General features: G+C 72.6%; 202 protein-coding genes, 1 tRNA gene and 1 riboswitch. Of the genes, 94 read left to right on the forward strand and 109 right to left on the reverse strand.

Annotation, left to right across the window (positions count from 1 at the left end; all coding sequences use genetic code 11):
• Positions 1-91 precede the first annotated feature (91 nt).
• Positions 92-1,270, reverse strand: coding sequence for an Ig-like domain-containing protein (locus AB0J46_RS38200; protein WP_364339321.1), 1,179 nt, complete (start codon positions 1,268-1,270; stop codon positions 92-94).
• Positions 1,271-1,494: 224 nt separating this feature from the next.
• Between AB0J46_RS38200 and AB0J46_RS38205 the strand changes: the two genes are divergently transcribed.
• Positions 1,495-2,388, forward strand: a complete 894-nt coding sequence (locus tag AB0J46_RS38205; protein WP_364339323.1) for a polysaccharide deacetylase family protein — start codon at positions 1,495-1,497, stop codon at positions 2,386-2,388.
• On the opposite strand, the gene AB0J46_RS38210 is transcribed toward AB0J46_RS38205, so the two are convergent.
• A complete protein-coding gene (locus tag AB0J46_RS38210; protein WP_364339326.1) occupies positions 2,298-2,963 on the reverse strand; it encodes a hypothetical protein in 666 nt (221 codons plus the stop codon). The genes AB0J46_RS38205 and AB0J46_RS38210 overlap by 91 nt on opposite strands.
• A 477-nt stretch (positions 2,964-3,440) precedes the next feature.
• Here AB0J46_RS38210 and AB0J46_RS38215 point away from each other — a divergent pair, with 477 nt between their 5' ends.
• The 3 genes from AB0J46_RS38215 to AB0J46_RS38225 are packed head-to-tail and all read left to right on the forward strand — an operon-like array spanning position 3,441 to position 6,080.
• Complete coding sequence (locus AB0J46_RS38215; RefSeq protein ID WP_364339328.1) at positions 3,441-4,919, forward strand: aldehyde dehydrogenase; 1,479 nt, start codon at positions 3,441-3,443, stop codon at positions 4,917-4,919.
• Complete coding sequence (locus AB0J46_RS38220; protein ID WP_364339330.1) at positions 4,916-5,650, forward strand: gamma-glutamyl-gamma-aminobutyrate hydrolase family protein; 735 nt, start codon at positions 4,916-4,918, stop codon at positions 5,648-5,650. Before AB0J46_RS38215 ends, AB0J46_RS38220 begins: the two co-directional genes overlap by 4 nt.
• Positions 5,628-6,080 (forward strand): GNAT family N-acetyltransferase, encoded by a 453-nt coding sequence (locus tag AB0J46_RS38225; protein ID WP_364339332.1) that lies wholly within the window; start codon positions 5,628-5,630, stop codon positions 6,078-6,080. The genes AB0J46_RS38220 and AB0J46_RS38225 overlap by 23 nt, the downstream gene beginning before the upstream one ends.
• Before the next feature lie 3 nt (positions 6,081-6,083).
• Here AB0J46_RS38225 and AB0J46_RS38230 read toward each other — a convergent pair whose 3' ends face one another.
• Genes AB0J46_RS38230 through AB0J46_RS38245 form a run of 4 tightly spaced genes read right to left on the reverse strand, consistent with a single transcriptional unit; the run spans position 6,084 to position 10,118 of the window.
• Positions 6,084-6,932, reverse strand: a complete 849-nt coding sequence (locus AB0J46_RS38230) for a fumarylacetoacetate hydrolase family protein (RefSeq protein WP_364339334.1) — start codon at positions 6,930-6,932, stop codon at positions 6,084-6,086.
• Positions 6,925-7,833, reverse strand: a complete 909-nt coding sequence (locus AB0J46_RS38235; protein WP_364339337.1) for a 3,4-dihydroxyphenylacetate 2,3-dioxygenase — start codon at positions 7,831-7,833, stop codon at positions 6,925-6,927. Before AB0J46_RS38235 ends, AB0J46_RS38230 begins: the two co-directional genes overlap by 8 nt.
• Positions 7,826-9,286, reverse strand: a complete 1,461-nt coding sequence (locus AB0J46_RS38240; protein ID WP_364339339.1) for an aldehyde dehydrogenase — start codon at positions 9,284-9,286, stop codon at positions 7,826-7,828. Before AB0J46_RS38240 ends, AB0J46_RS38235 begins: the two co-directional genes overlap by 8 nt.
• Before the next feature lie 25 nt (positions 9,287-9,311).
• Positions 9,312-10,118 carry an acetoacetate decarboxylase family protein gene (locus AB0J46_RS38245; RefSeq protein ID WP_364339341.1) on the reverse strand — a complete coding sequence of 269 codons (807 nt, stop codon included), beginning with the start codon at positions 10,116-10,118 and terminating at the stop codon, positions 9,312-9,314.
• A gap of 127 nt (positions 10,119-10,245) precedes the next feature.
• On the opposite strand from AB0J46_RS38245, the gene AB0J46_RS38250 reads away from it, so the two are divergent.
• On the forward strand, positions 10,246-11,571 hold the full coding sequence (locus tag AB0J46_RS38250) for a glutamine synthetase family protein (RefSeq protein ID WP_364339343.1): 1,326 nt from the start codon (positions 10,246-10,248) through the stop codon (positions 11,569-11,571).
• A gap of 4 nt (positions 11,572-11,575) precedes the next feature.
• On the opposite strand, the gene AB0J46_RS38255 is transcribed toward AB0J46_RS38250, so the two are convergent.
• The 3 genes from AB0J46_RS38255 to AB0J46_RS38265 are packed head-to-tail and all read right to left on the reverse strand — an operon-like array spanning position 11,576 to position 15,904.
• Positions 11,576-13,840 (reverse strand): arylsulfatase, encoded by a 2,265-nt coding sequence (locus AB0J46_RS38255; RefSeq protein WP_364339344.1) that lies wholly within the window; start codon positions 13,838-13,840, stop codon positions 11,576-11,578.
• A complete protein-coding gene (locus AB0J46_RS38260) occupies positions 13,837-14,790 on the reverse strand; it encodes an aldo/keto reductase (RefSeq protein ID WP_364339346.1) in 954 nt (317 codons plus the stop codon). The genes AB0J46_RS38255 and AB0J46_RS38260 overlap by 4 nt, the downstream gene beginning before the upstream one ends.
• Before the next feature lie 10 nt (positions 14,791-14,800).
• Complete coding sequence (locus tag AB0J46_RS38265; protein WP_364339348.1) at positions 14,801-15,904, reverse strand: zinc-binding dehydrogenase; 1,104 nt, start codon at positions 15,902-15,904, stop codon at positions 14,801-14,803.
• Between the two features lie 83 nt (positions 15,905-15,987).
• On the opposite strand from AB0J46_RS38265, the gene AB0J46_RS38270 reads away from it, so the two are divergent.
• Positions 15,988-17,349, forward strand: coding sequence for an amidohydrolase family protein (locus AB0J46_RS38270; protein ID WP_364339350.1), 1,362 nt, complete (start codon positions 15,988-15,990; stop codon positions 17,347-17,349).
• A 61-nt stretch (positions 17,350-17,410) separates the two neighbouring features.
• On the opposite strand, the gene AB0J46_RS38275 is transcribed toward AB0J46_RS38270, so the two are convergent.
• Complete coding sequence (locus AB0J46_RS38275) at positions 17,411-18,157, reverse strand: SDR family NAD(P)-dependent oxidoreductase (RefSeq protein ID WP_364339352.1); 747 nt, start codon at positions 18,155-18,157, stop codon at positions 17,411-17,413.
• A 114-nt stretch (positions 18,158-18,271) separates the two neighbouring features.
• Here AB0J46_RS38275 and AB0J46_RS38280 point away from each other — a divergent pair, with 114 nt between their 5' ends.
• Positions 18,272-19,243 (forward strand): aldo/keto reductase, encoded by a 972-nt coding sequence (locus AB0J46_RS38280; protein ID WP_364339354.1) that lies wholly within the window; start codon positions 18,272-18,274, stop codon positions 19,241-19,243.
• Between the two features lie 86 nt (positions 19,244-19,329).
• On the opposite strand, the gene AB0J46_RS38285 is transcribed toward AB0J46_RS38280, so the two are convergent.
• The 4 genes from AB0J46_RS38285 to AB0J46_RS38300 are packed head-to-tail and all read right to left on the reverse strand — an operon-like array spanning position 19,330 to position 24,590.
• Positions 19,330-20,241, reverse strand: coding sequence for an ABC transporter permease (locus AB0J46_RS38285; RefSeq protein ID WP_364339356.1), 912 nt, complete (start codon positions 20,239-20,241; stop codon positions 19,330-19,332).
• On the reverse strand, positions 20,238-21,182 hold the full coding sequence (locus AB0J46_RS38290) for an ABC transporter permease (RefSeq protein ID WP_358292405.1): 945 nt from the start codon (positions 21,180-21,182) through the stop codon (positions 20,238-20,240). Before AB0J46_RS38290 ends, AB0J46_RS38285 begins: the two co-directional genes overlap by 4 nt.
• Before the next feature lie 9 nt (positions 21,183-21,191).
• A complete protein-coding gene (locus tag AB0J46_RS38295; RefSeq protein WP_364339358.1) occupies positions 21,192-22,796 on the reverse strand; it encodes an ABC transporter substrate-binding protein in 1,605 nt (534 codons plus the stop codon).
• 57 nt (positions 22,797-22,853) lie between these two features.
• A complete protein-coding gene (locus AB0J46_RS38300) occupies positions 22,854-24,590 on the reverse strand; it encodes an ABC transporter ATP-binding protein (RefSeq protein WP_364339360.1) in 1,737 nt (578 codons plus the stop codon).
• Positions 24,591-24,804: 214 nt separating this feature from the next.
• On the opposite strand from AB0J46_RS38300, the gene AB0J46_RS38305 reads away from it, so the two are divergent.
• Positions 24,805-25,794, forward strand: a complete 990-nt coding sequence (locus AB0J46_RS38305) for a methyltransferase (protein WP_364339362.1) — start codon at positions 24,805-24,807, stop codon at positions 25,792-25,794.
• 52 nt (positions 25,795-25,846) lie between these two features.
• Here AB0J46_RS38305 and AB0J46_RS38310 read toward each other — a convergent pair whose 3' ends face one another.
• The 4 genes from AB0J46_RS38310 to hpaD all read right to left on the reverse strand — a co-directional run bounded on the left by AB0J46_RS38310 (position 25,847) and on the right by hpaD (position 28,798).
• A complete protein-coding gene (locus AB0J46_RS38310; protein ID WP_352352627.1) occupies positions 25,847-26,434 on the reverse strand; it encodes a TetR/AcrR family transcriptional regulator in 588 nt (195 codons plus the stop codon).
• A 71-nt stretch (positions 26,435-26,505) separates the two neighbouring features.
• Positions 26,506-27,171 (reverse strand): GntR family transcriptional regulator, encoded by a 666-nt coding sequence (locus AB0J46_RS38315; protein WP_364339364.1) that lies wholly within the window; start codon positions 27,169-27,171, stop codon positions 26,506-26,508.
• A complete protein-coding gene (locus AB0J46_RS38320; RefSeq protein ID WP_364339366.1) occupies positions 27,168-27,923 on the reverse strand; it encodes an alpha/beta fold hydrolase in 756 nt (251 codons plus the stop codon). The genes AB0J46_RS38315 and AB0J46_RS38320 overlap by 4 nt, the downstream gene beginning before the upstream one ends.
• Before the next feature lie 14 nt (positions 27,924-27,937).
• On the reverse strand, positions 27,938-28,798 hold the full coding sequence (gene hpaD, locus AB0J46_RS38325; protein ID WP_364339368.1) for a 3,4-dihydroxyphenylacetate 2,3-dioxygenase: 861 nt from the start codon (positions 28,796-28,798) through the stop codon (positions 27,938-27,940).
• A gap of 162 nt (positions 28,799-28,960) precedes the next feature.
• On the opposite strand from hpaD, the gene AB0J46_RS38330 reads away from it, so the two are divergent.
• The 4 genes from AB0J46_RS38330 to AB0J46_RS38345 all read left to right on the forward strand — a co-directional run bounded on the left by AB0J46_RS38330 (position 28,961) and on the right by AB0J46_RS38345 (position 34,141).
• Positions 28,961-30,361, forward strand: a complete 1,401-nt coding sequence (locus AB0J46_RS38330) for a fumarylacetoacetate hydrolase family protein (RefSeq protein ID WP_364339370.1) — start codon at positions 28,961-28,963, stop codon at positions 30,359-30,361.
• A 20-nt stretch (positions 30,362-30,381) separates the two neighbouring features.
• Complete coding sequence (dapA, locus tag AB0J46_RS38335) at positions 30,382-31,293, forward strand: 4-hydroxy-tetrahydrodipicolinate synthase (protein WP_364339372.1); 912 nt, start codon at positions 30,382-30,384, stop codon at positions 31,291-31,293.
• Positions 31,293-32,759, forward strand: coding sequence for a 5-carboxymethyl-2-hydroxymuconate semialdehyde dehydrogenase (gene hpaE, locus AB0J46_RS38340; protein WP_364339374.1), 1,467 nt, complete (start codon positions 31,293-31,295; stop codon positions 32,757-32,759). Before dapA ends, hpaE begins: the two co-directional genes overlap by 1 nt.
• A gap of 122 nt (positions 32,760-32,881) precedes the next feature.
• A complete protein-coding gene (locus tag AB0J46_RS38345) occupies positions 32,882-34,141 on the forward strand; it encodes a lamin tail domain-containing protein (protein WP_364339376.1) in 1,260 nt (419 codons plus the stop codon).
• Between the two features lie 122 nt (positions 34,142-34,263).
• Here AB0J46_RS38345 and AB0J46_RS38350 read toward each other — a convergent pair whose 3' ends face one another.
• From AB0J46_RS38350 to AB0J46_RS38390, 9 genes are all read right to left on the reverse strand, one after another.
• Positions 34,264-37,017, reverse strand: coding sequence for a DUF5682 family protein (locus AB0J46_RS38350; RefSeq protein ID WP_364339378.1), 2,754 nt, complete (start codon positions 37,015-37,017; stop codon positions 34,264-34,266).
• Positions 37,014-38,126, reverse strand: coding sequence for an AAA family ATPase (locus AB0J46_RS38355; protein WP_364339380.1), 1,113 nt, complete (start codon positions 38,124-38,126; stop codon positions 37,014-37,016). Before AB0J46_RS38355 ends, AB0J46_RS38350 begins: the two co-directional genes overlap by 4 nt.
• Positions 38,127-38,140: 14 nt before the next feature.
• Entirely contained in the window at positions 38,141-39,442 is a 1,302-nt protein-coding gene (locus tag AB0J46_RS38360; protein WP_364339383.1) for a VWA domain-containing protein, read from the reverse strand.
• A complete protein-coding gene (locus AB0J46_RS38365; RefSeq protein ID WP_364339385.1) occupies positions 39,439-40,878 on the reverse strand; it encodes a hypothetical protein in 1,440 nt (479 codons plus the stop codon). Before AB0J46_RS38365 ends, AB0J46_RS38360 begins: the two co-directional genes overlap by 4 nt.
• On the reverse strand, positions 40,878-41,381 hold the full coding sequence (locus tag AB0J46_RS38370; RefSeq protein ID WP_358292370.1) for a hypothetical protein: 504 nt from the start codon (positions 41,379-41,381) through the stop codon (positions 40,878-40,880). The genes AB0J46_RS38365 and AB0J46_RS38370 overlap by 1 nt, the downstream gene beginning before the upstream one ends.
• A gap of 182 nt (positions 41,382-41,563) precedes the next feature.
• Positions 41,564-41,977: a cupin domain-containing protein gene (locus AB0J46_RS38375; RefSeq protein WP_364339387.1), complete on the reverse strand. Its 414-nt coding sequence runs from the start codon at positions 41,975-41,977 to the stop codon at positions 41,564-41,566.
• Between the two features lie 16 nt (positions 41,978-41,993).
• The gene (locus AB0J46_RS38380) at positions 41,994-42,809 is read right to left on the reverse strand and encodes a phosphoenolpyruvate hydrolase family protein (RefSeq protein ID WP_364339389.1); all 816 of its coding nucleotides are present in this window, start codon (positions 42,807-42,809) and stop codon (positions 41,994-41,996) included.
• Positions 42,809-44,032: a Tm-1-like ATP-binding domain-containing protein gene (locus AB0J46_RS38385; protein WP_364339391.1), complete on the reverse strand. Its 1,224-nt coding sequence runs from the start codon at positions 44,030-44,032 to the stop codon at positions 42,809-42,811. The genes AB0J46_RS38380 and AB0J46_RS38385 overlap by 1 nt, the downstream gene beginning before the upstream one ends.
• Positions 44,033-44,042: 10 nt before the next feature.
• Entirely contained in the window at positions 44,043-44,540 is a 498-nt protein-coding gene (locus AB0J46_RS38390; RefSeq protein ID WP_364339393.1) for a nuclear transport factor 2 family protein, read from the reverse strand.
• 97 nt (positions 44,541-44,637) lie between these two features.
• Between AB0J46_RS38390 and AB0J46_RS38395 the strand changes: the two genes are divergently transcribed.
• The gene (locus AB0J46_RS38395) at positions 44,638-45,186 is read left to right on the forward strand and encodes a TetR/AcrR family transcriptional regulator (RefSeq protein ID WP_364339395.1); all 549 of its coding nucleotides are present in this window, start codon (positions 44,638-44,640) and stop codon (positions 45,184-45,186) included.
• 51 nt (positions 45,187-45,237) lie between these two features.
• On the opposite strand, the gene AB0J46_RS38400 is transcribed toward AB0J46_RS38395, so the two are convergent.
• On the reverse strand, positions 45,238-45,951 hold the full coding sequence (locus tag AB0J46_RS38400; protein ID WP_364339397.1) for a CHAP domain-containing protein: 714 nt from the start codon (positions 45,949-45,951) through the stop codon (positions 45,238-45,240).
• A gap of 14 nt (positions 45,952-45,965) precedes the next feature.
• A riboswitch (cyclic di-AMP (ydaO/yuaA leader) is annotated at positions 45,966-46,103 on the reverse strand.
• A 260-nt stretch (positions 46,104-46,363) separates the two neighbouring features.
• Positions 46,364-46,711 carry a luciferase family protein gene (locus tag AB0J46_RS38405; RefSeq protein WP_358292351.1) on the reverse strand — a complete coding sequence of 116 codons (348 nt, stop codon included), beginning with the start codon at positions 46,709-46,711 and terminating at the stop codon, positions 46,364-46,366.
• Positions 46,712-46,953: 242 nt separating this feature from the next.
• On the opposite strand from AB0J46_RS38405, the gene AB0J46_RS38410 reads away from it, so the two are divergent.
• From AB0J46_RS38410 to AB0J46_RS38430, 5 genes are all read left to right on the forward strand, one after another.
• On the forward strand, positions 46,954-48,912 hold the full coding sequence (locus AB0J46_RS38410; protein WP_364339399.1) for a glycosyl hydrolase family 18 protein: 1,959 nt from the start codon (positions 46,954-46,956) through the stop codon (positions 48,910-48,912).
• A gap of 160 nt (positions 48,913-49,072) precedes the next feature.
• Positions 49,073-50,116: a PP2C family protein-serine/threonine phosphatase gene (locus tag AB0J46_RS38415; RefSeq protein WP_364339401.1), complete on the forward strand. Its 1,044-nt coding sequence runs from the start codon at positions 49,073-49,075 to the stop codon at positions 50,114-50,116.
• A gap of 112 nt (positions 50,117-50,228) precedes the next feature.
• Positions 50,229-52,523: a glycosyl hydrolase family 18 protein gene (locus AB0J46_RS38420; RefSeq protein ID WP_364339403.1), complete on the forward strand. Its 2,295-nt coding sequence runs from the start codon at positions 50,229-50,231 to the stop codon at positions 52,521-52,523.
• A 220-nt stretch (positions 52,524-52,743) separates the two neighbouring features.
• The gene (locus AB0J46_RS38425) at positions 52,744-54,141 is read left to right on the forward strand and encodes an APC family permease (RefSeq protein ID WP_364339405.1); all 1,398 of its coding nucleotides are present in this window, start codon (positions 52,744-52,746) and stop codon (positions 54,139-54,141) included.
• Positions 54,138-54,776: a GPP34 family phosphoprotein gene (locus AB0J46_RS38430; protein WP_364339407.1), complete on the forward strand. Its 639-nt coding sequence runs from the start codon at positions 54,138-54,140 to the stop codon at positions 54,774-54,776. The genes AB0J46_RS38425 and AB0J46_RS38430 overlap by 4 nt, the downstream gene beginning before the upstream one ends.
• Before the next feature lie 26 nt (positions 54,777-54,802).
• On the opposite strand, the gene AB0J46_RS38435 is transcribed toward AB0J46_RS38430, so the two are convergent.
• Positions 54,803-55,165 (reverse strand): hypothetical protein, encoded by a 363-nt coding sequence (locus AB0J46_RS38435; protein ID WP_364339409.1) that lies wholly within the window; start codon positions 55,163-55,165, stop codon positions 54,803-54,805.
• Positions 55,162-56,940 carry a hypothetical protein gene (locus tag AB0J46_RS38440; protein WP_364339411.1) on the reverse strand — a complete coding sequence of 593 codons (1,779 nt, stop codon included), beginning with the start codon at positions 56,938-56,940 and terminating at the stop codon, positions 55,162-55,164. Before AB0J46_RS38440 ends, AB0J46_RS38435 begins: the two co-directional genes overlap by 4 nt.
• Positions 56,941-57,395: 455 nt before the next feature.
• On the opposite strand from AB0J46_RS38440, the gene AB0J46_RS38445 reads away from it, so the two are divergent.
• From AB0J46_RS38445 to AB0J46_RS38455, 3 genes are all read left to right on the forward strand, one after another.
• Entirely contained in the window at positions 57,396-58,184 is a 789-nt protein-coding gene (locus AB0J46_RS38445; RefSeq protein WP_364339413.1) for a hypothetical protein, read from the forward strand.
• Positions 58,185-58,283: 99 nt separating this feature from the next.
• The gene (locus AB0J46_RS38450; RefSeq protein ID WP_364339415.1) at positions 58,284-58,886 is read left to right on the forward strand and encodes a hypothetical protein; all 603 of its coding nucleotides are present in this window, start codon (positions 58,284-58,286) and stop codon (positions 58,884-58,886) included.
• A 126-nt stretch (positions 58,887-59,012) separates the two neighbouring features.
• On the forward strand, positions 59,013-60,020 hold the full coding sequence (locus tag AB0J46_RS38455) for an endonuclease/exonuclease/phosphatase family protein (protein ID WP_364339417.1): 1,008 nt from the start codon (positions 59,013-59,015) through the stop codon (positions 60,018-60,020).
• Between the two features lie 19 nt (positions 60,021-60,039).
• Here the strand turns inward: AB0J46_RS38455 and AB0J46_RS38460 are convergent, their stop codons facing one another.
• A complete protein-coding gene (locus AB0J46_RS38460) occupies positions 60,040-61,482 on the reverse strand; it encodes a long-chain fatty acid--CoA ligase (protein ID WP_364339419.1) in 1,443 nt (480 codons plus the stop codon).
• 211 nt (positions 61,483-61,693) lie between these two features.
• On the opposite strand from AB0J46_RS38460, the gene AB0J46_RS38465 reads away from it, so the two are divergent.
• Positions 61,694-64,534 (forward strand): AAA family ATPase, encoded by a 2,841-nt coding sequence (locus AB0J46_RS38465; protein WP_364339421.1) that lies wholly within the window; start codon positions 61,694-61,696, stop codon positions 64,532-64,534.
• A 98-nt stretch (positions 64,535-64,632) separates the two neighbouring features.
• On the forward strand, positions 64,633-65,544 hold the full coding sequence (locus AB0J46_RS38470) for an alpha/beta hydrolase (protein ID WP_358292317.1): 912 nt from the start codon (positions 64,633-64,635) through the stop codon (positions 65,542-65,544).
• A gap of 116 nt (positions 65,545-65,660) precedes the next feature.
• Here the strand turns inward: AB0J46_RS38470 and AB0J46_RS38475 are convergent, their stop codons facing one another.
• Positions 65,661-66,482: an NAD(P)H-binding protein gene (locus tag AB0J46_RS38475; RefSeq protein WP_364339423.1), complete on the reverse strand. Its 822-nt coding sequence runs from the start codon at positions 66,480-66,482 to the stop codon at positions 65,661-65,663.
• 126 nt (positions 66,483-66,608) lie between these two features.
• On the opposite strand from AB0J46_RS38475, the gene AB0J46_RS38480 reads away from it, so the two are divergent.
• Positions 66,609-67,334 (forward strand): MgtC/SapB family protein, encoded by a 726-nt coding sequence (locus tag AB0J46_RS38480; RefSeq protein ID WP_364339425.1) that lies wholly within the window; start codon positions 66,609-66,611, stop codon positions 67,332-67,334.
• Positions 67,335-67,423: 89 nt separating this feature from the next.
• Complete coding sequence (locus tag AB0J46_RS38485) at positions 67,424-68,338, forward strand: NAD(P)-dependent oxidoreductase (RefSeq protein ID WP_364339427.1); 915 nt, start codon at positions 67,424-67,426, stop codon at positions 68,336-68,338.
• Here the strand turns inward: AB0J46_RS38485 and AB0J46_RS38490 are convergent.
• Entirely contained in the window at positions 68,331-69,161 is an 831-nt protein-coding gene (locus AB0J46_RS38490) for an AraC family transcriptional regulator (RefSeq protein WP_364339429.1), read from the reverse strand. The genes AB0J46_RS38485 and AB0J46_RS38490 overlap by 8 nt on opposite strands.
• Before the next feature lie 53 nt (positions 69,162-69,214).
• Complete coding sequence (locus AB0J46_RS38495; protein WP_364339431.1) at positions 69,215-70,099, reverse strand: fumarylacetoacetate hydrolase family protein; 885 nt, start codon at positions 70,097-70,099, stop codon at positions 69,215-69,217.
• Positions 70,100-70,165: 66 nt separating this feature from the next.
• On the opposite strand from AB0J46_RS38495, the gene AB0J46_RS38500 reads away from it, so the two are divergent.
• Positions 70,166-70,873 (forward strand): FCD domain-containing protein, encoded by a 708-nt coding sequence (locus tag AB0J46_RS38500; RefSeq protein ID WP_364339433.1) that lies wholly within the window; start codon positions 70,166-70,168, stop codon positions 70,871-70,873.
• A gap of 19 nt (positions 70,874-70,892) precedes the next feature.
• Positions 70,893-72,152: a DUF3500 domain-containing protein gene (locus tag AB0J46_RS38505; RefSeq protein ID WP_364339435.1), complete on the forward strand. Its 1,260-nt coding sequence runs from the start codon at positions 70,893-70,895 to the stop codon at positions 72,150-72,152.
• On the opposite strand, the gene AB0J46_RS38510 is transcribed toward AB0J46_RS38505, so the two are convergent.
• The gene (locus AB0J46_RS38510) at positions 72,131-73,030 is read right to left on the reverse strand and encodes a cation diffusion facilitator family transporter (protein WP_364339437.1); all 900 of its coding nucleotides are present in this window, start codon (positions 73,028-73,030) and stop codon (positions 72,131-72,133) included. The genes AB0J46_RS38505 and AB0J46_RS38510 overlap by 22 nt on opposite strands.
• A gap of 207 nt (positions 73,031-73,237) precedes the next feature.
• Between AB0J46_RS38510 and AB0J46_RS38515 the strand changes: the two genes are divergently transcribed.
• The 3 genes from AB0J46_RS38515 to AB0J46_RS38525 all read left to right on the forward strand — a co-directional run bounded on the left by AB0J46_RS38515 (position 73,238) and on the right by AB0J46_RS38525 (position 75,875).
• Positions 73,238-74,527, forward strand: coding sequence for a cytochrome P450 (locus AB0J46_RS38515; protein WP_364339439.1), 1,290 nt, complete (start codon positions 73,238-73,240; stop codon positions 74,525-74,527).
• A gap of 74 nt (positions 74,528-74,601) precedes the next feature.
• Positions 74,602-75,276, forward strand: a complete 675-nt coding sequence (locus tag AB0J46_RS38520) for a helix-turn-helix domain-containing protein (protein WP_364339441.1) — start codon at positions 74,602-74,604, stop codon at positions 75,274-75,276.
• 98 nt (positions 75,277-75,374) lie between these two features.
• Positions 75,375-75,875, forward strand: a complete 501-nt coding sequence (locus AB0J46_RS38525) for a S26 family signal peptidase (RefSeq protein WP_364339443.1) — start codon at positions 75,375-75,377, stop codon at positions 75,873-75,875.
• Here the strand turns inward: AB0J46_RS38525 and AB0J46_RS38530 are convergent.
• The 5 genes from AB0J46_RS38530 to AB0J46_RS38550 form a co-directional block, all read right to left on the reverse strand.
• A complete protein-coding gene (locus AB0J46_RS38530) occupies positions 75,791-77,683 on the reverse strand; it encodes an ABC transporter ATP-binding protein (RefSeq protein ID WP_364339445.1) in 1,893 nt (630 codons plus the stop codon). The genes AB0J46_RS38525 and AB0J46_RS38530 overlap by 85 nt on opposite strands.
• Positions 77,680-78,207, reverse strand: a complete 528-nt coding sequence (locus tag AB0J46_RS38535) for a TlpA disulfide reductase family protein (RefSeq protein WP_358292282.1) — start codon at positions 78,205-78,207, stop codon at positions 77,680-77,682. Before AB0J46_RS38535 ends, AB0J46_RS38530 begins: the two co-directional genes overlap by 4 nt.
• A 9-nt stretch (positions 78,208-78,216) precedes the next feature.
• Positions 78,217-78,741, reverse strand: coding sequence for a MauE/DoxX family redox-associated membrane protein (locus AB0J46_RS38540; RefSeq protein ID WP_364339447.1), 525 nt, complete (start codon positions 78,739-78,741; stop codon positions 78,217-78,219).
• A gap of 28 nt (positions 78,742-78,769) precedes the next feature.
• Positions 78,770-78,943, reverse strand: coding sequence for a hypothetical protein (locus AB0J46_RS38545; protein ID WP_352318817.1), 174 nt, complete (start codon positions 78,941-78,943; stop codon positions 78,770-78,772).
• Between the two features lie 510 nt (positions 78,944-79,453).
• Entirely contained in the window at positions 79,454-79,774 is a 321-nt protein-coding gene (locus AB0J46_RS38550) for a hypothetical protein (protein ID WP_364339449.1), read from the reverse strand.
• Between the two features lie 175 nt (positions 79,775-79,949).
• On the opposite strand from AB0J46_RS38550, the gene AB0J46_RS38555 reads away from it, so the two are divergent.
• A complete protein-coding gene (locus AB0J46_RS38555) occupies positions 79,950-80,510 on the forward strand; it encodes a GNAT family protein (protein WP_364339451.1) in 561 nt (186 codons plus the stop codon).
• Positions 80,511-80,574: 64 nt separating this feature from the next.
• Here AB0J46_RS38555 and AB0J46_RS38560 read toward each other — a convergent pair whose 3' ends face one another.
• Both AB0J46_RS38560 and AB0J46_RS38565 read right to left on the reverse strand, forming a co-directional pair.
• On the reverse strand, positions 80,575-81,708 hold the full coding sequence (locus AB0J46_RS38560; RefSeq protein WP_357979482.1) for an acyl-CoA dehydrogenase family protein: 1,134 nt from the start codon (positions 81,706-81,708) through the stop codon (positions 80,575-80,577).
• The gene (locus AB0J46_RS38565; RefSeq protein ID WP_364339453.1) at positions 81,705-85,190 is read right to left on the reverse strand and encodes an indolepyruvate ferredoxin oxidoreductase family protein; all 3,486 of its coding nucleotides are present in this window, start codon (positions 85,188-85,190) and stop codon (positions 81,705-81,707) included. The genes AB0J46_RS38560 and AB0J46_RS38565 overlap by 4 nt, the downstream gene beginning before the upstream one ends.
• Before the next feature lie 93 nt (positions 85,191-85,283).
• Here AB0J46_RS38565 and AB0J46_RS38570 point away from each other — a divergent pair, with 93 nt between their 5' ends.
• Complete coding sequence (locus AB0J46_RS38570; protein WP_357979480.1) at positions 85,284-85,730, forward strand: Lrp/AsnC family transcriptional regulator; 447 nt, start codon at positions 85,284-85,286, stop codon at positions 85,728-85,730.
• Between the two features lie 27 nt (positions 85,731-85,757).
• Here AB0J46_RS38570 and AB0J46_RS38575 read toward each other — a convergent pair whose 3' ends face one another.
• Both AB0J46_RS38575 and AB0J46_RS38580 read right to left on the reverse strand, forming a co-directional pair.
• Positions 85,758-86,216 (reverse strand): GNAT family N-acetyltransferase, encoded by a 459-nt coding sequence (locus AB0J46_RS38575; protein ID WP_364339455.1) that lies wholly within the window; start codon positions 86,214-86,216, stop codon positions 85,758-85,760.
• A 167-nt stretch (positions 86,217-86,383) separates the two neighbouring features.
• Positions 86,384-86,554: a polysaccharide deacetylase family protein gene (locus tag AB0J46_RS38580; RefSeq protein WP_364339457.1), complete on the reverse strand. Its 171-nt coding sequence runs from the start codon at positions 86,552-86,554 to the stop codon at positions 86,384-86,386.
• Positions 86,555-86,779: 225 nt separating this feature from the next.
• Here AB0J46_RS38580 and AB0J46_RS38585 point away from each other — a divergent pair, with 225 nt between their 5' ends.
• The gene (locus tag AB0J46_RS38585; protein ID WP_364339459.1) at positions 86,780-88,054 is read left to right on the forward strand and encodes a C39 family peptidase; all 1,275 of its coding nucleotides are present in this window, start codon (positions 86,780-86,782) and stop codon (positions 88,052-88,054) included.
• On the opposite strand, the gene AB0J46_RS38590 is transcribed toward AB0J46_RS38585, so the two are convergent.
• Complete coding sequence (locus AB0J46_RS38590) at positions 88,055-89,362, reverse strand: FAD-binding oxidoreductase (RefSeq protein WP_364339461.1); 1,308 nt, start codon at positions 89,360-89,362, stop codon at positions 88,055-88,057.
• 220 nt (positions 89,363-89,582) lie between these two features.
• On the opposite strand from AB0J46_RS38590, the gene AB0J46_RS38595 reads away from it, so the two are divergent.
• Complete coding sequence (locus AB0J46_RS38595; protein ID WP_364339462.1) at positions 89,583-90,479, forward strand: sigma-70 family RNA polymerase sigma factor; 897 nt, start codon at positions 89,583-89,585, stop codon at positions 90,477-90,479.
• Positions 90,480-90,483: 4 nt separating this feature from the next.
• Here AB0J46_RS38595 and AB0J46_RS38600 read toward each other — a convergent pair whose 3' ends face one another.
• From AB0J46_RS38600 to AB0J46_RS38620, 5 genes are all read right to left on the reverse strand, one after another.
• Entirely contained in the window at positions 90,484-91,545 is a 1,062-nt protein-coding gene (locus AB0J46_RS38600) for an amidohydrolase family protein (RefSeq protein WP_364339464.1), read from the reverse strand.
• Positions 91,542-92,834, reverse strand: coding sequence for an alpha-galactosidase (gene melA, locus AB0J46_RS38605; RefSeq protein WP_364339466.1), 1,293 nt, complete (start codon positions 92,832-92,834; stop codon positions 91,542-91,544). The genes AB0J46_RS38600 and melA overlap by 4 nt, the downstream gene beginning before the upstream one ends.
• 3 nt (positions 92,835-92,837) lie before the next feature.
• Positions 92,838-93,782 carry an alcohol dehydrogenase catalytic domain-containing protein gene (locus AB0J46_RS38610; protein WP_364339468.1) on the reverse strand — a complete coding sequence of 315 codons (945 nt, stop codon included), beginning with the start codon at positions 93,780-93,782 and terminating at the stop codon, positions 92,838-92,840.
• A 237-nt stretch (positions 93,783-94,019) separates the two neighbouring features.
• Complete coding sequence (locus AB0J46_RS38615) at positions 94,020-95,234, reverse strand: cytochrome P450 (RefSeq protein WP_364339471.1); 1,215 nt, start codon at positions 95,232-95,234, stop codon at positions 94,020-94,022.
• 131 nt (positions 95,235-95,365) lie between these two features.
• Entirely contained in the window at positions 95,366-97,483 is a 2,118-nt protein-coding gene (locus AB0J46_RS38620) for an ATPase (RefSeq protein ID WP_364339473.1), read from the reverse strand.
• Positions 97,484-97,609: 126 nt separating this feature from the next.
• On the opposite strand from AB0J46_RS38620, the gene AB0J46_RS38625 reads away from it, so the two are divergent.
• Complete coding sequence (locus AB0J46_RS38625) at positions 97,610-98,581, forward strand: PP2C family protein-serine/threonine phosphatase (RefSeq protein ID WP_364339475.1); 972 nt, start codon at positions 97,610-97,612, stop codon at positions 98,579-98,581.
• An 83-nt stretch (positions 98,582-98,664) separates the two neighbouring features.
• Positions 98,665-100,647, forward strand: a complete 1,983-nt coding sequence (locus AB0J46_RS38630; RefSeq protein ID WP_364339477.1) for an amino acid transporter — start codon at positions 98,665-98,667, stop codon at positions 100,645-100,647.
• 82 nt (positions 100,648-100,729) lie between these two features.
• Here the strand turns inward: AB0J46_RS38630 and AB0J46_RS38635 are convergent, their stop codons facing one another.
• From AB0J46_RS38635 to AB0J46_RS38650, 4 genes are read right to left on the reverse strand one after another with little or no spacing between them, the layout of a single operon-like run.
• Positions 100,730-101,740: a phosphotransferase gene (locus tag AB0J46_RS38635; RefSeq protein ID WP_364339479.1), complete on the reverse strand. Its 1,011-nt coding sequence runs from the start codon at positions 101,738-101,740 to the stop codon at positions 100,730-100,732.
• Positions 101,727-101,873, reverse strand: coding sequence for a hypothetical protein (locus tag AB0J46_RS38640; RefSeq protein ID WP_352352560.1), 147 nt, complete (start codon positions 101,871-101,873; stop codon positions 101,727-101,729). Before AB0J46_RS38640 ends, AB0J46_RS38635 begins: the two co-directional genes overlap by 14 nt.
• A 49-nt stretch (positions 101,874-101,922) precedes the next feature.
• The gene (locus AB0J46_RS38645) at positions 101,923-104,397 is read right to left on the reverse strand and encodes a PEP/pyruvate-binding domain-containing protein (RefSeq protein ID WP_364339481.1); all 2,475 of its coding nucleotides are present in this window, start codon (positions 104,395-104,397) and stop codon (positions 101,923-101,925) included.
• Entirely contained in the window at positions 104,394-105,125 is a 732-nt protein-coding gene (locus AB0J46_RS38650) for a helix-turn-helix domain-containing protein (RefSeq protein WP_364339483.1), read from the reverse strand. The genes AB0J46_RS38645 and AB0J46_RS38650 overlap by 4 nt, the downstream gene beginning before the upstream one ends.
• A gap of 114 nt (positions 105,126-105,239) precedes the next feature.
• Between AB0J46_RS38650 and AB0J46_RS38655 the strand changes: the two genes are divergently transcribed.
• From AB0J46_RS38655 to AB0J46_RS38665, 3 genes are all read left to right on the forward strand, one after another.
• Positions 105,240-105,785: a hypothetical protein gene (locus AB0J46_RS38655; protein WP_364339486.1), complete on the forward strand. Its 546-nt coding sequence runs from the start codon at positions 105,240-105,242 to the stop codon at positions 105,783-105,785.
• 50 nt (positions 105,786-105,835) lie between these two features.
• Positions 105,836-106,216 carry a hypothetical protein gene (locus AB0J46_RS38660; protein ID WP_364339488.1) on the forward strand — a complete coding sequence of 127 codons (381 nt, stop codon included), beginning with the start codon at positions 105,836-105,838 and terminating at the stop codon, positions 106,214-106,216.
• A gap of 79 nt (positions 106,217-106,295) precedes the next feature.
• A complete protein-coding gene (locus tag AB0J46_RS38665; protein WP_364339490.1) occupies positions 106,296-106,967 on the forward strand; it encodes a DUF6766 family protein in 672 nt (223 codons plus the stop codon).
• Here AB0J46_RS38665 and AB0J46_RS38670 read toward each other — a convergent pair.
• Positions 106,901-107,737 (reverse strand): pyridoxal-phosphate dependent enzyme, encoded by an 837-nt coding sequence (locus AB0J46_RS38670; RefSeq protein ID WP_364339492.1) that lies wholly within the window; start codon positions 107,735-107,737, stop codon positions 106,901-106,903. The two genes, AB0J46_RS38665 and AB0J46_RS38670, sit on opposite strands and share 67 nt — an antisense overlap.
• 43 nt (positions 107,738-107,780) lie before the next feature.
• Between AB0J46_RS38670 and galK the strand changes: the two genes are divergently transcribed.
• Complete coding sequence (gene galK / locus AB0J46_RS38675; protein WP_364339494.1) at positions 107,781-108,893, forward strand: galactokinase; 1,113 nt, start codon at positions 107,781-107,783, stop codon at positions 108,891-108,893.
• A gap of 5 nt (positions 108,894-108,898) precedes the next feature.
• Here the strand turns inward: galK and AB0J46_RS38680 are convergent, their stop codons facing one another.
• From AB0J46_RS38680 to AB0J46_RS38705, 6 genes are all read right to left on the reverse strand, one after another.
• Positions 108,899-110,728, reverse strand: coding sequence for a glycoside hydrolase family 15 protein (locus AB0J46_RS38680; RefSeq protein WP_364339496.1), 1,830 nt, complete (start codon positions 110,726-110,728; stop codon positions 108,899-108,901).
• A gap of 24 nt (positions 110,729-110,752) precedes the next feature.
• Positions 110,753-111,790 (reverse strand): NAD(P)-dependent alcohol dehydrogenase, encoded by a 1,038-nt coding sequence (locus AB0J46_RS38685; RefSeq protein ID WP_364339498.1) that lies wholly within the window; start codon positions 111,788-111,790, stop codon positions 110,753-110,755.
• Between the two features lie 156 nt (positions 111,791-111,946).
• On the reverse strand, positions 111,947-112,720 hold the full coding sequence (locus AB0J46_RS38690) for an enoyl-CoA hydratase-related protein (protein WP_352352551.1): 774 nt from the start codon (positions 112,718-112,720) through the stop codon (positions 111,947-111,949).
• Between the two features lie 41 nt (positions 112,721-112,761).
• Positions 112,762-113,904, reverse strand: coding sequence for a nitric oxide synthase oxygenase (locus tag AB0J46_RS38695; RefSeq protein ID WP_364339500.1), 1,143 nt, complete (start codon positions 113,902-113,904; stop codon positions 112,762-112,764).
• A 190-nt stretch (positions 113,905-114,094) separates the two neighbouring features.
• A complete protein-coding gene (locus AB0J46_RS38700; protein ID WP_364339662.1) occupies positions 114,095-114,397 on the reverse strand; it encodes a hypothetical protein in 303 nt (100 codons plus the stop codon).
• Positions 114,398-114,594: 197 nt separating this feature from the next.
• Positions 114,595-114,666, reverse strand: a tRNA-Asn gene (locus tag AB0J46_RS38705).
• Between the two features lie 126 nt (positions 114,667-114,792).
• Here AB0J46_RS38705 and AB0J46_RS38710 point away from each other — a divergent pair.
• A complete protein-coding gene (locus AB0J46_RS38710) occupies positions 114,793-115,110 on the forward strand; it encodes a YtxH domain-containing protein (RefSeq protein ID WP_352318894.1) in 318 nt (105 codons plus the stop codon).
• Between the two features lie 55 nt (positions 115,111-115,165).
• Here AB0J46_RS38710 and AB0J46_RS38715 read toward each other — a convergent pair whose 3' ends face one another.
• From AB0J46_RS38715 to AB0J46_RS38725, 3 genes are read right to left on the reverse strand one after another with little or no spacing between them, the layout of a single operon-like run.
• A complete protein-coding gene (locus tag AB0J46_RS38715) occupies positions 115,166-115,639 on the reverse strand; it encodes a hypothetical protein (protein ID WP_364339502.1) in 474 nt (157 codons plus the stop codon).
• Positions 115,636-116,910 carry a hypothetical protein gene (locus tag AB0J46_RS38720; RefSeq protein WP_364339504.1) on the reverse strand — a complete coding sequence of 425 codons (1,275 nt, stop codon included), beginning with the start codon at positions 116,908-116,910 and terminating at the stop codon, positions 115,636-115,638. Before AB0J46_RS38720 ends, AB0J46_RS38715 begins: the two co-directional genes overlap by 4 nt.
• Positions 116,911-116,942: 32 nt before the next feature.
• The gene (locus AB0J46_RS38725) at positions 116,943-117,101 is read right to left on the reverse strand and encodes a hypothetical protein (protein WP_364339506.1); all 159 of its coding nucleotides are present in this window, start codon (positions 117,099-117,101) and stop codon (positions 116,943-116,945) included.
• A 176-nt stretch (positions 117,102-117,277) separates the two neighbouring features.
• Here AB0J46_RS38725 and AB0J46_RS38730 point away from each other — a divergent pair, with 176 nt between their 5' ends.
• Genes AB0J46_RS38730 through AB0J46_RS38760 form a run of 7 tightly spaced genes read left to right on the forward strand, consistent with a single transcriptional unit; the run spans position 117,278 to position 125,550 of the window.
• Positions 117,278-118,444 carry a hypothetical protein gene (locus AB0J46_RS38730; protein WP_364339508.1) on the forward strand — a complete coding sequence of 389 codons (1,167 nt, stop codon included), beginning with the start codon at positions 117,278-117,280 and terminating at the stop codon, positions 118,442-118,444.
• Complete coding sequence (locus AB0J46_RS38735; protein ID WP_364339510.1) at positions 118,441-120,609, forward strand: tetratricopeptide repeat protein; 2,169 nt, start codon at positions 118,441-118,443, stop codon at positions 120,607-120,609. Before AB0J46_RS38730 ends, AB0J46_RS38735 begins: the two co-directional genes overlap by 4 nt.
• Positions 120,606-121,457: a protein phosphatase 2C domain-containing protein gene (locus tag AB0J46_RS38740; RefSeq protein ID WP_364339512.1), complete on the forward strand. Its 852-nt coding sequence runs from the start codon at positions 120,606-120,608 to the stop codon at positions 121,455-121,457. Before AB0J46_RS38735 ends, AB0J46_RS38740 begins: the two co-directional genes overlap by 4 nt.
• On the forward strand, positions 121,450-122,736 hold the full coding sequence (locus tag AB0J46_RS38745; protein ID WP_358292189.1) for a VWA domain-containing protein: 1,287 nt from the start codon (positions 121,450-121,452) through the stop codon (positions 122,734-122,736). Before AB0J46_RS38740 ends, AB0J46_RS38745 begins: the two co-directional genes overlap by 8 nt.
• Positions 122,736-123,371, forward strand: coding sequence for an FHA domain-containing protein (locus AB0J46_RS38750; protein ID WP_364339514.1), 636 nt, complete (start codon positions 122,736-122,738; stop codon positions 123,369-123,371). The genes AB0J46_RS38745 and AB0J46_RS38750 overlap by 1 nt, the downstream gene beginning before the upstream one ends.
• Positions 123,368-124,747, forward strand: coding sequence for a hypothetical protein (locus AB0J46_RS38755; protein WP_364339516.1), 1,380 nt, complete (start codon positions 123,368-123,370; stop codon positions 124,745-124,747). The genes AB0J46_RS38750 and AB0J46_RS38755 overlap by 4 nt, the downstream gene beginning before the upstream one ends.
• Complete coding sequence (locus AB0J46_RS38760; protein ID WP_364339518.1) at positions 124,744-125,550, forward strand: transporter substrate-binding domain-containing protein; 807 nt, start codon at positions 124,744-124,746, stop codon at positions 125,548-125,550. The genes AB0J46_RS38755 and AB0J46_RS38760 overlap by 4 nt, the downstream gene beginning before the upstream one ends.
• Positions 125,551-125,650: 100 nt before the next feature.
• Here AB0J46_RS38760 and rpoD read toward each other — a convergent pair whose 3' ends face one another.
• Both rpoD and dnaG read right to left on the reverse strand, forming a co-directional pair.
• Complete coding sequence (rpoD, locus tag AB0J46_RS38765; RefSeq protein WP_043627522.1) at positions 125,651-126,787, reverse strand: RNA polymerase sigma factor RpoD; 1,137 nt, start codon at positions 126,785-126,787, stop codon at positions 125,651-125,653.
• A gap of 322 nt (positions 126,788-127,109) precedes the next feature.
• A complete protein-coding gene (gene dnaG / locus AB0J46_RS38770) occupies positions 127,110-129,908 on the reverse strand; it encodes a DNA primase (protein WP_364339520.1) in 2,799 nt (932 codons plus the stop codon).
• A 209-nt stretch (positions 129,909-130,117) separates the two neighbouring features.
• On the opposite strand from dnaG, the gene AB0J46_RS38775 reads away from it, so the two are divergent.
• The gene (locus tag AB0J46_RS38775; RefSeq protein ID WP_364339522.1) at positions 130,118-131,023 is read left to right on the forward strand and encodes a peptidoglycan DD-metalloendopeptidase family protein; all 906 of its coding nucleotides are present in this window, start codon (positions 130,118-130,120) and stop codon (positions 131,021-131,023) included.
• Here AB0J46_RS38775 and AB0J46_RS38780 read toward each other — a convergent pair.
• Positions 130,986-132,149 carry an FAD-dependent oxidoreductase gene (locus AB0J46_RS38780; RefSeq protein WP_364339524.1) on the reverse strand — a complete coding sequence of 388 codons (1,164 nt, stop codon included), beginning with the start codon at positions 132,147-132,149 and terminating at the stop codon, positions 130,986-130,988. The genes AB0J46_RS38775 and AB0J46_RS38780 overlap by 38 nt on opposite strands.
• 77 nt (positions 132,150-132,226) lie before the next feature.
• Entirely contained in the window at positions 132,227-133,447 is a 1,221-nt protein-coding gene (locus tag AB0J46_RS38785; RefSeq protein ID WP_364339526.1) for a deoxyguanosinetriphosphate triphosphohydrolase, read from the reverse strand.
• 80 nt (positions 133,448-133,527) lie between these two features.
• Here AB0J46_RS38785 and AB0J46_RS38790 point away from each other — a divergent pair, with 80 nt between their 5' ends.
• Positions 133,528-135,018, forward strand: a complete 1,491-nt coding sequence (locus AB0J46_RS38790) for a M48 family metallopeptidase (RefSeq protein ID WP_364339528.1) — start codon at positions 133,528-133,530, stop codon at positions 135,016-135,018.
• Here the strand turns inward: AB0J46_RS38790 and AB0J46_RS38795 are convergent.
• Entirely contained in the window at positions 135,015-135,485 is a 471-nt protein-coding gene (locus AB0J46_RS38795; protein WP_364339530.1) for a GNAT family N-acetyltransferase, read from the reverse strand. The genes AB0J46_RS38790 and AB0J46_RS38795 overlap by 4 nt on opposite strands.
• Positions 135,486-135,770: 285 nt before the next feature.
• On the reverse strand, positions 135,771-138,407 hold the full coding sequence (ppdK, locus tag AB0J46_RS38800) for a pyruvate, phosphate dikinase (RefSeq protein ID WP_358292165.1): 2,637 nt from the start codon (positions 138,405-138,407) through the stop codon (positions 135,771-135,773).
• A 419-nt stretch (positions 138,408-138,826) separates the two neighbouring features.
• Between ppdK and AB0J46_RS38805 the strand changes: the two genes are divergently transcribed.
• Complete coding sequence (locus tag AB0J46_RS38805) at positions 138,827-139,270, forward strand: hypothetical protein (protein ID WP_364339532.1); 444 nt, start codon at positions 138,827-138,829, stop codon at positions 139,268-139,270.
• Between the two features lie 29 nt (positions 139,271-139,299).
• Here the strand turns inward: AB0J46_RS38805 and AB0J46_RS38810 are convergent, their stop codons facing one another.
• Positions 139,300-140,472, reverse strand: coding sequence for a HAMP domain-containing sensor histidine kinase (locus tag AB0J46_RS38810; RefSeq protein ID WP_364339534.1), 1,173 nt, complete (start codon positions 140,470-140,472; stop codon positions 139,300-139,302).
• Positions 140,469-141,131: a response regulator transcription factor gene (locus AB0J46_RS38815; RefSeq protein WP_352323395.1), complete on the reverse strand. Its 663-nt coding sequence runs from the start codon at positions 141,129-141,131 to the stop codon at positions 140,469-140,471. The genes AB0J46_RS38810 and AB0J46_RS38815 overlap by 4 nt, the downstream gene beginning before the upstream one ends.
• A 150-nt stretch (positions 141,132-141,281) precedes the next feature.
• Here AB0J46_RS38815 and AB0J46_RS38820 point away from each other — a divergent pair, with 150 nt between their 5' ends.
• Positions 141,282-142,193, forward strand: coding sequence for a dienelactone hydrolase family protein (locus AB0J46_RS38820; RefSeq protein ID WP_364339536.1), 912 nt, complete (start codon positions 141,282-141,284; stop codon positions 142,191-142,193).
• Between the two features lie 90 nt (positions 142,194-142,283).
• Here the strand turns inward: AB0J46_RS38820 and AB0J46_RS38825 are convergent, their stop codons facing one another.
• Positions 142,284-143,669 (reverse strand): glycine--tRNA ligase, encoded by a 1,386-nt coding sequence (locus AB0J46_RS38825; RefSeq protein ID WP_364339538.1) that lies wholly within the window; start codon positions 143,667-143,669, stop codon positions 142,284-142,286.
• A gap of 94 nt (positions 143,670-143,763) precedes the next feature.
• A complete protein-coding gene (locus AB0J46_RS38830) occupies positions 143,764-144,051 on the reverse strand; it encodes an antibiotic biosynthesis monooxygenase (protein ID WP_358292153.1) in 288 nt (95 codons plus the stop codon).
• A 57-nt stretch (positions 144,052-144,108) separates the two neighbouring features.
• Between AB0J46_RS38830 and AB0J46_RS38835 the strand changes: the two genes are divergently transcribed.
• The 5 genes from AB0J46_RS38835 (at position 144,109) to AB0J46_RS38855 (ending at position 147,465) form a co-directional block, all read left to right on the forward strand.
• Positions 144,109-144,453 (forward strand): DUF6703 family protein, encoded by a 345-nt coding sequence (locus tag AB0J46_RS38835; protein WP_364339540.1) that lies wholly within the window; start codon positions 144,109-144,111, stop codon positions 144,451-144,453.
• A 75-nt stretch (positions 144,454-144,528) separates the two neighbouring features.
• A complete protein-coding gene (locus AB0J46_RS38840) occupies positions 144,529-145,434 on the forward strand; it encodes a zinc ABC transporter substrate-binding protein (RefSeq protein ID WP_364339542.1) in 906 nt (301 codons plus the stop codon).
• A complete protein-coding gene (locus AB0J46_RS38845; RefSeq protein WP_364339544.1) occupies positions 145,431-146,210 on the forward strand; it encodes a metal ABC transporter ATP-binding protein in 780 nt (259 codons plus the stop codon). The genes AB0J46_RS38840 and AB0J46_RS38845 overlap by 4 nt, the downstream gene beginning before the upstream one ends.
• On the forward strand, positions 146,207-147,079 hold the full coding sequence (locus AB0J46_RS38850; RefSeq protein ID WP_352323402.1) for a metal ABC transporter permease: 873 nt from the start codon (positions 146,207-146,209) through the stop codon (positions 147,077-147,079). Before AB0J46_RS38845 ends, AB0J46_RS38850 begins: the two co-directional genes overlap by 4 nt.
• Positions 147,076-147,465 (forward strand): transcriptional repressor, encoded by a 390-nt coding sequence (locus tag AB0J46_RS38855; RefSeq protein WP_352323403.1) that lies wholly within the window; start codon positions 147,076-147,078, stop codon positions 147,463-147,465. The genes AB0J46_RS38850 and AB0J46_RS38855 overlap by 4 nt, the downstream gene beginning before the upstream one ends.
• On the opposite strand, the gene AB0J46_RS38860 is transcribed toward AB0J46_RS38855, so the two are convergent.
• Positions 147,405-148,322 carry a DMT family transporter gene (locus tag AB0J46_RS38860; RefSeq protein ID WP_364339546.1) on the reverse strand — a complete coding sequence of 306 codons (918 nt, stop codon included), beginning with the start codon at positions 148,320-148,322 and terminating at the stop codon, positions 147,405-147,407. The genes AB0J46_RS38855 and AB0J46_RS38860 overlap by 61 nt on opposite strands.
• Before the next feature lie 91 nt (positions 148,323-148,413).
• Here AB0J46_RS38860 and AB0J46_RS38865 point away from each other — a divergent pair, with 91 nt between their 5' ends.
• Entirely contained in the window at positions 148,414-148,941 is a 528-nt protein-coding gene (locus tag AB0J46_RS38865) for a CGNR zinc finger domain-containing protein (RefSeq protein WP_352323427.1), read from the forward strand.
• Positions 148,942-149,198: 257 nt separating this feature from the next.
• On the opposite strand, the gene AB0J46_RS38870 is transcribed toward AB0J46_RS38865, so the two are convergent.
• From AB0J46_RS38870 to recO, 4 genes are all read right to left on the reverse strand, one after another.
• Complete coding sequence (locus AB0J46_RS38870) at positions 149,199-150,788, reverse strand: polyketide antibiotic transporter (protein WP_364339549.1); 1,590 nt, start codon at positions 150,786-150,788, stop codon at positions 149,199-149,201.
• Positions 150,785-151,693, reverse strand: coding sequence for an ABC transporter ATP-binding protein (locus tag AB0J46_RS38875; protein ID WP_364339551.1), 909 nt, complete (start codon positions 151,691-151,693; stop codon positions 150,785-150,787). The genes AB0J46_RS38870 and AB0J46_RS38875 overlap by 4 nt, the downstream gene beginning before the upstream one ends.
• Positions 151,694-151,813: 120 nt before the next feature.
• Positions 151,814-152,596 carry an isoprenyl transferase gene (locus AB0J46_RS38880; protein WP_364339553.1) on the reverse strand — a complete coding sequence of 261 codons (783 nt, stop codon included), beginning with the start codon at positions 152,594-152,596 and terminating at the stop codon, positions 151,814-151,816.
• The gene (gene recO, locus AB0J46_RS38885; RefSeq protein ID WP_352352515.1) at positions 152,593-153,327 is read right to left on the reverse strand and encodes a DNA repair protein RecO; all 735 of its coding nucleotides are present in this window, start codon (positions 153,325-153,327) and stop codon (positions 152,593-152,595) included. Before recO ends, AB0J46_RS38880 begins: the two co-directional genes overlap by 4 nt.
• Before the next feature lie 140 nt (positions 153,328-153,467).
• Between recO and AB0J46_RS38890 the strand changes: the two genes are divergently transcribed.
• The 5 genes from AB0J46_RS38890 (at position 153,468) to AB0J46_RS38910 (ending at position 159,181) form a co-directional block, all read left to right on the forward strand.
• Positions 153,468-154,976: a CDP-alcohol phosphatidyltransferase family protein gene (locus AB0J46_RS38890; RefSeq protein WP_357979375.1), complete on the forward strand. Its 1,509-nt coding sequence runs from the start codon at positions 153,468-153,470 to the stop codon at positions 154,974-154,976.
• Positions 154,973-155,692: a DUF5941 domain-containing protein gene (locus AB0J46_RS38895; protein ID WP_352323408.1), complete on the forward strand. Its 720-nt coding sequence runs from the start codon at positions 154,973-154,975 to the stop codon at positions 155,690-155,692. The genes AB0J46_RS38890 and AB0J46_RS38895 overlap by 4 nt, the downstream gene beginning before the upstream one ends.
• Before the next feature lie 177 nt (positions 155,693-155,869).
• Positions 155,870-156,658 carry a hypothetical protein gene (locus tag AB0J46_RS38900; RefSeq protein WP_364339555.1) on the forward strand — a complete coding sequence of 263 codons (789 nt, stop codon included), beginning with the start codon at positions 155,870-155,872 and terminating at the stop codon, positions 156,656-156,658.
• A 96-nt stretch (positions 156,659-156,754) separates the two neighbouring features.
• Positions 156,755-158,152: a glycoside hydrolase family 16 protein gene (locus AB0J46_RS38905; RefSeq protein ID WP_364339557.1), complete on the forward strand. Its 1,398-nt coding sequence runs from the start codon at positions 156,755-156,757 to the stop codon at positions 158,150-158,152.
• Between the two features lie 81 nt (positions 158,153-158,233).
• Complete coding sequence (locus tag AB0J46_RS38910) at positions 158,234-159,181, forward strand: 2-oxoglutarate and iron-dependent oxygenase domain-containing protein (RefSeq protein WP_364339559.1); 948 nt, start codon at positions 158,234-158,236, stop codon at positions 159,179-159,181.
• On the opposite strand, the gene AB0J46_RS38915 is transcribed toward AB0J46_RS38910, so the two are convergent.
• Entirely contained in the window at positions 159,178-161,526 is a 2,349-nt protein-coding gene (locus tag AB0J46_RS38915) for a GH1 family beta-glucosidase (protein ID WP_364339561.1), read from the reverse strand. The genes AB0J46_RS38910 and AB0J46_RS38915 overlap by 4 nt on opposite strands.
• A gap of 91 nt (positions 161,527-161,617) precedes the next feature.
• Between AB0J46_RS38915 and AB0J46_RS38920 the strand changes: the two genes are divergently transcribed.
• From AB0J46_RS38920 to rocD, 3 genes are all read left to right on the forward strand, one after another.
• Complete coding sequence (locus AB0J46_RS38920) at positions 161,618-162,106, forward strand: Lrp/AsnC family transcriptional regulator (protein WP_358292110.1); 489 nt, start codon at positions 161,618-161,620, stop codon at positions 162,104-162,106.
• A gap of 124 nt (positions 162,107-162,230) precedes the next feature.
• Positions 162,231-163,028: a dimethylargininase gene (ddaH, locus tag AB0J46_RS38925; protein WP_352323414.1), complete on the forward strand. Its 798-nt coding sequence runs from the start codon at positions 162,231-162,233 to the stop codon at positions 163,026-163,028.
• A 1-nt stretch (position 163,029) separates the two neighbouring features.
• A complete protein-coding gene (rocD, locus tag AB0J46_RS38930; RefSeq protein ID WP_364339563.1) occupies positions 163,030-164,235 on the forward strand; it encodes an ornithine--oxo-acid transaminase in 1,206 nt (401 codons plus the stop codon).
• Positions 164,236-164,390: 155 nt separating this feature from the next.
• On the opposite strand, the gene AB0J46_RS38935 is transcribed toward rocD, so the two are convergent.
• The 4 genes from AB0J46_RS38935 to AB0J46_RS38950 all read right to left on the reverse strand — a co-directional run bounded on the left by AB0J46_RS38935 (position 164,391) and on the right by AB0J46_RS38950 (position 168,502).
• On the reverse strand, positions 164,391-165,590 hold the full coding sequence (locus tag AB0J46_RS38935; RefSeq protein ID WP_364339565.1) for a CU044_5270 family protein: 1,200 nt from the start codon (positions 165,588-165,590) through the stop codon (positions 164,391-164,393).
• A complete protein-coding gene (locus AB0J46_RS38940) occupies positions 165,583-166,173 on the reverse strand; it encodes an RNA polymerase sigma factor (protein ID WP_364339567.1) in 591 nt (196 codons plus the stop codon). The genes AB0J46_RS38935 and AB0J46_RS38940 overlap by 8 nt, the downstream gene beginning before the upstream one ends.
• A 73-nt stretch (positions 166,174-166,246) precedes the next feature.
• Positions 166,247-166,963 (reverse strand): class I SAM-dependent methyltransferase, encoded by a 717-nt coding sequence (locus AB0J46_RS38945; RefSeq protein ID WP_364339569.1) that lies wholly within the window; start codon positions 166,961-166,963, stop codon positions 166,247-166,249.
• Positions 166,964-166,972: 9 nt separating this feature from the next.
• Positions 166,973-168,502 carry an alkaline phosphatase D family protein gene (locus AB0J46_RS38950; protein ID WP_364339571.1) on the reverse strand — a complete coding sequence of 510 codons (1,530 nt, stop codon included), beginning with the start codon at positions 168,500-168,502 and terminating at the stop codon, positions 166,973-166,975.
• A 240-nt stretch (positions 168,503-168,742) separates the two neighbouring features.
• Here AB0J46_RS38950 and AB0J46_RS38955 point away from each other — a divergent pair, with 240 nt between their 5' ends.
• The 3 genes from AB0J46_RS38955 (at position 168,743) to AB0J46_RS38965 (ending at position 170,799) form a co-directional block, all read left to right on the forward strand.
• Positions 168,743-170,020, forward strand: coding sequence for a Glu/Leu/Phe/Val dehydrogenase (locus AB0J46_RS38955; protein ID WP_358292094.1), 1,278 nt, complete (start codon positions 168,743-168,745; stop codon positions 170,018-170,020).
• Positions 170,021-170,092: 72 nt separating this feature from the next.
• Positions 170,093-170,287 (forward strand): hypothetical protein, encoded by a 195-nt coding sequence (locus AB0J46_RS38960; RefSeq protein WP_364339573.1) that lies wholly within the window; start codon positions 170,093-170,095, stop codon positions 170,285-170,287.
• A 29-nt stretch (positions 170,288-170,316) separates the two neighbouring features.
• Positions 170,317-170,799: a cupin domain-containing protein gene (locus AB0J46_RS38965; RefSeq protein ID WP_364339575.1), complete on the forward strand. Its 483-nt coding sequence runs from the start codon at positions 170,317-170,319 to the stop codon at positions 170,797-170,799.
• Here AB0J46_RS38965 and AB0J46_RS38970 read toward each other — a convergent pair.
• Positions 170,768-171,253: a MarR family transcriptional regulator gene (locus AB0J46_RS38970; protein WP_364339577.1), complete on the reverse strand. Its 486-nt coding sequence runs from the start codon at positions 171,251-171,253 to the stop codon at positions 170,768-170,770. The two genes, AB0J46_RS38965 and AB0J46_RS38970, sit on opposite strands and share 32 nt — an antisense overlap.
• 51 nt (positions 171,254-171,304) lie before the next feature.
• Between AB0J46_RS38970 and AB0J46_RS38975 the strand changes: the two genes are divergently transcribed.
• From AB0J46_RS38975 to AB0J46_RS38990, 4 genes are all read left to right on the forward strand, one after another.
• Positions 171,305-172,384: a substrate-binding domain-containing protein gene (locus tag AB0J46_RS38975; protein ID WP_364339579.1), complete on the forward strand. Its 1,080-nt coding sequence runs from the start codon at positions 171,305-171,307 to the stop codon at positions 172,382-172,384.
• Between the two features lie 57 nt (positions 172,385-172,441).
• Complete coding sequence (locus AB0J46_RS38980; RefSeq protein WP_364339581.1) at positions 172,442-173,812, forward strand: APC family permease; 1,371 nt, start codon at positions 172,442-172,444, stop codon at positions 173,810-173,812.
• Entirely contained in the window at positions 173,809-174,813 is a 1,005-nt protein-coding gene (locus AB0J46_RS38985; RefSeq protein ID WP_364339583.1) for an acetamidase/formamidase family protein, read from the forward strand. Before AB0J46_RS38980 ends, AB0J46_RS38985 begins: the two co-directional genes overlap by 4 nt.
• Before the next feature lie 71 nt (positions 174,814-174,884).
• Positions 174,885-175,709: a hypothetical protein gene (locus AB0J46_RS38990; protein ID WP_364339585.1), complete on the forward strand. Its 825-nt coding sequence runs from the start codon at positions 174,885-174,887 to the stop codon at positions 175,707-175,709.
• On the opposite strand, the gene AB0J46_RS38995 is transcribed toward AB0J46_RS38990, so the two are convergent.
• Genes AB0J46_RS38995 through AB0J46_RS39005 form a run of 3 tightly spaced genes read right to left on the reverse strand, consistent with a single transcriptional unit; the run spans position 175,693 to position 177,841 of the window.
• The gene (locus AB0J46_RS38995; RefSeq protein WP_358292079.1) at positions 175,693-176,577 is read right to left on the reverse strand and encodes a Gfo/Idh/MocA family oxidoreductase; all 885 of its coding nucleotides are present in this window, start codon (positions 176,575-176,577) and stop codon (positions 175,693-175,695) included. The genes AB0J46_RS38990 and AB0J46_RS38995 overlap by 17 nt on opposite strands.
• Positions 176,574-177,485, reverse strand: a complete 912-nt coding sequence (locus AB0J46_RS39000; RefSeq protein WP_364339587.1) for an NAD-dependent epimerase/dehydratase family protein — start codon at positions 177,483-177,485, stop codon at positions 176,574-176,576. The genes AB0J46_RS38995 and AB0J46_RS39000 overlap by 4 nt, the downstream gene beginning before the upstream one ends.
• Before the next feature lie 2 nt (positions 177,486-177,487).
• Positions 177,488-177,841 carry a YrdB family protein gene (locus tag AB0J46_RS39005; RefSeq protein WP_364339590.1) on the reverse strand — a complete coding sequence of 118 codons (354 nt, stop codon included), beginning with the start codon at positions 177,839-177,841 and terminating at the stop codon, positions 177,488-177,490.
• A 117-nt stretch (positions 177,842-177,958) separates the two neighbouring features.
• On the opposite strand from AB0J46_RS39005, the gene AB0J46_RS39010 reads away from it, so the two are divergent.
• Positions 177,959-178,654 (forward strand): TetR/AcrR family transcriptional regulator, encoded by a 696-nt coding sequence (locus AB0J46_RS39010; RefSeq protein ID WP_364339592.1) that lies wholly within the window; start codon positions 177,959-177,961, stop codon positions 178,652-178,654.
• 67 nt (positions 178,655-178,721) lie between these two features.
• On the opposite strand, the gene leuA is transcribed toward AB0J46_RS39010, so the two are convergent.
• Both leuA and ddaH (AB0J46_RS39020) read right to left on the reverse strand, forming a co-directional pair.
• Positions 178,722-180,428 (reverse strand): 2-isopropylmalate synthase, encoded by a 1,707-nt coding sequence (gene leuA / locus AB0J46_RS39015; protein WP_364339594.1) that lies wholly within the window; start codon positions 180,426-180,428, stop codon positions 178,722-178,724.
• A gap of 259 nt (positions 180,429-180,687) precedes the next feature.
• Positions 180,688-181,446, reverse strand: coding sequence for a dimethylargininase (gene ddaH, locus AB0J46_RS39020; protein WP_364339596.1), 759 nt, complete (start codon positions 181,444-181,446; stop codon positions 180,688-180,690).
• Between the two features lie 38 nt (positions 181,447-181,484).
• Between ddaH (AB0J46_RS39020) and AB0J46_RS39025 the strand changes: the two genes are divergently transcribed.
• The 6 genes from AB0J46_RS39025 (at position 181,485) to AB0J46_RS39050 (ending at position 188,344) form a co-directional block, all read left to right on the forward strand.
• Positions 181,485-181,730: a DUF2630 family protein gene (locus AB0J46_RS39025; RefSeq protein WP_364339598.1), complete on the forward strand. Its 246-nt coding sequence runs from the start codon at positions 181,485-181,487 to the stop codon at positions 181,728-181,730.
• Positions 181,731-181,788: 58 nt separating this feature from the next.
• Entirely contained in the window at positions 181,789-182,763 is a 975-nt protein-coding gene (locus AB0J46_RS39030) for a GNAT family N-acetyltransferase (RefSeq protein ID WP_364339600.1), read from the forward strand.
• A 26-nt stretch (positions 182,764-182,789) separates the two neighbouring features.
• Positions 182,790-184,928: a glycoside hydrolase family 6 protein gene (locus AB0J46_RS39035; protein WP_364339602.1), complete on the forward strand. Its 2,139-nt coding sequence runs from the start codon at positions 182,790-182,792 to the stop codon at positions 184,926-184,928.
• A gap of 108 nt (positions 184,929-185,036) precedes the next feature.
• Positions 185,037-186,347: an MFS transporter gene (locus AB0J46_RS39040; RefSeq protein WP_364339604.1), complete on the forward strand. Its 1,311-nt coding sequence runs from the start codon at positions 185,037-185,039 to the stop codon at positions 186,345-186,347.
• A gap of 9 nt (positions 186,348-186,356) precedes the next feature.
• On the forward strand, positions 186,357-187,022 hold the full coding sequence (locus AB0J46_RS39045) for a response regulator transcription factor (RefSeq protein ID WP_364339606.1): 666 nt from the start codon (positions 186,357-186,359) through the stop codon (positions 187,020-187,022).
• Entirely contained in the window at positions 187,019-188,344 is a 1,326-nt protein-coding gene (locus AB0J46_RS39050) for a HAMP domain-containing sensor histidine kinase (RefSeq protein ID WP_364339608.1), read from the forward strand. Before AB0J46_RS39045 ends, AB0J46_RS39050 begins: the two co-directional genes overlap by 4 nt.
• On the opposite strand, the gene AB0J46_RS39055 is transcribed toward AB0J46_RS39050, so the two are convergent.
• Positions 188,335-189,234, reverse strand: coding sequence for a TAXI family TRAP transporter solute-binding subunit (locus tag AB0J46_RS39055; RefSeq protein ID WP_364339610.1), 900 nt, complete (start codon positions 189,232-189,234; stop codon positions 188,335-188,337). The two genes, AB0J46_RS39050 and AB0J46_RS39055, sit on opposite strands and share 10 nt — an antisense overlap.
• 26 nt (positions 189,235-189,260) lie before the next feature.
• Here AB0J46_RS39055 and AB0J46_RS39060 point away from each other — a divergent pair, with 26 nt between their 5' ends.
• Both AB0J46_RS39060 and AB0J46_RS39065 read left to right on the forward strand, forming a co-directional pair.
• On the forward strand, positions 189,261-189,992 hold the full coding sequence (locus AB0J46_RS39060) for a Mut7-C RNAse domain-containing protein (RefSeq protein ID WP_364339612.1): 732 nt from the start codon (positions 189,261-189,263) through the stop codon (positions 189,990-189,992).
• Between the two features lie 235 nt (positions 189,993-190,227).
• The gene (locus tag AB0J46_RS39065; RefSeq protein WP_364339614.1) at positions 190,228-190,797 is read left to right on the forward strand and encodes a hypothetical protein; all 570 of its coding nucleotides are present in this window, start codon (positions 190,228-190,230) and stop codon (positions 190,795-190,797) included.
• Positions 190,798-190,817: 20 nt separating this feature from the next.
• Here AB0J46_RS39065 and AB0J46_RS39070 read toward each other — a convergent pair whose 3' ends face one another.
• Positions 190,818-191,057 carry a DUF397 domain-containing protein gene (locus AB0J46_RS39070; RefSeq protein WP_364339616.1) on the reverse strand — a complete coding sequence of 80 codons (240 nt, stop codon included), beginning with the start codon at positions 191,055-191,057 and terminating at the stop codon, positions 190,818-190,820.
• Positions 191,048-191,821 (reverse strand): helix-turn-helix transcriptional regulator, encoded by a 774-nt coding sequence (locus tag AB0J46_RS39075; RefSeq protein WP_352352480.1) that lies wholly within the window; start codon positions 191,819-191,821, stop codon positions 191,048-191,050. The genes AB0J46_RS39070 and AB0J46_RS39075 overlap by 10 nt, the downstream gene beginning before the upstream one ends.
• 107 nt (positions 191,822-191,928) lie before the next feature.
• Between AB0J46_RS39075 and AB0J46_RS39080 the strand changes: the two genes are divergently transcribed.
• A complete protein-coding gene (locus tag AB0J46_RS39080) occupies positions 191,929-192,369 on the forward strand; it encodes an ATP-binding protein (protein WP_364339618.1) in 441 nt (146 codons plus the stop codon).
• Here the strand turns inward: AB0J46_RS39080 and AB0J46_RS39085 are convergent.
• A complete protein-coding gene (locus AB0J46_RS39085; RefSeq protein WP_364339620.1) occupies positions 192,366-195,815 on the reverse strand; it encodes a serine/threonine-protein kinase in 3,450 nt (1,149 codons plus the stop codon). The two genes, AB0J46_RS39080 and AB0J46_RS39085, sit on opposite strands and share 4 nt — an antisense overlap.
• 46 nt (positions 195,816-195,861) lie before the next feature.
• Here AB0J46_RS39085 and AB0J46_RS39090 point away from each other — a divergent pair, with 46 nt between their 5' ends.
• Both AB0J46_RS39090 and AB0J46_RS39095 read left to right on the forward strand, forming a co-directional pair.
• Complete coding sequence (locus AB0J46_RS39090) at positions 195,862-198,429, forward strand: BTAD domain-containing putative transcriptional regulator (protein ID WP_364339622.1); 2,568 nt, start codon at positions 195,862-195,864, stop codon at positions 198,427-198,429.
• Between the two features lie 147 nt (positions 198,430-198,576).
• A complete protein-coding gene (locus AB0J46_RS39095; protein ID WP_364339625.1) occupies positions 198,577-199,050 on the forward strand; it encodes a hypothetical protein in 474 nt (157 codons plus the stop codon).
• A gap of 54 nt (positions 199,051-199,104) precedes the next feature.
• On the opposite strand, the gene era is transcribed toward AB0J46_RS39095, so the two are convergent.
• The 8 genes from era to AB0J46_RS39135 all read right to left on the reverse strand — a co-directional run bounded on the left by era (position 199,105) and on the right by AB0J46_RS39135 (position 205,036).
• Positions 199,105-200,022 carry a GTPase Era gene (era, locus tag AB0J46_RS39100; protein ID WP_364339627.1) on the reverse strand — a complete coding sequence of 306 codons (918 nt, stop codon included), beginning with the start codon at positions 200,020-200,022 and terminating at the stop codon, positions 199,105-199,107.
• A gap of 9 nt (positions 200,023-200,031) precedes the next feature.
• The gene (locus tag AB0J46_RS39105; RefSeq protein ID WP_352352474.1) at positions 200,032-200,502 is read right to left on the reverse strand and encodes an NUDIX domain-containing protein; all 471 of its coding nucleotides are present in this window, start codon (positions 200,500-200,502) and stop codon (positions 200,032-200,034) included.
• Positions 200,503-200,509: 7 nt separating this feature from the next.
• Positions 200,510-200,836 carry a cytidine deaminase gene (locus AB0J46_RS39110; protein WP_364339665.1) on the reverse strand — a complete coding sequence of 109 codons (327 nt, stop codon included), beginning with the start codon at positions 200,834-200,836 and terminating at the stop codon, positions 200,510-200,512.
• Position 200,837: 1 nt separating this feature from the next.
• The gene (locus AB0J46_RS39115; RefSeq protein WP_364339629.1) at positions 200,838-201,491 is read right to left on the reverse strand and encodes a hypothetical protein; all 654 of its coding nucleotides are present in this window, start codon (positions 201,489-201,491) and stop codon (positions 200,838-200,840) included.
• Positions 201,492-201,798: 307 nt separating this feature from the next.
• Complete coding sequence (locus AB0J46_RS39120) at positions 201,799-203,094, reverse strand: hemolysin family protein (RefSeq protein WP_364339631.1); 1,296 nt, start codon at positions 203,092-203,094, stop codon at positions 201,799-201,801.
• Complete coding sequence (gene ybeY / locus AB0J46_RS39125; RefSeq protein WP_352329052.1) at positions 203,091-203,567, reverse strand: rRNA maturation RNase YbeY; 477 nt, start codon at positions 203,565-203,567, stop codon at positions 203,091-203,093. The genes AB0J46_RS39120 and ybeY overlap by 4 nt, the downstream gene beginning before the upstream one ends.
• A complete protein-coding gene (locus AB0J46_RS39130) occupies positions 203,564-204,601 on the reverse strand; it encodes a PhoH family protein (protein WP_352352470.1) in 1,038 nt (345 codons plus the stop codon). Before AB0J46_RS39130 ends, ybeY begins: the two co-directional genes overlap by 4 nt.
• A gap of 90 nt (positions 204,602-204,691) precedes the next feature.
• Positions 204,692-205,036 carry a histidine triad nucleotide-binding protein gene (locus AB0J46_RS39135; RefSeq protein WP_364339634.1) on the reverse strand — a complete coding sequence of 115 codons (345 nt, stop codon included), beginning with the start codon at positions 205,034-205,036 and terminating at the stop codon, positions 204,692-204,694.
• Between the two features lie 279 nt (positions 205,037-205,315).
• On the opposite strand from AB0J46_RS39135, the gene AB0J46_RS39140 reads away from it, so the two are divergent.
• Together AB0J46_RS39140 and AB0J46_RS39145 are read left to right on the forward strand one after the other, a co-directional pair.
• Positions 205,316-205,828 carry a SigE family RNA polymerase sigma factor gene (locus tag AB0J46_RS39140; protein WP_049573205.1) on the forward strand — a complete coding sequence of 171 codons (513 nt, stop codon included), beginning with the start codon at positions 205,316-205,318 and terminating at the stop codon, positions 205,826-205,828.
• Complete coding sequence (locus AB0J46_RS39145) at positions 205,825-206,451, forward strand: hypothetical protein (RefSeq protein WP_364339636.1); 627 nt, start codon at positions 205,825-205,827, stop codon at positions 206,449-206,451. Before AB0J46_RS39140 ends, AB0J46_RS39145 begins: the two co-directional genes overlap by 4 nt.
• A gap of 7 nt (positions 206,452-206,458) precedes the next feature.
• Here the strand turns inward: AB0J46_RS39145 and AB0J46_RS39150 are convergent, their stop codons facing one another.
• From AB0J46_RS39150 to hrcA, 3 genes are read right to left on the reverse strand one after another with little or no spacing between them, the layout of a single operon-like run.
• On the reverse strand, positions 206,459-207,184 hold the full coding sequence (locus AB0J46_RS39150; protein ID WP_364339638.1) for a 16S rRNA (uracil(1498)-N(3))-methyltransferase: 726 nt from the start codon (positions 207,182-207,184) through the stop codon (positions 206,459-206,461).
• A gap of 9 nt (positions 207,185-207,193) precedes the next feature.
• A complete protein-coding gene (gene dnaJ / locus AB0J46_RS39155) occupies positions 207,194-208,336 on the reverse strand; it encodes a molecular chaperone DnaJ (protein ID WP_364339640.1) in 1,143 nt (380 codons plus the stop codon).
• 11 nt (positions 208,337-208,347) lie between these two features.
• Positions 208,348-209,361, reverse strand: coding sequence for a heat-inducible transcriptional repressor HrcA (gene hrcA / locus AB0J46_RS39160; RefSeq protein WP_358292027.1), 1,014 nt, complete (start codon positions 209,359-209,361; stop codon positions 208,348-208,350).
• 156 nt (positions 209,362-209,517) lie between these two features.
• Between hrcA and AB0J46_RS39165 the strand changes: the two genes are divergently transcribed.
• Genes AB0J46_RS39165 through AB0J46_RS39175 form a run of 3 tightly spaced genes read left to right on the forward strand, consistent with a single transcriptional unit; the run spans position 209,518 to position 211,828 of the window.
• Positions 209,518-210,345, forward strand: coding sequence for a DUF456 domain-containing protein (locus AB0J46_RS39165; RefSeq protein ID WP_364339642.1), 828 nt, complete (start codon positions 209,518-209,520; stop codon positions 210,343-210,345).
• Between the two features lie 17 nt (positions 210,346-210,362).
• The gene (locus AB0J46_RS39170; RefSeq protein WP_364339644.1) at positions 210,363-211,172 is read left to right on the forward strand and encodes a DUF3097 domain-containing protein; all 810 of its coding nucleotides are present in this window, start codon (positions 210,363-210,365) and stop codon (positions 211,170-211,172) included.
• Complete coding sequence (locus AB0J46_RS39175) at positions 211,169-211,828, forward strand: DUF4870 domain-containing protein (protein WP_364339646.1); 660 nt, start codon at positions 211,169-211,171, stop codon at positions 211,826-211,828. Before AB0J46_RS39170 ends, AB0J46_RS39175 begins: the two co-directional genes overlap by 4 nt.
• On the opposite strand, the gene hemW is transcribed toward AB0J46_RS39175, so the two are convergent.
• The gene (gene hemW / locus AB0J46_RS39180) at positions 211,821-213,038 is read right to left on the reverse strand and encodes a radical SAM family heme chaperone HemW (RefSeq protein ID WP_364339648.1); all 1,218 of its coding nucleotides are present in this window, start codon (positions 213,036-213,038) and stop codon (positions 211,821-211,823) included. The two genes, AB0J46_RS39175 and hemW, sit on opposite strands and share 8 nt — an antisense overlap.
• 55 nt (positions 213,039-213,093) lie before the next feature.
• On the opposite strand from hemW, the gene AB0J46_RS39185 reads away from it, so the two are divergent.
• Together AB0J46_RS39185 and AB0J46_RS39190 are read left to right on the forward strand one after the other, a co-directional pair.
• On the forward strand, positions 213,094-214,299 hold the full coding sequence (locus AB0J46_RS39185; protein WP_364339650.1) for a styrene monooxygenase/indole monooxygenase family protein: 1,206 nt from the start codon (positions 213,094-213,096) through the stop codon (positions 214,297-214,299).
• Between the two features lie 65 nt (positions 214,300-214,364).
• On the forward strand, positions 214,365-215,609 hold the full coding sequence (locus AB0J46_RS39190; protein ID WP_364339652.1) for a glycoside hydrolase family 18 protein: 1,245 nt from the start codon (positions 214,365-214,367) through the stop codon (positions 215,607-215,609).
• A gap of 41 nt (positions 215,610-215,650) precedes the next feature.
• Here AB0J46_RS39190 and AB0J46_RS39195 read toward each other — a convergent pair whose 3' ends face one another.
• Together AB0J46_RS39195 and AB0J46_RS39200 are read right to left on the reverse strand one after the other, a co-directional pair.
• Complete coding sequence (locus AB0J46_RS39195) at positions 215,651-216,283, reverse strand: MOSC domain-containing protein (protein WP_364339654.1); 633 nt, start codon at positions 216,281-216,283, stop codon at positions 215,651-215,653.
• A gap of 111 nt (positions 216,284-216,394) precedes the next feature.
• Entirely contained in the window at positions 216,395-216,712 is a 318-nt protein-coding gene (locus tag AB0J46_RS39200) for a hypothetical protein (protein WP_364339656.1), read from the reverse strand.
• A gap of 155 nt (positions 216,713-216,867) precedes the next feature.
• On the opposite strand from AB0J46_RS39200, the gene ccmA reads away from it, so the two are divergent.
• Both ccmA and AB0J46_RS39210 read left to right on the forward strand, forming a co-directional pair.
• Positions 216,868-217,491, forward strand: a complete 624-nt coding sequence (gene ccmA, locus AB0J46_RS39205; protein WP_364339658.1) for a heme ABC exporter ATP-binding protein CcmA — start codon at positions 216,868-216,870, stop codon at positions 217,489-217,491.
• Positions 217,492-217,546: 55 nt separating this feature from the next.
• Positions 217,547-219,046 (forward strand): DUF6297 family protein, encoded by a 1,500-nt coding sequence (locus AB0J46_RS39210; protein ID WP_364339660.1) that lies wholly within the window; start codon positions 217,547-217,549, stop codon positions 219,044-219,046.
• Positions 219,047-219,177: the final 131 nt, after the last annotated feature.

Raw genomic sequence — 219,177 nt, forward strand, 5'->3', positions numbered from 1 at the left:
AACGCCCGAGCCCAGCCCAAGACGAACTTCGCCGCCAGTTCGCCGATCAGAAGCTGGACCAGTTACCCGGCCAAGGTTGCGTGACGGCCCACTAGCCGGTCACGGGTTTGCCCGTGGCGCTGCCGGCAAGCCATTCCGTCCACGACTTGGCCCACGGGGTCGGGCCGTTGCCGAATCGCAGCTTGCGCGAGGTGCCCTTGACCTGGATGACGTCGCCGCGCTGGGTGAAGTCGTAGAACCAGCGGGCGTCGGCGGGGCTGGCGTTGACGCAGCCGTGGCTGACGTTGGAGTTGCCCTGCGCGCCCGTCGACCAGGGCGCGGCGTGGAAGAAGGTGCCGCTGTAGGTCATCCGGACGTTCCACTTGGTCTTGATCCGGTACTCGCCCGGCTCCCCGATGGTGGCCGAGTCCATGACGGTCTCCGCGGCCTTCTCCTGGGCGATCATGGTGCCGGAATAGCTGTCGTCGCCGGGTTTTCCCAGGCTGACGGGGATCGTCCGGACGACCTTGCCGTCCGCGGTGACGACGGCCCGGTGGCGGTCGGCGTCCACCTTGGTGACGTGCCGGGGGCCGACGGTGAAGGACAGGCTGCGGTCCCTGGTCCCCCACAGGTCCTCGCCCGCGCGCAGCCCGGCCAGGTGGGCGACGACCTTGACCTTCTCCCCCACCGGCCAGTACTCGCGCGGACGGAACTGCACCTCGCGGTCGCTCACCCAGCTCCACGCGCCCTCGACCGGCTCGGACATCTCCACCACCAGCGAGCGCTCGACCGCCGCGCGGACCTGCCTGGAGGTGACCGGGTGGGACAGCAGGAGCTGGACCGGCATCCCGACGCCGACCTTCTCGCCGTCCAGCGGCGACATGCCGCTCTGCAGGGCCCGCCTGGGCTTGAGCGTGGTGAAGGACGACCGGCCGGTGACGGCCTTGCCGTCGGTGCCGGTGGCCTGCGCGCTCACCGTGTACGACGTCGCCGGGCGCAGCGGCCACCGTGGCCGCCAGGTGCCGTCGGCCGCCGTCGAGCCGGTCACCTGGCGTCCCTTGGCGTCGGCGACGGTCACCTTGGTGACCTTGCCGCCGGTGACCCGCACGCTGATCCCGGTGTCGGGGGCGACCTTCTTGGTGCCGTCCGCCGGGGTGATCGCGAGCTTGGCCACCGGGCCCTCGGCCTGCCGCGGGCCGCCCGGCGGCTGGGCGCCGCCGCCGCCGGAGGCGCATCCGGCGAGCAGGAGCCCCGCGAGGGCGAGCGTCGTACTGGTCCGGCCGTTCCGCATCCTCGATGCCTCCCGTGCCTGACAAGGCGTCAACTTCTTCATTGAACGGTCTGTGCTGTCACGTGCGGACACTTCTGCCCAATGAGCATGGGAGAAACCTTCATCCGCCGATGACCACTCCTGCGAACCTTGCGGGCCGATCTGGTGTCCAACTCTCTGGAACGGTCCTTCTGGGCCGGTCTCAGGGGATGACGCACCGGGGGCGGTGCATGAGGGGGAACGTCATGAACGGCGGCATGAAGCGGTACCTGTCCGGTATCGGGATGACCGCGGCGACACTGGCCGTCACGACCGCGCTCACGGGGGCCACCCCCGCCAGCCCCACGCCCTCCCCCACCCACCCGGCGCCATCGGCCTCCCCCGCGCCGAAGCCCGGCCACAAGGCGGACCACGAACAGGACCACAAGCCCGGCCACAGGCCGGACCGGACCGGGCCGTCCGCCGAGCCCACCGAGCCCACGGGGCCCGCCAAACCCGCCGAGCCCGCTGAGGCGGACAAGCCCGACTGCCGCAAGGTCAAGTGCGTGGCGCTCACCTTCGACGACGGCCCGGGCCCCTACACCGAGACGCTGCTGCGCCACCTGGCGAAGTACCGGGCCCACGCCACGTTCTTCGTCGTCGGACAGAACGTCGGCGTCCACCCCGACGTGGTGCGGCGCACGGTCGAGGCGGGGCACGAGCTGGGCAACCACACCTGGTCCCACCCCGACCTGACCCGGCTGTCGCCCGCCGCGATCAGGTCCCAGCTCACCCGCACCGACCAGGCCGTGAAGTCCGCCGCGGGCGTCGTGCCCGGCCTGGTGCGGCCCCCGTACGGCGCGACGGACGGCGACGTGCGGCGGCTGGCGCACCGGCCGCTGGTCCTGTGGAGCGTGGACACCCTCGACTGGCGCTACCGCGACAGCGCCAGGGTGGCCCGCGTCTCGCTCAAGCGGGTCCGCCCCGGCAGCGTCATCCTGTTCCACGACATCCACCCGACCACGGTCAAGGCCATCCCGCGGGTGCTGAAGGGCCTGTCCGCCCGCGGCTACCGGTTCGTCACGGTCAGCGAGCTGTTCGGCGGCCGGCCGCCGAAGGTCGTCCACAACGCCCGCCGGCTCTCCGGCGGCCCCAGGTAGCTAGGCAGGCGCCCGCCGGTGTCCACCACGAGCCGCTGCAGGACGACGGTCGGGTCCACCATCCAGAACTTCAGCACGTGCCTGCCCGGAGCCGTGACCGTGTGCACGGTCGTGCTCTCGTTGACGTTGTCGGACGTGTTGCGCTCCCACTGGCGGTTCATGGTCGTGTCGTTCGCGCCGGTCACGGCCGTGACGTTCACCGTCCGGGGCGGCTGGTCGTCGATGGAGACGGCGTAGCTGAGCCCGTCCGACGGCAAGACGTTGTTGCGCGGCGACAGCAGCGCCGAGACCTTGACCTCACCGGCCGTGAACAGCGTCATCGTGTACTCCAGCCGCGGACCGTCCCCGCCGGGGGTGACCCGCGGGGCGGTCACCGGGAGCGGGGTCACGCCGTCGGAGCTGCGGCCGAGGTCGGGGATGGTCCGCCAGGCGCCGACGGCCCGGTCGTGGTGCGCGGCGTCGACGGTGACCTGCCCGCCCGCCTCGACGAAGCCCTTGACCGGGCCCGCCGTCGGCCCGCTTGCCCACCGCGGGGACGGTGGCGTCGCCGGCGTAGAAGTACCAGGCGTAGCCACGGCGCTCGTCCTCGCACGGGCGGTAGTCGGCCCTGGTCTGCGTGCCGGTGTCCACGCAGACGGCGATGCGGGCGGACTCGTCCTGCGCCGCGGCGTCGGACCCGCCGTCGGGCTCGTCGTCGATGACCTCTTCGGTCTCCTCCGGCGCGGCCGGCGGACCGATGCCGGCGACGGTGCAGCCGGCGGCCAGGGCGGCGGCCGAGGCGGCGGTCAGGGCGGCGGCGAGCACGAGGCAGACGAGTCGTAACAAGGATCCTCCACGGACTCGGAGTGACGACCGGCCAACGAGCGGGCCACCGGGCCCGGTTCCCCGCACGCGGCGGCAGGCCATTGACGGCCAATCGTTTGGGACCGTACATTTTCGGAGCACCCGTCCGCGACAGAAGGGCCGACGATGCCGGTCAACGGCGACCTGCCGACGCTCGACCAGACGTTCGCCACCGAACAACAGTTGACCGACGACGAGCGGGGCACGTCGTGACCCACGAGGAATGGCTGAGCCGGGCCGCAGCGGTCACGCCCCCGTCCGCGCACCACATCGACGGCGCAGACGAGCCCGGCGGCGCGTCCTTCACGGTGCGCTCGCCGCGCGACGGCCGGGTGCTGGCCGAGGTGGCCGACGGCGGCGAGGCGGAGGTCGGGCTCGCGGTGTCGGCGGCGCGGCGGGCGTTCGACTCCGGGCCGTGGCCGCGGATGGCGCCCGCCGAGCGCGGGCGGGCCCTGGTGCGGCTGGCGTCCCTGATCGAGGAGCGGCGCGAGCACCTGGCGCTGCTCGTCAGCCTGGAGATGGGCAAGCCGATCACCGACGCGCACGACATCGAGCTGCGCGCCGCGATCACCACCTTCCGCTGGTACGGCGAGCTGGCCGGCAAACTGGCCGACGAGGCCCCGCACGTGCCCGCCGACGCCCTCGCCCTGGTCACCCGCGAGCCCGCCGGGGTCGTCGGCGCGGTCGTGCCGTGGAACTTCCCGCTCACGCTGGCCTCGTGGAAGGTGGCCCCCGCCCTGGCCGCGGGGTGCACGGTCGTGCTGAAGCCGTCGGAGCTGTCGCCGCTGTCGGCCCTGGAGCTGGGACGGCTGGCCACCGAGGCGGGGCTGCCGCCGGGCGTGCTCAACGTGGTCTCCGGCGACGGCCCCACCGCCGGGCGGGCGCTCGGCCTGCACCCCGGCGTGGACGTGCTGGCCTTCACCGGCTCCACCGCCGTCGGACGGCACTTCCTGCGTTACTCGGCCGACTCCAACCTCAAGCGCGTGTGGCTGGAGCTGGGCGGCAAGTCGCCCAACATCGTCCTTCCCGACGCCCCCGACCTGGCGGCCGCCGCGGCCACCGCCGCCTGGGGCATCTTCTTCAACCAGGGCGAGATGTGCACCGCGCCGTCCCGCCTGCTGGTTCACCGGTCGGTCGCCGATCAGGTGACGGAGGCCGTGGTCGCCCGCGCCCGCGCGCTGCGCGTCGGCGACCCGCTCGACCCGGCCACGGAGATGGGCGCCCTGGTCGGCGAGGCCCACCTGGAACGGGTGCGCGGCCACGTCGAGGCCGGTCTCGCCGAGGGCGCGCGGCTGCGTACGGGCGGCGGCCGGATCCTGGCCGGCACCGGCGGCGCCTACCTCGAACCCACCGTCTTCGACCGGGTGGACCCGGGCTCCCGGCTGGCCAGGGAGGAGATCTTCGGCCCGGTGCTGTCCGTGCTGGCCTTCGACGACGTCGATGGGGCCGTCCGCCTGGCCAACGACACCGAGTACGGCCTCGCGGCCGGCCTGTGGACCTCCGACCTGGGCACCGCGCACCGCGTCGCCCGCGCGCTGAGGGCGGGCACCGTCTGGGTCAACTGCTACGAGGAGGGCGACCTGACCGTGCCCTTCGGCGGCATGCGGCAGTCGGGCAACGGCCGCGACAAGTCGGCGCACGCGCTGGAGAAGTACACCGAGCTCAAGACCACCTGGATCCAGCTGTGAGACCCCTGATCGCCATCCCCGCCCGCTTCTCCGCCACCGCCTCGGCCCTGCGCCACGCCGCCGAGGTGAGCGCCCGCGCCCTGGTGGAGGCCGTGTGGCGGGCGGGCGGCGAACCGGCCACGATCCACCCGGCGGCCACCGACGGCGCGGACGGCGTGGCGGCCCGGATGGCCAGGTTCGACGGCCTGCTCCTGCCCGGCGGCGGCGACGTGGCCCCCCACCGCTACGGCGCCCCCGACACCCACCAGGACGTCTACGACGTGGACGACGACCAGGACGCCTTCGACCTGGCCCTGGCCCGCCACGCCCTGGCCGCCGGGCTGCCCACGCTGGCGATCTGCCGCGGCCTCCAGGTCGTCAACGTGGCCCTCGGCGGCACGCTGGAGCAGGACATGGGCGGCCCCGAGGGCGGCCACCGGCACGTCGTGCACCCGGTGTCGCTGCTCCCCGGCACCCTGCTGGAACGCGTGGCCGGGACGGCGAAGGTGGAGGCGTCCTGCTTCCACCACCAGCGGGTCGAGCGGCTCGGCGACGGGCTGTCCCCCGCCGCGCACGCCGCCGACGGCACGGTGGAGGCCCTTGAGCTCGACGGCGCGCCCGGCTGGTTCGCCGCCGTGCAGTGGCATCCCGAGGACACCGCCCATCGCGATCCGGCCCAGCAGGCCCTGTTCGACGCGCTCGTCCGCCAGGCGGGGCATCATGGCTGTCATGATCCGCGCCGCCGTCCCTGACGACCTGCCCGCACTCCACGACCTCGCCGTCGCCTTCTACGCCGAGGACGGCTTCACCACCCCGGCGCAGACGCTGAAGGCCAACCTCGCCAGGCTGATCGCCGCGCCCGGCGTCCGGGTCGCGGTGAGCGAGGGCGAGGGCGACGGCGAGGGCCGGCTGGTCGCGTTCGGCATCACCACGACCACGTTCGGGCTGGAGCAGGGGCTGTACGCCGAGCTGGAGGACCTGTTCGTCGCGCCGGAGGCGCGGCGGCGGGGCGAGGCGGAGCGGCTGATCGAGGACAGCCGCCGGTGGGCCGCCGCCCAGGGCTGTACGGCCCTGGAGATCGTGATCGCCCCGAACGGCGCCGACGTGAGCCACCTGTTCGCCTACTACGGCAAGCGCGGCTTCCGCGACGAGGGCCGCCGCATCCTCAGCCACCCCCTGTGAGCCTCACGACCGTCGCGGCGGGCGGATGCCGCGGAACTCCCAGTCGCCGCCGAGGGCGGTCGAGCGCACCTCCTCCGACTCCGTCGGCTGCGCGCCGACGTCGGAGCGGATCGGCACCGGCCCGGTCACGACGTGGTTGGTCAGCCGGCCGAGCCCTTCGGCCTCGACCTCGACCACGTCCCCCGGCCGGACGGGCCGCGAGCCGGCCGGGGTGCCCGACAGCAGCACGTCGCCGGGGAAGAGGGTGATCGTCCGGGCGATGTCGGCGACCAGGTAGTGCATGTCCCACGTCATCTCGTCGGTGTTGCCGTCCTGGACGACCTCGCCGTTGACGTACGTGCGCAGGCGTTTGCCGCGGAAGTCCCAGCCGGTCACCAGGCCGGGGCCGAGCGGGCAGAGCGTGTCGGAGCCCTTGACGCGCAGCATCGAGCCGGCGTCGGTGTCGCGGAAGTCGTGCAGCCCGAAGTCGTTGGCCACGGTGTAGCCCGCGATGTGCGCGCCGGCCTCGGAGGGGGCGATGTTGCGGCAGGTCCGGCCGATGACGATGGCGATCTCGCCCTCGTAGTTGAGCCACTTGCAGCCCTTGGGCCGCACGACCGCGCCCCGGTGGGAGTTGAGCGAGGAGGTGGGCTTGTGGAAGTAGGTCGGCGCGTCCGGCAGCCGGGTCCGGAACTCCTCGACCCGGCTGCGGTGGTTCAGGTGCACCGCGATGATCTTCGTGGGGACGACCGGCGGCAGGTGCGCGGCCTCGTCGGCGCTGATCCGGCGGCCGTCCGCGGCGACGAGCTCGTCCCCGTCGCGGACGGTCTCGGTGACGGCGCCGTCCAGCAGGACGCGGCGGTACTCAGGCATGGGCGTTCTCCTGTCGGGGTGCGGTCCAGCCGCCGGACGGGCGGTCGAACCAGAGCAGGGCCTGGCCGGTGCCGACGGAGTTCTCGTACTCGCCGTACTGGCGGGCGGGGGCCGTGCAGCGCTCCTCGCCGAGGGCGCCGGCCAGCATGACGTAGTGGTGGAAGCGGGCCTCGGGCTTGTGCGTCCGGAACTCCGGCATCGTGCGCAGGACCTCGTCGTGCCGGCCCTGGCGGAACCATTCGATGCGCCGCAGGTCGGCGGCGCGGGCCTCTGGGGTGAAGACGTGCCGCGGGTCGCTGGACTCGTGGTCGCGCAGCTCGCGCAGCGGCCAGAACGTGTGCGACAGCGCGCCGGAGGCGATCACCAGCACCCGGCGGTCGGTGGCCGCGACGCCGTCGGCCAGCGCGCGGCCGAGCCGCAGGTGGTCCTCCATGTCGCCGGTCTGGCAGACGCCGATGCTCACCCAGCGTTTGCCGGGCAGGCCCTCGCCGAGGTACTTCCACAGGTTGGTGGTGGCGTAGTAGATCGGCAGGTACTCGTCGTCGATGGGGGTGATCCAGGTGCCGTGCCGGCCCGCGAAGGAGGCCACGTTGCGGGCCAGCTCGGGGTCGCCGGGGAAGTCGTACGGCATCCGGCACATGCCGCGCGGCAGCTCCTCGGAGGTGTACAGCCCGGCCCGGCGCGCCTGGGCGGTGACCACGAACTCGACCGTGGTGGCCCAGTGGGAGTCCAGCACCACGACGGTGTCGTAGTCGTCGCGCTCGAAGACGTCCCGGCGCAGCTCGCGCAGGCCGGTGACGAGGGTGATCTCCTTGCCCTCGTTCAGCTCCAGCCGGGTGGGCTCGGGCAGCACGATGGTGGGGACGTGCGCCAGCAGGCCCGCACCGACGATCTCACCCATGGTCGTTCCAGCCCTTCGGCGCGGTGACGGTGTTCTTCAGGTCGCAGTAGAAGTCGAAGCTCCAGGTGCCGCCCTCGCGGCCGACGCCGGACTCGCGGGAGCCGCCGAAGGGCGCGCGCAGGTCGCGCACGAAGAAGCAGTTGACCCACACCGTGCCCGCCACCAGCCGTTCGGTGACCCGGCGGGCGCGCTCGCGGTCGCCGGTCGCGACGGTGGCGGCCAGGCCGAAGCGGGTGTCGTTGGCCAGCCGGACGGCCTCCTCCTCGGTCTCGAACGTCTGCAGCGTGAGCACCGGGCCGAAGACCTCCTCCTGGACGATCTCGCTGTCCTGGGCCACGTCGGTGAGCAGGGTGGGCCGGTAGTACAGGCCGTCGCCGCGCTCGCCGCCGATGACGGCGCGCGCCCCGGCCGCGAGGGCCCGCCGGACGAACCCGTCGATCTTCTCCACCTGGCGCGGGTGGATGTTGGGGCCGACGTCGGTGGCCTCGTCCCGCGGGTCGCCCTGGACCAGGGCCGCGGCCCGTTCGGTGAGACGCCGGACGAACTCCTCGGCGATCGGCGCCTCGACCAGCAGCCGGGTGGCGGCCAGGCAGACCTGCCCGGCGTTGTCGTACTGCTCGACGGCCAGGTCCACGGCGAGGTCGAGGTCGGCGTCGGCGAAGACCAGCAGCGGCGACTTGCCGCCCAGCTCCAGGCTGAGCGGGGTGAGGTTGGCGGCGGCCGAGCGGGCGATGCGCCGCGCGGTCGGCACCGAGCCGGTGAAGCTGACGCGGCGCACGCCGTGGTGCTCGACCAGGGCCTGCCCGGCCTCCTCGCCGAGCCCCTGGACGACGTTGAGCACACCGTCCGGCAGCCCGGCCGCGGCGGCGACGTCGGCCAGCAGGGAGGCGGTGAGCGGCGACCACTCGGCGGGCTTGAGCACCACCGTGTTCCCGGCGGCGAGCGCGGGGGCGATCTTCCAGGTGGCCAGCATGAGCGGCGCGTTCCACGGCGTGATCAGGGCGCAGGGTCCGGCCGGGTCCCAGGAGACGTGGTTAGCGTGGCCGCGGGTGTCGAAGTCGTCGTGGCCGAGGCCCTCCAGCCAGTCGGCGAAGAAGCGGAAGTTGTGCGCCACGCGGGGCATGACGCCGCGGCGGTGCGAGCGCAGCAGGGCGCCGTTGTCGCGGGTCTCGACGGCGGCCAGCTCCTCCAGCCGCTTCTCGACGCCGTCGGCGATGGCCCGCAGCACGGCGGCCCGGCCCGCGCGTGGGGTGGCGGCCCAGCCGGGGAAGGCGTCCTGGGCGGCGGTGACGGCGGCGTGCACCTCGTCGGGGCCGCCGCGGGCGATCTCGCCGAGCGCGGCGCCGTCGATGGGCGAGAGGTCGGTGAACGTGCGCGCGGAGGCGACGCGCCGGCCGCCGATCCAGTGGCGGGTGTCGACGGTGACCCCGGCGACGGTGATCTGTTCGGACATGTCGGGTGCTTCCAATCTCAAGGGGCTAGTGCGCGCCGGAGGTACCGGATTCCAGCAGCGTGCCGCCGTCCCACACCACGCCGACCTGGCGGAAGTAGGCGCCGATGGGCTCGCGGACGGCCAGCCGGGACAGCTCCTCGGTGGGGGCGTCGAACAGCTCCAGCTCGGCGTCGCCCGCCCACGCCTGGCCGGCCTCGAAGGCGGCGGCGCCGGACTCGACCAGCTCGTCGAGCGCCAGCCCGCCGCCCTTGCCAATGGCGGGCAACCAGCGGTGGTGGGCCATGGGGTGGCCGTTGACGAACCCGTTGTGCGGCGACGGCTCGCGCAGGGTCACCACGGCCTGGGCCAGACGGCGGTCGGCGGCGGCCAGCGTCGCGCCGAACCGGGCGCCCGCCTCGATGCGCGGCGCGGGGCCGTACGGGTGCGGCCTGGTCTGGTGGATCGACCCCAGCTTCTTCGGATAGCCCTGGTGCAGCCCCCTGGCGACGGCGAAGTCCTTGTCCACCCAGATGTAGACGCACCTGGAGTAGGTCCGCCCCCGGTAGGAGCACCGGACGACGGCGAACGCCTCCTTGTACTGCGAGCGCACCGGGTCCAGCAGCTCCTCGCCGGAGGCGGCGCAGGACTGCCAGTCGGCCCAGATGAGCGCGACCGCGCCCGGGTCCTCGGCGGCGAGCTCCAGCGGCTCGGGCAGCAGCTCACGCACCCGGTCGGGGTCGGTGCGGTACTCGATCGTGAGCAGGTCGCCGGAGTAGTGCCACGGCGGCTCCGGGACGAGGGACGAGCGGCCCGTGGCCGTCTTGGGGTGGAAGTAGCCGCGGACGCCGGCCAAGGTGGTCCTCCTGAAACTCGTTTGGTTCCAAATAAAATATGAACATCGAGGCCGATCGGTCAACAGCTCTTGCGGCGGTCAATACGGGCCCGTTACGTTTGGCGTCAAACGACCCTAGGAGAGACCGGTGCAGCAGCACATCGACCGCCTGACCGAGCGGGGCGTCGACGTGGTCCGCGTGACCTACCCCGACCTGACCGGGACCGACCGCGCCCGCGACGTCCTGCTGGAGGCGCTGCCCGACGCCCTCGGTCACGGCCTCGCCTTCTGCCGCGCCGTCTACCACTCCACCCCGCGCGGCGGCACCGCCGACATCAGCGGCGGCCTGGACGCGGGGCTGCCCGACATCGCCGTCATTCCCGATCTGGCCACGCTCGCGCCGCTGCCGTGGGAGCCCGGCGTGGCCTGGTGCCACGGCGACGTCGTCGACCCGGCCACCGGCGCACCGGCCCCCGAGTCGCCCCGCGACCTGCTGCGCGCCGTGCTGGCCCGGTGCGCCGAGCAGGGCCTGCGCCCGGTCGTCGGGCCCGAGCTGGAGTACTTCCTGTGCGACCCGGCCCCCGCGGGCGGCTGGCAGCGCTACGCCGAGGCCACCGGCAACGTCTACACCGCCGGCCGCCGCGGCGACCCCGACGGCCACCTCACCCGCACGCTGCGGCACCTGCGCGACCTCGGCCTCGGCGTGACGGCGGGCAACCACGAGTTCAGCAGCGGCCAGTTCGAGATCAACCTGCGGCACTCCGAGGCGCTCGACGCGGCCGACCGGGCCTTCTGGTTCAAGGCCGCGGTCAAGGAGCTGGCGCGGGTGGAGGGCAGGCTGGCGACGTTCATGGCCAAGCCGTTCAACGACGAGGGCGGGTCGGGGTTCCACCTGCACCTGTCGTGCCTGGGCGAGGACGGCGGCAACGCCTTCGACGACCCGGCCGCGCCGTACGGGCTGTCGGCCACCGCGCGGCACGCGATCGCGGGCGTGCTGGCCCACGCCCCCGCGCTGGCGGCGCTGGCCAACCCGACGGTCAACTCCTACAAGCGGTTCGGCCCCGACACGCTGGCCCCCTGGCTCGTCGACTGGGGGCTCGACAACCGCAGCGCGATGCTCCGCGTCCCGCCGGAGCGCGGCGCGGGCGCCCGCTTCGAGCTGCGGCTCGGTGACGCCAGCGCCAACCCGTACCTGCTGGTCGCCGGGACCGCGGCCGCCGCGCTGCTGGGGGTGCGGGCGGCCGAGGAGCCGCCCGCGCCGCTCGTCGGGTACGGCTACGACGCCTCCAAGGCCCCCGTGCTGCCGATGACCCTGCCCGAGGCCCTGGACGCCCTGGAGGCCGACGGCGAGCTCACCGAGCTGCTCGGCAAGGACTTCACCGCCGCCTTCCTGGCCTACAAGCGCGACGAGGTCGCCCGCTTCCAGCGGCACGTCACCGACTGGGAGTTCGGCGAGTACGCCTACCACCTGTGACCCGTCATTCGATCGCGCGCTGCGCCAGGTCCTCGGCCAGCGCGATGATCTCCGGGTTGTAGGGCGCCTTCTCCCCCGGGACGTACCGCACCCGGTCCAGGCCGCGCCGGTGGCGGAACACGCCCCGGCGCTCGTGCAGCTCCCAGTCCACCGGGCCGCCGTAGTCGAAGCCGACGCTGATGCCGGTGAAGGGGGCCATGCCGAGCAGCTGCGGGACCCCCTCGACGGCCAGCACCGGCTTGTCGTCCACCAGCACCTCGATGTCCCAGCGCACCTCCGGCAGCGCCGTGAAGCGGGCCGTGACGGTCACCGGCCCCTGCGCCGGGATCGGGCCGGCCGCCCGCACCGGCACGCCGTAGGCGTTGTACGTCAGCCGCAGCTCGCCGTCCTCGACGTACAGGACGTAGCCGCCGCCCTGGTCGCCGTGGGCCACGATCACGCCCTCGTCGTCCGGCCGCCGCTCCAGCCACGCCTCGATCGTGAACGACCGCATGGAGGTGAGCCTGCTCGACCGGAACCGCTCCAGCACCGGGGTGCCCGGGTGGATCGTGACCGGCTCCGACAGGGCCAGCTCGGCCGGCGGCCGGGTGTCGAGCATGTCCGGCGTGTCGGCCAGCGGGAAGACCGTGTTGAGCCAGGCCGCCGCCCGCCACTTCGCGGCCAGGTCGGCCACCCGTTCCGGCTGCTCGGCGGCCAGGTCGGTGGTCTCGGCCGGGTCGCGGGCGATGTCGTACAGCTCCCAGCCGTCGTCGGTGAACGGCGTGCCGGGCAGGTGCGGGGCGATGAGCTTGTAGTTGTCCTCGAAGTAGCCGCGCTGCCCGCCGCTCTCGACGTACTGCGAGCGGTGCCGGCTCGGCCGGTCGCGCTCGCGCAGGAAGTGGTCGAACGGCACGCCGTCCACGTCCTCGGGATGCTCCAGGCCGGCCAGCGTGAGAAGGGTGGGCGCGACGTCGGTGACGTAGGCGTACTGGTCGCGCACGCCCGGGTCGCCGGCCTGCCTGGGCAGCCCGGCCGGCCACGACAACACGAACGGCACGTGGATGCCGCCCGCGTAGGCGTGGCCCTTGTACAGGCGGAACGGGGTGTTGGAGACGTTCCCCCAGCCGCGCGGGTAGTGGCCGTGGACCTGGGGGCCGCCGACGAGGTCGAGGTCGCGCGGCACGTCGTGGCACCAGTCGTCGGGCAGGCCGGCCAGGTGCACGAAGCGGCTGAGGTAGCTGCGGGTGCCCTCAGGGCCGCCCTCGGCGGTCGCGCCGTTGTCGCTGGTGACGACGATGACGGTGTTGTCGTACTCGCCGATGCGCTTGAGGTGCTCGACCAGCCGGCCGAGGCTCTGGTCCACGGCGTCCACGGCGGCGGCGTAGACCTCCATGTGGCGGGCGTACAGCTCGGTGCGCTCCTCCCACGGCGCCAGGTCCGGGTCGGACGGCCGGGTGCCCTCGGGGAAGAGGCCGTCGCGGAGCTGGCGGGCGAAGCGTTCCTCGCGGATCCCGGCCCAGCCCGCGTCGTAGCGGCCGCGGTACTTGGCGACGTCGGCCGGCTTGGCCTGCACCGGGCCGTGCACGGCCTGGTGGGCGAAGTAGAGGAAGAACGGCTTGTCGGCGTCGTTGGCGCGCAGGCCGTTGATCATGCCGATGGCGCGGTCGGTGAGGGCGTCGGTCAGGTAGAAGTCGTCCGGGAAGCCCTCGTCGGGGATCGGGCCGTTGTCGCTGATCAAGCGGTGCGGGTGGAACAGGGACGTGAAGCCGTCCATGGAGCCGTAGTAGCGGTCGAAGCCGCGCTGGAGCGGCCAGGAGCTCTTGTCGGCGCCGTCGTGCAGCTTGGACTCGATGGTCAGGTGCCACTTGCCGACCATGAACGTCGCGTACCCGCCGGCCCGGAACGACTCGGCCAGCGTGGGCACCTCCTGCGGGATCTCCATCCGGTAGCCGGGATAGCCCGGGTCCACGTGGGCCACCATCGCGAACCCGGCCCGGTGCGGGTTGAGCCCGGTCATCAGGGCGGCCCTGGAGGGCGAGCAGAGCGGGGTGCTGTGGTAGTTGGTGAACCGGTAGCCCGACTCGGCCAGCGCCTGCACGTGCGGCGTGTCGATCTCCGAGCCGAACGGCGACAGGTCGCTGAACCCCAGGTCGTCCACCAGCACGACCACCACGTTGGGCGCCCCGGGACGCGCCCGCCGCGGCCGCGGCCACCAGGGCGTGGACTGCGAGGCCAGCTCGCGGGCCGTGCCGCCGAAACCCTCGTACCCCCTGCTCGGCGGCGTGCTCACGGGCCCTCCGGATCGACGGCGTCCCGGTCGGCCCACAGCGGCGCCACCAGCGCCCGCAGCTCCTCGGCGCCGACCCGTCCGACCAGGTCCACGGCCGCCAGGTTGTCGCGCAGCTGGTCCAGGCTGGTCGCGCCGAACAGGGTGGTGGTGTTGGCCGGGTGGGTGAGCGTGAAGGCCACGCACACCTGCGCCGGGGTGGCGTCCAGGTCGGCGGCGATCGCGGCCAGCTCGGCCGCCGAGGCCGCGATGCGCTCCCTGATGCCGCCGGGGTCGCGGCCGACCTGCCGGTCCACGCCCTTGCCCAGCAGCACGCCGCCCTCCAGCACGTCGGAGGACTGCAGCGTGACGCCCTGGGCGAAGATGCGGGCGAACGGCGCGCCGTCGGGGATCGAGCGGCGCGAGACGCTGTACTTCAGTTGCGCGATGGCCGGGCCCTCGACGCCCTCGCCGGCGGCGGCGTCGATGAGCGTCTGCACGTTCGACGCCGACCAGTTGTTGACGCCCCAGCTCCGGATCAGCCCCTCCTTCGCCAGGCCGGCCAGGTCGAGGACGAGCCGGTGCAGGTCCACGCCGTCGTGCCGCAGGTCGCCCAGCACCACGAGGTCGGCGTGGTCGGCGCCGGCCCGGAACAGGGCGTTGAGCAACTGGTCGCGCAGGCTGTGCTCCGGGTAGCCCTCCAGCCACAGCTTGGAGGAGAGCAGGTAGTCCTCGCGGCGCAGGCCGGCCGCGCGCACCAGGGCCGAGAAGATCACGTCGGTGAACACGGGCGGCATGCCGGGAAAGCCGTAGACGCCGACGTCGAACAGGTCGATGCCGTGGTCCACGGCCTCGCGGATCATGGCGACCGCGTCGTGGAAGTCCATGCGGTCGTAGGTGTGCCAGGAGCCGAGCGCGAGCACGCCCGTCTCCGGTCCGGTGCGGCCGATGCGGCGGCGCGGGATGGTCTGCACGGCAGGTCTCCTAGGGCAGGCGGGGGTCGACGACGGCCTTGATCTCACCGAGCCTGGACATCGACTCGACGCAGGCGGTGGCCCGCGCCAGGCCGACGGGCTCGCTGAACAGCTCGTCCCACGGCATGCGGGCGGCGAAGGTCCGGAAGAACTCGATCGAGCGGTGGTAGTCGGCGATGTCGCCGTTGAGCGAGCCGACGACGGTCAGCTCCTTGCCCATGACCGCGCCGAGCGGCACGGGCGCGAGCTCGAAGCCGGTGGAGCCGACGATCACCACGGTGCCGCGCTGGGCGGCCACCGCGACCGCCTCCTCGGCCACGGTGGGCGCTCCGGCCAGGTCGAACACGTAGTCCGCGCCGCGCTCCCCGGCCAGCTCCCTGATCCGGGCGACGCGCTCGTCCTTGCCGAGGTCGGTCGAGACGGTCGCGTCGGCGCCGAAGCGCCGGGCGGCGGCCAGCCGGTCGTCCGGGCCGCCGACGGTGATGACGGTGCCCGCGCCGGCGATCCTGGCGACGGCCGTGGCGAAGATGCCGAGCGCGCCCGCGCCCTGCACCACCACGGTCGAGCCGGTCCTGATGCCGCCGGCCCGGTCCACGGCGCGCAGCACGGTCTTGGCCGCGCAGCCCGACATCGAGGCCCAGGTGTCCTTGACGTCGGCGGGCAGCAGCAGCTTGGCCGCGCCCGGGGTCACGTAGCAGTACTCGACCAGGCCGCCCGTGGCGTACGGGGGGCGGTCGGCGCGCTGCGTGAAGCCGTAGCCGCGGTTGGCGCAGGCGACCGGCTGGCGCAGCACGGCGCAGCCGTAGCAGTGGCCGCAGGTGGACTCCGACCAGCCGATGCGGTCGCCCGCGCCGATCCGGCGGCCGAGGGCGTCGGTGGTGCCCGGCCCGGCCTCGACGACCTCGCCGACCATCTCGTGGCCGAGGATCATCGGCAGCATCCCGGGGAACGTCATCTGGCCGGCCCACAGGTGCACGTCGGTGCCGCACAGGGTGGTGCACGTGATGCGCACCAGGGCGGCGCCGGGCTCGACGGCGTCGGGCAGCGGTACGTCCTGAAGGCTGAGGGGCTTGCCGTGCTCGGTGAGGACGGCGGCGGCGGTTCTCGTAGGCATGGTCACCTTCGTGGCTTTCGACCGTTAAGTGTGGTTAATCTACACTCGTTGACAAACAATTACAGCCCCTCAGGAGGAACCCGGTGTCAGCGGACGAGTACGCGGACCTCGTGGCGGTCGGCGGCAACGTGCTCACCTTCGACGCCCGCGACGGGCGGGCGAGCGGCCTGGCGGCGCGCGCCGGCCGCCTGGTGGCGGTCGGCACGGACGAGGAGGCCCTGGCGCACGCCGGCCCCGGCACCCGGGTGCTCTCCCTGGCCGGCCGGACGGTCCTGCCCGGCATCAACGACTCGCACCTGCACGCCGCCTGGCTGGGAGCGGTCTGGCCGGACACGCTGATCAGCGAGAACGGCCTGTCCGCCCACCAGGGCCGGCTGCTGGCCGACGAGGAGTCCAGGCGGGCCGCCATCCTGCGCGCCGGGCGGATCTGCGCCTCGCTCGGCATCACCAGCTACACCGAGCCCGGCCTCGGCCCCGGCGAGGACGACGGCGAGACCGGCTGCTTCTCGCAGGCCGTCCTGGACACCTACGCGACGCTGGCGAAGGAGGGCGAGCTGCGGGCACGGGTGACCGCGCTGCGGCTGTTCGGCACCCTCGACGGCCCCAGCACCCTGGAGGACGTCGCCGCCGGCCTCGACACGCCCCTCCCCCGCACCGACCCCGCCTGGCTCAACGTGACCGGGCTCAAGATCTTCGCCGACGGCATCCCGCCCATGGGCTCGGCCTGGACCTGCCACCGCTACACCTCGGGCGGCCACGGATCGCTGCTGGTGGCGGGGGCCGACGACGCCGCGCGCGAGCACAACCTGCGCACCATGATCCGGCTGGCGCACCGGGCGGGCCTCCAGGTCGGCGTGCACGCCACCGGCGACCGGTCCATCGACGCGTTCGTGGACACCGTGGCCGAGCTGGCGGGCGAGCGCGGGGCCGCGAGGCGGCACTACGTCATCCACGGCGACCTGGTGAACCCCGCCCAGATCGCCCGCATGGCGGGGCTCGGCATGGGCCTCACCACGCAGCCGGTAATCGCGGCGGCCACCGCCGACTGGGTGGCCGGCGCGCTCGGCCCGGAAGTCGCCGGGACGGCCTGGCCGCTGCAGGAGCTGCTGGACAGCGGGGTGACGTTCACCCTGAGCAGCGACGGGCCGGTGACCACGCCCGACTGGCGGGCGCAGGTGGCGGCGGCGTGCGGGCTGCTGGGCGAGCGGGCGCCGCGCCCCCGGCTGATGGCCCGCCTGCTGCGCTGCTACACCACGACGCCCGCCGTCCAGGACGGCGCGGAGGCGTGGAAGGGGTCGCTGGAGTGGGGCAAGGCCGCCGACTTCTGCGTGCTGGACCGCGACCCCCTGGAGGTCGCGCCGGCGGACCTGCCGCAGGTCGCGGTCGACGCCACCGTGACCGCGGGCCGGATCGTCCACCTGCGTGACGGGGTGTCCCTGGACTGAGACGGGTGTCCCTGGACCGACCGGCGGGGCCGGGTGGCGGCCCGGCCCCGCCGGTGGCCGGTCAGGCCAGGAGCTGGCCGCCGTCCACCTGGAGGCTGACGCCGGTGATGTGGCGGGCGCCGTCGGAGGCCAGGAAGAGCACGGCGGGGACGATGTCGGCCACCTGGGCGATCGAGCCCAGCGGGATCCGGGCCTCCCACGCCTTCCTGGCCGCGTCGTCGGTGGCGAACATGGCCGTCATCGGGGTGAGCACCGGCCCGGGGGCGACGCCGTTCACGCGGATGCCGTGGGGGGCCAGCTCGATGCCGGCCGAGCGGGTCAGGGCGTCGATGGCGGCCTTGGTGGCCTCGTAGTGGCCGAGGCCGGGCGTGGGCTGGCGGGCGCCGATGGAGGAGATGTTGACCATGCAGCCGCGCACTCCCCGCTCCACCATGTGCGCCCCGACGGCCCGGGTCATCAGGAACGTGCCGCGGAAGTTGACCCGGGCGCAGGCGTCGAAGACGTCCACGTCGAGCCCGATGAGGGGGCCGCCGCCCGCGGTGTGCCCGGCGTTGTTCACCAGCACGCCGATGTCGCCGTGCTCGGCGGCGACGGCCTCGACGGCGGACTCGACGGAGGCGGCGTCCCCGACGTCCACCTGGACGTGGTGGGCGCCGAGCTCGGCGGCGACCGTCCTGGCCCGCGCCTCGTCGAGGTCGGCGATGACGACCCGATCGCCCGCCGCGGCGAAGGCTTCGGCGACGCCGCGGCCGATGCCGCTCGCGCCGCCGGTGACGAGGACGGTCCTGGGAACGACAGGTTCGCTCATGTGGGGGTTCCTGTTCGGTGCGGGCCTTCGCAGACGGGGCTGCGCGGGCGTCCTGGGTTTATTATTATACAAGCGTAGACAAAAAAGGCTTCATCCGGCAGGGAGTGGATCGACGTGAGCGACACACAGCGGGTTCCGGCACGGCGCCTCGGACCGGGCGGCACGACGACGTCCCTGTTCGGGCTGGGCTCCTGGAACACCTGGGACCGCATGGAGTTCGGCGACGCGGTGGCCCTGATCAGGGCGGCACTCGACGCCGGGGTGACCCTCTTCGACGTCGCCCACTACAACATGGGCCCGCACGCCGAGCAGGCCCGTACGGACCTCATCTTCGGCCGGGCGGTGCGCGAGGCGGGCGCGAGCCGGGACGACTGGCAGCTCTGCGGCAAGCTGTGGCTGTGGGAGTACCCGCGCACGGGCTTCCGCGAGCAGCTCGACGTCAGCTTCGACCGCGTCGGCGTCGAGAGCGCCGAGACCGTCGTGGTCGGCGACTACCTGCAGCGGCCCGACATCCGGCGGATCGTGACCGACGTCGCCGAGCAGATCGCGGCCGGCCGCTTCACGAGCTGGGGCGTCAACAACTGGATCGCCGAGGACGTCGACCTCGCGCTGAGCTTCGCCGCCGAGGAGGGCCTCACGCCGCCGAGCTTCGCCCAGCTCAAGTACAGCATCGCCCGGCGTTCGATGGCCGAGGGCGGCTTCTACGGCCGGCACTTCGCCTCCGGGGCGCTGGCGCTGCAGGCCAGCGACGTCTTCGAGGGCGGCATCCTGGTGGGCAGGAAGTTCCCCGAACGGAAGATCGGCGCGGACCCCGGCGGCATCCGGGAGGCCGTCAGGCAGGCCGCGGACGCCGTCGCCCGGGTCGCGGGCGAGTTCGGCGCGACGCCCGCCCAGGTCGCGATCGTGTTCTGCCTGGAGCATCCGGCGGTGGCCAACGTGCTGTTCGGGGTGAGCCGGATGGCCCAGCTGGAGGACAACCTGGGCGCGTTGCGGCTGTGGCGCGAGCACGGCCCGCAGGTGCGCGCGGCCCTGGCCGACCTGTGGCTGGACCGCGACGTGCGCGCCGACGGCGTCTGGACCCCCTGACCTGCGACGTGCCGGGCCGGGAGCTTCTGACGCGGGCGAGGGGGCGCCCGGCGGCGATCGCCGGGAGCCCCCTCGCGCGCCCGCCGTCACCGTGCCGGACGGCGGGTGCGCAGCTTCTGCAGCTCGCTCATCGACCGGGCCCGCGCGTCCACCACGTTGCGCATGCTCGACCCGATGAGGTTCAGCAGCAGCACGCAGAACATGATCGCCGCACCCGGCAGCACGATCAGCCACGGCGCCTGCGTCAGGTACGACCGCCCCTCGGCGATCATGTTTCCCCACGTCGGCGTGGGCGGCGCGATGCCCAGCCCGAGGAAGCTCATCGCGCCGTCCACCAGCATCGCCGAGGCCGACAGGATCACGACCTGCACCAGCGCCAGCGGCAGCACGTTGGGCAGCACGTGCACGAACAGGATCTTCGCCGGCCGCATGCCGGACACCCGCGCCGCCCCGATGTACTGCCGCGCCGCCACGCCGAGCACCCGGCTGCGGATCACCCGGGCCGTGAACGGCGTGAAGATGACCGTCAGCGCGATCAGCTCGGTCCAGATGCTGGCGCCGAGCCCGATGGCCAGCGCCATGGCCAGGATGATCGCCGGGAACGACATCCAGGCGTCCATGATCCGCATGACGATCGCGTCCACGGTCCGGTAGAAGCCGCTGACCAGGCCGATCACCATGCCGGTGAACGCCGCGCAGAGCGTGATGAGCGCCGAGAGGCCGAGCGAGGCCCGGCCGCCGGAGACCAGGCGGCTCAGCACGTCCCGGCCGTAGGAGTCGGTGCCGAGCAGGTGGTCGGCCGAGGGCGGCAGCAGCCGGTGCACCGGGTCGGTCGCGTTCGCGTCCGGCAGGAACACCGGCAGCAGCACGACGGCCAGCACGACCAGGACGAGCAGCGCGGTGGCGGTGATCAGCACCCGGTTGCGGCGCCAGGCGCGGGAGGCCGCGGAGGGCCGCCCGGCCGTCCCGACGCGCCCGGCGACGGCCTCGGAAGTCACGAAACACGCACCTTGGGGTCGAGGAGGGCGTAGGACAGGTCGACGACCAGGTTGACAACCACGAACATCAGCGCGACGAACAGCGTCACGCCCTGGACGAGCGGGAAGTCCCGGGTCGAGACCGCGCCCATGAGCAACGAGCCCAGCCCGGGGATGACGAAGATCGACTCGATGATCACGATGCCGCCGACCATCATCGCGAAGTTGCTGCCGAGCTGGGTGATCAGCGGCATGAGCGCGTTCGGCAGCACGTGCCGGAGCATGACCTGCCGCTCCGACAGGCCCTTGACCCGGGCGGTGCGCAGGTACGTCTGCGGCAGCTCGCCGAGCACGCTCTCCCGCAGGGTCAGCGTGAACAGCGCCGACTGCCCGATGACCAGGCACACCACCGGCAGCACCAGCATCGGCACCCCGGCGACCGGATCGGCGAAGAGGTCGGCGTACCCGCTGGAGGGGAACCAGCGCAGCGACACGGCGAACACCAGCACCAGGATCAGCGCGATCCAGAAGTCGGGGATCGCCATGCCGAGCGAGGAGAGCAGGTTGAGCGCGCGGGCCACGGGGTTGCGCGGCGAGACCGCGTTCCACGAGGTGACCAGCACCGCGACGACGAAGCTGAGGACGGTGCTGATCACCGCCAGGGTCAGCGTCGGGACGAAGTGCTCGGCCACCACCCCTGCCACCGGCGCGTGGTAGGTGATCGACGAGCCGAAGTCGCCGCCCGCCACGTTGCCGAGCCAGCTCAGGTACTGCTCCCACAGCGAGCCCGTCAGGCCCATGCTCTGCCGCAGCGCCTCGACGTCCTGCGGCCTGGCCGTCGGGCCGAGGATGGCGATGGCCGGGTCGCCCGGGATCAGGCGGATGACGAAGAACATCATCGTGCCCACGATCAGCAGGATGACGACCAGGTCACGCAGCCGCCGGAGCAGGAGTCCCGCCATGTTCCCCCCTCACTTCCGCAGCCAGGAGTTCCAGAACACGCGGTAGAACGTGTCGTACCCCTTGAGCTTGGGCGAGTAGGCGGCGTACAGCTTCGACTGGCTGATCGTGATGACCGGGAGCTGCTGCCACACGAACGCCTGGAGCTGGTCCATGAGCGTCCTGGCGGTCTCGGGGGAGGTCGCGGCGTTGTAGTCCTCGATCAGCTTGGCCATCTCGGGCGAGCCGGAGCCGTTGAACGCCCCGAGGGTCAGCGCGGGCATCTGCGAGGGCGAGGTGAGCGCGGCGTTGAAGAACAGGGTGGTGACGTCCCAGCCGCCGGGGTCCTTGGTGATCGTGCCGAGCATCGTCGGGAAGTCGTAAGTGTCGATCTTCGTCTTGATGCCGATCTTGGAGAGCTGGTCCTGCAGCAGCACCGCCCACTGGCTGAACTGCGGGTAGCTGCTGGAGGTCAGGATCCGGACGGTGTCACCGGCGTTGACGCCGGCCTGCGCGAACAGCTCCTTGGCCCGGTTCGGGTCGTGCTGCCGGTAGACGTCGTCGCCGGCGGTGGAGTACAGGCCCTTGTTGTCCTGCGAGACCAGCGCGCCCACCTCGACGGTGAGGTCGGGGCCGCCGCCGGTGGCGGCGTTCAGCGCGGGCTTGTCCATCAGCAGGTTGAGCGCCTGCCGGGCGCGCACGTCGGAGAACTTGGAGCCCTTGTTGAAGTTGGGGATCAGCACGTTCTGGTTGGCCCCGGCCAGGTTCGACACGACCACGGCGGGGTTGTTCTTCAGCGGGGTGTACTGGTCGTCGCCCGGCATGGCGTGCGCCCACTGGCCGGTCTGCAGGCCGTTGACCACGGCGTCCTGGTCGGCGACGACCTTGTAGGTGACCGTGTCGAGGTAGGCGTGCTTGGCGCCGGCCTGGCCGCCCCAGTCCTCCTCGGCGCGCGACTTGTAGCCGTCGTAACGTTCCAGCACGACCTGCTGCCCGATGTCCCAGCTCTTCAGCTTGTACGGCCCGGTGCCGACCGCGCCCTCCTTGGCGAAGCCGGTGGCCGGCACGTCCTTGAGGTTCTTCGCCTCGTAGATCTCCGCGCCTGGGCTGGCCAGCTCGTCGATCAGCGGGTAACGCGGCTTCTTCAGCTCCAGCGTGACCGTGCGGTCGCCGGTGGCCTTGAGGCTCTTGACGTCGGCGGCGACCTGCTGGCCGGTGACGTGGCTCTTCAGCCAGCGCTCCAGGCTGGCGACCACGTCGGCGGCGGTGAGCGGGGCGCCGTCCTGGAACGTGACACCGGCGCGCAGCTCGAAGGTGTAGGAGAGCCGGTCGTCGCTGCGCTGGTAGGTGTCGACCAGCATCGGCCTCGCCGCGAAGGTCTTGTCGACCTCGAAGAGCTTCTCGTACAGCATGTTGCCGATGTGGGCGGTGACCTGGCCGGGGTTGGCGACCATGTCCAGCGACTGCGGGTCGGTCGGCACCGCGACCACGAGGTCGCCGCCGCGTACGGGGGTGCCGGCGTCGGCGGAGGAGGACGAGGAGGACGACGTCGCGCCGCCCGCGCAGCCGGACAGCAGCAGGGCGCTCGCCGCGGCGGCGGAGACGAGCCCGGCCCTCAGGCTCTTGAGCACGTTCATGGTGGGTTCTCGCTCTTGCTCTCAAAGGGGGGACAGAAGGAGAAGGTCGGCCCGGGGCTATCCCACGTATGCCGACAAGTCGGGGTTCGCGGCCAGGAGCCGGCGCGTGTACTCGTGGGTGGAGGAGGAGGCGATGGTTTCCGGGGCGCCGACCTCGACGAGGTCGCCCTTGTACATCACGCCGACGCGGTCGGCCACCGACAGCACCAGGCTGAGGTTGTGCGTGATGAACAGGAAGCTGATGCCGTGCGAGCGGCGCAGCTGCAGGAGGAGGTTCATGACCTGGCCCTGGACGGAGACGTCGAGGGCGGAGGTGGGCTCGTCGGCGACGATGAGCTTCGGCTCGGCGGCGACCGCGCGCGCGATGGACACGCGCTGGCGCATGCCGCCGGACAGTTGCGAGGGCAGCTTGCGGGCGCAGTCGGCGGGCAGGCCGACCTCGTCGATCAGCTCGGCCACCCGCCGGTCGAGGTCCGCGCCGCGCAGCGGGGTCAGCTCGCGCAGCGGCTCGGCGATGATGCGGGCCACGGTGTGCCGGGGGTCGAGCGAGCTCTGCGGGTCCTGGAAGATCAGCTGGGTGGCGCGGCGGAAGGCGCGCTCGTCGCCGCGCAGCCCCGCTTCGGTGATGCGGTGCTCGCCGAAGGAGATGCTGCCCGAGGTCGGCCGTTCCAGGGCGCTGACCATGCGGCCGAGCGTCGTCTTGCCCGAGCCGGACTCGCCGACCAGGCCGAAGAACTCGCCGGGGGCGATCTCCAGCGAGACGCCGCCGACCGCGCGCACGCTCGCCCGGCGGCCGGTCCGGTAGACCTTGGTGACGTCCTCGACGACCAGGGGCGGGGTGCCGGTCACCGGCGCCGGCTCGTCGCCGAGCGCCGGAGTCTCGGTCACCGTCCCGCCGGAGCTCCCGGTGGCGGCCTCGGTGGCGGCCCGCAGCCTGGTCTCCGAGATCGTCGGGAATCCGGTACGGCGGCTGACACCCAGCTGTGGCACGCATTCCAGCAGCGCCTTGGTGTACGGATGCGTAGGCTTGCGGAGGATGTCCATCTTGTCGCCGACCTCCACCAGCCTGCCCCGGTACATGACGGCGATCCGGTCGGCGATCTCGGCGGCGACGCCCATGTCATGGGTGATGAACACGCAGGCGGTCCGATGCTCACGCTGCACGCGACGGAACAGCGCCAGGATCTCGGCCTGCGTCGTCACGTCGAGGGCGGTGGTCGGCTCGTCGGCGATGAGGACGTCGGGGTCGGACATCAGCGCCATGGCGATCATCACGCGCTGCTGCATGCCGCCGGACATCTGGTGCGGATAGAGCGCCATGATCCGGTCGGTGTCGGCCAGCCCGACCTCGGTGAGCAGGCTCTTGGCCTTGGCCTCGGCCTCGCGGCGCAGCCGGCTGCCCCGGCGCAGCGCCTGCCGGGGCAGCGCGCCCTCGGGCCGGTAGGCCTCGATGAGCTGCGCGCCGACGCGCTGGGCGGGGTTGAGCGAGTCCAGGGCCTCCTGGAAGATCATGCCGATCCGGGCGCCCCGGTAGGCGCGCATGCCCTCGGCGCTCAGCCGCGTGACGTCCACGCCGCCGACCTCGATCGTGCCCTCGGTGTAGGCCGGGGCCACGAACTCCAGCAGGCGGATGATCGACAGCGCCGTCACGGTCTTGCCGCTGCCCGACTCCCCCACCACGCAGAGCGTCTGCCCGGAGGCGACGTCGAGGGTGAGCCGGTGGACGAGTTCCTGGGGCTCGGCGTCCTCCCGGGTGACGCCGATGGTCAGATCCGTCAGGTTGAGCAGCGACATGCGCGAGAGCTCCATTCCAGGCACCGGTCCCGTGCTCGAAGTGGGGCACGCAAACCCACACTGAGCTGCCGAAAAGCCATGTTCGAGCCAGATAGTTCTACAAAGGTTGACAGAGGGGTCCCCTACTGTCAACGGTTATTCCACGTTCGTAGACAGAGGGTCTATGGTGAACGTCTACATTCGTAGACAATACAGAAAGGGCAGGGCCTTGACCATGTCCACGCCTTCCCCCACGCCGGATCCGATCGTCGCCATCGCCACCGGTTACATGGGCGCCAAGCAGCTCTTCGCGGCCAGCCGCATCGGGCTGTTCGAGGCGCTCGCGGACGGCGAGCGCAGCGCCGGGGAGATCGCGGCGGCCACCGGCGTCACCCCCCGCATGGCCCGCATCCTGGCCGACAGCATGACCGGGCTCGGCCTGCTGACCAGGACAGACGGCCGGTACGCCCTCGGCGCCGACGCGGTCGGCTACCTGGCCGGGCGGAAGTCGTCCGAGCTCGACCTCGGGCCGTTCCTCACGTTCCTCAACCAGATCAGCTACGGCCACTGGCTGCAGTTCGACACGACCGTGGACACCACCGAGCCGGGCGTCCTGGACACCTCCGGCGACCGGTGGGGCACGTTCATGGCCGGGGTGATGACGTACAACAGCCTGCACGCCAGGATGCTGGGCGGCGCGTTCGACTTCACCGGCTTCCGCAGCCTGCTGGACCTGGGCGGCCTGTCCAGCGCCTTCGCCTTCGAGGCCCTGCGCGCCAACCCGGGGCTGCGGGCCTCCTTCGTGTACGACCCGACCTTCGCCGACTCCATCACCCAGCAGGTGGCCGAGGCCGGGTTCGCCGACCGGGCCGAGGTGACCGGCGTCCCGACCGACACGGCCACGCCCGCCGGCCCGTACGACCTGGTCATGGTCAACCACGTCATCCACCGCTTCGGCGTCGAGCAGAACCGGGCCATCCTGCGCAACGCCCGCGCGGCGGCGGCGCCGGGGGCGCGGCTGCTGCTGCTCGACTTCTTCCTCGACGACGACGCCGAGCAGCGGGCCATCGACGCGCTGCACGCCGGGGAGTACCTGGTGATCGACGGGACCGTCGTCTACGAGGAGTCGCAGGTGCGCGCCTGGCTCGACGAGGCCGCCTGGAAGCCGGTGGACAAGCTGGCCCTGCCGGGCAGCCCGCGCGTCATCGTGGCCGAAGCGGTCTGAGCACGACGCGGCCCGCGCCGCCCAGGTGGCGGCGCGGGCCGGAACGCGCGGGTCAGGGCCGGGAGATGCGGTCGAAGAACGACTCCAGGTGCCGCTTCTGCAGCTCGACCGTGGAGAACTGCGGGCCGACCAGGCTCATCACGTTGGCCCCTGCGTTGAGCAGCACGAGCTCGTCCACGAGCTGCTCGTCGGGGATCGAGGTGTGGATGTCGCCGTCGGCGCGGCCCTCCTCGATCAGCCGGTGCAGCATGCCGCGCCAGGCCCGCAGGTGCTCCAGGTACTTGTCGTACAGCTTGGGGTTGGTCAACGAGGTCTGCCAGAAGATCAGCAGCACCCGGCCGGCCGTGATGCGCTCCTCGTCGATCGGCATCGCGGCCTCGCACATCTCGCGCAGCGCGCCCAGCCCGCGGCGGCCGTCGAGCTTGACGTAGCTGGTCACGATGGCCAGGGCGCGCTCGTACGTCGCCTCGATGATGTCTTCCTTGCCGGGGAAGTAGTGCTTGAGCGCGCCGTTGGCGAAGCCCGCCGCGTTCGCGATCTCGCGCATGGTGGCCGCCTCGATGCCCCCCTTCGTGATCAGGTCCCACGTGACGTCGATGATGTCGCTGCGACGCTGGTCGTGGTCGATGATCTTGGGCATGCGGGCACCCCTCCGTACGGCGTTTCGTCTACCAGTGTAGGACAAAATGCCGGGAGGGTATGACCCGATCGTTAGCCGTGGGTGACCCGGACGTCATAGAGGGCGCCGGCGGTGTTCGTCTTGTGCGCGCAGGCCAGCCGTTCGATCTCGGCGGGGTCGGCTCCCCCGGCGATGAGATCGAGCAGGTGCTCGTGCTCCTCGACCGAACGGCGGGCCCGTCCCGGCAGGTAGCCGAACACCGAGCGCCGCATGTGGTCCAGCCTGGTCCATTCGGCCTCCAGCAGGAAGTTCAGGTGCTCGTCGTCGCAGTGCTCGTAGACCGAGAAGTGGAAGGCGCGGTTGAGCGCGGTGAACGCGGTGGGGTCGAAGGAGTCGAGCGCCTGGAACAGCCGGGCGTTGATCTCGCGGGAGCGCGCCACGTCCGCCGGGCCCATGCGCGGGGCCGCGACGGCGGTCGCGTACCCCTCCAGCCGGGCCAGCACCTCCAGCGTGTGCCGCACCTGCGTCGCGTCGAAGACCGCGACGCGGGCGCCGACGTTGCGCACGACCTCCACCAGCCCGTCGGACTGCAGGCGGCGCAGCGCCTCGCGCAGGGGGATCGTGCTGACGCCGATCTCCCGCGCGAGGCGGTCCATGACGAGCTGGTAGCCGGGGCCGTAGGTGCCGTCCAGGATGCGCGAACGCAGGATCTCGTAGCTGAGCTCCGCCTTCGACGCGACTCCGCCGGTACTGGTCACGTGCCGGACGCCGGGTCGAACCCAGCGCCGGACGCTGCCCGGAGCGCCTCGCCGAGGACGGCGCGGAACTCCGGACCGGCCAGCGCGCCGCGGTGGTCGCCGGGGACGGTGACCAGCCGGGCGCCGGGGACCAGCGCGACGACGTTCTCGATGCCGGAGGTCATCATGTCCTCCGCGCCCGCCACGAACACCGGCGGCGTGCGCCCGGCCCAGCCCTTGGGCTCGAACGGCGTGCCGCGCAGGCCCTCGACCAGCCGGACCAGCCCGGCGGCCCGCTCGGGGTCGCCGCCGGAGGCGCCCGCGATCATGGCCGCGATCATGCCGGTCATCGGGTCGCCCGGCTCGCCGCCCGCGACGGCCGAGCGCAGCGCCGCCACGTCCAGCGCGGCGAACGGCTCGAACGGGCTGAGCCCGCCCAGCACGACCGCGCGCACCCGATCGGGCGCCAGCTCCGGCAGTTCCCAGGCGAGCCGGGCGCCGAGCGAGTACCCCACCACGTCGAGCGGCCCGTCGCCGACCAGGGCGAGCAGCGCGGCCGCGATCCCGGGCGCGCCCGCCGGCCCGTCCGGGACGGGGCTCTCGCCGTGACCGGGCAGGTCGGGCACGACGACCACGCGCCCGGCCGCGGCCAGCTCCGCCGCGATCCCGGTCTCCACCCAGTCCTGCCGCCCGCTGGAGGCGAACCCGTGCAGCAGCAGCACGGGCGGCGCCCCGGCGGGCCGGTCGGGCGTGAACGTCTGTACGGCCGTCATGTGCGCAGGTTCCTTCATCTCGTGTGGTGGGCGGGTACGGGGAAGTCGACGACCACCTGGCCGGTGCCGCTGCTGCCGAAGTACGGGCAGAGCTGCTCGCCGCGCCCGGTGTACTCGCGCCAGCCCAGCAGCCCGAACAGCATGGCGGTGTCGGCCATCGCCCCCTCGCCGGTGCACCGCTCGTTGTAGTCGGGCAACATGTCGAGGAACTCCGGGATGCGGCCTTCGTCCCACATCTCCAGCACCGCGTGGTCGACCTTGCGGTTCAGCTCGCTGCTCACGTCGTCGAGCAGCGACTCGGCGATCTCGTTGGGCGGGAAGGCGTGCGAGAGCGACCCGCTGGCCAGGAAGGCCACCTTCCTGTCGCTGCGAAGCACGGCCCGCAGCAACGCCTCGCCGATCCGCCGGTTCTCCTCGACGGTCGAGTAGATGTTGCAGCCGATGGGCAGGACCCGGATGTCGGAGTCCTGGTTCATGAAGTACATCGGCACGAGTGTGGCGTACTCCAGGCCCAGGTCCTGGTAGGTGTGCACGCGGGCCTTCTGGCCGCCCGCGACGATCTCCTCGCGGATCAGCTCGGCCAGCTCGGGATCGCCCGCGTAGTCGTAGGCGAGGTCGTGGATGAAGTGCGGCAACTCATGGCTGACGTACGTGGCCTGGTGGCGCGGCTTGCCGTTGAGGTGGAAGCCGATGCTGTTCATCCAATGGGTGTCGGCGATCAGGAACGTGTCCGCGCCGCGCTCGCGCGCCCGCCTGCCGACCTCGGTGAGGGCGAGCTCCGCGGGCCGGCGGATGCCGAAGTGCTTCCCGGGCTGGATCGACAGCCAGATCGACGGCACGTGCGTGATCTTGGCGGCCAGCACGATCTCACCCATCACGCCACTCCCCGGCCTGCTTGGGCGGTCTGAACCATCATCCGCACTCTCCTCTCCACTGATGACGTGATGAGCATCATGTAGGCATCTGAGGGGGTATGTCGATATTGTTCCACATGCCATAACATAAATGATGTCGTATATGATTTGGAAGGAGACGAGGTGGGACACCCTCTCGGACTGTCACCAGGGAAGATCGTCGCGGTCCATCTGAACTACCGCAGCCGGGCCGCCGAGCGCGGTCGCGTCCCTGCCGTCCCCTCCTACTTCCTCAAGCCGCCGACGTCCCTGTCCTGGTCCGGACGGCCCGTGGTGCGTCCCGAGGGGTGCGAGCTGCTGGCGTTCGAGGGCGAGATCGGCATCCTGATCGGCAGCCGGGCCCATCGCGTCTCCCCCGGGCGCGCGCTGGAGCACGTGGCCGGGTACGTGGCGGCCAACGACTTCGGCGTCTACGACTTCAAGCACGCCGACCTCGGCTCCAACCTGCGGGCCAAGGGCCAGGACGGGTTCACGCCGGTCGGCTCGGAACTGCTCACCGGCGCCGATCCCGGACGGTTGTGGCTGCGCACGTACGTCAACGGCGAGCTCGCCCAGGAGGCGTGCACCGACGAGCTGCTGTTCGGCTTCGACCTGCTCGTCGCCGACCTGTCCCGGTACATGACGCTGGAGCCCGGCGACCTGATCCTGGCCGGCACCCCGGCGGGCTCGACCGTCGTCCGGCCCGGCGACGTGGTGGAGGTCGAGCTGGAGGGCACGGCCCGGCTGCGCAACGAGGTCGTCGCCGGCCAGGATCCCCCCGCGGCCTACGGCGTCCAGCCCCAGGTCAGCGAGGCGACCAAGGCCGCCGCGTACGGCGCCGCCCAACCCTCCTCCGGCCCCCTGACCCCGGAGGTCGTCGCCGCGCTGCGCTCGGTCTCGACCGCGACGCTCTCCTCCCAGCTCCGCGGGCGCGGCATCGACCACCACTTCATCGAGGGCGTCCGCCCCGCCCGTCCCGACCTGCGCATGGTCGGCGTCGCGCGCACCCTGCGCTACCTGCCGCTGCGCGAGGACGTCTTCGCCGAGCGCGGCGGCGGCATGAACGCCCAGAAGCGCACCGTCGAGGAGCTCCAGCCGGGCGAGGTGCTGGTCATCTCCGCCCGCGGCGAGCACGGCGCCGGCACTCTGGGCGACATCCTGGCCATGCGCGCCCTGCGCCGCGGCGCGGCCGGCGTCGTCACCGACGGCGGGCTGCGCGACAGCCCCTCCTTCGCCTCGCTCGACCTGCCCTCCTACTACGGCGCCGCGCACGCCGCCGTGCTCGGCCGCCGCCACGTCCCGATGGACTCGCAGGTGCCGGTGGACTGCGGCGGCGTGCTGGTGTGCCCCGGCGACGTGCTGGTGGGCGACGCCGAAGGGGTCGTCGTCATCCCGCCCGCGCTGGTCGCCGAGGTCGCCGGGGACGCCGCCCGGCAGGAGGACGAGGAGCGTTTCATCCTCGATCGCGTCCGCGAGGGAGCCTCGATCGACGGCCTCTACCCGCTGAAGGGCGCCTGGCGCGAGGCGTACGAGCAGCAGCGCTGACCCCCCAAGAAGGAGAATCCATGAAGTTCCGCTCGGATCCGTCGACCATCCGCGGATCCATCGCCCCCGTGGTGACGCCGTTCGCCGCCGACGGGTCGCTGGACCTCGACTCGTTGCGCTCGCTGGTGCGCTGGCAGCTCGACCAGGGCTCGCACGGCATCTCGACCGGCGGGTCCACCGGCGAGCCCGGCGCCCAGTCCGTCGAGGAGCGCGTCGCGGCGATGGCCGTGGTGGCCGAGGAGACCGCCGACCGGGTGCCGTTCCTGCCCGGCACCGGCTCGGCCAAGCTCGACGAGACCCTGCTGCTGACCGCCGAGGCCGAGCGCCTGGGCGCCGACGCCGCGCTGGTCATCACGCCCTACTACGCCCGTCCCACCCAGGAAGCCCTCTACCGCTGGTACGCCACGGTCGCCGCCGAGTTCCCGGCGCTGCCGATCGTGATCTACAACGTGCCCTCGCGCACCGCCGTCGACATCGCCCCCGCGACCGTGGCCAGGCTGCGCCGTGACCACGACAACATCGTCGGCGTCAAGGAGACCACCAAGGACTTCGAGCACTTCTCGCACGTGCTCAACCTGTGCGGGCGCGACTTCCTCATGTGGTCCGGCATCGAGCTGCTCTGCCTGCCGCTGCTGGCCATCGGCGGCGTCGGCTTCGTCAGCGCGGCGGCCAACCTCGCGCCGAAGACCGTGGCCCGCATGTACGAGGCCTACACCGCCGGCGACCACGCCACCGCGCTGGAGCTGCACTACTCGCTGCACCCGCTGGTCGAGCTGCTGTTCGTGGAGACGAATCCGGCCCCCGCCAAGTGGGTGCTGGAACAGCGCGGCCTGATCGCCTCCGGCCACGTACGAGCCCCTCTGATCACCCCCACCGAGCCCGGCATCGCCCGGATCAACGAACTACTGGCACAGAGCGAGGGAGTCGCCTGATGAAACTGGAGCACTACATCGGCGGCCGGCACGTCCCGAGCCAGTCCGGTGCGACCTTCACCGCGCTCGACCCGACCACGAACGAGCCGTACCTGGAGGTGGCCGCGGGCGGCGCGGCCGACGTGGACGCGGCCGTCGCCGCCGCCCAGAAGGCGTTCACCGACGGTCCGTGGAGCACGATGCCCGCCGAGCAGCGGGCCGGGACGCTGCGCGCGGTCGCGGCGGCCATCGAGTCCAGGGACGAGGAGATCGCCGCGCTGGAGTGCCGGGACACCGGCCTGCCGATCACCCAGGCCCGCGGCCAGGCCCGCCGCGCGGCGCACAACTTCCGATTCTTCGCCGACGTGATCACCACCATGGGCGAGGACGTCTACCGCGTCGGCTCCGCGCAGCTCAACTACGTCGTGCGCAAGCCGGTCGGCGTGGCCGGGCTGATCACGCCGTGGAACACGCCGTTCATGCTGGAGACCTGGAAGCTGGCCCCGGCGCTGGCGGCCGGCTGCCCGGTGGTGCTCAAGCCCGCCGAGTGGTCACCGGCGTCGGCGAGCCTGCTGCCGGAGATCATGGAGGAGGCCGGGCTGCCCGAGGGCGTGTTCAACCTCGTCCACGGCATCGGCGAGGACGCGGGCGCGGCGCTGGTGGCCCACCCCGACGTGCCGGTGATCTCCTTCACCGGCGAGAGCGGCACCGGGCAGACCATCATGCGCAACGCCGCGTCGTCGCTGAAGACGTTGTCGATGGAGCTGGGCGGCAAGTCGCCGCTGCTCGTCTTCGCGGACGCCGACCTGGAGCGGGCGCTCGACGCGGCCGTCTTCGGCGTCTTCTCGCTGAACGGCGAGCGCTGCACGGCCAGCTCGCGGATCCTCGTCCAGGACACCGTGTACGAGGAGTTCGTGGCCAGGCTGGCCGAGCGGGCCGCGCGGGTACGCGTCGGCGCGCCCGGCGACCCCGCCACCGAGCTGGGCGCGCTCATCCACCCCGAGCACTACGAGCGGGTCATGGAGTACGTCGAGCTCGGCTCGCGCGAGGGCGCCCGCCTGGTCGCCGGCGGTTCCCGGCCCGAGCACCTGACGGCGGGCAACTTCCTGGCCGCGACGGTGTTCGCCGACGTGGCCCCGCACATGCGGATCTTCCAGGAGGAGATCTTCGGACCGGTCGTCAGCGTGACGCCCTTCTCCACCGAGACGGAGGCGGTGGAGCTGGCCAACGCGACCCGGTACGGCCTGGCGGCGTACCTGTGGACCAACGACCTGCGCCGGACGCACCGGCTGGCCCAGTCGATCGAGGCGGGCATGGTCTGGGTCAACTCCCAGAACGTGCGCGACCTGCGCACGCCGTTCGGCGGGGTGAAGGCCAGCGGCGTGGGCCGGGAGGGCGGCCGGCACAGCATCGACGTCTACACCGAGTCGCACATCGTGCACCTGGCCACCGAGGACCTGCCGATCCCCCGGTTCGGCGCCGCCTGAGCCGGCACGTCCCGCGCCGGGCCGCCCCCCGGCCCGGCGTGGGACGTGGACGCCGGGAAGTGCGCGGAGTTACGCTCCCGATGGCCGATAGGGCGGTGATGGCCGTCTTTGGGGGGAACCCAATGAGCTACACACTTCTGCGCGGCAGCTTCGTGATCCGTTACCCGGACCTTCCCCGGCAGGGCCCCGAGCCCGACGGCGACACGATCAAGTTCAGGCCGGACACGCCCGCGCTGGTCGAAGGGCTGGCCCGGCCGTCCGGACGGCCGCCGGAGCTCGGCGCGCGCGGCATCTCCGTCCGTCTGGAGGCCATCGACGCCCTGGAGACCCACTTCCAGGACACCCACCAGGAACTGACCGGCGCGAACGCCGCCCGCGACGAGCTGCTGCGGCTGCTCGGCTTCACGAACGTGCGCTTCTTCGACGACCTGCCCAACAAGGTCCAGTCGGCCGACCAGGACGAGCTGCGCGGGCACGTCCTCAGCAACGGCATCGACGCCAACGGCCGGCTGATCGGGTTCGTGTTCACCGGCGAGCACCCCGGGCCCGACGGGCAGGCCGTGTTCCTCGACGAGGCGCTGGTGGACACGTCCGCGAACGCCAAACTGCTGGCCGCCGGGCTGACGTACCCGGCCTTCTACGCCACGCTGCCCGCGACGCTGCGCACGCACCTGGCGGGCGTGTCGCGCACGGCCAGGACGCAGGCGTCGCCCACCGGCATCTGGCCGCGCTCGGCCGCCGACCCCGACGGGCCCGCCGAGGTCGCCTCGCTGGAGGCGCTCACCGGGCTCGTCATGTGGCCGAAGTTGTTCCGCCGGCTGGTGCCCTATCTGGCGACCGGGGCGGCGAACCTCGACGGCTTCGACGCCTGGCTCAGGGCCGACCCCGTCAACCGGGACGACGCGGTGTTCCTGCTGGACCGGCTCGAACACGGCAACCTGCACGACGTGATCCGGGCCTCGGGCACCCAGATCCAGCTCACGGCCTGGCCCGAGGACTTCGTCATCAGCCCCGACCCGGCGCCGCCCGGCGCGCCCGTCCTCGCGCGTCCGCCGTCCACCGGGGACGTGCTGATCGTGGCCGCGCTGCCCGACCCGGTGGGGGCCGACCGGGGGCACGAGACGGTCACCCTCCTCAACGTCACCGGCCGGTCCGTGGACCTCGGCGGGTGGCGGCTGGCGGACTCGGCGGGCGGGCGCATGGAGCTGACCGGGGTGCTCGCGGGCGGTGGCGTGCTGCAGGTCGTGCTCGACGGCCGGGTACAGCTCCGCAACCAGGGCGAGACCATCCTGCTCGTGTCCCCCGAGGGCGTCACGATCGACCAGGCCACCTACAAACCCGACCACGTCCGCCCCGGCCACACCATCTGCTTCGGCCGCTGACCATCCCGCGCCGGGAAACCCACCCCGAACACCGGGGCGGTCAGGCGGGGAGGGTCGCCAGCGCGGCGGCCAGGGAAGCCCCGCCCCGAGCACCGGCGTTCCGGCGCTCGGGGCGGGGGCCGTCAGGCGAGGAGGGTCGCCAAGGCGGCGGCTGTGGTGGGGTGGTCGGTGAGGAGGGTCTCGACCTCGCGGTTCCCGGGCCCGGTGGCGGAGGCGGGCTGTTGCCAGCCACCCTCGCAGCCCAGCAGCCCCGCCACCGCGTCGCACGCCGCCGGATGCCCCGCCAGCAGCTCGGCGACCGGCCCGGCCGCGACCGCCGGAGCCGCCTTCGGCGCGGCCGCCGCCGTCCGGGCCCATGGCGGTGTCCAGGCGTCGACCGCCGTCAGGCTGCCGGGGAACGTGCGCCCGGCCTCCCGGACGAGGACCGGCATCAGCTCGCCCGCCTGGTCGCGCAGCGTCGTGATCAGCTTCGGCAGCCACGGCAGCAGCACCTGGTCGGGCAGCCGGCCGAACGCCTTGGAGATCACCTCCACCACGAACCCGGACAGCGCCGGAGCCGGCTCCATCGCCTGCACGAACCCGGTGATGTACTGCGGGAACGACGGGATGACCAGCGGGTTGCCGAGCAGCTCGTCGCACCGCGACCGCAGCTCGGCCAGCGGCAGCAGCCCCAGCAGGTGCTGGGCGGCCCACAGCAGCGCCACCTTGGCCGGCGCCTCCGGATGCGACTGCCGCACCGCGATCTCCAGCTGCGCCCGGTCGCACCCGAGCGCCAGCGCCAGCCCCTCCATCGTGAACAGGAACCCGAGCATCGCCGACACCTGCCGCACCCCGGTGTCGTCCTCGACGAACGCGGTCGGGAGCAGGGTGCAGTAGTGCGCGTACCCCTCGGTCACGAACGCCTCGCACCACGCCGGCAGCGCGGGTTCGGCGGTGCGGTAGTAGGCCAGCAGGCGGCGGATGCGGCGCAGCACGTCGGGCGCGTCGTCGACGCCGCGCTCGCCGGCCAGCAGCTCCACCGCCCGCGCGCCCAGCTCGTCGGCGACGCGCCCGCCGCCCAGGTAGAGGATGGCGTCCTCGACGGCGGCCAGGGCCACGGCGGCGGTGGCGTCGGGCTCCCAGACCGCGCGCCGCAGCCGCTGTTCGACCACCTGCTCGATGGTGACGCCCTCGTAGCCGAGCTCGATGATGGCCCGCTGGTTGCGGCCGAGCGCGAGGTCCCAGCTCTCCTGGATGGCCCGCTCGCCGAGCTTGCGCTCGCCCATGATCGGCCGGGCCGCGTCGGCGGGCAGCACGAAGCGCAGCATCCACAGCAGGTCGGAGCAGGGCCGCAGCTCCGGGTCGGAGTGCAGGTCGAGCAGCGCCCGCTGGATCGTGCGCTTGTCGAAGTCGACGCCGAGCGGCCGCAGCCGGTCGTAGACGTTCTGGGCCAGCGGCGGCAGCGCGTCGTAGCCGACCGAGCCGATGCGGTCGCCGCCGAGCAGGATCTCGCACAGGCGCCGCACGTCGCGCCGGCCCGGCACGACGTCCTTCTCGATGCAGGTGACCGCCGCGTCCTGGAAGTCGTACGGCGTGGGCCTGGCCCGATTGCGCATGCCGGCCAGCAGGATCGACGTCTCGAACACCGCGATGGCGTCGGCGGTGCTGGCGAGGTAGCCGTTGCGCCGGGCCAGCCGGACGATGTCGACGCTCCAGCCCAGCAGCTCGGCCTCGTCGAGCGCGTCGAGCGTCGGCGGCCTGGACAGGAACCCGGTCAGCCGGTCGGTGACCTGCGCCGGCGCGGCGGGCGCGGGCAGCTTGACCGGCCGTTTCCTGGCCCCCTTCTGCCCGCTGAGCTGGAACGGGGTCAGCTTGCTCCGCGTCACCGCCTTGGCCCAGGTGGCGGCGGCGATCGACACCGACCCCGAGGCGAGCCCGAACTGCGCCTCGATGGCCGAGTGGCTGGAGGGGATCAGCCCGTACAGCCAGCGGGTCGCGGTGCGGGGGCCGATCTCGTACGGGGCCGTGGCGGCCAGGCCGAACTGCTCGACGCGGCTGGCGGCGTGGAAGGCGCCGCAGACGTAGAGGCAGTCGGCCGGGTCGGCGCCCGAGGCGGACAGGTGCTCGCGCATCCTGGTCCACATGTAGCGCTCGCGCTCCTCGTCGCCGGCCAGCCGGTCGTCGTCGGGGCGCAACCGGCGGAACAGGCTGCCGATGAGGACCATGACCTGGCGGTAGGTGTCGTAGTCGGCGCCGGAGAGCGGCTGCTCGACGTACTGGTCCCACCACTCCGACCAGTGGCGGACCTTGCCGTGGTGGAGCAGGTGCTCCTCCAGCTCGGCGAAGCGGGGGCGCAGGTCGCCGATCTCCACGCCGACGGCGTCGCCGTGCAGGCCGGCCTCCTCCCCCGGTTTCGCCGGCTCCTCCCGGTCGCGCGGCAGCCACTGGAAGACGTGGTCGGCCGAGCGGTCGACCAGCACCAGCTCGACGCCCGGGGTCTCCAGCGCGTACGAGATGGCCTGGTACTCGGCCGACGCCTCGGTGATCGGGGCCACCACGCTCAGCGGCCCCGATCCCTTGGGGAAGCCGTCGAGGTCGGTGGCGAACGCCTGGAGCGCCACCGGGAGCCGGCAGTTGCGCAGCTCGGTCAGCAGCGGCGCCAGGTCTTCGCAGAGCTCCAGGTAGATGACCTTGGGCTGCTTCTCCCGCAGGCGGCGCACCATGGCCAGCGCCGAGGCCGGCGAGTGGTGGCAGACCGGGAAGATCTCCAGCTCCTCGCGCAGCGCCCGGTCGACGTCCTCGACGATGCCGGTGAGGATGGACGACACCGCGCCGTCGCCCGCGAAGGCCGAGGCGGCCTCGCTGAGCTGATCCTTCAGCGGTTGGAAGAGGCTCATGACAGGGTGGAGATGGCCTGGCGGCCGCCCTCGAGGAAGTCCTGCCACGGGCCGCCGTCCTTCTTGCTGCGCGGCTCGACCACACCGTGCCAGTACTTGTTGAGGATGGCCAGGTCTTCCGGGCTGCGCCGGGCCAGCGAGCCGACCAGCGAGCCGGCCAGCGTCTCGGGGCGCAGCGTGCGGTCGCCGAAGAAGTGGCTGTGCAGGATGGCGTCCTCCAGCACGCCGATCTGCTCGGCCGTGGACAGCGCGGACTCCAGCTTCTCGTCGTCGCTGGTCGCCGAGGCGGCCGCGGCCCGCAGGTCGGCGAAGCTCTGCAGCAGGATGTCCAGCAGCGTGGGCGGCAGGTCGAGCTCGATCTGGTGCCGGCGCAGCAGCTCCTCGGTACGGAACCGGACGATCTCCGCCTCGCTCTTCTTGTTCGTCACCACCGGGATGCGGACGAAGTTGAAGCGGCGCTTGAGCGCGGAGGACAGGTCGTTGACGCCCCGGTCGCGGCTGTTGGCGGTGGCGATGATCGAGAAGCCGGGCTGGGCGAAGACGATGTTGTCGTCGTCGAGCTCGGGGATGGAGACGTACTTCTCCGACAGGATGGAGATCAGCGCGTCCTGGACGTCGCTGGTCGAGCGGGTCAGCTCCTCGAAGCGGCCGATCACGCCCTGCTCCATGGCGTTCATGATCGGCGAGGGGATCATCGACTGGCGCGACTGGCCCTTGGCGATGACCATCGAGACGTTCCACGAGTATTTGATGTGGTCCTCGGTGGTGCCCGCGGTGCCCTGCACGACCAGCGTGGAGTTGCGGCTGATCGCCGCGGACAGCAGCTCGGCCAGCCAGCTCTTGCCCGTGCCCGGGTCGCCGATCAGCAGCAGGCCGCGGTCGGAGGCCAGCGTCACGATGCTGCGCTCGACGAAGCTGCGGTCACCGAACCACTTCTGCGGGATCTCGCGGTCGAGCCCGTCGGAGCGCTCCGAGCCGAGGATGAAGATGCGGATCATGCGCGGGCTGAGCCGCCACGAGAACGGCTTGGGGCCGTCGTCGACCGACTCCAGCCAGTCGAGCTCGTCGGCGTACTTCACCTCTGCGGGGGCGCGCAGCATGTCACTCATGGTCGGGGGTTCTCCTAGGTGAGGAAGTTCTTGAGCTCGAAGACGAGCTTGCGGACGTGGCCGGAGAGCACGGGGGTGCCCAGGTCCTTGAGTTTCTGGCGGTACCACGGGTCGACGCTCTGGTGGCCGGAGCTGTTGACCGAGCCGACGGGGATGAACTTGACCCCCGAGCGGTGGATCGACCCGAAGTCGTTGATCAGCGAGCGGTTGTCGTAGAAGTCGGAGATCCACACCATCACGGTGTTGCGCGGATCGGCGATCTTCGGCCTGGCCAGGGCCATCGCGGCCGTGCCGTCGGTGCCGCCGCCGAGCGTCGTGCGCAGCAGCACCTCGAACGGGTCGTGCACCCACGGCGTCAGGTCGAGCGCGCGGGTGTCGTACGCGACGAGGTGCACGTCGACCTTGGGCAGGCCGGCGAAGATCGAGGCCAGGATGGTGCAGTTGACCATCGCGTCGACCATCGAGCCCGACTGGTCGACGACCACGATGAGCCGGGCCGGCGTGGTGCGGCGGGCCGTCTGCCGGTAGTAGAGCCGGTCGACGTAGAGCCGCTGGTCCTCGGGGCTCCAGTTGGTGAGGTTCTTCCAGATCGTGCGCTCGATGTCGAGGTTGCGGAAGACCCGCTTCGGCGGCACCGACCGATCGATGACGCCCACGCTGGTCTTCTCCACCTGCGTGCGCAACACCTCGGCGACCTCGTCGACGAACCTGCGGATGAGCGCCTTGGCGTTGGCGAGGGCGACGCCGGACAGGTTGGACTTGTCGCGCAGCAGCTGCTCGATGAGCGACATGCTGGGCGTGAGCTGCCTGGCCAGAGCCGGGTCGGCCAGCACCTCGCGCAGCCGCATGCGCTTGACCAGATCGCCCTCGATCATGGCGAGGACGGCGGCCAGCTCGTCGTTGCCCGGCCCGTTGCGCAGGCCGCCGGGCTCGCAGCCCATGCCCTTCTCGAACCAGGCGGCGTCCTGCTTCCAGCGGGCCAGGTCGCCCGCCGTGACGTCGCCCGTGCCGGTGGAGAACACGTTGAGCAGCAGCTTGGAGACCAGCGCGGCGCGGCGCACCTCGCCGCCCTCCTCGTGCTCCTTGTCGGCCATCAGGTCCTGGAGCTCGGTGCCCAGCTCGGGGAAGCGCTGGACGAGCGTGTCCACCGAGACGCCTGGGTCGAGCAGCGCGGGCGGCAGCTCCAGGTCGCCGACGATGCCCATGCTGGCCGTCTCCAGCGCGGGCTGCTCGTCGGCCGAGAACAGCCGCGACATGAGCCGCCAGTACAGCACTTGGCGCCGGGTCTCGTCGGCGCTCGTGGTCGAGTCGGTCATTTCCGCAGCAGCCGTCCTGCCCGTTCGCGCAGCACGGCGACCACGTCGCCGGCCTTGGCCTCGGCCTTGACGACCTTGGGGTCGGTCGGGCCGTTCGCCCAGTCGCCGTTGTGCACGGTGACCGGCTTCTTCTTGACCGTGGCCTGGACGGCCAGCGGCTGCAGCAGCCACCGGCCGCCGTCGCGGCGCACCAGCCCGACGCACGCCGAGGACGCGGCCACCAGCTCCGGCGTGAGCGGGCAGCTCGCCGGGAGCCGGTCGAGGTCGAGGGCGAGCTTGTTGCCGCCCAGGTCGAGGGTGTGCCCGTCGACCGTGTACCCCTCGACCAGCACCGGCTCGGCGATGCGCACCGGGTGGCGGTCGAGCGGCGGCGTGGCCGGGGCCAGCGCGCCCGCGAGCTGCACCCGCGCGGTGGTGAACGGGTCGGCCTCGGCGCCGGTGCGGGCGCGGTCGTCATGCCACAGCAGGTCGCCGCCGGGCAGCAGCGGCATGCCGTCGATCTCCACGGACCGGTGGTCGGCCAGCGCGCCCATGAGCACGGGCCGCCCGCCGAACAGCCGCCACACCGACGGCCCCACGATGGTGTCGACCTTGGCCGCCGCGACGCTCGTGCGCACCAGCCGGGTCTGGCCGCCGGCCTCCTCCAGGACGCCGTGCACCTGCACGCGGACGACCGTGGCGTGCTCCTGCACGTCGGCGCCGAGGATCAGCAGCCGCCCCGACACCGGCTCGGGCACGCCGTGCCACGGCCCGGACTGGGCGAGCAGCAGCCCGCGCGTCCACAGGTCGGCCCACCGCCTGAGCGGCAGCCGGTCCATCGTCGCCACCGGGGACGAGGCCCGCAGCTCGGTCGCCAGCCCGTCGAGCAGCACGGCGAGCCCGCGCAGCTCGGGCACCCCGAGCAGCGCCTCGATCGCCTGGTCGGCGCCGGAGACGAGGTCGTCGTCGACGCCCCGCCAGCCGGTGATCGCCAGCTCCCGCAACCAGACCCGGCACCCGGCCAGCAGGTTCTCCGGCACGCCGCCGGACGCCGCCCCGGTGCCCGGCACGCCGCCCACGGACGCCGCCCCTGTTGTGGCGTCCGTGGCGGCGGCCGGCGGCCAGGGTGCGCGGCTGCGGCCCAGAGCCTGGTCGAGGCGGGCGAGCAGGGCGTCGTGCACCGCGCCGAACAGCGCGGCCCGCCCGCCGGCCAGCGCGGCCAGGTGCTCGTCGGCGACCGACCCCGCGGTCACCTTCTCCACCGCCTCGCCCAGCCGGTCGCCGAGCGGGGAGCCCGCGAGCGCGCCGGCCAGCGCGGCCAGCGCCGCGGCCGGCTCCTCGGCGACCCTGGCGAACCCGTGCCCGAGCGCGCCGTCGAACCCCGTGGCGAGCGCGAGCGCCTCCGCGACCCCGGCCGGCCCGTCGCCGGCCAGCTCCCCGAGCTGTACGTCGAGCATCAGCCCACCTTTCCCGTCTCGGGCCCCATCGCCGGGAACCAGTGGAGCTCGGCCAGCGGCTCGGTGCTGTCGGGCACCTCCAGGTAGGCCAGGTGGCGCAGGAACCGGCTGAACACCACGGCCGCCGGGGTGCGCTGGGGGGTGCCGTTCAGCGCGCTCATCAGGTGGCCGCCCTCGGGCACCTCGACGCGCAGGTAGCGGGCCACCCGGTCGAGGCCGTACTGGAGCACGGCCTCGTCGGCCAGCATGCGGATGTGCTTGCACGCGTAGCCGTGCAGCGCGCCGCACGGGCGGTTGTTGTTGGTGCTGCAGCTCAGGTCGTGGGTGCCGGCGGCGATCGAGGAGACGTAGACCCGCTCGATGTCGGACCCGCTCGACACGACCCCCTGCAACCTGCCGTCAGCCAGCTCGACGAAGGGCACCTTCGCCAGCTTGCGTGGCTGGACCGGCGGCACCACCCGCACGACGCTGCGCTGCTCCCACGCGGTTTCGTCCGCGTCCAAGGTCTCGACCTCCAGTCTGACGGCATGCTCGCGCCGACAGCCAACTCCGATGGGGCTTGATCAACAGACCCGGAAATCTACCGGAGGCCACCGACAGACCGGACGTGAACGATCATTCGCATGGAGGTCGAGCACGCCGGAGGCCGCGCGCGGGCTCGCAGCCCGCGCACGGCCTCCGCCGCTCAGGAGGTGGCGGCCGCCCAGGTCGGGTGGTCGCCGGGGCCGAGCTCCACGAAGCCGGGCAGCTCGCGCAGCGCCAGCTCGGCCCCGCCCGGCGTGTACGTCGCGATGATCCGCAGCGGCCGCCAGCCGGTGTTGAAGGTGGAGTGCAGCGTGCCCTTCGGGATGTAGATCGCCTCACCGGCCCTGACCGGGAACTCCGGGTCGTCGCCGACGGTCTGCCGCCCCTCGCCCTCGATGACGTAGAGGACCTCGTCGGAGTCGGGGTGCAGGTGGCGTTCGTGGCCCTTGTTCGGGTTGATGATGACCTCGCCGAACGTGGAGGACGCGCCCGGCACGGCGTCGGGCGTCACGTGCCATTTGATGGCCCCCCAGTCGAAGATCATCGTGGGCAGGGCGTCCGGTCGTCGGTGCATGGCGGGTTCCTCCCGGTCAGAGCTGCTTGAAGGCGCGGACCTGCTCGGCGATGGCCCGCTCGGCGGGCAGGCGTTCCATCGAGGACGCGCCGAAGAACCCGGCGACGCCGACCGTGCGCTGCTGGATGTGGCGCACGTCGTCGGGCTCGGCGATGGGGCCGCCGTGGCACAGCACGATGACGTCGGGGTTGACGGCGACGGCGGCGTCACGCATCTCCTGGATGCGCACGGCCGCCTCGTCGAGGCCGATCGCGGTGACGGCGCCGATGCTGCCCTTGGTGGTCAGGCCCATGTGCGGGACGAGGATGTCGGCGCCCGCCCGCGCCATGGCCGTGGCCTGCTCGGGGGTGAACACATAGGGGGCGGTGAGCAGGTCGCGCTCGGCGGCCAGCCTGATCATCTCCACCTCCAGGTCGAAGCCCATGCCGGTCTCCTCCAGGTTCGCCCGGAAGACACCGTCGATCAGGCCGACCGTCGGGAAGTTCTGGACGCCGGTGAAGCCCATGTCCTTCAGCTCGTCGAGGAAGCGCGGCATCAGCCGGAACGGGTCGGTCCCGCACACCCCGGCCAGCACCGGCGTGTCCTTGACGACCGGCAGGACCTCCCCCGCCATCTCCACGACGATCGCGTTGGCGTCGCCGTACGGCATCAGGCCGGCGAGCGAGCCGCGGCCGGCCATCCGGAACCGCCCGGAGTTGTAGATGATGAGCAGATCGACCCCGCCCGCCTCGGCGGACTTGGCCGACAGCCCGGTGCCCGCGCCGCCGCCGATGATCAGCCGGCCGGCCTCCCGCTCGGCGCGCAACCTCCGTAGTGCCTCGTCGCGACGCATCAAGCCCCCTTCTCGATCAGCCGGTGCAGCCGGTCGGCGGCCGCCACGGCGAACTGCGCGTTGTTGATGTCCTGGTCGCTCTGCACGACCTCGACGGCGCTGCCCGCGACGGCCGCGAGCACGGCGTCGAAGCAGGCCGCGTCGGCCGCCGGGTCGTGGAACGGGCCGCCCTCGACGTCGACGGCCGAGACGCCGCCGCGCGGCACGAACAGCGTGACCGGCCCCGACGCGCGGGCCAGCCGCTCGCCGATCGCCCGGCCGATCTCGGCGTTCTCGGCCGGAGTGGTGCGCATGAGCGTCACCGTCGGGTTGTGCACCAGGAGCTGCCGTGACCTGAACCGTTCCGGCACGGTCTCCATCGGGCCGAAGTTGACCATGTCGACGGCGCCCAGGCTGACGACCTGCGGGATGCCGGCCCGCCCGGCGGCGGTCAGGCGGTCGGGGCCGGCCGACAACACGCCGCCGACGAGCTCGTCGGCCAGCTCGGTGGTGGTCAGGTCGAGCACCCCTGCGAAGTGGCCGCCGGCCGCCAGCGCCTCCATGGCCCGGCCGCCCGAGCCGGTGGCGTGGAAGACCAGCACCTCGTAGCCCAGGGACTCCAGCCGGGCCCGCGCGGCGTCGACGGCGGGCGTGGTGACGCCGAACATCGTGGCCGCGACCAGCGGTTTGTCCTCCCCGGACGGCTCGGCGCCGGCGGCGTAGGAGGCGGCCATCGCGCTGATCGCGGCGGCGGCGTTGGTCAGGATGCGGCGGGAGACGGAGTTGACGCCCGCGACGTCGACGACGCTGTACATGAGCGTCACGTCGGTCTCCCCGACGTAGGCCGAGACGTCGCCGCTGACCATGGTCGAGACGAGCAGCTTGGGCAGGCCGACGGGCAGCGCCCGCATGACGGCGGCGGCGATGGAGGAGCCGCCGCTGCCGCCGAGCGCGAGCACGCCGCTCAGCTCGCCTCGGGCGTGCAGGTCCTGGGCCAGGGCGGTGGCCCCGGCCGCCATCGCCGCGAGCGCGGCGCCGCGGTCGCCGGCGCTCCTGAGCCGGTCGAGGCCGGTGCCCGCGGCCCGCGCCACGGCCTCGGCGGGGACGTCGGCGGCCAGCGCCGGGGCGCCCATGACGCCGGTGTCCATGAGGACGACGCCCTGCCCGGCCCGGATGATCAGGTCGCGGACGAGGGCGTACTCCTCCCCCTTGGTGTCGAGGGTGCCCAGCAGCAAGACCGCCATGTCAGACCTCCTACGATCGGCCTTCCGACCTTACCCCGGCGATCTCCGCGTGGCGGATGCCGAGGACGTCCACGCCGTGCTCGGACAGCGGGCGGGAGCCGAAGATGCGGCGTTCCTCCTCGGTGATGGCGACGTCGTTGATGCTGGCCTCCCGGCGGCGCATCAGCCCGGAGGCGTCGAACTCCCACTGCTCGTTGCCGTAGCTGCGCCACCACTGGCCGGCGGCGTCGCGGGACTCGTACTGGAAGCGCACGGCGATGCGGTCGCCGGTGACCGCCCACAGCTCCTTGCGCAGGGCGTAGTCCAGCTCGCGGGCCCACTTGCGGCGCAGGAACGCCGCGATCTCGGCGCGGCCGGTGACGAACTCGCCGCGGTTGCGCCACACGGAGTCCTCGGTGTACGCGAGCGCGACGCGGTCGGGGTCGCGGGTGTTCCAGGCGTCCTCGGCGGCCTGGACCTTGATCCGGGCGGTCTCCTCGGTGAACGGCGGGACGGGCGGGCGGGTCATGGGCTGTCCTCTCCGATCGAGAGAACGGGCGTTCTCCCGGGTTGTGCGCTAGCGTAGAGAACGATCGTTCTCCGCGGCAAGCACCTGGAGGGGTGTCATGGATCACGAGCAGCGGCTGCTGGACGCCGCGGGCGACCTGTTCTACCGCCGCGGCGTGCAGGCGGTCGGCATGGACGAGATCCGGGCCGCCTCCGGCGTCTCGCTGAAACGCCTCTACCAGTGTTTCCCGTCGAAGGAGGCGCTGGTCGTGGCCTATCTGCGGCGGCGCGACGAACGCTGGATGACCTCGCTCACCGCGTACGTGGCCGACGCCGGCGACCGCATCCCGGCGGTCTTCGCGTGGCTGGAGCGCTGGTTCGCCGAGGACGACTTCCGCGGCTGCGGGTTCGCCAACGCCTTCGCCGAGCTGGGCGCCGGTTCGGCCGTCGTCCGTACGGCGGTGCGCGAGCACAAGGAGCGCCTGCGCGCCTACCTGCGCTCGCTCGCCGAGGAGGCGGGGGCTGGGGACCCCGGCCTGCTCGCCGAGCAGTTGCTCACCCTGATCGACGGCGCCACGGTGACCGCGATGATCTCCGAGGAGCCTGGCGCGGCCCGCTCGGCCGGGCAGGCAGCGGCGGTCCTGGTCCACCGGCACCGGCGGCCCTGAAACGCGAAAGAGCGCACTCCCCGCAGGGAGTGCGCTCTTGGCAAGGAAGGATCAGGCGGCGTACGACGGGTAGCCGTAGCCGACGACCTGGGAGCTCGGCCGGACGCGCTGCTCGACCTTGCCGTTGCCGGTGTTGCCCTCGATCGTGGAGATCGTGCCGTCGCCGTTGTCCTTGACGACGAAGCCGACGTGCTGGATGTCGTTCAGGCTCTTGCTGCCGCTCCAGGAGAAGAAGACGACGGCGCCCGGCTTGGCCTCGGTGCCCCAGCGGTCGTTGGCGGCGAACCACTTGGCGTGGGTCACGGTGTAGGCGTCCCAGCCGACCTGCGGGCGGGCGCCGGTCTGCTCGCCGACCCAGGAGACGAACATCGAGCACCAGGGGGCGTTCAGGTACATGGCGCGGTTGCCGCCGTCACGCGCGGCGGTCTCGGCGGCGCGCTGCGAGTCGGCGTACCACTTCTGGAACTTGGTGCCGCCGCCGTTGGCGTCCTCGGAGGTGCCGACCTGGGCGCGGGCCGTGGCCAGCACCTGCGCGGCGGTGACGTTGACCTTGCCCTTGGCGCTCTCGTCGGCGGCGCGGTGCTGCGCGACGCGCGGCTGGGCGGCCACGCCGGCGACCTTGGCGGTCTGGGTGGCGGTGTGGGCGGTGGCGGTGTCGGCGTTCACTGCCGCGTGCGTGCCGAGCACGCCGGCGACGGCGGTCGCGCCGAGAGCGATCTTGGCGAGGTCGAGCTTGAAGGCACGGTGAAGACGGTGCTTGGCCATGAGGGTGTTACTCCTTGAGCTTCCGTGCCGCTTGCCGGGTTAGCTGACGGGTTCGGGCGGGAAGCTGCCCTACGGCACCACGGTGCCGATTCACCCCATTGGACACATGGGTCCCCGGTTCCGCGCACAGGCGGATTCAGCGGTCTCTTGGTCAGGCAAAGGGCTGACGCATCGTCTTCCCGGGCCCGGGAAAGGGCCTGAAGGTATATGTGCGACGCCCGGATGCGGGGATGTCCGCATCGACTCTGTACAACACGGGTCCCGCTTGGGTAATTCCCAGGCAATGCCATCCCTACCTGGGACGACTCCCCGTTCGGCTGTGTACAACCAAGCTACCCGGCGAGTAATTCCCAGGCAAATGGCGGCATTAGTTTCGACGCTGCGTGGGAGAAACGCTACGCACCGAATCGGTTCACGCCACGTGCGCCTTTATCGCCACGCTCGTGAGCGCCAGCAACAATTCCAGATCAGGTTCGGCGTCGACCTGTACGGCGACCCAGGCGCGGTCGCGGCAGGCATGGACCTGGTCGCACGCCCGCAGGTACGGCTCCAGGCGGCCGATGGCGGGGGCGGTGAGCCGTACGTGGATCTCGTCCCGGCCGGCCAGGCGCAGGATCTCGGTTCCGTGGACGGCGAAGGTGACCTGCTGACCGGTGCCGCTGACGTTCAGCGACGGCCAGGACCGTAACTCCGCGACCGCGCGGACCACGTAGGGCCCGCGTCGCGTGGGCGTCCGCCGCCAGGCGGAGATTCCTGCCACGGTCCAATGCTGAGCCACGGCTCACCCCGCCGTCAGCCCCCGTTCCTGAACCGTTATCCCCTCGTGAACGGGCGCGTCCGGGGTCTGACCGGCACGATTACGGACGCCTGACCGATACGTATTGACGCTCCCCCAGGCAGAAGCTACCGTCGATTCACAACTTAAAGGAAACTTTCCTAATAGTTTCCCCAGAAGTCTCCCATCCCACTCCCCACACACCCCCCAACGGATGTCGGAGCGACATGAAACACACCATTCTGAGCAAGGTCCTGGCGGGAATGGCGGCATTGGCCCTGCCCCTCACCGCGGCCGTGGCCGCCCCGGCGCTCGCCTCCGCCAGCACGGTGGCGTACGCGGCGGCCTGGGCCCCGTGGACCGCCTACACGGCGGGCACGGTCGTCACCTACAACGGCGTCGACTACGTCTGTCTCCAGGCGCACACCTCCCAGCCCGGCTGGGAGCCGCCGAACGTGGCGGCGCTGTGGAAGGTCTCCGGTGGCGGCGGCGGCGACACGACCGCGCCGTCCGTGCCGGGCAACCTGCGCTCGACCGGCGTCACGGACACGAGCGTGGCCCTGGCCTGGAACGCCTCCACCGACAACGTGGCCGTGACCGGCTACGAGGTCTACCGCGGCGGCACGCTGGTCACCACCGTCACGGGCACCACGTACAACGACACCGGCCTCACCGCGAACACGGCCTACAGCTACACCGTGCGCGCGCGTGACGCGGCCGGCAACCGCTCGGCCAACAGCAACCAGATCTCCGCGACGACCACCGGCGGCGGTGGCGGCGACGACAAGACCCCGCCGTCGGTGCCCGGCAACCTGCGCTCGACCGGCGTCAGCAACAACAGCGTCTCGCTGGCCTGGAACGCCTCCACCGACAACGTGGCGGTCACCGGCTACGAGGTCTACCGCGGCGGCACCCTGGTCACGACCGTCACGGGCACTTCGTACAACGACACCGGCCTCAGCGCCAACACCTCCTACAACTACACCGTGCGCGCGCGTGACGCGGCGGGCAACCGCTCGGCCGACAGCAACCAGATCACCGCGACCACCACGGGCGGCGGCGGTGGCGGCGGCAACAAGGTGCTGGGCTACTTCGTCCAGTGGGGCATCTACCAGCGCGGCTACCACGTCAAGAACATCGACACCAGCGGCTCGGCGGCCAAGCTGACGCACATCAACTACGCGTTCGGCAACGTGCAGAACGGGCAGTGCACGATCGGCGACAGCTACGCCGACTACGACCGCTTCTACCAGGCGGGCGAGAGCGTCGACGGCGTCGCCGACACCTGGGACAACGGCGCGCTGCGCGGCAACTTCAACCAGCTGCGCAAGCTGAAGAAGAAGTACCCCAACCTGAAGGTGCTCTTCTCCTTCGGCGGCTGGACCTGGTCCGGCGGCTTCGGCCAGGCGGCGCAGAACCCGACGGCCTTCGCCGACTCCTGCTACAAGCTGGTGGAGGACCCCCGCTGGGCCGACGTCTTCGACGGCATCGACATCGACTGGGAGTACCCGAACGCCTGCGGCCTGACCTGTGACACCAGCGGCGCGGCGGCGTTCAAGAACGTGATGTCCGCGCTGCGCTCGCGCTTCGGCGCGAACAACCTGGTCACCGCGGCCATCACCGCCGACGGCAACGACGGCGGCAAGATCGACGCGGCCGACTACGGCGGCGCCGCCCAGTACGTCGACTGGTACAACGTCATGACGTACGACTTCTTCGGCGGCTGGGACGCGCAGGGCCCGACCGCCCCGCACTCCCCGCTCACCACCTGGGACAAGATCCCGATCCCCGGCTTCTACACCGACAACGCCATCCAGAAGCTCAAGAGCAAGGGCGTCCCGGCCGCCAAGCTGCTGCTCGGCATCGGCTTCTACGGCCGCGGCTGGACCGGCGTGACCCAGGCCGCGCCCGGCGGCACGGCGACCGGCCCGGCGCCCGGCACGTACGAGCAGGGCATCGAGGACTACAAGGTCATCAAGACCCGCTGCCCGTCCACCGGCACCGTCGCGGGCACGGCCTACGCCTACTGCGGCAACCAGTGGTGGAGCTACGACACGCCGAGCACCATCGGCGGCAAGATGAGCTACTCGAAGAACCAGGGCCTCGGCGGCGCGTTCTTCTGGGAGCTCAGCGGTGACACCACCAACGCCGAACTCCTCACGGCCATGAAGAACGGCCTCGGATAAGTTCGCACGTCAAGGGCCGGTCCCGGTTTCGGGGCCGGCCCTTCGCCGTGCCCGGCGCGCCGCAGGACGGAACACGGACGCCTTGGGAGAAGCTGGTCACCGGGGGTGAACGACGATTCTGTGGGGTGGCGGGCTCAGGCGGCCCTTCTTCACGACACCGGTGTTCCTGGTCGGCCTGATCGGGATCACGGTGCTGGTGGTCGGGCTGGACAGGTTCACCGGCGGGGGCGCGGAGCTCGTGCCGGTGCTGATCTTCCTGCCCGCGATCGTGTCGGCGCTGGGCTCGGTGTGGCAGACGGCGGTCGCGTCGGTGTGGGTGCTGGCGGTGGTGTCGGCCTCGGTCGCCTATCTGGGCGGCAATCTGCGGACGAACCTGGAGGTCTCCGGCTTCACCGCGGCGTTCGGGCTGATGAGCGTGGTCGGCGCGAGCTACCGGATCCAGCGCGAGGAGGAGGTCCGCCGGTTGCGCTCGGCCGCCGCGGCGTTGCAGCGGCAGCTCGTCAGGCCGCTGCCGCTGCGCTCGCTCGACGTGGTCGTGGACGGCCTCTACCAGCCCATCGAGGAGGACACGATGGTGGGCGGCGACATGTACGAGGTGGCGCCGTCGCCGTACGGGACCCGGGTGATGATCGCCGACGTGCAGGGCAAGGGGCTGCCCGCGATCGGCGCCGCGCTGGCCGTGCTGGGCGCCTTCCGGGAGGCGGCCTACCGCGAGCTCTCCCTCATGGGCGTGGCCGACGCCCTGGAGGACGCCGTGATCAGGCACAACAGGTTCGCCGCGCACACCGGCGAGCCCGAGCGGTTCGTCACCGCGCTGCTGCTGGACATCGGCCCGGAGCTGGAGGTGAACGCGGTCAACTGCGGGCACATCGCGCCGTACCTGATCCACGGTGGGAACGCCGGGCAGCTCTGGCTCGGCGAGCCGGAGGTGCCGCTCGGCCTGGCCGGGCTGGCGGGCGAGCCGCGCCACGGCGCGCGCTTCGCCTTCCCGCGCGGGGCCTCGCTGCTGCTGTGCACCGACGGCGTGACCGAGGCCCGCGACCGCGACGGCTCCTTCTACCCGCTGGAGCAGCGGCTGCGCTCCTGGGCCCGCGACCCGCCGTCCAGGACCGTCGAGGCCCTGGCCGCCGACCTGAACACCTTCACGCACGGCGCCCCGCGCGACGACATCGCGGTGCTCATCCTGCGCCGGACCGGATCGTGACCGCCGCGCGCGGCAACTATTAAGAAAGTTTCCTAACAGAGAGCATTGACGGGCCTGGTCACCAGGCTTACCTTCCGATCAACCCCCCAGTCATGCCCCATCGGAGGTGGCCTTGAAGCCCACACGCCTACGCGCGGCCCTGGCCGCGTGCGGCACCTCACTGGTCCTCATCGCGGGAGCCCTGGCCGGTACGGCCACCGCCGCGGCCGACAACGCCGCCTGCCGCCCGGACGGCCTCTACCAGACCCCCGGCGTGGACGTCCCCTACTGCCTGGCCTACGACGAGGACGGCCGGGAGAAGATGGGGGCCGACCACCCCCGCCGCATCATCGGCTACTTCACCAGCTGGCGCACCGGCAAGAACGGCCGGCCCGCCTACCTGGCCGGCAACATCCCGTGGGGCAAGGTCACCCACATCAACTACGCCTTCGCCCACGTCGACGGCAGCAACAAGATCGCCGTGGACGCCGACGCGACCGCGACCGAGTGGCCCGGCGTCGCCGGCGCCGAGATGGACCCGGCCTACGCGTACAAGGGCCACTTCAACCTGCTGAACAAGTACAAGAAGCAGTACCCCGGCACCAAGACGCTGGTGTCGGTCGGCGGCTGGGCCGAGACCGGCGGCTACTTCGACGCGAGCGGCGCCCGCGTGCCCTCCGGCGGCTTCTACTCGATGACCACCAACGCCGACGGCTCGGTCAACCAGGCCGGCATCGGCACGTTCGCCGACTCGGTCGTCGCTTTCGTGCGCGCGTACGGGTTCAACGGCGTGGACATCGACTACGAGTACCCGACCTCGATGAAGGACGCGGGGAACCCGCTCGACTGGACCATCGCCAACGCCCGCAGGTCGAGCCTGATGAAGGGCTACGCGGCCCTGATGAGGACGCTGCGCCAGAAGCTGGACACCGCGGCCGCCGCCGACGGCAGGTACTACATGCTGACCGTCGCCGCCCCCGCCTCCGGCTACCTGCTGCGCGGCATGGAGACCTTCCAGGTCACCCAGTACCTGGACTACGTCAACATCATGTCCTACGACCTGCACGGCGCCTGGAACGAGTTCGTCGGCCCCAACGCCGCCCTGTACGACGACGGCAAGGACGCCGAGCTGGCCAAGTGGGGCGTCTACACCGCCGCCCAGTACGGCGGGCTCGGCTACCTCAACACCGACTGGGCCTACCACTACTTCCGCGGCGCGATGCCGGCCGGCCGGATCAACATCGGCGTGCCGTACTACACGCGCGGCTGGAAGAACGTCAACGGCGGCGCGAACGGCCTGTGGGGCACCTCCAACGGCCCGAGCGGCAGCTGCCCGCAGGGCCTGACCACCTGCGGCGACGGCGCCCGCGGCATCGACAACCTGTGGCACGACGAGGAGAACGGCAAGGAGGTCGGCGCCGGCTCCAACCCCATGTGGCACGCCATGAACCTGGCCAAGGGCATCGCCGGCTCCTACGGCCCCGCCTACGGCCTGGACCCTGCCAACGACCCCGAGGACCGGCTGACCGGCACCTACACCCGCAACTACAACGCCACCCTGACCGCCCCCTGGTTGTGGAACGCCACCAAGAAGGTGTTCCTGTCGACCGAGGACGACCAGTCGCTCGGCGCCAAGGCCGACTACGTCAGGAACCAGGGCATCGGCGGGGTAATGATCTGGGAGCTGGCCGGCGACTACGCCTGGGACGCGGCCAAGGGCGAGTACTTCATGGGCCAGACCCTGACCGGCCTGCTCTACGACAAGCTCAGGACCGCCGCCCCGTACGGCGCGGCCAAGGCCAAGGTGGCCGTCCCCGCCGAGAAGGTGGACGTCACGATCGAGGCCACCGGCTTCCCCGCCGGCGACAGCAACTACCCGATCAACCCCAAGCTCGTCATCACCAACAAGACGCAGACCACCATCCCGGGCGGCGCGGAGTTCCAGTGGGACTACGCGACCTCCGCCCCGAACAACGCCAAGGACCAGTCGGGCTTCGGCCTGCGGGTGATCAGCAGTGAGCACACCGGCAACAACGTCGGCGGGCTCAAGGGCGACTTCCACCGGGTGTCGGTGAAGCTGCCCACCTGGCAGACGCTCGCCCCCGGCGCGTCGGTGACCCTCGATTACGTGTACTACCTGCCCGTCCCCGGCCAGGCGAACTACACGCTGACCTTCGGCGGCAGGACGTACGGGCTGGTCCAGGACCTGGCTCGGGGCGGCGTCGCGCCCAGCCCGAGCCCGACCCCGACCGTCACCCCGACCGGCGGCGCCTGCACCGCGCCCGCCTGGAGCGCGACGGCCGTCTACAACGGCGGCCAGCGCGTCTCGCACAAGGCCCACACGTGGGAGGCCAAGTGGTGGACGCAGGGCCAGGAGCCCGGCACCACCGGCGAGTGGGGCGTCTGGAAGGACGTCGGCGCCTGCTGAGGCGGCGCCGCCGGCCGGCGGGCGGGACGGCGCGCGTCCCGCCCGCCTCCGCCGGCGCGGGCCCTCCGGCGAGGTCAGGTACGCAACCACCTGGAGCAGCCTCTTGCGACGTGACCGTGGGCTACGGAAGGATCGCCAGATCGAGCCCCACCGGTATCCGTAACCCCATGCGTATGCCGAGGCCCGTCACCCCCCGCATGGACGACATGGAGAGGCTGTCGTGCAACCTCAGGAGAGCATCGAGCAGTTCGGCTACCGTCAGGAATTACGCCGCGGGGTCGGACTGACCGACCTCGTGTTCTACGGCCTGATCTTCATGGTGCCGATCGCGCCGTTCGCGATCTTCGGCCCGGTGTACAAGGCCTCGGGCGGCATGCCCGTCCTGGCGTACCTGGTGGGCATGGTCGCGATGCTGTTCACCGCGGCCTCCTACGCGCAGATGGTCAAGGCCTTCCCGCTGTCGGGGTCGGTCTACAACTACGCGGGCCGCGGCATCGCCCCGTCGGTCGGCTTCATGACCGGGTGGGCGATCCTGCTCGACTACCTGCTCGTGCCGAGCCTGCTCTACCTGGTCGCCTCGATCGCCATGAACGCCAGCGTGCCGGGGGTGCCGGTCTGGGGGTGGCTGCTCGTCTTCGTGGCCGTCAACACGGTGGTCAACCTGCGCGGCATCCGGATGACGATCACCCTCACCAAGGTGCTGATCACCTGTGAGCTGGTCGTGCTCGGCCTGTTCGTGCTGATCGGGATCTGGGCCCTGCTCCAGGGCGAGGGCCGCGGGTTCAGCCTCTCACCGCTGTTCAACCCCGACACCTTCTCCTGGCCGGTGATCTTCGCCGCGGTCTCCGTCGCGGTGCTGTCCTTCCTCGGCTTCGACGGCATCAGCATGCTCGTCGAGGAGTCCGCGGGCGGCTCGGCCCAGGTGGCGCGGGCCATGCGGCTGGCGCTGATCCTGGCCGGGCTGCTGTTCGTGGCCCAGGTCTGGGTGGCCGCGCTGGTGGTGCCCGACCCGGCGGGCCTGCTGAAGACCGGCTCGGAGACCGCCTTCTACGACGCCGCCGCCTCGACGGGCGGCGAGTGGCTGCGGCACGTCACCTCGACGGCCACCGCCATCTCCTGGGGCTTCGCCGACACCCTGGTCGCCCAGGTCGCCGTCTCCCGCCTGCTGTACGCCATGGCCCGCGACCGGCAGCTGCCGGCCTTCCTCGCCAAGGTGTCGATCAAGCACTCGGTCCCGGCCAACGCCATCCTGCTCGTCTCGGCCCTGTCCGTCGGCATCGGCGTGTGGGCCTCGCAGCTCAAGGAGGGCGTCGGCCTGCTGAGCAGCCTGGTCAACATGGGCGGCCTGATCGCGTTCGTCGTGCTGCACGTGTCGGTGATCGTCCACTACCGGGTCCGGCAGCGCTCGTCCGACTTCTGGTCGCACCTGGTGGCGCCGCTGATCGGCATGGCGATCCTGATCTTCGTGATCGTCAACGCCAACATCCTGGCCCAGCGGGTGGGCCTGATCTGGCTCGCCGTCGGCGTCGTCGTCCTCGGCGTCCTGTACGCCCGCGGCCGCCGCCCGGTGCTGGACGGCGACGACAAGGCCGGCCTGACCGGGATCCGGTCGCCGTGACGCGGCCGCCGCTCCACCACGAGCTGTTCCTCATCGCTCACGACCAGTCCGGCAAGCCCCTGGTCCACCAGCACTCGATGGCGCTCGGGCTGGCCGGGGCGGTGCTGCTCGACCTGGCGCTGAGCGGGCGCGTCACGGTCGGGCAGGGCCGGATCACCGTCGTCGACCCCACCCCGGTCGGCGACGCGGTCGTGGACTCCCTGGTCCCGCTGATGTCCCGCGACCGGGCCGAGGGCGAGGCCAGGTTCTGGATCAAGAAGCTGGCCGAGGACGCCTACGACCGCACCCGGCAGAGCCTGGTCACCGCGGGCGTGCTGGTCATGGTGACCAGGCGGCGTATGGGCATGTTGCCGTACACGCGGTACCAGCTCGCCGACATCGCCTCGGTGGTGCGCGCCTCGGCCGGGGTGCGCTCGGCCGTGGAGGGCTGGAAGCAGCCCGACGGGCGTGGCGCGGCGCTGTGCGGGCTGGTGGGGGCGCTGCGGCTGGAGGCCGAGCTCTACCTCGACCAGCCCTCGGCCCGGCTCGTCGAACGCCTCCGGGAGATCGCGGGCGAGCACTCCCCCGTCGTCAGGGAGGTCGTGCAGCTGATCGACGACATGCTCGGCGAGGCCGCGGTCGCGGTCTTCCGCTGACCCCGGCCCCCTTCGAGAGCCGCTGGTCAGCCGAACAGCTCGCGGATCTGGCCGACGACCTCCACGATCACCGACACCTCGGCCGCGCGGGCCGACAGCCGCCTGAGCGCGTCGAGGACACGGGAGCGGTCGGGGTCGGCCTGCTCGATCTCCTGGCGCACGTCGGCGACGTCCCGGCGGGCCCGCGCGGGCTCGGTGACCTCCGCCTCGTGCTCGGCGAGCAGGCGTTCCAGCCGGTCGAGCAGCCGGGCCGCCTCGCCGGGGGCCGCGCCGCCCAGGTTGTTGACCGTGGCGCGGGAGTGCGGGCCCACCGCGATCGGGCCGCTCACCTCGCCGCCGCTGATGTGCACGCCGTACGAGCCCGGCATGGAGGTCTCCTCGTTCGTCACGCGCCCTGCCCTCCCAGGTTGTTGACCGTCGCCGCGGCCTGGTGCCCGAAGGCGACCGGGCCGCTGACCGTGGCGCCGCCGCTGACCGACAGCGTGTTCATGGTCACGCTCGCCGCCTGCAACCGGTAGGCGCCGGTCTCCACGCCCTTGTCCTCCAGGAAGTCGAGGACCGCCTCGGTGAGCCGCTGTTCGATCATCCGCACGTACTTGGAGACGTCGAGGACCTGGATGTGGGTCTGCAGGTCGTCGCTGGCGCCCAGCTCCCGGACGCTGAAGCGGGCGCCGTAGGGGTAGACGATGTGCTTGCGCGGGTCGGGCGCCAGCATGTTCTGCCGGACGGCCTGCACCCCCGTACGGACGAGCCGGGCGGGCGCGGCCAGCACGTCGCGCAGCAGCCGCAGCTTCAACGACCTGACCGCCTCCCAGGCGATGCGGCCGCCGGTCATCGTGGGCAGCCGGTCGACCACGTGGTAGGGGCCGAGGGCGGGCGGGAGCACGGTGACCACGAACTGGGTGTAGAGCATCCGGCCCTCGACGGCCAGGTAGATGAACGCGGAGGTCAGCGCCTCCTGATCCTCGGCGGGCGCGACGAGCCGGCCGTTGCGGTCGCGGATCTCCTGCCCGGCGTTGTTGATCGTGACGCGCTGGTAGTAGCGCACGCCGCCCTGCGGATGGCGGACGACGGCCTCGATCTCCTCGGGCGTGGCGTGGGACCTGGGCAGGCCGTTCTTGCCGATCAGCGGATGGGACACCGGGGCGCCGCCGTCGTGCCAGTCGGCCACGGTGAAGATCCCCCTGGTGACGACGTGGTCGCCGATGTCGAGCCGCTGGATGCCCTCGTTGGGACGCAGCACGCGGTCGCGCATGTCCTTCAGCCGCTCGCGGACGAAGGCGTGCAGCTCGACGGGGTCGATGTCGACCGGGTCGTCCTGGCGGCGCGGCGGGCCCTCGCGGCCGCGCACCCGGTCGAGCTCGACGGCGATCGACCAGGTCCTGGCGATGGACCCGGCGCCCATGAAGGCGTCTTCGTTGGCGTACATGGTGACGTTGCCCCACTGGGCGCTGCGCACGTAGTCGACGCGATGGGCGGTGCGGGGGCCGGTCGCGCCGGTGACCGGCTCGGGCGCGCCCGGCCGCAGCGTGCCCGCCAGCGTCATGTACGTCGCGATCCGGTAGACCAGCGCCACCCCGAGCGTGGTGAAGGGCACGGCCATCGCCAGCGTCAGCGTGCCGAGCCCCTGGCCCAGGACGTCGGCGACGCCGTAGGAGGGGCCGTCGTTGTAGAACGAGGAGCTGGACAGGCTCTGCAGCAGCAGCACGGACAGCGCGGTGGAGAACACCGCGGCCAGCAGGAGCAGGGCCATGCTCGCGGCCCAGAACCAGAGCATGGCCCGCAGCACGAGCGAGCCGCGCCGGACCCGCCCCGACGTGAGCAGCACCAGCGGGACCAGCATCGCCACCCACGCGATCGTGGTCAGCGGGGAGATCACGAACCCGGCCAGGAAGAACACGGTGATGAGCGCGTCGCGGACGACGAGCATCGAGCGCGAGCGCCGGCAGTGGTGGATCACCGGGATGAGGTCGAAGCCGCCGTAGGACGGGGGGACCGCGCGGTAGGGGTCGAACATCAGCTCGCCCAGCACCCGGTCGCGGAACCCGCTGTCGAGGTAGGCGGCGGCGCTGAGGTAGCGGGTGACGTTGCTCATGCGGGGCACGCCGGGGTGGGCCCTGGTGTCCCGCGTGGAGCCGGTGGCGCCGGAGCTGTCGACGGCCATGACCCTCCTTCGTCGGTGAACCCGGCCGAGCTTATGAGGGGCGAGTGCTTTGGGGGGCTCGTTGTTATCAAATAGTCTCGTTCACCGGAAGTGAAGCTCGGGACAAAAGCCCGATATATCGAAATTCTTCCCTTTACGGAGCATTACGGGAGGGTGTATTGGTCCACCATTCAGGCGCCGGGGGGCGGTGCGGGCGATGCGGCAGCGACACCGGCGCCCTCACCCAGTGCCCCCGCTGCGGCGCCCTCCTCCCCACCCCCACACCTCCCGCCCCCTCAGGCCCCTCACCCGCCGCCCCCTCAGGCACCGGCGTCCCACCGGGGAGGGGCGCCTTGCCCGGCGGGCCCTCAGAAACCGGCGCCCCACCCGGTGGCCCCGGCTCCTCGCCCGCCGGCAGTGGTGTCCCGTTCGTGGGGGGCGGCACGCCGGGCGCCGGTGCCGGTGGTGTCCCGCCTGTGGTGCGCTCGTCCGGGGAGGGGGCGTTCGCCGGTCTTTCGCGGGGGCCGCTGGGGGACGATCATCCGCCGCCGCCCTCGCGGTTGCGTCCGCCGGGGTGGCGGCGGCCGGTGGTGCTGGTCAGCGTGGCGGCGGCGTGCGCGACGACGGCACTGGTCTGGTGGGTGGCCGGGAGCCGCCCGTCCTCTCCGGCGGAGGCGGGCGGGCGCTCGGGCGGCGCACCGTCGGCCGTCCAGCCTCAGACCTCGGACGAGGCGACGGAGGACCCGGCGACCGGGGACGCCACCCCCGCGGACGACCCGGCCGCGAGCACCGGCCCGACACCGAGCGCGGACCCCACGGCAGGTGCGGCCGGGCAGGCCGGGCGGGTGGACGAGCTGCTGTCCAGCAGCAGTTCCGCCCGTTCCAGCCTGTCGGCGGCGATCGCGGACGCGACCGGTTGCCGCCGGTCCGGCGTGACCACGATCGAGGACATCACCGCCGGCCGCCGGGACCAGCTCGCCGCCGCCCGGACGCTGGAGGTGACGGCCCTGCCCGAGGGCGCGGCGCTGAAGCAGACGCTCATCACCGCACTCGACGCCTCCTACGACGCCGACACCGCCTTCCTTTCCTGGGCCCGGCGCCATCTGGCGGGCGGCTGCACCGGCCCGGTCTCGGACGACCGCGATTACCGGCGAGGTCTCAGCAGATCGGAGGCCGCGCAGACGGCGAAGGCGCAATTCGCGCAGGCGTGGCGGCCGATTGCGGAGACATATGGCCTGACAATATGGAAAGCCGACCAGATCTAGCCATATTGGCCCATAATTCAGCGTAAGCACCGAAATTCCGAGCGCCGATCGACGAGAGGCCGGCGACAGGTCTCGTCAGTGACACGAAGGAGTGCTGCGATGTTCCTGCCACGCCGTGTGTTCCGGCTGGCCGCGGGTGCGGCGGCCGGGTACCTGCTCGCCGTGCGCCCCTGGCACCTGCGCTGGGGCGCGACCGACAGAGAGGTGCACGAGGACCTGCCGGGTGACGACATCGTGCCGCTCCCCCAGCTCCAGGCCACCCGTGCCGTCACCGTGGACGCGCCGCCGCCGGTCGTCTGGGCCTGGGTGGTCCGGCTCGGCGGCTATCCGGGGCCAGGCACCCGTCCCGGTGCCCGTCCTGGCCCCGGACCCGACGCGCGGGCGGAAGCCGCCGGGGAGCCCGCGCAGCCCCCGCACGACCTCAAGCCCGGCGACGTCATGGACGGCGGCTCCTTCGTCGTCGAGCGGATCGAGCCCCCGCACAGCCTCGTGCTGGCCGACCGTGGCGCCGACGCCACCACGACCTGTTCCATCGCGCTCCGCGACACCGGCGGCGGCACCCGGCTGATCTACCGGCTCAGGATGCGCGGCGAGCCCACCGTGCGCGGCGCCGCCCACGTCGCGATGACGGACGTCGGCGACTTCGTCGCGATGCGCAGGCAGCTCCTCGCCGTCAAGACGGGAGCCGAGTCGGCGAGGTGAGCCACTGAGCCGCGCCAGTGAGCCCAAGCGGCCGAACCGAGCATGGCCGGGCCGGGCCCGGGGGCCGGGCCGGGCCGCGTGGGTGGGCTGGTTCGGGTTCTTCGCCGCTGCCTTAGGGTTCATGCTGTGGATCAACGGGCAGCGAGCGCGACGGCCGAACGCGCATCCGCCGGCAAGCGTCCCTCACCCCGGCGGCGCAGGCGCTGGTTCGCCTGGACGGTGGTCGCGCTGCTGGCGGCCTGGGCGGCGCTGCGGGTCGGCGGCCTGGAGACCGGCTCCTTCCTCATCCAGCTCATGACGGTGACGCCGATCGGCGCGGGGCTGTCCGCGCTGACCGCGCTGCTGGCGGTGCTCAGGCGCAACCGCCCGGCGGGGCTGAGCGCGGCCGTCGTGGGCATGGTGTTCGTCGCGTGCCTGATCCCGAGGACGTCCGGGGTCGAGCCGGGCAAAGTGATCGACGGCATCCCGTTGCGGGTGCTGTCGGTCAACCTGTTCGGACGGGCCGACGCCGAGGCCGTGGTCCGCCTGGTGCGCACGTACGAGATCGAGGTGTTCAGCGCGCTGGAGCTGACCCCGGACGCGGTCCGGCGGCTCGACCAGGCGGGGCTGCGCAAGCTGCTCCCGTACCGGGTGCTCCAGGCCGCGGACGGCGCGATCGGCAGCGGCCTGTTCGCCAAGCATCCGCTGCGGGCGCGGCGGGGGCTGTTCACCCCGATCGGCCACAACATGCCGGCCGCCACGCTGTCCCTGCCCTCGGGCGGCAAGGTCGAGGTCGTGGCCGTGCACCCCAACCCGCCGCTCGGCCGGATGGCGGCCGAGTGGGACGCCTCGCTCAAGGCGCTGCCGTCCCCGTCGCCAGCGGTGCTCAGGATCCTGGCCGGCGACTTCAACGCCAGCCTCGACCACCGCGCCTTCCGCGACCTGCTGGCCCGGGGCTACGTCGACGCGGCCGACCAGGTGGGCAAGGGGCTCGTCCCGACCTGGCCCAACGGCAGGGCGATCCCGCCGATCATCACGATCGACCACGTGCTGGCCGACCGCCGGGTGGGCGTGGCCCGTACGGAGATCCTCGACGTGCCCGGCACCGACCACCGCGGCGTCTTCGCCGACCTGCGCCTGCCCGCCATCGGCTGACCCGCCGCTCCCCGCCCGGTCACCGCCCCCGCTGCCCGTGCAGCGTTCTGAGGGACGCCCTGAGCAGCTTCCCGGCGCCGTTCCGCGGCAGGCCGGGGACGAGCTCCAGATACCTCGGGATCTTGAAGCGGGCCAGGCGGCCGTCCAGGTGGGCGAGCAGTTCCTCGGGCTCGGCGCGCGCACCGGGCCGAAGCACGACCAGCGCCTTGCCGGTCTCCCCCCACTTCTCGTCCGGTACGCCGATCACCGCGCACTCGGCCACCGCCGGATGGGCGAGGAGCAGGTTCTCGATCTCGGCCGGGTAGACGTTCTCGCCGCCGGAGATGTACATGTCGCTGATCCGGTCGCGGATGCGGACGTACCCGCCCTCGTCGGCCACGCCGATGTCACCCGACCTGAACCAGCCGTCGGCGGACAACACCTTCGCGGTCTCCTTCGGACGCCGCCAGTAGCCGGGCATGACGTTGGGGCCATGGACGTACACCTCGCCGGGCTCGCCGGGGGCGGCGGGCGAGCCGTCGGGGGCGACCAGCCGCACGTCGGAGAAGAAGCACGGCACCCCGGCCGAACCGAGCCCGGCGTCCGGGTGCCCCGCCCCGAGGAAGAGCGCGCCCGGGGAGGTCTCCGTCATGCCGTACCCCTGCAGGAACGGCAGCCCGCGCTCCCGGTACGTCCTGATCAGCGGCTCGGGCACCGGCGCTCCTCCGCACAGCAGGTGCCGCAGGCTGGACAGGTCGGCGTCCGCCCAGCGCGGCGACCGCGCGAGGGCCGCGAACATCGACGGCACGCCGAACATCATCGTGACCCGCTCGGACTCGACCAGGTCGAACGTCCTGTCCACCCGGAACGACGGCTCCAGCAGCGCCCGGCCGCCCTTCAGCACGGTCGGCACGAGCGTCTGCGCCAGGGCCGCGATGTGCCACAGCGGCGCGCTGACCAGCGTCACCTCGTCGTGCGCGAGGGGCACGTCGACCAGCAGGTTCACGGCGTTCCAGATGAGGTTGCCGTGGGTGAGCATCGCGCCCTTGGGGCGGCCGGTGGTGCCCGAGGTGTACATGATCAGGCAGAGGTCGTCCTGGCTCACCGGCTCGTCCACGGGGTCGGCGGGCGCGCCGGCGATCAGCTTCTCGAAGGCGTCCTGGCCCAGGTGCCGGCCGGGCAGGCCGCCGCCGTCCTGGCCTTCACCGAGGACGACGACGCGGGCGCCGGAGTCGTCCAGGAGGAAGCGCAGCTCGGGCGGGGCCAGCCGGGCGTTCAGCGGGACGAACACCGCGCCCAGCAGTCCGGCGGCGAAGAACGTCTCCACCAGGGACGGGTGGTTGGGCCCGAGATAGGCGATCCGGTCGCCGCGGCCCACGTCCAGGCCGGTCAGCCCGTGGGCCAGGCGGGTGACCCGGTCGTACAGGTCGCCGTAGGTGCGGTCGATCCCCTGGTAACCGACGGCGGGCCGGGCGGGCGTCATCCGCGCCCTGCGTGCCGGCCATGACCCAAGCCCCTGATTCCGCATCGGCACTCCTTGACGGTCAGGACTCAAGGTAGGTCACCAAGCGCTTGCTGTCACCGGAATGCCATACTTTCTCCCGTCCACCCCTCTCGTGCGGTCGGGGGCGTCGGCGGCTTTCGTGGCTGGCGGCCTCTTTCAGCGGCGGCACCCGCGCGTGACACTGGACGGCGTGTCCCCAGTCACGCGCGTTCCCGTGTTGCGCGGCCGCGACGCGGAGGAGAACGTCCTGCTGCGGCTGCTCGACGACGCCCGGGCCGGCTCCGGAGGGGCGCTGCTGCTGACCGGCGCGGCAGGCATGGGCAAGACGGCGCTGCTCGACCTGGCCGCCGCGCGGGCCTGCGGGTTCCGGGTGCTGCGGGTGTCGGGGGTCGAGCCGGAGTCGCGGGTGCCGTACGCGGGGCTGCACGGCCTGCTGAGGCCGGTGGCCGGGGCCGTCGCGGCGCTGCCGGCCGCCCAGGCCCGCGCGCTGGCCGAGGCCCTGGAGGCCGGGACCTGCGGGGCGGGGCTCGTGCTGCCCGCCGCCGTGCTCGGGCTGCTGTCGGCGGTCGCCGCCGAGCGTCCCGTACTGGCCTGCGTGGACGACGCCGACCGGCTGGACGCGGCGAGCCTGGACGCGCTCTCGTTCGTGGCCCGCCGCCTGTCCAGCGAACCGATCGCCCTGCTCTTCACCACCAGACCCCCGCCCTCCCACGCCGTCCCGTACGGCGAGCGGGAGCCGGAGGGGTTCGACGGCGGCGCGATGTGGCGGCTTGAGAGCGTGCCCGCGCGGGAGCTGCGCGGGCTCGACGGGCCGGCGGTGCGGGAGCTGGCCGCGGACCTGGCGCCCGGCGGGCTGGCCGAGGACCTGTCGGCCGCGCTCGACCGGATCGCCCGCGGGAACCCGCTGGCGCTGCGCGAGCTGATCGGCGCGCTCACCCCCGACCAGCGGGCCGGCCTCGCGGCGCCGCCCGCCGTCCTGCCTCCCGGCGGGCGGTTGTGGCGGGAGCACACGGGCGCGCTGGCCCGGCTGCCCGCGCGTACGCGCCGGCTGTCGCTGCTGATCGCCGCCGATCCGGCCCTGGACGTGGCGACCCTGGCCAGGGCGGCGAGCCCGGCGTGCGCGTTGTCGGTGCTCGAACCGGCCGAACGGGCGGGCGTCCTGCGGGCCGACGGGGACGCGTTCGCGTTCCGGGAACCCGCGATGCGGGCGGTCACCTACCACGCGGCGTCGCTGGCCGAGCGCCGCCACGCCCACCGCCTCCTCGCCGACCTGCTCACCCCGGACGGGGATCGTGCAGGTGGTTGGGAGAGGTTGCGGCGGGCCTGGCATCGGGCCTGGGCGGGGGGCGGCGGGGAGGAGGAGGCCGGGGACGAGCTGGCGCGGGCGGCGCTGGCCGTGCGGTGGGCCGCCGGGAGCTCCGAGCCGTGCCTGGCCTCGGAGCGTCGTGCCGGGTTCCCCGAGCCCTACCTGGCGTTGGAGCGCGCCGCCGAGCTGACCGCTCATCCCGCGGTCAAGGCCGAACGGCTGGCCGCCGCCGCCAGGCACGCCTGGGTGTCCGGACGTCCCCGGGCCGCGCGTTCCCTGCTGGCCCGGCTGCGGTCGCCCGGCGCGCCCGAGGAGCTGCGCGGCCACGTCCAGCTCCTGCGCGGCAGCCTGGAGCTGCTGGGCGGCGAAACCGGCAGCGCCCGCGAGGAGCTGCTGGCGGCGGCCCGCGGGCTGCTGGACAGCCACCGCGTGCTCGGCGTGCGCGCGCTGGTCCGCGCCGCGGACGCCAGCTACCGGGCGGGCGACAACCGGGCGTTCATCGCGATCGCCCGGCAGGCGGCGGCGCTGCGGCGTCCGGACGAGCCGGCGCCGGCACAGCTCATGTTCGAGTACCTGGCGGGCATGGCCCACACCTTCAGCGGCCTGCACCAGGAGGCGGCCGGGCCGTTGCGGCGGGTGCTGGAGCTGGCCGGCTCGGTACGCGACCCGGCGGTGCTCACGTGGGCGTGCGTCGCGGGCATGCTGCTGGGCGAGGACGCGGTGGCCCACCGGCTGGCGGCGCGGGCCGTGGAGGAGGCCCGGCTGCGCGGGGCCGCGTCGGCGGTGCCGCAGCTCCTGGAGTTCACGATCTACCCCGACGTCTGGACGGGCCGGTACGCCTCCGTCGCCACCACCGCCGCGAAGGGCCTGCGGCTGGCCCGCGAGACGGGCCAGCACAACACCGCGGCCCAGCACCTGGCCTGGCTGGCGATCAGCGCCGCCGTGGAGGGCGACCAGGAGACGTGCCGGATCCGCGCGGACGCCGCCATCGAGCTGGCCGACGCCCACGAGCTGGGCCTGGCCGGCGCGGTCGGCAACTGGGCGCTGGCCTGTCTCGACCTGGCCGCGGGCCGCGTGGCCGACGCCGCGGGCAGGCTGCGGGCCGGGCGGCGCAACCGCCACGTCGTCATCAGGGTCATGTCCACCCCGCACTACATCGAGGCGGCCGCCCGCACCGGCGACCGCGAGCGGGCCGCGGCCGCCCTGCGGGTGCTCGAACGCTGGGTCGGCAGCACGCGCAGCCCCGGCCTGCGGGCGCTGGTCTCGCGCTGCCGGGCGCTGCTGTCGGTGCGTCCCGGCGAGGCCGAGGAGCTGTTCCTGGACGCTCTGCGCCTGCACGGCCAGGGCGTCTGCGCGTTCGAGACGGCCCGTACGCACCTGCTGCTGGGCAGCGCGCTGCGGCGCGACCGGCGGCCCGGCGCGGCCAGGAACCATCTGCACACGGCGCTGGAGACGTTCGAACGGCACGGCGCGCGGCTGTGGACCGAGCAGGCCAGGGCCGAGCTGCGGGCCTCCGGCGAGCCGGTCCGGCCGGCCGCGGACGCGACGGTGTCGCAGCTCACCGCGCAGCAGGCGCAGATCGCCCGCATGGTGGCCGCGGGCGCCACCAACAAGGAGGTCGCCGAGCAGCTCTTCCTCAGCAGGCGCACGGTCGAGCACCATCTGCGGAACATCTTCAGCAAGCTCGGCATCCGCTCACGGGTGGAGCTGGTCAGGTTCATGTAGCGCCTGGACCGGGCGGCGCGGCACGAGACCGGTGATTTCACCGATGCACGGCTGACCGCGTGTCCCGACAATGGCGACAGACAGCAGTCATTCCCCCGATGAGCAGGGAGTTCGACGACGTGCAGCTCTCCACCCCCCACTTCGGCGCGCGAACGTTCACCAAGCTCGCCCTGGCCGTCACGCTGCTCGCCGGCGGCGTCGCGGCGGCGCCGGCCGCCCACGCGGCCGGCCCGTACGAGCGCGGCCCCGACCCGACCGGCGCGATCCTGGAAGCCGCGCGCGGCCCGTTCGCGACCGCGGAGCTCGGCGTCTCGCGGCTGAGCGTCTCCGGCTTCGGCGGCGGGACGATCTACTACCCGACCGACACCAGCCAGGGCACCTTCGGCGCGATCGCCATCTCGCCCGGCTACACGGCGACCTGGTCCAGCCTCGCCTGGCTGGGGCCGCGGATCGCCTCGCACGGGTTCGTGGTGATCGGCATCGAGACCACCACGATCTACGACCAGCCGGCCAGCCGCGGCCGTCAGCTCCTGGCCGCGCTGGACTACCTGACCTCGGGCAGCCCGTCGGCCGTGCGCAGCAGGATCGACGCGTCCCGGCTCGCGGTGGCCGGTCACTCCATGGGCGGCGGCGGCACGCTGGAGGCCGCCGACGCGCGCCCGTCGCTGCAGGCGGCGGTGCCGCTCGCGCCGTGGAACCTCACCAAGAGCTGGTCGGGCCTCCGGGTGCCGACGATGATCATCGGGGGTGAGGCCGACACGATCGCGCCGGTGGCGACCCACTCCGAGCCGTTCTACCAGTCGATCCCGTCGTCGGTGGAGAAGGCGTACCTGGAGCTCAACGGCGCCTCGCACTTCTTCCCGCAGGTCACCAACACCACGATGGCCAAGTCGATGGTGGCCTGGCTGAAGCGGTTCGTCGACGACGACACCCGCTACGACCAGTTCCTGTGCCCCGCCCCGCGCGGGACCGCGATCGAGGAGTACCGCGACACCTGCCCGATCACCTGACGGGCGCGCCCCCGGAGCCGGTGACGCCCGCCGTCACCGGCTTCCGCGGCGTTCCCGGTGGTTCTCCGGCTGCCAGCCGGCCGGCGGGTCCTCGCCCACCAGGCCGTCGCCGGGGGTCAGCGGAAGGCGGCGGCGTTGCGCTCGGCCCAGGCGGCGAACGGGCGGGCGGGACGGCCGAGGACGCGCTCGACGTCCGGGCTGACGCTCCGCTCGTCGGGGGTGGGCTCGCCCAGGATGGCGAGCGTGCCCTCCACCACGGGCAGCGGCATGACCTGCGCCATCTGCGCGTGGGCGGCCTCGCGGGTCTGCTCGGCGAAGCGCACCGGCTCGCCCAGCGCCGCCGCGATCGCCGCCGCCCGGTCCCGCGGGGTGGTGGCCTCGGGGCCGGTCAGCACGTACGTCGCCCCGTCGTGCCCGTCCTCGCGCAGGACGGCGGCCGCCACGGCGGCGACGTCGGCGGGGTCGACGAAGGGCAGGCCGACGTCGCCGAAGGGGGCCTCTGCGGTGCGGCTCAGGCGTACGGGCTCGGCCCAGGCGTAGGCGTTGGAGGCCATGCCGCCCGAACGCAGGACCGTCCAGGACAGGCCCGACCCGCGGACGGCCTCCTCGAACCGGACGGCGTGCGGGTAGGCCCCCGGCCGGGTCCCGGCGCCCTGGCTGGACAGCAGGACGATCCTGCGCACGCCCGCCTCCCCGGCCGCCGCGATCACGCCCTCCGGGTCCTCCCCCGCCACCAGCAGGAACAGCGCGTCCGCACCCGCCAGGGCCGGACGCAGGCTCGCGACGTCGCCCAGGTCGGCGGCGACGGCCCGGACGCCCGGCGGCACGTCGGCCTCCGTGACGCGGCGGGCGACGGCGGTGACCGGCAGTCCCTCCTCGGCCAGCAGACCGACCAGCGTGCGGCCGACGTTCCCGGTGGCACCCGTGACAACGAACATGGTGGTTCCCCTCAGCCATTAGTTAGTTGCCTGACTAAGAAGAACCGTAGCACAGAAACTAAGTCAGGCAACTAACTTCTCGCCGGGAAGGTGTGAGCCCTCCGCACACCGGGGACATCTGGGCAAATGGGGACGGCGTTCGCCACGACGGCACTGGCCGGGCAAGGATGGACCCAGCTGGGAGAACTTGGCCTGGCCCTGCTGCTGTCGGCCGCCATCGGGCTCGAACGCGAGATCCGCCAGAAGAGCGCCGGCCTGCGCACCCACACGCTGGTCGGCTTCGCCTCGGCCCTGATCATGCTGGTGTCCAAGTACGGCTTCGCCGACGTCCTGGGCGAGCACGTCACGCTCGACCCGTCCCGGGTGGCCGCGCAGATCGTGTCGGGCATCGGGTTCATCGGCGGCGGCCTGATCTTCGTCCGCCGGGACGCGGTGCGCGGGCTCACCACCGCCGCGGTGGTCTGGCTGACCTGCGCGGTCGGCATGGCCGCCGGGGCCGGACTGTGGCTGCTGGCGGTCGCCGTCACCGCCGGCCACTTCCTGGTCCTGTTCGCCTTCACCCCGCTCAGCGCCCGGCTGCCCCGCTCCAAGTACGCCCAGTCGCGCCTGCACCTGACCTACCTCGACCGCCACGGCGCGCTCCGGCGGGTGCTGGCGCTGTGCAGCGAGAGGGGCTTCGTCATCGCCGAGCTCACCCTCGAACGCGACCAGCCGCGCAAGGACCGGGAGTCGATCTCGATCTGGCTCGTCGTCCAGGGCGCGGGGCCGGTCGAGGTGCTGATCACCGAGCTGCTGGAGATCGACGGCGTGCTCGGCGTCTCCAGCGTCGACCTCGACGTCGCCACGCCCTGACGCCGGCGGGCGCCGCACAACCGTTCAAGACCGGAGCCGGTCCCTGCCGCTACAACGGTGACGGCGGGACACGGAGAGCGGGAGGACGGATGGCCGGAACGGGATTCATCGGACTGGGGATCATGGGCCGGCCCATGGCGCTCAACCTGGTGCGGGCGGGCACGCCGGTCGTCGTCTGGAACCGTACGGCGGCCGGGTGCGAGCCGCTGCGGGCGGCCGGCGCGCACGTGGCGGCGAGCCCGGACGAGGTGTTCGCGCGGGCCAGGGTCGTGCTGCTCATGCTGGCCGACGAGGCCGCCGTGGACGCGGTGCTCGGGCGCGGCACGCCGCGGTTCGCGTCCATGGTGGCCGGGCGGATCGTGGTGCACATGGGCACGACGTCCCCGGCGTGGTCGGCGGACCTGGGCGCGGCGGTGCGGGCGGCCGGCGGCGACTACGTCGAGGCGCCCGTGTCCGGCTCACGCGGCCCGGCCGAGGCCGGGCGCCTGGTGGCGATGCTGGCCGGCGAGCCAGCGGCGGTCGAGGAGGTGGGCCCCCTGCTCGCGCCGATGTGCGCCGGGACGATCGCGTGCGGCCCGGTGCCCGGCGGGCTGCTGATGAAGCTGGCGGTGAACATCTTCCTGATCACCATGGTCAGCGGCCTGGCCGAGGCCGCGCACTTCGCCGCCCGGCACGGCCTGGACCTGGACCGGTTCGCCCAGGTGCTCGACTCGGGCCCGATGGCCAGCGACGTGTCGCGGGGGAAGGTCCGCAAGCTGCTGGACGGCGACCTCGCCGCCCAGGCGGCCATCGCCGACGTGCTGAAGAACAACCGGCTCATCGCCGGGGCGGCGCGGGCGTCGGGCGTGGCCTCGCCGCTGATCGACGTCTGCCACGCGCTGTTCGCCGAGACCCTGGCGCTCGGGCACGGCACGCTCGACATGGTGACCGTGATCCGCGCGATCGAGGCCAGGACCGACGGGCTTCAGGCGGGCATCACGGTGGATTCCCCGAGCGTCAGGTGAGGGCGGTGGTCCATTCGCCGGGGGTGAGTCCGTAGGCGCGCTTGAACATGCGGGTCAGGTGGCTCTGGTCGGCGAAGCCCGCCCGCAGCGCGGCCTCCCGCAGCGGCAGGCCGCCGCGCATCGCCCGCCGGGCCACGTCCAGCTGCCGCATCGTCCTGTACCGGGTCGGGCTGGTGCCGAAGGCGGCGCGGAACTGGCGGGCGATCGTCCAGCGGTCGAGCCCCGAGACGCGTTCGAACTCGGCCACCGGGTGCCGGGTCGCGGGGTCGGCGGCGATGAGCTCGCGCACCCGTGCCAGCGCCTCGATCGCGAGGGCGTCGCGCCGCCGCCGGACGGGGACGTCGGCGTGGCGTTCCAGGGCCGCCGCGACCAGCAGCGCGACCTCCAGCCGGGCCAGTTCCTCCAGGGGCTCGTCCAGGTGCCGCAGCCAGGCGAGCAGCGCCGGCGACATCCCCTCCGGCCGCACGACCGGGTCGGCGACGAACGGCAGCGGCCGGCCGCCCAGCGCCTCCTGGATCAGGTACGGGTCGACGTAGAAGATCCGGTAACCGAAGCCCGCGTCGGTGCCCGCGGCCCCGTCGTGCAGCTCGTCGGGGTGCAGGACGTGCCACTCCCCCGGCAGGCATCGCCGCAGCTCGCCGCGGTAGCGGAAGGTCTGCACGCCGGCGAGCGTGACGCCGATCGCGTACGTGTCGTGGCGGTGGGGCGCGAACGCCTCGCCGACGAGCGAGGCCGCCAGCCGCTCGATGCCCTCGGCGGCCGGGCCGAAGCGCAACCGGTGCCCCGGCCGCCCCGCCCCGCCGCGGACAGGTCGTGTCTCCACCACCCCAGTGTCGCGCGCTTCCCCCCTCCGGCGCGGTCACCCCTCCGGCGCGGTCACCCCTCGGGCGTGGTCACCTTTTGGGCGCCCGTCAGCGCCCGCGCGTCGTTGCCGACGATCGGGTTGCGCACGCTGCCCAGGCGTTCCGCCTCGACCTCGACGACGTCGCCGGGCCGCAGCAGCCACGGCGGGGTGCGCGCGTAGCCGACCCCGGCGGGCGTGCCGGTGGCCAGCAGGTCGCCGGGCCGCAACGTGAACGTCCGCGAGATCAGGGCGAGCGTGTCGCCGACGCCGTAGACCATCTCGTCGGTACGCCCGTCCTGGACGACCTCGCCGTTCACCCAGGTCCGCACCCGCAGCCCGTCGCGCAGGTCACCGACCTCGGACGCGGGCACCAGCGGGCCGAGCGGGCCGGACCGGTCGGCGTTCTTGCCGAGGATCCACTGGCTGGTGAGCTTCTGCGCCCTGCGCGCGGTGAGGTCGTTGAAGACCGAGTAGCCGGCGACCGCGGCCAGCGCCTCCTCCGGGTCGGCGTCCACCAGCGGCGCGCCGACGTACGCGACCACCTCGCCCTCCCAGTCCAGGCCGTCCTCGCCCGAGGGCACCGGCACCGGGACGCCGCCCACGGTCAGCGACCGCGTCCAGCGGGCGAACAGCGTCGGGTGCGGCGGCACGCCCTCCCCCGCGTAGGAGCCCTCGGCGACGTGCCTGAGGTAGTTCAGCCCGATGCAGATCACCCGGGCCTCCGGCAGCACCGGCGGCACGAGGGTGACCGACGCGACCGGGAGCCGCTCGCCGGCCGGCTCGCGGGCCAGGAAGGCGGCCGCGCCGGCCCAGAACCGCTCCAGCGGGGCGAGCACGGTGACCTCGGCCCCGTCGGCCGACAACGCGCCGGCCTCGACGCCCCCGGCGGCGTTCCGGCGGATCCCGACGATCCTCATCGCTCATCTCCTCACGGCGGCGAAAACCTGCCAAAGGTTCGCAGGTTTTATGGTTGGATCCGGACTATGCCCTACTCCTCCTCGCCCGGACAACCGGCCGCCGCCCTCGGGCAGGGTGCGGGCACGCGGGCCGAGCGGCTGGCCGCCGCGCTCGACGAGCGGATCAGGTCGCGCGGCCTGCGTCCCGGGGAGCCAGTCGGCACGCTGGAGGCGCTGCGCGCGGAGACGGGCCTCGGTTACGCCACGGTCAGCGAGGCCGTCCGGCTGCTGCGCGACCGTGGCGTGCTGGAGATCCGGCCGGGCCGCGGCGGCGGGCTGTTCGTCGCCGACCCCGGCCCGGTGGTGCGGCTGCGGCACACCCTGCTCGGCGTCGCAGAGGAGCCGGGCACCGTCGCCGACGCCGTCGAGCTGCGCGACCACCTGGAGGAGCTGATCGACGTCGGCGCCGCCCGCCACCGCATCCGCCGGGACGTCGCCGACCTGCGCCGCCTGCTGCGACGGCTGCACTCCGCGCCCGGCTGGGACGCCTTCATGCGCGCCAACTGGGCCCTGCACGAGCGCATCGCCGCCATCAGCCCGAACGCCATGGCCCGGGCCGTCTACATCGGCACGCTCGGCCATCTGGGCGCCGCGTCCCCGCGTCCCGACGACGCGGCCGACGCCGGCTACCGCGAGCTGCGCCACCGGATCCACGCCGACCTGGTCGAGGCGATCGCGGCCGGCGACGAGAGCGCCGTACGGGCCGCCGTCGCCCGGCACAACACCACCCTCTGAGACAGACCGGAGAGCCCTCATGCCCGGCGAGTTCCGCCAGTACCTGTTCCCGCACGACCACCCGCGGCTGGCCGGCGTACGAGGCCTCGACCCCTATGCCTACCGCGAGCTGGCCAGGAGGCCGGGGACGTTCACCGGCGGCCTGATCGAGGGCTGGACCCCGCTGTACGGGAACGACTTCCGCGGCGTCACCGAGGACGGCGTCCTGCGGGACGGCCTGTACCCGCTGACACCGGCCGCCCCCGGCGAGCAGGCGCCGGTCGCCGCGATGGTGTCGGCCGCCCGCGACCTGCTGGCCTGCCTCGACGACGAGGACCGCGAACGCCTCTCGCACGAGGCCGACGCCGTGGCGTGGCAGACCTGGGCCAACCCGGAGTTCATGCAGTTCGACACCGGCCTGCGGCTGGACCTGCGAGCGCCGGCCGTCAGGGAGAGGGCGCTGGCGCTGGTGGGCGCCTCGCTCTCGCCCGAGGGCGGCCGGCTCGTCCGCGCGGTGATGCGGGTCAACGGCTTCCTGGGCGAGGTGGTCGGCCTGGAGACCATACTCAACGAGTTCAGCTACAACTTCGCCCTCTACGGCACGCCTGACCCGCGGGCCCCCTGGGGCTGGCAGCTCTACGGCCACCACTGCGCGCTCAACTGCCTGGTCGTCGAGGGCCGCATGGCGCTGTCGCCGGTGTTTCTCGGCGCCGAGCCCGACGAGATCGACGCCGGTCCGCACGCCGGCCTGCGCGACCTGTTCGCCGACCGGGTCGCCCGCGGCCTGCGGCTGATGGCCGCCCTGCCGGAGGAGCAGCGCCGGCAGGCCGTCGTCTACGAGCACATGGTCGACCCGGCGATGCCCGAGGGACGGGTGCACCCGGGGGACGAACGCCACCTGGCCGGGGCGTTCCAGGACAACCGCGTGATCCCGTTCGAGGGGGTGCGGGTCGCCGCCATGCCCGCGGCGGCCCGGGAGCACGCGCTGGCCGTCGCCGAGTCGTTCGTCGGCCTGCTCCCGGCGGGGCCGCGCGCCGCCCGGCTGCGCGAGATCGCCGCGCACCTCGACGAGACGTGGTTCTGCTGGATCGGCGGCCACCGGCCGGGCGACGTCTTCTACTACCGGCTGCAGTCACCGGTGATCGTCGCCGAGCTCGACCACCACCGCGGCGTCTTCCTCGACTACGGCACGCCCAAGCCGTTCCACGTCCACACCGTGCTGCGCACGCCGCACGGCAACGACTACGGCCGCTCGTGGGTGCGGCAGTGGCAGCAGGGTCAGGGCTCGGGCTGCAGGTAGACGACCGTGGACATCGGGACGCGTTCGCGAATACGCCGCTCGGCCTTGGCCAGCGCCTCGGCCACGGCGTCCCCCTGCTCGGCGACGGTGACCCGGGCGGCCACGAGCAGCTCCTCCGGGCCGAGGTGCAGGGTGCGCAGGCGGGTGAAGGAGGCGACGGCGTCGTCCTCGCGCAGGGCCTCCTCGATGGCCCGCTGGACCTCCGGCGACGCCGACTCACCGATGATCATGCTCTTGGTCTCGGTGGCCAGGGTGACGGCCACGATGATCAGGAGCACGCCGATGGCGATCGAGCCGATGCCGTCGTAGACCGGGTCGCCGACGACCAGCGTGAGCGTGACCCCGATGAGGGCGAAGGCCAGCCCGAGCAGGGCGGCGGTGTCCTCCAGCAGGACCACGGGCAGTTCGGGGGCCTTGGCCTCGCGGATGTAGCGCGGCCACGACCGGCCCCCGCGGGCCCGGTTGGCGTTGCGCACCGCCGTGCGCAGGGACAGGCCCTCCATGACGATCGCGCCCACGAGCACCCCGATCGCCCACGGCCAGCTCTCCAGGGGCTTCGGGTGGCTGATCTTCTCGTAACCCTCGTACAGGGCGAACAGGCCGCCGCCGAAGAAGAGCACGACCGAGACCAGGAAGGCGTAGAAGTACCGCTCGCGCCCGTGGCCGAAGGGATGGGACGGGGTGGGCCCGCGCTTGGCACGGGACTGGCCGAGCAGCAGCAACCCCTGGTTGCCCGAGTCGGCGAAGGAATGGATGCCCTCGGCGAGCATCGAGGACGAGCCGGTGAAGAAGAACGCCACGAACTTGGTGACGGCGATCCCCAGGTTGGCGGCCAGCGCCGCGTAAGTCGCCTCCTGCGAGCCCCCCTTACCGCTCACGCCGACCCCGCAACCGGTGCTCGTCCAGGCTGTCGCGTCATCACGTTCCTCCCGTGCGGGTGAGCTGTCGGATGCGTGCCTTTGCCCCGTGGGCCCGCGGGCACACCTTGATCCGGCGTCCGAATGGACATGCACAACGTGCATTGATGCGCGTCGTGCATCTTTGTAGGGTGGAACGGCCCGCCCCCGAGAGAACAGGACGTGCCGATGAGCGACCGCAGCCTGACCGACGACTCCCCCGGCGCGAGCCCCACGGCGATGCGCCGGATCATGCCCGCCGACCTGGTCGAGCGCGGCGGGTGCCCGTTCGACCCGCCGCCGGGCCTGCGGGAGCGGCGCGGCCAGGACCCGGTCCGGCCGGTGGAGCTGCTCAACGGCGCGCGGGCGTGGCTGGTCACCGGTTTCGACGAGGCCCGCACCGTCCTGTCGGACGCCCGCTTCAGCGCCGACCGGGTCCGCCACCGCGAGGCCACGTCGCTGCAGCCGCACGAGGTGACCGAGCAGGCGGCCGGCGTCCTTCCGGCGGGCCCGTCCGTCGAGAGCCGCGAGGACGGCTTCTTCGTGTTCATGGACCCGCCCGAGCACACGCGCATCCGGCGGCTGCTGACCGGTCAGTTCACCGTCCGGCGCATGCGGGAGCTGGAAGCCAGGGTCACCGAGATCGCGGTCGAGCACATCGAGGCGATGAAGGCGGCCGGCACGGAGGCCGACCTCGTGCCGTCGTTCGCGCTGCCGCTGCCGTCGCTGGTCATCTGCGAGCTGCTCGGCGTCGACTACGCCGACCGCGCCGAGTTCCAGGAACGCACCTCCGTCGGGCTGAACGCCAACTCCACCGACGAGGAGCGGGCGGTGGCGGGCGTCGAGCTGTACGCGTTCATGCAGCGGCTGGTGGCCGCCAAGCGCGCCGAGCCGGCCGACGACCTGCTGTCGGGGCTCGTCCACGACGCCGACCCGCCATTGACCGACGCCCAGCTCGTGGACGTCGCCCTCGTCCTGCTCGGCGCGGGCCACGAGACCACCGCCAACATGCTGGCACTGGGCGCATTCGCCCTGCTGGAGCACCCCGCCCAGCTCGCCGCCCTGCGGGCGGACCCCTCCCTCGTCGACAACGCGGTCGAGGAGCTGCTGCGCTTCCTGAGCATCATCCAGCTCGGCGTCAGCCGCGTCACGACCGAGCCCGTCACGCTGGGCGGCGCCGACCTTCCCGCCGGCGCGACCGTCGTGATCGCCACGCCCGAGGTGAACCGCGACCCCCGCCACTGGCCCGACGCCGACCGGTTCGACGTCAACCGCGCCCGCGTCCCGCACCTGGCCTTCGGGCACGGCGTGCACCAGTGCCTGGGCCAGCAGCTCGCCCGGGTGGAGATGCGCATCGGCCTGACGGAGCTGATCACGCGCCTGCCGGACCTGCGGCTGGCCGTGCCGGCCGGCCAGGTGCCGGTGCGCGACGAGATGCTCATCTTCGGCGTGCACTCCCTGCCGGTCGCCTGGTCCTGACCGGGCGCGATGCTCGCCGGAGCTCTGTCGCCCTGCCGGAGCCCATAATGAGGACCGTGGCAGAGGAGGCCGGGGTGGTTCAGCTCGCATCGGGCGGCGGGGAGCCCGCGTCGCCCGGCCGCCGCGAACGCAAGAAGCAGGCCACCCGCGCCGCCCTCCGCGCGGCGGCGCTCCGGCTGGCCCTGCGCCACGGCGTCGAGAACGTGACCGTCGAGCAGATCGCCGGCGAGGCCGACATCGCGCTGCGCACGTTCTTCAACTACTTCTCCAGCAAGGAGGAGGCGGTCGTGGCCTCGCTGGCCGCCGCCGCGCAGGAGCTCGTCGCCCGGTTCAGGGCCCGGCCGCGCACCGAGCCGGTCCTGCGGGCCTTCCGCGAGGCCGTGCTGACGGTCATGAACGAGAGCGACGCCGCCGGCCGGGACCATGTCCGGGCGTTGCAGCTCGTCCGGTCGGCGCCCACGCTGGTGCCGCAGCAACTGGCCGTGCTCGCCGCGCAGGAGCAGGCCCTGGCCGAGGCGATCGCCGAGCACATAGGCCACCCCGCCCCCGGGCGTCCCGGCGACACCGGCTATCCCCTGCTGTGCGCGGCCGCGGCCCTGACGGCGCTGCGCGTCGTCCTCGACCAGTGGCTCCGGCAGACCGCGGCCTCCGCGGGGCCGCCGGACACCGCCCTGCTCGGACGGCGCATCGACACGGCGATCGACCAGCTCACCGCCGGCCTCGACCACCCCGGCCGGCCCGGGCCGTGAGGTGAGCGGCCCCTTCGGCGGGCCGTACGGGCTGTCCGGCGCGGAGATCCGCCGCTAGTGTCGGCAGTCTCCGGTGATGATCGACTTGGGAGGGCGTCGTGCGGCGTGTCCTGATCCTGCTGGCCCCGATCGCGGCCCTGGCCGCCGGGCTGGCCGCCGGGCTGGCCGTCGCCCGGCGGCGTCTGGTCGTCGTCCGGATCAGCGGGGCGAGCATGCTGCCGACCTACCGCACCGGCGACCGGGTGCTCGTCCGCAGGACGACGGGGGCGGGCGTCGGACGCGGGCAGGTCGTGGTGCTGCAGACGTTGCCGCCCGGGGGCGAGTGGCGCACCGGGCCGCTGCCGGCGCCGGGGGCGGCCATGTGGTTCATCAAGCGGGCGGTGGCCGTGCCGGGCGACCCGGTTCCGTCCGAGGTCGCGGGGCGGGTGGGGGCGTCGCCGGGCGACACGGTCCCGGCCGGCCGGCTGGTGGTCCTGGGTGACGGGCCGGTCAGCGAGGACTCGCGGGTGTGGGGTTACGTGCCGTTCGACCGGGTGCTCGGCGTCGTCGTCCGGTCGATGTCGCCCGTCCGCGGGTCCGGCGGGGTGGCCGGTTCGTAGCCCTGGGCCTGGAGGGTGAACAGGCTCGCGTACTCCCCGCCGAGCGCCATCAGCTCCGCGTGCGAGCCCTGCTCGGCGATCCGGCCCTCGGCGAGCACGACGATCGCGTCCGCCTCCCGGACCGCGCCCAGCCGGTGGGAGATCAGCAGGCTGGTGCGTCCGGCGCGGTGGCGGCGCAGGCTTTCGTGGATGGCGTGCTCGGCCTGCGCGTCCAGGCCGGAGCTCGGCTCGTCCAGCACGAGCAGGTCGCGTCCTTTCCGCATCAGGGCGCGGGCCAGCGCCAGACGCTGCCACTGACCGCCGGACAGCACCACTCCGGCCTGGGGGTCGTCCCGGTCGCCGAAGAAGATCCGGCTCAGCAGCGTGTCGTAGCCCCGCGGCAGCCCGGCGACCGTCTCGTGGACGCCGGCCAGCCGGGCGGCGGCCTCGACCCGCTCCCGGTCGCCGATCGCCGCGACGTCGCCGAGGCCGATGTTCTCGGCCGCGGTCAGGTCGTAGGACATGTAGTCCTGGAAGACCGCGCCGATACGGCCGCGCAGCTCGGCGGGGTCGGTCTCGCGCAGGTCGACGCCGTCCCAGAGGATGGACCCGCGCACCGGGTCGTACAGCCGGCAGATCAGCTTGACCAGGGTGCTCTTGCCCGCGCCGTTCAGGCCGACGAGGGCGAGCGAGCCGCCGCGGGGGACGAAGAGGTCGACCCCGCGCAGCACCCACGGATGGGCGTCGTCGTACCGGAACCAGACGTCGCGCACCTCGATGCCCTCGCGCAGCGCCGGGACGGGCCGCGGCCGCCGCGGCACGGGCAGGTCGGGCGGGTCGGCCACCACGTCGAGGTAGTGCCCGAACATCAGCAGCGCGTTGTGCGCGTCCGCCGACTGGCCGACGATCGACGCCAGCGCCGACTGCACCCCGGCCACGGCCGCGACGAACACGGCGACGTCGCCGACGCTCAGCGCGCCCGACGCGGCGGCGATGATCGCCCAGAGCAGGCCCGCCGCCGCGACGGCCGCCCCCACCAGCGACAACGCGCCCTGAGTACGCAGGGTCCGGCGGGCCAGCCCCTGCTCGGCGGCGTTGACCGCGCGCAGCTCGGCCAGCATCCGGCCGCGCAGCAGGTCGCCGAGCCCGAACAGGCGGATCTCCTTGGCCGCGTCGGGGCTGGTGAGCAGGCCGGCGAAGAAGATCTGCCGCCGGGCCCTGGAACTGACGCCCCACATCATGCCCGCGCGACGCCGTGACAGGTCGAGCTGGGCACGGACCGACGGGATCGCGGAGAGCGCCACGACGACGATCATCCCCGGCGCGAGCACGGCCAGCGCCGCGGTGAACCCGGCGAGGGTGACGGCTCCCTGGGCGATCCCCAGGGTCGAGCGGACGATCCGCTGCGGCGCGTTCTGCCCGGCCTCCTGCGCCAGCCGCATGCGGTCGTGGAAGGCCGGGTTCTCGAACCGGCTCAGCCCTGGATGGGCGTTGACGGCCTGGAACAGCCGGTCCTGGATCAGCACCTGGAGCGCGCGGCGCAGCTGCTCCTGGGCGTACTCCGCGACCGCGGGCAGGGCCGCGCCGGCCAGGCCGGTCACGCCGAGGGCCACGCCCGGCGGCAGCAGCTCGGCGGGCCCCGCCCCGGCGGCCAGGCCGTCCAGGACGAGCTTGGTCAGCCACGCGGCGGCCACCGGGACCAAGCCCATGAGCAGCACCGCGATCCCCGACCCCAGGACGGCGGCCGGATGCGCCCGCCAGGCGAGCGCCACGGCCGCGCGCGCACGCCGTCCCCGGGCGGCGCCGCCGGGCCCGGCGGGAGGGGTCATCGGCGGGTGACCGCCGGCAGCCTGCCCGGCGCGGTGTCGGCCGCCACGACCACCGCGTCACCGTCGACCAGGAAGAAGCTGGGGAACTGCGAGACCTGCAACGCCCTGCTCACCGGGCCGCCCATCGGCTCCACGACGACGGTGGCCGAGGTCAGCTCGCGGGTGAACCGCCGGGCCTCGTCCGGGTCGCCCGTGACCACGGCCAGCACCCGCTCGGGACGCGTGTCGGCGAGGTAGGACGTGAACTCCGGCAGCAGCTCGTGGCAGGACGCGCACTCGGTGGAGAACACCGCCACCACGGAGACCCCCGAGAAGAACGCGCGCGACACGGTCCCGCCGTCGGCGGTCGTCGCGCTGAACTCGCCGATCGTCGTGCCCGGCTGCACCGTCGGGGGACGCGTCGGCCCCAGCTCCGACAGCCGCAGCGTGTGCGCACGCAGGCGGCGGATCACCGCCAGCGTCAGCACCAGGTTGACCAGGCACAGCAGTCCGACGATGACGACGGCGGCGACGAGATAGGGCATGCGGGCTCCTCAGGGGTGACGCGGTTGTGCGGCGAACAGGTCGGCGAGGTCGTCGAAGAAGATCACGATGACGGCGAGGACGCCGCCGGCCAGCACGCTCAGGGCGACGCCCGCCGGATGCGGCGCGGCGTGCCCCGGCACGAGCCCGGCGGCGGCCAGCGCGAGCAGCCCGGCGTTGCGGACGAGGTGGCGGCCACCGAGCGGCGTCCCGGCGGCGCCGAAGCACCGGCACGGCGTCGTGGCGCCCGAACGCATCGCCCTGACGATCCCGGCGCAGAAACCCACCAGGACGGTGCCGGCCAGCATCACGCCGGCCCGCACAGTCCCGGGGATCGCCAGCAGCACGACGACGCACCCTTCGGCCAGGACGACGGCGCCGCTCACCGCCGTGACGGCCCGCGGCCCCAGCGGGACCAGGCCGCGCACGGACCCGCGGAACCCGGCGAACGCGGACCGGCCGCGCACCTTGCCGGCCACCGCGACCAGGAAGACGACGCCCAGCGCCACCCGGCAGGCCAGCGCGACGTACTGCATGGCTGTCATGGGAGATCGGGAGGAGGCGTCAGCAGTAGTCGAAGCTGCCGCAGCTGACCGTGCCGCTGGAGTCGTGGTAGCAGCAGGTCCGGCAGAACTTGCCCTGGCAGCACCAGTCGGTCCAGCACGCGGCCGAGGCGTTCGCCGAGGGGAGGAGTTTGTCGAGGAGGCGGTCTCCCAGCTGGTTGAGTGCGCGGATCATGGCAGCTCCTTGCGTGGGGATCTTTACGCGATCAACGTCGCCCAGCAAGAGACCGGAGTTAACGGAGAGATCGGCTGAGACTGGAGATGGCTTTGAGCAGCAAGTGATCTTGACATTTCGCATCCGATCTCTATGCGCACGTAGCGTGCAAGGCGCCTTTGAGTGCCTTGAGCCCTTGATCCCCTTCAGCGCCTCGAGCGCCTTGACGGCGGCGGCGGGCCGGTCTCGCGGGCTTCGGGACGACGCCGAACGCCCAAGCCCGGCCTGGTCGGGGCGGCTCCGCGGGGCGCGTGCGGAGGCCGTCGGGAACGCCCGGTGCTGCCTGGCGGATCGGCCCGCCGGACGAGCGGCCCTCCGGCCGCTCCCGGCCGCCGCCGGACCGGCGGCGCTCACGATACAGTCACCAGTCCCAGCGGTTCGCAGACTTCCCGGATTCCCCGGACTTCCCGGACTTTCCGGACGGACGCGCCCACGACGGTTCGGGCCACCGGAGCCTGAGCTACCGGCCGGTCAGGAGCTCTGGAGCCGCCGGCAGCCTTGGCCACGGATCCACAGGCTGCCCTCGGCCCAGCCGGTGGTGCAGCGGTAGACGGCCCGGCCCCTGGACGTGACGACGAAGTCGGACAGAGGCCCCCAATGACTGGTGTCGCAGTCGCGGGCGAAGAGTTCCGGCATTTCCGCTTGCACCTCCTGACACGTGAAGACCTCGCCCGCCCGCGCGGTCGGCGCGTTGAGCGAAACAGCGGTGGCTGCCTGCGCTGTGGCGAGCGGGGCCATCGCCACGGCACCGGCGGCGGCCAGAGCGGCCAGCGCGATCGGGATGCGTCGCATGATCGATTTCCCTTCGGGACGGGAGCGGCGAATGCCACCCAACCCAACCCTAAGCATAGAGTTATCAGCGCATTACTATCTGTGACGACAGTAATGAAGGCCTGTCCCCCGACGCCCTGCTCCCACCCTCCAAAACCCCGTGGACGTCCGCCGGACGCTTTGCGACCATCGCACCGTGACAGATGAAGCCGATCGCCAGACGTCGTTCCCCACCAGTCCGAAGCAGGTGCGCTTCGTCGAGTTGTCGAGCACCGCGATGTCCGCTCTCCTCGATGGGAATCTGGCCACAGCCAGTAGTACGGCTGGGGTCGCTCTGACCGACTACTTCGTGACAGACAGAGCACGGTGGCTGTGGCGGATCCGGATCGACCAGATGGCCGCCGACCCTGACCACGCACCGTGGATGGTGCGGCAGGCGGTGACCGGGCCCGAAGGCGTCGTCGTCGGCCATGCGGGCTTTCACGGACCGCCCGACGAGGCGGGCATGGTGGAGATCGGCTACGCGGTCGCTCCAGAGTTCCGTCGCCAGGGGTACGGCCGAGCCATCCTGATCGAGTTGCTGCACCGGGCCGCGGCCGAACCGGCGGTCAAGACCGTACGGGCGACGATCAGTCCTGACAACACGGCGTCCCTGGCCACGATCGCCGGCTTCGGCTTCGTCAAGGTCGGAGAAGACTGGGACGAAGAGGACGGCCGCGGCCTCATCTTCGAAGCCCCCGCCAACCACAACCGCTAAATGCGAACCTCCCTCCGCCTTCATTCCGTTGCAACAGCGTCCGACGGGGTTGCGGCGTCAGGGGCTACTTCGCCAGTTGGCGGGCGATGACCAATCGTTGGATCTGGTTGGTGCCCTCGAAGATCTGCATGATCTTGGCTTCGCGCATGTAGCGCTCGACCCGGAACTCCCTGGTGTAGCCGTAGCCGCCGAACACCTGGACCGCGTCCGTCGTGACCTTCATGGCGGTGTCCGTGGCGACCAGTTTGGCCACGCTGGCCTGCCGGCTGTAGTCGAGGCCGGCGTCGCGGCGGCGGGCGGCGTCCAGGTACGTCGCCCGCGCGCTGTCCACCCCCGCCGCCATGTCGGCCAGCAGGAAGCCGAGGCCCTGGTGGTCGATGATGCGCTTGCCGAAGGTCTGCCGCTCCTTGGCGTAGGCGACGGCCTCGTCGAGGGCCGCCTGGGCCAGGCCGACGGCGCAGGCCGCGATGCCGAGCCGGCCGGAGTCGAGGGCGCTGAAGGCGATCTGCAGGCCCTGGCCCTCCTCGCCGATCAGCCGGTCGCCGTCGATGACGGCGCCGTCCCAGTGGGCGCTGGTGGTCGGCACGGCGTGCAGGCCCATCTTCTCCTCGGGGCGGCCGAACGTCAGACCTTCGGCCGCGCCGGGCGCGACGAAGCAGGAGATGCGCTCGCCGGTACGGGCGAACAGGGCGTAGAAGTCGGCGATGCCGCCATGGGTGATCCAGGCCTTGTTGCCGGTGATGCGGTAGTCGCCGCTCTCGGTGCGCTCGGCCCGGCAGGTGAGCGCGCCCGCGTCCGAGCCCGCCTGCGGCTCCGACAGGCTGTAGCCGCCGACGATCCGTCCGGCCAGCATGTCGGGCAGCCAGCGTTCGCGCTGCTCGGGGGTGCCGTACGCGGCCACGGGGAAGCAGGCCAGCGTGTGCACGCTCGTCGCCACCGCGACCGCCGCCCAGCGGGCCGCCAGCTCCTCGATCACCTGGAGGTACACCTCGTACGGCTGCCCGCCCCCGCCGAACTCCTCGGGGTAGGGCAGCCCGAGCAGCCCGGCCGCGCCGAGGGTGGCGAACAGCCCCTCCGGGTACGTCTCCGCGCGCTCGTGCTCGTCGACCCGGCGCGCGAGCTCCTTGTCGGCGATGTCGCGGGTCAGCTCGATCAGGTCCTTGGCGTCCTGATCGGGGAGCAGGCGGTCAACGGTCACGACGACTCCTTGGGTGCGGCTTCGGCGAGGCGGGCCAGGGCGGCCGCGGCCCGCTCACGGAACTCGGCGACGCGGGCGAGCTTGATGTCCTCGTACCCGCGGATCGACTCGGGAAGGCCGGCGATCTCGGCGACGGCGTCGATCGTGCCGGGGGTCAGCCGGGCGAGGGCGGCACGCATGAGATCACGATATTCGGTGATCAGTTCCCTTTCGACCCGGCGGACCTCGGCCTGGCCGAACACGTCGAGGGCGGTCCCGCGCAGCACGCGTGCGGCTCGCAGGCCGCGGAACAGCACCGGCGCGGAGCGGCGCAGCCGGATCTTGCGCTTCATCCCCATCGCGCGCAGCAGCGGCGGGTGCAGCAGCACGGACACGACCGCGTCGGCGCCGTACTCCCGCTCGCGCCTGGCCTGCTCCTCGGGGTCGAGGTGCAGCCGGGCGACCTCGTACTCGTCCTTGTAGGCCATGAGCTTGTGCAGGGAGCGGGCGTAGGCGAGCCCGACGCGCGCGCCGGCCTCCTCCCCCGCGCGCCCGGCCGCCTCGGCGATCACGCGCCTGACGTCGGTCTCGTACGTACGGGCGTAGGTCTGGTTCTGGTAGCCGGTCAGGTCCGCCACCCGCAGGGCCAGCGTCTCCTCCAGGCCGGGCGCGGGCCGCTCGGCGGGCTCGGCGAGCGCGGCCCGGCGTACCGCCTCACGGTCGGCGACGGCGGCCCGGCCCCAGCGGAAGGCCGCGAGGTTCTTCTCGACGGCGGCCTTGTTGAGCCTGATCGCCGCCTCGATCGAGGCGGCCGAGACGGGCAGGCAGCCGTGCTGGTACGCCGCGCCGACCAGCAGCATGTTGGCCGGCATGTGGTCGCCGAACAGCGCCTCGGACAACTCGTGGGCGTCGAGGTACAGGTTGTCCGCACCCTCCGTGGCCGACTCCAGCCTGACCACCGCGTCGGCCGAGGAGCCGGGCACGGTCGCCCGTCCGGTGACCATGGCGGCGGTGGGCACGATGGAGGTGTTCACCACGGCGACCGTCCGGCCGGGCGCGGCGACGGCGAGGTTGGCGTCGGCGGCGACCCCGAGCAGGTCGAACCCGATCAGCACGTCGGCCGTGCCGCGCGAGGCGCGCACCGAGCCGTCCACCGGCCGCTTGGCGATGCGCACGTCGCTGACGACCGGGCCGCCCTTCTGCGCGAGGCCGGTCTGCTCGATGCCGGCGGCGTGCAGGCCGTCGAGGTGGGCGGCCATCTGGAGGATCTGCGAGACCGTGACGACGCCGGTGCCGCCGATGCCGGGCATCCGGATCAGCGTCTCGGCGTCGCCGTCGAGCCTGACGGCCGGCTCCGGCAGCCGCACCGGCAGCGGCGGCAGCTCGCGCGGCGCCCTGGTGCCGGGTTCGACCAGCAGGAACGACGGGCAGTCGCCCTTGAGGCAGCTCAGGTCGGAGTTGCACGACGGCTGGTGGATGCGCGTCTTGCGGCCGTACTCGGTCTCGACGGGCTGGACGGACAGGCACGTCGAGACGTCGCCGCAGTCGCCGCAGCCCTCGCAGACGCGCTCGTTGACCACGACCTTCTCCGCCGGGGTGGGCAGTTTGCCGCGCTTGCGCAGCCGCCGTTCCTCGGCCGCGCACTTGTCGTCGTGCAGCAGGACGGTCACGCCGTCGAGCGCGGCCAGCTCGCGCTCGACGTCGGCGAGGTCGTCGCGGTGCCGCACGGAGGCGATCGGCGCGAGCCGCACCCCGCGGTACGTCTCCGGCTCCGGCGTGGTGATGACGATCCTGCGCACGCCCTCCTCGGCCAGCGAGCGCGTGAGCGCGGGCACGTCGAGCCGCCCTTCGGCGCGCTGGCCGCCGGTCATGGCGACGGCGTCGTTGTAGAGCAGTTTGTAGGTCATCGTCACCCCGGCCGCCACCGCGGCCCGCACGGCCAGGGAGCCGGAGTGGTGGAAGGTGCCGTCGCCGAGGTTCTGCACGAAGTGCCGGTCCCGGGTGAACGGCGCGAGCCCGATCCACTGGGCGCCCTCGCCGCCCATCTGGGTGATGCCGATCTGGGTGCCGCGGCCGTGCCCGTCGAGGGCGATCATGGCGTGGCAGCCGATGCCGACGCCGACCAGCGTGTCGTCGGACGTGCGGGTGGAGGAGTTGTGCGGGCAGCCCGAGCAGAAGTACGGCGTGCGCGCGGCGACCATCGGCAGCAGGCGGCGCGCGGCGGACGCGGGCCGGGACAGGTGGACCGTCCCGCGCGGGAGCCGGTCGGGGCCGAGGCAGGTGGCCAGCGCCTTGGCGACGTCCTCGGCGCCGAGGGTGCCGCGGGCGGTCAGCAGGTCCCGGCCCGACACGACGGGGGCGCGCTCGCCGCCGTAGAGGGCCTGCTTGAGCTGCCCTTCCAGGAACGGCACCTTGTCCTCGACCACCAGCACCCGGTCGAGGTCGGAGGTCATGGCGGCCAGGTCGGCCTCGGCGAGCGGGAAGGGCATGCCGAGCCGGATCAGGCGCAGCCCGAGGTCCTCGGTGGCGCTCTCGTCCAGGCCGAGATCGGCCAGGGCGCGCAGGACCACGGCGTACGTGGTGCCGGAGGCCAGGATGCCGAGCGTGGCGCGGGGGGCGTCGCGCATGACGCGGTTGAGCCCGTGCCTGCGGCCGTAGTCGCGGGCCAGTTCCAGCCTGCGGGTGAGCAGGTCGTACTCGGCGTCCAGGGCGGAGGGGCCGACCAGGATCGGTGACTTCCCGCGGTCGGCGTGGTCGGGGAGGGGGATGCCGTCGTACGGCGCGCCCAGCTCGACGGTGGCCGAGGCGTCGGCGATGTCGGCGACGATCTTCAGCCCGGTCCACAGGCCGGTGGCGCGGGACAGGGCGACCGCGTGCAGGCCGAACTCGATGATCTCGGCGACCGAGCCGGGCGCGAGCAGCGGCATCGACAGGCTCTGGCACATCGGCTCGCACGAGCTGGGCACGGTGGAGGACTTGCAGCCGGGGTCGTCGCCGATCCAGGCCACCGCGCCGCCGAGCGCGGCGGTGCCGGCCATGTTGCCGTGCCTGATGGCGTCGGCGGCGCGGTCGAGGCCGGGGTTCTTGCCGTACCAGAAGGCGGTGACGCCGTCGTGGCTGCGGCCGGGGACCTGGCCGAGGAGCTGCGTGCCGGCCACGGCCGTCGCGGCCAGCTCCTCGTTGAGTCCGGGCTGGAAGACGACGCCGGCCTCGTCCAGGAAGCGGGCCGCGCGACCCATCTCCAGGTCCAGGCCGCCCAGCGGGGAGCCCTGGTAGCCGGAGACGAAGGCCCTGGTGTTCAGGCCGCGGTCCCGGTCCAGGCGCCGCTGTTCGAGGGTCAGCCGGACGAGGGCCTGGATGCCGGAGATCAGCACCCGGCCGTCCGGCGCGGCGTACTTGTCGTCGAGCGACACGGTCGCGCTGTTCACGCTCACGCGAACCTCCTGGCGGGCAATGCGTATGTGGGGTTTCCCAGCACAGCAACGGAGAGCTACTGTGCGCAAGTATCAGACGTGAAACCACAACGAAGACGCAAATAATGTGAGCTGGGCGATTCTGGCGCAGAAGAACTTTGCGTCACCAAGGAGGATTCTCACATGCCGGACATCGACGACATCGACCATCAGGTGCTCCGGCTGCTGCGCGAGGACGGCCGCCGCACCTTCTCCGAGATGGCCGAGCAGGTCGGGCTGTCGGTGGCGGCGGTCAAGCGGCGGGTCGACCGGCTCAGGGAGATCGGGGTGATCACCGGGTTCACCGTCCAGATCGACTATGCCAAGCTCGGCTGGGGCATCGAGGCGTTCACCGAGCTGCGGTACCCGGGGACCACACCGGTGGGCGAGATCGTCCGCACGGCGACGGACGTGCCCGAGGTGCAGGCCGTCTTCACCATCGCCGGCGACCCCGACGCCCTCATCCACGTACGGGTGCGCGACCTCGGGCACCTCCAGCAGGTCATCGACCGGCTACGCCGGGCCGGCAACGTCACCGGCACCAAATCCCTGCTGGTCCTGGGCTCCTGGACGCGCGACGCCCTCACCTGACCGCCTGCGGCGCGCGTCGCCGGAGGGTCAGTTCACCCAGGCGTACTCCAGCTCGGGCAGCTCGAACCCCTGCTGGAAACGGCACATCCGCTCGTCGGTGCGGCGTGCGCCGTGCCGTTCGTAGAAGCCGATGGCCCGGGTGTTCGCCCTGAGCACCTCCAGGTAGACCTCCCGGCCGGGATGCTCGTCCGCCGCCCAGGCCAGTCCGTGCCGCAGCAGGCGGGATCCGGCGCCCGAGCCCGTGCTCCCCGGCCGCACGTGCAGGTTGTCGAGCAGGATCCGGCCGTCCGGGGCCGGCAGCAGGTAGGCGAATCCGAGCAGCTTTCCCTCGTCGTCGTGGCCGATGAACAGGCCCGCCCCCCGGACGGGCGGGTCCAGCCGCTCCCGCCAGAGCGCGAGCCGGTCGTCGTCCAGGGGGCCGTTCAGGAAACCGTCGGGCATGATGCCCGCGTAGGCCGTACGCCAGCTCTCCACATGCAACGCCACAATCGGGGAAATGTCGTCAATTGTCCCGTTCCTTATCAGCATGGCGGAGAGCATTCCATACCGGGACGGGCCTCACCCCACCCGGCAGGAGACCGCGGGCCAGGTCCAGTTGCCGTTGTGCTGGACGGTGAACCCGAAGGTGTTGCCGTTGCCGTTCGGCCGCATCGTCATGACCGGAGGGTGGCGTTGGTCTCCCCGTACGGCGGCCGGAACAGCCTCGGCGCGGCGCCGGTGGCCTGCTGGATCGCCTGCTGGGTGCGTGGCAGCTCGGACTGGATCTGGGCGGCGCCCAGCTGCGTCAGGTGCGGGTGGGTCCAGCTGTGGTTGCCGATCCACATGCCCGCGTTCTGCTGGGCGCGGACCAGGGCCTGGTTGTTCTGCGCGTTCTGGCCGACGTAGCCGCCGCTGCAGTCGGCGGCGTTCGAGGGGCGGTGGCCTCGATCAGAAGAGAAAGTTTCGGCGCTCGGAGAGCTTCATGGCCCATACGTAGATTTCCCGATGCTTTGCCCGCCGGATGTCCCTACTGTCGGGCCCATCCGAAGCCTTCCGAGCAAGGTGGGTTCATGCGCGCGCTGACCGTCCTCCTGTCCGGACTCCTGCTGGCCACCACCCTCCAACCGCCCGCCGTCGCCGCCGTCGCCGGTAAGGACGTCGCCGGGACGAAGCCGGGCCCCGTCGTGCCCGACGTCGTCTACCAGCGGGCCGACTTCGCCACCGGCACCGGCGAGGGCACGTCCGCCGCCGACGGGCTGTCGTTCGCCTCGGCCGCCGGCACCACCTCCTACACCGACGCCCTGGGCACCAGGACGTGGGAGTACGCCCGCTGGACCGGCCCCGAGCGCACGGTCGGCTTCCCCGCCACCCAGCTGATCGCCTCCTGGACGGCCGACGTGCCCCAGGGAAGCTGGCTGCAGGTCGAGGCCAGGGCCAGGAACACCGCCGGGCTGAGCAAGTGGTACGTCCTCGGCCGCTGGTCCTACGCGGAGGGCGACATCATGCGCACCTCCGTGGCCGGCCAGGGCGACGCGGACGGGTCCGTCGCGGTGGACACGCTGGTGGCGGCGTCCGGGCGGCAGCTGTCGGCGTACCAGCTCCGCCTGACCCTCTACCGCAGTCCGGGCTCGGCCGTGACGCCCCGGGTGCGCACGTTCGGCGCGATGGCCTCGAACGTGCCCGACCGCAAGACCGTCCCGGTCAGCCCCGGCGGCGGGGCGTGGGGCGTCGAGCTGAACGTCCCGCGCCGCTCCCAGAACGTGCACGCGGGCCACTACCCCGAGTGGGACGGCGGCGGCGAGGCGTGGTGCAGCCCGACCTCGACCACGATGGTGCTCGGCTACTGGGACAAGTGGCCGAGCGCGCAGGACACCTCCTGGGTGGACCCGTCCGACCCGAACCCCGAGGTGGACCACGCGGCCCGCTACACCTACGACCACGCCTACCAGGGCGCCGGCAACTGGCCGTTCAACACCGCCTACGCCGGCCGCTACGGCCTGGACGGCTTCGTCACCCGCCTGCGCACCCTGACCGAGCTGGAGCGGCTGATCAAGGCGGGCATCCCGGTGATCACCTCGCAGTCGTTCAAGAAGGGCGAGCTCCCCGGCGCCGGTTACGGCACCGACGGCCACCTCATGGTGATCGTCGGCTTCACCGCGACGGGCGACGTGATCGCCAACGACCCGGCCTCATCCAGCAACGACGCCGTCCGCCACGTCTATCCGCGCGCCGACTTCGAGAACGTGTGGCTGCGCAGTTCGAGCAGCGGCGGCGTCGCCTACGTCATCCGCCCGCCCGGCCACGCCCTGCCCGCCACGACGCCGGGCCTGCCCGCCAACTGGTGATCAGTCCAGCACCGGGTAGTTGGCGCGGAACACGCCCTGCGGGTCGCGCGACCGCTTGATCTCGCGCAGCCGGGCCAGCGCCGGCTCGGGGAACGCCTGAGCCGCCCGCTCGCCCGGCGACAGGAACGTGTACGGCTTGCGCCCGCTCACCCGGTCGCCCAGGGCGGCGACGACCGCGTCCTGCTTGGCCCGTACGGCCTGGCCGAGCTCGGGGCTGATCCCGGCCCCGAGCAGGTAGAGCAGGTACGGCTCGGCCAGCGCTCCCCCGGCGCCGCCGCCCGGCCGGGTCAGCGCCCCGCCGAGGTGCCTGATCTGCATGGCGACCAGCGGCCCGACCGGCTCGGCCAGCAGGATCTCCACGGCACCGGCGTCCAGCCCGGTCAGCAGCTCGGTACGGGCCACCGCGGGCGCCGGGTCGGTCGGCTCGGCGGTGATCGCGCCGAGGTCGGCCGTGGCCATGGCGGCCCGCGTGTCGCTCAGCACGCCGTCGATCTTGGCGAGCCGGCCCAGCAGGTCCTCGGCCTCGGCCGCCTCGCCCAGGTAGGCCAGGTCCACGGTCACCATCGGGGGCGCCTTGGGGAACTGGACCCGGTTCACCCACAACGACAGCTCGGGCGGCGCGTCGGCGGTCAGCTCGCGGAAGGCCGCGAACACCTCGGCCTCCTTTGCGCCGGGCCACATGAGACGGCCGCCGTACAGGGCGCGCTCGGCGTACAGGTCGAACTCGACGGCGGTGACCAGCGCGAAGTCGCCGCCGCCGCCGCGCAGCGCCCAGAACAGGTCGGGGTCGCTCTCCCCGGTCACCCGCGCGGGCCGGCCCTCGGCGTCCACGACGTCGAAGGCGCGCACGCTGTCGGCCGCCCAGCCGTACCTGCGGCCGAACCAGCTCAGGCCCCCGCCGAGGGTGTAGCCGGTGACGGTGACCGCGGGGTTGCTGCCGGCCAGCCCGGTCAGGCCGTGCCTGCCCGCCTCGGCCTGCACCGCGCCCCAGGTCACGCCTGCGCCTGCGCGGGCGCGCCGCTCGGCCGGGTGGATCTCCAGCTCGTCCAGCCGGTTGGTGCGCAGCAGGATCACGCCGTCGGCGGTGCCGCTCGCGCCGTGGCCGCGCGGCTGTGCGGAGACGGTCAGCCCCTCCTCGCGGGCATGGCGGACCAGGGCGGCCACGTCGGCGGCGTCGGCCGCCTCGACCACGGCGGCCACCGGCTGGGCCACGGTCAGGTTCCACGCCCTGGCCGCCGCCTCGAAACCCTCGTCGCCGGGCAGCCACACGCGTCCCTCGACCGCGGTGCGCAGCTTGTCGTACGTCATCGTCCACTCCTTCATGAAGACTCACCACCTTGACGACGCGAGCCCGGGAAAGGTGACCGACCGTCAGAAAGATCACCCCGGGGGACATGCCGGCGGGCCCCGGCGCGCTCGTGCGCCGGGGCCCCTCACCATGTCCTGACGGGCTTAGGATGCCGCCATGGTCGCCCTCCGTCGTCGCCCAGCCGCCTGTATGACGACCCGGCGCGACGAAAGGTGACCGATGAACGCGCAAGCCGACCTGGCCGGCCACTTCGACCTGACCAGGAGCCACCTGCGGGCGGTGGCGCACCGCATGCTCGGCTCGGCCGACGAGGCCGACGACGCCGTCCAGGAGACCTGGCTGCGGGCCGCCCGCGCCGGCACGGACGGGGTCGCGAACGTGCCCGGCTGGCTGACCACGATCGTCGGCCGGGTCTGCCTCGACATGCTGCGCGCCCGCGGGCGCAGGGACGAGCAGCTCGTCGAGGGCGAGCGGTTCGACCAGGTGAGCGTCCATGACGGCGATCCGGCCGACGCGGCGGTGCTGGCCGACTCGGTCGGGTTCGCCCTGCTGGTGGTCCTCGACACGCTGAGCCCCGCCGAGCGGGTCGCGTTCGTGCTGCACGACCTGTTCGCGATGCCGTTCGGGGAGATCGCGCAGATCGTGGCGCGCTCCCCCGCCACGGCCAAGAAACTGGCCAGCCGGGCGCGGCAGCGGGTGCACGGCACGCCCGTCCTGCCCGCCGCCGACCACGCCAGGCAGCGCAGGCTGGTGGCCGCCTTCCTCGCCGCGGCCCGCGCCGGCGACCTGGACGCCCTGCTCGCGGTCCTCGACCCCGACGTGCTGCACCGGTCGGACGTGCCGGGGTCGGGCGGCGAGCGGCGCGGCGCCCGTCCGGTGGCCCAGGGCACGCTCACCGACTCCGGCCGCGCGCGCTTCGCCGATCTCGTGCTCGTCGACGGCAGGCCGGGCATCGGCGTGCTGCGCGGCGGCCGGCTGTTCCTGGTGCTGCGCGTCACGACGGACGGCGAGCGCATCACGGAGATCGACATCGTCTCCGACCCCGCGCGCCTGGCCGCCCTCGACCTCGCCCTCGACCCCGAGCCCTCCCCGGACGGCGGCGTGCCGGCGCCCTGAGCGGTCAGGCCAGCCGCGGCACGAGCCGCAGCGCGTTGCCCGCGTACACCTGCTCCAGGACGTCGTCGGGCAGGTCGAGCCCGGAGATCGTCCACCGGCCCATCAGCGGCGGGTCGTCGAGGGAGTGCGCGAACGCCTCGTCGTCGGTCTCCATGAACCGGAAGTGGATCCGGTAGACGTCCGGGTGCGGCGGGATCTCGTCGGTGCCGAACAGCACCCGGCCGGGGTGGCGGAGCATGAGCGCCCGCGTGGCGCGCGGCTGGCGTCCCAGCTCGGCGACGCGCGCCGCGATGTCGATGTGGAAGTTCGGGTACGCGTCCAGCATCCGGCCGGCGAACCCCAGGTTCTCCGGCCAGCACCCGGCGTGCACCCCGATCACGGTCGTGGCCGGATGCCGGGCCACCATCGACTCCATGGCCTCCATGAGCCGCTCGAACGGCGGGAACCCCGGCCCGGAGAAGTTCCAGTCGGGCCGGGCGGCCAGCAGTTCGAGGCGTTCGTTGCGCTCGTCCACAGGCTGGAAGAACGCGACCGGGTCGGCGGTGTGCAGGGCGATGGGCACGCCCGCCTCCCCCACGGCGGCCCACAGCGGGTCCAGGCGGGGGTCGTCGAGCAGGACCAGCTCGCCCCGGTGGTCGCGCACCCGCAGCCCGACGTCCTTCCACACCTTCAGCCCGGCCGCGCCCTCGGCCACCGAGCGGCGCAGCTGGGCGGCCAGCCGCTCGCCGAAGCCGGGCGTTGCGGTCTCGGACCAGTCGACGTGGCAGAACGTGGCGAACCGGCCCGGATGGGCGGCGTCGTAGCGTTCGAGGTTCTCGGCCAGCTCCCGGCCCCAGCGGCCGTCGAGGTTGACCATGCCGCGCAGATTGAGCTCGTCCATCATGCCGATCAGGGCGGGGACGTCCTGAACCATCCAGCCGCCGTCCTCGGTCAGCCAGCGGCCGAGGTGGATGTGGGCGTCCACGACGGGCAGCCGGGCCCGGTCGACCTCGTGCACGGCCACCCGGAGCTGCGACACCGGACGGTAGCGGGACAGCGGCAGGCCGGCGTCGGACGACGGGGTCACTTCCTGATGCCTTCGGGCAGCAGGTCGCCGTGGGCCTCGATGAGGGCGTCCACCAGCTCGCGGACCTTGCGGACCGGCAGGGTGGCGGCGGTGTTGGGGTCGAGCAGCGCGGCCTGGTAGACGTGGTCGCGCCGCCCTTCCAGGGCCGCCTTGACGGTCAGCTCGCCGACGCTGAGGAAGGCCCGGTTGAGGGCGGCGACCTGGGCGGGCAGCTCGCCGACGGGCAGCGGCCGCACGCCGGACCGGTCGACGTGGCAGGGCACCTCGACGGTGGCCTCCGGCGGCAGGTTGGAGATCAGGCCGCCGTTGCGCACGTTGCCGTGGATCAGCCTGCGGGCGCCGGTCTCCATCGAGTGGATGGCCAGCGAGGCCAGCTCGTCGCCGCGTTCGATCGGCACGCCCCTGCCGGCCTCCAGCGAGCTCTTGTACTCCTCGTACTCCTCGTAGCCCTCGGCCAGCCACTCCAGGTAGACGTTGATCGGGATGCGGTACCGCTCGACCTCCTCGGCGTGCGGCAGGAACCACGGCAGGTACTCCGAGCCGTGCTCGGAGGACTCGGTCGGGAAGTAGCCGAAGTTGCGGTAGACCTCCACGCGCACCCGCCGCCGCAGCTCGGGGTCCCGGTCGATCAGCTCGTCGAGCCGCCGGTAGAGGTTCTCGCCGTCGCGCTCGAAGCGCAGCACGAACGCCTGGTGGTTGACGCCCGCGGTGAGGAAGGAGATCTCCTCCTCCGGGACGCCGACCATGGCGGCCAGCGTGCTCTGCGTGTCGCGGGCGGCGTGGCAGACGCCCACGACGTTCTTGAACGGGGTGCCGGCGTAGACCGACCAGGGGATCATCGACATCGGGTTGGTGTAGCTGAACAGCACCGAGTCGGGGGCGAGCTCGGCCAGGTCGTCGCCGATGCCGACCATGACGGGGATCGTGCGCAGGGCGCGGAAGATGCCGCCGATGCCCAGGGTGTCGCCGATCGTCTGGCGCACGCCGTACGCGGCGGGGATCTCCAGGTCGCGCCTGACCGCCTCCAGGCCGCCCACCGCGATCTCGTTGATCACGTAGTCGGCGCCCTCGACGGCGGGCCGGCGGTCGGCGTACGCCTCGATCCGGGCGCCGATGCCCAGCTCGGCGACCATCCAGCGGGCCATCGCCGCGGCGGTGTCGAGCCGGGCCCTGTCGATGTCGTGGAGCACGATCGTGGACTCCGACAGTTCGGGAAATGTCAGGATGTCCGAGAGGAGGTTCTTGGCGAACGTGATGCTGCCGGCGCCCACCAGGACGATGCGGGCCATGGGTTACCTCGATTCCGGGGTCAGCAGGGCTTTGACGGGGGTGGCCTGGCCGTTCATCAGCCGGGTGAAGACCTCGGCGCCCTCTTCGAGAGGGAAGGTCCGGACCCAGCTCAGGTCCCAGCGGCCGACCAGGCCGACGGCCGCGGCGAAGTCGGCCGCGTCGTAGGCGAACGAGCCCAGCACGCGCTTCTCGCCGCGCACCAGGTCGGCGGCGTCGTACCCGGCGACGTGGTCGGCCAGGCCGAGCCAGACGGCCACGCCGCCGGGGCGCAGCCGGGACAGGGACTGCTCGTGGGTGGCGGCGGCGCCGACCGCGTCGAAGATCACGTCGTACTCGCCGGTCAGCTCGGCGCCCGCGGCCACGCCGCCGAGCCCCGCGGCGACGGCCAGCCGCTCGGGCGAGCGGTCGGCCACGTCCACGCCGGCCGCGCCGCCGGACAGGGCGGTGAGCAGGCAGGTCAGGCCGATGGCCCCGGCGCCGATCACGCCCACGCGCGCCCCGGCCGGCCGCCCGGCCAGCCCCCAGGCGTGCACGGCGTTCGCGGCCGGCTCCACCACGCCCGCGGCGGTCCAGCCGAGCCCGTCGGGCAGCGGCACCACGGCCGCGGTCGGCACCGCGACGCGCTCGGCGAAGGCGCCCGGCCGGTGCACGCCGATGATCTGCCGCTTCCTGCACACGTTGGGCCGGCCGATCAGGCACACGTCGCACGCGCCGCACGACAGGATCGGGTTGACCGTGACCGGCCGCCCGTCGTCGGTGCGCCCGGCGAACTCGTGCCCCATGACCAGCGGCGGCACCCGGAACCCGGGGGTGCGCACGCCGTGCAGCTCACTGCCGCAGATGCCGGAGGCGACCACGTGCACCAGCACCTCGTCCGGCCCGGCCACGGGCTCGGGCACGTCCCGCTGCTCAACGACGCCGGGGGCGGTGAAGACGAGAGCCCTCACGAGAGCCGGCCGGTCGAATGCGCGCGTTCCATGGAGATCCCCGTCCTGTTCCGTCATAAGGAATGCGATTCCGAACTGGCGCTAGGAGACCATTGCGGCGAAGATCATGTCAAGAGGCCGAGGGAAGTGGGGCGGCATCACCGCACCCGGCACAGCAGGAGCGGCCGGGTCGAGGACTGCGTCCCCGCTCCCGGCCGCTCTGTTCCGAATCACGGAAAGACGGTTTGACAGGCAGAATCAGCGCAGCAGCACGGGCACCGCCAGCGGCCCCTCGGTGATGATCGACGCCGTGTAGGCGATCTCCTCGGGGCGGACCGCCAGCCGCAGCCCCGGGAACCTGCCGAACAGCGACGACAGCGCGATCCTGGCCTCCAGCCGGGCCAGCGGCGCCCCCAGGCAGAAGTGCGGACCCCGGCCGAAGCCGAGATGGCCCTCCTTGGCCTTGCCCAGGTCGAAGCGGCCGGCGTCCGGGCCGTAGCGGGCCGGGTCGGTGCCCGCGCCGGTGAGCCCGACGACGATGGGCCGGCCCGCCGGGATGGTGGTGCCGGCGACCGTGACGTCCTTGAGCGCGTAGCGGAAGACCAGGCCGACGACCGAGTTGCGGCTGCGCAGCGCCTCCTCCACCACCTGCTCCCACGCGTCCTCCGTACGGGCGCGGTCGAGCTGGGCGGGGTCGGCGCACAGGGCCACGACCGCCTTGGCGATCAGGTGCACGGTCGTCTCGTGGCCGGCGACGAGCACGACCCACAGGATCCACAGCAGCTCGTTGTCGGACAGGCGGCCGCCGTCGTCCTCGTTGGCGCGGATCAGGCCGGTGGTCAGGTCGTCGGCCGGCTCGCGGCGGCGGCGCGCGATGAAGGCCGCCAGGTAGCCGAGCAGCGACCCGGCCGCCGCGTTCACCTCGTCGGGGGCGGCGGCATGCGACAACATCACGCCCGTCCACTCGCGGATCTGCGCCCGCTCCTCCTGCGGGACGCCGAACAGCTCGCAGATCACGGCGACCGGCAGCGGCTCGCTGAAGGCGTGCACGAGATCGACCTCGCCGCCCCGCTCGGCCATGCGGTCGAGCAGCTCGTCGGTCATCTCCTGGACGCGCGGCGCGAGGGCGGCCACCCGGGCCGGGGTGAAGGCGCGGTTGATGAGGCTGCGCAGCCGCCGGTGGTCGGCGCCGTCCTTGGTCAGCAGGTGGTCGCCCTCGATGACCTGGCGCAGCGGCCAGTCGGCGGGGACGGTGCCGTCATGAAGGCCGGTGAAGTTCCTGGCGTCCTTGCTGTAGAGCGCCTCGTCGTTGGCCAGCACCTCGTCCGTCGCCTCGTAGGAGGTCACCAGCCAGCCGTTCACCTCCCCCGGCAGCAGGACGGGCAGGACCGGTCCGTGCTCGTCCCGCAGGCGGCGGATCGTGTCGGACGTCCGCTCGCCGGGAACCGGGAACGGAAGTGGCGCGGTGTCCAATGCAGCCTCCCATGTACGGATGTCTCCCTACTCTGCGTGGTAACGCCGATGGATCCAAGGGGTGAGGTTGTCACCGCCAGGCAGGCAACATCTGCCTCCTCCGCCACGTCGGAGCCCCCGGATCGGTGGTCTCACACGTTCGGCAGCCCCTCCCCCTCGGGTTCGAGCGCGTACGCGATCCCGGCGTCGACCTCGCCGTCGTACCCGGCGCGGAACGCCGACCCGAACGCGTCGTCGCCCAGGGCCTCGCGCGCCTGCCGCTCGCACTCCTGCCGGGCCGCCACCCAGGCCGGGACGCTGGCCTGCGCCTGACCGTGGCTGCTCCAGATCCGCTGCGCCAGCCCCAGCAGCCGGGCCGCCCGCTCGGGCCGGCCCGCGGCCCCCGCGCCGAGCGCCAGCAGGTCGACGGTCAGCCCGATGCCGAAGTCGTCGTGCAGCCTCCGCTTGGTGCGCAACGCCGCCTGCCCGTAGGCGACGGCCGCCGCCACCCGCCCGCGGGCCAGCTCGGCCTGGCCGCGCAGCAGGTCGCCGTGGGAGCGCATGGCCTGCTCGCCGTGCTGGTCGCACAGGGCGCGCAGGTCCTCCAGCACCGAGATCGCCTCCTCGATCCGGCCGGCGACGGTGTGCGCGACCGCCCGGCACATCAGCGCCAGCAGCCCGGCGATCGTCAGCTCGTCGCCGCTCCAGCGCATCGCGTACGCCGGCTCCGACTCCGCCATGGCCTGCTCCAGGTCGCCGCGGATCACGCCGGCCGACGAGCGCAGCGCCTTGACGCACAGCGCGGCGAAGGCGTCGTCGTCGGCCGCGGCGGCCTCGCACTCCTCGGCCCGCGCCTCGACCGCGGCGGCGTCCCCCTGGGTGGCGGCGAGCAGGCCGTCGGCCCACAGGGCGCGGGCGCGGACCGGGCCGGGGGCCGGGTCGAGCGCCAGGGCCTGGCCCAGGTAGTGGCGGCCCTCCTTGGCGTAGCCGCAGCCGTACCAGAAGAAGGCGAGCGTGCCGGCCAGGTCGAGGGCGGCCGCGCCGTCCCGTTCGCCGAGCGCGGTCTCCAGCGCGGCGCGCAGGTTGTCGTGCTCGCCGACCATCCGGTCGTACCAGGCGGGCTGGCCGGCGCCGAGCCAGCCGGCCGCGCCGCGCACGGCCAGGTCCTGGTAGTGGGCCCGGTGCCGGCGGCGCAGCTCCTCCTCCTCGCCGAGGCCGCGCAGCCAGCCCGCGCCGTACTCGCGCAGCGTGTCGAGCATGCGGTAGCGCTCGCCGGAGCCGGTCGGCAGCCAGGTCAGGATGGACTCGTCGGCCAGGGCATCGAGCAGCAGCCCGATGTCGGCCTCGGGCAGCCGCTCGTCGGCGCACACCCGGCGCGCGGCCTCGGCGTCGAAGTCGCCGGCGAACACCGACACCCGCGCCCACAGCAGCCGCTCGGCGGGCTCGCACAGCTCGTGGCTCCATCCGACGGCGGTACGCAGCGCCTGGTGCCAGGGCGGGTCGGCCTCCTGGGTGAGGGCCAGGTCGTCCTCCAGGGTGGCGAAGCGGTCCTCCAGCCGGTCGGCCAGATGGCCCAGGGGCAGGTCGCGCAGCCGGGCCGCGGCCAGCTCGATCGCCAGCGGGATGCCTTCGAGCCTGCGGCACAGCCGGACGACGTCGTCGCGGTTGGTGTCGGTGATCTCGAAGGTCGGCATCGTCGCCGCGGCGCGCTCGACGAGCAGGGTCACGGCGTCGTGGCCGAGCGGCGCGGTGGCGCCCGCGGCCGGCACCGGCAGCGGGTCGACCACGATCACCAGCTCCGGGTCCACCTCCAGCGGACGGCGGCTGGTGGCCAGCACGTGCAGCCCGGGCACCGCCGCGAGCAGCCCCTCGACGGTCGCCGCGCACGCCCCGACCAGGTGCTCGCAGGTGTCGAGCACGAGCAGCAGCTCGCGCCCGAACAGGTGCTCGGCCAGCACCTCGGACATGGGCCTGGTGGTCTGGTCGGTGAGCCGGAGCGCCTCGGCGATGGCGTGCGGCAGCAGCGTCCCGTCGTCCAGCGGCGACAGCTCCACCAGCCAGCAGCCGCCGGCGAAGTCGGGCCGCAGGTCGGCGGCGGCGCGCAGGGCCAGACGGGTCTTGCCGACGCCGCCCACCCCGGTCAGGGTCACCAGCCGCGACCGCCGGCACGCCCTGCGCACCTGCTCCAGCTCCGCGCCGCGGCCGATCAGGCTCGTGAGTTCCGCTGGAAGGTTGCCCGCCTGCCACTTACCTGCCATCGTGATCGCCACCTATCGGATGAAGTTGTGACAGCAGCTTGCCGGAACCTGATGCACTGCGTGACTAAAAGTGAGAAAGTAGCTACTCACCCTGTTCGCCGCGTCCGGAAAGAAGAAGCCGATATCCGGAGACACACCATGCGTTCACAGCGAGCCTGGTTCCTGCTGTTCCTGCTGGTCGAAGGGGTTGTCGCGCTCTATGTCACCTTCGGGCGCGCCGGTTTCGACCCGCTGACGGGGCTGCTCGTCCTCGCCCCTGCGATGGGGCTGGCGTCCGTGGCCTACCGGTTCCAGTGCGACCAGGAGCGCGAGTTGTCCCGGGTGCGGCAGATCGCGGAGCTGGCCCAGCAGGCGATCGTCCGGCCGCTGCCGCCCCGGCTCGGCGGCATGAGCCTGGCCGTCCACACCCGTTCGGCCACCGACCAGGCGCTGATCGGCGGCGACCTGCACGACGCGCTGGTCGCGCCCTCCGGGGTGCGGCTGATCGTCGGTGACGTCAAGGGCAAGGGCATGGAGGCCGTCCGCCTGAGCGCCGTCGTGCTGGCCTCCTTCCGGCGGCACGCGCCCGACGCCCCCGACCTGGTGACGCTGGTCACGGCGCTCGACGCCGACCTCGTCCCGTACCTGGGCGAGGAGGACTTCGTGACCGTCCTGCTGGCCGAGTTCGTGCCCGGCGAGGTGCGGCTGGTCAACTGCGGCCATCCGGCTCCCCTGCGCATCGGCCACCGCCTGGAGGCGCTGGAGCCGCCCGAGCCCTCGCCGCCGCTCGGCCTGGGCCCCGAGCCGCGGATGCGGCGCGCCGGGCTCGGCCTGTCGCAGCGGCTGCTGCTCTACACCGACGGCCTGAGCGAGGCCAGGGACGCCGACGGCGTGGAGTTCCCGCTCGACCAGCACGTCCGGCACGCCCTGGCCGCGCCCGGCCTCGACCACGCGCTGCCCAACCTGCTCGACCTGCTGGACGAGCACGCCGGCGACCTGCGCGACGACCTGACGCTGGTGCTGGTGCAGCCGGTGCCCGCGCCGGACCCGGCCGAGCGCGCGGCCGGTCCCGCGCCGGACGGCCCGGCCGCCACCGCCCTTCCGGCCGACTCCCGCAAGGACGGCTTCTGAGGGAGGACCGCGGCGGGGGCCGCCGGGATCCGACCCCCTAAGGTGGGGACGTTCGTTGGCGGCGTCCCCGAGAGGAAGTTCCGGTGAGCGGTACCGGTGGGCTTGCCATACCCGAGTCGGTCGAGAGCGCGGGCCGTACCGGGCCGCCTTCGAGCCGGCCGGCGCGATGGTTGCTGCGGCACCAGGTCCAGCCCGTCGGCCCCGAGTCGGCCGAGGGCCACGGCGAGCCGCAGCCCTGGTGGAAGGTCATGTGCCTGACCGGCGTCGACTACTTCTCCACCCTGGCCTACCTGCCCGGCATCGCCGCGCTCGCGGCCGGCGCGCTGTCGCCGCTGGCCACGCTGCTCATCGTGGCGCTGACGCTGCTGGGCATGCTGCCGATGTACCGGCGGGTGGCCAAGGAGAGCCCGCACGGGCAGGGGTCGGTCGCCATGCTCGAGCGCCTGCTGCCGTTCTGGCGGGGCAAGCTGTTCGTGCTGGTCCTGCTGGGGTTCGTGGCCACGTCGTGGATCATCACGATCACGCTGTCGGCCGCCGACGCCTCGGTGCACATCCTGGAGAACCCGTACTTCCCGAGCTTCCTGCACGGGCACGCGGTGATCATCACCGTGGTGCTGCTGGTGGTGCTCGGCGGGGTGTTCCTGATGGGCTTCACCGAGGCGGTCGGCGTCGCGATCCCGCTGGTGGCGCTGTTCCTGCTGCTCAACGCGGTCGTCGTGGCCGTCGGGTTCGCCGACGTGGCGGCCGAGCCGGAGGCCCTGTCGCGCTGGACGGACGCGCTGCTCAACGGGCGCGGCGGCTTCACCGGGCTGGTCGGCCCGGCGGTGCTGGCCTTCCCGCTGCTGGTGCTGGGCCTGTCCGGGTTCGAGACGGGCGTCAGCATGATGCCGCTCGTGGCCGCCCAGGGCGACGACCCCGAGCAGCGGCTGCGTTCGCGCATCGGCAACACCCGCAAGCTGCTGACCGTGGCCGCGCTCATCATGAGCGTCTACCTGATCGCCACCAGCTTCGTCACGACCGTGCTCATCCCGGCCGAGCAGTTCGCGCCGGGCGGGCAGGCCAACGGCCGGGCGCTGGCGTACCTGGCGCACGAACGGCTCGGCGAGGGCTTCGGCACGGTCTACGACGTCAGCACCATCCTCATCCTCTGGTTCGCCGGCGCCTCGGCCATGGCGGGCCTGATCAACATCGTGCCGCGCTACCTGCCCTCGTACGGCATGGCGCCCGAGTGGGGCAAGGCCGTCCGGCCCGTCGTGCTGGTCTACACGGCCATCTGCGTCCTGCTCACCCTGGCCTTCAACGCCGACGTCGACGCCCAGGCCGGCGCGTACGCCACCGGCATCCTGGCGATGATGGTCTCCGGCGCGGTGGCGGTGACCATCTCGGCCGTCCGCCACCGCCAGACCCCGGCCGTCGTGGGCTTCGCCGTCCTCACTCTGGTGCTGGTCTACGCGCTGGTGGAGAACATCAGGGAGAAGCCCGACGGCATCACCATCTCGGCGTTCTTCATCCTCGGCATCGTCGCGATCTCGCTGATCTCGCGGGTGTCGCGCACGACCGAGCTGCGGGCCGACCGGATCGAGTTCGACGCGGCGGCCCGCCGGTTCGTCACCGACTCGCTGAACCACGACGGCGCGCTCAACATCATCGCCAACCGGCGCGGTCCCGGCGACGCGGCCGAATACCTGGCCAAGGAGAGCGAGCAGCGGTCCATGAACCCGGTGCCGGGCCGGGCGGACGTGCTGTTCCTGGAGATCGACGTCATCGACCCGTCCAGCTTCAGCGACGTGCTGCGGGTGCGCGGCGTCGAGGTCGACGGCCACCGCGTGCTGCGCGCGGAGAGCCCGGCCGCGCCCAACGCGATCGCGGCCGTGCTGCTGGCGCTGCGGGACGGCACCGGGGTGCGTCCCCACTGCTACTTCGAGTGGGCCGAGGGCTCGCCGATGGTCCACCTGCTGCGTTACCTGATCCTGGGCCGCGGCGACACCGCGCCGGTCGTTCGCGAGATCATCCGCAAGATCGAGCCCGAGCCCCAGCGGCGGCCCGGCATCCACGTCGGCGGCTGACCGGCCGCGACCGGTCCGGGGGCGGTCCGGGGGCGGTCCGGGAGCGGTACAGGGCCGTGTCAGGCGCCGGTTCGGGGTCGCGTCAGGGCCAGCGGGTGCGCAGCCAGGCGAGGGTGGCACGGCGGGAGCGTTCGCGACGGTCGCGCAGCGCCGGCGGCGCGGGCGCGGTGGCCGAGCGCGTCCAGTAGCCGAGGAGGACGACCAGGAGGGCGTCCACCTGGTCGGCGGGCGCCCGGCGACCGAGCGGGTGCGCGGTGAGCAGGCGCTCGGGGTCGCGCGGCCCGAGGTCCGACTGCAGCAGCAGGCAGACCAGGTCGGCCCAGGCCGGGCCGGTGCAGGCGCGTCCCCAGTCCACCAGGCGGGCGGTCCCGTCGCGGTCGATGAGGATGTTGTCGAACCGCGGGTCGAAGTGCAGCAGCGTGCCGCCGGTGACCAGGGCGGTCCAGCGGCGTTCGACCGCGGCCAGGCGGGGCAGGCGGGCGCGTTCCCAGGCTCCGGCGCGGGCGGGGTCGAGGGTGTTCCACAGCTCGCAGCGTCCCGACATGCGCCCGGCCAGCGTGGGCAGGCCGCCCAACGGGGACGGGGTCAGCTCGCGGGCGCACGCGGTGAGCAGGGCGAGCGCGGCGGCCAGCTCGTCGTCGTGCCAGGGCTCGTGCGGGATCCGGCCGGGCGCGACCTCCGAGCAGAGCAGGACCCACCCCGCCGCCTCGCAGGAGAACAGGAACCGGGGGGCGGGCACGCCCGGCGGCAGGGCCGCGCCCACCACGGCCTCCGCCCGGTGGTCGGCCGCGTGCGGCGAACCGGCGGGCACGGCCTTGACGAACACCCGCCCGCCGCCGGTCAGCGTGAGCACGCCGCGCACGCCGCCGGTGAAACCGCCGTGCCGCTCCTCGAAGCCGGCCGCCGCCCGCCCGAGCCGCCGCTCGACCTCCCGGACGAGAGCACCGGGCAGGTCCTCCCACCCGGGCGGCCCGCTCCGGGGGCCGGGCGGGTCGTGCCGTTCGGGCGGAGTCGTCCGCTTGCCGGGCGGGTCGTGCCGTTCGGGCGGAGTCGTCCGGTCGCCGGGCGGGTCGTGTTGTTCAGGTGGTGTCATCCGGTTGCCGGGCCTCCTGGAGGTCGGGCTGGGCGGCGTCGCGGTCGAGGCCCAGCAGGGCGAGGCGGAAGCGGGCGCAGCGCGCTTCGAGCTCGCGCTCGTCGTCGAGGATCCACTGTTCGATCATGGTCATCCAGTGAACACACCGGCCGCCGGAGGACGGCCGACTTGGCGCAGTCTTTTCACTGGAGCAACTCGACCGTGCCGCGCTCGCCGTCCACGCGGACGCGGTCGCCGTCGCGCAGCCGCATGGTGGCGTTGCCGGTGCCGACCACGGCGGGGATGCCCAGCTCACGGGCCACGATCGAGGCGTGCGACAGCGGCGCGCCCATGTCGGTGACGACGGCGGCCGCGCGCGGGAACATGGGGGTCCAGCCGACGTTCGTCAGGGTCGTCACCAGGATCTCGCCGGGCGCCAGCCGGTCGCCGTCCTCCGGCCCGGCGATGACCCTGGCCACGCCCTCGACCACGCCCGGCGCGCCGGGGAACCCGGTCACGGTGTCGCTGACCGGGACGTCGAAGCCGCGGGCGTCGTAGACGTCGGCCCGGCGGCCCGGGTCGGCGGCCCACCGGACGGGGTCGAACCGGCCGACGATCACCGTCGGGTACGGCGGCAGCGCGGCGTACCGGTCGTGGGTCGCCCGCCGGACCGGGACCCGGGCCAGGGCCGAGGCGTCGCCGCGCAGCACGTCGAGGATCTCCTCCAGGTAGAGGTGGAACAGGTCGTCGCCGTGCCCGGTCAGCTCCCCGGCGCGCACCACGAACGCCCGCAGCACCCAGAAGGCCCGGATGTTCTCCGAGCGGGCGCTCTCCCGGTCGCGGACGACCGCGTTCCACCGCCGCACCCGGGCGCGCATCCGGGCCTCCTTGCCGGGGTGGCGGGCGGCGAACCGGGCCCACGCCTCCTGCCTGGCCTTCTCCTGCCGGGCCAGCAGCGCCTCGGTGCCGGCCCGCAGGTCGCGCAGGCCGGCGAGCTGGGCGTCGATCCAGGCCGGGTCCTCGCCGGGCCGGGGCCTTGAGACCTCGAACTCGTGCGGGCCGCGGTGCCCGTAGGCCAGCGCGAACTCCTCCCTGCTGATCTCGCCCCTGGCCAGCCGGCCCAGCCCCAGGACGGGTCCGAGGCTGGCCAGCTCGCCGTCGGCGTTGACGCCGGTGAGCATGGCCTCGGCGTCCGCCTCGCCCATCAGCCTGCGCAGCCGGTCGCGGGTCCAGACCAGCGTGGCGCCGCCCTGGCGGCCGGCGGCCTCCAGCATGCGGCTGGAGGTGACCAGGTGGGGTTCGATGGCGGACGTCCACAGGTCGGCCAGCTCGGTGCCGGAGGACGTGGCGGCGACGCGTTCGCGCAGTTCCTCGCAGCGCTGCCGGGAGGTGGCGAGGAAGGCCGGCAGCTCCTTGATGTTCCGGCGCACCCGCCGCTGGAGGGTGACGGCCATCGGCAGGACGCGCCGGACGATCTCCCAGCGCGACAGCCGCACCAGCGGCACCTCCAGGCCGGCCGGCAGCCTGCCGAAGACCTGCTCGACCGCGCCCAGCCTGCTCCGCATGCCCAGGGCGGCGGCGATGGAGTGGACGACGCTGAGGTTCATGTAGAAGCGTCCGCCGATGTTGCCCACCAGGTCGAACCCGGGCAGCGCCGAGGCCGACATGGCCTCGTGGATGAAGATCCGGACGAACGACCAGGTCGCCGGCGTCATCACGTCGGGGATGGCCTCGCCCAGGTTCCCCGCGGTCCACAGGTAGTCGCCCTTGAGGCTGTCGTTCCACTCCTCGACCTGCGGCTTCAGGCCGGTGATCGGGCGGCCCTGGAGGATCGCGAACGTGCCGTCGCGCCTGGCCCACTCGACGTCCATGGGCATGCCGTACAGGGCCTGGACGCGTTCACCGAGCGCGGCCAGCTCCACCGCCTGCGCCGCGTCGAGGACGGGAGCGCGGCGCAGCTCCTCGGGCACGGGCTCCTCGCGGGTGCCGCTCGCGGTGCGCACGGTCATGACGGTCTTGTCGGCGACCCGCGAGCCGGTGACCCGGCCGCCCGACAGGGTGATCGTGTCCGGCGTGACCTGCCCGCCGACGACGGCCTCGCCGAGCCCCCAGGACGCGTTGACCACGATCTCGTCGCGCGCGCCGGTGACCGGGTCGGCGGTGAACATGATCCCGGCCGCGTCGGCGTCCACCAGCTCCTGGACGACCACCGCCAGGGCCACGTCGTCGTGCGGGACGCCGTTGCGCTCGCGGTAGGCGACGGCGCGCGGGTTCCACAGCGAGGCCCAGCAGCGGCGGACCGCCTCCAGCAGGCCGTCGGCCCTGACGTTGAGAAAGGTGTCCTGCTGCCCGGCGAACGACAGCTCGGGCAGGTCCTCGGCGGTGGCCGAGGAGCGCACGGCCACCGCGACGTCGTCGCCGAGCGCGGCGTGCGCGGCCCGGATCGCCTCGGCCAGGCCGGCCGGGATCTCGTGCGCGGCGAACAGCGCGCCGGGGTCGCCGCTGGAGGCGATCTCGTCGCCGAACGCCGCCACGAACGACCGGTACGCCCACGTCGTGACGACGAACCCGCCGGGCACCGGCAGCCCCGCCCTGGCCAGCCGGGCCAGCGAGGCGCCCTTGCCGCCCGCGGTGCCGAGGTCGGCGGCTTCGTCGTCGAGGGGGATGACTGCCTTCATTGCACGCGCTCCTTGGCCGGGCTCATGGATGTCGCCAGTTTGCGCCGGGCGACGTCGGCGAGGGCGTCGAGGAGGTCGAGGGTGGCCCGCGCGACGGCGGCGGCGTCGCCGGACGGCAGCGCGCGTCCGGTGCCCACCGCGCGTTCGACGGTCTCGGCCAGCAGCTCGGCGACGCGGTCGTCGGGCAGCCGCTCCGACTCCGGCTGAGCGCCGGGCAGGAACATGAAGCCGTAGAAGATCGAGCCGATCACCGTGACGTGCTCGGCCGGCTCCGCGCGCACGGCGCCCAGCCGGACCAGCTCGCGCAGGTAGGCGTCGAAGGGGCCGCCGAGTTCGAGGCCGCCTGCCGCCGGGCCCTGCCGCTTGAGCCGGGTGAGCTTGCCGAGCACCTCGGAGTCGTCGAGCAGCACCGCGTGCAGCAGCGGCCGGTGCAGCAGCGCCGAGGCCAGGCTCCCGAACAGGTCGCCGAGGGTGGCGGGCGCGCGGTCGCGCACCCGGTCCAGCATGAGCACCCGCTCGCGCCGCAGCAGCGCGGCGAACAGCTCTTCGCGCGTCTTCCAGTGCAGGTAGATCGTGCCCTTGGCGACCCCGGCCCGCCTGGCGACGTCGTCGACGGTGGTCTTGTCGTAGCCCCAGCGCAGGATCAGCTCGGCGGCGGCGTCGAGGATCCGGTGGGCGCGCTCGGCCTGCCGCGCGGTGTCCTGCGGCGGCCTGCCCGATCTGGCCATGCGTCGTCCTCCAATTGTTTGACCGGATGAGCTTAATCGGTCACGTAATTGACGGCAAGGCCGGATCTCCCGTACGCCGCCGGGAAGGCGCCGCCGGGCCGTAGCGTAGGGGGCATGGGCAAGGCGTTCTGGATCGACCAGGAGTTCGACAGGGACCGTGACGGGCGCTACGCCGTGCACGTGCGCAAGAACCTCGACGAGTTCGAGTGGGGGGACATCGCGCCGGTCAGGTTCGCCTGCGCGGCCTGGCGGCTGGCCACCCCGCCCGCCCTCACCCCCGGCTACGTGCGCTGGGACCGCCGCGTCCTGGAGGCCACCTGCCACCGCAACACCTGGGACGGCACCCTGTTCGCGCGCGTCCGGATCGTCTCGCCGCTTCCCGCCGAGCTGACCAGGTCGCGTGCCTGGTGGCGCGACCGCGGCTGGCTGGGCTGGCAGGAGACCTTCGGCCAGTACGTCGAGCCGAGCCAGCAGGACCTCGCCCGCATCCCGTTCCTGCGCGCCACGCTGCTCGTCGAGGCGCCCGTGCCGCTCGGCGACCTCCCGCCGGAGCCCGAGGGGCCGCACGACGAGGTCGAGCAGCGCGCCCACCGGTCCGTGCTCGTGCTGGTCCGCGAGCTCAACGCGCTGGTCGCCCCGGTGCTCGACCAGCTCGGGTAGCCCGTCCGCCGGCCAGCATGCCCGCTGCCCCCGTGGGTAGCGGGAGGCTCATGAGATTTCCGTTCGTCGTGACGGCGCTCCTCCTGGCGGCCGTCGGCTGCGCCGTGGACACGACGTCCCCCGCCCGCGCGGCCGAGCGTTTCCACGCGGCTCTGGAGGCTCACCACGAGGACGCCGCGTGCGGGCTGCTGGCCCGGACCACCGCCGAGAAGCTGCCCGACCGCGGCCAGACCTGCGCCCAGGCGCTGGGCGACCTCAAGCTGGGGCCCGGCGGCGCGGTCACCGAGGTGAGCGTGTGGGGCAAGGAGGCCCAGGTGCGGCTGGCCGGCGACACCCTGTTCCTGCACCGCTTCGACGACGGCTGGCGGGTCAAGGCCGCGGGCTGCCGGCCCGTGCACGACCTGCCCTACGAATGCGAGGTGGAGGACTGATGCGGGTGATGTTCACGCTGACCCTGCTCGTCATCGCGGCGGGGCTGGCCTGGTTCCTGGCCATAGGGTGGGCGCGGTTGTGAAGTGGTTGAAGGAGAACTCCCTCTCGCTGGCCTTCCTGGTCATGTTCCTGCTGGCGCTCGGCGGCCAGGCGGTGGCGGGCATGCTGCAGTTCAACGACGTGCAGCTGGTCCAGGGCGGCGACCCGGTGTCGTTCGCCGAGTACGTCACCTCCTCCGACTTCGCCGTGGACGTGGCGGAGAACTGGCAGTCGGAGTACCTGCAGTTCTTCCTGTACATCATGCTGACCGTCTGGCTCGTCCAGAAGGGCTCCCCCGAGTCCAAGAAGGTGGCGGACGCCGGGGCCGAGTCGGACGAGGAGCAGCAGGTCGGCGCGCACGCCACCAGCTACTCCCCCGCCTGGGCCAAGGCCCGCGGCGCCCGGCTGTGGCTGTTCAGCAACTCGCTCGGGCTGGTGATGGGGGCCATCTTCGTGCTGTCGTGGCTGGCCCAGTCGGTGGCGGGCCAGGCGGCCTACAACTCCGGACGGCTCGGCGACCTGCGCGACCCCGTCTCGTGGGGCCAGTACGTGACCTCCGCCGAGTTCTGGAACCGCAGCCTGCAGAACTGGCAGTCGGAGCTGCTGGCCGTGTTGTCGATGGTGGTGCTGTCGGTCTACCTGCGTCAGCGCGGCTCGCCCGAGTCGAAGCCGGTCGGCGCCCCGCACGCGGCCACGGACGTCGAGGGCTGACCGGTCAGCACGGCCACGACGCGGGTGCCCGGCGCGAACGCCCCCCGCCGGGCCAGGTCGAGGACGCCGTAGAGCATCTTGGCCACGTAGACGCCCTCGACCCGGTGCTCGGCGGCGAACCGGTCGAGGGCGGGGGTCGAGCGGGCGTAGCCGCCGAAGTGGTGGTCGAGGTCGAGCGACCAGTTCGTCCAGGTGCGGCCGTAGGCCTCGCGCTGGAGCCGGGCCACCTCGCCGGCCAGGAAGCCGGCCCCCTTGAGCACCGCGAAGCCCAGCGCCCGCCTGCCCTCGGGCAGCCCGGCCGAGATGCCGGCCAGCGTGCCGCCGGTGCCGACCGGGCAGCAGACGACGTCGTAGTCGATGTCGATCTCGGGCGGCAGCTCGGCGCAGCCGCGCACGGCCGCGGCGTTGCTGCCGCCCTCGGGCAGGATCGTGACGTCGCCCCACCGCTCCCGCAGCCGGGCCTGCACCTCGGGCGTGTGCTTGAGCCGGTAGGCGGCGCGGTCGAGGTAGGTGAGGGTCATCCCGCAGGAGGCGGCGAAGGCGAGCGTGGGGTTGAGCGGCAGGTGCTCCTCGCCCCTGATCACCCCGATCGTCTCGATGCCGTGCAGCCTTCCCGCCTGGGCCACGGCCCTGATGTGATGGGAGTACGCCCCGCCGAAGGTGAGCAGCCGCCGATGGCCCAGGTTGTACTTGAGCTTGCGCCGCTTGTTGTCGTCGTGCATCAGGAACACCCGGACCTGGCCGAGCGCTGGATCCAGGAGCTCCTCCATGGCGCTAGTCTACGGTCGGGCCTTTGTTGAGGAGTGTTGGATTATGCGCGTTGCTGAAGCTTTTCGTGCCGCCTTCGGTGCCGATCCCCGCACGGTCTGGCGCGCGCCCGGCCGGGTCAACCTGATCGGCGAGCACACCGACTACAACGACGGTTTCGTCCTGCCCTTCGCGGTGCCGTGGGGCGTGAGCGCCGCCGTCACCCCGCGCGCCGACCAGACCATCCGGCTGCTGTCCCTCCAGTCCTCCGGCGGCCCGATCGAGCTGCCGGCCAGGGAGGAGGCGACCGGCTGGGCCCGCTACGCCGTGGGCGTCCTGGCCATGCTCGGCGACCGGGTCGCCGGCGCGGACATCGCGATCGACGGCGACGTGCCCCAGGGCGCGGGGCTCAGCTCCAGCGCCGCGCTGGAGGTGGCCGTCGCCTCCGCGCTGAACGACGTCCACGGGCTCGGCCTGACGCCGATGGAGATCGCGCTGCTCAGCCAGCGGGCCGAGAACGACTTCGTCGGCATGCCGTGCGGGATCATGGACCAGGCCGCCTCGGCGCTGTGCGAGGAGGGCCACGCGCTGTTCCTCGACTGCCGCTCGCTCGGCTCCAGGAAGATCCCCCTCGACCTGGCCGCCGAGGGCCTGAGCATCCTCATCATCGACACCCAGGTCCACCACGAGCACGCCGGCGGCGAGTACGCCAAGCGCCGCGCCGAGTGCGAGTCCGCCGCCCGCAAGCTGGGGGTGGCGTCCCTGCGCGACGTCACCGACCTGGCCGCGGCCCTCGACCGGCTCCAGGGCGACGAGCGCAAGCGCGTCATGCACGTCGTCACCGAGAACCACCGCGTCGAGGCCCTCGTCGGCCTGCTGCGCGCCGGCAAGGTCACCGAGATCGGCGCCCTGCTCAACGCCTCCCACCTGTCGCTGCGCGACCAGTACGAGGTCTCCTCGCCGGAGCTCGACGTGGCCGTGGAGGCCGCCTTCCGCGGCGGGGCCCGCGGCGCCAGGATGACGGGCGGCGGCTTCGGGGGCTCCGCCATCGCCCTCGTCCCGGACGACCGCCTGGACGGCGTGCGCGAGTCGGTCTCGGCCGCCTACGCCGAGCGCGGCTTCCAGGCCCCGCGTTTCCTGGCCGCCACCGCCGCCGAGGGCGCCCACCGGCTGGCCTGAGCCGGTCAGGGCGTGCGGGCCGCTCCCGCCCGCGCCAGGTTGACACCGCTGGCGATCACCCCGATGTGGCTGAACGCCTGCGGGTAGTTGCCCGCGAACGCGCCCGTGGCCGGGTCGATCTGCTCCGGGAGCAGGCCGAGCGGGCCGGCGCGGGCGCACAGGGAGGCGTACAGCTCCTCGGCGCGGGCCCGGTGGCCTTGCAGGATGAGGTTGTCCACCAGCCAGAAGCTGCACAGCAGGAAGGCGCCCTCGTCGCCGGGCAGGCCGTCCGGCGACCGGTCGTGCAGGTAGCGGTAGAGCAGGCCGTCACCGGCTGACAGGCGTTCGGCGATGGCGGCGGTGGTCGCCGCCATCCGCGGGTCGTCGGCCGGGACGACCTTGCGCAGCGGCAGCGCGAGCAGGCTGGCGTCCAGGCCGCCGCCGCCGTCGAGGTGCTCGCTCAGGCACTGCGCCTCCTCGTCCCACGCCTGCTCCAGGATCAGCCGGCGCAGCTCCTCGGCGGTGGCGCGCCACCTGGCGATCGGACCGGCCAGGCCCAGCCGTTCGCCGATGGCCGCGGCCCGGTCGAGCGCCACCTGGCACATGCCCGCCGAGTAGGTGAAGACCCGGCCCTGGCTGCGTACCTCCCAGATGCCCTGGTCGGGCTGCCGCCAGGTGTGCGCGGCGGCCTCGGCCAGCGCCGACAGCCCCGACCACAGCGCGGGCTGCAGGTCGCGGCCCGGCAGCAGCCACTGGTCGGCGCAGTCCAGCACCTCGCCGTAGACGTCGTGCTGGCGCTGGTCGGCCGCGCCGTTGCCCCACCGCACCGGCGCCGAGCGCCGGTAGCCCTCCAGGTCGGCGTCGACGACCTCCTCGGGTACGGGGTCGCCGCGCAGCGTGTACATGATCCGCGGCTGGCCGCTCTGCTCGAAGGCGTCGAGGACCCAGCCGAGGAAGCCGTCGGCCTCCTCCGCGAAGCCGACGCGGCGCAGCGCGAAGACGGCGTAGGCGGCGTCGCGGATCCAGGTGTAGCGGTAGTCCCAGTTGCGCACCCCGCCGACGGGCGCGGGCAACGAGGACGTCGGCGCCGCGACCAGCGAGCCGTTCACCCAGTCGTCGCACAGCTTCAGCGTGATCACCGAACGCCGGACCAGCGCCTCCTGCGGCCCCTGGTAGGTGCACGCGCCCATCCAGCGCCGCCAGGCGTCGGCGGTCTGCCGCACCATCGCCTCGGGGTCGAACCGGTGGTGACGGTGGATGCGCCCCCACGACAGCACCAGGTCGAGGCGCTCGCCCTCCTGGAGGTCGTGCACGGTGCGCAGCCCGGTCAGCGGCCGGTTGGAGCGCAGGTGCAGCCGCAGGTCGGGCCGGCGGGACGCGCGTACCTCCAGTCCGCTGCCGAGCATCCGGGCCTGTCCGCCGCCGCGCGGCGCCAGCTCAGCCCGCAGGCGCACGTCCCCCGCCAGGACGACCGCGGACCTGACCAGTTCGCCCCGTCCGCCGCCCGCGTCGTCGCTGAGGTCGGCGCCGGCCCGCAGGACCAGCGCGTCGGTGATCCGGACCACGCCGGACGGGCCGCGCAGCTCGGTGACCAGCACGGCGGTGTCCGGCTCGTAGTACTGCCTGGCCTCGCGCAGGTCGTCGGCCGTCAGCGTGAAGCAGCCGCCGCGCTCGCGGTCGAGCAGGCCGCACAGCACCGGGTCGCTGTCGAAATGCGGCAGGCACAACCACGGGATCGAGCCGTCGAGGGCGACCAGCGCCGCCGTCGTGCCGTCGCCGATGAGCCCGAGGTCCTCCAGCGCCGGGTAGCCCTCCCGGTGGCGCACCGGGCGGAAGGGTGGATCGAGATCGAGCATGACCGGCGTTCTCCTCCGAGGTCGTCACCGGAAGGTGATCATCACCTTCACCACGTCGTCGAGCTTCTTGTCCGAGACCTCGAAGGCGCGTTCCATCTCCGCGAAGGGGAAGGTGTGGGTGGTCAGCGGCGTGGGATCGACCCGGCCGCCCGCAAGGACGCGCAGCAGGCGTTCCATGCGCAGCCGCCCGCCCGGGCACAGGCCGGTCGTGATCTTCTTCTCGGCCATGCCGACGCCCCACTCGACGCGCGGGATGCGGACGAACTCGCCCTGACCGTAGTAGCCGGTGTTGGAGACCGTCCCGCCCGGCTTGACGATTCTGATCGCGGTCTGGAAGGTGGCGTCCGCGCCGAGCGCCTCGATGGCGGTGTCCACGCCCTGCCCGCCGGTCAGGCGGAGCACGCCCTCGACGACGTCCTCGGCGCTGAAGTCGACGATCTCGTCGGCGCCGAAGTCGCGGGCCAGTCGCTTGCGGCGGGGCACCGACTCGACCCCGATGACCAGGCCCGCGCCGCGCAGCCGGGCGCCCGCCGTGGCCATGAGGCCCACCGGGCCCTGGGCCAGCACGGCGACCGTCCCGCCGATGGGGATGTCGCCGTTCTCGGCGCCCATGAACCCGGTCGAGAGCATGTCCGCGCAGTAGACGGCCGTCTCGTCCGGCACCCCGGCGGGGATCTGCGCCATGTTGGCGTCGGCCTCGTTGACGTGGAAGAACTCGGCGAAGACGCCGTCCTTGGAGTTGGCGAACTTGAACCCGCCGAGCGGGCCGCCCGACTGCGACGGATGGCCGTCCTGGCAGGCGAGGTCGCCCCAGTCGGGGGTGATGGCCCCCACCAGGACGCGGTCGCCCGGCCGGAAGTCACGCACCTCCTCGCCCACCTCGTGCACCACGCCGACGCCCTCGTGCCCGAGCGTGAGGTCGGTGCGCGGCCCGATGCCGCCCTGGACGGTGTGGGAGTCGGAGGTGCAGATGAGGGCGGTGGTGGTGCGGACGACGGCGTCGCGCGGACCCGGCCGCGGCACCGGTTTGTCCATGAAGCCGACCCGGCCGATCTCCTTCATGACGAAAGCCTGCACCGCGCCCCCCGAACGTGCCCCCGCTGGACGTCCCCACGTCCCGGCCTGGCCGCGGACCCTTCGGACACGCCCAGCCCTACCCCGCCGGGATCGCCGCCTAACCTCGGCGCGCTCCGCCCGTACCCCCTCCGGCCTGCGGTTTCACAGCGCCGGGAAGTCCGGCGGGCGGCGCTCCAGGAAGCTGGCGACGCCCTCGGCGAAGTCGGGCCGGCCGAAGGAGGCCAGCATCTCGTGGACGGCCTTCCTGGCCGACTCCTCCAGGGTGACGTCCCAGTCCTGCCACACCTGCCGCTTGATCACCGCCATGGACGCCGGCGAGCTGTGCACGGCCAGCTCCCTGGCGTACTCCTGGGCCTGCGCCAGCAGCGACTCCCCCGGCACCGCGCGGTTGGCCAGCCCCAGCTCGTACGCCTCCCGCCCGCTGAACACCCGGCCCGACAGCAGGACGTCCATGGCCCGCTGCTGGCCCATGACCCGCGGCAGCACCCAGGACAGGCCGTACTCGGCGACCAGGCCGCGGCGCGGGAAGGCGGTCGTCCACTTGGCCTCCTCGGCCGTGAAGACCAGGTCGCAGACGAGCGCGTGCACCATGCCGAGCCCGGCGCAGGCGCCGTTGACCGCGGCGATGATCGGCTTGCCGATGGTCGTGGGGAAGGTGTTGGGACGGGGGTCGGGGGTCTCGTCGTAGGAGCCGGTCTGGATGGCGGCGAGCGTCCTGAAGTCGGCGCCGGCGCAGAAGCCCTTGCCTGCGCCGGTCACCACGATCGCCCGGACGTCGGGGTCCTTCTCGGCCTCGGCCAGCAGGTCGAAGTAGCGCCGGCCCATGGCGTCCGTCCAGGCGTTGAGCGTGTCGGGACGGTTGAAGGTCAGCGTGAGCACGCCCCGGTCCGACGATGAGAGCACGAGTTCCGCCATGCGCTAACCGAACCATGTTCTGGGCGAGGCTGGCAAGCGCATCAGCGGGCGGGGTGGCAGTGCACGTACGCGGGGGTCAGCTCGCAGGTGTCGTAGTAGCGGTGGAAGACCGGGGTCGCGCCGCCCGACAGCGGCGGCACGATCCACGACCAGTCGGCCGGGCAGCGCCGTCCGGCGCGCTCCTCGCGTTCCAGGTGGGTCAGGAAGCGCCGGGACTCGGTGTGGTGGTCGGTGATCGTCACCCCCGCCCGTTCGAACGAGTGCAGCACCGCCACGTTGAGCTCGACCAGCGCGTGGTCGCGCCAGAGCGAGCGCTCGGTGGAGGTGTCCAGGCCGAGGTGTTTGGCCACCTCGGGGAGCAGGTCGTACCGGTCGGAGTCGGCCAGGTTGCGCGCCCCGATCTCGGTGCCCATGTACCAGCCGTTGAACGGCGCGCACGGGTAGCAGACGCCTCCGATCTCCAGGCACATGTCCGAGATGACCGGCACGGCGTGCCAGCGCAGCTCCAGCTCCGCGAACCACGCGTACTCGGGATGCAGCAGCGGCACCTCCAGCACGGCGTCGCCCGGCAGGTTGCACACCAGCGGGTCGCCGAGCCCGGCCCGCACGACCAGCGGCAACACGTCGAACCGGCCCGGCCCGCCGCGCCAGCCGAGCTCCTTGGCCAGGTCGGTGAGCTCGGCGTTGCGCGGGTCGCCGAGGACGCCGCCGCCGTTCAGCCGGTGCCCGGCGTAGCGGACGAGCTGGTCGTTGAGCACCCGCGGGCCCGGCATGGCCGGGGTGTCCGGGGCGAAGACGGTGACGGTGGGCCTGATGCGCCCCTCCCCCGTCGCCTCGCGCAGGTGCGCCACGCACTCCACCGCCACGCCCTCGGCCGTCGTCACCTCCCGCCGGTCACGCACCTTCAGCGAACGCCAGTACAGGCGTCCGATGCACCGGCCGCTGTTGCGCCAGGCGACCCGGGCGCCGAACTCCAGCTCCTCGAAGGTGTGGACGTAGGTGCCGTGGCGGGCGACGTCTCTGGCGACGTCGCGCAGCCGGGCGGCCAGGCCGCCGGCGGAGGGGTTCTCGGCGTGGAAGAGCCTGATGAAACGCTCCGCCTCGCGGAGGTCCGTGGTGCGCTCGAACAGCGCGTGCACGGCATGCACATCGAAGGGACGCAGTGACCTGATCCAGGTACGCACGCGGCAACCAACATTTCGCTCAGCGGAGCGCCCCGCCGATTCCGGGTCGGCGGCACGTCCTGCCGGCGGCGCCCTCTCCACGCCCCCGTCACGACTTCCCGCGGCTGCCGGCCGCACCCGGCCGGCTCCCCCATCTTGCCGCCGCGAACGCCCGTTGTCCCGCGTAACGCCAAAATCGGTAACTCACCCACTACAACGCGTGAATCCCTCTCCTTTCAGGACATGCCCTCGTCGGCTCGCGGCGGTGCGCCCTGATCGCTCCGGGTTTCGGATCATCGGCGATCCGCGACTCTTCGATCGTCGTCCCGCCCTCGTTCCGCACCCGGATGCCGACCGTGGCACCAGGTCGCCGCAGCCTGAGCCAGGCCGGCAGCGCAGAGGAGAACGCGCCCAGGGCATCCGATCCGGCCAGGACGACCGCGAGGCCGAGAACATCGGTCACCGGCCCGCCGCCCAATCCGACGCAGGCGGCACTGGCAGCCAGGGTGAGCACGAACAACGTCAGTGAGACGCCGGCGACCGTGCCCGTACTCCAGACGTGGTCAACGGCTTCTCGCGGAGGACGTCACTGGAACCGCTGTGAACGTACAACTTCCCGATGAGGATGTCAGCGAGGGGACGTCCCCATGGAACGCCTCAGGCCCTCCCACCTGTCTCGGTGAGAGGGCCTGAGTTGCTGTCTGACTACAGCTCCCGCGATAGGACTCGAACCTATAACCTGCCGGTTAACAGCCGGCTGCTCTGCCGTTGAGCTACGCGGGATCGAACGTTCGCCCTGCTGGTCGGGCTTGTTGGGCCCTTCCGTCGTGCGCAGGAATAGATTAGCGCACTCTTGGAGTGCGTGTCGCATCGCAACTGGGGTAGGCCGGGAGACAGCGGAGGTGCAAGATGCGTTATCGGATGACATTCGCGGTCGGTCTGGCTGTCGGCTACGTGCTCGGCAGCAGGGCGGGCCGCGAGCGGTACGAACAGATCAAGCGGGCGGCCCAGCGTGTGGCCGACAGCCCGAGGGTCCAGGAGGCCGCGGGGGTGGTCGGCGCGCAGGCGTCGAGGCTGGCCGGGGCGGCCAGGGAGAAGGTGGGCGGGACGCTTCAGGAGAAGATCCCGTTCCTCGGCTCCGACGGCCACCACAGATCCGGCAGCGGCTGGCCCGAGGAGGAGGATCTCGCGGAACGGAAGTCCCGCGAGACCGGCATCCCCTACTGAGGGCCCGGCCCCAAGATCGGCCCCGAGATCCGGCGCGGCACGGACGTGTGATCCCTCACACGCCCATGCTGCGCCGGACGCCTTCCAGGGCCTGTTCGGCCTGCGCGCGCAGGCCCGGGTCCGTCGGATCGAGCCCGTCGTCGAAGACGAGCGTCCAGCCCAGCACCTCGCCGCCCGGCGGACGCCTGGCCACCAGCCGGACGCCGCCGCGCCCCGGCAGGCTGACGCGCTTGTTGACCACGATGGTGGAGTTCACCCGCTCGCGCACGGTCTCGGGCACCATCCGCGGTTCGGCGACGCGCTCGAAGTGACGGGCGCCGCCGGTGGTGACGACCCGCAGCCCCTCGTCGTCCCAGGACGCCTTGTCGATCTCCTCGTACGGCACCCGCGTCCCGTCCGACAGGAACAGGGCCAGGTTGGTTGCGACCAGGTGACCGTCGGAGGTCTCGGTGAACGTCAGCACCCGCTCCCCCGGCCGGGTGTCCAGGGATCGGCGCACGTCGGCGGGCAGGCGGCGAAGAATGCTCATATCTCCACGGTATCGGCGAGCAGGTCGAGGGTGAGCGCCGCGCTCCAGGAGAAGTCCCTGCACCCGCGCCCGCTGCCGTCGAACGGGTCGAAGCACTCGCGGAACCCGGCCTGCCGGACCAGCCGCAGGGTGCCGTTGGCGAGCTGCCGGCCGAGCTGGTCGAGCGAGTGGACGGCGGCGGCCCGGCGTAACAGCCAGTTGGTGTTCACCCAGGACGGCCCGCGCCAGTAGCGGGTGCGGTCGAACTGGGCGGCGCGGATCTCGCAGCTCGGCACCGGGTAGCCGGTCGCGCCCATGAACCGGGCCGACTCCAGCACCTCGACGCAGGCGTGCAGCTGGTCGCTGGGCAGCCCGGGATCGAGCAGCGGCCCGAACGCGCCCACCGTGCAGACCTTGATCAGCCGGCCGGAGCGCAGGTCAAGGGGGTAGAAGCAACCGTCCCAGAGCCGGTCGAGCATGGCCTGCCTGATGCGTTCGGCCTGCTCGGCGTGGGGCGCGGGGTCGGCCCCCGCCACCGGCGCCAGCTCGGCCAGCGCCTGGCAGGAGGCGAGCCAGATCCCGTTGAACATCGGGTCCTCGACCGCGAACGGGTGCTCGTCGCGCAGGTACTCGGCGCGGTAGCCGGCGTCGCGGTACCGCATGGCCAGCCAGACGTAGCGGTCGTGGTCGCTGTCGGGGTGGCGGTCGGCCAGCTGCACGTTGCGGTAGCCGTAACCGATGGCGGGCAGCGCGGCGAGCGGCTGGTCCCAGGCCGGGCTGTCGTCCATGCCCGACTCCCAGGGATGGACGATCGCCGCCAGTCCGGCGCCGCCGAGGTCGCGGGCCGAGGCCAGGTAGTGGTGCTGGGCGACGAGCAGCGGGAACGTCCGCCGGACGAACGCGACGTCGCCGGTGTGCCGGTAGAGCCACCGCAGCGCCAGCGCCTGCAGCGGCGGGGAGGTGAGCCCGGAGGTGTAGACCCTGGGCGCGGAGGCGTGCTCCTGAGAGCGCCAGACCGACGGCCCGGGGAAGTACGCCTCGCGGGTGTGGAAGACGATGTGGGGGACCATGCCGGTCGCCCACTGGCCGCTCAGCAGACTGAGCAGCTCCTCCCGGGCGCGCTCCGGACGGTGCCTGGCCAGGCCGATGACGACGAACGCGGAGTCCCAGCTCCACTGGTGCGGGTAGAGACCCGGCGCGGGCACGGTGCCGCTGCCCGTCCAGTTCGCCTCGAGCACGGCCAGGGCCTCGCGCCCGAGCGCGGCATCGTCAACCGCCGGCCGCGCCTCCATTCACTCACTATGCCTTGGGAAGCGGGCGGAAGCTACGGCCTCTTGGCCCACTTCGCGACGAACGTGACACCGAGGACGACGGCGCCGATGATGAGAACCCACTTGAGAAGCGTGAAGACGAAACCCACGAGCGGGCCGACGAGAAGCAGTGCGACGATGATCGCGGCGATGATCAGAAGGATGCGTGCCATGTCTCCACCGTAGGAGATCCGTTAAGCCGTTTGCAGGTGACCGAGGGTTGAATCAGGGACAAGTCAGGGTCACCCCTACCCTTTGGAACCAACCGGTCAAGACTCCCGTTGAGCCGGTAGGACACGGGGCATCGGGGGCCCTCTTCACGGGGAGCGTGATGAGTCTGGGACCACCCATGAGCAGGGAAGGCGCCGAGTACGCGCTGCGCGCTCGGGCCGACGAACGTGACCGGATCTCCGGCGACCTGCTCGATCTCGAATCCCACACCACGTACCAGCTGCTCAAGGGCGCGGCGCTGGACGGGGTGACGCGGCAGCGCTGGGCCGCCGTCCAGGCCGCGCTGACCCGGCTGTGGCTGCTGAACGACGCCTACCGGGCCGTGCTGCGCGACGCCGAGCAGGTCAGGGCCGCGCGCGCGAGACTCGGGTCCGAGCAGCTCGACGAGCTGACCCGGCTGCTGTCGGGCACGTCCGTCGTGCTGCGGGCCGCGGCCAAGCCCGTCGAGCAGCGCTCGCTGCTGCCCGAGGCCGACGAGCGGCTGACCCTCGACGAGACCGTCGCCCGCATGGACGGCGCCTTCCGCGAGGTCACCTCGGCGCTCAACGACATCGACGCCGTGTGGAACGCCGTCCTGCCCCGGCTCGACGACGCCGACCGCGTCCTGCGCGAGATCCGCGATCTGGAGCGGGAGCTGGGCGAGAGCGCCGGCCTGGAGGCGCAGGAGGCGGAGCTGCGGCGGATGCGCGCGGCCCTGCTCGCCGACCCGCTCGGCGCGGGCGTCGGCCCCGACCTCGGCGGGGTCGCCCGCGTGCTGGCCGGGGCCCGCGCGGAGATCGACCAGGCGATCGTGGTCAGACGCGAGTACGCCAGGCGCCGCGAGGACCTGGTGGCCGCCCTCGACCGGGTACGCGCGGCCGAGAGCGAGGCCAGGCTGGCCCACGGCGCGGTGGTGGTCAAGATCGCCCTGCCGCCGCAGGCCGGTCCGCGCAGCCGGGTCGAGGAGCTGACCGGCGAGCTGGCCGCGCTCGACGCCTCGGCCGACACCTGGATGGTGCGGGCCAGGCGGCTGGCGAGCGTGGAGAGCGAGGCGGAGAAGGCGGCCGACCGGGCGCGGGCCACCGCCAAGGCCCTGTACGGCCTGGTCGGCAGGCGTGACGAGTTACGCGGCCGGCTCGGCGCCTGCCAGGCCATGGCGGTGCGCAAGGGCATGGCCGAGGACCCCGACGCCACCGCGTGCTTCGAGCGGGCACGATCCCTGCTGTGGAGCGCTCCCTGCGACCTGACCGAGGCGGCGGCCGCGGTCGAGACCTACCAGCGCGCGATACACGGAGGTAAGCCATGACCCGCTGCGCGCAGCCGGGCTGCACCGGCACCATCGAGGACGGCTACTGCGACCTGTGCGGCTACGCGGCGGCCGCGCCGCCCCCGGCGGTGTCCGTCCCCCAGCAGGCGTCGGCCCCAGGCTCGGGGCCGCTCTCGGGGCCGCTTTCGGGGCCGGTGAACACCCAGCCGGTGAGCCGGTCGCTGACCTCGCCGGTGAGCAGCAGCGGCAGGTCGCGGGCCGGGGTGCTGGGCGGCATCGCCGACCTGCCGTCCGTGCCGTACCGGGATCCGGCGACGGCCGTGATGGCCGATCCGCAGGTGCCGGAGGAGAAGCGGTTCTGCGCCAACCCGGCCTGTGGGGAGCCGGTGGGCCGGTCCCGGCAGGGCCGTCCCGGGCTGACGGAGGGGTTCTGCCCGCACTGCCGCACGCCGTACTCCTTCACCCCGAAGCTGGCCAAGGACGACATGGTGGCCGGGCAGTACCGGGTGCTCGGCTGCCTGGCGCACGGCGGCCTCGGCTGGATCTACCTGGCCGCCGACGAGGCCCTGGACGGCCGCTGGGTCGTGCTCAAGGGCCTGCTCAACACCAACGACGCCGAGGCGCTGGCGGCGGCCGAGGCCGAGCGCAAGTTCCTCACCACGGTCGACCACCCGAACATCGTCAAGATCCTCAACTTCCAGCTCTCCGGCGGCCTCGGCTACATCGTCATGGAGTACGTCGGCGGCCAGTCCCTGCACGAGCTGCGCCGCCAGGGCCCGCTGCCGCTGCGCGAGGCCCTGATCTACGGCCGCGAGATCCTGCACGCGTTCGGCTACCTGCACGAGAACGGCCTGGTCTACTGCGACCTCAAGCCGGCCAACGTGATCCGGGTCGGCCGGCGGCTCAAGCTGATCGACCTGGGCGCCGTCCAGCCGGTCGGCTCGCCGCCCGGCACGTCCTGGGCGACGGTCGGCTACCACGCGCCCGAGCTGGACACCCATCCCTCGTCCGTGGCCTCCGACCTCTACACGGTGGCCAGGACGCTGGCGGTGCTGACGATCCCGTCCTGGAGCCCGGCCAAGGGCGGCGTGGCCAGCCCGCTGCCGCAGGACTGCGGGCACGAGTCGTTCGCGCGGCTGCTGCGCAAGGCCACCGCGCCCAACCCCGCCGACCGGTTCCAGAGCGCGTGGGAGATGGAGGAGCAGCTCGTCGGGGTGCTGCGGGAGATCAGCGCGGCCGAGGAGGGCGTGCCGTTCCCGGCGCCCTCGACCCTGTTCGGGCCCGAGCGCTCGGCCGTGTGGACGGCACTGTCGGACTCCCGCCAGGAGGTGTTCGGGCCGCTCGACCCGGCCGCGGTCGCGGTCGAGCTGCCGGTGCCGCACGTCGATCCGCTCGACCCGGCGGCGGGCGCGCTGGCGGGCCTGCTCGGGTTCGACGGCAAGGAGCTGTTCGACCAGCTCTCGGCGATGCCGCCGACGCCCGAGACCCGGCTCATGCGGGCCAGGCTGCTGGCCGAGGCGGGCGCCGCCGAGACGCCGGTGGCGCTGTCGGAGCTGGAACAGCAGCTCCCCGGCGACTGGCGGACGACCTGGTACCGCGGGGTGCTCGCGCTGGCCACGCGCCAGACGGACACCGCGGTGACGATGTTCGACGCCTGCGTGTCGGCGCTGCCCGGCGAGCTCGCGCCCAAGCTGGCGCTGGCGTTCGCGCTGGAGTGCGCCGGCAGGCAGTCGGCCCACTGGTACAACGCCGTCTGGCGGACCGACCACTCCTACGTCAGCGCCGCGTTCGGGCTGGCCAGGACGGGCCGCGTCAACGTGCTGGACGAGGTGCCGCCCACCTCCAGCTACCGGGTGGCGGCGCAGGTGGCGCTGGCCGCCTCGGTGTTCCGCCGGGCCGACCTGGGCACGGTGTCCGCCCCCGACCTGGTCGGCGCGGCCGGACGGCTGGCCAACCTGGCCGACCTCGACCCGCGCCGCCGCGACCTGCTCACCGCCGAGCTGCTGCGCTGCGCGCTGGCCTGGCTGGACGACAACCCCGCGCCGCCCGGGACGAAGCTGGCCGAGGCCGACTTCACCGAACCGGGGCTGCGCAGGCGACTGGAGTCGATCTACCGGAAGCTCGCGGTGGCGGCCGGCTCCCGCCATGAACGCCACGCGCTCATCGACGAGGCGAACGCCGTACGACCGAGGACGTGGCTGTGACCGAACCCACCCCCCAGAACTGCCCGATGTGCGCGTCCCCCGTCGTCCAGGGGGACGTCTACTGCGAGCGGTGCGGCCACGCGCTCCGCGCGCCGGTCTGCACCTCCTGCGGCGCGGCCGCGGTGGACGCGGAGGGCTACTGCGAACTCTGCGGCGCCCGCCAGCCCACCGGCCGCGACCACGCCGAGGCCGTCCTGGACGGCGGGTCCGCCGCCGTGACCGACAAGGGCCTGCGGCGCGCCCGCAACGAGGACGCCGTGGCCCTGCTGACCACCGGCGACGCCGTGATCACGGTGGTGTGCGACGGCGTGGGCAGCTCGCCGCGGGCCGACCAGGCCTCGGCCGCGGCGGTGGAGACCGCGGGCGCCGCCCTGGCCAGGGGAGCCTCCGCGCAGGAGGCGTTCGAGCTGGCCGGAAAGGCGGTGACCGCCCTGGCGACCTCCGTGGACGACGCCCCCGCCTGCACCTACGTCGCCGCGGTCGCCGGCCCCGGCGGGATCACGCTGAGCTGGGCGGGCGACACGCGGGCGTACTGGCTGCCCGGCGAGGCCCCCGGGCAGGGCGTGCTGCTGACCGCGGACGACGTGGTCCCGACCGGCGAGATCACCGCGTGGCTCGGCGCGGATTCCGGCGAGGTGTCGCTGCATGTGCGCACGCTCGCCCCGGGGGCGCCCGGCCTGCTGCTGGTGTGCAGCGACGGGCTGTGGCGCTACCTGGACGGCTACCGGTTCCCGCAGACGGGAACCCCTCTCGACATGGCCCGCGAGATGCTGCGCCACGCACTGGCCTCCGGCGGCCAGGACAACGTGACAATCGTTCTCATCCCCCTAGGAGAAACGCATGGGTGACCAGCCCACGTTCACGCTGAACATCGACCAGAACAAGTACCTGTCCACCGACGCCCGGGAGGTGCACGCGATCCTCACCGTGGCCTCCTCCGGCGGCGGCTTCGCCCAGGCCGCGCCCACCGAGGCGGCCGAGGTCATCATCGTCGACACCTCCGGCTCGATGAGCGGCGGCAAGATCCGCGAGGCCCGGCAGGCCGCGGCGGCGGCCGTGCACGCGCTGCGCGACGGCGTGCACTTCGCGGTGATCGCCGGGACCGAGCGGGCCAAGGTCGTCTACCCCGGCGGCAACGCCAACCTGGTCAGGGCCACGCCCGCCACCCGCGCCGAGGCCGAGCGGGCGATCAGCAGGCTGCTCGCGCACGGCGGCACGGCCATCGGCGAGTGGCTGAAGCTGGCCGGGCACCTGCTGAGCGGCTACCCGAACGCGATCAGGCACGCGCTGCTGATGACCGACGGCCAGAACAACGAGCGTCCCGAGGTGTTCGGGGCCGTGCTGCAGGGGTGGAGCGGCAAGTTCGTCTGCGACAGCCTGGGCGTGGGCGACGACTGGGTGCCCGCCGAGCTGCGGAAGGTCGCCGAGGCGATGCTCGGCTCGTTCGAGTTCGTACGGAACCAGAGTGATCTGGCCGAGTTCTTCCGCCGGGTGACGCAGACGTCGATGAGCAAGACCGTGGCGGACCTGTCGCTGCGGGTGCTGGTGCCGCAGACCGCCAAGCTGAAGTTCGTCAAGCAGGTCTCCCCCACGCTGCTCGACCTGACCGGCAAGCGCACCGACGTCAACCCGCTGACCGGCGACTACCCGACCGGCTCGTGGGGTCAGGAGGAACGCGAGTACCACCTGTGCGTGGAGGTGCCGCCGGGCCAGATCGGCCAGGAGATCAGGGCGGGCTGGGTGAAGCTGGTGCGCCCCGACACCCAGGACGTCGTGGCCAGCGGCAACGTGCTGGCCCAGTGGACCGACGACCTGGCGCAGTCCACGCAGATCAACCGGAAGGTCGCCCACTACACCGGCCAGGCCGAGCTGCACGAGCTCATCCAGGACGGCCTCAGCGCCCGCGCCGCCGGGGACGTGGAGGCCGCGACCGCGCGCCTGGCCAAGGCCAGGGAGCTGGCCGCGGAGTCGGGCCGCGAGGACACCGCCCGGCTGCTGGAGAAGGTCGTGGAGGTCGATCCCGCGACCGGCACGGCCCGGTTGCGCAGGAACGTGGACAAGGCCGACGAGATCGAGCTGGACACCGGTTCCGTCCGCACCAGCCGGCTGCGTAAGGGCGAGGGCTGATGGCGACCTGTCCTCAGGGGCACGCCTCCGGCTCCGACGACTACTGCGACGTCTGCGGCGCGCAGATGGCCGGGACGCCCGCCGCGTCCCAGCCCCAGCCGGCGGCGGGCGCCGGCGGGGGTGACGACGCCTGCCCGGTCTGCCAGACGCCGCGCGCCGGGCAGTTCTGCGAGGTGTGCGGCCACGACTTCACCGGCGGCGGGGGCGGCGTCCCGCTCCCGGTGCGGGGGGCGCGGTGGGAGGCCGTCGCCGCCGCCGACCGCACCTACTACGAGAAGGTGGTCGCCGAGGGCGGTCCCGACGCGGCGCGCATGGCCTTCCCGCCGTACTGTCCCGAGCGCTCGTTCGGGCTGGTCGGCGAGCAGGTGCGCATCGGGCGGCGCAGCAAGGCCAGGAACCTGGCGCCGGAGATCGACCTGACCGGCCCGCCCGAGGACCCGGGCGTGTCGCACCTGCACGCCGTGCTGCTGGCCCAGCCCGACGGCACCTGGACGCTGGTGGACCCCGGCTCGGCCAACGGCACCCAGGTCAACGGCAGGACGGTGGAGATCAACACGCCCGTCCGGGTCGGTCCGGGCGACCGGATCCACCTGGGCGCCTGGACCGTCATCACCATCAGGGAGGGCACACCGTGACCCTGGTGCAGAACCCGGGCGCCGTCGTCCCGGCGGGCGCCCCCGCCCCCCTGCCGCGCCGCAGCGTGCCCGGCCGCATCCGCGTCATCTCCGGCGTCACCGTGGCGGCGCTCGCGCTGCTGTTCGCGGCGCTCGGGGTGGGCAGCCTGACCGCCGGCGACGGGCTGCAGGTCATCGGCCGCGACGCCGGGCCGCAGGTCGTCGCCACCGCCGGGCTCTACCTGGCGCTCAGCGACATGGACGCCCAGGTCGCCAACGCGCTGGTCATGGGCGACCAGTACGGCCAGCAGCGCCGCCAGGCCGTCGACCGGTACGAGCGGCGGCGCACGGAGGCCAACCAGGCGCTGCTGAAGGCGTTCGAGCTGGCCGGCGACAACGCCGCCGAGCGGCGGACCGTGCAGTCGGTGCTCGACGGCCTCGGCCGCTACGAACGGCTCGCCGGGCAGGCGCTGCTGCTGAACGAGCAGTCCCGGCACGCGCCCGGCGCGCCGCCGGACGCCGTCGTGGGCACCTACCGGCAGGCCACCGACCTGATGCGGCTGGTGCTGCTGCCGCAGGCCTACAACCTGACCCTGGAGAGCGGCACGATCGTCCGCCGCACCTACGACGACAAGAACGCCATGGTCCCGCTGCTGCGCTCCGCGGTGCTGCTGGCCGGGCTGCTCGCGCTGGGCTGCCTGATCTGGCTCCAGATCTTCCTGGCCCGGCGGTTCCGCCGGGTGTTCGGCCCGGCGCTGCTGGTCGCCACGCTGGCCACCGTGGTCTCGCTGATCCTCGGCGTGAACGTGCTCGGCCAGGACCAGACGGACCTGCGCACGGCCAAGACACAGGGCTTCGACTCCGTCCTGACGCTGGCCAAGGCCCGCGCGATCAGCAACAGCATGCAGGGCGACCAGAGCCGGTACCTGCTCGACAAGGACCGCGCCGACACCTACGAGCACACGTTCCTGGACAAGTCGCAGACGGTCGTCTACTTCGAATCGGGCAACCTCACCCAGTACCACGCGAAGGTGGCCGCCGACGCAGGCGCGGCCCGCGGCATGCTGGGGCCCGAACTGACCGGCCCTGAGGGCGTCCGCGTGCTGGAGGCGTACCGGGCCTTCCAGAAGGCCGACACCTCCTTCCGGGCGCTGGCGCTGGAGGGCAGGACCGCCGAGGCCGTGACCGCCAAGCTCGAACCGGTCACCGCCGCGTTCGACGCCTACGACCGGGCCCTGGTGGCCCTGGCCGAACGGCACGAGCGCACCTTCGACCAGGCCATCGACGCCGGCGAGAACGCGCTGGACAACCTGTGGCGGCTGCTGCCGTTCGCGATCGCCGGGATCGGGCTGCTGATGATCGCCGGGGTGTGGCCGAGACTCAAGGAGTACCGTTGAAGCGGGCACTGGTAGCGGCCCTGGCCCTGACCGCGGTGGCCGCCGCGGCCTGCGGGACCGGCGGCCGGGAGTCGATCCTCGACAAGGACTCCATCGTCATCGCCGTCCGCCCCGACCTGCCGTCGGTGGGCTTCCGCAAGCCGGACGGCACCTTCGAGGGCTTCGACGTCGACGTCGCGCGTTACGTGGCCAAGCGGCTGGGCAAGGACTTCAAGCTGATCCCCGTGCTGGCCGGCGACCGGGACAAGGTGCTGGTCCAGGGGCGGGCCGACATGGTGGTGGCGACGTACACGATCAGCATGGACCGCAAGGCGAAGGTGCTGTTCGCGGGGCCGTACCACATCTCCTACCAGGACATCCTGACGCGGCCGGACGACAAGGTGGACAACGTCCGGCAGCTGAAGGGCCGCCGGATCTGCGCGGTGGAGGGCTCGAACGCCGCCGAGCGGGTCGTGGAGGAACGCAGCGTGGCGGCCAAGCTGGTGCCGTTCAAGGACTACGCGACGTGCCTGAGCGCGCTGAAGAACCGGCAGGTGGACGCGGTCACCACCAACGACGTGATCCTGGCCGGCCTGGCCAACCAGGACGGCTCGGGGCTGCGGCTGGCCAACGCCCAGTTCAACGAGCAGCGCAGCGGGGTGGGCCTGCACAAGGACGACGTGCCGGGCTGCGAGGCGGTGAACCGGGCGATCACCGACATGTACCAGGACGGGACCGCGAGCAAGCTGCTGCACAAGTGGTTCGGCAAGGCGGGCCTGGACCTGACCAACATCGCCGTGCCGCAGTTCGAGGGCTGCTCCTGAGCCCGCCGCCCGGCATGCGTTCGAGGGCTGCTCCTGAGCCCGCCGCCCGGCATGCGGACGGGCCCGGCACGATCGCCGGGCCCGTCGCGGGGTCGAAGGGTCAGTCCAGGTAGTCCCTGAGCATCTGAGCGCGCGTCGGGTGGCGGAGCTTGGCCAGGGTCTTCGACTCGATCTGCCGGATGCGCTCGCGCGTCACGCCGAACTCCCTGCCCACCTCCTCCAGCGTGCGCGGATGCCCGTCGGCCAGGCCGAAGCGGAGCTGGATGATGCGCTGCTCGCGGTCGGACAGCGTGGCCAGGATGTCGTCGAGCTGGTCCTGCAGCATGATGAAGGCGGCGGCCTCCATGGGCACGACGGCGTCGGCGTCCTCGATGAAGTCACCGAGGTCGGAGTCCTCCTCGCCGATCGGCGACTGCAGGGACACCGGCTCCTGGGCGATGCGCTGGATCTCCACCACGCGGTCGACCGGGAGGTCCATCTCCTTGGCGATCTCCTCGGGGATGGGCTCGCGGCCGAGGTCCTGGTGGAGCTGACGCTGCACTCTGACGAGCTTGTTGATGGTCTCCACCATGTGCACCGGAATGCGGATGGTGCGCGCCTGGTCGGCGATCGCCCGGGTGATCGCCTGCCTGATCCACCAGGTGGCGTAGGTGGAGAACTTGTAGCCCTTCGTGTAGTCGAACTTCTCGACCGCCCGGATGAGCCCGAGGTTGCCTTCCTGGATCAGATCGAGGAACAGCATGCCGCGGCCCACGTACCGCTTGGCGATCGACACCACGAGCCTGAGGTTGGCCTCGATCAGCCGCTGCTTGGCCCTGGTGCCCTGCCAGACGAGCTCCCTGAACTCCGGGAAGGCCAGACGCGAGACCCCGTTGGCCAGCTTGTCCTCGGCGAACAGGCCGGCTTCGATCGACTTGGCGAGCTCCACCTCCTCCTCGGCGGTCAGCAGGGGGACGCGGCCGATCTCCCGCAGATAGATACGGACGAGATCGCTGGTCGGCGCCCGCTTGCCTACGTCCTCCTCATCGGCGCGGGTGGACTCCTCGTCGCCCTGGGGCTCGAGGACCTCCACGCCGTTCTCTGCGAGCATCCGCACGACGCGTTCCAGCGCGTCGGACGGCAGCTCGGATCGGTCAAGCGCGGCGGCGACGTCATCGACGGTTACGCTTCCGCGCTCCCTTCCCTTCGCGACGAGGTCCGCCACCTGATCTACCGATGGCGGCCCGCTTGGCAGCACCGATGCACCCACGGGAGACAGTCTGCAGTATTGGTTCCATCAAATGGCAGACCCATTTTTGTTGCGGAAGGTAAGACGATCAGCATTACCGAATTGAGATCGAGTAAAGGTTTGGCCGGAGTTTGATCAGGAAAGAAAAGTCAATTACGCGGTCTGGAATCCCACGTCCGGCGACGTCCGCCGGCCGGACGTATCTCTTTCGCTGCCCGGAAGACGCCGGAGATGCCCCATTACGGCAGCGCGGACCGGCCGGGATTCCCCGCGAACCATCCGGTTCACCGCCCGTCCCCGCTGCCGAACTGTTATCAAAACGCCCCGGCGGTCAGCTTCCCGCGGCGCGCTCGCGCAGCACCCGGCGCTGCTGCTCCAGCGCCACCAGCTCGCCGAACAGCTTGTTGTACTCCTGCTGCTCCTCCACCGGATTGAGGCGCTGCATGCGGGACTTGGCCTGGGCGATGGCCCGGTCGACCGCGATCGCCTCGATGGCCGCCAGCATGGCCCCCGCGTAACGCTCCTCGGCGTGCGCGTCGGCCTGGACGGGCTCCACCGCGAACCGCGTCACCAGCGCCCTGGTGCCCTCGTCGTGGGCGTGCTCCAGCAGCCGGTCGACCCACTCACGGCCGCCGTGACCGGCCGAGCCGGCGCCTCCGGCGGCCTGGATGACCTTGTGCAGCGCGACGTGGTCGGGCGCGGTGAACGCCTGCGGGTCGAGGGCGTCGAAGCGCGGCCCGAGCAGCGCCGGCCGCTGGACGGCCAGCTTGAGCAGCTCGCCCTCCACCCGCACGCTCGGATCGACGGGAGCCGCCTTGGGGGCGCGCTGGGGGCGGCCCTGCTGGGTGTTGGCCACCTCGCCGATGCGCTGCATGACGAAGCGCTCGTCCATGAACCCGAGCCAGCGGTCGAGGTCGATGGCGTAGCGCTTGCGCAGGCCGACGTCCTTGATCCCGGCCACGATGGGCGCCGCCGCGTCGAGGGCGGCGATCTTGCCCTCGTTGCTGCGCAGGTCGTAGCGGGAGATGGTGCTCCTGATGGCGAACTGGAACAGCGGCTCGCGGCTCGCGATGAGGTCGCGCACCGCCGCGTCGCCCTGCTTGATCCGCAGGTCGCACGGGTCGAGGCCGTCGCTCTGCACCGCGACGTAGGTCTGCGTGACGAACTTCTGCTCGTCGGCGAAGGCCCGCAGCGCCGCCTTCTGGCCGGCCGCGTCGCCGTCGAAGGTGAAGATGACCTCGCCGCGGAACTCGGCCTGGTCGAGCAGGAACCGGCGCAGGATCTTGATGTGCTCCTCGCCGAACGACGTGCCGCAGGTGGCCACCGCGGTCGGAACTCCGGCCAGATGGCAGGCCATCACGTCGGTGTATCCCTCGACGATCACCGCCTGGGCGCGCTTGCTGATCTCTCGTTTGGCGAGATCAATGCCATAAAGGACCTGGCTCTTCTTGTAAAGCGGCGAGTCAGGCGTATTCAGATATTTCGGACCATCGTCGGAATCGAGCAACTTGCGTGCGCCGAATCCGATCACGTCACCCGTGGCGTCCCTGATCGGCCAGATCAGCCGCCCCCTGAACCGGTCGATCGGCCCCCGCCTGCCCTCCTTGGCCAGGCCGCCCTTGACCAGCTCGTCGGCGGTGAACCCGCGGCCCATCAGGTGGCGCGCCAGCGCCTCCCACTCGGCCGGCGCGTAACCGACGCCGAACGTCTCGGCGTCGGCGCGCTCGAAGCCGCGCTCGGACAGGAACCGCCGCCCCGGGGCCGCGTCGGGCCCGAACAGCTTCTCGGCGTAGAACTCGGCGGCCACCCGGTGGGCCTCGATCAGCCGGGCCCGCTCGCCGTGGTCGCGCTTGGGGACGTAGCCGCCCTGCTCGTACTGGAGCTGGATGCCGGCCCGCTGGGCCAGCCGCTCGACCGCCTCACCGAACGGCAGATGCTCGATCTTCTCGACGAACGTGATCACGTCGCCGCCTTCCCCGCAACCGAAGCAGTTGCCGGTGAGGAGGTTGTCCTCCAGGACGAAGGCGTGCCCGTGCTCGACCGTGGCGCAGAAGACCTCCTCCACCCGGTCGGTCTCCTCGACCGACTGGACCACCCAGCCGCGCCGGGCGAACGCCTTGGAGGCGCCGGAGAACCGTAGCCGATGCTCGTCGATGAGGAAGAAGTCTTCGGTCAGGTCGTCGTTGACGAAGTGGACGCGGAAGATCGAACTCGGCTCGCGGCCGGGGAAGCCCACACGGACCTGCTCCGTGACGCCGTACGTGCCTATGCCAAGCCTTGTGCAGATCGTCCGGACATATTCCAGCGTCTCCCGGTCGGCGCAGTTGAGCATGATCGTGCCGTCTTTGGCGACGTGCCCGTCGGCGGCGAGGTAGCCCGCGAGCCAGCCGTAGAGATAGGAGACGGACTCGTCGAGCGCGGGCAGCTCCTTGAAGAACCGCGGCAGGTGGTGGACCAGGAGCTGCCTCCTGCCCGACTTCCCGCCCCCGCCCTCCGTCACGAAGCTGAGCGGGAACCACTTGAGCAGCTGGGCGTCCTTGACACTGTCGAGCGTGGCCCTGCTGCCCGAGCCCGCGCGGGTGCCGTCGCCGAAGGTGATGCCGTGGGCCACGCCGAACGGGGACGGAGTGGTGCGCTTGATGCGCGACCCGGGGAACACCGAGGCAAGGCGGTGCCCCTGCTTCAGGTCTTGGGTGATGACCTCGGCGCGCTTGTCGCGGCGCCGCCCGGACCGTACGAACCAGCGGTGCTCCGGGGTCGCGAAGATCTCCTTGCGCTGCCCGTTGCGGGTAACCACGATCTTCATCAGCGATTGGACGCCGAACGACCTGAACGGCGCGTCGACCCAGGTGCCGTCGGCGGCCAGCACCCGGTGCACGCCGCCCGCGAGTTCGGCGATGGGGCGCACGCCCTCCCACGTCATGACCCGCGTCTCCGCGGCGAGGCAGAAGTACATCCCGCGCTCGGGGGTGACGTTGAACGACGGGCTCTTCTCGTCGTGGAAGGGGCACAGGCCCTTGAGGTTGCCCCCTCCGGCGTTGCGCAACTGGATGTGCTCGCCGATCACGTCGGCGATGGGGGAACGCTCGCGTACGAGCGCGATGTCGACATCACGGATCCGGCCAGCCACGCCGGTGAGTCTATTCCGCCCGACCGACGGTTCCGCCCCTCGCGGGGTGTGCCGCGGCCGGTGAACGGCGTGGCACGGGCTGTCGACGGCCGGGGAAGACGCGCGTCACCTCTGGGTTGCTAAAGCGGGAAACTGGTGATGCGGAGTCCCGTGGTCGGCTACAAAGGTGAGGGTTGTCGGTGGAAACGGTGACACGGGTGAGGAAGACTATGCATTCCGGGCATATCGTACGGTGGGCGGTTGTAGCCGGCGCCGTGCTGCTCACCGGCGCCTGCGCCCAGGCGACCGGGGTGGCGGGCGTCAGCGCCCAGTCGCCCTCCACGGCCCCGGCCACGGGCACGCCCACCGTCACCCCGGCGGTCACCGCCACCATCCCCTCGCCCGCTCCGTCCGGCCAGGACGGCGAGCAGCAGGCCGAGCAGCCGCCCAAGGGGGACGACCCGGTCAAGGTGCCGCCGCCCAAGCTGTCTAAGTTCACCTACACGTTCCCGGTCAAGGGCTGCGGCACGACCTACCAGCGCAGCCTGCTGGTGCTGCCCAAGACGACGATCTGGGCCCCGCAGGGCTGCTCGTTCGTCGCGCCGGTGGACGGCGTCGTGGACGAGGTCAACGTCAAGAACCGGTGGGCGCCCTCCACCGACAAGGGCGCCGACCGCGAGGGCCGGTTCGTCACGATCGTCGGCGACGACGGCGTGCGTTACCTCGGCGGCCACCTCGACTCCGTCGCCGACGGCGTGCGGCCCGGCGTGCGGGTCAAGGCCGGGCAGCTGCTCGGCCGGGTGGGCAGGTCGGGCAACGCCCGCGACGCCGGCTCCAACCTCTACTTCGCGATCTCCTGGAAGACCGGCCCGGCCTACTGGTGGGTGCGCCGGGGCATGGTCGAGCCGTGGGACTACCTGGACGCCTGGCGCTCCGGCAACCGCACGCTCTCCCCCCGCAAGGAGACGCTGGCGCTGCGCGGCAGGCTCGGCGAGACGCCGCGCTGCGCGGTCCAGTGCACGTCGAAGAAGGTGCCGCAGGCCACCAAGCAGCCCAGGAAGCCGCGCAAGACCGCCGAGCCCAAGGACGACAACCCGATCACGGCGGACCCGTCGTCAACTCCTTTCGGTCAATGACGACGGCCGACCTGATCAGCTCCTGGATCTCCGGCACGGCGTCCCGGGTGTTGACGCTCATGCCGGCGACCACCCGGCCCGCGCGCAGCCAGAAGGCGACGAACCGCGGGTCCTCCAGCGAGCCCCGGCAGACGATCTCGTCGTGGCCGCCGGTGTCGCCGGTGAACTCCATGCTCAGGTCGTACTGGTCGGTGAAGAGGTAGGGGATGTCGTCGTGGACGACGTCCTGGCCGAGCATGGCGCGGGCGGCGGCCGGACCGCCCTTGAGCGCGCCCGACCGGTGCTCGACGCGGACGTACCGGCCGTACAGGGGGTGGAAGGGCTCGGCGGCGTCGCCGGCGGCGTAGACGTCGGGGTGCGAGGTGCGCAGGGAGGCGTCGGTGCGGATGCCGTGCCGGACCTCAAGGCCCGCGTCGCGGGCGAGCTCGACCTCGGGCGCGACGCCGATGCCGGCCACCACGAGGTCGGCCGTCAGCCGCTCCCCCGTGCTGAGCCGCACGCCGGTGCCGGTGACCTCGGCGACGGCGGTGCCGAAGCGCAGGTCCACGCCGTTGCGGGCGTGCAGGCGGGCGAACACCGCGCCCAGCTCGGGGCCGAGCGCCCGGTTGAGCGCGGTGGGCTCGGGCTCGACGACGGTGACCGGGCAGCCCGCCGCGCGGGCCGCCGCCGCGCTCTCCAGCCCGATCCAGGACGCCCCGACCACGATGACGCTGCCGCCCTCGGCGAAGCGCCGCCTGAGCGCCTCGCAGTCCTCGACGGTACGCAGGTAGTAGGCGGGGCCGGGCAGGCGTCTCGGCGTCGCCCCGGTCGCGATCAGCAGCTTGTCGTAGGCCCGCCGGGATCCGTTGGCGAACCTGACGACGTGGTTGCGGGGCTCGATGCGGGTGACGGGCAGGCCGAGCCGCAGCTCCACGTCGTTGTCGGCGTACCAGCCGGGGGCGTGGACGTAGATCTTCTCCCGCTCGCCGCCGCCCCGCAGGTACTCCTTGGACAGGGGCGGCCGTTCGTACGGGCGTTCGCTCTCCGCGCCGGCGAGCACGACCTCGCCGGCGAAGCCCTCCTCGCGCAACGTCTGCGCGGCCTTGGCTCCCGCAAGGCCCGCGCCGACGATGACATATGTAGCCATGCGCGCAGTATCCGCCGACGAGGCAGGTCCGCAAAGCCGCTCGTGGGGGCGGTTTCACCGGCCCCGGCGGCCTGCCGTCACTTCGACAGGCGCCGGTGCCAGGCCACGGCCGAGGTGTCGGTGAGCGAGGCGATCTGGTCGATCACGACGCGCACCCGGGCGGGGTCGTCGGGGGCGTCCAGGAAGGCGGGACGGAAGGCGGGTTCGAGGGTGGCGGGGGCGCCGAGCGTGATCAGCGAGGCCAGCTCGGTGATCAGCTCGCGCTGCCTGGCCTGGTTGGCGTGGTGGCCCTCGGTGGTCATCACGTAGTGGGCGGTGACGCCCTTGAGCAGGGCGCACTCCAGCAGCGTGGCACGCGGCACGACGAGGTCGGCGCGGTGGCGGGCGCCGTGGACCTCCTTGGTGGCGGTCTGGGCCGAGCGGCAGAACCGCCCGATCAGGCCGCTGGTGAGCGCCTTGAGGCCGGCCAGGTCGGCGAGCGTGGCCTCGAAGCGGCGCGGCCACAGCGGGTCGGCGATCAGTTTGGTGAAGACCTCCTCCAGCTCGTTGAGGTCGGCGCCGGGCGCGTACCAGGCGCGGGTGACGCGGGCCACCGCGCCGCGCTCCACGGGCGACTGGAGCGCCTCGGGGGTGACGTGGCCGGAGTGGAGCGCGTCCTCCAGGTCGTGGACGGAGTAGGCGACGTCGTCGGCCCAGTCCATGATCTGGGCCTCGAAGCTCACGCGGCCCTCCGGGGCGCCGTCCCTGATCCACTCGAAGACCGGCAGGTCGTCGTGGTAGACGCCGAACTTCGGGGACTTCTCGCACGTCCAGGGGTACTTGACGGAGGCGTCGAGTGCGGCCCTGGTGAGGTTGAGGCCGGCGCTGCGGCCGTCGTCGGTCAGGACCTTGGCCTCCAGCCTGGTGAGCAGGCGCAGGCTCTGGGCGTTGCCCTCGAAGCCGCCGCACGAGGTGGCCAGCGCGTTGAGCGCGACCTCGCCGTTGTGCCCGAACGGCGGATGGCCGAGGTCGTGGGCCAGGCAGGCGGTCTCGACCAGGTCGGGGTCGACGCCGAGCGTGGCGCCCATCTCCCTGCCGACCTGGGCGCATTCGAGCGAGTGGGTCAGCCGGGTGCGCGGGATGTGCTGGCCGCCGCCGAGCGTCTCGCCGGGGCCCACGACCTGGGTCTTGGCCGCCAGCCTGCGCAGCGCGGCGCTGTGCAGGACGCGGGCGCGGTCGCGTTCGAACGCACCGCGGCCGGGGTTGCCGGGTGGTTCCGGGACCCATCGCTCCTGGTCGTGCTCGTCGTAGTACGACATTGGTGCAGTGATTTTATCCAGTTTCCTGTCTCCGCTAGTGTCGAGCCTCGCGAGAACCCCTTCCCCGGGAGCCCTCCCCCATGACGACAGCGTTTCGAGCGGTGCTGGCCTTCAGTCTGCTCGCCGGCTTCTACGTGCTGGTCGGCGTCATCCTGGTGGCCGCCGTGTTCTTCGACGTCCTGCTGCTGGTGGACTTCCACGCCGCGGCGCTGAAGGTCGCGATCGTGCTCACGCTGGCGGCGGGCGCGCTGGTGCGGGCGCTGTTCATGGTGGGCAGGAACCAGGGGGGCGAGCTGCCGGGCGTGCCGGTGGGGCGCGAGCACGAGCCCGCGCTCTGGCAGGCGGTGGAGGACCTGGCCCGGCGGGTGCGCACCGCGCCGCCCGACGAGATCCGGCTCGTCCCCGAGGTGAACGCGGCGGTCTCGGAGGACACCCGGTTCCTGGGGCTGCGCGCGACGCGGCGGCGGATGTTCATCGGGCTGCCGCTGCTCCAGACGCTCACCGTCGACGAGCTGCGCGCCGTGCTGGGGCACGAGCTGGGCCACTACAGCGGGGCGCACACGCGGCTCGGCGCGCCCGTCTACCGGGGGCGGGTCTCGCTGATCGCGACCGTGCAGGGGCTGGGCAACCATCCGATCATTCAACGGCTCTTCGCCTGGTACGCCAAGCTCTACCTGCGGGTGTCGCAGGCCGTGTCGCGGCGCCAGGAGCTGGAGGCCGACGAGTTCGCGGTGGCGATCGGCGGGCGCCAGGCCATGTCGGGCGCGCTCCGCAAGATCCACGACACCTCCCTGGGCTGGGACCTGTACGCCGGCGACTACCTGTCGCTGACCGGTGTGGGCGGCACCCGGCCCGCCTCGGTGTTCGGCGGCTTCCACGCGCTGATGAACGACCCCGGCCGGCAGGCCGAGATCGCCCGGCTGGGCGAGCGGCCCGAGGAGGTCTCGCCGTACGACTCCCATCCCAGTTTGGCCGACCGGCTGGCCGCCATCGCGGTGCTGCCCGAGCCCGAGCACGTCCCCGACCCGCGTCCGGCGCTGACGCTGCTGCGCGACCCCGACGTCGCGGCCGAGGCGGTCGAGCGGTCGATGTGGACGCCGGAGGCGCTGGCCGGGCTGCGCCCGGTGCCGTGGGACGAGCTGGTGGCCCAGGGCATGTACGCCGCGCGCAACGCCGAGGCCCTCCGCGACCTGGCGGTGGCGGGACAGCGGGTGATGGGGGCGACGCGGCCCTACCTCGACGCGGCCTTCGAGGCGATCGCCAGGGGCCGCCAGGCCGAGCTGGCCGAACGGCTGCGCGAGCTGGGCTGGAAGCCGTCGGAGACGCTGCTCGCCGGGGTGCTCGGGCAGGCACTGGAGGCGGTGCTGATCCAGCTGGGCGAGGCCAGGTGGACGCTGTCCTGGTCGGGCCCGGCCCGGCTGCTGTTCGAGGACGGCGAGGAGGTGGCCCTGGCCGAGTACGCGGCCCGGGTGGCGGGTGATCCGGAGGCCGTGGCCGGGCTGCGGCAGTGGCTGGGCGACCACGGGATGCGGCACGACTACGTGCCGGCCGAGGAGGCCCTGCCCCGTTAGCCGGCCGCGGGCTGCCCGGCGTCCGGCCGGCGGACCATGAGGACGTCCACCTGGTCCTCGCCCTCGACGGTGAAGCCGTGCCGCGCGTAGAGCCGCTGGGCGGCGCTGCCCCGCAGGACGACCAGGCGCACGGTCGCGCGCTCGGCGTCGGCGCGGTCCAGCAGCGCCCGCAGGACGGCCGAGCCGAGCCCGCGTCCCTGGACGGCGGGGGCGAGGTAGAAGTGCTCCAGCCAGTGCCCGTCCTCGGCGGGGCGCAGGGTGACGCAGCCGGCGAAGGCGCCGCCGGCCAGGATGACGGAGGTGTGGCCGGGAGCGAAGGAGTCGCGGAAGCGCTGCCGTACCCGGTGCTCGTCGAAGCGGCCCAGCCGTTCCAGGTCGGGGCGCATCACCGTGGCCCGCAGCTCCGCGATGGCCTCCACCTCGTCCGGCCCGGCGGACCGCAGCTCCCATTCCAGGAGATCTTTCATGCGGAAAGTATCCCAAAAGCCGCTTTTCGCGTGATCTCCGGGGTTCGTGGACAGGAAATCAACAGATCCTCAACCGGGCGCTCCTACTATCCGTCGCAAGGAGCGCTCCTCCAGGGGGCGCCGGCAGAAAGGGAACCCCCGTGAACTTAGGCGTCCCGGAGATCATCATCGGTTTCGTGCTCTTCTTCCTCCTGATCGGGATCGTGGTGTTCACCGCCGTGGCGCTGGCCAACCGGCGTCGCGGGTAGGGGCGGCCGGGGCCCGAGGCCCCGGCCGCCGCGCCCGTCAGCGGGTGTCGGAGTCGGTGTCGGTCAGTGCCGCGCGGCCGGCCTCCAGCCGGGCCACCGGGATGCGGAACGGGGAGCAGGAGACGTAGTCGAGGCCGACCTCGTGGCAGAAGTGCACCGAGTCGGGGTCGCCGCCGTGCTCGCCGCAGATGCCGACGTGCAGGTCGGGGCGGGCCGCGCGGCCCTCCTCGACGGCGATCCTGACCAGCCGTCCGACGCCGTCGCGGTCCAGGGTCTCGAACGGGCTGACGCCGAAGATGCCCAGCTCCAGGTAGCGCGAGAAGAAGGCGGCCTCCACGTCGTCGCGACTGAAGCCCCAGGTCATCTGGGTCAGGTCGTTCGTGCCGAAGGAGAAGAACTCGGCGGCCTCGGCGATCTGGCCCGCGGTCAGCGCCGCCCTCGGCACCTCGATCATGGTGCCGATCAGCGCCTCGACGCCGGTCTCCGCGAGGATCCTGGTCGCCTCCTCGCGTACGGACTCCAGCTCCTGGACCGACGCCACCAGCGGGATCATGATCTCCGGACGCGCGCCCGGGACCTCGGCCGCGGCCTGGGCGATCGCCCGCACCTGCATGGCGAACAGCCCGGGGATCACCAGGCCGAGCCGCACCCCGCGCAGGCCCAGCATCGGGTTCTGCTCGTGCAGCCTCTTGACGGCGGACAGCAGCCTGCGGTCCTTGTCGGTCACGTCGGGCGAGGTGGCGACCTTGACCGACAGGTCCACCAGGTCGGGCAGGAACTCGTGCAGGGGCGGGTCGATGAGCCGGATGGTGACCGGGTCGCCGCCCATGGCCTTGAAGATGCCGATGAAGTCGGCCTTCTGCAGGGGTTCGAGGGCGTCGAGCGCGGCCTGCCGCTCCTGGTCGCCGTCGGCCAGGACGAGGTCCTCGACGAGCTGGCGGCGCTCGCCGAGGAACATGTGCTCGGTGCGGCACAGGCCGATGCCCTGGGCGCCGAAGCGGCGGGCCCGCGCGGCGTCCTCGGGGGTGTCGGCGTTGGCGCGGACGCGGAGCCGGCGCACGGAGTCGGCGTGCCCCATGATCCGGTCCACGGCCCTGACCAGGTCGTCGTCCGGCTGCGCGCCCTCGAAGTACTCGACGACGGCCGAGTCAACGACCGGGACCTCGCCGAGGTAGACCTCGCCGGTGGTGCCGTCGATGGAGATCACGTCCCCTTCGGCGACGACCTCGCCGCCGGGGGCGGTGAACGTGCGCTCGCCGGTGGAGACCTCCAGCTCCTCGGCGCCGCACACGCACGTCTTGCCCATGCCGCGGGCGACCACGGCGGCGTGCGAGGTCTTGCCGCCACGGCTGGTCAGGATGCCCTTGGCGGCGATCATGCCGGCCAGGTCGTCGGGGTTGGTCTCGCGGCGGACGAGGATGACGTCCTCACCCCGTCCGGCCAGCTCGACGGCGCGCTCGGAGGAGAAGACGACCTTGCCCACGGCCGCGCCCGGCGAGGCGTTCATGCCCTTGGCGATCTTCTTCTTCTCGGCGCCGCCGTCGAAGCGGGGGAACATGAGCTGGGCGAGCTGGTCGCCGGTGACGCGGGTGACGGCCTCGTCGAGGGTGATCAGGCCCTGGTCGACGAGCTGGGTGGCGATGCAGAAGGCGGCCGCGGCGGTGCGCTTGCCGACCCGCGTCTGGAGCATCCACAACTTGCCGCGCTCGATCGTGAACTCGATGTCGCACAGGTCCTTGTAGTGGTTCTCCAGCGTCTCCATGATCTGCAGCAGCTCGTCGTAGGAGCGCTTGTCGAGGCGTTCGAGTTCCTGGAGGGGGATGGTGTTGCGGATGCCGGCGACGACGTCCTCGCCCTGGGCGTTCTGCAGGTAGTCGCCGTAGATGCCCTGCTGGCCGGAGCCGGGGTCGCGGGTGAAGGCGACGCCGGTGCCGGAGTCGTTGCCGACGTTGCCGAAGACCATGGCCACGATGTTGACGGCGGTGCCGAGGTCGGCCGGGATGCGCTCCTGGCGGCGGTAGAGGATGGCGCGCGGGGCGTTCCAGGAGTCGAAGACCGCCATGACGGCCAGCCGCATCTGCTCGCGGGGGTCGGCGGGGAAGTCCTTGCCGGTCTGCTCCCGGACGATGCCCTTGTAGGTCTCGACCAGACCCTGCAGCTCGCCCGCGTCGAGGTCGGTGTCCTGGCGGCGGCCCTTCAGCTCGTCGAGCGCGTGCTCGAACAGGTCGCCGTCGAGGCCGAGCACGGTCTTGCCGAACATCTGGATCAGCCGGCGGTAGGAGTCCCAGGCGAAGCGGTCGTTGCCGCCCGCCTGCTTGGCCAGGCCGTGCACCGACTCGTCGTTGAGCCCGATGTTGAGGACCGTCTCCATCATGCCCGGCATGGAGAACTTCGCGCCCGACCGTACGCTGACCAGCAGCGGGTCGTCGGCCTGACCGAGCCGGCGGCCCATCTGGGCCTCCAGGGCGTCCAGGTGCTCGGCGACCTCGCGCTCCAGGCCGTCGGGAAGAGCGCCTTCCGTCAGGTAGTGACGGCAGGCTTCAGTGGTGATCGTGAATCCGGGGGGTACGGGCAGCCCGAGATTCGTCATCTCGGCGAGATTCGCGCCCTTTCCACCGAGAAGATCCTTGAGATTCCTGTTGCCCTCGGTGAAGTCGTAAACGTACTTGGCCACCACAGCTCCAATCCAACGCTTCTGCCCGGGACTCTACCGGCGAAATTGATGATGAAACTGCACTCCTCGGTTAAGTCATCGTTTTTGCAGGTCAACCGCCCGCGACAGGTCTAATCCAATTATAGGACCGCTGCCCGATAAATTGGTTTATACCAATTGGTTTACACCAATTCTTGAGAAAGAGGAGCGAGAGGTGGGGAATCGGATCCGGTCCCGCCAGGAGACGCCCATGGCGGCTCGCGGCAAGCCAAAGCGTCGTGCAGGCTTCGTCGCTGGATCGGCCAAGCCTCCGCGGACACGGTGATCTACCTGGACCTCCGGCCCCCGCGACCGGCCGGCGGCCGTCGTGATCGCTCAACGTGACCGAGCTCGGGTCGTTCCGCGATATGGACGTGATCGAGGCATGACACTCTGCTCGCATGCCCCGCACGACGCCCCGAGGTCTGATGGCCGCCTGCCTGGTCCTGGCGCTGTCCGCCTGCGGCTCGGGAACGCCCGAGCCCTCCGGGGGGTCGACGGTGCCGGGAGCGGAACAGCGGCACGCGACCCAGCTCCGGCCGGGCGACTGCCTCGTGTCCATCCCCGACGACCTGATCGCGACGCTCGTGCCGTGCGGCAACCCGCACGCGGCCGAGTTCGGCATGATCTACGTCGTGCCGGAGGGGGCGTGGCCGGGCGCCGAGCAGGCCAGGCGGCAGGCCACGGACTTCTGCGCGCCGCGGCTGCGGATCGCGCCGGGCAGGCGGAGCGAGGTCGAGGTGACCGCGTTACCGCCGCTGGAGGAGGAGTGGCCGCGCCACCGCACGGCGTACTGCGTGGCGGTGGCGCGTGACGGGCAGCTCGTCGGGCGCGTGGTGGAGTAGGACGCACAGGCCCGCGTCGACGCGGACGGTCAGGCGGGGATGGGGTTGGTCACGGGGGCCGGGCCCGGGGCGCCGTCGCGCGGCGGCAGCCACAACACGAACGTGGCCCCCTGCCCGAGCCTGGAGAACACCGCCACCCGTCCCCCGTGCGACTCCACGATCTGCCGGACGATGGCCAGGCCGAGCCCCGTGTGCCGGTCGCGCCGGCTGGCCTCGCCGCGCCAGAACCGGTCGAAGACCCGCTCCTGCTCGGCCACGCCGAGGCCGGGGCCGTCGTCCCTGACCGCGACCCACAACCAGCCGCCGGACCGGCCGGCCTCCACCCGGACGCCGCCGCCCGGCGGGGTCAGGCGCACGGCGTTGGACAGCAGGTTGGCCACGGCCCGGCGCAGCGCGTCCTGGTCGCCGGTCATCTCCAGGTTCCGGTCCAGCCCGCGGGTGATCGTCAGGCCGCGGGCGGCGGCCGGCGCCGCGTACTCCTCGCACGCCTCCCGCGCCACCCTGCTCAGGTCGAGGTCGGTGTCGGCGAACGCGGTCGCCTGCCGCCTGGCGCTGGCCAGCAGGTCCTCCACGAGCCTGGTCATGCGGGTGGTCGCCCGGTCCACGATCTGCACGGCCCTGGCCCGCTCCGCCTCGCTGGCGTCGGGCGAGGCGAGCACGGCGTCCACGTTGGCCCGGATGATCGTCAGAGGGCTGCGCAGCTCGTGCGAGGCGTCGTCGATCAGCCGGCGCTGGGCGCTGAACGCCTCCTCCAGCCGGTCGAGCATGGTGTCGATGGTGTCGGCCAGGTCCTTGAGCTCGTCGCGCGAGCCGCCCAGCCTGATCCGCCGCGTCAGGTCGGTCGCCTGGATCTCCTCCGTCGTCCGGGTGATCGACCGGACCGGACGCAGCACCCGTCCCGACAACACCCAGCCGATGCCCAGGGATGCCAGGTAGAGCCCGGCCAGGGTGGCCAGCGAGTAGTCGCGCAGCGTGGCCAGCGTCCTGATGTTGACCTCGTTCTCGACCTCCTCGATGAAGACGACCTCCTGCTTGCCCACGTACTGGTTGCCGCGGTACGCCTTGGCGTACTCGGTCGAGTACGGGCGTTCCTCGGTGGTCTTGGAGACCGCGACGTAGATGCCGCCCAGCACCAGCGCGGCCAGCACGAACAGCAGCCCCGAGTAGAGCACGGTGAGCCGGAAGCGGATGGTGTGGATCACGCCGGCTCCCTGAGCCGGTAGCCGCGGCTGATCACCGTCTCGATGAGGCCGTCCTCCTGGAGCTTGCGGCGCAGGTTGCCGACGGTGACCCGGACGGTGTTGGTGAACGGGTCGGCGTGCTCGTCCCAGACGTGTTCGAGCAGCTCCTCGGTGGAGACCACGTGGCCGGGACGGGTCATCAGGTAGTGCAGCACGCCGTACTCCTTGGGGGTCAGGGCCAGGGAGCGGCCGTCGAGGGAGACCTCCATGCGGGCGGTGTCGATGCGCAGCCCGCCCACCTGGAGGACGGCGGTGCCGCCGGTGTCCCTGCGCAGCAGCGCCCGCACCCTGGCCAGCAGCTCGGGGAAGGCGAACGGCTTGACCAGGTAGTCGTCGGCGCCCTCGTCGAGGCCGCGCACCCGGTCGTCGAGGCGGTCGCGGGCGGTGACCATGATGATCCGCACCCCGCGGCCGGCGGCCCGTACCGAACGGCAGAGCTCGAAGCCGTCGCCGCCGGGCAGGTTCAGGTCGAGCAGGACCAGGTCGTAGGTGTTGACCTCCAGCTTCTCGTGCGCCGACGGCGCGTCGTAGGCCACGTCCACCGCGTAGCCCGCCCGGACCAGACCCACCCGTAACGCGTCGACCAGGTCTTCCTCGTCCTCGACCACCAGCAGTCGCATGATCTTGACCATAGTTCCGGATGAGGGGTCACGCCATGGGGGCGGAGCGGCGTTCCCGGCTTCAGCACCACCTCACCAAACGCCAGCGAAAGACCACATAACTATCGCCTTTACACGATTTTTCGGTGTTCACCATTAGATCTTTCGACCATGACGCCCTTCCAGCGATATTTGGCAGAAGAAGTGGCACTCGACCACGTAGAGGGCCTGATCTCGCGGCGCGAGGCCCTGCGCCGCCTGGGCCTCCTCGGGCTCACCCTCCCCGCCGCCACCACTCTCCTCGCCGCCTGCGGCGCCACCCCCGACACCGACCCGGCGAACACGCCTCCGCCGCCCGCGGCCTCGCCGTCCGGCGCGGCCTCCCCCGCGGGCCCGGCCCCGCTGCCCACGCAGGAGATCACCTTCCCCGGCCCGGACGGGACCACCCTGCGGGCCGCCTGGGCCCCCGCCGCCATCCCCAAGGGCGCGGTGCTGGTCATGCACGAGAACCGCGGGCTGACCGACCACATCCGCTCGGTCGCCGGCCGGCTGGCCGCCGGCGGCTACTCGGCCCTGGCGCCCGACCTGCTCTCCCGGGACGGCGGCACGACCGCGTTCGCCGACACCGCTCAGGTCACGGCCAAACTGGGCGAGATCCCCCAGGAACGGTTCGTGGCCGACATGAAGGCGGCCGTCGGCGAGCTGGAGAAGCGGGCCGAGGGCGCGGGCCTGGGCATGATCGGGTTCTGCTTCGGCGGCGGGATGACGTGGCTGCTGCTGTCGTCCGGGGAGACCCGGCTGGCCGCCGCCGCGCCCTTCTACGGCCCGCTGCCCGACGACGCCGACCTGACCGGGGCCAAGGCGTCCGTGCTGGCGATCTACGCCGAGCACGACGACCGCGTCAACGCCACCAGGGACGCGGCCGAGGCGGCGCTGACCGAGGCCGGGCTCACCCACGAGCTGGTGACCGTCCCCGGCGTCGGCCACGCCTTCTTCAACGACACGGGCGCCCGCTACGACGAACGGGCCGCCTCGCAGGCCTACGACTACGTGCTGACCTGGTTCGGCCGCCACCTGCCCTGACCGGCCCGGTCTGTCCTGCGGTCTGGCTGGAAAATGCGAGCGCCGCCCGCGGCGGAGAGCCGGGGCGGCGCTGACGAGGTGCAGCCTGGGTCAGTCGTTGAGACGCTGGCGCAGGTAGGAGTCGACCTGGTCGATGGCGATGCGCTCCTGGGCCATGCTGTCGCGCTCGCGGATCGTCACCGCGTGGTCTTCGAGGGTGTCGAAGTCGACGGTGATGCAGAACGGGGTGCCGATCTCGTCCTGGCGGCGGTAGCGGCGGCCGATCGCGCCCGCGTCGTCGAACTCGACGTTCCACCGCCGGCGCAGCTGCGCGGCCAGGTCGCGGGCCTTCGGCGACAGGTCGGCGTTGCGCGACAGCGGCAGCACCGCGGCCTTGACCGGTGCGAGCCGGTGGTCGAGCCGCAGCACCGTGCGCTTCTCCAGGACGCCCTTGGCGTTGGGCGCCTCGTCCTCGGTGTAGGCGTCGATCAGGAAGGTCAGCGTGGCCCGGTCGACGCCGGCGGCCGGCTCGATGACGTAGGGGACGTAACGCTCACCGGTGTCCTGCTCGAAGAAGCTCAGGTCGACGCCCGAGGCCTTGGAGTGGGCGGTGAGGTCGAAGTCGGTGCGGTTGGCGATGCCTTCGAGCTCGCCCCACTCCGAGCCCTGGAAGTTGAAGCGGTACTCGACGTCGACGGTGCGCTTGGCGTAGTGGGACAGCTTCTCCTGCGGGTGCTCGTAGAGGCGCAGGTTGTCCTTGTTGATGCCCAGGTCGGAGTACCAGCGGAACCGCTCGTCGATCCAGTACTGGTGCCACTCCTCGTCGGTGCCGGGCTTGACGAAGAACTCCATCTCCATCTGCTCGAACTCGCGGGTGCGGAAGATGAAGTTGCCCGGGGTGATCTCGTTGCGGAAGGACTTGCCGACCTGGCCGATGCCGAACGGGACCTTCTTGCGCGCCGACTGCTGCACGTTGAGGTAGTTGATGAAGATGCCCTGGGCCGTCTCCGGACGCAGGTAGGCCAGGCCCGACTCGTCCTCCACCGGGCCGAGGAAGGTCTTGAGCAGGCCGCTGAACTGCCGGGGGGCGGTGAAGGTGCCCTTGTTGCCACAGTTGGGGCAGGTGATGTCGGCCAGGCCGTTCTCGGGCTCCTTGCCGTTCTTCTCCTCGTACGCCTCGACGAGGTGGTCGGCGCGGAAGCGCTTGTGGCACGACTGGCACTCGGTCAGCGGGTCGGTGAAGGTCTCGACGTGGCCGCTGGCCCGCCAGACCTCGGGGGCCAGGATGACGCAGGAGTCGAGGCCCACCACGTCGTCGCGCGACTGGACCATCGACAGCCACCACTGCCGCTTGACGTTGTTCTTCAGCTCGACACCCAGAGGACCGTAGTCCCACGACGCGCGAAGTCCGCCGTAGATCTCGCTCGACGGGTAAACGAGCCCGCGGCGCTTGGCGAGGCTGACGATGGTGTCCATGACGTCGGTGCGTCGTGCCATTTTGGTTGCGTCTCTTTCCGGCTGGAGGTCGGCGAGTGAATTCGGTGAGATCCCAGCTTAGGGGACGCTCACCCGGTCCCGCGCGCGAGTATCGCTACGCACCCTCTTGCGTGTACACGTCCTCGTACGCGCTGGGTTCGTTGACCATGAGGATCATCAACGGGTACATGACCATCCTGGAGGCCGACAGCGCCCTGCGGTAGAACCCGGCGCCCTCCCATTCGCTGACCAGCGCCCACAGGTTGGGCTCGTCGACCGAGCGGGCCAGCCGCCCGCGGTGGAAACCCGGCTGGGCGGCGAAGGTGTCGAGGATGGCGTGGCCCTGCTTGATGAAGTCCTGGGACTGGGACTCTGGCACGGTGTATCGGATCACGGCGAGCACCAGCCCAGCCTAGAGGTGCGCACCCTGGTGTCAGGCGAACTCCCATAGGCTCTCGACGTGGTCTCCAAAAACAAGCGCCCGCTGCCCCAGGGCGAGCAGTTCTTCACGCCGGGCGCGGGCGGCGCGCGCAAGGCCGTCGAGTGGCGCAGCGCGGTCCCGATGACCTTTCTGTTCACGCAGGTGCCCAGGTGGGTGGCCCCCGCCGTGCTGGTGATCCTGCTGCTGGCCGCCTTCGCGCTGGCCAACTGGCTGGGCGGCGTGGCGGCGCTGGTGGTGCTGGCGTTCGTCGGGTGGCTGGCGTACCTGTCGTGGCCGTCGCTGGGCATCGGCGGGCGGCTGCTGCGGGTCGTGATGCTGGTCTTCCTGGTGCTCCTGGCCGCTGACCGGTTTGGGGCGTTCTAGTCCGGCCCGCCGGAGATTTTGACAATCATTTTCATTTTCTCCATACTTGAGGGCGTGATGTCCCGTACGCCCCCAATGCGCGCCGTAACCTTCCTCGCCGGAGCAGCCCTGCTGGCCACGTCCGCCTGTGGCGCCGGGGCCGTGGAGAGCACCGAGACCGCCGCGGGCGGCAGGCCCGAGGTGATCGCCGCCTTCTACCCGCTCCAGTGGCTCACGGAGCAGGTGGCCGGGCCCGACGCCGACGTGACCGTCCTGACCGCGCCCGGCGTCGAGCCGCACGACCTGGAGCTGGGCATCCAGCAGATGACCAAGCTCCAGGACGCCGCGCTCACCGTCTACGTCAAGGGCGTGCAGCCGGCCGTCGACGACGCCGTCTCCGCCGACACCGCCTTCGACGCCGCCGCCGTCGTCACGACGATCCCGGCGGGCGGGCACGCCGATGAGGAGGGCCACGCGGAGGAGCACGGCGTCTCCTACGACCCGCACATCTGGCTCGACCCGTCCCGGCTGGCCACGGTCGCCGGAAAGCTGGGCGAGCGCCTGGCCGCCGCCGACCCCGCCCACGCGCAGGCGTACAAGGACCGCGCCGCCACGGCGGCGGGCGTGCTGGGCGGCCTCGACCAGGAGTTCGCCAAGGGCCTGGCCGGCTGCGCCGGCAAGACGCTGGTCACCGCGCACGAGGCGTTCGGCTACCTGGCCGACCGCTACAAGCTCAAGCAGGTGGGCATCACGCTCGACCCCGAGACCGAGCCGTCGCCGAAGCGCCTGTCGGAGGTGGCCGCGCTGGCCAGGGCCGAGGGCGCCACCACGATCTTCACCGAGTCCCTGGTGAGCCCGAAGGTGGCCGAGGTGCTGGCCGGCGAGGTCGGCGCGAAGACGGCCGTGCTCGACCCGCTGGAGAGCAAGCCCGCCGGCGACTACCTGACGGCCATGCGCGACAACCTCAAGACCCTCCGCACGGCGCTGGGGTGTGCGGCATGAGCGAGACGGCCTTCGCGATGACCGGCGGCAGGGTCAGCTTCGACGGCCGGCAGATCCTGCGCGGCGTCGACCTGACCGTCTGCCCCGGCGAGGTGGTGGCCCTCCTGGGGGCCAACGGCTCGGGCAAGTCCACCCTGGTCCGCGCGCTGCTCGGCCTCACCCCGCTGTCCGGCGGCCGGACCCTCCTGTACGGCTCCCCGCCCGCCCGCTTCCGCGACTGGTGGCGCATCGGCTACGTGCCCCAGCGCCTCCAGGTCGGCGGCGGCGTGCCCGCCACCGTCCGCGAGGTCGTGGCCTCGGGCCGCGTCGCCAGGCAGAGCCGGCTGCGCAGGACCAGCGCGGCCGACCGGGCGGCGGTCGCGCACGCCCTCGACGCGGTCGACCTGACCGGCCGGGCCGGCGACCCCGTGCAGTCGCTCTCGGGTGGCCAGCAGCAGCGCGTGCTCATCGCCCGCGCCCTGGCCGGGGAGCCCGACACGTACGTGATGGACGAGCCCACGGCGGGCGTCGACGCCGAGACCCAGCAGCTCCTGGCCGACACGCTGGGCGGCCTGGTCCGCGACGGCAAGACGATCGTCCTGGTCGCCCACGAGCTGGGCCCGCTGGAGCCGCTGATCACCCGCGGCGTCGTGGTCCGCGAGGGCCGCGTCGCGCACGACGGCGAGCCGCCGCGGCCCGAGGGCGAGTGCGCCAGGCCGGGACACGAGCACCAGCATCCGCACGCCGAGGAGCCGCCCGCCGGCCCGCTGACCGGCTGGCAGGGAGAACCGCGATGATCGACCTTCTGCAGGAGAACCTCTTCCAGCTCGCGCTGATCGCCGCGCTGCTGGTCGGGCTGTGCGCGCCCGCGGTGGGCACGTTCATCGTGCAGCGCAGGCTGTCGCTGCTCGGCGACGGCATCGGGCACGTCGCGCTGACCGGCGTGGCGCTGGGCTTCCTGACCGGCACCGCGCCGGTGCTGACCGCCGTGGTCGTCTCGGTGCTGGGCGCGGTGGCGATCGAGCTGGTCAGGGCCCGGGGCCGGACCAGCGGCGACGTCGCGCTCGCCCTGCTGTTCTACGGCGGCATCGCGGGCGGCGTCATGCTCATGGGCATCGCCCCCGGCGGCAGCAACGCCAAGCTGAACTCCTACCTGTTCGGCGCCATCGCCAGCGTCACGCGGGAGGACATCTGGATCATCGGCGCGCTGGCCGTGGCGGTGATCGGCGTGGTCGTCGTCTTCGGCAGGGAGCTGTTCGTGCTCTGCCAGGACGAGGAGATGGCCAAGGCCAGCGGCCTGCCGGTGCGCTTCCTCAGCCTGCTGATCGCGGTCACCGCCGCGCTCACCGTGGTCATCGCCATGCGCGTGGTCGGCCTGCTGCTGGTCAGCGCCCTGATGGTGATCCCGGTGGCCACGAGCCAGCAGCTCACCAGGGGCTTCCGGGCCACGATGGGGCTGGCGATGCTGTTCGGCGTGCTCGCCTCGGTGGGCGGTCTGCTGGCCTCGACGATGTCGTCGCGGGTGCCTCCGGGCGCGGCGATCGTGCTTCTCGCCCTCGCCGGCTTCGTCCTGGCCCTGGCTGTCGGTAAATTCGTACGGCGAGGCCGTATCCAGGAGTCCCCAGTGAGCCGGCGACCACATGTCCGTGTCGAGGAGGTCGCATGACGACGAGGCGCGATGCCGTGCACGACACCCTTCGCCGCAGCGAGGGGTTCCGCAGCGCCCAGGACGTCTATGCAGAGATGCGCCTGCACGGCGCCAAGATCGGGTTGACCACCGTCTACCGGGCGCTGCAGGCGCTGGCCGACTGCGGCCAGGTCGACGTGCTGCGCACCGACGAGGGCGAGTCGGTCTACCGGGCGTGCGCCAGCGACGACCATCACCACCACCTGGTCTGCCGCCGTTGCGGGCACACGGTCGAGGTGGCCGGGCCGGCCGTCGAGCGCTGGGCCGAGGCGGTCGGCAGCGACCACGGCTTCACCGAGATCACTCACACGGTCGAGGTCTTCGGAACCTGCTCGTCCTGCTCGGCGCCGGCCCGCGTGGGCTGAGGGCCGCGGGAGCCGTACAGCACGCCGAGCACGACCGCGGCGCACCCGGCGAGCTGCAGCGCGGAGGGCCGCTCCCCCAGCGTGAGCGTGGAGATGGCGACCGTGGTCATCGGCTGCACGAGCAGCAGCAGCGCCGTGAGCGCCGCCGGCTGCCTGGGCAGCGAGTACGTGATCAGCAGCCATCCGGCCACCTGCGGCCCCAGCGCGAGCAGCAGCAGCCACCCGTGCGCCGGCCATTCCGGCGCCAGGTCCGCGCCGCCGAACAGCGGGCTGAGCGCGGCGATCAGCACGGTGGCCACGACGGTCGCGTGCGCCAGGGGCCCGGCCGTCCGGCCCGGCCCGGCCTTCATGAGCAGCAGGTAGGCGGCGTACACGACGGAGGTCGCCAGCCCGGTGACGGCGCCCATGACGGGGTCGAGCCCGTACGCCGCGCCGTCGAACACCCCGGAGATCAGCACGACCCCGCCGAAGACGATCGGCGTGCTCGCCATGAGCCGGTTGGACGGGCGCTCGCGGAACAGGCCCCAGGCGGCGAAGGCCACGATGAACACCTGCAGGTTGCCCAGCACGGTCGCCAGGCCCGCGCCGACCAGCTTGATCGACTGGTGCCAGAACAGCAGGTCGAGCGAGAACAGCACGCCCGCCGCCCAGGCCGGCAGCACGTTCCGCCAGGGCAGGGGCCCCAGCTTCCGCCGTTCGAGCCAGGCGAGCAGCACCATGGGCGGCACCGCGTACGCGCAGCGGAACAACGCCGACGTCGCTGGCGACGCCCCGGACAGCCGCACCAGGGGCGCGGAGGTGGAGATGATCAGTGCTCCGGCGATCGCGATCAGGACGATACGCCGATATGCACTCACGGAAACCCCCGGAGTCCCATGGGAGAGATACGCTGCGACCACGCTAGAACCGGCCCCGACAGGAGTCAACATGCCGTTTGGCCATGACATGGTGCATTCTTTGGCGACCGTTGTCGACCTGGTCAACACCTCGCCGTCCACCGGCGGCGACGACGGTCTGGCCAGCCTGGCCGAGTTGCAGGCCTTCGTGGAGTCCCGGCAGATCAGCGGCATCGGCGCGCTGACCGCCCGCGACCTCGGCCAGGTGCGCATGGTGCGCGAGGCGTTCCACCGGGTGTTCACGGCCTCCGACGTGGCGAGCGCCGTGCGCACGCTCAACGCGTTGCTCGCCGAGACGCGCATCACGCCCAGGCTGACCGAGCACGACGGCCACCCGCTGCACGTGCACTACTTCGCCACCGACGCCTCCCTGGCCGAGCACGTGGCCGCCGACTGCGGCGTGGCGCTGGCGCACCTGCTGGTGGAGGGCGAGATGGAGCGCCTGCGCACCTGCTCGGCCCCCGATTGCGACCGCGTGTTCGTCGACGAGTCCCGCAACCGCTCGCGGGTCTACTGCGACAGCCGCACCTGCGGCAACCGCATGCACGTCGCCGCCTACCGGGCCCGCCGCCGCGCCTGACCGTCCCGCACGCGAACCGCCCGTCCCCGCGACGATCGGGGGACGGGCGGCAGGTGCGGGTGATTCAGGGTGCTTCGCTGGACGTCTGCCACCACGGCGGCTTGGCGGTGGCGAAGACGTCGGAACAGTTGCACGAGCCGCAACCTGGGATCATCGGCCCTCCTTCATCGTGGGGGAACGGGTTGTACCCGCCTTCACCGGCTCTCAGCCTGACCCTCGTGCCAGAATTCCGGATACCGCCGCGACGCCACGTCTCCTCAGCCGGCGTCGCGCCGCCGCAGGGCGAGCAGCCCGCCGGCCGTGAGCGCGGCCGTCAGCGCGAGCAGCGTCAGCTCCGGCGCCGTGCCGAACGCCCGCCCCGCCATGATGTTCGGCAGGTAGTGGAACGGCTCGAACGGCGTGCCGCCCCACACCCCGTAGAAGGGCGCGACGACCTGTCCGAGCAGGGCGGTCAGGATCCAGGCCGCCCAGCACAGCGGCACGCTCGCCCGGGGCAGCAGCCCGTAGGCCGCCACGCAGACCGCGCCGACGCACCACGCCGCCGGGGCCTGGCTCAGGGCGGCGGCCAGGAAGCGCGGTGCGGTGCCGGCGAAGTCGCCGAGGAGCGCGGCGTACACGGCGCCGAAGACGAGGGCGGCGAGCGCCAGCAGCGCGGCCGTGCCGAGCGCGGCCACCGCCAGGTGCCCGGCCGCCCAGCGGACCCGGGTCAGGGGCGTGGCCTGCACCTGGGCGGCGCGGCCCGAGGTCTCCTCCGAACGCAGCCGCACGACCATGAGCACCGGGTAGAGCGCGCTGCCGTAGGCGAGGATCAGCAGGTAGTACCACATGTAGCCGTCGAGGGCGTCCGCCGCGGGGACGCCGAGCAGGTTCGTGATGTTGGTGACCACGACGCTCGGGCGGGCCAGCACGTCCTTGGCCAGCGGGCCCATCGCGCCGCCTGCCGCCGCGAACGCCGCCGTCCCCGCCGCCCACTTCAGCAGCAGGCCGCGGTGCAGCCGCCAGGCCAGGGAGACCGGGCCGCGCAGCCGGGGGGCCTCCTCCTTGCCCGGCCGTTCCGGCAGCAGGCCCGAGCCCAGGTCGCGGCGGCCGAGCAGCGCGTACGCCAGCGCGCACAACCCCCCGGCGGCCAGCGTGGAGACGCCGAGCAGCCACCAGCGGTCGGCCCGGTAGGCGTCCACCAGGTGGCTCCAGCCCAGCGGTGACAGGGCCTTCAGCCACGGCCGGTCGCTCGCGTCGGCGGCGTAGCGCATGACGTAGGCCAGGCCGAGGGCGTACAGGCCGATGACCGTGGCGGTGCGGGCGTCGCGCGCCAGTTGCGCGGCGACGGCGCCGACGCCCGCGAACACCCAGCCCGCCACCACGACGGCGGCGCCGTAGGCGAGCGTGCCGGCGGGTTCGAGACCGGCGGCGAGCAGGGCGGCGGCGGTCAGCGCCCCGCCGGCCAGGCCGGCCGCCCCGGCCACCAGCAGGGCCGCGCCGAGCGGCGCCCGGCGGCTCACCACGCCCGCGCGGACCAGCTCGGTCCGGCCCGCGTCCTCCTCCCTGCGGGTGTGCCTGATCACGGTCGTCAGGGCGGCGAAGGCGTTGATCACGTAGAGGAAGCCGCCGCTGCGCCAGGTCGCCAGCACCTCCAGGCGCGGCTCGACGACCCCGCCGCCCAGCGCACGGAAGAAGGCGTAGCGGCGGACGACCTCGGTGTAGGCCAGCTTCAGCTCGTAAGTGCCCATGTTGCGGTTGATGTAGCCGACCATGGCCAGGCTCAGGGCCACCAGCAGCAGGAGCCACCAGGGGGCGACGGCGCGCTCGCGGCGCAGCGCCAGGCGGACGAGCGTCCACGTGCCGCTCATCGCACGGCCTCCGCCGGCCGGCCGCCCGCGTAATGGCGCAGGAACAGCTCCTCCAGCGTGGGCGGGCGGCTGTCGAGGGTGCGCACGCCCGCCGCGGTCAGGCGGCGCAGCGCCGGGCCGAGGGCGTCGGCGTCCACGTCGAAGCGCACCCGGCCGCCCTCCTCGCGCAGGTCGTGCACGCCGGGGAGCCCGGCCAGCCCTTCGGCGGGCCGGTCGAGCTCGGCGTGCACGGTGGTGCGGGTCAGGTGGCGCAGTCCGGCCAGGGTGCCGCTCTCGACCGCGCGGCCGTCGCGGATGATCGTGACCCGGTCGCACAGGGCCTCGACCTCCGACAGGACGTGGCTGGACAGCAGCACGGTACGGTCGCCGCGCCGCCGCTCCTCCCTGACGACCTCCCGGAACGTCTCCTCCATGAGCGGGTCGAGCCCGGAGGTCGGCTCGTCGAGCAGCAGCAGCTCGGCGTCGGAGGCGAGCGCCGCGACCAGCGCGACCTTCTGCCTGTTGCCCTTGGAGTAGGCCCGGCCCTTCGTGCGCGGATCGAGGCCGAACCGGTCGAGCAGGTCCTTCCTGCGCCCGCGGTCGAGGCCGCCGCGCAGCCGGCCCAGCAGGTCGATCACCTCGCCGCCGGACAGGTCGGGCCACAGCGTGACGTCGCCCGGCACGTACGCCAGGCGGCGGTGGAGCTCGGCGGCCTCCCGCCAGGGGTCGCCGCCGAACAGGCGGACGCTGCCCGCGTCGGCCCGCGCGAGGCCGAGCAGGATCCGGAAGGTGGTGCTCTTGCCCGCGCCGTTGGGGCCCAGGAAGCCGTGCACCTCGCCGGTGCGCACGCCCAGGTCGAGCCCGTCGAGGGCCCTGGTCCGGCCGTACGCCTTGACGAGTGCGGCCACCGAGATGGCGTCGCTCATGATGATCTGCCTCGTGACTGTTCGCTCGTACAGTTGACTACCCGAACGAGTAGGACGCTATATCGGCGTATAGTCACTGTCCAGCGCGGCAGCTCAGCAGGGGTGAACCCCGGGGTTTCTCTAGGCGCCGGTGACCTCGTTGGGGATCGCGCCGCCGTAGCGGCGGTCGCGCTTGGCGTAGATCTCGCACGCCGCCCACAGGTCGCGGCGGTCGAAGTCGGGCCAGAGCCGGTCGAGGAAGACCATCTCGGCGTAGGCCGACTGCCACAGCAGGAAGTTCGAGAAGCGCTGCTCGCCCGAGGAGCGCAGGAACAGGTCGACCGGCGGGATCTCCGGCTCGTCGAGGTAGCGGGCGAACACCTTCTCGCTCACCTTGGAGGGCTTGACCCGCCCGGCCGCGATGTCGGCCGCCAGCTTGACCGCCGCGTCGACGATCTCGGCCTGGCCGCCGTAGTTGACGCAGAACTGCAACGTCAGCTTGTTGTTGCCGACGGTCATCTCCTCGGCGCTCTGCAGCTCGGAGATCACGCTCTTCCACAGCCGGCCCGGCCGGCCCGCCCAGCGCACCCGCACGCCCATGGCGTTGAGCTCGTCGCGCCGCCGCCTGATGACGTCGCGGTTGAAGCCCATCAGGAAGCGCACCTCGTCGGGCGAGCGCTTCCAGTTCTCGGTGGAGAAGGCGTAGGCGCTCAGGTAGGGGACGCCCAGCTCAAGGGCCCCCTCGATGACGTCGAACAGCGAGGACTCGCCCGCCTTGTGCCCTTCGGTGCGCGGCAGGCCGCGTGCCTTGGCCCAGCGGCCGTTGCCGTCCATCACGATGGCGACGTGCCGGGGCACGAGGTCACGCGGGATCGGCGGCGGGGTGGCGCCTGACGGATGAGGGGTCGGAGGCCGGACGTTCACGCATGCTCCCTTTCGACGTGTCGCAGAGAGCGTATTCCGTGTTCCAGATGCCATTGCAGATATGCGGCCACCAGACCGCTGCACTCGCTGCGGTGGCGCGACTCCGAGGCGTCGGCGGTGGCCCAGTCGCCGCGCAGCAGGGCCGTCATGAGCCCGATCGTCTCCCCCGCCGGCACCGCCGAGCCCGCCGGACGGCACGCCCCGCACACCACGCCGCCCGCGACGATGGCGAAGGCCCTGACCGCCGGGGCCTGGCACTTGGCGCACGCCTCCAGCGCGGGCGCGTAACCGGCCACCGCCAGGGAGCGCAGGAAGTACGCGTCGAGGACCAGCCTGGCCTCGTGGGCGCGTTCGGACAGCGTGCGCAGGCCGCCGACCAGCAGCAGGAACTGCCGCAGCGCCGGCTCCTTCTCGCCGTGGGTCAGCCGGTCGGCCGTCTCCAGCATGGCGCTGCCGGCGGTGTAACGGGGATAGTCGACGGCCAGCGCCTCGCCGTAGGGCCTGATGGTCTCCGCCTGGGTGATCACGTCGAGCGTGCGGCCGGTGTGGAGCTGGAGGTCGACGTGCGTGAACGGCTCCAGCCGCGCGCCGAAGCGTGACTTGGTGCGGCGCACGCCCCTCGCCACCGCCCGGATCTTGCCGGTGCGCTTGGCCAGAACGGTGACGATGCGATCGGCCTCACCGAGTTTCTGCGTCCGCAGGACGACGCCTTCGTCGCGGTAGAGACTCACTTGCCCATCTTACGGCCGCACGCGCGGCATGTTCCGGGCATGCTCTGGTGACGCGAGTTTGCCCTGCCGTCACTAGACTTTGACGTCTGTCCCCGCATCACCCGTTGTTCAACCCCCCGCTACTGCCTCGAAAGGGAGTCATGACCCGCGTGGTCCTGCTGGGCTCTTCGCCCGGCCCCGACACCTCTCCGACCGGCCTGAGGCTGGCCGCGCTGCCCGGCAATCCCACCGTGGCCGAGCGGCTGCGCAGCCAGCTCGTCTCCTATGACCCGCGGCCCGCCACGATCGAGACCGGCGACGTGGCCGCCGCCCTGCGTGCCCTGGCCGACGTCGCAGAATCGGCAACGGAGAACCTCTTCATCATCCCCCAGAACTCGGTCCTCCACGACGAGCTGATCTACCAGATCAGCAAGGCCAAGCGCGGCGCGCTGGCGCTCGTGGCCAAGGAGCCGCGTCTGGAGGTGACCGAGGAGGCGCAGGAGGACACCGTACCGATCGACGAGGCCGACCCGGAGATCGGCTACGGCCGGCTCGAAGGGCTGCCGGTGCGCGCGCGCGTCGGCAAGTCGCGCGTCGTGTCGGTCGGCACCGCCAACCACGCGGTGACCAGGCCCAACGCGGTGGTGCTCGGCCCGCTGCACATCAGCGCCCGCAACGCCCCCGTGCTCGCGCAGACCTGCCGCGAGCTGGCCCTCATGGCCGACCGCTTCGGCGCGGACGACGACCTCGTCCAGCTCGTGGTGTTCGGCCTGGTGCGCAACGGCGTGTCGGTCGGCGTGCGCGGCCGCCGCGACCTGTTCTACCGCCGGGTGAGCACGCCGGAGGAGGTCAACGAGGCCGGCGCCGAGATGGCCGGCATGAACGAGGACCGCGCCCGGCTCAACAACGCGGTCAAGGGCGCCGACGGCTTCTTCACCACCTACTTCGTCTCCACCTACTCGCGCTTCATCGCCCGCTGGGCGGCGCGGCGCGGGCTCACGCCCAACCAGGTGACGCTGATCTCGATCCTGCTCGGCGTGGCCGCCGCCGCCTGCTTCGCCACCGGCGACCGGCCGTGGATGGTCGCCGGCGGCCTGCTGATCTACTTCGCCTTCGTCTTCGACTGCGTCGACGGGCAGGTGGCCCGGTACGCCCGCAAGTTCGGCGTTCTGGGGGCCTGGCTCGACGCCACCTTCGACCGCTTCAAGGAATACGTGGTCTTCGCCGGCCTGGCCGTCGGCTGGGTCGTCTCGGGCAACGGCGACGACATCTGGATCCTGGCGCTGGCCGCCATCGGGCTCCAGTCCGTACGCCACCTGCTCGACTTCTCCTTCGGCATCTCCAACCGGCGCAAGCCGCCCGGGCAGCTGCCCACCCTCCCGCTCGACGCCCCCGACGACCGCGACCTGCGCAGGGCGCTGGAGCGGCGCAAGGTCGAGCGCAGCCAGGGCCTGCGCGGCGTGCTCAAGATGTGGACCAGGGCGGGCAAGTTCCGCGCGGTCCACTGGGCGCGGAAGATGATCGTGTTCCCCATCGGCGAGCGGTTCGCGGCCATCGCGATCACCGCCGCCCTCTTCGACGCCCGGATCACTTTCCTCACCCTCGTGATCTGGGGCTCCGTCGCCGCCGCCTACACCCTCACCGGACGCCTCATGAGGTCGCTCGTATGATCACTCAACCGCAGGCCATGGCCACCCCCACGCCGGACCCCGACGAGGAACGCCGCCGCATCCAGACCGCCCGCCTGCTCGCCTACCGCGACGACGGCCCGCTCGTGCACGCCCTCGCGGGCAAGCTGGGCAAGGGCCTGCCGCCCGTGCCCGCCACGCTCGTGGCGCTGCTCGCCGTCGTCGCCGTCACCGTCGTCGGGCTGCCCGACAAGGGGCCGCTGCTGCTCGTGCCGGTGGCCATCACGCTGCTGCTCGTGCTGCCGACCGCGCCGCGCGACCACCTCGGCCGCTTCGACTGGCTCACCCCGCCGCTGCTGCGCGGCACCGAGTTCCTCGCCATGATCGCGATCGGCCTGGCCGCCGGCGCGCCGAAGTGGCTGCTGTTCGTGCTGGTCTACGTGGTGGGCTACCACACCTACGACACCGTCTACCGCACCCGGCAGAGCATCTGGCCGCCCGCGTGGGTGTTCCACGCGGGGCTCGGCTGGGAGCTGCGCCTGCTGATCATCGGTGCCGGTGCGGCGCTGGGCTGGCTGACGCCGGTGCTCGCGGTGCTGACGGCGTACCTGTTCGTGCTGTTCGCGGTGGAGAGCGTGACGAGCTGGGTGCGCCTGGACAAGGCCTCTGCGCAGGCCGGCGCCGACGCCGAGCAGGACCTCGAGGCCTCGCCCGAGGACGCGCTCGAACAGGCCACCGGCGAGGCGGAGAAGGGCTGAGCGGCCACCTCCCCCTCCGGACACGACGGCGGTCACGGGCTCCCGATCAGGGCGCCGGTGGCCGCCGTTTCGCGTGCGGGCGGCGAATCGTCCCGCCGGAAAAGGACATGACGAACTAGTCTGAAATTCAGGGACATTCGAGCCGAGGTCCGGTCCGGCCGGAGCCAGGAGACGCGGATGGCGTTCTTGTCGCGGCTGTTCGGAGGAGGGGACCCGCCGGACGGGCGCGCGGACCTCCCCGGCCGGAGGGCGCCGATGACGGGCCTGTCCGGGCGGGTCGTGGTGGTGCTGGCGCTGGCCGCGGGCCCGGTGAGCGGGTGCGGCACGGATCCGGGCCCGGTGTGCGGCGCGGTCGTCGACTCGACGGGCTACGCCGACCCGGTGACCGCCGGGAACGACGTCGAATCCGAGCTGCCGGGGTTCGCCAAGGGCTGCGACTGGATCGGCTTCGCGGCGGTGACCGGCAGCTCGGAGAGCAGCGCGTGCCGCGAGGACCCGATGCCCATCGCCGCCACCCGCACCGAGAACCCCGGCGACGATCCCGTGGTCGAGGACCGGGTCAGGGCCCGCCGGATCACGCAGGTGCTCCCCCGGGCGGCCGGGCTGCTCGACTGCCCGAAGGAGGGCCGGGGCTCGGACGTCCTGGGCGCCCTGCGGTACGCGGTCAGGCAGCTCAGCGCGCTGCGGCAGCCGGACAGGGAGCACCGGCTCATCGTGTTCAGCGACCTGCTCAACGACCACGGCGACCTGGACGTCGGCGAGCTGGACCTGAGCGAGGCCGCCCGCGGCCGGAAGATCCAGGAACTGCGGGACGCGCGGCTGCTGCCCGACCTGTCCGGGTACGCGGTGGTGGTGCATGGATTCGTGCGGGCGAAGAAGTCCGACCCCGACCGGTTCCCGCTGCTGGAGAGCTTCTGGCGGGCGGCGTTCGAGGCCGCCGGGACCTCGTCCGTCGACCTGCTCTAGAGCGCTCTCCCATATTGACACGCGGTCAGCAGCGTGTTTACGTCGCGTCAAGAGAGCGCTCTCTCACTCGACTCCACCACCCCCCATGGAGCAGGGATGACAACAGAGATCCGGCACAGGCGCCGCCTGGTGGCCGTGGCGGTGGTGCTCGTGGCACTCACCGGTCTGCTCGTCAAAGTGGCCGTCAGCGCCTCGGCGTCCGTGCCGTCCACGCCGTCCGGCTGGTCGCTGGTCTGGTCCGACGACTTCAACGGCTCGGCGGGCACGCCGCCCTCGTCCGCCGAGTGGATCATCGACACCGGGCACGGCTACCCCGGCGGGCCGGGCAACTGGGGCACCGGCGAGATCCAGAACTACACCTCCAGCACCTCCAACGTCAGCCTCGACGGCTCCGGCAACCTGCGCATCACGCCCCTGCGCAGCGGCTCGGGCGAGTGGACCTCGGCCCGCATCGAGACCAGGCGGGCCGACTTCAAGCCGGCCGACGGGCGCGTCCTGCGCATCGAGGGCCGGATCCAGATGCCGGACGTGACCGGTCAGGCGGCGCTCGGCTACTGGCCGGCGTTCTGGGCGCTCGGGGCGCCCTACCGGGGGAACTACTGGAACTGGCCGGGCATCGGCGAGTTCGACATCATGGAGAACGTCAACGGCATCAACTCCGTGTGGGGCGTGCTCCACTGCGGCGTCAGCCCCGGCGGCCCCTGCAACGAGACGACCGGCCTGGGCGCGAGCCGGGCCTGCCCCGGATCGTCCTGCCAGTCGGCCTTCCACACCTACCGCTTCGAGTGGGACCGCGCCGCCAGCCCGAACCAGCTCCGCTGGTACGTCGACGGCCAGCAGTTCCACAGCGTGAGCCAGAACCAGCTCGACGCCACCACCTGGAACAACATGACCGGGCACGGCGGCTACTTCCTGCTGCTCAACCTGGCCATGGGCGGCGCGTTCCCCAACGCCCTGGCCGGCACGGGCACGCCGACGGCGGCGACCGTCCCCGGGCACCCGCTGCTGGTGGACTACGTGGCCGTCTGGCAGAGCGGCACGGTCTCCACGCCGACGGCGACCCCGACCGTCCCCGGTGGCGTGGACGCGCGCTCCACCATCCAGGCCGAGCGCTACCAGGCCCAGTCGGGCACCATCGTCGAGGCCACCACCGACACCGGCGGCGGCCAGAACGTCGGCGCCATCGCGGGCGGCGACTGGCTGCGCTACGACGGGGTGAACTTCGGCTCCGAGCCCGCCCGCCAGTTCAAGGCCAGGGTGGCGTCCGGGGCGGCGGCCGGCGTGAGCGGGCTGGTGCAGGTGCGGCTGGACAGCCCGTCCGCCCCGCCGATCGGCGACTTCGCGCTGGCCAGCACGGGCGGCTGGCAGAGCTGGCGCACGGTCCCGGCCAACATCAGCGGGGTGACCGGGACGCACACCGTCTACCTGACCTTCAGCAGCGGCCAGCCCGCCGACTTCGTCAACGTCAACTGGTTCACCTTCTCGACGACCTGACCCCTCCCAGGGCCCTCCTCGGGGGCGGCGGGCGTGCCCGGGGCCCGGCTCGCCACCCCCGGGCTGGGGGACAATGAGACGGTGCGCGAATTGCCGGTGATCGACATCTCCCCCTTGCTCGGCGACACCCCGGGCGGCGACAGGCAGGCCGTCGGCGCGGCGATCGGCGCGGCCTGCCGGGACAGCGGCTTCTTCTACGTCCGCGGGCACGGCGTCCCGCAGGACCTCCTCGACCGGCTCGACGCCGCCGCCAGGCGCTTCTTCGCGCTGCCCGAGGAGGTCAAGGACGAGATCTCGATGGACCGCGGCGGCCCGGCCTGGCGCGGCTTCTTCCCGGTGGGCGGCGAGCTGACCTCGGGGCGTCCGGACCTGAAGGAGGGTGTCTACTTCGGCGCCGAGCAGCCGCCCGGCCCGCTCCCGCTGCACGGCCCCAACCAGTTCCCGGTCCAGGTGCCCGAGCTGCGCGAGGCCGTGCTCGCCTACCTGGACACGATGACGGGGGTCGCGCAGGCGGTCATGTCGGGGATCGCGCTCAGCCTGGGCCTGGACGAGGGCTACTTCCGCACCGGCTACACCGCGAACCCGACCGTCCTGTTCCGCATCTTCCACTACCCGCCCGCGCCTCCGGACGACGACGAGACCTGGGGCGTGGGCGAGCACACCGACTACGGCCTGCTCACCCTGCTCCTCCAGGACGCCAACGGCGGCCTCCAGGTCCGGACGGCGGACGGCTGGATCGAGGCGCCGCCGCTGCCGGGCACGTTCGTCTGCAACATCGGCGACATGCTCGACAAGCTCACGGGCGGCCGCTACCGCTCGACCCCGCACCGCGTGCGCAACCGCAGTGGCAACGAGCGCCTGAGCTACCCGTTCTTCTTCGACCCCGGCTGGGACAGCGTGGTGCCGCCCCTCCCCTACGCCGCCGGCGAGCGCTGGGACGGCCAGGTCGACTTCACCGGCACCTACGGCGAGTACCTGCTGTCGAAGGTGTCCAAGGTCTTCCCGAGCCTGTTCGAGCGGCAGATCTAGGCCGACTCCCGGACGATCAGCCGGGTGGGCAGGACGACCGGCGTGGTGCTCCGGCCCTCCAGCCGCGACAGCAGCAGCCGCGCCAGCGCCAGCGCCTGCTCGGTCACGGGCACCCGGACGGTGGTGAGGGCCGGGGTGGTGGCCGAGGCGGCGTCGATGTCGTCGAAGCCCACGATCGCCAGGTCGTCGGGCACCCGCCGGCCCGTGGCGCGGGCGGCCAGCAGGGCGCCGATCGCCATCTGGTCGTCGGCCGCGAAGATCGCGTCCAGGTCGGGGGCGTCGCCGAGGAGCTGGCCGGCCGCCGCCGTGCCGGAGGCCCGGGTCAGGTCGCCGATCGCCAGTCTGGGCCGCAAGCCGGCGCGGTCGAGGGCCGCGCGGTGGCCGGCCAGCCGGTCCTGGGTGGCGACCAGGTCCATCGGGCCGCAGATCATGCCGATCCGGCGGCGGCCGGTGGCCAGCAGGTGCTCGGTGGCCGCCGCCGCGCCCGCGGCGTTGTCGGCGTCCACGTACGGCACCAGCGAGGCGACCGGCGGCCGGCCCAGCAGCACGAGCGGCACGCCGGTGCGCGAGAGCCGTTCGGCCAGGGTGTCGCCCCGCTCGGGCGGCAGCAGGACGACGCCGTCCACCAGGCGCGCCTCGGCGTGCCGGACGATGCGGCGCTGGCTCTCGGCGGTGTCGGCGAGCATGAGGGTGATCTGCTTGCCCGCGCCCTCCAGCAGGCTCGTCACGTACTGGACGACGGCCGCGACCATCGGGTCGGCGGCGTGCCTGGGGGCCGACAGCACGAGCGCGACGGTGTCGGTGCGCCGGGTCACCAGGCTGCGGGCGGCGGCGTTGGGCACGTAGCCGAGCTCCTTGACGTCCCGCAGGACCGTGGAGCGCACCTCGGGGCTGACCGACGCCTCGCCGTTGACGACGCGGGAGACCGTGGCCCGGGAGACGCGGGCGCGGGCGGCCACCGTCTCCAGCGTGGGACGCCTGGGCGGGGCCTCGGTCAGGCCGTTGCGCCTGATCACGTCGCGGTACCACAATGCGCTGTCCTTGGGCCGCCTGCGCTGGGTGTCGAAGTCGACGTGCACGAGGCCGAACTTGCGCCGGTATCCCTCGGCCCATTCGAGATTGTCGAGCAGCGTCCAGGCGAGATATCCGCGGACGTTGGCGCCCTCCTCGACGGCGGTCCGCAGGGCCCGCAGGTGTTCCTCGATGAAATGCACGCGATCGACGTCGTGAATGCCGTCCGGAGTGACCGTGTCGACGAAGTCCGCGCCATTCTCGGTGATCATCAGTTCGAGTCCGGGATGTTCGCCGGCGAGCCGCCGCAGTAACAGCGACAGGGCGTTCGGGACGATCGGCCAGCCCATCGCGGTGACCGCCGTGGGAATGGTGCTGAAAAGCACGCCCGCGCTTCCCGGATAAGCCGGGTCGGCCGGTTCGCCGGGCTGCGCCTGGACGACGGCCGGCGCGTAGTAGTTGACGCCGAGCAGGTCGAGCGGCTGGGCGATGTCAGCCAGGTCGCCGTCGTGGACGTGCCCGAGCCCGGCGTGCTCCTCGATGACCGGCAGCAGGTCGGCGGGGTAGGCGCCGCGCAGCATCGGGTCGAGGAACTGCCGGTGGACGAGCGCGTCGATCCTGGCCACGGCCTCGGCGTCCTCCTCCGACAGCGGCCGGTCGAAGTCGCCGACCTGGGCCGGCGTCAGCACGGGCGAGAAGTTGAGCACCGCCCCCACCTCGGCGGCCCCGGCGGCGCGCAGGGCCTGGGCGCCCAGGCCGTGGGCGAGCAGCAGGTGGTGGGCGCTCCTGAACGCCTCGGCGGCCGACCGGCGGCCCGGCGCGTGCACCCCCGAGCCGTGGCCGACGAAGGCCGCCACCCACGGCTCGTTCACGGTGAACCAGGTGCCGACCCGGTCGCCGAGCCGCTCGGCGACGATCGCCGCGTAGTCCGCGAAACAGCGGGCGGTGTCGCGGGACGGCCATCCGCCGCGCTCCTCCAGCGCCTGCGGCAGATCCCAGTGATAAAGGGTGGCCAACGGCGTGATGCCCGCCTCCAGCAGGGCGTCGACCAGCCGCTGATAAAAGTCGAGACCGGCCGTGTTCACCTTTCCGGAGCCGTCCGGAAGAATGCGCGGCCAGCTCACCGAGAACCGGTACGCGGCCATTCCCAGCTCTTTCATCAGCGAGACGTCCTCGCGATATCGGTGGTAATGGTCGCAGGCGTCGGCCGGGCCACCGGCGAAGGCGTCCCAAATGGACGGCCCGCGGCCGTCGGCGGCCGTGCCGCCCTCGATCTGGAAGGCCGACGTCGAGACCCCCCAGACGAAACCCTCGGGAAAACGTGCGATATTCATGTGGCGGCAATCCTCCGGCAGTGGACCGAACGCCCAGTCTCCCGCGCGCCGCTCGTCGCGCGCCAGCCTGGCCAGGCGGTATACAGAGCCCGTGGAACTGGACCGGCTCGATCGTGACATCATCGCGGCGCTCGTCGACGACGCCCGCGCGACCTACGCGGACATCGGCCAGCAGGTGGGGCTGAGCGCGTCGGCCGTCAAGCGGCGGGTCGACCGGCTGCAGAAGAGCGGGGCGATCACCGGCTTCAGCGCGCGGGTCGCGCCGCAGGCGCTCGGCTGGACCACCGAGGCGTACGTCGAGCTGTTCTGCCAGGGCAAGACCAAGCCGTCGGACATCGCCCTGGCGGTGGCCAGGTTCCCCGAGGTGGTGGCGGCGGCCACGATCACCGGCGAGGCCGACGCGCTGCTGCACATCAGGGCCACCGACGTGCGGCACGTCGAGCGGGTCATCGAGCGCATCGCGGCGGAGGCTTTCGTGGTGCGGACCAAGAGCTCGATCGTGCTGTCGCGGCTGGTGGACATCCCGCCGGGAGCCGCCCTGACGGACTCGCGCAACGGATCGCACGTCGCCGGCCGATAGACGCAACAGACCCGCGCCAACGCGCAATGCGCACCGCTTGGCCTGCGCAAACGTCAATTCTTAGGCTGTCCCCGTCTCCCCCGACACGGGAACTTCCCCTGAACTGACGACGACGGAGCCCTGCATGCCCAAACACTTCCTCATGTGCCGCCCGGACTACTTCGCGGTCGAGTACGCCATCAACCCGTGGATGGACCCCGAGGCCGGCGCCGACCGTGAGGTGGCGATCCGGCAGTGGGAAGGGCTGAAGTCGGCGTACGAGGAGCTCGGGCACCAGGTCAGCCTCATCGACCCGATCGAGGGCCTGCCCGACATGGTGTTCGCCGCCAACGGCGCGCTGGTCGTCGGCGGCCGGGTCTACGGCGCCCGCTTCACCTTCCCCGAGCGCGGCCCCGAGGGCCCTGCCTACCTGCGCTGGTTCGTCGAGCGCGGCTACCCGACGCTGGAGCCCACGCACGTCAACGAGGGCGAGGGCGACTTCCTCACCCTCGACGACGTCATCCTGGCCGGCACCGGCTTCCGCACCGACGTGGTCGCCCACCAGGAGGCGCAGGAGTACCTGGGCCGCCCGGTCGTCTCACTGAAGCTGGTCGACCCGCGCTTCTACCACCTGGACACCGCGCTGTTCCCGCTCGACGGCCGCAACGTCGCCTACTACCCCGGCGCCTTCTCCCAGGGCAGCCAGGAGGTGCTGCGCGCGATGTTCCCGGACGCGGTGATCGCGACCGCCGAGGACGCCGAGGTGCTCGGCCTCAACGCGGTCAGCGACGGCCGGAACGTGGTGATCAACTCCGAGGCGTCCGGGCTCCAGCTGGAGCTCAAGCGGCACGGCTACGAGGTGATCCCGGTCGAGCTGTCGGAGCTGCGCAAGGCGGGCGGCGGTCCCAAGTGCTGCACACTGGAGATCAGGGGGGAGAAGTAACATGAGCACCAGCGCAGAGCTGATCGAAGTAAGCGAGCGCCGCAGCGCGCACAACTACCATCCGCTGCCCGTGGTCATCCACGAGGCGCACGGCGCGTGGGTCACCGACGTCGAGGGCAAGCGCTTTCTCGACTGCCTGTCGGGCTACTCGTCGCTGAACTTCGGCCACGGCAACCCGAAGATCATCGAGGCCGCCCAGGAGCAGCTGAAGAACCTCACGCTGACCAGCCGGGCCTTCTACCACGACCAGTTCGCCCAGTTCTGCGCCGGGCTCGGCGACCTCACCGGCAAGGACATGATCCTGCCGATGAACACCGGCGCCGAGGCCGTCGAGACCGCGATCAAGGTGGCCCGCAAATGGGGCTACGAGGTCAAGGGCGTCGCGCCGGAGCAGGCCAACATCATCGTGATGGAGGACAACTTCCACGGCCGCACCACCACGATCATCAGCTTCTCCACCGACCCCGACGCGCACGACGGGTTCGGGCCGTACACGCCCGGGTTCAAGATCGTCCGCTACGGCTCGGCCGAGGCGATCAGGGAGGCGATCGACGACAACACCGTGGCCGTGCTCGTCGAGCCGATCCAGGGCGAGGCGGGCGTGCTGGTGCCGCCGGACGGCTACCTGACCGAGGTCCGGCGCATCTGCACCGAGAACAACGTGCTGATGATCGCCGACGAGATTCAGTCGGGTCTCGGGCGCACCGGCCGCACGTTCGCCTGCGACCACGAGAACGTCGTCCCCGACGTCTACATCCTGGGCAAGGCGCTCGGCGGCGGCGTGGTGCCGGTCTCGGCCATCGCCGCGGACGAGGACGTCCTCGGGGTGATCAAGCCGGGCCAGCACGGGTCCACGTTCGGCGGCAACCCGCTGGCCTGCGCGGTCGGCATCGCCGTCATCGACATCCTGAACACCGGCGAGTTCCAGGCCAGGGCCGCCCGGCTCGGCGAGGTGCTGCACGCGCGGCTGCGCGAGCTGGCCGGCAAGGGCGTGGTGGCGGTGCGCGGGCGCGGGCTGTGGGCGGGCGTGGACATCGACCCGGCCCTCGGCACCGGGCGCGAGGTCTCCAAGGCGCTCATGGCGCGCGGCGTGCTCGCCAAGGACACCCATGGGTCCACGATCCGGCTCGCGCCGCCGATCGTGATCTCCGAGGAGGATCTGGTCTGGGCGGTCGACCAGCTCGCCGCCGTCCTCGAAGAGCTCTAGGTCTCTTACGGCTTCGCCTGGTCACGCCACCCGCCGTACTACCGCCGGCGGCCCTCCAGGAAACGGCCGCTGACCCCGCACGGACCCACCCGGCGCGCCCTGTGGGCCTGCCGGGTGGGTCTACCGGGTGGTCGGCCGCCGACCACCGGTGGAGGTCACGAACCCGGGGTGGGGGTGACGGTACGCGTCACCGTCGCCTCCGGGGTGCCGGTCGGCTCGGTCTCCGGCTCGCCGGTCGACTCGACCGCGGGCGCGCTGGTCGGCTCCGGGGTGAACGTGATCGTCGCCTCGGCCGCCGGCAGCTCCGCCGTCGTCGAGCCGGACTCCGAGGGAATGGGCGTGGGGGCCTGGGTCTCCGGCGTGCAGCTCGCGTCGGCGCCGGCGTCGGGGGCGTCCGGCAGGGCGTCCACCACGGAGACGTCGAGCTGGGCCGTCAGCGCCAGGACGCTGTCCTTCGGCGCCCCGGCCTTGGCGTCCACCGCGACCTGCCGCTCGCCCAGGAACGTGTGCGCGGCCGGGTCGAAGATCAGCTCCTCGCGCACGCCCCAGTCGGTGACCCGGCCCAGCGCCACGCCCACGCGTCCCGAGGAGTCGGCGACGCCCTCGGCCGCCTCGACGCCGGGGATCGCCTTCACCGCCTCGAACAGGGCGTCCCGCTGCGCCTTGGGCAGGTAGTTCTCCCTGACGAGGTCGCCGGCGCGGGTGAAGGCGGCGGCGTCGGGATCGACGTCCTTGTCGCCTTTGGGGGCCGACTGGTAGAGGCTGTCGCGCATGGCCGTGGCGTCGGCGGGGAGCGTGCTCAGGTAGGCGTAGTCGTCGCGGTAGGGGCCGCGCAGGTCGGGGCAGGAGGCGAGCTGGTTCCACTCGCTGCCCTGCCAGTTCTTGGCGTCCGCCGGCAGCGGCTCGCCCGGCCAGGGGCGCGGCTCGCGGCCCTCGATCTGCAGCAGGCCGTCCTTACTGCCGTCCACGGACTTCCAGATCCTGCGGTGCTGGCGGTAGAGGTAGCGGCTCTGCCCGCCGGAGCTGTCGATCGACTGCGAGCCGTACATGGTGTCGGACTCGATCAGGATGAACTGGTCCGGCCGCGGGTTCAGCTCGCTGGCCGTCAGCATCACGGAGGTGGCCGGGCGGGCGTCCGTCCCGCCCTGGCCCGACAGCGCCACCGCCACGCCGCCGACCAGGACCACCGTGACGCCGAAGGCAGCGGCCGTCTGCCAGCCCAGCCTGGGCAGCCGCAGGCGTCGCCCGCCGCGCGCCTCGGCCAGCAGTCGTTCCCTGGCCCGCGCGCGGGCCTGCGGCTCGTACGGGGGCGCCGACGGCCTGCCGTCGGCGAACGTCCGGATCTCGTCATCCATGCTGGGGCTCCTCTGCGAAGGGATCGATGCCGCCGAGCGCCCTGCGTACCTTGACGCGGAGCCGGTGCAGCCTGGACCGGACGGTGCCGACGGGCACCCCGAGGGCGCGCGCGGCGTCCTCGTAGGTCAGGTCGGCCCACGCCACGAGCAGCAGCAGATCGCGCTCGCTCGCGCTGAGCCTGGTCAGCGCCCTGGCCAGGCGGGGCTGGAGCTGCTCGGCGGTGACCCGGTCGGCGCTGCGCTCGTCGAACGTGCCCGGACGCTCGGCGCCGACCCTGGCCATGGCCGCGGTGCGCCGCCGTTCGGCCCTGCGGTGCTGGGACACGACCTTGGTGGCGATGCCGTACAGCCAGGGACGGGCGTCGGGCAGGGTGCGGTCGTAGCGGCCGCGGCCGCGGAAGGCGACGAGGAACACCTCCCCCGTCACGTCGTCGGCCAGCTCGACGCCCAGGCGGCGGGCGGCGTACCTGTGGATCTCGTCGGCGTGCCGGTCGAACAGCGCGGCGAAACGCTCAGGATCGCTCAGCGAATGCCCGATCAGGGTCGAGTCATCCAGCGTTGCGGTTGTGTCCTCGACACTCACCACATCCGGTCCTCTCTCATGCGGTCACCCTGTTGTTGGCCGCACCCGGAAGCCCGGTTCCACCTTTTTCGGGTTATGTCGCCTTCCGCCAGGCCGCCAGGCCGTCGGGGGCCTCGTCCCTGACGAACCCGGCCGCCGTCAGCTCCGCGGCCAGCCGCTCGCCGCCGGGCCGGTGGGCCTCGCTGGTCACCTCGTCCTCGCCGATCACCACGCCGCGCTGCCTGACCCGGTAGAGGAAACGGGAGCGCACGGTCTCGCCGGCGACGTCGAGCACCTGGCCCCAGACCTCGTAGGCGTGCCGCCCGACCGGGTAGGACCCCATGAGCTCCAGCTCACCCGGCGTGGGCGCGGGCCGCTCGCGCCAGTTGAACAGCAGCAGCCCGCCCGGTTCGAGCTGCCTGGCCAGCACCCGCCACAACTCCTCCCGCTGACCGGCCGGGAACGCCTGCAGCACCGAGATCATCACGACGGCCTCGACCGGCTCGTCGACGTCGACGTCGAGCGCCCCGCAGGCCAGCACGGTGACCCGGCGGCGGGCCTCCTCGTCGGCGGCCAGCCGCGACAGCAGCACCGACCGCATGGCCGGCGCCGGCTCGACGGCGAACACCTCGCCCTCCGTCGCGCGCACGATCACCTCGGTGATCAGGCCGGTGCCCGCGCCGATCTCCATGACGCCGCCCCGCACCCCCTTCAGCAGCGGCGGGAGCGACTCGCGGATCTCGGGGACGTGCCCGTCCTCGTGCCACAGGTCGTAGAACGGCACGGCCCTGGAGTACTGGTCATCATTCATGGGTCATTTCTACGCCAGCCGGGCTGAGTCGATCGGCCTGACGCCGTCGCCCGCCGACTCGTACCAGGTGATGGTGTCGGGGAAGGTCAGCGTGGCCAGCGCGTTCTGGAACAGCGGGCCCTTGGTCACCCGCCAGCGGAACGGCGGGCGCGGGATGCCGGCCAGCCGCGCCAGCAGGCCGCCCACCAGCGTCGCCAGCCCGAACTGGGTGAGCACGTTGGCCCAGCGCAGCAGCCGGCTGAGCGGGTTGCGGATCGGCGAGCAGACGACCTGGTAGATCTGCCCGGCCGAGGCCTTGGCCAGATAGGAGTAGTGGACGTCGCCGGACAGGATCACCGCCGGCTTGCCGAGCCGGACCAGCAGCCTGCCCAGGTCCTCGAACGAGCGCCGGAAGGCCGCCCAGTGCTCCAGATCGACGGCCTGGCGGAGCTGCTCCGACCACCGCTGCACCGTACGGCCCCACTTGCCGTCGCACAGCGCCTCGTTCCAGTTCTGGACGCCGTGCACGCCCTCGGGCAGCAGGAAGGGGATCGAGGAGCCGATGACCAGCCGCTCGGCCGGGGCGGCGGCCTGCTCCTGGAGCCAGGCCCACTCCTCGGGGTCGAGCATGCGCCGGTCGCCGGGGGTGAGCTGCCTGGCGCACCGGGTGTCGATCATGATGAGCCGGGTGTGCCCGAGGTCGCGGGTGTAGCTCCAGCGGTTGCTGCTCGGCTCGGCGTCGGCCTTGGTGGCGAAGGCGTCGAGGGCCGGGCCGCCGTCGCCGCCGCCCTCGGTGAGCTCGCGCACCAGCGGGTCGGCCGCGCGCTCGGCCGGCGTCAGGTTGCCGAGGTGCTGGTAGACGAAGTAGGCGCCGAGCCCGGCGACCACGCGGCGCGGCCACCAGCTCGTCAAGGCCATCTGCTCCCGCCAGGGCTGGGAGGTGTTCCAGTCGTCGCGCAGGTCGTGGTCGTCGAAGATCATGGCGGTGGGCACGGTGGACAGCAGCCAGCGGATCTCCGGGTCGGTCCACGCCTGGCGGTAGAGCTCGGCGTACTCCTCGTAGTCGGCGATCTCGCCCTGCGGCTCGGTGGTCCTGCGCGCGTGGATGTAATCGAGCATCTGGGGCGAGGGACTGTCGGCGTAGACCTGGTCGCCGAGGAGCAGCAGCAGGTCGGGCCACTCCTCCTCGTCGGCGCGCATGAGGCTCACGCCGTAGGCGCGCAGCACGTCGTCGCCGTGGGTGCGGACGTGGGCCGAGTCGTGCGGCACGCTCGTGCGGCACGACCCGAACGCCAGCCTGCGGGGCCCTTCGGCGGGCAGCAGCCGCACCCGGCTGGCCGGGCGACCCGCCAGCGGCCAGACCTGGTCCCCGTCGAGGTTGACGGAATAGGAGGCGATATCCTGGGACAGGTCAACGAGATCCACGATCGCGTAGTGGTGACCGTGCACGGTGAAGGTGGGCGACCGATAAGCCCCGCCTGCCGTCTCGACGGTGACCGTGCAGGGCTCGCTGGTCTCCACCCAGATCGAGGCACTGACCGAGTCGACGTGACGCAACATCGGCCCAACCACGAGTGCGGGCATCCAACCCTCCGGTTTTCGACGATTCGGCACACTCTCGCTCGATAGCCTGCCAGAGTGGCACGTTCCCAGCACGTTGATCAACGGCTTGGATATCCCTTCATAACCTAGGCAAGGTCAAACTGCCCGGCCTAGGATGATCGAGACAACATGCCCAAGAGGGAAGGCAACGGCGCCTTCTCCCACAAAATGGGCGCACATACAGGAGGAAACTCGACCATGAGCATCATGGTGCCGTCAAAGACGCCGGCGCTGATCACACCTGGTCAACAGGCGCTCGACTCCGCTCTTCACCAACTCAACCAGGCCGCCGCCCACCTCGGGCTCGACGACGGCCTCCGCACGATGCTGGCCACGCCCCGCCGCTCGCTGACCGTCTCGGTCCCGGTGCGCCGCGAGGACGGACGCATGGACGTCGTCCAGGGCTACCGCGTCCAGCACAACGTCTCGCGCGGCCCGGCAAAGGGCGGCATCCGCTTTCATCCCAGCACCGACATCCACGAGGTCACCGCCCTGGCGATGTGGATGACGTGGAAGTGCGCGCTGGTCGGCATCCCGTACGGCGGCGCCAAGGGCGGCGTGGCCGTGGACCCGGGCGCGCTGACCACGATCGAGCTCGAACGGCTCACCCGCCGCTACGTCAACGAGATCCTGCCGCTGATCGGCCCGGAGAAGGACATCCCGGCCCCCGACGTCGGCACCGACGAGCAGACCATGGCCTGGATCATGGACACCTACAGCGTCAACGCCGGCTACTCGGTGCCCGGCGTGGTCACCGGCAAGCCGATGACGCTCGGCGGCTCGCTCGGCCGCACCGGCTCGACCTCGCGCGGCGTGCAGATCGCGGCCCTGGCCGCGCTCGGGCGCTCGCCGGAGGGCGTCACGGTCGCCGTGCAGGGCTTCGGCAAGGTGGGCGCGCTGGCCGCGCAGTACCTGTCCGACGAGGGCTGCAAGGTCGTCGCCGTCTCCGACGTCACCGGCGCGCTCTACGCGCCCGGCGGCCTCGACGTCGCCCGCGTGCGCGCCTGGGTCGCCGAGACCGGCGGCGTGGCCGGCTACCCGCACGCCGACGCGATGGCCCACGACGACCTGTTCGAGCTGGACGTGGACGTGCTCGTCCCGGCCGCGCTCGAAGGCGTGATCACCGAGGCGAACGCGCCCCGCGTGCGCGCCCGGCTGATCGTGGAGGGCGCCAACGGCCCCACCACGCCGGAGGCCGACGAGATCCTGGCCGCGAACGGCACCACCGTCGTGCCGGACATCCTGGCCAACGCGGGCGGGGTGATCGTGTCCTACCTGGAGTGGGTGCAGAACATGCAGGCCTTCTCCTGGAGCTCCCGCGAGGTCGAGGTGAAGCTGCGCGACCTGATGGAGGGCGCCTTCGCCGAGGTCAAGTCGATGTCCGCCGAGCGCGGGCTGACGCTGCGGGAGGCGGCGCACGTGATCGGCGTGGGCCGGGTCGCCGAGGCCCACAGCATGCGGGGCCTCTACCCCTGACCTACTTTGGTCGCACGTGACCCGCCCAAGGTCGGATGCCGGGGCGGGTCCCGTTCTGCGAGGGTCGGGGTCATGAGGGGTTTCATCGGGGTCATCGCCATCATCCAAGGGCTCGGCGGGTTCGCCGGGCGCGTCTGGTTCGACACGGAATGGGGGTTCGTGGGGCGGTTCGTGGAGCTGCCGCTGGCGGCCTACCTGGGGCTGGCGGTCGTGGGCCTGGCGTTGCTGCTGTGGTCCGGCCACGACGGGAAGAAGCGCGAGAGCTGATCACGGGCGGGTTCGGGCAGGATGGCCTCATGACCTATCCGGAACCACGCTATTCGGGCGACAAAGGCGAACTGTCCGCCACGTACCGTCCCTACGAGCACGCCCCCGAGCTGACCTACCCGACCGGCAACACCGCCCACTACCTGGCCACCGGGGCCACCACCAACGGCCAGTTCGGCCTCTACCGCTGGGTGATGGGGCCCGAGCCGTCCGGCCCGAGCCCCCACTTCCACAAGTCGATCTCCGAGTCGTTCTACATCCTCGACGGATCGGTGCGGATCTACGACGGCAGCCGCTGGATCGACACCCGCCCCGGCGACTGGGTGCACGTGCCCGAGGGCGGCATGCACGCCTTCCGCAACGAGTCGGGCGAGCCCGCGACCATGCTGCTGCACTTCGCCCCCGGCGCCCCTCGCGAGGGCTACTTCGAGGGGCTGCTCGACCTGGCCGGCAAGAGCGAGGAGGAGAAGGCCGAGTTCTTCATCCGCCACGACACGTACTGGCTGGACTGACGGGGCCCGGCGCCTGCGCCGAGGCCCGGTCGAGGGCCGCGGCCAGCTCTTCCAGCTCGCGCATCAGCCGCTCGGTGCGCTCCTGGCCGAACGCGGCGGCGACGGCCCGGTGGTGCTCGGCCACCGCGCCGTCCACCCGGGCCAGCAGGTCGCGCCCCCGGTCGGCCAGGAACACCGCCACCCGCCGCCGGTCGCCCGCCGACGCGCCCCGGTGGACCAGCGCCCGGTCGATCAGCCGGTCGACCGCCTTGGTGAGCGTCGGGTGCGGCATGAGCACCGCCTCAGCCAGCTCCCCCATCGAGTGGCCGCGGCCGTCGGCCAGCGCGCGCAGGATGCGCCACTGCTCGACGGTGACGTCCTCGCCGGCCAGGGTCGCCGCCAGGCCGCGTGTGACCTCGCGTTCGGCGCGGCTGAGCACGTACGCGAGTGAGGACCCCAGCCCGGATTTAGCCATGAGAGATCAGGTCCTTTCACCGGAGAGCTAGTTCGGAGGATACTCGTCGGCGTGGCGGCGATCGTCGATCCTTTCGAGGCCCGGCTCATCCCCTCGGACGCGGTCCGGATCGGCCTGGTCGTGCCCGTGTCGGGGGTGCTCGGGCTGGTGGGGCCGTGCGCGATCAACTGCGCGGTGCTGGCCGCCGAGGAGGTCGACGCCCGGGGCGGCGTGCTCGGCAGGCAGGTCGAGCTGGTGCTGGTCGACGGCGGGCGGCCGGGGCGCGAGGTGGCGGCCGAGGTGGCCGGCCTGGTCGCGTCCGGCACGGTCGAGGCGGTGGTGGGCACGCACGCGAGCGACGTGCGGATCGACGTGGTCGCGGCCATCGGCGGGCGGGTCCCGTTCGTGTACGCGCCGCCGTACGAGGGCGGGGGGCACGCGCCGGGCGTCTACTTCCTCGGCGAGACCCCCGGCAGGCAGCTCGAACCGGGCATCGAATGGCTGGTCAGCGTCCACCGGGCACGCCGCTGGTACCTGCTGGGCAACGACTACGTCTGGCCCCGCCTGGTGCACGCGGGCGCCCGCCGCCGGTTGCGCGCGCGCGGCGCGACCGTCGTCGGCGAGGCGTTCGTCCGGTACGGCGAGGCGGCCTCCTGGCTCGGCCGGATCGCCGACGCCCGCCCCGACGCGATCCTGCTCACGCTGATCGGCAGCGACCTGGTCGCCTTCAACCGGGCCTACGCGGCCGCCGGCCTCGGCGCGGCCCGGCTGTGCGGGGCGCTGGAGGAGCACGGCCTGCTCGGCATCGGCGGCGACGGCACCGGCGAGCTCTACGCGTCGATGGGCTACTTCCGCGACCTGCCGACCGAGGCCAGCCTGCACTTCGCCGAGCGGTACGCCAAACGCTTCGGCCCGCACGCCCCCATGCTCAACGCCCACGGCCATGGCTGCTACGAGGCCGTCGCGATGCTCGCCGCCCTGTCCGCGCGGGCGGGCAGCCTGGCCGTCCCCGCCCTCGACGCGGTGGCCGACGGCACCACGATCGTCAGCGCGCGCGGCCCGCTCACGCTGCTGAACCGGCAGGTGCGGCGCACGGTGCACCTCGGCAGGGCGGACGGCCTGGATTTCTTGCTTGAGAAACCTTTTCACTAGAAAGCTTTGGCTCTAAGGTGCGAAACGCCCCCCAACCTCAACAAGGAGCCGCGCAACATGAGCACCGTTGAGCAGTTCGGCTACCGCCAAGAGCTCAAACGCTCTCTGGGCTTCGCCGACCTGATGATCTATGGCCTGATCTTCATGGTGCCGATCGCACCGTTCGGCATCTTCGGCGGCGTGTTCCAGTCGTCCGGCGGCATGGTCGCGCTGGCCTACATCATCGGCCTGGTCGCCATGGCGTTCACGGCGCTGTCGTACTCGCAGATGGCCCAGGCGTTCCCCATGGCGGGCTCCGTCTACACCTACGCCGGGCGCGGCATCTCGGCGCCGGTCGGGTTCATCGCCGGATGGGCGATCCTGCTCGACTACATCCTGGTGCCGTCGCTGCTCTACCTCATCGCCAGCCTGGCCATGAACTCGTTCGTGCCCGGCATCCCGGTCTGGGGCTGGCTGGTCATCTTCGTGCTGCTCAACACTGCCGTCAACTACATGGGCATCCAGATGACCGCGCGCATCACGCGGGTGATGCTGGTCGCCGAGCTGGCCGTGCTGGCGATCTTCCTGGTGATCGGCGGCATCGCCCTGGCGCAGGGCAAGGCCCAGGCGGGCGCGTTCACGCCGATCTTCGAGCCCTCGACGTTCACCTGGACGCTGGTGTTCGGCGCGGCGGCCACGGCGGTGCTGTCCTTCCTCGGCTTCGACGGCATCTCCACGCTGGCCGAGGAGAACAAGGAGGACGGCAGGCGGCTCGGCCGTTCGATGGTGGCGGCGCTCGGACTGGCCGCGGTGCTGTTCGTGGCGCAGACGTGGGTCGCGGCGCTGCTCATGCCCGACCGCGCGCAGCTGATCGCCAAGGGCGACGAGAACGGTGACGCCTTCTACCGCATGGCGGAGTTCGCCGGCGGCCACTGGCTGAGCGTGCTGACCGCCGTCGCCACCGCGATCGCGTGGGGCTTCGCCAACTCGCTGGTCGCCCAGGCGGCCACCTCGCGGCTGCTGTTCGCGATGGCCCGCGACCGCATGCTCCCCTCCTTCCTGGCCAAGGTCCACCCCAGGCACAAGGTGCCGGTGAACGCCACGCTGGCCGTCGCCGTGTTGTCGCTGGGCATCGGCCTCTACATGAGCAGCCTGGAGAACTACGGCATCCCGCTGCTCAGCCAGCTCGTGAACTTCGGCGCGATGACCGCATTCCTGATCCTGCACGTGGCCGTCGTCGTCCACCACTGGTTCCGCAGGCGCAGCGGGAACGTGTGGGCGCACGTGGTCGCGCCGGCGATCGGCTTCCTCGTCCTGGCCGCCGTGGTGTACAACACCAAGCTGGTGACCCAGACGGTCGGCCTGATCTGGCTGGCGGCCGGGCTAGTCATCCTGGGTGTCAGCTATCTCGTCGGCCGCAGGCCCGTTCTTCCCTCGGAGGTCAAGTGAACGTCGTCTCCTACCACCCCACGCCGGAGGAGCTCAGCTACACCTTCGGCGGCCGTGCCGCCCTGGGCAGGGTGCGGCCCGGGACGGTGCTGGAGCTGTACACCGAGGACTGCTTCGGCGGCCGGGTGCGGACCGTGGAGGACCTGCCGTCGCGGGTCTGCGAGTTCCCGTACCTGAACCCCGTCACCGGCCCCTTCCACGTGGAGGGGGCCGAGCCGGGCGACACGCTGGCGCTGCACTTCGTCAGAATCACCCCGGCCCGCGACTGGGCGGTGTCCACCACGTTCCCGCACTTCGGCGCGCTGACCGGCACCCACACCACGGCGACGCTCCAGCCGCCGCTGGAGGAGCGGGTCTGGCGCTACGACATCGACGTGGACAAGGGCGTGGCCGTCTACCACGCGCGCAACAGCGACTTCAGCGTCGCGCTGCCGCTCGACCCGATGCACGGCACGGTGGGCGTGGCCCCGGGCGCGAACGAGGCCCGCATGACCATCACCCCCGACGCGCACGGCGGCAACATGGACACCCCTGAGCTGCGCGCCGGCGTCACCGTCTACCTGGGCGTCAACGTCGAGGGCGGCATGTTCTCGATCGGCGACGGCCACGGTCTGCAGGGGCACGGCGAGGTCTGCGGCACGGCCGTCGAGTCGGCCATGAACACCGTGGTCGCGGTCGAGCTGATCAAGGGCGTGGCCACGCCGTGGCCCCGGCTGGAGGACGACCTGCACCTGATGTCCACCGGCTCGGCCAGGCCCCTGGAGGACGCCTACCGCATCAGCCAGCACGACCTGGTGACCTGGACGTCGGAGCTGACCGGGCTCGACACGCTGGACGCGTACCAGCTCGTCAGCCAGGCCGGCCAGGCGCCGGTCGGGAACGTGTGCGACACCAACTACACCATGGTCGCCAAGCTGCCCAAGGCCTACCTGGGCGCCCCCTCGGTGTACGAGGACGTCCACGCCCGCCTGCGCGCCCTGGGCGCCCAGTACGACGCATGACAATCCCCCACTTAGGTAAACCTTGGTGTCGCAGGTCAGGGCAGTGATCATCTTCCCCGTAGAGTGGGAAAGTGCTCAGGTTGGTACTGTCTCTGGTCCTGCTCGATCCGGCTGGCGTCACCGATGTCGCGCAGCGCAGCGTCCCCGTCCCCCAGGTGCTGACCCCGGACGGCGACCGCCTGGGCTACGCGCCGGTCCCGCGCCCCTACACGGGGGCGCGGCGGCTGACCGGGGTGCTGCTCGGCCATGACCCCGTCACCCGCACCGACGTGTGGTGCGGCGGCGCGATCATCGGCTCGCGCAGCCGCAGCCTGGTGCTGACGGCCGCGCACTGCCTCTACCACGACGGCCGGCCGCTCAAGCGGCTGGTCTTCATGCCCGGGTTCGACAGGGGCAACCCGCGGCACGGCGTCTGGTCCGCGGTGCGCACGTGGGCGCCGGACCGCTGGCGGGCGAACCCCGACTCCCCCGACGTGCTGCCGTACGACGTCGGCCTGGTCGGGGTCGTCAAGGGCAAACGCCCGCTGGAGGACGTGGTCGGCCAGGGCCTGCCGCCCCTGCGCACGAGCCGCGGCGCCGGGCTGCGCGGGCTCGAACTGCTCGGCTACCCGGCGGGCAAGCGCTACCCGGGCACGCAGATGTACCGCTGCCTGGGCGACGCGGTCGAGGGCTCGACGGTGGGCCCCGGGCTGATGGTCACCCGCAACTGCCATGCCGCCGCCGGAGGGAGCGGCGGCCCGGTGCTGTACGGCGACTCGGTGGCGGGCGTGGTCTCCTCCTCCAGCCCGCTGAGCGACACCGACGGCTACACGGTGCTCGCCCGGCTGGGCGGGACGACGTTCGACCGCATGTTCGCCAGGGCCGACGAGTCGATGCGGGTCAGGAAGCCAGGCTGACGGCCTCTTCGCAGATGGCATGGGTGATCAGGGCGTCCTCGGCGCTGATCACCCGGCCCTCGCGGACCGCGAGCAGGAACTCCTGGCAGATCTGCTCGATGCCGCGCTGCCGGGCGACCGGCACCCAGTCGGGCCGCCTGGTGAGCGTCTCGCCGCCCTCGTAGTCGAGGACGTCGCCGAGGTTGACCACCCGCCGCTTGATGCCGTCGCCCATGACCTCGCAGGTCTCCTCGGCGGCGCCGCTGACCCGGTTCATGACGCCGATCGCGGTGAACCCGGCGCCCGACAGCTCAAGGACGATGTGTTCGAGCAGGTCGCGGCGGACGCGGGTGCGGATCCTGGTCTCGGTGACCGGGCCGGGGGCGAGGAACCTGAGCGTGTCCACGACGTGGATGAAGTCCTCGAAGATGGCCCGCCGGGGCGCGTCGGGGTAGTTGTCGCGGTTCTTCTCCAGCAGCACGAGGTGACGGGGAAGGGCCATGAGCCCCGCGTAGCCGGGGGCGTGGCGGCGGTTGAAGCCGACCATCAGCGACCTGCCCTCGGACTCGGCCAGGCGCACCAGGCGCTCGGACTCGGCCAGGCTGTAGGCGATCGGCTTGTCGACGTAGACGTGGATCCCGGCGCTGAGCAGCGGCTCGACGATCTCCGGGTGCGCCTCGGTCGCGGCGTGCACGAACGCGGCGTCGACCCCGGCCTTGATCACCTCGTCGACACTGGTGGACCGGTCGGCGACGCGGTAGGCGTCACCGAGCCGGTCGAGCCGCGCGGTGTTGCGGGTGCACAGGTGGAGGTCGAGGGACTGGGCGGCGAGCACGGGCAGGTACGCCTTCTCCGCGATGTCGCCCAGGCCGATCATGGCTATCTTCATCCGTCGAGCGTAGCCTTCAGCGCGGCCTCCACCGGCGTAGGCGCGACGCCGAAGACCTGCTGAAACGCCGAGGAGTCGAGCACGTAGGGCGCGGTGAACTGGTAGCGCACGTGCCGCAGCTCGCCGATCATGGGCGAGAACAGCCCGGACACCCGCAGCAGCGGCCACGGCAGCGTGGTCATCGTGGGCGCCGGCAGGTCCAGCAGGGCGGCCATCCGGGCGCCGACCTCGCGGAAGGTCATCGGGTCGTTGGTGGGCACGTGCCAGGGGCGGCCCCAGGCCCGCTCGTCGGCGCCGGCGGTGATCAGGGCGTCGGCCACGTCCGGCAGGTAGGTCCAGCTGTGCGGGACGTCGGCGGGGAAGACGAGCCGGATCGTCCGGCCGGCCCTGAGCGGGGGGATGAAGCGGGTGCCCAGGTGGGACTGGTCGGTGGCGCCGGGGCCGAAGAAGTCCGAGCCGCGCACCTCGGTCACCCTGATCCGCCCTGCGCGGTGGGCGGCCAGCGCGTCGTGCCAGATCTTCGCCCGCACCCGGGCCTTGGGGGTGGTGGAGGCCAGCGGCAGATCCTCGGTCATCGGGCCGGAGACGGGCCCGTACGGGTAGAGGTTGCCCAGGATGGCGAGGACGGCGCCGCTCGACTCCGCGGCGGCCAGGAACGAGGCGGCCATCGGCGGCCAGTCGGTCAGCCACCGGTGGTAGGCCGGGTTGACGCAGTTGTACAGGACGTCGGCCCCCTTGGCCAGCTCGGACAGCCGGGCCTGGTCGGCCACGTCGGCGGCCACCCTGACCGTGCCCTCCGGCCCGCGGCCCGACCGGGTCACGACAACGACCTCGTGCCCCTGCGCGGCGAGCTTGGCGGCCAGGTGCGTGCCGACCTGGCCGGACCCCACGACGACGTGCTTACCCATGATCAGACCTGCTTCCAGATGACGCGCAGCAGCGCGTTGACGACGAAGACGGCGGCGAAGACGATCGCCGGGGTGACCCGGCCGGCGGCGTAGAGCGCGAGCGCGCCGCCGCCGAACCAGACGATCTCCAGCGCGACGCGGGCCAGGCCGGTGAGCGGGATCGTGGCGTTCGCGCCGCCTCCCGCGCCGAACAGCGCCCACACGGCGACGAACAGCGCCGGGCCGCCCAGCCCGGCCAGGAGCTTGATCACCCAGTTGGGGCTGAGCGTGAAGCCCCAGTAGGCCACCGCGCCCAGCACGCCGAGCTCCAGGAAGAACATCAGGGCGGCGTTGGCGTTCTTGGCGAGGGCGAGCATGGGGATCTCCTGGGGGGGTGCGCTGTTCGCTTACGAGAGCAATGCTCTCTCAAAAGAGCGGCACTCGTCAAGAGCGGTGCTCTCGTTTTTTGCCAGTGCTCTGATAACCTGCTGTGCATGACAGCCAGCCGTACCGCGCGAGAGCGCGTGAGAGCCGAGCTCACCAGGGAGATCACCGACATCGCCCGCCGCCAACTGGCCACCGACGGCGCGGGCGGCCTGTCGCTGCGGGCCGTGGCGCGGGAGATGGGCATGGTCTCCTCGGCCATCTACCGCTACTTCCCGAGCCGCGACGACCTGCTGACCGCCCTGATCATCGACGGCTACAACGCGCTGGGCCAGGCCGTCGAGCAGGCCGAGGCCGCCTGCCCGCGCACGGCCCACCTCGGCCGCTGGCTGGCCGCCGGCCATGCCGTCCGCGACTGGGCGGTGGCCCACCCCCACGAGTACGCCCTGATCTACGGCTCCCCCGTGCCCGGCTACCAGGCGCCGCAGGACACCGTCGCGGCCCGGCTGCGCGACGTCACCGTGCTCGGCGCGATCGTCACCGACGCCTGGAACGCGGGCGGGCTGCACCCGCCGGCCGCCCCCGAGCCGCCCGCCGAGGTGGCCGCGGACGCCGAGAACATCCGTGCCCTGATGCCCGGCGTGCCCGACGACGTGGTGTGGCGGGCGATGGCGTCCTGGTCGACGCTCTACGGCTGGGTCAACTTCGAGGTGTTCGGCCAGTTCAACAACACGATCGACAGCCGGCGGGCGGCCTTCGACCATGCGCTGCGGCTGGCCGCCGCGGCACTCGGCCTCGCCGCGTGACCGGAACGTCCCCGCACGGCGAAAGGGGCAGGAGTGAACGTGCACTCCTGCCCCTTGCGCGAGAACGTCAGCGCGTGGCGCGGTTGACCGCCGAGATGATGGCCTTGAGCGAGGCCGTGGTGGTGTTGGCGTCGATACCCACGCCCCACAGCACCTGCCCGTCGACCTCGCACTCCAGGTAGGAGGCGGCCTTGGCGTCGCTGCCGGCGCTCATCGCGTGCTCGACGTAGTCGAGGACCCGCACCTTGATGCCGACGCCGGCGATGGCGTCGATGAAGGCCGAGATCGGGCCGTTGCCCACGCCCGCGATCTCCCGGATCTCACCGTCGAGGCGCACGTCGGCGCCGATGCGGTCTTTGTCGTCGACGGTCGACTCGTGGCGGTGGGCCATGAGGCTCAGCCGGCCCCAGCGGTTGGCGGGGTTGGGCAGGTACTCGTCGCGGAAGATCTCGTACATGGCGGTGGGGCTGATCTCGCCGCCGCCTTCGTCGGTGCGGGCCTGCACGACCTTGGAGAACTCGATCTGCAGCCGGCGCGGCAGGTCGAGCTGGTGGTCGGCCTTCATGATGTAGGCCACGCCGCCCTTGCCCGACTGGCTGTTGACCCGGATGACGGCCTCGTAGGTGCGGCCGATGTCCTTGGGGTCGATCGGCAGGTAGGGCACCGCCCAGGTGAACTCGGCCACCGGCGTGCCGGCCGCCGCGGCGTCGCGCTCCAGGTGCTCGAAGCCCTTCTTGATGGCGTCCTGGTGGGAGCCGGAGAAGGCGGTGTAGACCAGCTCGCCGCCCCACGGGTGGCGCGGGTGCACCGGCAGCTGGTTGCAGTACTCGGTGACGCGGCGGATCTCGTCGATGTCACTGAAGTCGATCTCGGGGTCGACGCCCTGCGAGAACAGGTTCATGCCCAGAGTGACCAGGCACACGTTGCCGGTGCGCTCGCCGTTGCCGAACAGGCAGCCCTCGATGCGGTCGGCGCCGGCCATGTAGCCCAGCTCGGCGGCGGCCACGGCGCTGCCCCGGTCGTTGTGCGGGTGCAGCGACAGCACGATCGAGTCGCGGTGCCGCAGGTTGCGGTGCATCCACTCGATCTGGTCGGCGTAGACGTTGGGCGTGGCCATCTCGACCGTGGCGGGCAGGTTGATGATGACCTTGCGGTCGGGGGTGGGCTGCCACACCTCGTTGACGGCGTCGCACACCTCGACGGCGTACTCCAGCTCGGTGCCGGTGAACGACTCGGGCGAGTACTGGTAGAAGACGTCGACGTCGGTGGCCTCGGCCAGCTTCCTGACCAGCTTGGCGCCCTCGACGGCGATGGCGGTGATGCCCTCCTTGTCCTGGCCGAACACGACGCGGCGCTGGAGGGTGGAGGTCGAGTTGTACAGGTGGACGATGGCCTGCTTGGCGCCCTCGATCGCCTCGAAGGTGCGCTCGATCAGCTCGGGCCTGGCCTGGGTCAGCACCTGGATGACGACGTCGTCGGGGATGCGGCCCTCGTCGATGATCTGCCGGACGAAGTCGAAGTCGGTCTGGGAGGCGGCCGGGAAGCCCACCTCGATCTCCTTGTAGCCCATGCGTACCAGCAGCTCGAACATCTGGAGCTTGCGGTGGGAGTCCATCGGGTCGATCAGGGCCTGGTTGCCGTCGCGCAGGTCGACCGCGCACCACCGGGGCGCCCTGGTGATGACCTGGTCGGGCCAGGTGCGATCGGTCAGCCGGATCGGTTCGAACGGCTGATAACGATGGGCCGGCATGGGACTGGGCTGCTGGGCGTTCATGTCTGCTGCTCCTCGTCGGTCGAGTCGAAAGCGGCCGACGCGCATGACTGGCTCCGCGACGAGGGAGCCGGCCTTACAGGCCCTCGCCGCGGCAGCTAAGAAGCAGCCCGCGCAGCATGCCAAGCACGCTACCAGACGTCTCGGGATTCGCTGCCCTTGATCTCACATCATGAGAGCCGATCGGTCCACCGATGGTGAAACACCAGGTCAGGGCCGCGAAATTCCGACGCGAGCCACTGTGGGTCCGGGATGAGCACGCTCAGGCAGGTGGCTGGTCCGGGATGAGCACGCTCAGGCAGGTGACGCAGCCCTCCAGCCGCTCGAACTCCGAGATGTCCACCCTCGTCACGACGAGCCCGCGCTTCTCCAGCATCGCCGCGGTCCTCGGGGCGGAGGCGGCCAGCAGCACCCGGTCGCCGCCCAGCGGCACCACGTGCGCGCCCGGCTCCTCCGGCGGTTCGAGCAGGCCGGGCAGCTCGACGCGACCGGGATCGCCGATGAGCGTCCCGTCGGGCAGGGCGGTCACCGCCGACTTCAGGTGCAGCACGCCGCGCAGGCCCACGGGCACGACCCGCCGCTCGGGCAGCAGGGCGGCGAGCTGGCTGACGCCCTCGTCGTCGGTGCGGGCCGACCTGCCGACGTAGACGGTGGGGCCGACCTGGAGCACGTCGCCGCCGTCCAGGGTGCCGGGGCGGGCGATCCGGACCGCCTTCAGGCCGAGCTCCCGTACGGCCCGCTCCACGGACTCCACCTCGGGACGCCGCTCCGGCGCGCCCGGCCGGGTGAGCACGGCCAGCCGCCCCGACACCACCACGGCGTCCTCCACGAAGGGCGCGTCGGGCAGGTGGTCGGCGTCCTCGGCGTAGACCGGCCGCCATCCGGCCGCGGCCAGCGCCGCGACGTAGGCGTCGTGCTGGTGACGAGCGCGTTCGTGGTCCACGGGCGCACGCTCGATGTGCGTGACGATGCCCTCGGCGATCCGGGGTCCGGGCTTCCTTACCAGCGCGATACCAGACATAGGGCGTGTTCTATCACGCAGTCGTTAGAGTCTTGGGCATGCGGGACGACGATATTCTCACCAGGATCAGCGCTCTGGTCGCCGAGGAGCACGAGCTGCGCGGCAGGCTGTCGGCGGGCGAGGTCACCTCCGACGATGAGCACGCGCGGGTCAAGCAGCTGGAGGTGGCGCTCGACCAGTGCTGGGACCTGCTCCGGCAGCGCCGGGCCAGGCGCGGCGCGGGCGAGGACCCCGACGGCGCGGCCGTCCGCCCGGCCGGCGAGGTGGAGAACTACCGGCAGTAGGGCCCGCCGGCGGTAAAACGGCTGGCCGGAGGCGGCGCCGATGCGATTGGCTGGACGGATGCACATCCAGCCAATCGACTTCGACCGGCCGGGCGAGCTGATGACGGGCCTGCACGACGCCTACCTGGCCGCCCACGCGCACGAGCCCGGCCCCAAGTTGTCGCTCACCCGTCTGTCCGTCATCGCCCTCCTGGGCCCTCCCGGCGACCGGGTCGAGTCCTGGGTCCTGACCGACGGCGGCAAGGTCGCCGGCGGCTACAGCCTGGCGCTGCCCCAGTCCGACAACCGGCACATGGGCTGGCTCTTCCCGCTCGTGGTCCGGCCCGAGCTGCGCGGCCGCGGCCTCGGCGGCGAGCTGTTCGAGCACGCCCTCGGCCGGATGCGCGCCCACGGCCGCACCCTGCTGCTCACCGAGACCCCCACCACCGGCGTCGGCGCCCGCTTCGCCCGCGCCCACGGGATGACGGTCGCGCTCCAGGAGGCCCGCCGCACGCTCGACCTGCGCACGGCCGACTGGGCCGCGCTGCGCGGCATGCTGCCCGAGGTGCCCGGCTACCGCGTCGAGCGGTTCGCCGGCCCGGCCGGGCCTGAGCTGCTGGCCGACCTCGCCACGCTGATGAGCGGCATGAACGACGCCCCGCGCGACGCCGACGTCGAGGACATGACCTTCGACCTCGACCGCCTGCGCCTGCGCGAGGAGCGCGTCACGGTCGGTGGCGAGACCTGTTACACGATGATCGCCAGGCGGGAGTCCGACGGCGCGCCCGCCGGCTACACGCGGATCTACCTCACCGCCGACCGCTCCGACGGCTGGGGCCACCAGGCCGACACCACCGTCCTGCGCGAGCACCGCGGCCATCGGCTGGGCCTGCTGCTCAAGCTGTCCAACCTGCTGTGGCTGCGCGAGCGCGAGCCCCACCTGGAGCGGATCATCACCTGGAACGCCACGTCCAACGCCCACATGCTGGCCATCAACGAGGCCATGGGGTTCGAGCTGCTCGACGAGTGGGACGAGTGGCGGCTGACGGTCTGACCTTTCCCCGGCTAACCTGACACGTCATGACGTTGGAGGCGCTGAGGGACGCGGATCCGCGGCAGGTGGGGCGCTACGCCCTCCTGGGCCGGCTGGGCGAGGGCGGCATGGGCGTCGTCTACCTGGGCGAGGAGCCCGGCGGCACGCGGGTGGCCGTCAAGCTCATCCACGCCAGGATGGACGCCGACCCCGACTTCCGGCGCAGGTTCGCCCGCGAGGTGGCCGCGGCCCGGCGGGTCGCCCGCTTCTGCACCGCCCCGGTGCTCGACGCCGACGTGCACGCGGACGTGGCGTACCTGGTCACCGAGTACGTCGAGGGGCCCAGCCTGGACGACGCGGTGCGCGACTCCGGGCCGCTGAAGGGCTCCGCGCTCGACGGGCTGGCCGCGGCCATGGCGATGGCGTTGCGGGCCATCCACGGGGCCGGGGTCGTGCACCGTGACCTCAAGCCGTCGAACGTGCTGCTGTCCCAGGTGGGGCCCAAGGTCATCGACTTCGGCATCGCGCGGCTGGCGGAGTCGGAGATGAGCAGCGCGATCGTGGGGACGCCGTCGTACATGTCGCCCGAGCAGGTGGCGGGGTCGCGGGTCGGGCCGGCCTCGGACATCTTCTCGTGGGGCTGCACGGTCGCCTTCGCCGCCGGGGGGCTGCCGCCGTTCGGGTCGGGGTCGGTGCCGACGATCCTGTTACGCATCGTCAACGAGGCTCCCGAGCTGCGGGGATTGTCGGGGCCGCTGCTCGACCTGGTGACCGCGTCGCTGGCCAAGAGCCCGGCCGCCCGCCCCACGGCCCAGGACCTGATGGACGCCCTCAGCACCGCCACCCCCTCCGCCGCCCTCCCCACCCCACCCCCCTCCCCCGCCCCCGTGACGCCGGCCACCCTCCCCCCTTCCCCTCCCACCGCCGGAACGCCGGCCACCGTCCCCCCTTCCCCTCCCACCGCCGGGACGCCGGCCACCGTCCCCCCTTCTCCTCTCGAAGGGACGGACGCGACGACGGCGGGGAAGCGGCGGACGAGGCTGCTGGCCGCGGCCGCGGCGGTCGTGGTGGCGACCGCCGGCGTCACCACGGCCCTGCTGTGGCCCCACGACGACACCCCCGCGAGCACCCGCACGGCCACCGGCACAGCCCCGGCCTCCACCGCCGCACCCCGCAACCCGCTGCGCGAGAACGGCGTCACCTTCTGGTCCGAGAAGGAGAAGGCCGCCGCCCGCCAGGCCGCCGTGTGGCAGAAGGAGCGTCCGGCCGACGCCGCGCTCATGGAGCGGCTGGCCGCCGTCCCGCACGCCATCCGCCTGAACCAGCCCGAGGTCAGGGCCACGGTCGAGACCGCCGTGACCGCCGCGCAGGAAGCGGGCGGCGTGCCCGTCTTCCTGGTCAACTACATGCCGGGCGGCGGCGACTGCGCCGCCGTCGGCGCAGGCGAGATGCAGGTCTACCAGCAGTGGGTCAAGGGCGTCGCCCGGCAGATCGGCGACCGCAAGGCCGTGATCATCCTGGAGCCGTCCAGCCTGGTCAACCTGCCCGGCGCCAAGGACTGCACGCTGGCCGGCACGGCCGAGCAGCGCTACCGCGACCTGCGCGAGGCCGTCCTGTCGCTCAAGACCGGGCATCCCGGCACGGCCGTCTACCTCGACGGCAGCCAGGACCTCTACCCCGGCACCGAGGTCATGGCCCAGCGCCTGATCGGCGCCGGGATCGACCGGGCCGACGGGTTCTTCGTCAACACCGCCGCCTTCCAGCCCACCCCCAAGGCCGTCGAGTACGGCAAGTCGCTGTCGGCCTGCATCGCCGTCATGCGCAGGACGGGCGGCGCCACCTGCCCGAAGGACGCCGACCCCGGCGGCGACCTGCCGCACTTCGTGGTGGACACGGCCAGGAACGGCCAGGGCTCGTGGTCGCCGACGAAGAAGTACAAGGACCCGCAGACCTGGTGCAACCCGCCGGGCCGAGGCGTCGGCGAGCGGCCCACGACCGACACGGGCGAGGAGCTGGCGGACGCCTACCTGTGGATCACCCGGGCCGGCAGCTCCGGCGGACGGTGCCGGCGCGGCACGAACGGCGACAAGGACCCCGAACGCGGCGTGGTGGCGCCGGAGAGCGGCCAGTGGTGGGCCGATCTGGCGCTCGAACGCGCGAAGAACGCCCGGCCCCCGTTGCGCTGAGGAAAACCCGATGTTAAGCGCACGTTAGATCTGAGCCGCCGCACCTTGTCCGAACAACCTTCTGGGGAGAGGCTCTGGCCTGCATCCACTCCCCCCAGGAGGTCCTACATGAACAAAGCGCGCGTGCCGTGGAAGGCAGTGATCGGCGGCTCCGTCGGCAATCTGGTCGAGTGGTACGACTGGTTCGTCTACAGCAGCTTCGCCGTGTACTTCGCCGCTTCGTTCTTCCCTGACGGGGACGACACGGCCAAGCTGCTCAACACCGCGGCGATCTTCGCCGTCGGCTTCTTCATGCGCCCGCTCGGCGGCTGGCTGCTCGGCCGGTACGCCGACCGCCGGGGCCGCAAGGCGGCGCTCACGCTCACCGTCACGCTGATGTCGGCCAGCGCGCTGCTGATCGCCATCGCCCCCACGTACGAGTCGGTCGGTTACGCCGGCGCGCTGGTCCTGGTGGTCGCGCGGCTGCTCCAGGGCCTGTCGGTGGGCGGCGAGTACGCCGCCAGCGCCACGTACCTGACCGAGGCCACCCCGCGCGGCCGGCGCGGCTTCGCCTCCAGCTTCCAGTACGTCTCCATGACCGCCGGCCAGCTCGTCGGCCTCGGCCTGCAGATCATCCTGCAGAACACGATGTCGAAGGAGGCCCTGAACTCCTACGGCTGGCGCGTGCCGTTCGTGGTCGGGGCCCTGGCCGCCGCCGTCGTGTTCTACCTGCGCCGCAGCCTGCTGGAGACCGAGGCGTACGGCGAGGAGGAAGAGGAGCGCCGGGACAAGGGCACCATCAGGCAGCTCCTGGCGCACAAGAAGGAGGCGCTGCTGGTCATCGCCCTGACCATGGGCGGCACGGTCGCGTACTACACCTACACGACGTACCTCACCAAGTACCTGTCGAACACCGCGGGCCTGCCGAAGGAGACGGCCACGCTGGTCAGCTTCTGCGCGCTGTTCATCTTCATGTGCCTGCAGCCGCTGGCCGGGTCGTTGTCGGACCGCATCGGGCGCCGGCCGCTGCTGATCACGTTCGGGATCGGGTCGATGCTGGGAACGGTGCCGCTGATGACCGCGCTGGGCGGGGCGAGCGGCTTCGGGGGCGCGCTCGTCCTGTCGCTCGCCGGCCTGGTGATCGTGACCGGCTACACTTCGATCAACGCGGTGGTGAAGGCCGAGCTGTTCCCGACGCACGTGCGCGCGCTGGGGGTCGCGCTGCCGTACGCGATCGCGAACGCGTTGTTCGGCGGCACCGCCGAGTACGTCGCCCTGTGGTTCAAGGACAAGGGCATCGAGTCCGGCTTCTACTGGTACGTCTCCGCCTGCGCCGCCGTCTCCCTGGTCGTCTACCTGACCATGCGCGAGACCCGCGACGCGGCGCTGTCCCGCAGCGAGGGCGCCGAGCCGTCGGATCCGGTCACCGCCCGCGTCTAACCTGGCACCATGCGGGTTCTCCTGGTCGAGGACGACGATCGTCTCGCCTCCGCGCTCACCACCGCGCTGGCCCGGCACGGCCATTCGGTCACCCGCGCCGGCCTGGCCGTCGACGCCCTCCGCCTGGCGGGGGGCGTCGACTTCGTCCTGCTCGACCTGGGCCTGCCCGACATGGACGGGCTCGACGTGCTGCGCCGGCTGCGCCGCGTCTCGGCGGTGCCGCTCATCGTGGTCACCGCGCGCACGCAGGAGCGCGAGGTGCTGCGCGGCCTGCGCTCGGGGGCCGACGACTACCTGGTCAAGCCGTTCCGCACGGTCGAGCTGATGGCCCGCATGGAGGCGGTGCTGCGGCGCGGCACGCGTCCGATGCCGGCGCGCGACCACGTGGTGTGCGTCGGCGACGTGCGCATCGACCTGGAGTGCAGGCAGGTCACGGTGGCCGGGCAGCCGGTGGCGCTGACCAGGCGCGAGTTCGACGTGCTGGCGCTGCTGGCCCGCGAGCCGGGCGTGGTGCGCAGCCGGGAGGAGATCCTCGACGAGGTCTGGGGCGATCCGCTGCTGTCGGCGTCCCGGTCGCTCGACGTGCACGTGGCGGGGCTGCGGTCCAAGACCGGGCGTCCCGGGCTGGTGGAGACGTTGCGCGGCACCGGCTACCGGCTGGGCCCGGCGGGATGAACGCGCGGCTGGTGGTCACGTTCACCACGCTGATCGTCTTCCTGATCGCGGCGCTGGCGGTGCCGCTCGGCCTGGCCTACGCCTCCCACCGGACCAACCGCCTGCTGCTCGACCGGCGCGCCGACGCCACCCGCTTCGCCGAGCTGGCCGACGCCGCGGCCCGCGACGACGACCGTACGGGCCTGATCACCGAGGTCTCCCGCTACGCCGACCTGTACGGCGCGGCCGTCCGGGTGCGCGACCGCGACGGCTCGATCCTGGTCTCGGCCGGCCGGTTCGAGGCCGACGACCGGGAGGCGACCCGGCTCGCGCTGTCCGGGCGCACGACCGAGGACCTGCCCACGGTCAGCCCGTTCGGCCCGGCCACGGTGCTGCTGGCCGAGCCCGCCGGGCGTGACGCGCAGGTGTCCGGCGTGGTGCTGCTGGAGGCCCCGACCGGGCAGGCCCGGCTGGACGTGTCGCTGGTCTGGGGCGCGCTGGCGGCGGGGGCGCTGGTCGCGCTGGCCTGGTCGGCGCTGGCGGCCCGGCGGCTGGCCCGCTGGATCCTGCGGCCGGTGACCGAGCTCGACCGCACCACGCGGGCCATCGCGCAGGGTCAGCTCGACGCGCGGGCGCATCCCGGGGCGGGCCCGTCGGAGCTGCGGCGGCTGGAGGAGCGCTTCAACGCGATGGCCGACGCGGTCTCGGCGGCGATGGAACGGCAGCGCGCCTTCGTGGCCGACGCCTCGCACGAGCTGCGCACCCCGCTCACCGTGCTCGGGCTGCGGCTGGAGAACCTGGAGCCGCACCTGCGTGAGGAGGGCACGGCCGAGTACGCCGAGGCGATGTCCGAGCTCGACCGGCTGGCGTTGCTGGTGGAGGACCTGCTGGCGCTGGCCAAGGTCGAGGCGGGCGCGGGCCTGGCGGGCAAGGAGGTCGGGCTCGGCGAGCGGCTGGCGGTGTGGCGCGAGGTCTTCGCGGCCAAGGGCGTGTGCCTGGTGGCCGACGTCCCCGCGGGCGCGGTGGTGCCGGAGGCGGCGGCCAGGATCGCCGACATCGCCCTGGACAACGCCCAGAAGTTCGTCCCCGAGGGCGGCACGGTGACGGTCACGCTCGACGGCGGGACGCTGCGCGTCGCCGACGACGGGCCGGGGCTGGACGCGGAGGAGCGGACCGAGGCGCTGGGGCGGTTCTGGCGGTCGGGGACGCACGCGAACGTCCCGGGCAGCGGGCTCGGCCTGGCCATCGCGGCCGAGCTGGCCAAGGCGTGCGGGGCCACCCTGCGGCTGCTGCCCGCCGTGCCGCACGGGCTGGTGGTCGAGCTGGCCCTGGGTCAGCCGTAGACCGAGCGGTAGTAGCGGGCCGCGCCCGGGTGCAGGGGCACGACGCCGGTGCCGATGGCGTAACGCCTGTCGAGGCGGCCGCCGGGGGCCGAGGGGGCCTGGAGGCGGTCGCGGGCGCGGAAGAGCGTCTCGGTGACGGTGAAGGCCAGGTCGTCGGGGAGCGTCGTACGGCACATCAGGTAGCTCGGCGTGCCCACGGTCGGCACCTGCCTGGCCAGCCCGTACGCGCCGGCCGGCACGGCGGCGTGCTCGTAGACCGGCCCGTAGCGGCGGCGCAGCACCGGCACCAGCGACTCCAGCGGCACCAGCGCGATGTCGTCGAGCGCGGCGAGCGCGGGCGTCGGCACGCCGCCCGACCAGAAGAACGCCTCGATCCGGCCGCCGCGCAGCTCGGTGACGGAGGCGTCGAGGCCGAGCCGGGTGATCTGCGGCGGCGTGCGCAGCCCGGCGGCCGACAACACGCGCGTCGCGGTCACCGCCGTGCCCGACCCCTCGACCCCGATCGACACCGGACGCCCCGCCAGGTCGCCGACGCCGGTGATGCGCGCGCCCTCGCGGACGACCAGATGCACGTAGTTCATGTACATCCGGGCCAGCGCGGAGACCGGCTGGTGGCGCACCCTGACCGCGTCGTCGGCGCTGTCGGCCAGCGCGAACCCGACGTCGGCCCGGCCGCCGGCCATCATGGTGAGGTTCTGGACGCTGGCCGCGGTCTCCACCACCCGCACGGTCAGCCCGTCGTGCCGCAGCTCGCCCGCCAGCCGCTGCCCGAGCGCGCCGTACGGGCCGCCCGCCAGCCCGGTGACCAGCCGCAGCTCGGCGGGCCTGGCCGCGGAGCAGCCGGCCGCGAGCGCGGCGAGCCCGAGGAAGGCTCGGCGGGAGATGGGCATGATTTCACGGTATCCGGTCGCGCAGAATGGACAGTGTGACCGAACGGGACGCACGCCTGCGCATCGCCGCCGAGCTGAGGATGTTCGTGCCCGTGAGCCGCCGGGGGGAGTGGCAGCGGGTGACCACCGACGGCACCTCGACGCTCGGCCATCATGTGGAGTCGCTCGGCATCCCGCTGACCGAGGCGGGGCCGATGGTGTCGGACGGCCGCGGCGTGGCCCCGTCCCACCTGCTCGCGCCGGGCGAGACGGTCGAGGTGCACCCGCTGCCCCGGCCGCAGCCGTTGCCCGCCGGGCCGCGGTTCCTGCTCGACGTGCACCTCGGCACGCTGGCCCGGCGGTTGCGCCTGCTCGGCGTGGACACCGCGTACCACAACGACATGGACGATCCGGCGCTGGTGGTCCAGGCCAACGAGGAGCGGCGGGTGCTGCTCACCCAGGACCGCGGCCTGCTGCGCCGCCGCGCGCTGTGGCTGGGCGCCTACGTCCGCGGCTCGCGCCCCGCCGACCAGCTCCGCGACGTGCTCGAACGCTTCGAGCCACCGCTGGCCCCGTGGACGCGCTGCACGGCCTGCAACGGCGTGCTCGTGCCGGTGACGAAGGAGGAGGTCGGGTCGCTGCTGGAGGCCGGCACCCGGCGCAGCTACGACGCTTACGGCCGGTGCGGCGGCTGCGGCCAGGTCTACTGGCAGGGTGCGCACAGCGACAACCTTGAGGAGATCGTGCAATCGGCGCGTATTTGGGCCAATAGCCGCTGATTCGCGCTTTGAGAACGACCGTCAAGTTGATCTCAAAAACACCCTCGGCCGGGGGTTACGCGGACGATCAAGGGTATGAGCAGGGGAAACGGCATCACCCGAAATCGGGTGCATACTGACACCCTTCCACCCCGTTGAGCAAAAGACTCCAATTCGGCGTTTATCCGGAAAAATCGGGATACGTCGCGTTTCCGCGTATCCATCTCGCGGCGCACGATCGGGGGAAATACCGCAAATGGCCAAGAATCGAAAGCTCGGCCACGGCGCCGGGCCCGCTCCACGCGTATGGAGCGCCAGAAGGAAGTGGGCCACCGCCATTGTCGGCATGGCCACGACGCTGGTGGGCCTGCCCGGCGTCGTGGTGAAGTACAGCCAGGCGCAGAGCGAGCGGGAGACGCCCCGGCTCGTCATCACCGCACCCGTCACCGGCCCCGGGGCCACCGCCTCGCCCTGCCCGCTGGTGAGAGGCACCGCCACGCTGCCCGAGGGCACGAGCCTGCTGATCGGCGTACGCCGGACGACCGGCACGCCGCGCACCAGACACACCCGCTTCTACCGCGTCGACCCCGTACGGGCCTCCGGCCAGTGGGACGTGCCCGTCTCGCTCGAAGGCGACGACCCCGCGATGGCCGGGGAGTGGTATGCGATCACCGCGCTCACCGTGCCGACCGAGTGGGCCGACTTCCTGGAGAAGGTCGGCGGCACCCCGGGCGATCCGCTGATGTCCGCCTCCGCGATGCCGCCGCACGTGGGCGAGACGCCCGCCATAGAGGTCCAGCGGGACGCCGGCCCCGCCACCTGCTGAACCCCACCGCGACCTCGCCGTCAGGCGCGGTCGAACTCGCTCGCCTTCACGCCCGCCACGAACGCGTCCCACTCGGCGGGCGTGAAGAACAGCTTGGGCCCGTCGGGGTCCTTGGAGTCACGCACGACGACCAGCTCAGCCTGCCCGCCCTTGTGCTCAGGGCCGCCAGGAACGTTCTTGAGCTCGGCGATCTCGACGCAGTTGCCGCCGTTGTCGCCGGAAAAACTGGACTTCTGCCACTGGGCACAGCTCAGGTCCATCGTTCCACCATGGCTTTCTTTATCGTTTCAAGGGACATGCTCAAGGGCAACGCCTCGGTACGGATGGCCTCGAACCGCTCCACGGCCGCCGAGACGTCCTCATGATCGCTCGTCGTGATGCCGCGCACCGCGGTTTCCGCGTACAACACCTCGGAACCTCCGTCCAGGGTCGCGATCACGAAGCCCCCCGTCAAGCCGGAGTGCAGCCCGTGCGGGAGGACCTGGATGCTGAGCCGCGGGGTGACCGCGTCGAGCAGCCGCCGCAGTTGACCCTTCATCAGCTCCGGCCCGCCGATGGGCCGGAACAGCACCGCCTCGTCGATGACGCAGCGCAGCGACGGAGGGTCGTCGCGGGCAAGGATCGCCTGCCTCTCCATGCGCGCGGCCACCGCGGCCTCGTTGCCGCGCAGCAGGGCGCGGGCGTACTGCTCGGTCTGCAGGAGGCCGGGCACCAGGAGCGGCTCGTAGGTGCGCAGGGTGAGCGCCGCCTGCTCCTTCTCGTGCCACTTGCCGAACCAGGAGGGGAAGATCTGACCCTTGCGCCAGTCGAGGAGGCGGCGCAGGGCTCCGCCGGTGCCGAGGGCCTTGTCGCAGGCCTCGGCGAACTCGGGGCTGGCCGGGAGCTGACCGGTCTCGACGCCGCTGATCAGGCCCTCGCTGAAATGGATGCGCTCGGCGAGCTGCCCCTGTGTCAGGCCCGCCGCCTTCCGGTAGTGCCGCAACTCTCTGCCCCATATCGCCTGAGGCGCGTAGAAGTCGGCCACCCTGCCCTCCCCTCGCCCGGGTTCAACGCCAACGGCACGGACTTCAAAGTCCACTCCTTGCAATCAGATCACTACCGACCGTAGTCATATGGCGTCACGCTGGCCACATGAAATCCGAAAGTCCCGCCGTGACGCTCGCCGACCGGCGGCCCCTGCCGGACACGGTCCTCGGTGAACGGCGGATGCCCCGGCACCCCGGCTGCGTCTCCTCCGTGCGGCGGTTCGTCCGCGACCTCGCCAAGGATCACGAAGCGGCGGAGGCCGCCGTCGAGATCGCCCAGCTTCTCGTCTCGGAGCTGGTCACCAACGCGCTCACCCACGCCCGCTCGGCGGAACCCGTCCGGGTCGTGGTGATCCGGGAGGGCCGGCTGCTGACCGTGGAGGTCCGCGACTCGTGCGCGGCCCTTCCCCGGATGGGCCAGGCCGATCCGCTGGCCTGCCGGGGGCGGGGGCTGGCCATCGTGCACAGCCTGTCCCACGACTGGGGCTGGAACCCCGTGCCGCCCGGCAAGGCGGTCTGGTTCCAGGTCGTCGCCTGGGCGTCCTAGCGGCACACGTCGAACGGCTCGACCCCCGGCAGGTACGCCCGCCACTCCGCCGCCGTGAGCGCGCGGCCGGCGCGGGCGCACACGGTCGCGGCCACGTGCCGCCGGTCGAGGTCGTGCGTACGGAAGGCGCCGTCGTCGTCCAGGGTGTACAGCTTGGTGCCGTCGGCCGAGAAGCTGAGCCAGACGTTGTCGCCCGTCGACTCCGCCATCGCGTCGAACACGACCCCGACGTACCGCCGCGAGGCCACGTCCCACAGACGGATCCGCGGGCCCTTCTCGTACGTGGCGATCAACCGCCCGTCGGGCGACCAGACCGGCAGCGCGAACTGCTCCGCGCCCGGCACGCTGGGGAAGGCGCCGAGCATGGTCCGCAGGTCCCGGTCCCACAGCGTGATCCGGTCAGGATGCGAGAAGGCCACCTGGCGGCCGTCCGGGCTGTAGGCGAAGGCGCCGCCGACCCGCCGGGCCTCGGCCCCCACCGGCAGCGCGGTCCCGCCCGCCGGATCGTAGAGCCGCACCTCGGGGCCTCCCATGAGCAGCCGCGAACCGTCCGGCGCGAAGCTCATCGGCCCGGCGCCCGTCACCTTCGTGGTCCGCGCCCGCGAACTCGCGAGATCGTGCAGCTCCAGCGGCAGCTGCCCCTCGAACCTGGACGGCAGCACGGCCAGGGTCCGGCCGCCGGGGTCGAAGGCGAGCGCGTCGGCCTTCTCCGCCCCCTTCCCGGCCAGCCCGAACGCCTGCGTCTCCCGCCCGCTCGCGACGTCGAGCACGCGGACGCGGGCGCCGTCGCCGTAGGCCAGCCGTGTGCCGTCCGCGCTGAAGGCCATCGCCGAGCCGTCGCCCTTCCAGGCGATCGGGCCGGCCAGACGGCGGCGGGTCGCCGGGTCGAGCAGTTCGAGCCGGTCGTCCCGCTTGACGGCCAGGACCCGGCCGTCCGGGCTCATCCGCAGGTCGTGCAGCTCGTCGCCGAGCCGGGGATCGAACAGCGTGGAGACATCGACGGTGGAGACGCCGCCCGCCGCGTCCAGCAGGCGTACGGCCTTGCCCGCCAGGTCGAAGCGGACCTGCGTGACGCCGTCCGGCACCGGCAGCAGCAGAGCGGTCACCAGGCTGTCGCGCGGCCGCAGGACGAGCAGGTCCGCCGGTCGCCACGTGGCCACGTACCGGCCGTCGAAGACCAGGTCCGCGGCCTGGGCGTTCTCGCCTTCGAGCTCGTACTCGGTGGTGCCGGAGGGCAGCTCGTACAGGCGGACCTTGGGTTTGTCGTGGCGGGCCACGTCCTCGACGACCACGAGGGCGCGCCCGTCGTCGCTGAACCTGGCCTCGACGGTGGTGCCGGTGCCGGGCAGCGTCGGCAGGTCCAGCCGCCGGCGGCGGCCCAGGTCCCACACCTCGGACCGGTCCTCGCTGTCGGCGACGAAGCCGTAGCGGCCGTCGGGGCTGACGCCGTTGAGTATCGCGCCGCCGGGGGCGGTGAGGGGCTTACGGGTGGCGACGTCCCACCACTGCTCGCCGTCGGAGCCGTACGGCACCGCGAGCCGGCGGCCGGTGCGGTCGAACTCCAGCGCCCCGAACCCGCCCGCCCTGGTCGCGAACCGGCCGCCGAGGCGGCTGCCGGTGACGGCGTCCCACAGCCGCACGCCCTTGTCGTCCAGGGCGGCCAGCAGGCGGCCGTCGAGGCTCACGGCGACACTCTGCACGCCCGCGCCGAGTCCGGCCAGCTCGTGCAGCTTCCGGCCGGTCGGGACATCCCAGACGCGGGCGGTGCCGTCCGTCACGGAGGCCAGGACGTGACCGTCCGTGCTGAGCGCCTGCACGCTCCCCGCGTCCACGTACGGCGCCACGAAGACGTCGGTGACGTGCTGGGAGCCCGCGTCGTACAGCGCGCCCGCCGTCTCCACCAGCGCCGGGGCCAGCCGCCAGGCCGCCACGGAGAGCAGGCCGGCCAGCGCGGGCTCCAGCTCGCGCAGCCCGGCGGCGCGCAGCGCCAGCTCCCTGGCCAGCGCCTCGTCCCGTTGCCGGGCCGACTCCCTGCGCAGGTACTCCGCCGCGCCGAGCCCGCCCAGCGCAACCACCAGCAGCACCGCCAGCACGGCGGCGAGCAGGCCGCGCCGCCGGGTGCGCCTGCGGGCCTGCCCCGAGGCGGCGTCCAGGAAGTCGCGCTCGCGTCCGGCCAGGGTGAGGTCCTTGCGTTCGGTGGCGGCCCACTGCAGCGTCCGGTCCAGGTTGGTGCCCTGGAGCAGGTCGGCGGGCTTGCGGCCGTGGGCGTCCCATTCAGCGGCGGCCTCGGCCAGGCGGCGGTGCACGGGCAGCCCCTCGCGGTTGCCCGCCAGCCAGTCGCGCAGCCGCGGCCACGCCTGCACCAGGCCGGGAGCGACCAGCTCGTACGCGTCACCGCCCGGCGCCAGGATGCCCGCCGAGACGAACACGGCGAGCATCGAGTCGACCGCCTTGGCCTCGGGCAGCTCCTCGCGCTCCACGGGACGCAGGCCGTCGTCGTCGAGCAGCCGCAGGAAGACCTCGGGCACGGCCGTCCGCTCGTCCTCGCTCAGCTCGCCGTAGAGCTCTTCGGCGATCGCCCCCAGATCGGGCCCGGCCTGCCCCCTCAGCTCCCCCGCCACGATCCCGCCACGGGCCAGGGGGTCGCCGACGTCCCGGCGGGCGCCCTCCGCCAGCAGGCGGAGCAGCAGGTCCCCGGCGGCGGGACGGGCGGCGGGATCGCGGGCGGTGGCCGCCGACACCAGCGGGGCCAGCTCCTCCGGCAGCCCGGCGACGTCCGCCTCGAACTCCAGCACCCGGCCCACGACCGCCATCGGCTCGCCGGCCTCGACGGCGTCGCGCCCCCGCGCCGCGAACAGCACCACCATCCCCCACGCCCACACGTCGGCCGCCTCGGTGGCGGCGCGCCCGGTGAGCACCTCGGGCGCCATGTAACCCGGCGTGCCCATGATCGGCCCGGTCGTGGTCGGCCCCACCTCCCTGGCCACGCCGAAGTCGATCACGCGCGGGCCGTCCGGGCCCAGGATGATGTTGTCCGGCTTGAGGTCGCGGTGGACGATCCCGGCCTGGTGGATGGCCGTCAGCGCGGTCGCGACGCCGATCGCCAGGCGGCGCAGCGCGTCCCCCTCGTACGCCCCCGCCTCCGCGGCCACCTCCCGCAGGCTCGGGCCCGGGACGTACTCGCTGACGATGTACAGCGGCGCGTCGTCCACCTGCGCCTCGATCACCCTGGCCGTGCAGAACGAGGCCACCCGCTGGGCCGCCGCCGCCTCCTTGGCCAGCCTGGACCGCGACTCCGGGCTGTCGGACCTGGGCACCTTGACCGCGACGCGCTCCCCGGCCTCGCCGTACGCCTCGTAGACCACGCCCTGGCCGCCCGCGCCCAGCCGTCCGGCCAGCCAGTAACGGCCCAAGCGGTGCGGGTCAGACGAAATCAGGGCAGCCATCAGATGTGCCATTCTGATCGACATCTCCTCCGAAAAGGAAGGCCGCGTGGAATTCCGCATCATGGGGCCGCTCGACGTTCGCGACGGCGGCCGGGATCGCACCCCCACGACCCCGAAGCACCGGGACCTGCTGGCGATGTTCCTGCTGAACGCGGGCCGCCCGCTGACCGTGGAACGGCTGCGCCGGCTGCTGTGGCCACGCGAGGGCGGCGACCGCTCCGACTCCCTCGTCCGCGGGTACGTGGGCCAGCTCCGCCAGCTCCTGGGCAAGGACGTGATCACGACCGTGTCCGGCTCGTACGTGCTGGCGATCGGCGGCCACCAGCTGGACGTCGACCGGTTCCGGCTGCTGGTCGACCGCGGCTCGTACGAGGAGGCCCTGTCGCTGTGGCGCGGCCCCGCCCTGGAGGACCTCGACCCCGACGGCGAGCGGTGGGAGGAGACCCGGCGCCTGCGCGAGGAGCTGGAGGAGCTGCGCCTGCTCGCCCTGGAACGCCGCGTCCAGGCCGACCTCGACGCCGGCCGCCACCGCGAGCTGCTGGCCGAGCTGAAACGGCTGTCCAAGCAGCACCCGCTGTGGCAGCGCTTCCGCGGCCAGTACATGCTGGCCCTCTACCGCAGCGGCCGCCGGGTCGACGCCCTCGCCGCGTACGCGGTGCTGCGCGACCAGCTCGACGGCGGCCACGCGATCGAGCCCGACCCCGAGCTGCAACTGCTCTACCACCGCATGCTCCACGACGACGTGTCGCTGCACGTCTCGGCGGGCCCCCCGGTGCTGCTGCCGCCGGACATCGCGAACTTCACCGGCCGCGCCGACCTGCTCGACCGGGTGGTCGGCGGCCACGTCGTCGTGCACGGCCAGGCCGGCGCGGGCAAGTCGGCCCTGGCCGTGCACGCCGCCTGGCGGGCCCGCGAGTCCTTCCCCGACGGCATCCTGTACGCCGACCTGCGCGAGACCACGGCCCCCTCGGCCGTCCTGGAGGACTTCCTGCGCTGGCTCGGCTGCCCGGCCCAGGCCATCCCGGCCGGGCTGGAGCAGCGCGAGCGCCTGTTCCGCACCTACACGGCCAACCGCCGCCTGCTGGTGCTGCTGGACAACGCCGCCGGCGAGGCCCAGGTGCGCCCGCTGCTGACGTCCTGCCCGACGGTCGTGACCAGCCGCTCGTCGCTGGGCGGCCTGACCGGCGCGACCCGGCTGTCGGTCGGCGTGCTCGACCGGCAGGACGCCCTGGCCCTGCTCGTGGCCGGCTCCGGACGGCCCGCGGACGAGGCGCTGCACCGGCTGGCCCGCTTCTGCGGCGGCCTGCCGATCGCGCTGCGCATCGCCGCCTCCAGGCTGGCGGCCCGCCCGAACTGGACGGTGGACTACCTGGTGGGCCTCCTTGAGGACGAGCACAAGCGGCTCGACCGGCTGCACGCGGGCGATCAGACGGTCCGCAGCGTGTTCGCCATCGGCTACGAGGGGCTGCCCGAACCGGCCAGGCGGACGTTACGCGGCCTCGGCGCCCTGTCGGCCCCCGACTTCGCCGACTGGCTCACCGACCGGCTCGGCGGCGGCGCCGAGGCCCTGGTGGACGCCGGCCTGCTGGAGACGCACGGCGTGGACGCGGCCGGCCAGATCCGCTACCGCATGCACGACCTGACCCGGCTGTTCGCGCGCGAGCAGCCGCTGCCGGGCGTGCTGGCCGAGGTGTCGGAGCTCGTTCTGGCCCGGGTGCGGGCCTCGCGCTTCTCGCTGGTGTCGGGCGACCCCGGCACGGCCGTGGCGACCAGGGACATCAGGGAGTCGGTCGAGTGGCTGGACGCCGAGCGGCCGTTCCTGGTGAGCCTGGTGGCCGACCTGCACGCAGCCGGGCTCGACGAGCCGTGCTGGCGGCTGGCCCACCTGCTGGGGCCGTACCTGGAGCGGCACCGGTTCCTCGACGACTGGCGGGCGGTCTCGGAGCGGGCGCTGGAGTCCGCGCGGCGGGCCGGCGACGACCGGGGCGAGGCGCTCGTCCTGCTCGGCCAGGGCGACCTGCACCTGGCCGAGCGCGAATGGGACCTGGCCCACGAGAAGCTGCGGCTGGCGCTCGGCATGTTCCTGCGGCAGGGCCGCACCCGCGACGTCAACCACACCCGCCGCCGCCTGGGCCGGGTGCACCTGGAGCGGGACCGGCTGGAGGAGGCCGAGCGGGCGCTGCTGGCCTGCCTGGAGGCGGCCGACCACCAGCGGGACGCCGCCGACGCCGAGCGCGTGCTCGGCGCGGTGCTGCGCCGCGCGGGCCGGCTGGAGGAGGCCGCCGTCCACCTCTCGGCGGCCGTCGGTCACCTGACGGAGCTGGGCGACCGTCATCGGCAGGCCGACACCCTGCTCGATCTGGCCGCCGTACGGCTGGCGCAGGGCGCCAAGGCCGACGCCAGGTCGGCCGCCGAACGTGCCAGGGGCATCGCCGTACGGCTCGGCGACCGCCTGCTGGACGCGTACGCGCTGCTGGCCCTGGCCGGGGTCAACCGGGCCGAGGGGGCCGCCGGGCGCGCCCGCGAGCTGGCCACGGCCGCCCTGGAGGTCTTCGACGAGACCGGCGACCGCCGTGCCGCCGCCAACGCCCGCGCCTTCCTGTCCACCCCCTGACCCCGCCTCTACTGCGCACCCCGCCGGCCGTCACCCGGTCCCCGTCGCCCCCCTTTCCACCCCCGCCCGCCGCGGTGGGTGGCCGGCTTGGTGACGAGTCCGTCGCGTCGGGTGGTGAGGGCCGGTGGCCCGGCTTACAGTGATCGTGTGGCCGATGACCTCAAGCCCGCCCGGACGACGTCCGCCCGCCGCGGCGCCGCGCTGGCCGTCGCCGTCGCGGCCGCCCTCCTGGTGCTCACCGCGATCATGCCCTGGGCCGGCGTCGAGGCCCGCAGCGACCTGATCGGCGCCGGCGTCTCCGACGACGTGCGCGGCGTCGACGTCAGCACGGGCCTCTACACGTTGCTCGCCGGGCTGGCCGCGCTGGCGCTCGGCGTCACGGGCCTGCTGGGCGGCCGGCCACGCGTGGCGGCGCTGGCGGTGGTGCCGGGCGCGGTGGCCACGCTGCTGCTGGTGATGTTCGTCGCCGACCCGCAGCGCATCGGCGACCGGCTCTCCATCGACCTGGGCGGGCTGCTGTCGGTCGAGCCGGTCATCAGGTTCGGCTGGTTCGCCGCGCTGGCCTGCTCGGTCGCGATCGTGGTGCTGTCCGTGCTGGCCCTGCTGCGCCGCGCACGCTGACCGCCCGGCCCGGCGGGATCACCGGCAGCGTCACCGGCGGCGTCACCGGCGGGGTCAGTCGAAGAAGCCGAGGCGGCGCAGCTGCTTGGGGTCGCGCTGCCAGTCCTTGGCCACGCTGATCCGCAGGTCGAGGTAGACCCGCGTGCCGAGCAGCGCCTCGATCTGCTTGCGGGCCCTGGTGCCCACGTCGCGCAGCCGCTCGCCCTTGTGCCCGATGACGATGGCCTTCTGGGAGGGCCGCTCGACGAACATGTGGGCGTAGATGTCGAGCAGGTCGTCGCGCCCCTCGCGGGGCATCATCTCGTCGACGACCACGGCGATCGAGTGCGGCAGCTCGTCGCGCACGCCCTCCAGGGCCGCCTCCCTGATCAGCTCGCCCACCATCACCTGCTCGGGCTCGTCGGTGAGCTGCCCGCCCTCGTACAGCGGCGGCGACTCGGGCAGGTGCTCGATCAGCACGTCGCCCAGCACGTCGAGCTGCTCGCCCGACTGCGCCGACACCGGCACGACCGCCGCGAACTCGGCCACCTGCGACACCGCGAGCAGCTGCTGGGCGACCTGCTCCCGGCTCGCCAGGTCGCACTTGGTCACCACGGCGACCACCGGCGTCTTCTTCACCGCCGCCAGCTTGTCGGCGATGAAGCGGTCGCCCTTGCCGATCGGCTCGTTGGCCGGCACGCAGAAGCCGATCACGTCGACCTCGGTGAGCGTGGACAGCACCAGGCTGTCCAGCCGCTCGCCGAGCAGGGTGCGCGGCCGGTGCAGGCCCGGCGTGTCCACGATGACGATCTGGGCGTCGGGGCGGTGCACGATGCCCCTGATGACCCGCCTGGTCGTCTGCGGCTTGGACGAGGTGATCGCCACCTTGGCGCCGACCAGGGCGTTCATCAATGTGGACTTGCCGACGTTCGGCCTTCCCACGAAGCAGGCGAATCCGGCGCGATGATTGTCTGGCGAAGTCACATTGTGCATTGTCGCTTATCAGCTGCCATGTTCACGCCACCAGGCGAACGCGTCGGGCAGCGCCAGAGGTGTCCAGGCCGGCGTCGTCAGGCCGCCGGCCTCGTGCTCGGTCACCCACCGGTAGTCGTTGATCTCTTCGCCGTCGGGGGTCGGGGTGCCGGCGGCGAGGGTGCAGGCGTACATGGCGATGACGTACGCCACCTCGTGGCCGTTGGGGTAGACCGTGCGGTACTCGGGGCCGCCGTAGACGCCGACCAGCCCGCGCACCTCGACCTCGATGGCCAGCTCTTCGCGCAGCTCCCTGACCACCGCGTCCTGCGGGCGCTCGCCGGGGTCGACGCCGCCGCCGGGGGTGGCCCACAGGCCGTCGTCGCCGTGCCGGGCCATCAGCACCCGCCCGGCGCGGTCGAAGACGCACCCGTTGACCGACGGCAGCATGAGCAGGTCGTTGCCGATCTTGGCGCGCAGCCGGGCCAGGAACGGCGACATGGCCACGTCAGGACCTCAGCGTGCCGTCGGGACCGGCCACGAGCAGGGCCTTGACGCCCAGCTCGGCCGCGACCGCCTCGTCGGCCGGGTCCGGCTCGCCCGCCGTCACCAGCGCGACCGCCTCCAGCGAGCGCGCGCCACCGGAGACCGCCATGGCCACCGCGACCTGCACGGCCGACAGCCTCAGCGACGACAACGCGACGCCGGTCGCCGAGTACGTGCGGCCGGTCTCGTCGCGCACGGCGGCGCCCTCGGCGGCCTCGTTGCGCGCCCTGACCGCCCGCGCCAGGGTGATGATCTTGCTGTCTTCAGGATCGAGAGTCACGGGAACCAGGTTAGGCCGTGGACATCGACAGCAGGGCGGCGACCAGCTTCCTCGTCCGGTCCCGGTCGACGTCGCTCATGCCCGCGTGCACGACGGACACCAGCGTGTCGCCGTCCCGCGAAAGCACGACGTCGAGGGCGTACGGGTAGCCGTTCAGCCGTCCGCGCAGCCGTGCCGCGGCGGTCTCGTCCCCGGAGCGGGCGGCGTCGCCGACGTCCAGCCTGCGGGCCCGCAGGGCGGTGCCGCCCGACGTCCGGATCTCCCTGCACGACTCCAGGGCCTCGCTGAGGTCGTCGAAGCGCGCCTCGGCCTCCTCGCCGGCGTACCTGGCCAGGCCGACGGCCGCCCGCTCCCCCAGGCCGTCTCCCTGGTAGCTGACCGCCGCCTGGCCGGTGAGCCCCTCCCCGGGCGCGTGCCCGGCCGCCACGTCGAGCGCGGCCCGGCACGCCTGGTCCACCCGGCCGAACGGCACCCGCCAGGCCTGCTCGGGCCGTTGCGCGAAGCCGTCCGGCAGGCTCGGCCGCCTGTTGAGCACCTCACGGAGCTGGGCCATGGCCTGGGCGTCGACGACGGCCGCCACCTTCCCGTCCGCCCCGCCGCCGCTGCCCGCGCAGCCCGTCAGGGTCGCGGCCAGCAGCCCGTACACGATGATCCGCGCTTTCATGATTCCCCCTGGACCGCAGCCTCCCCCGGCGACGAATGCGGCAATCTCCGCAGAGGTTCCACCAAACGCAAAAAGGGTGCCCTCGCCCGGTTTCCAGACGAGAACACCCTTTACGCCGATCGACGTCCTGGCCGGCTAGCTGGCCGGAACGCCGTCGTCCCCCCAGGAGCGCCCTCCGGCCGCGAACCCCACCCGGCGTTCGGACGCTTCCTCGTGACACCCACCGCACCGGGTGTCAGGTATGAGACTGCCCGACCCCGCTTGCAGACGACTTGTAGAACGCTTGCGACATCTCCCCGCAAAGTGGTCAGTCACGTTCGGCGGCGGCCTGGACGTCGTCCTCCTCGGACGGCGCGACCCGGCGGACGACGACCGTGCTGATGCGGTTGCGCCGCCCGGCCAGGCTCTCGGCCGTCAGCTCCAGCCCGGCCACCTCCGCCTGCGACCCGGCGATCGGCACCCGGCCGAGCGCGTGGGCCAGCAGGCCGCCGACGGTCTCGACGTCGTCGACCTCAATCTCGGTGTCGAACAGCTCGCCCAGCTCGTCGACCGGCATGCGGGCGGTCACCCGCAGCGCGCCCTCGGACATGGTCTCCACGCGCGGGGCCTCCTGGTCGTACTCGTCGGTGATCTCGCCGACGATCTCCTCCAGGACGTCTTCGATGGTGACCAGGCCGGCGGTGCCGCCGTACTCGTCGATGACGATCGCGATGTGGATCTGCCGGGCCTGCATCTCGCGCATGAGCTGGTCGATGGGCTTGCTCTCCGGCACGTACGCGGCCCGCCGCATGATCGACTCGACCGTCTCCTTGCCGCCGCCCTCGCCCGACTCGTGGATCTTGCGGGCGATGTCCTTGAGGTAGGCGATGCCGATGACGTCGTCCTCGTTCTCGCCCACGACCGGGATGCGGGAGAAGCCGCTGCGCAGCGCGAGCGACAGCGCCTGGCTGATCGTCTTGCCGCGCTCGATGTAGACCATGTCGGTGCGGGGCACCATGACCTCGCGGACCAGCGTGTCGCCCAGCTCGAAGACCGAGTGGATCATCTCGCGCTCGTCCGGCTCGATCACCCGGCGCTCCTCGGCCAGGTCGACCAGGTCGCGCAGCTCGGCCTCGGAGGTGAACGGGCCGTCGCGGAAGCCCTTGCCGGGGGTCAGGGCATTGCCGAGCAGGATGAGCAGCTTGGGCAGCGGGCCGAAGATGCGGGTCAGGCCGTAGACGATCGGCGCCCCGGCCAGCGCGACCGGCTCGGCGTGCTGGCGCCCCAGCGTCCGCGGCATGACCCCGACGACGACGTAGCTGACCACGATCATGACGGCCGCGGCGGCCACGTAGGCCCAGCCCTGGTCGTGCATGAGGTCGATGAACAGCAGCGTGGCGATGACCGTCGCCACCAGCTCGCAGCTCAGGCGCAGCAGCAGGAGCAGGTTGAGGTAGCGGGGCGGGTCGGTGACGATGGCCTGGAGCCGGTCAGCCCCGCGCCGGCCCTCGCGCACGAACTCCTCCGCGCGCACCCTGGAGATGCGCGTCAGTGCCGTTTCCGCACTGGCGATCAGGCCACCGATGATCACAAGGGAGATGGCCCACAGCAACCAGGCGTTCACCGCGAGTCGCGCACCTCCTGCCAGGACTCGAGCATCTGGGCCTGCAGCCCGAACATCTCCTTGTGCTCCTCGGGCTCGGCGTGGTCGTAGCCGAGCAGGTGCAGGATGCCGTGGGTGCACAGCAGCTCAAGCTCGGCCTGGGCGCTGTGCCCGGCCTCCTTGGCCTGCCTGGCCGCGACCTGCGGGCAGAGCACGACGTCGCCGAGCAGCGCCGGGTCGGCCGGGCTCTCGCCGTCGCCGCGCGCGCCGCCGCCGGGACGCAGCTCGTCCATCGGGAAGGCCAGCACGTCGGTCGGGCCGGGCTCGCCCATCCACTTCTCGTGCAGCTCGGACATGGCGTCTTCGTCGACCACCACGATGGACAGCTCGGCGAGCGGGTTGATGCCCATCTCGCCGAGCACGTGGGTGGCCAGCGCGACGAGGTTCTCCTCGTCGACGCCGACGCCGGACTCGTTGTTGATCTCGATGCTCACGGGCGTCGTTTCCCCCGGTGGATGGCCTTCGGCTCCTGGGCGGCCTGGGTGGCGTCGTAGCGCCCGTAGGCGTCGACGATGTCGCTCACCAGCTTGTGGCGCACCACGTCGGCGCTGGACAGGCGGGCGAAGTGGATGTCGGGGATGCCCTCCAGGATGTCCTGGACGACCCGCAGCCCGCTCACCGTGCCCGAGGGCAGGTCGACCTGGGTCACGTCGCCGGTCACCACGATCTTGGAGTTGAACCCCAGCCGGGTCAGGAACATCTTCATCTGCTCGGCCGAGGAGTTCTGGGCCTCGTCGAGGATGATGAAGGCGTCGTTGAGGGTACGGCCGCGCATGTACGCCAGCGGCGCGACCTCGATCGTGCCCGCGGCCATCAGCTTCGGGATCGAGTCGGGGTCGACCATGTCGTGCAGCGCGTCGTAGAGCGGCCGCAGGTAGGGGTCGATCTTCTCGTAGAGGGTGCCGGGCAGGAAGCCCAGCCGCTCGCCCGCCTCGACCGCCGGCCTGGTCAGGATGATGCGGTTGACCCGCTTCTCCTGCAGCGCGCGCACGGCCTTGGCCATCGCCAGGTACGTCTTGCCGGTGCCCGCGGGCCCGATGCCGAACACGATCGTGTGCTGGTCGATCGCGTCGACGTACCGCTTCTGGTTGACGGTCTTCGGCCTGATCGTGCGGCCGCGGGAGGACAGGATGTCGAGCGAGAGCACCTCGGCCGGACGGTCGGAGGTCATGCGCAGCATGGCGATGCTCCGCTCGACCGCGTCGGGCGTGAGCTCGCCCCCGCTGCGCAGCACCTCGACCAGCTCCTCGAACAGGCGCACGACCGCGCCGCTCTCGTCGGGGCTGCCGGTGACGGTGATCTCGTTGCCCCGCACGTGGATGTCGGCCCTGAAGGCGCCCTCGATGACGCGAAGCAGCTCGTCACGGGAGCCGAGGAGGCTGACCATCGGGTATTCGTCCGGAATCAGCACCTTGGCTTGAGTGCGCGAGGGAGGTGCCGTGCGTCGGGATTCATGTAGTTCGGACATGGGCAGGCCAGCGGCCTGATGCCTCCCGGTCTGTTCGGTGTTCTTCTCCGCCCATCGTATCCGGCACCAGGCTGATTGCTCGCGTCAATATCAGCCGGGCGGCCACGTGAGGTCACGCCCTCCGAGAACATGGGCGTGCACGTGGAAGACGGTCTGGCCGGCGCCGGGGCCGGTGTTGAAGACGATCCGGTAGCCCCCCTCGGCCACGCCGTCCTGGACGGCGACGGCGTGCGCGGCCTTGAGCACGTCGTCGGCGAGCCCGTCGTCGGCGGCGGCCATGGACGCCGCGTCGGAGTGGTGCGCGCGCGGGATGACCAGCACGTGCGTCGGGGCCTGCGGATTGATGTCGCGGAACGCCAGCGCCCTGGCGTTCTCGTAGACGACGTCGGCCGGAATTTCCTTGGCCACGATTTTGCAGAAGAGGCAGTCGCTCACGGCAGTACCCTATCGAGAGCGACCGTTCGGCAGTCCGTTGCGAATCGGTAATCCGTGGTGTCGTGCGCCCGAAGATCCGCGCGGTTAGGGTGAGTGTGCGACACTTCAGAGCAAAAAAGATGATTCAGGGTCGGGCGAGCGCCACCTGGCGAGGAACACGACTGGGTAATGCACCCTAAGGAACCGGGGAAACCTTCAGAACCGGAAGAGAGTAAACCCTCTGGGAAGGCCGCGCGTCCCACTGATGTGACCACCGAAACCCTTCTGGCCGACAGGTCGATGGGGGCGGTGCCGGTCGGGTGGGATGCCGACATGGCCGTGACCGCGCTCTACAGCGCGCACTTCCGGTCATTGGTGCGTCTCGCGGTGTTGCTGGTGCGTGACATGGCAACCGCCGAGGAAGTCGTGCAGGACGCGTTCGTCGCCATTCACGGCGCCTGGCGCAGACTGCGCGATCCCGACAAAGCACTCGCTTACCTGCGTCAGTCTGTCGTCAACCGGTCCCGTTCCGTGCTGCGTCACCGCGCGGTCGTCGAGAAGTACGCACCCAAGGGCCTGCCGGACGCCCCGAGCGCCGAGAACGGCGCGATCGGCGAGCTGGAACGCTCCGCCGTCATCGAGGCGTTACGCGCCCTGCCGACCCGACAGAGAGAAGCACTGGTTCTGCGTTATTACGGAGATCTGTCCGAAGCTGAGATCGCCCACGCCATGGGCATCAGCAAGGGCGCGGTCAAGAGCCACACCGCCCGTGGAATGGCCGCGTTGCGGTCCGTCCTGGAGAAGATGTCATGACTCAGCCCCCCGACGAGTACGGCGACGTCCTGCGCCGTGCGCTCCGCGCGGAGGCGGACGCGGTCGTGCCCTCGCCGGAAGGACTGCAGATCATCCGCGCCCGCATCGAGCGGCGCGGCGTCCGTAACCTGTTCTGGTGGCGTGCGGGCGCGGCGGCGGTCAGCGCCGTGCTGGTGGCGGGGACGATCGTGATGGTCGTTCCCGGGCTGCGCTCCCAGATCTTCGAGACGCCCGTCAAGGTGGTGGACAACTCGACCACCACCCCCGGCAACTCCTCGACCAGGCTGTCCACGCCGCCCAGGCGCGACAGTCACAGCGCCGAGCCGCCGCCCGTGGTGGTCGTGCCGCCGAGCCACAGCGAGACCCACCGGCCCTCGGAGACGGCCAGGTCGACCAGGCAGCCCACGCCGTCGCCGACGCCGTCCTCGACGCCCTGCCCGAGCGGTGAGCCCGCCGGCGACCAGGAGTGCCCCGAGATCACGCCGACCCCCACGCCGACCCCGCCGGAGACGACCGACTCGCCGACGTCGTGCCCCTCCGACGAGTGCCCGCCGGACGACCTGCCCACCGGCCCGAGCGACCTGAGCAGCCCGCTGGTGGACGTGCCGCACACGACACCCTGAGCCGGAATCACCAGCGCCCGGTACGCGCGAGCAGCACGGCCGCCGCCGCCACCCCCGCCGTGGAGGTGCGCAGCACGGTGGGCCCGAGCAGCACGGGCACCGCCTTGGCCGCGGCGAACCTGCGCAGCTCCTCCTCCGAGACCCCGCCCTCCGGCCCCACGACGACGACGATGTCGCCGCCGGGCGGCAGCGCCACCTTCGACAGCGGCTCGGCGGCCTCCTCGTGCAGCACGAGCCCCAGCGCCGCGTCGGCCAGCAGCCCCTCGACCTGGGCGGTGGAGGCGAGCTCGGCCACCTGCGGCAGGTGGAACCGGCGTGCCTGCTTGCCGGCCTCGCGGGCCGTGGCACGCCACCGGCCCAGCGCCTTGGCGATCCTGTCGCCCTTCCACTGCGTGATGCTGCGCGAGGCGGCCCAGGGCACGATCACGTCGACCCCCACCTCGGTCATCATCTCGACGGCCAGCTCGCCCCTGTCGCCCTTGGGCAGCCCCTGGACGACCACCAGCCGCCGCGCGGGCGGCTCGACGGTGTAGCGGGCCAGCACGTCGAGCGCGAGCGCGTCCTTGAACACCTCGCGCACCACGCACTCGGCGACGTCGCCCGCGCCGTTGGTCAGGTCGACCCGCTCGCCTGCGCGCAGGCGCCGCACGGAGGCCGCGTGCCGCCCCTCAGGGCCGTCGAGCGTGAGCTCGGCGCCGTTGAGGTCCTCGGCGAGGAACACGGGGACGGTCACGGGTGATCGTCACCTGCCGTTGAAGGCGTCACGCAGGCGGGAGAAAAAACCCTGCTGCCCCGGGGCGAACTTTCCCGGCGGCCGCTCCTCGCCGCGCAGCCTGGACAGCTCGCGCAGCAGGTCCTCCTGCGTCTGGTCGAGCCGCATCGGGGTCTCGACGTTGACGTGGATGAGCAGGTCGCCCCTGCCGGACTCGTTGAGCCGCTGCACGCCGCGCCCGTACATGGTGATGACCTGGCCGGACTGGGTGCCGGGGCGCACGTCGATCTCCTCGGAGCCGTCGAGCGTCTCGACGGCGAGGATGGTGCCGAGCGCGGCGGCCGTCATCGGGATCTGGACCGTGCAGTGGAGGTCGTCGCCGCGCCGCTCGAAGATCTCGTGCGCGCGTTCGACGATCTCCAGGAACAGGTCTCCGGGCGGGCCGCCGCCGGGGCCGACCTCGCCCTCGCCGGCGAGCTGGATGTGGGTGCCGTCCTCGACGCCCGCGGGGATGCGGACCTTGATCGTACGGCGGGTGCGCACCCGGCCGTCGCCCGAGCACTCCTGGCAGGGGTGGCGGATGATGCTGCCGAAGCCGCCGCACTGGGGGCACGGCCGCGAGGTCATGACCTGGCCCAGGAACGAGCGGGTGACCTGGGAGATCTCGCCGCGCCCGTTGCACATGTCACAGGCGTCGGGGTGGGTGCCGGGGGCCGCGCCGGCGCCGTGGCACACCTCGCACAGCACGGCGGTGTCCACGACCAGCTCGCGGGTGGTGCCGAACGCCGTCTCGCGCAGGTCGAGCTCGACCCGGATGGTGGCGTTGCGGCCCCTCCTGGCGCGCGAGCGCGGCCCGCGGGTGCCACCCGCGGTGCCGAAGAAGGCGTCCATGATGTCGCTGAAGGGGAAGCCCGCGCCGAAGCCGCCGGCGCCCGCGCCCGCACCCGCGCCGCCGCCGAAGGGGTCGCCGCCCAGGTCGTACATCTGGCGCTTGTTCGGATCGGACAGCACCTCGTAGGCCTGCGTGATCTCCTTGAACCGCTCCTGGGTCTCGGGATCGGGGTTCACGTCGGGGTGCAGCTCGCGGGCGAGGCGGCGGTAGGCCTTCTTGATCTCGTCCTGACTGGCGTCACGGCGCACCCCGAGGGTGGCGTAGTAGTCGCTGTTTGCCACTTATCGACCTCTTAAGATGCAGCCAGGATCTGGCTGACGTAGCGTGCCACCGCGCGTACGGCGCCCATCGTCACGGGGTAGTCCATCCTCGTGGGACCCAGCACGCCGAGCCGGGCCAGTTGGTTGTCGCCAGAACCGTATCCGGTTGCGACGATGGACGTGCCGCGAAGGTAGGGGTTTTCCGAGCCGATGCGCACGGTGAGCGCGGACGGGGTGTCTGTGGATGTCTCGCCGAGCAACCGCATGAGCACGACCTGCTCCTCCAGCGCCTCCAGCACGTCGCGCAGGCCGGTGGCGAAGTCGGCGCCCGCGAGATTGGCCGCGCCGGCGAACACGATCTTCTCGTCATGGCGTTCGACGAGGGTTTCGAGCAGCACGGACAGGATCGTGGCCACGGCGGGCCGGTCCTCGGCGGGCAGCCGCTCGGGCAGGTCGGCGACCAGCTCGGGGACGTTGCTCAGCCCGCAGCCGTCGAGGCAGGAGTTGAGCACCGCGCGCAGATGGGCGATGCGGTCGTCCTCCACCACCTCGGGCAGCTCGATCACGCGCTGCTCGACGCGCCCGGTGTTGGTGATCAGCACGAGCATGACCCGCCGCTCGTTGAGCGGGACCAACTCGACGTGCCTGACCGTGGAACGGGTCAGCGTCGGGTACTGCACGACCGCGACCTGCCTGGTGAGCTGCGCGAGCAGCCGCACGGTGCGGAAGACCACGTCGTCGAGGTCGACCGCGCCGGCGAGGAAGGTCTCGATCGCCCGCCGCTCGGCCCCCGACAGGGGCTTGACCTGCGAGAGCCGGTCGACGAACAGGCGGTAGCCCTTGTCCGTCGGCACGCGGCCCGCGCTGGTGTGCGGCTGGGTGATGTACCCGTCCTCCTCCAGAGCGGCCATGTCGTTCCTGACCGTTGCCGGGGAGACCTTGAGGTTGTGGCGCTCCGCCAGCGCCTTGGAGCCCACCGGTTCGTTGGTGGACACGTAGTCTTCGACAATGGCGCGGAGCACCGCCAGCTTCCGTTCGTCGAGCACGTGCTCACCTCCTGCCTCTGCCTAACAGGGAAACGACAGGTCTAGCACTCCGTGTTCCCGAGTGCCAAGTGTACGGCTCTCGCCCACAAGGTGCGATAACACCAGGTCCCATCCTGTTGCTAGCGACTTACAAGCGACAGGCCTCACACTTGCCGCATGACCGACAATTCCCAGCCCCCGCAGTACGGACCGCCCCAGGGGCAGGGTCCCTACTACGGTCAGCCGAACCAGTACGCCCAGCCTCCGTACCAGCCCCAGCAGCACGGCCAGCCGCCCTACCAGCAGCAACAGCCGCCCGCACAGTACGGCCCCCCGCCCCAGTACGGCCAGCAGAACCAGTACGCCCAGCCCGACCAGTACGCCCACCCCGACCAGTACGGCCCCCACAACCAGTACGGCGGCCAGCCGCAGTTCCCGGCCAGGATCGACGGCAAGGCGATCAAGCCGCGCCTGTGGTGGATCGCCGTCGTGTGGGCCGTGGCCGTCGTGCTCGGCGTCGTGGGCGTGGTCGTGTTCGCCGGCGGCGTGCTGAGCAGCGTCTCGGACATGGCCCCGACGACCACGTTCGCGTCGGGCGAAAGCGTGAAGGTCGCGATCGACCCCGCCAAGCGCCCGGCCGTCTACATCGCCACCGACACGCGGGTCAACTACCAGTGCGAGATCTCCGGCGGCCCGGCCCAGGCCAGGCTGGTCAAGGTCTCCGGCACCCAGACGCTCAGCGCCGGCGGCACCACCTGGCAGGAGATCCTCGCCGTCAACGCCCCAGCCAAGGGCGACTACCAGCTGACCTGCGCCACACAGGAGGAGTCGTCGGCCCGCTTCGGCGTGGGCCGTGACGTGCTCTCCGCGGCGGGCGGCCTGTTCGGCGGGGTGGCGGCGCTGTTCCTGTTCCCCGGCGCCGGCCTGCTCATCGGCATCATCGGCACCATCGTCGTCCTCGTACGGCGTAGCGGCGCGCGTAAGCGCCTTGCGGTCAGCGGGTGATTTGCTACGGTCCCCGTGTGTACGAGGGCGATGTGCTGGCAGGCAATTGGCGGCGGCCGGGCAAGGGCAAGATCCCGAAGGTGCCCGCCGAACTCGACCTGGTCGTGGAGGACGCCGACAGCGGCTTCTGCGGCGCCGTGGTGGCCTGCGACAAGGAGGCCGTCACCCTTGAGGACCGGTTCGGCAAACGCCGCCTGTTCCCGCTGGCGCCGGCCGCGTTCCTGCTGGAGGGCAGGCCCGTGACGCTGGTGCGCCCGGCGGCCGCGGCTCCGGCGGGGCCCAGGCGCAGCGCGTCCGGGTCCATCGCCGTGGAGGGGTTGCGGGCCCGGGTCGCCAAGGAGAGCCGGATCTACGTCGAGGGCGTGCACGACGCCGCGCTCGTGGAGAAGATCTGGGGCCACGACCTGCGGGTCGAGGGGGTCGTGGTCGAGTACCTGGAGGGCGTCGACGACCTGCCCGCCATCGTGGCCGAGTTCGACCCCGAGCCGGGCCGCAGGCTGGGCGTGCTGGTCGACCATCTGGTGCCGGGGTCGAAGGAGAGCCGGATCGCGGCCCGGATCACCTCGCCGCACGTGCTAGTCGTGGGTCATCCGTACATCGACATCTGGCAGGCGGTCAAACCGTCCGTGCTGCGCATCCCGGGCTGGCCCGACGTGCCGCGCGGGGTGCCGTGGAAGGAGGGCGTGCTCGCCGCACTGGGCTGGCGCATGGAGCCCGCGGACGCCTGGCGGCGCATTCTGGGCGCCGTCTCGTCCTACGCCGACCTGGAGCCGGAACTGCTCGGCCGGGTCGAGGAACTGATCGACTTCGTTACGGAGGCATCATGAGCCAGGCCCCGCCACCCCCCGACGACTCCACCCCCGACGTACCGCCTTCTGACGTCCCGCCTTACGACGTGCCGCCTCACGACGTGCCCCGCGACCAGGGCTCGGGCCCTCAGCTCGGCTACGGGCAGCAGCCGGGCTCCCAGCCCGACTACGGGCGGCAGCCGCCGAGCCGGCCCGGTCCGCAATCCGGCCCCATGCCCACGCCGCCCCGCTACGTGCCCCCGCCGCCCGGCTACGGCCAGCCCCCCGGCCACGGTCAGGCCCCGGGCTACGGGCAGCAGCCGGGTTACGGCTACCCCGCCGGGCCGTACGTGCCCGGCCGGTTCGGCCCGCGCCGCGGCAGCGACGACACCACGATGGCCATGCTCGCCCACCTGCTGGGCCTGCTGGTCTCGTGGATCGGCCCGCTGGTCATCTACCTGATGAAGAAGGACGAGTCCCCCTATGTCAGGGATCAGGCGGCCGAGGCGCTGAACTTCCAGATCACGATGTTCATCGGCTACGCGGTGGCGATCGTGCTGTCGTTCGTGCTGGTCGGCCTGCTGCTGTTCCCGATCATATGGATCGTGTCGTTGATCTTCCACGTCCAGGCGGCCATCGCCACCAACCGGGGCGAGAACTACCGCTACCCGTTCGCCATCCGCCTGATCACATGAGCTCGGTGATCAGGGCGTCGGCCAGCAGCCGCCCCTTGAGGGTGAGCACCATCCGGCCCGCCCTGAACGGCTCGGGCTCCAGCAGCCCGCGCGCCAGCGCGCTCGCCACGGAGGTGCGCGCGCCGGGGGCGACCTCGGCGAGCGGGTAGCCGGAGATCAGCCGCAGCTCCAGCATCAGCCGCTCGGCGGCCCGGTCGTCGTCGCTGAGCACCTCGCGCGCGTGCGCGGGCGAGGTGTCCGCCGCCAGGCGCTGGGCGTAGGCGGCCGGGTGCTTGACGTTCCACCAGCGGGTGCCGCCGACGTGGCTGTGGGCGCCGGGGCCGGCGGCCCACCAGTCGCCGCCGGTCCAGTAGAGCAGGTTGTGCCGGCAGCGGGCCTGCTCGGAGGTGGCCCAGTTGGACACCTCGTACCAGGCGAAACCGGCCTCGGCCAGCATCTCCTCGGCGATCAGGTAGCGGTCGGCGGCGACGTCGTCGTCGGGCATCGGCAGCTCGCCGCGCCGGATCCGGGCCGCGAGCCTGGTGCCCTCCTCCACGATCAGCGAGTACGCCGACACGTGGTCGGGCCCGGCCTCGATCGCGGCGGCCAGCGAGGCCCGCCAGTCGTCGTCGGACTCCCCCGGCGTGCTGTAGATCAGGTCGAGGTTGACGTGCTCGAACCCGGCCGCCCGCGCCTCCTGGACGGCCCGCGCCGGGCGGCCCGGCGTGTGCTTGCGGTCGAGCACCTGGAGCACGTGCTCACGCGCGCTCTGCATGCCGAAGCTGACCCGGTTGAAGCCGCCCTGACGGAGTTTGTCGAGGTAGGCGGGGTCGACGGACTCGGGGTTGGCCTCGGTGGTGACCTCCGCGCCCGGCCGCAGCCCGAACTCGGCGTCGATCGCGGCCAGGACGCGCGCCAGGTCCTCGGGCGGCAGCAGCGTGGGCGTGCCGCCGCCGAAGAACACCGTCTCCACGGGCAGGTCGGCGTCGCCGAGCACGCGCCGGGCGAGGCGCACCTCCGCCACGACCGTGTCGGCGTAGTCGCGGTGGGAGGCGCCGGGCCCTAGCTCGGCGGCGGTGTAGGTGTTGAAATCGCAGTAGCCGCAGCGGGTGACGCAGAAGGGCACGTGCACGTAGAAGCCGAACGGGCGCTCGCCGAGCCCGCGCAGCGCGCTGTCGGGCAGCTCGCCGGAGGCGGGCGCCGGATCGCCGTCGGGCAGGGTGGATGGCACGTCATCCAGTGTGCCCGCTCACGGGGGTGCTCCGAGCCATCGAAGGAGGCGGCACATGACGGGCGTCGGAATCGTGGGCGCGGGGATCTCCGGGCTGACGCTGGCTCTGCGGCTCCAGCAGCTCGGCGTCGCGACCACGCTCTACAGCGAGGGCGACGCGGCCGACCTGGGCCGCGGGCGGCTGCCGAACACGGTCGGCAGGATGGGCCGCGCGCAGGACCGCGAGCGGGCGCTGGGCAGCCTGCACTTCCTCGACCCCGGCTGCCTGCTGGTCAGCGGCAGCCTCTCGATCAAGGGCGATCCGCCGCTGGAGTTCACCGGCCGCGTGACCGAGCCGTTCCACGGGGTCGACTTCCGGGTGCTGCTGCCGGCGCTCATGGACGACTACACGAGCAGAGGCGGCCGCCTGGTCGTCGATCCCCTCCCGCCGGACGCGGGCCAGGTCGCCCGCTGGTCGCGCGACCACGAGCTGATGGTGGTGGCCGCCGGGCGGCGCTCGGTGCGCGAGCTGTTCCCGCGCGTTCCGGCCTGGTCGCCGTACGAGGCGCCGCAGCGGATCCTGGCCGCCGGGCTGTTCCACGGGTTCGATCCCGGGCCGGCCTTCGGCTTCAACATCTCGCCCGGCTGCGGCGAGATCCTGTGCATGGCGATGATGACGCGGTCGGGCGTGCATGGCGGCGTCCTGGTCGAGGCGATCCCCGGCGGGCCGCTCGACGTGCTGGCCCGGGTGCCCGCCGACGAGTTCTGCAGGACGCTGCTCGCCCTGCTGCCCGAGCACGCGCCGCGCCTTGCCGAGCTGATCGATCCGGCCGCGTTCGAGCTGCTCGGGCCGGAGGACCTGCTGCAGGGCGCGATCACGCCGGTCGTGCGCGAGGCGGTGGCCGAGCTGCCCGGCGGCGGCGTGGCGCTGGCGATCGGCGACGCCTGGGTCACCAACGACCCGATCACCGGGCAGGGCGCGAACCTGGGCTCGGCCTGCGCCTGGATCGCGGCCGAGGCCATCGCGGCGGGCGGCCCGTACGACACGGCGTTCGCGCGGGAGACGGCCCGGCGCATGTGGGTGGCGGCCGAGCCGGTCGTCGCGTGGACGAACGCCTTCCTGCGGCCGCCGGCCGAGCACGTCCTCACCCTGCTCGCCGCCGCCGCGACCAGGCAGGAGGTGGCCGATCTGGTGCTGTCGCTGTTCGGCGACCCGGCGCGCGCGTGGCGGCTGTTCTCCAGCGCCGAGGAGGTGTCGCGCGTCGTTGACGGCACGGGGTGACGGTTCTACGATCGCGTCAACTTATAGGAAAGTTTCTTATAAGTTCACCCCCCCCAGGAGCGCCCGTGAAGAAGATCCTCCTCGCACTCTCGCTCTTACTCGGGCTCACGGCGGTGTCCGCGCCCGCCGAGGCCCATCCCGGATTCAAGCGGGTCGCCTACTTCATCCAGTGGGGCGTGTACGGGCGCAACTACCACGTCAAGGACGTGGACACCAGCGGCGCCGCCGCCAAGCTCACCCACCTCAACTACGCCTTCGGCTTCGTCAACGCCGAAGGCTCCTGCTACTCGGCCGACCCCTGGGCCGACTGGCAGCGCCCGGTGCCGGCCGAGCAGAGCGTGGACGGCGTCGCCGACCAGCCGGGCCAGGCGCTCAACGGCAACCTCAACCAGCTGCGCAAGCTCAAGGCCAAGCACCCCGGCCTCAAGGTGCTGATCTCGCTCGGCGGCTGGACCGGCTCCAAGTACTTCTCCGACGCCGTGCTCACCGCCGAGTCACGGTCCGCGCTGGCCCGGTCGTGCGTCGACCTGTGGCTGCGCGGCAACCTGCCGGGCCTGGAGCCGGGCGCGGGCGCCGGCGTGTTCGACGGCGTCGACCTGGACTGGGAGTGGCCGGGCTCGGCGGGCAACGACGGGAACGTGATCAGGCCCGAGGACCGGCGCAACTTCACCCTCTTCGTCGAGGAACTGCGGGCCCAGCTCCGGGCGTTCTCGGCGAGCTCCCAGCTCACCGCCTTCCTCCCGGCCGCCGCCGCGAAGATCGACGCCGGGTTCGAGGTGCGCCGGGTGTTCCGGTCGCTCGACTTCGCCACCGTCCAGGGGTACGACCTGCACGGCACCTGGGAGTCGCGGACCGGGCACAACGGGAACCTGTTCAACGACCGGCGCGACCCCAACCCCGTCAGGTACAGCGTGGACCAGACCGTCCGCGACTACCTGTCGCGCGGCGCGCCCGGCCGCAAGATCGTCGTGGGCGTGCCCGCGTACGGGCAGGGCTGGACCGGCGTGACCGGCGGCGGCGACGGCCTCTGGCAGCCCGCGACCGGACCGGCCGCCGGCAAGTGGGGGCCGGGCAGCGAGGACTACAAGGACCTGGCGGCCAAGCCCGGCAAGCGTTACCGGGACGTGCGCACCGGCGCGATGTGGCTCTACGACGGCAACGAGTTCTGGTCCTACGACGACCCGGCGTCGCTGCTGGAGAAGGCGGCCTACATCCGGCTCAAGGGCCTGGGCGGCTCGATGATGTGGTCGATCGACCAGGACGACGCCCGCGCCTCCCTCACCTCGGCCCTGTACACCGTCCTGCGCTAGCCTGCGCTAGTCGGACACCCGGCCGGGCGGGCGGGCGGTTCCTAGTTGCTCGCCCGGCCCGCGCGCGCGGCCAGCTCGTCCCATTCCTGGGCGTGGCCGGGGACCGCGAGCACCCGGGCCAGCGCGTCGGCGTCGCCGTGGCGGGCGCGGAAGGCGTCCGCCACGGTCATCCCGGCCTCCGGGCGTGAGACGATCTCCACCTCGTCGCCCGCGCCCAGTTCGCCCAGCTCGACCACGGCCAGGTAGGCGCCCGGCCGCGCGGCGCGCGTGAAGCGCTTGAGCCAGCCCGGCTCGTCCATCCAGTTGCGGAACACCACGCAGGGGATCCGCGGGCCGGTGACCTCCAGCAGGGCGCTGCCGACGCGCCACCGCTCGCCCACGAGGGCGCCGTTGACGTCGAGGCCGGCGGTGGTCAGGTTCTCCCCGAACCGGCCGTCGCGCAGGTCGCGGCCGAGCTCGCCCTGCCACCAGTCGTAGTCCTCGCGGGCGTAGGCGTAGACGGCGTGGGTGGGGGCGCCATGGTTGGGCGTGTCGGCCCGCTCGTCGCCGGCCAGGCCGTTGCGCAGCACCTCCACCCGGTGGGGCACGGCCCGCTTGTCGATCGCCGTGCGGCCGAGCTTGCCGGCCCATTCCGCGTCGGACGACAGCCCGACGTTGACGGAGAGGATGCGCATGCCGCGACGGTAGCGGACGAACGGGCCTGCGACGCACCGGTTTTTCCGCCTTTCTCGCCCTATCAACAGAGAAGAACGGACATGTGCCCATTCGGCCTGTTCGCCGAGCCGTCACCCGCGCCTGTCGTCGGGCTCCGGCGCCACCTGGGCGAGCTGGGACTCGGTGTCGAACTCGGCCAGCTGTAACAGGGTCTCCAGGGCCGCCTGCCTGGTCTCCTCGACCGAGCCGCCACGTTCGCCGAAACACTCGGCCGCGACGTCGAGCAACACCGCCACCACCGCCGCGTCGGGATAGGGCACGTCGACCACCACCCTGCCGTCGCCGCCCACCTCGGCGGGTCTCAGGTGAAGCCGCAGCAGCCGCCGGGTCTCCTCCGCCACGGCCACCCCCAGCACAGCGGCACGCTCGAATCGCTCAGAAGCAATCACGTCACCCTCCAGTAGCACTGGTGTTCGGGAACAGCAAAGGTAGCGACCGACACCGACAGAATCGGCCCTCCCGACCCGGGAAGGCCCCGGGATCGTCACGAAAGGCCCTGGAGACCGGTCGCGCGGGCGGCCGGTGGGGTGGCTACGCTCGAACGGTGAGCGGATTGATCATCGAAGTCGCGGACCTGTCCGTCGAGCTCGGGGGCAATCCCGTGCTCCGGCGCCTCGACCTGGCCGTCGAGCCGGGTGAGGTCGTGGCGGTCGTCGGGCCCAACGGATCGGGCAAGTCCACGTTGCTGCGCTGCCTGGCCGGCCTCCAGCCAGCCACCTCAGGCGAGGTCCGCGTGTTCGGCGCCGAGCCCGCCGACGACGCGCCCTTCTGGCGCCGGGTGGCGCTGCTCGGCGACGAGCCCGCCTGGTACCCGGGGCTGACGGCGCGCGAGCACCTGGAGCTCATGGGCGCCGTGTACGCCGAGGCGCGCATGACGGTGGACTCGGCGCTGGAGGAGTTCGCGCTGACCGAGCGGGCCGACGCGCCGCCGCTCAACCTGTCCACCGGCCAGCGCCAGCGCCTCTGCCTGGCCGCCACGCTGCTCAGGCCGAGCACGCTGCTGCTGCTCGACGAGCCCGAACGCGGCCTCGACGCGGCCTTCCGCGTCCGGCTCGGGGAACTGCTGGAGGAGTACGCCGACGAGGGCGGCACCGTGGTGATGGCCACCCACGACCAGAGCCTGGCCGACGCCGCCCGCCGGGTCTCCCCCGCCGGGGTGCCCGCATGAGCGGCCACGACGTCGTCGTCCTGGAGACCGGCCTGACGGGGAAGGAGGGCGGGCGGTGAGCGCGGGCGAGGTGAGCGTGCGGTCGGTGCGGGCGTTCGTCCGGGCGCGCGGGCGCGCCCCGGCCGGGCTGGTCGATCGTTACGTCAGCCTGTTCGGGCTGTGCATGCTGCTCGCCGTCGTCGGGCAGCCGCTGTCCTCGGTGGTCTCCGGCCTGGGCGGGACGGTCGAGCCGGGGCGGATGGGGGCCGGGGTCGCCCTGGTGCTGCTGGGGTTCGCGGGCTGCCTGGCGCTGGCGCGGGCGGCCGGGCCGGTGATGGTGCCGGCGGCGGAGGCGTCCTGGTTGCTGACCTCGCCGCTGGACCGGCGGCGGCTGCTCGGGCGTTCCGGGCGGGTGCTCATGGTCGTCGCGCTGGTGGCGGGGCTGCTGTTCGGGCTCGGGCTGCTGGCGGCGCTCGGCGCGCCCGGCGCGCTGGTGTGGCGGCTGCTGGCCGCCCTGGCGGTGGCGACGGCGGCGAGCGTGGCGGGCATGGCGCTGGCGATGCTCGCCCAGTCCTCCCCGACCTGGAACCTGTGGCTGACCGGTGTGCTGGTCGCGCTCCTGGTGCTGGCCGTGGTCGCCGTCAGCGGCCAGGCCCGTACGGCGCTCGCGGCCGCCGCGAACGCGCCCCTGCCCGCGCTGGCCGCCACGGCGTCGGCCATGGCCGCGCTCGCCGCCGTGCTGGCCCGCCGGGCGTGGGGGTCGCTGGCCGCCATCCCCACCCGTCTGTTGCTGACCGCCTCCACCCGGGCCGGGCACGTCACCAGTGCCGCCGTCACCCTCGATCCCGGCGCGCTGACCTGGATCGCCGAGGACAACCACTGGCGGGCCAGGAAGCTCGCCTCGCGGCCGTGGCCGGGGCTGCCCGCGCCGCTCGCGCTGGCCTGGCAGGACTGGGTGCGGCTCGGCCGCCGGCCCTGGCGGCTGGCGGCCACGGCGGCGAGCGCGGCGCTGCCCGCCGTGTTCGCCCAGGCGGGCGCCGCTCCGGCGGCTCTCGGGCTGGTCGTGCTCGGCGGGGCGCTGGCGGTGGCGGCGTCCGGCACGTCCGGCGCGCGACGGGACGCCGACAACCCCGCCCTGGCCCGGCTGACCGGCGTGGGCCGACGTCCGGCGCTGGCGGCGCGGGCGCTGCTGCCCGGCCTGCTGGGCGGCGTGTGGGCGGCCCTGGCCCTGGCCGGCGTCATGGCGGTGGGCGGGCTTCCGTCCGGCACGTGGGTGTTCGGGCTGCTCAGCGCGCCCGCGCTCGCGGCCGGTGCGCTGCGGATGGCCAGGAGGGGGCCGGTCGACCATTCGATGCCGGTCATCGACACCCCCGGCGGCGCGGTCCCGACCGGCCCGGTGTTGTGGGCGGCGACGGGCGCCGACCTGGCGCTGCTCGGCTGCCTGCCCGCGGTGGTCGCGCTGGCCACCGGGCCGGCCGCGCCGGGCGGGTTCCTGGCGGCCCAGGCGGTGGCGGGCCTGGTGGCGCTGGCGGGCGTCCTGATGCGGCCCCGTCCGGGCGGGCGTTCCCGCCTCTGAGCGGCCAGGCCGCTCTGAGCGGTCAGGCGACGTAGCGGATGCTCCTATGGATGTCAAGCGGGATGTTCTTGATCGTTTGCTGTGATGATTCGGTAGAGTTCGCGAGCTATGTAGCGCTTCAGGCAGCGGAT

Source organism: Nonomuraea sp. NPDC049758 (genome assembly GCF_040674635.1).
Classification (GTDB): Bacteria; Actinomycetota; Actinomycetes; order Streptosporangiales; family Streptosporangiaceae; genus Nonomuraea.

Excerpts from the sequence above, each read along its gene's own strand:
- AB0J46_RS38200 (WP_364339321.1), bottom strand. The coding sequence starts at position 1,270 with ATGCGGAACGGCCGGACCAGTACGACGCTCGCCCTCGCGGGGCTCCTG.
- AB0J46_RS38205 (WP_364339323.1), top strand. The coding sequence starts at position 1,495 with ATGAACGGCGGCATGAAGCGGTACCTGTCCGGTATCGGGATGACCGCG.
- AB0J46_RS38225 (WP_364339332.1), top strand. The coding sequence starts at position 5,628 with ATGATCCGCGCCGCCGTCCCTGACGACCTGCCCGCACTCCACGACCTC.
- AB0J46_RS38230 (WP_364339334.1), bottom strand. The coding sequence starts at position 6,932 with ATGCCTGAGTACCGCCGCGTCCTGCTGGACGGCGCCGTCACCGAGACC.
- AB0J46_RS38235 (WP_364339337.1), bottom strand. The coding sequence starts at position 7,833 with ATGGGTGAGATCGTCGGTGCGGGCCTGCTGGCGCACGTCCCCACCATC.
- AB0J46_RS38240 (WP_364339339.1), bottom strand. The coding sequence starts at position 9,286 with ATGTCCGAACAGATCACCGTCGCCGGGGTCACCGTCGACACCCGCCAC.
- AB0J46_RS38265 (WP_364339348.1), bottom strand. The coding sequence starts at position 15,904 with ATGCCTACGAGAACCGCCGCCGCCGTCCTCACCGAGCACGGCAAGCCC.
- AB0J46_RS38275 (WP_364339352.1), bottom strand. The coding sequence starts at position 18,157 with ATGAGCGAACCTGTCGTTCCCAGGACCGTCCTCGTCACCGGCGGCGCG.
- AB0J46_RS38290 (WP_358292405.1), bottom strand. The coding sequence starts at position 21,182 with ATGGCGGGACTCCTGCTCCGGCGGCTGCGTGACCTGGTCGTCATCCTG.
- AB0J46_RS38295 (WP_364339358.1), bottom strand. The coding sequence starts at position 22,796 with ATGAACGTGCTCAAGAGCCTGAGGGCCGGGCTCGTCTCCGCCGCCGCG.
- AB0J46_RS38300 (WP_364339360.1), bottom strand. The coding sequence starts at position 24,590 with ATGTCGCTGCTCAACCTGACGGATCTGACCATCGGCGTCACCCGGGAG.
- AB0J46_RS38305 (WP_364339362.1), top strand. The coding sequence starts at position 24,805 with ATGTCCACGCCTTCCCCCACGCCGGATCCGATCGTCGCCATCGCCACC.
- AB0J46_RS38310 (WP_352352627.1), bottom strand. The coding sequence starts at position 26,434 with ATGCCCAAGATCATCGACCACGACCAGCGTCGCAGCGACATCATCGAC.
- AB0J46_RS38320 (WP_364339366.1), bottom strand. The coding sequence starts at position 27,923 with ATGACGGCCGTACAGACGTTCACGCCCGACCGGCCCGCCGGGGCGCCG.
- hpaD (WP_364339368.1), bottom strand. The coding sequence starts at position 28,798 with ATGGGTGAGATCGTGCTGGCCGCCAAGATCACGCACGTGCCGTCGATC.
- dapA (WP_364339372.1), top strand. The coding sequence starts at position 30,382 with ATGAAGTTCCGCTCGGATCCGTCGACCATCCGCGGATCCATCGCCCCC.
- hpaE (WP_364339374.1), top strand. The coding sequence starts at position 31,293 with ATGAAACTGGAGCACTACATCGGCGGCCGGCACGTCCCGAGCCAGTCC.
- AB0J46_RS38345 (WP_364339376.1), top strand. The coding sequence starts at position 32,882 with ATGAGCTACACACTTCTGCGCGGCAGCTTCGTGATCCGTTACCCGGAC.
- AB0J46_RS38350 (WP_364339378.1), bottom strand. The coding sequence starts at position 37,017 with ATGAGCCTCTTCCAACCGCTGAAGGATCAGCTCAGCGAGGCCGCCTCG.
- AB0J46_RS38355 (WP_364339380.1), bottom strand. The coding sequence starts at position 38,126 with ATGAGTGACATGCTGCGCGCCCCCGCAGAGGTGAAGTACGCCGACGAG.
- AB0J46_RS38360 (WP_364339383.1), bottom strand. The coding sequence starts at position 39,442 with ATGACCGACTCGACCACGAGCGCCGACGAGACCCGGCGCCAAGTGCTG.
- AB0J46_RS38365 (WP_364339385.1), bottom strand. The coding sequence starts at position 40,878 with ATGCTCGACGTACAGCTCGGGGAGCTGGCCGGCGACGGGCCGGCCGGG.
- AB0J46_RS38375 (WP_364339387.1), bottom strand. The coding sequence starts at position 41,977 with ATGCACCGACGACCGGACGCCCTGCCCACGATGATCTTCGACTGGGGG.
- AB0J46_RS38380 (WP_364339389.1), bottom strand. The coding sequence starts at position 42,809 with ATGCGTCGCGACGAGGCACTACGGAGGTTGCGCGCCGAGCGGGAGGCC.
- AB0J46_RS38385 (WP_364339391.1), bottom strand. The coding sequence starts at position 44,032 with ATGGCGGTCTTGCTGCTGGGCACCCTCGACACCAAGGGGGAGGAGTAC.
- AB0J46_RS38390 (WP_364339393.1), bottom strand. The coding sequence starts at position 44,540 with ATGACCCGCCCGCCCGTCCCGCCGTTCACCGAGGAGACCGCCCGGATC.
- AB0J46_RS38395 (WP_364339395.1), top strand. The coding sequence starts at position 44,638 with ATGGATCACGAGCAGCGGCTGCTGGACGCCGCGGGCGACCTGTTCTAC.
- AB0J46_RS38400 (WP_364339397.1), bottom strand. The coding sequence starts at position 45,951 with ATGGCCAAGCACCGTCTTCACCGTGCCTTCAAGCTCGACCTCGCCAAG.
- AB0J46_RS38410 (WP_364339399.1), top strand. The coding sequence starts at position 46,954 with ATGAAACACACCATTCTGAGCAAGGTCCTGGCGGGAATGGCGGCATTG.
- AB0J46_RS38440 (WP_364339411.1), bottom strand. The coding sequence starts at position 56,940 with ATGGCCGTCGACAGCTCCGGCGCCACCGGCTCCACGCGGGACACCAGG.
- AB0J46_RS38450 (WP_364339415.1), top strand. The coding sequence starts at position 58,284 with ATGTTCCTGCCACGCCGTGTGTTCCGGCTGGCCGCGGGTGCGGCGGCC.
- AB0J46_RS38460 (WP_364339419.1), bottom strand. The coding sequence starts at position 61,482 with ATGACGCCCGCCCGGCCCGCCGTCGGTTACCAGGGGATCGACCGCACC.
- AB0J46_RS38470 (WP_358292317.1), top strand. The coding sequence starts at position 64,633 with ATGAGCAGGGAGTTCGACGACGTGCAGCTCTCCACCCCCCACTTCGGC.
- AB0J46_RS38475 (WP_364339423.1), bottom strand. The coding sequence starts at position 66,482 with ATGTTCGTTGTCACGGGTGCCACCGGGAACGTCGGCCGCACGCTGGTC.
- AB0J46_RS38480 (WP_364339425.1), top strand. The coding sequence starts at position 66,609 with ATGGGGACGGCGTTCGCCACGACGGCACTGGCCGGGCAAGGATGGACC.
- AB0J46_RS38485 (WP_364339427.1), top strand. The coding sequence starts at position 67,424 with ATGGCCGGAACGGGATTCATCGGACTGGGGATCATGGGCCGGCCCATG.
- AB0J46_RS38495 (WP_364339431.1), bottom strand. The coding sequence starts at position 70,099 with ATGAGGATCGTCGGGATCCGCCGGAACGCCGCCGGGGGCGTCGAGGCC.
- AB0J46_RS38500 (WP_364339433.1), top strand. The coding sequence starts at position 70,166 with ATGCCCTACTCCTCCTCGCCCGGACAACCGGCCGCCGCCCTCGGGCAG.
- AB0J46_RS38505 (WP_364339435.1), top strand. The coding sequence starts at position 70,893 with ATGCCCGGCGAGTTCCGCCAGTACCTGTTCCCGCACGACCACCCGCGG.
- AB0J46_RS38515 (WP_364339439.1), top strand. The coding sequence starts at position 73,238 with ATGAGCGACCGCAGCCTGACCGACGACTCCCCCGGCGCGAGCCCCACG.
- AB0J46_RS38530 (WP_364339445.1), bottom strand. The coding sequence starts at position 77,683 with ATGACCCCTCCCGCCGGGCCCGGCGGCGCCGCCCGGGGACGGCGTGCG.
- AB0J46_RS38535 (WP_358292282.1), bottom strand. The coding sequence starts at position 78,207 with ATGCCCTATCTCGTCGCCGCCGTCGTCATCGTCGGACTGCTGTGCCTG.
- AB0J46_RS38540 (WP_364339447.1), bottom strand. The coding sequence starts at position 78,741 with ATGCAGTACGTCGCGCTGGCCTGCCGGGTGGCGCTGGGCGTCGTCTTC.
- AB0J46_RS38545 (WP_352318817.1), bottom strand. The coding sequence starts at position 78,943 with ATGATCCGCGCACTCAACCAGCTGGGAGACCGCCTCCTCGACAAACTC.
- AB0J46_RS38550 (WP_364339449.1), bottom strand. The coding sequence starts at position 79,774 with ATGCGACGCATCCCGATCGCGCTGGCCGCTCTGGCCGCCGCCGGTGCC.
- AB0J46_RS38570 (WP_357979480.1), top strand. The coding sequence starts at position 85,284 with ATGCCGGACATCGACGACATCGACCATCAGGTGCTCCGGCTGCTGCGC.
- AB0J46_RS38580 (WP_364339457.1), bottom strand. The coding sequence starts at position 86,554 with ATGTGGATCGGCAACCACAGCTGGACCCACCCGCACCTGACGCAGCTG.
- AB0J46_RS38585 (WP_364339459.1), top strand. The coding sequence starts at position 86,780 with ATGCGCGCGCTGACCGTCCTCCTGTCCGGACTCCTGCTGGCCACCACC.
- AB0J46_RS38590 (WP_364339461.1), bottom strand. The coding sequence starts at position 89,362 with ATGACGTACGACAAGCTGCGCACCGCGGTCGAGGGACGCGTGTGGCTG.
- AB0J46_RS38595 (WP_364339462.1), top strand. The coding sequence starts at position 89,583 with ATGAACGCGCAAGCCGACCTGGCCGGCCACTTCGACCTGACCAGGAGC.
- melA (WP_364339466.1), bottom strand. The coding sequence starts at position 92,834 with ATGGCCCGCATCGTCCTGGTGGGCGCCGGCAGCATCACGTTCGCCAAG.
- AB0J46_RS38625 (WP_364339475.1), top strand. The coding sequence starts at position 97,610 with ATGCGTTCACAGCGAGCCTGGTTCCTGCTGTTCCTGCTGGTCGAAGGG.
- AB0J46_RS38635 (WP_364339479.1), bottom strand. The coding sequence starts at position 101,740 with ATGACACCACCTGAACAACACGACCCGCCCGGCGACCGGACGACTCCG.
- AB0J46_RS38640 (WP_352352560.1), bottom strand. The coding sequence starts at position 101,873 with ATGACCATGATCGAACAGTGGATCCTCGACGACGAGCGCGAGCTCGAA.
- AB0J46_RS38645 (WP_364339481.1), bottom strand. The coding sequence starts at position 104,397 with ATGAAGGCAGTCATCCCCCTCGACGACGAAGCCGCCGACCTCGGCACC.
- AB0J46_RS38650 (WP_364339483.1), bottom strand. The coding sequence starts at position 105,125 with ATGGCCAGATCGGGCAGGCCGCCGCAGGACACCGCGCGGCAGGCCGAG.
- AB0J46_RS38655 (WP_364339486.1), top strand. The coding sequence starts at position 105,240 with ATGGGCAAGGCGTTCTGGATCGACCAGGAGTTCGACAGGGACCGTGAC.
- AB0J46_RS38660 (WP_364339488.1), top strand. The coding sequence starts at position 105,836 with ATGAGATTTCCGTTCGTCGTGACGGCGCTCCTCCTGGCGGCCGTCGGC.
- AB0J46_RS38670 (WP_364339492.1), bottom strand. The coding sequence starts at position 107,737 with ATGGAGGAGCTCCTGGATCCAGCGCTCGGCCAGGTCCGGGTGTTCCTG.
- galK (WP_364339494.1), top strand. The coding sequence starts at position 107,781 with ATGCGCGTTGCTGAAGCTTTTCGTGCCGCCTTCGGTGCCGATCCCCGC.
- AB0J46_RS38680 (WP_364339496.1), bottom strand. The coding sequence starts at position 110,728 with ATGCTCGATCTCGATCCACCCTTCCGCCCGGTGCGCCACCGGGAGGGC.
- AB0J46_RS38685 (WP_364339498.1), bottom strand. The coding sequence starts at position 111,790 with ATGAAGGAGATCGGCCGGGTCGGCTTCATGGACAAACCGGTGCCGCGG.
- AB0J46_RS38690 (WP_352352551.1), bottom strand. The coding sequence starts at position 112,720 with ATGGCGGAACTCGTGCTCTCATCGTCGGACCGGGGCGTGCTCACGCTG.
- AB0J46_RS38710 (WP_352318894.1), top strand. The coding sequence starts at position 114,793 with ATGCGTTATCGGATGACATTCGCGGTCGGTCTGGCTGTCGGCTACGTG.
- AB0J46_RS38715 (WP_364339502.1), bottom strand. The coding sequence starts at position 115,639 with ATGAGCATTCTTCGCCGCCTGCCCGCCGACGTGCGCCGATCCCTGGAC.
- AB0J46_RS38720 (WP_364339504.1), bottom strand. The coding sequence starts at position 116,910 with ATGGAGGCGCGGCCGGCGGTTGACGATGCCGCGCTCGGGCGCGAGGCC.
- AB0J46_RS38725 (WP_364339506.1), bottom strand. The coding sequence starts at position 117,101 with ATGGCACGCATCCTTCTGATCATCGCCGCGATCATCGTCGCACTGCTT.
- AB0J46_RS38730 (WP_364339508.1), top strand. The coding sequence starts at position 117,278 with ATGAGCAGGGAAGGCGCCGAGTACGCGCTGCGCGCTCGGGCCGACGAA.
- AB0J46_RS38735 (WP_364339510.1), top strand. The coding sequence starts at position 118,441 with ATGACCCGCTGCGCGCAGCCGGGCTGCACCGGCACCATCGAGGACGGC.
- AB0J46_RS38745 (WP_358292189.1), top strand. The coding sequence starts at position 121,450 with ATGGGTGACCAGCCCACGTTCACGCTGAACATCGACCAGAACAAGTAC.
- AB0J46_RS38750 (WP_364339514.1), top strand. The coding sequence starts at position 122,736 with ATGGCGACCTGTCCTCAGGGGCACGCCTCCGGCTCCGACGACTACTGC.
- AB0J46_RS38775 (WP_364339522.1), top strand. The coding sequence starts at position 130,118 with ATGCATTCCGGGCATATCGTACGGTGGGCGGTTGTAGCCGGCGCCGTG.
- AB0J46_RS38780 (WP_364339524.1), bottom strand. The coding sequence starts at position 132,149 with ATGGCTACATATGTCATCGTCGGCGCGGGCCTTGCGGGAGCCAAGGCC.
- AB0J46_RS38785 (WP_364339526.1), bottom strand. The coding sequence starts at position 133,447 with ATGTCGTACTACGACGAGCACGACCAGGAGCGATGGGTCCCGGAACCA.
- AB0J46_RS38790 (WP_364339528.1), top strand. The coding sequence starts at position 133,528 with ATGACGACAGCGTTTCGAGCGGTGCTGGCCTTCAGTCTGCTCGCCGGC.
- AB0J46_RS38795 (WP_364339530.1), bottom strand. The coding sequence starts at position 135,485 with ATGAAAGATCTCCTGGAATGGGAGCTGCGGTCCGCCGGGCCGGACGAG.
- AB0J46_RS38805 (WP_364339532.1), top strand. The coding sequence starts at position 138,827 with ATGCCCCGCACGACGCCCCGAGGTCTGATGGCCGCCTGCCTGGTCCTG.
- AB0J46_RS38815 (WP_352323395.1), bottom strand. The coding sequence starts at position 141,131 with ATGCGACTGCTGGTGGTCGAGGACGAGGAAGACCTGGTCGACGCGTTA.
- AB0J46_RS38820 (WP_364339536.1), top strand. The coding sequence starts at position 141,282 with ATGACGCCCTTCCAGCGATATTTGGCAGAAGAAGTGGCACTCGACCAC.
- AB0J46_RS38825 (WP_364339538.1), bottom strand. The coding sequence starts at position 143,669 with ATGGCACGACGCACCGACGTCATGGACACCATCGTCAGCCTCGCCAAG.
- AB0J46_RS38840 (WP_364339542.1), top strand. The coding sequence starts at position 144,529 with ATGCGCGCCGTAACCTTCCTCGCCGGAGCAGCCCTGCTGGCCACGTCC.
- AB0J46_RS38845 (WP_364339544.1), top strand. The coding sequence starts at position 145,431 with ATGAGCGAGACGGCCTTCGCGATGACCGGCGGCAGGGTCAGCTTCGAC.
- AB0J46_RS38850 (WP_352323402.1), top strand. The coding sequence starts at position 146,207 with ATGATCGACCTTCTGCAGGAGAACCTCTTCCAGCTCGCGCTGATCGCC.
- AB0J46_RS38855 (WP_352323403.1), top strand. The coding sequence starts at position 147,076 with ATGACGACGAGGCGCGATGCCGTGCACGACACCCTTCGCCGCAGCGAG.
- AB0J46_RS38870 (WP_364339549.1), bottom strand. The coding sequence starts at position 150,788 with ATGAGCGGCACGTGGACGCTCGTCCGCCTGGCGCTGCGCCGCGAGCGC.
- AB0J46_RS38875 (WP_364339551.1), bottom strand. The coding sequence starts at position 151,693 with ATGAGCGACGCCATCTCGGTGGCCGCACTCGTCAAGGCGTACGGCCGG.
- AB0J46_RS38890 (WP_357979375.1), top strand. The coding sequence starts at position 153,468 with ATGACCCGCGTGGTCCTGCTGGGCTCTTCGCCCGGCCCCGACACCTCT.
- AB0J46_RS38895 (WP_352323408.1), top strand. The coding sequence starts at position 154,973 with ATGATCACTCAACCGCAGGCCATGGCCACCCCCACGCCGGACCCCGAC.
- AB0J46_RS38900 (WP_364339555.1), top strand. The coding sequence starts at position 155,870 with ATGGCGTTCTTGTCGCGGCTGTTCGGAGGAGGGGACCCGCCGGACGGG.
- AB0J46_RS38905 (WP_364339557.1), top strand. The coding sequence starts at position 156,755 with ATGACAACAGAGATCCGGCACAGGCGCCGCCTGGTGGCCGTGGCGGTG.
- AB0J46_RS38915 (WP_364339561.1), bottom strand. The coding sequence starts at position 161,526 with ATGAATATCGCACGTTTTCCCGAGGGTTTCGTCTGGGGGGTCTCGACG.
- ddaH (WP_352323414.1), top strand. The coding sequence starts at position 162,231 with ATGCCCAAACACTTCCTCATGTGCCGCCCGGACTACTTCGCGGTCGAG.
- rocD (WP_364339563.1), top strand. The coding sequence starts at position 163,030 with ATGAGCACCAGCGCAGAGCTGATCGAAGTAAGCGAGCGCCGCAGCGCG.
- AB0J46_RS38935 (WP_364339565.1), bottom strand. The coding sequence starts at position 165,590 with ATGGATGACGAGATCCGGACGTTCGCCGACGGCAGGCCGTCGGCGCCC.
- AB0J46_RS38945 (WP_364339569.1), bottom strand. The coding sequence starts at position 166,963 with ATGAATGATGACCAGTACTCCAGGGCCGTGCCGTTCTACGACCTGTGG.
- AB0J46_RS38950 (WP_364339571.1), bottom strand. The coding sequence starts at position 168,502 with ATGTTGCGTCACGTCGACTCGGTCAGTGCCTCGATCTGGGTGGAGACC.
- AB0J46_RS38955 (WP_358292094.1), top strand. The coding sequence starts at position 168,743 with ATGAGCATCATGGTGCCGTCAAAGACGCCGGCGCTGATCACACCTGGT.
- AB0J46_RS38960 (WP_364339573.1), top strand. The coding sequence starts at position 170,093 with ATGAGGGGTTTCATCGGGGTCATCGCCATCATCCAAGGGCTCGGCGGG.
- AB0J46_RS38965 (WP_364339575.1), top strand. The coding sequence starts at position 170,317 with ATGACCTATCCGGAACCACGCTATTCGGGCGACAAAGGCGAACTGTCC.
- AB0J46_RS38970 (WP_364339577.1), bottom strand. The coding sequence starts at position 171,253 with ATGGCTAAATCCGGGCTGGGGTCCTCACTCGCGTACGTGCTCAGCCGC.
- AB0J46_RS38980 (WP_364339581.1), top strand. The coding sequence starts at position 172,442 with ATGAGCACCGTTGAGCAGTTCGGCTACCGCCAAGAGCTCAAACGCTCT.
- AB0J46_RS38995 (WP_358292079.1), bottom strand. The coding sequence starts at position 176,577 with ATGAAGATAGCCATGATCGGCCTGGGCGACATCGCGGAGAAGGCGTAC.
- AB0J46_RS39000 (WP_364339587.1), bottom strand. The coding sequence starts at position 177,485 with ATGGGTAAGCACGTCGTCGTGGGGTCCGGCCAGGTCGGCACGCACCTG.
- AB0J46_RS39005 (WP_364339590.1), bottom strand. The coding sequence starts at position 177,841 with ATGCTCGCCCTCGCCAAGAACGCCAACGCCGCCCTGATGTTCTTCCTG.
- AB0J46_RS39010 (WP_364339592.1), top strand. The coding sequence starts at position 177,959 with ATGACAGCCAGCCGTACCGCGCGAGAGCGCGTGAGAGCCGAGCTCACC.
- leuA (WP_364339594.1), bottom strand. The coding sequence starts at position 180,428 with ATGAACGCCCAGCAGCCCAGTCCCATGCCGGCCCATCGTTATCAGCCG.
- ddaH (WP_364339596.1), bottom strand. The coding sequence starts at position 181,446 with ATGTCTGGTATCGCGCTGGTAAGGAAGCCCGGACCCCGGATCGCCGAG.
- AB0J46_RS39025 (WP_364339598.1), top strand. The coding sequence starts at position 181,485 with ATGCGGGACGACGATATTCTCACCAGGATCAGCGCTCTGGTCGCCGAG.
- AB0J46_RS39030 (WP_364339600.1), top strand. The coding sequence starts at position 181,789 with ATGCACATCCAGCCAATCGACTTCGACCGGCCGGGCGAGCTGATGACG.
- AB0J46_RS39035 (WP_364339602.1), top strand. The coding sequence starts at position 182,790 with ATGACGTTGGAGGCGCTGAGGGACGCGGATCCGCGGCAGGTGGGGCGC.
- AB0J46_RS39040 (WP_364339604.1), top strand. The coding sequence starts at position 185,037 with ATGAACAAAGCGCGCGTGCCGTGGAAGGCAGTGATCGGCGGCTCCGTC.
- AB0J46_RS39045 (WP_364339606.1), top strand. The coding sequence starts at position 186,357 with ATGCGGGTTCTCCTGGTCGAGGACGACGATCGTCTCGCCTCCGCGCTC.
- AB0J46_RS39050 (WP_364339608.1), top strand. The coding sequence starts at position 187,019 with ATGAACGCGCGGCTGGTGGTCACGTTCACCACGCTGATCGTCTTCCTG.
- AB0J46_RS39055 (WP_364339610.1), bottom strand. The coding sequence starts at position 189,234 with ATGCCCATCTCCCGCCGAGCCTTCCTCGGGCTCGCCGCGCTCGCGGCC.
- AB0J46_RS39060 (WP_364339612.1), top strand. The coding sequence starts at position 189,261 with ATGGACAGTGTGACCGAACGGGACGCACGCCTGCGCATCGCCGCCGAG.
- AB0J46_RS39065 (WP_364339614.1), top strand. The coding sequence starts at position 190,228 with ATGGCCAAGAATCGAAAGCTCGGCCACGGCGCCGGGCCCGCTCCACGC.
- AB0J46_RS39070 (WP_364339616.1), bottom strand. The coding sequence starts at position 191,057 with ATGGACCTGAGCTGTGCCCAGTGGCAGAAGTCCAGTTTTTCCGGCGAC.
- AB0J46_RS39080 (WP_364339618.1), top strand. The coding sequence starts at position 191,929 with ATGAAATCCGAAAGTCCCGCCGTGACGCTCGCCGACCGGCGGCCCCTG.
- AB0J46_RS39085 (WP_364339620.1), bottom strand. The coding sequence starts at position 195,815 with ATGGCTGCCCTGATTTCGTCTGACCCGCACCGCTTGGGCCGTTACTGG.
- era (WP_364339627.1), bottom strand. The coding sequence starts at position 200,022 with ATGCACAATGTGACTTCGCCAGACAATCATCGCGCCGGATTCGCCTGC.
- AB0J46_RS39105 (WP_352352474.1), bottom strand. The coding sequence starts at position 200,502 with ATGTCGCCGTTCCTGGCCCGGCTGCGCGCCAAGATCGGCAACGACCTG.
- AB0J46_RS39115 (WP_364339629.1), bottom strand. The coding sequence starts at position 201,491 with ATGAAAGCGCGGATCATCGTGTACGGGCTGCTGGCCGCGACCCTGACG.
- AB0J46_RS39130 (WP_352352470.1), bottom strand. The coding sequence starts at position 204,601 with ATGTCCGAACTACATGAATCCCGACGCACGGCACCTCCCTCGCGCACT.
- AB0J46_RS39140 (WP_049573205.1), top strand. The coding sequence starts at position 205,316 with ATGGGGGCGGTGCCGGTCGGGTGGGATGCCGACATGGCCGTGACCGCG.
- AB0J46_RS39145 (WP_364339636.1), top strand. The coding sequence starts at position 205,825 with ATGACTCAGCCCCCCGACGAGTACGGCGACGTCCTGCGCCGTGCGCTC.
- AB0J46_RS39165 (WP_364339642.1), top strand. The coding sequence starts at position 209,518 with ATGACCGACAATTCCCAGCCCCCGCAGTACGGACCGCCCCAGGGGCAG.
- AB0J46_RS39175 (WP_364339646.1), top strand. The coding sequence starts at position 211,169 with ATGAGCCAGGCCCCGCCACCCCCCGACGACTCCACCCCCGACGTACCG.
- AB0J46_RS39185 (WP_364339650.1), top strand. The coding sequence starts at position 213,094 with ATGACGGGCGTCGGAATCGTGGGCGCGGGGATCTCCGGGCTGACGCTG.
- AB0J46_RS39195 (WP_364339654.1), bottom strand. The coding sequence starts at position 216,283 with ATGCGCATCCTCTCCGTCAACGTCGGGCTGTCGTCCGACGCGGAATGG.